This is a genomic window from Amycolatopsis sp. NPDC005003 (genome assembly GCF_053600695.1).
Window position 1 is genome coordinate 1 of sequence record NZ_JBSGAI010000015.1, and the last position, 200,943, is coordinate 200,943.

Genomic DNA, 200,943 nt, shown 5'->3' on the forward strand with positions numbered 1-200,943 from the left:
CGGGAAAGCGTGCCTTGACCCGGCACTGCCGGCCGTGTTGGGGCTTCGGATCGGGGTTGCGGGGAGGTCTGGGTGGTGCAGGTCAGGCTGGCAGCCTGCCGATCACGCCGGTCAGCCAGTCGCTCACGCCGGTGAGCCACCTGAAAAGGGCCCTCCGACTTCGCCGGAGCCCGCCCTCCCTGGGGGCTGCCCCCGCTTCCAGCGTATCGGTGGGGGCGGACAAAACTGCCGGATCGCGGGCGCTGTAGGCCGACCTGTCCACACGCCGGCGGACTTGTGGATACCGGCGCACCCGGGCAGGAGCAAGGGCCGCGGAGCCCAGCGCACCCAAGCAGCAACGTCACCCGGGCAACCCAGCGCACCCGGGCAGGAACAAGCCCGGAACCAGCGAGGCCCTAACCCACCACCTGCCACCCACCCCCTGGGCCGGCCGCGGCCGCGGCCAACCCACCCGAACCCACCCCGGCGACGGCGCGATGTCCCCCGCGAACCCGGCCGGATACGCTGTGCGGCGTGCGCGTACTGGTAATCGGCTCCGGCGCCCGGGAGCATGCACTCGTCCTCGCGGCGTCCGGCGACCCCGCCGTCACCGCCCTGGCCTGTGCGCCCGGCAACGCCGGGACCGCCGCGGTCGCCGAGCAGCTCGGCGTCGATGCCGCCGATCCCGAGGCCGTCGCCGGGCTCGCGAAGAGCTGGCAGGCAGACCTCGTCGTGGTCGGGCCCGAGGTGCCGCTCGTCGCCGGCGTCGCCGATGCTGTCCGCAAGGCCGGCATCGCCTGCTTCGGCCCCTCGGCCGCCGCCGCGCGGATCGAAGGGTCGAAGGCCTTCGCGAAGGACGTCATGGCCGCCGCGAACGTGCCCACCGCGCGCAGCGAGGTCGTCGACAACCCCGCCCGGCTCGATGCCGCGCTCGCCCGCTTCGGCCCCACCTGGGTCGTCAAGGACGACGGCCTCGCCGCCGGCAAGGGCGTCGTCGTCACGCCGGACATCGACGTCGCGCGCAAGCACGCCATCATGCTGCTCGACGGCGGGCACCCGGTCCTCCTCGAGTCCTATTTGGACGGCCCGGAAGCCTCGCTGTTCTGCTTCGTCGACGGCAACACCGTCGTCCCGCTGCTGCCCGCGCAGGACTTCAAGCGCGTCGGCGACGGCGACGCCGGCCCGAACACCGGCGGCATGGGTGCCTACGCGCCGCTGCCCTGGGCGCCCGAAAACCTGGTCGACGAGCTGGTCGAGACCGTCGTCCAGCCGGTCGCCGACGAGCTGGTCAACCGGGGCGCGCCGTTCTCCGGCCTGCTCTACGCCGGCCTCGCGCTGACCTCCGACGGCCCGCAGGTCATCGAATTCAACTGCCGCTTCGGCGACCCGGAGACGCAGGTCGTGCTGGCACTGCTGCGCACCCCGATCGCCGGGCTCATGCACGCCACCGCCACCGGCAAGCTCGCCGAGCACCCGCCGCTGGAGTGGTCGGGCGGCGCCGCGGTCACCGTCGTGATCGCCGCCGACGGCTACCCGGGCAAGCCGCACACCGGGGACGTCATCACCGGGGCCGAGCTGGAAGGCGTCCTGCACGCCGGCACCCGCCGCCGGGACGACGGCGCCGTCGTCTCCGCCGGCGGCCGCGTGCTCTCGGTCGTCGGCACCGGCAAGACGCTCAAGTCGGCGCGCAAGCACGCCTACGAGACCGTCGAAAAGGTGCACCTCGCGGGCTCCCACCACCGCACGGACATCGCACTGAAGGCCGCGAACGGCGAGATCGGCGCGCCGACGGCGAAACAGCGCGCCTGATTCCACGGATCGGGGGAACCGGCCGGGCGCAGTCTTCGTCCAAACTCAGACTGCTGTCACATTCGCGTTGGTAGCCTCGATGGAAACCGGCCGGTCACTGTCCGTATGACGTCAGGGGAGCGCATGTCAGGACCCTCGTACGACAGCGTTGTTCCGGGGCTTCGCCCCGGGCCGGGGGCTTCGCCACCCGGACCCCCGCAAGACCTGAGTTCGGCCGTCCCGGTGGCGCCTGCGGCCGCGGACGTCCTGGTCCACCCGGACAAGCTGCTCGACGTCGCCCGGATCGTCGAAGAGCAGGCCAACGCCCTCGAAGACCAGCTGCTGACCAAGCTCGGCCAGCTGCGGATCGACGCGCCGTCCGCGGACGTGATCAGCACGCAGTCGGTCCAGGCCTGGAACACCCTGATCGCCGACGGCGACCGCTCCTACGCCGGGCAGGTCCGCGAGTACGTCGCCGGCCTGAAGCGCCTGGTGGAGCAGCTGCGCGAAGCCGCGAAGGACTACAAGGTCAGCGAAGAGGAGAAGGCGGCGGTGTTCGGTGACCGCGGCAAGCACGGTGCGTAACCGGATCGCCGGAGGCGTGCTCGCGACGGCGGCGCTCGCCGGCTGCTCCGCGGGCACCGAAGGCACGCCGTACCCGGTCGAGACGGCCGCCACGGCCGCCTCGCTGAGCGCCAAGGCCGCCCAGCTGCCGCAGCGGCCAGCCGATCTGTCGCTGCAGGGCGTCAACCTGTGCGAGATCTTTCCCCAGGTCCAGCTCGACGCGCTCAAGATCAACAGCGCCCCGCGCGCGGCTTCGGAGCAGGACGGCCCGGCCTGCGTGTTCGACGCCGACGCCGCCGAGCCGGTGCACGCCTACCACGTGCGGGCGGTGCCGGCGGACCTCGACCAGTGGATCACCGGTACCCGCAAGAAGAACAGCATGACCACCGAGCCGAAGACCATCGGCGGCTATCCGGCGCTGACGAACTACCGCGCGGCCGGCGACCCGGCCGACTGCGAGACGCTCGTCGGCGTCGCGAAGGGCCAGACGCTGGCCGTCCAGACCTTCGCCATCACCCGCGGCAAGCTCACGCAGCCGCAGCTGTGCGACATGTCGGCGCACGCCGCCGACCTGGCGTTGCAGTCCCTGAAAGCACGCAACTAGGGAGGGCGCGTGGAATTCTCCGAGCTCGCGGCCGGGATCCAGAACCACCGGTTCGACGGCTGGACCAACACCGCGATCGCCGACCAGATCACCCGGATGATCAACGGTGACGGCACCGGCAGCATCGGCACCGCCGTCGACGCGCTGAAGGCCGTCGCGACCGCGCTCGCCCACACCGACCAGACGCTGCGCGCGCAGCTGCTCGAGCTCGGCGTCGAATGGCAGAGCCAGGCCGGCGGCGCGGCCAGCCAGGTGTTCACCGAGCAGGCCGGCTTCTCCCAGGACGCCACCGCGAAGGTCGCGCACGCCGCGGAAATGGTGTTCGAGCAGGGCGAGGCCTTCAACCGGACGAAGTACAAGCTGCCGGACGCCGAGACGGTCCGGAAGGGTGCGGGCGGCTTCACCCTCACCGACGGCCTGCTGATGAGCCTCATCGGCTTCGAGACCGACCACGCCCGGCAGGTCGAGGCCGCGAACGACGCCAAGGCCCAGGCTCAGCAGGCCTTGAACGAGTACGCGCAGCAGAGCGGCTCGAACCTGCTCTCCACGCAGGCGCTGTCCGACCCGGAGTCCCTGAAGCTGGCTGCCCCGGGCATCAAGCCGGGGGTGCTGGACGTCGCCGGCGCCGCGGTCGCGGTGACCCCGGACGGCGGCGTGAAACCGGCCTCGGACAAGGTCCGGTCGGTGCGCGTCGACCCGCCGGTGGTGCAGCCGGTGTCCCACACCGTGCACGCCGATCCGCCGACCCCGGCCTACGGCGTCGCGGCACAGCAGCCCGCCGGGCCCACGCAGCAGCCCTCGCGCCAGACCGGCTCGGTCGGCACGGCCGGCGCCGCGGCCGCGCAGGCCCAGCCCACGACGCCGAGTTCGTCGACGCCGGGTTCGACGACGCCGTCGGGCGCGAAGCCGCCGGTCACCCAGCCCGGGCCGGGCTGGGTCCACACCCCGGGCCGCGGCACCTCCGGCGACCCGTCCGGCCGCGTCACCCCCGGCCCGGGGACGGGCGGCCAGGGCGACCCGTTCTGCCCGCCGGGTGCGCCCGGCGCCCAGCCGCCCGGCTCGTCGCCCGCGACGACGCCGATCAAGTCGCTCGGCGGCAGTGGCAGTGGCGGCGGGGGCGGCGGCGCGCCCGGCGGTTCGGCCGGCATCGACAGCTCCGCCGGCCGCGGCCCGGACAGCGCGCTGGCCAAGGGCCGCACGGTCGGCGCGATGCCGCAGGCCCCGCTCCAGCCCGGTCAGTACACCGGCGAGCGCGGGTTCGTGGGCAAGCCCGGTGCGACCCCCGGCGACATCGGGGCCGGCGCGGCGGCGATCGGCGCGGGCGTCGCCGGTGGCGCGCTGAGCGGCGACAAGGAACGTGAGCGGCGCGAGAAGAGCGGGCCGAAGGGCCCGGTGCGGCCGCTGCCGGTCGGTGAGCTGCCCGAGGAGGAAGCCGTCGCGCTGCGCAAGTCGGAGCAGATCAGCCCGAAGCAGCAGCCCGGCGAGTCGAAGTTCCTGTCCGAGGCGGCACCGCAGGAGGAGGACGCCGAACACGTCCGCCGGTACGGCGTCGACGACCAGGACCTGTTCGCCGACCAGCGGATGGTTACCCGCGACGTGCTCGGCGACCACGGCGGGGACGGGCGCTGACCGTGTCGCTCGTCCTGTCGGCCCTCGAGTTCGACGTGCTCTGGGAATCCTTCGAACTGCCCCGGCGGCACGTCGCGCTCGACGTGCCGAGCGACGGAACCACCCGCAGCGAGCGGCTGGAGCTGGTCGAGTCGGCGTGGGCGTCGCTGAGCGAGCGGCGCCTGGCCCGCAACCGGCGGGTGTCCGGCGAGCTGGCCGACCTGCTGCACCTGCTGGCCCGCCCGCAGACCGCCATCGACGTGTGGGTGTGGGCGGAGCGCGAGATCCGCGGCCGCGCGGTCAGCCTGCGCGGCCAGGCGGTGCTGGGTGTGGTGGACAACGGCGAGGTGTGGCTGATCCCGGCCACCGAGGACGGCCTGGCGGACGCCGCGGTCTCGGTGGCGGGTGACCTGGGCCCCGGCATCGGCCAGACGGTCAGCCTCCCCTACGACGTCGTGAAGTCCGCCGACGCGGCGGCGAAGGGTGACGCGAAGGCGCTCGTCACGGCGTTGGAGGACCGCGGGATACCGCTGTTCCAGGCCCAGGAGCTCTCCGGCATGCTGCTGGGCCAGGAGGCCCGCGGCCAGTTCGGCGCGGAACGCACCTCGCGCGACGGCGTGGTGCACCGGGCAGGCCGGGTCGTGGCGTTCTTCGACACGGACGCGGGCCGCTACCTGTTCCAGGTGGGCCGCGACGGCGACGGCCGCGAGTGGGCCACCGTCACCCCGGCGGACAACGCACTGCTGGCGACGAGGATCCGTGAGCTGGTGGCGGAGGCCTGACCCCGCTGGGGTGGAAGTTGGCGGAGATCCGTACCCGCGCACCGGGTGAAGTCCTAAGGTGAACGCGGGAACCGTCCTGGTCATGGCGACGTCCGATCGGGCGGAGACAAGTTTCCGAAGGGGATGACGAACCGTGCCTGTCTACGACACCGAATCGATGGCGATCGCGGCCCGCCAGGTGGAGAAGCTGAAGGACGAGTTCGAAAAGTCCAAGCAGAAGGTCACCGGCCTGGACCACGAGAAGGAAAGCCCCTTCGGCGGGATGGACGAAACGGGCGACGCGCACGGCGCGGTCGGCAAGTTCAAGGACGGCGTGCACAACCAGTTCGACGCCGCGGGCAGGCACATGGAGGCGCTGGGGTTCGCCATGCGCAAGGCCGCCGGGCTGATCGCCGAGACCGACCAGGTCGGCGCGAGCGATCTGCAACTGCACGTCGACAAGTGAGCTGGGTGGGGGCATCAGAGTGGGTTTGAACGCGGTCGGCGCCGGAACGCCGGACAATTGGGACGCCTTCATGAAGAAGGTCGACCAGGTCGAAAAGGTCGATTTGGGAAAGATCACCGCGGCCGCCGCGCAGTTCCGCGAGGCGGGCAAGAACGCCGGTGACCACAATGCGTCCCTGAAGAATTCGACAGACGCGCTCAACGGCAGCGTGTGGGCCGGCCCGGCGGCGGACCAGTTCTTCCAGTACGTCCGCCAGGTCCGCGACGCCGGCACCAAGGTGCAAACCCACCTCGAGGACGTCGCCAAGGACCTCGACGACCTCGCGAAGTCCCTCGACCAGATCAAGAAGAACGTCGGGGACAAGCAGCTGGCCGCGGAAAAGGCGGTCAACGAGCGCAACGCCAAGGCCGAAACGGACATCAACAACGCCTTGGCCGCGGCGAAGAAAGCGCACGAAGAAGGCAAGCCGGGGCCCAGTCCCAGCGCCGACCAGATCCTGGCCACCGCGAAGACGGACATCCACACCATCACCGCCGGCTTCGACGGCGACGTGACGGGCCTGCAGACCCAGGCCGACACGGCGATCAAGGCGTCGCAGACCCTGATGTCCCAGCAGATCGAGGGCGGCTACGACCAGGTCCCGCTCCCGAGCAGCTCGGCGTCGGCCCCCAAGAGCACGGGCGGCATCCACAGCAACGGCTCCTCCCACGGCGGCGGAGGCGGCGGTGGGGGTGGCGGAGGCGGGGGTGGCGGCGGCCTCGGGCCGAGTGGCGGCCCGCCTTCTTCGCCGCCTCCCGGCAATGTGCAACAATGGATTCAGGAAGCCATGAAGGCCCTTCAGGCCGCGGGCATTCCGGTGACGGACGCGGATATCCCCAAGATTTGGGCCATTATCCAGCACGAATCCGGCGGAAATCCGAACGCTATCAACAACTGGGACAGCAATGCCGCCGCGGGGCACCCGTCCAAGGGGCTCATGCAGTGCATCGACTCCACGTTCAACGCGCACAAGCTCCCCGGCCACGACAACATCTACAACCCGGTCGACAACATCATCGCCGGCGTGCGGTACTCCTTCGACCGGTACGGCAGCCTCGACAACGTGCCCGGCATCAAGGCCATGGCCCACGGTGGTGCCTACCGCGGCTACTAGCCTGGCCGCATGGCCGACCTCGGAGCTTTCGCCGGGCCCGCGCTGCGGGCCGGTGTGCCGCCCTTCCACGTCATGGACGTCCTCTCCGCGGCCGGGGCCCGGCAGCGCAGTCACGGCGATCTCGTGTCCCTCGCGGCCGGGCAGCCCTCCGCGCCCGCGCCGAAGCCGGTGCTCGAAGCCGCCCAGGAGGCTCTTCAGAAGAGCACCCTCGGCTACACCGAACAGCTCGGCATCCCCGAGCTGCGCGAGGCCGTCGCCGGGCACTACCGGAAGCGGTACGACGTCGATGTCCAGGCGCACGACGTCGTCCTGACCACCGGGTCGTCCGGCGGTTTCCTGCTCGCCTTCCTCAGCGCCTTCGACCCCGGCGCGAAGGTCGCCATGGCGCGGCCCGGCTACCCGGCCTACCGCAACCTGCTCTCCGTCCTCGGCTGCGAGGTCGTCGAGTTCGCCACCACCGCCGAGACGAACTTCCAGCCCACCGTCGAACTGCTCGACCGGCTCGGGCCGATCGACGGCCTGATCGTGGCCAGCCCCAGCAACCCCACCGGCACGGTCCTGCCGCCCGGCGAGCTCGCCGCCATCACCGGCTGGTGCTCCTCCCACGGCGTCCAGCTGATCAGCGACGAGATCTACCACGGCATCTCCTACGGCGCCGAGCTCGACTGCGCGTGGCAGTACGGGCGCGAGCCGATCGTGCTCGGCAGCTTCTCGAAGTACTTCGCGATGACCGGCTGGCGGCTCGGCTGGATGCTCGCCCCGCAGCGGCTGCACCGCGCGATCGACGTCCTGACCGGCAACTTCACCATCTGCCCGCCCGCCGTTTCGCAGTACGCGGCCCTCGCCGCCTTCACGCCCGAGGCGTACGCGGAGGCCGACGCGCACGTCGAGCGGTACCGCGCCAACCGCGATCGCCTCTTCGCCGGCCTGCAGCGGATCGGCCTCGGCGAGCTCGCCCCGGCCGACGGCGCCTTCTACGCGTACGCCGACGTCAGCGCGTACACCCACGACAGCCTGAGCTGGTGCCAGCGGCTGCTCGCCGACACCGGGCTCGCCATCACCCCCGGCGTCGACTTCGACCCGGTCGACGGCGGCAAGTACGTGCGGTTCTCCTTCGCCGGCAGCGCCGAGGACATCGACGAAGGGGTCCGGCGGCTCGGGTCATGGCTGGCCAGGGGGAACCCTGAATAAACCCCGAACGTTGCCGCTCCGAGGGGAGTTTCACCGCGCCGGGTGGCAGTGTGGAGGCATCGGGCCGGTGGGGCCACGGGGAGACATCGGAGGAACCATGTTCTGGAAGATCGTCGGCGGCCTGATCGTCGCCTGGGTGGCGTTCATGGTGCTGGGCGCCGTGATCGGCTTCGTGTTCAAGGTCGTGCTGTGGGGCGCGATCATCGGCGGTGTCGTCCTCCTCGGTGCCGCCGGCTACAAGGCGATCACCGGCGGCAAGAAGGACCCGCGGCGCATCAACCGCTACTAAGGGATCCGGGCCACGCCGCTCAGCGCCGTCCAGTTGACCGGCGTCAGCGGCGCCAGGCGCGGCCCGTCCGGCCACCACAGGTGCGGTGCGGTCAGCCCGGGCTCGAGCAGGTCGAGGCCGTCGAAGAACGACGCGATCTCGGCCCGCGTGCGGTAGCGCGTGTCGAGCCCGATGCTGCCGAACCGGTCCTGCAGGGAGGCCGCGACGCCGGCCGCGTCGGAGCCGTCGTCCGGGTTGTGCTGGTGCAGCAGGAGCAGGTACGAGCCGGGTGCCAGCGCGCCGACGTAGGACTTGACCACCTGCTGCGCCTGCTGGAGGTCGGCGATGTGGTCGACGACCCCGCAGAGCACGAGCCCGGCGGGCCGGTCGAAGTCGATGAACCGCTCGACCCCGGCGAGCGTCTCGCCGGGGTTCAGCGGGTCGGTGCCGCAGACGTGCGTGAAGTCGTTGTCGACGAGCAGGGCCCGGCTGTGCGCCGACACCACCGGGTCGTCGGCGACGTAGACGACGTGCGCCTCCGGGTTGTACTTCTGCGCCACCTGGTGGGTGTTCTCCGGCGCCGGGAAGCCGGACGCGAGGTCGAGGAACTGGTCGACGGCCAGCCGCTCGGTCAGGTAGCGGACGGCGCGCACCAGCCACTGCCGGACTTCCCGCGCCATCGCCGGGGCTTCCGGCGCGATCGCCGTCAGCTGCCGCAGGACGGCGCGATCGGGCTCGTAGTGGTTCTGCCCGCCCAGCAGCGCGTCGGTGACGCGAGCGATGCTCGGCCGTTCGAAATCGACGTTGGCCGAGGGTCGTTCGCTCGTCACCATGCGCACCTGCCGGGGAGTGTGGGGACGCTCAGCCTAGGTCATGGAGATCACGGCGGGTAGGCGGCCGTGCGGTGCGGGTGAGTCGTCAGTCCAGCCAGGCGCGGGCCGCGTCGGCGCCGTTCCACACGTGCGCTCGGAGCCCGACCGCCCGTGCTCCCTCCACATTGGTCTCCCGGTCGTCGAAGAAGAGACAGTCGGCCGGTTCGGCGCCGAGGTCGTCGAGCAGGAGGCGGAAGATCTTGGCGTCCGGCTTGACGCACCGGACGTCGCCCGAGAACAGCGTGACGCGGAAGTGCCGCGCCCAGTCCTGCGCGCGGACCCACTCGCCGAACGCGACCGGGGCGTTCGAGAGCAGCGCCAGGTTCGCGCCGGCTTCGGAGAGCGCTTCGAGCAGCGCCGCCGCCGACGGCTCCAGGTGACCCCAGCCCTCGACGTCGACGCGGGTCAGCTCGGCCGCCAGCGCCTCGTCGACGGGTGCGCCCACGGCGTTGCCCACGGCCTGCCAGTACTCGAGCGGGGTGCTGCCGGCGTCGTAGGGAATCCGGTGTTCCCAGTACGCCTTCAGGAACTCCGGCAGCGGTGCGCCCATCGCCGCGGCCAGGCCGGGCAGGGCGGCGCTCGGCTTGCTGAGCACGTCGCCGTAGTCGAACACGATCCAGTTCATCAGGTCCCCCAGGATCCCGTCAGGCGCCGGTCTTGATCCGGCGCAGTGCTTCTTCGACGTCGGTCGCGCTGAGGTCCCGGTGGGTGACGAACCGGACCTTGCCCGCCATCGGCACCGCGCGGACGCCGAGTGAGTCGAGCCAGGCGAGCGCGGTCGGGATGTCGGGGACTTCGGCGAGCACGATGTTGGTGTCGGGCGTGTTGGTCGGCCAGCCGTATTCGCGCAGGCCGTCGGCGAGCCGCTGGGCGTTCTCGTGCGACTCGGCCAGGTCGGGGATGCGGTCGAGGGCGATCAGGCAGGCCGCGGCCAGTACGCCGCCCTGCCGGACGCCGCCGCCGAGCATCTGCCGCATCCGGCGGGCCCGCTCGACGAAGGTCGCGCTGCCCGCGACGACCGAGCCGACCGGCGCGCCGAGGCCCTTGCTGAAGCAGGCCGACACGGTGTCGACGCCGACGGTCAGCGCGGCCGGTGGCACTTCGAGCGCGACCGCGGCCTGCCACAGCCGGGCGCCGTCGAGGTGCACGGTCAGGCCCGCTTCCTTGGCGACGGACAGCAGCTGGGCGTGCTCGTCGGGCGGGGTCACCGCGCCCCCGGCCGCGTTGTGGGTGTTTTCGAGGCAGAGCAGCGATGTCCGTAATGTGAAGTACGGCCCGGGTTGTCCGATCGCGGCCGCGAGGGCGTCGGGTGACGGGCGGCCCGGGCCGCCGTCGTGCTCGAGGATGTCCGGCATGCCGGAGGCCAGCCACGCCGCCGAACCCAGCTCGTTGACCAGCACGTGCGCGCCCCGGGTGGCGAGGAACCGGTCACCGCGCTGCAGGTGCAGGCTCAGCGCGATCAGGTTGGCCATGGTCCCGCTCGGCACCCAGAGCGCGGCCGGCATGCCCAGGAGGTGCGCCGCCCGCTCCTCCAGTTCGGCGACCGTGGGGTCGCGTTCGAGGACGTTGTCCCCGACCTCGGCGGAGGCCATCGCCGCCCGCATCGTGTCGTCGGGCCGGGTGACAGTGTCGGAACGGAAGTCCAGTACGGGCGGGGAGAAGGTCACAGACCGATCACATCACACCCACGTCGTGGAGATCAATGAGCCATGGAGTGGTCGAACCCGGCCGGTCCGTGCAACCGTGGACGCCCCTGATTCCGTCCTTCCGGACGACCGACGACCGAGCGGAGCACGACTGCGCGTGGACCAGCGCGACGAGCAGGAGTTCGCGGAGTACTTCGCCGCCAGGCGGGACGCCGTGCGCCGGACCGCGTACATGCTCTGCGGCGACTGGCACCGTGCGGACGACCTCGCGCAGACGGCGTTCGTGGCACTGCACCGGAGGTGGAAGAAGATCAGGGATCGCGCGGCGACCGACGCGTACGTCCGCAAGACGCTCGTCCGGGCGTCGATCGACGAATCGCGGCGTCCGTGGCGGCGCGAGTGGCAGACCGAGACGCTGCCCGAGCCGTCCGACGACACACCCGGCCTCGACGACCTCGTCGCGACCAGGGAGGACCTGCTCGCGGCGTTGAAGGAAGTGCCGCCCAAGCAGCGGGCGGTGCTGGTCATGCGGTTCTTCGAAGGGCTCGACGTGACCGGCGCGGCGAAGGCGCTGGGCTGCAGCGAAGGCAACGTGAAGAGCCAGACCGCGCGCGGGCTGGCGAACCTGAGGCAGGTCCTCGAACGGGAGGTGGAGACCAATGGATGAGCAGGAGCTGCGTTCGTTGTTCTCCGCCGCGCCCGGTGACACCCCCGAACCGTCGTTCACCCAGGGCGACGTCGTCCGCGAATCCCGCCGCCAGACCGTCCGCCGCCGCAACCGGCTCACCGCCGGGCTGGGGGCCGCCGTGCTGGTCGTCGCCGGGTTCGGTCTGTACGGCCAGCTGTCCGGGGACATCCCCAAGTCGATGACCGCGGCGGGCAACGCCGTATCCGCGCACGGGTCGCCGGACTCCGGGCAACCCGGGGACGGCTCGATGCGTCCTCAAGTCGGCGGGGAGTCACCGAACTTCCCGGCCCAGCCACCTCAGCAGGGGGGTAGCGGGGACGGGAAGACCGGCCAGCTGGCCGAAGGCGCCTCCGGGTGCGAACAGGTGGACGGGGAGCTCGCCACTGCCCTCGCTGGCGAGCTCCCCGGCCACGTCGTCGCCGCCCAGGCCGTTCCGGGCGGCGCATGTTCGACGGTGTCGCGGTCCGCCGGGTTCCCGGTCCCGGGCGGCGAAGTCGCCGCGGCGGTGTACCCGAAGGGCATCCCGGAGGTCTTCAGGTCCCAGCCGGCAGGCACGGTCACCGCGCGGGTGGGGACGGCGTCGGGAGGGGTGCTGGTGCTGGTCAGCGTGCCTTCCGCCGGAGCGCCGGCGCCGTACGCGGGCCAGGTGGACCGGTTCGCCCGCGATCTCGCGCCCCAGTTCTGAGCCCGGGGCCGCCCGGTTGGCAGAATGACCGGCCATGACCGCTGCGACCACCCCGAAGGGGGAGCGACGGCGTGCCGCGCTCGTCGAGGCCGCCGCGAAACTGCTCGTCGAGGGCGGGTTCGACGCGGTGCGGCACCGGGCGGTCGCGGAACGGGCGGGCCTGCCGCTCGCGTCGACGACGTACTACTTCGATTCGCTGGAAGACCTGGTCACGGCGGCCGTCGAGCACCATGCGAACGCCGAGCTGGCCACCGGCCGCCGCCGGCTGGAGGAGCTCGCGACCCGCAACCGCGGGGTGCAGGCGACCGTCGGCCTGGTGCTGGACATGCTGCTCGGCCCGGAGAGCGGCGATCCGGCGGCCGACGCCGAAGCCGTCCTGCTGCGGTACGAGCGGCTGGTCGCCACCGGCCGCCGCAAGTACCTGCGGCCGCTGATGCGGACGCTGTCGGCCCAGCTCAACGAGCTGCTGACGGAGATCTTCGCCCGCTCGGGCACCCCGGTCACCGCCACCGAGCTGGCGCGGCTGGTCGCGCTGGTCGACGGCGCGGTGGTCAACGCGCTGGTCGAGGTCGACCCGGAGCCCCGCGCGGCCGCCGCCCGGATGCTCCAGGCCGCCCTCGCGGAGTGAGCCTTCTACCGCGGCTCCTCGTGAGTGGTAAGTAGGGTTCTAACCTGAATTACCACTCACGACCGGGTGCGCTGAGCTTTCTCCAGGTCGTCCTGGGCCTTGGTGACGAGGGTGAGCATCGCCTGCTCGGCCGCGGCCGGGTCGCCCGCGACGATCGCGTCGAACACCTTCCGGTGGCTCGGCACCGGGTCTTCCGCGGTCGGGGCGCCGTGCACGAGCTTGTCGCGCTCGGCCAGCCCGATCGCGATGATCCGCTCCATCCGCACCAGGAAGTTGTTGTGCGTGGCGGCCATCAGCCGCCGGTGGAAGGCGAGGTCGGCCTGGACGCTCGCTTCCGGATCGTCGCCCGCGGCGGCCATGTCGGCGAGCGCTTCCCGCAGCGACTCGAGGTCTTCTTCGGTAGCGCGATCGGCGGCGATCCGGGCGGCGGCGGGTTCGACGACCGCGCGGACCTCGGTGAGTTCGTCGAGCAGCCCGGGGTCGTCGGCGGCCGCGGTCTGCCAGCGCATGACGTCGGCGTCGAGCATGTTCCACTTCTCGCGCGGCTGGACGAAGGTGCCCCGCTTCTGCCGGGCGTCGATCATGCCCTTGGCCGCCAGCACCTTCAGCGCTTCGCGCAGCGCGGTCAGGCTGATGTCGAGCTCTTCGCGCAGCGCGGGCAGGTCCAGGACGGTGCCCTCGCCCCACTCGTCGGAGAGGATCCGGCTGGCCAGTGCTTCCACGGTCTGGCCGTGCAACCCGCGTGGCCGGTGTTCGGTCAATGGAAGGCCCTCTCAGCCGGCAGGTGATGACCGCATTATGAACGCCGGGTCAAGACTGGGAAACCGGCAGCACGAACGTCGGCGAGCCCGTCGGGTAGTACCGCAGGTCCGCCTCTCCGGACGCGGTCAGCGTGAACGCCGTGATCGCGTCCTCCGACTGCGCCGCCACGTAACACGTTCCGTCCACCAGCGCGAAGTGCCGCGGGTTCTTGCCGCACGGCTGGTCCGCCACCGCCGCCGCGTCGTCCAGCGCGAACTCCGTCACGCAGTCCGGCCCGCGGTTCGACACGTACAGCCGGGAGTCCGCCAGTTCCAGGTGGGCGACCAGGTTGGGCTTCACCGAGGACAACGTCGAAGAAGCCGACGCCACCACTTCGAACGCGCCCGGCGCCGTCTCGCGCACCGTGACCAGCGTCCCGGCCAGCTCGCCGACGACGTAGGCCAGGTCCGTGCCGGGACGGCGCACCAGCTGGCGCGGTCCCGTGCCCGGCGGCAGTGCGGACACCGCCAGCGGCTCGAGGGAACCCGACGGAGTCAGCGTGTAGCTGCGGATTTCGTCCGTGCCCAGGTCGACCGCGCTGACGACGGAACCGTCCGGCGACGGGACGGCCATGTGGACGTGCGCGGCTTCCTGACGGTCGGCGACCGGGCCGCTGCCGCTGTGCTGCACCAGAGCCGTCCGTGACACCAGGGCGCCCGACTCGGCCAGCGAGAACACCGCCACGCTGCCCCCGGAGTAGTTGGCGCACAACAGGAACCGGCCGTCCGGGGTCACCGCCAGGTGGCACGGGTGCGCGCCGCCCGTTTCCGCCGTGCCGAGCACCGACAACGAGCCCGAAGCGTCGAACGTCAACGCCGTCACGCCACCCGCGGTGGTCTCGTTGGCCGCGTAGAGAACCGGCAGCGACGGGTGGCGCACCAGCCACGACGGCGACTCCAGCGGCAGCGTCGCGATCTCCCCGAGCTCGCCCGACGGTGACCGCGAGAGCGTCGTGATCCCGGTGCCGTTCCCCGCATCGCCGGTGTAGCACCCGACGAAGACCAGCTCAGCCATGCGCGCTCCTCAACAGCGTCTCGACCCGATCACACCCGCCGAGAGTCAGCCTGGCACGTCCTCGGGCCCCGGGAATACCGCCGCGCCCCGGGGCGCGGTCCGTGTCCGGAAATCTTAAATTAGGATTATTCTGGTCGAGTGTGCCGGAGACGGGAGAGGCGATGCCCACAGCGGTGGTGACCGGAGCGGCGTCCGGCATCGGGGCGGCAACCGCGCGGAAGCTGCTGAAAGACGGCTACCGGGTGCTGGGCGTGGACATCGCCGAGCTGCCCGACGGCGTCACGCCGGTCCGAGGCTCGGTGAGCGACGAAGCGACCTGGGCGGCGATCGGCGAGGTGGACGCCTTGGTCAGCAACGCCTACGTGCCGAGCACCGGGCCGCTGCACGGGCTCGGCCGGGCCGAGTGGCAGCGCCAGCTCGACGTGAACCTGACCGGCGCCTACCTCGCCGTCAAATCCTGCCTGCCGTCGTTGCGGGAACGGCGTGGCGCGATCGTGCTGGTTTCGTCGGTGCACGCGCACTTCGGCCTGCCGGGCCACCCGGCGTACGCCGCGAGCAAGGGCGCGCTCGTCGCGCTCGCCCGGCAGCTGGCCGTCGAGTACGCGCCGGAGGTGCGGGTCAACTCCGTGCTGCCGGGGCCGGTGCTCACCGAGGCGTGGAAGGACATCTCGCCCGAGGACCGCGAACGCAGCGCGCGGGCGACGCCGGCCGGGCGGCTGGGCCGGCCGGAGGAGGTCGCCGACGTGATCGCGTTCCTGCTCTCGGCCGCGGCGTCGTTCGTCACCGGCGCCGAGCTGACCGTCGACGGCGGCTGGTCCGCCGCCAAGGATTCCGCGTAGAAACGGGGCACCCGGGTGAAGATCACCGCGATCGAGACGTTCCTGGTGGCGCCGCGCTGGCTGTTCCTCAAGGTCAGCACGGACGAAGGGATCAGCGGCTGGGGTGAACCCGTGGTCGAGGGCCGCGCCGAGACGGTGCGCGCGGCCGTGCACGAGCTTTCGGAGCTGCTCGTCGGCCAGGACCCGCTGCGCATCGAGGACCACTGGCAGGTGTTGCGGCGCGGCGGTTTCTACCGCGGCGGCCCGGTGCTCTCCAGCGCGCTCGCCGGGTTCGACCAGGCGCTGTGGGACATCGCCGGCAAGGCCCGCAACGCGCCGGTGCACGAGCTGCTCGGCGGGCCGGTCCGCGACCGCGTCCGGGTCTACAGCTGGGTCGGCGGCGACCGCCCGGCCGGCATCCGGGAAGCGGTGGCCGCTCAGGTCGAGGCCGGGTTCACCGCGGTGAAGATGAACGTCGCCGGGCCGTTGACGCCGATCGCGTCCCCGGCCGAGGCCGACGCCGCGGTGGCACGCGCGTGGGAAGCGCGGGAGGCGCTCGGCCCGCACCGCGACCTGGCGATCGACTTCCACGGCCGCGTCTCGCCCGCGATGGCGCGCCGGCTGGTGCGGCTGCTGGAGGACGTCCAGCCGATGTTCGTCGAGGAGCCGGTGCTGCCGGAGATCCAGGGTGACGCGCTGCGCTCGGTCGTCGAGGCGTCCACCGTGCCGATCGCGCTCGGCGAGCGGCTCTACTCGCGCTGGGAGTTCAAACCGGTGCTCGACGCCGGTGTCGCGGTCGTCCAGCCCGACCCGTCGCACGCCGGTGGCATTTCGGAGCTGCGGCGGATCGGTGCGCTGGCCGAGGTCTACGGCGCTTCGCTGGCGCCGCACTGCCCGCTCGGGCCGATTTCACTGGCCGCGTCGCTGCAGGTGGCCTTCGCGACACCGAACTTCCTGATCCAGGAACAAAGCGTGGGCATGCACTACCACGAGGGCCGCGAGCACACCTACCTCGCGGACCCGTCGGTCTTCGCCTTCCAGGACGGCTACGCGGCCCGCCCGCTCGGGCCCGGCCTCGGCATCGAGGTCGACGAAGCCGCCGTGCGCCGGGCGGACGAGGTCGGGCACACCTGGCGTTCACCGGTGTGGCGGCACGACGACGGGAGCTTCGCCGAGTGGTGAAACCCCGGGCCGTCACCGCGCTGACCTGCGCAGGTAGGGTGAAGGCGTGACGGACAAGCCCCGCATTCCGAACGTGCTCGCCGCCCGCTACGCCTCGGCGGAGCTGGTCTCGCTCTGGTCGCCGGAGCAGAAGGTCGTCCTGGAACGGCAGCTGTGGCTCGCCGTCCTCAAGGCGCAGCAGGACCTCGGCGTCGAGGTGCCGGACGGCGTCGTCGAGGCCTACGAGCGCGTGCTGGACAACGTCGACCTCGAGTCGATCGCGGCTCGCGAGCGCGTCACCCGCCACGACGTGAAGGCGCGGATCGAGGAGTTCAGCGACCTCGCCAAGCAGGAACACATCCACAAGGGCATGACCTCGCGCGACCTCACCGAGAACGTCGAGCAGCTGCAGCTGCTCCGCTCCCTCGAGCTCGTGCGCACCCGGGTCGCCGCCGTGCTGGCGCGCCTGGCCGCCCTCGCCGTCGAGCACGCCGACACCGTGATGGCCGGACGCTCGCACAACGTCGCCGCGCAGGCCACCACCCTCGGCAAGCGGTTCGCCACGGCGGCCGACGAGCTGCTGGTCGCCTTCGAGCGGCTCGACAACCTCATCGAGCGCTACCCGCTGCGCGGCATCAAGGGCCCGGTCGGCACCGCGCAGGACATGCTCGACCTGCTCGGCGATGAGTCCACTTTGGACCAGCTCGAAGACCGCGTGATGCAGCACCTCGGCTTCAACCGGCGGTTCGTCAGCGTCGGCCAGGTGTACCCGCGCTCGCTCGACTTCGACGTGCTGTCCACTGTGGTCCAGCTGGCCGCGGCGCCGTCCAGCCTGGCCAAGACCATCCGGCTGATGGCCGGCCACGAGCTGGTCACCGAGGGCTTCAAGCCCGGCCAGGTCGGCTCGTCCGCCATGCCGCACAAGATGAACACCCGCTCGTGCGAGCGCGTGAACGGCCTCGCCGTCGTGCTGCGCGGCTACCTTTCGATGATCGGCGAGCTGGCCGGCGACCAGTGGAACGAGGGCGACGTCTCCGACTCGGTCGTCCGCCGGGTCGCGCTGCCGGACGCCTTCTTCGCCCTCGACGGCCTGCTGGAGACGTTCCTCACGGTGCTTTCCGAGTTCGGCGCCTTCCCGGCGGTGATCGAGCGTGAGCTCGATCGCTATCTGCCGTTCCTCACCACCACGAAGGTGCTCATGGCGTCGGTCCGCGCCGGGGTCGGGCGTGAGACGGCCCACGAAGCGATCAAGGAGCACGCGGTCGCCGTCGCGCTCGAGATGCGGGAAGGCCGCGCGGAGAACGATCTCCTCGACCGGTTCGCGGCCGACGAGCGCATCCCGCTCGACCGCGGCGAGCTGGACAAACTCCTCGCCGACCGGATCTCGTTCACCGGGACGGCCGGGCGTCAGGTCACGCAGGTGGCCGAGCGCGTCGCCCACGTCCTCGAGCGCTTCCCCGAGGCCGCGGGGTACGTGCCGCAGCCGATCCTGTGAGCTGACGCACCAGTCCACGGACTGGAACGAATCCACACGAACGGGCGAAATCCCTAATCTCGATCGCACGAAACCGGAGCGTCAGGACGTTTACCCAGTGACCTGACGTGCTTTCCTCGCGCCCTCGTGGGCGCCGACCTCTGGAAGAAGCGATGAGATCCACGCTGTCGAAAATCGCCGCGGCCGTCACCGCGGGCGCGCTGACGCTGACCTTGGCCGCCTGCGGTGGCTCCGACGCGGGGGCGACCACCCTGCGGGTCGGGACGCTGAGCGACGCCCCGCCGTCGATCTACCTGGAGAACGGCCGGTTCACCGGCTACGACAACGAGCTGCTGCGCGACATCGCCAAGCGTGAAGGCTTCGAGGTCGAGTTCGTCGGCACCGAGTTCTCCAGCCTGCTCGCCGGGGTCGCGGGCGGCAAGTTCGACATCGGCAGCTCGACGATCTCGAGCACCGAGGCGCGCAAGAAGACGGTCGCCTTCTCCAACGGCTACAACACCGGATTCACCACCGTCGTCACGGCGAAGGGCGCGAACCTCAAGGACGTCGCCGCGCTGGGTGGCAAGCGGCTCGGCGTGGTCCAGGGTTCGGTGCAGGACGAGTTCGCGGGCAAGGTCGCCGGGGCGCAGGTCGTCCGCTTCCCGGACTACAACGCGGGCTTCGCGCAGCTGAAGAACGGAACCCTCGACGGCTGGGTCGTCCCGCAGGACATCGGGCAGAAGTACCTCGACCAGAACCCGGGTGTCCCGCTGGAACTCGGGTACACCGTCGAGGACAAGGACACGCCCTCGGCGTTCGCGGTGGCCAAGAAGAACACCGACCTGCTGAACAAGCTCAACGACGGCCTCGCGAAGGCGGTCGCGGACGGCACGGTGGCCCGGATCTACGGCCAGTTCTACAAGAACACCCCGCTGTCGAAGGAACTCGAGCAGGGCGGTCCCGGACTGCCCGTGAAGAACCTGGGTGCGTGACATGAAGAAGCTGATCGTCACCGTACTGGCCGCCGCGCTCACGCTGACCGCCTGCGGCGGCTCGGACAGCGCTTCCCCGACGCTGCGCGTCGGCACCCTGAGCGACGCGCCGCCGAACATCTACCTCAAGGACGGCAACTACACCGGCTTCGACAACGAGCTGCTCAAGGCCGTCGCGGCCAAGCAGAACCTGAAGCTGGAGTTCGCCGCGACGGACTTCTCCGCGCTGCTCGGGCAGGTCGCGTCGGGCCGCTACGACATCGCCAGCTCGGCGATCGCGCAGACCGACGAGCGCAAGAAGACGGTGGACTTCTCCGCGGCTTACGACTTCGAGACGATGAGCATCCAGGCCAAGCAGGGCACGCCGGTCACCGACGAGAAGAGCCTGGCCGGCAAGCGGGTCGCCGTCATCCAGGCGACCGTCGGCGACCACTGGCTGGGCACCACGGTGCCGGACGCGCAGGCTGTGCGCTTCCCCGACTACGCCGCCGCGCTGACGGCGTTGAAGAGCGGCGCGGTCGACGCGTACATCCTGGACCAGTCCATTGCCGAGAAGAACGTCACCGACAACCCGGACGCCAAGCTGGTCGTCGTGAAGAGCTTCGTCACGGACGTGCCGCACGGTTTCGCGGTGAAGAAGGGCAACGCCGAGCTGCTCGGAAAGATCGACGCCGGGCTCAAGCAGGTGATCTCCGACGGGACCTGGCTTAAGCTGCACCAGCAGTTCCTGCCGACCGCTCCGGTGCCGGCCGGGTTCCAGGGTTAGGAGAAGCATGAGGAAGACACTGGTCACGGCTGTCGCCGCGACCCTGCTGGCCGCGCTCACGGCGTGCGGCGGCTCGGACAGCGGCGGCGAGAAGACCTTGCGCGTCGGCACGCTGAGCGATTCGAAGCCGAACGCCTACCAGGAGAACGGCAACTACACCGGCTTCGACAACGAGCTGCTGAAGGCCATCGCGGCCAAGGAAGGCCTGAAGCTGGAGTTTGCCGCGACGGAGTTCTCGGCGCTGCTCGGCCAGGTCGCGAACGGCACGTTCGACATCGGCAGCTCGGCGATTTCCCAGACCGACGCCCGCAAGAAGACCGTCGACTTCTCGGCGCCGTACAACTACCAGGCGCTCGGCATCGAGGCCAAGGAAACCGCGGGCATCACCGACGAGAACTCCCTGGCCGGCAAGCGGGTCGGCGTCGTACAGGGCACGGTCTCGGACACCTGGCTCGGCACGAACGCGCCGACCGCGCAGGCCGTCCGGTTCCCCAACGACGCCGCGGCCCTCAACGCGCTCAAGACCGGCGCGATCGACGGCGCGGTGTTCGACCAGGCCACCGCCGAGGACTACGCGAAGAACAACCCGGACGCGAAGCTCAAGGTGACCAAGGCGATCACCACGACCATCCCGCACGGCTTCGCGTTCAAGAAGGGCAACACCGAGCTGATCAACAAGATCAACGACGGTCTGAAGAAGGTCATCGCGGACGGCACCTGGGTCAAGGTGCACGACCAGTTCGAGCCCACCGCGCCGGTGCCCGCCGAGTTCAAGCCGGGGCAGTAGTCCACAATGGACGATTTTGTCAACACGTTCCTGGACTGGGACTACATCTCCCAAGTCTTGCCCGACCTGCTGAAGACGGGCCTGCTGAACACGCTGATCCTGTCCGTGTCCTCGGCCGTGATCGGCACCGTGGTCGGCATGGTCCTGGCCGTGATGGGCCTGTCCACCAAGTGGTGGCTGCGCTGGCCCGCGCGGGTGTACACCGACATCTTCCGCGGGCTGCCGGCCATCCTGACGATCCTGCTGATCGGTCAGGGGCTCGGCACGCTCGCGCGGGACGTCGTCGGCACGAACCCGTACCCGATGGGCATCCTGGCGCTGTCGCTGATCGCCGCGGCCTACATCGGCGAGATCTTCCGGGCCGGCATCCAGAGCGTCGACAAAGGGCAGCTGGAGGCCAGCCGCGCGCTCGGGATGAGCTACACCAAGTCGATGCTGCTGGTGATCATCCCGCAGGGTGTCCGGCGGGTGCTGCCGGCGCTGGTGAACCAGTTCATCGCGCTGGTCAAGGACTCCAGCCTGGTCTACGTGCTCGGGCTGCTGTCCGGGCAGCGCGAGCTGTTCCGGATCGGCCAGGACCTCGCGGCGAACACGGGCAACCTGTCCCCGCTGGTCGCCGCCGGCGTGTTCTTCCTGGTGATCACCGTGCCGCTGACGCACCTGGTCAACTACATCGACAAGAAGCTCCGGACCGGCCGCAAGGTGCGCGTCGACGAGCCGGGCGACGGCGACGAGCTGGACCTGGTCGCCAGCGGAAAGGTCCCCTCGTGACGACGGCGGTGCGCTCGTCCAGTGTGGAACTGAAGGACATCCACGTCAGCTTCGGCACGCTCGAAGTCCTGCGCGGGGTCGATCTCCGCGTGGAGAGCGGCAAGACGACGTGCATCATCGGCCCGTCCGGCTCCGGCAAGTCGACGCTCCTGCGCTGCGTGAACCGCTTGCAGGAGCCCGATTCCGGCGACCTGCTGCTCGACGGCGAGTCGGTGATCAGGTCCGACCCGGACGCGTTGCGCCAGCGCGTCGGCATGGTGTTCCAGCACTTCAACCTCTTCGGTCACCGGAGCGTGCTGGACAACATCGTGCTGCCGCTGCGCAGCGTGAAGAAGCTCGGCAAGGAGGAAGCGTCGGCGATCGCCCGGGCTCGCCTGGCGGAGGTCGGCCTGGCGGACAAGGCGCCGTACCGGCCGAGCGCGCTGTCCGGCGGCCAGCAGCAGCGGGTGGCGATCGCCCGGGCACTGGCGATGGACCCCGAGGTGATGCTCTTCGACGAGGCGACCAGCGCGCTGGACCCGGAGCTGGTCAAGGGCGTGCTGAACCTGATGGCGGGGCTGGCCTCGCGCGGGCTGACCCTGATCGTGGTGACCCACGAGATGGGGTTCGCGCGGAGTGTCGCCGACGAGGTGGCGTTCATGGACGCGGGCCGGATCGTCGAGCAGGGCCCGCCGGCGGACATCTTCGACGAGCCGCAGAGCCCCCGCTTGCAGCGGTTCCTCTCGCAGGTGCTGTGAAACTTCCACGGCTGCCCGTAAAGAAGGCGCTTCGGCGGCCGCGGCCCGGGTAACCTGCGAAGATGGCGAGAATCGCTCGGCTGACGTACTACCCGGTAAAGGCCTGCGCCGGCACCGACGTGCCGTCCGCCGAGGTGACGCCCGCCGGGCTCGCGCACGACCGGGTCTTCCAGCTCGTCGCGCCGGATGGCGGGGTGCTCACCCAGCGGCCGCACCCGGTGCTGGCGGCCGTCCGGCCTCGGGTGCTCGGTGACCGGCTCGCGCTGTCCGCCCCCGGCCGGGCCGACCTCGTCTTCGACATCCGGCTCGACGGTCCGCGGCGCCCGACCTCGACGTACGGCTGGCAGGGCGACGGCGTCCGCCAGGGCGAAGAGGCCGACGAGTGGTTCTCGGACCTGCTCGGCCGGCCCGCGGAGCTGATCCGGGTCGCGCCGGGGCACGACCGCGTCACCGGCGGCCACACCCCGGGCACGGCCGCGTTCGCCGACGGGCACGCGCTGCTCATCGCCTCGGAGTCCTCTTTGGACAACCTCAACGAACGGATCGCCGCCGGGCAGGGCGAACCCGTCCCGATCGACCGCTTCCGCCCCAACATCGTCATCGGCGGCTGGGCCGAACCGCACCGCGAAGACGAAGCCCGCGAACTGTCCGCGGGCACCGCGAAGTTCGGCTACGCCCAGCAGTGCGTCCGCTGCATGGTCACGATGATCGACCAGGAAACCGGCGCGAGGGCCGGCCCCGAGCCGATCCGCACCCTCGCGACCTACCGGCGCGGCCCGGACGGCGGGGTCGTCTTCGGGGTGCAGGCCGCGGTGCTGCGGCCGGGTCAGGTCGCCGTCGGCGACGAGGTGATCGTGCACTCCTGGGCCGGCCCGAGCCCGAGCACAGCCGCCGCGGAGCCGCCGTTGACGGCGACCGCGAGCCGCCCCGCCGAGTCGGTGTAGAGCACCGGAGCGCCGGCGGGCACGTCGGCGAAGGTCCGCCCGAGCACCGTCGTCACCGCGACGCGCTCGCTGTGCACGGAAACCGCGCCCGAAAGGCCCGAAAGCTCGAGGTCCGCCGGGGTGGCGGCCAGCTGGACGTTGCCGAAGTGGTCGACCGTCAGCACCTCCGACACGAGCTTGCCGGGGAACGCGGCCACGAACGGCTCCGGCATCGCGACCAGGTCCGCCACCGGGTCGCCGAAGTCCGACGGCGCGACGCCCAGCGCGAGGTGCGCCGCCGCCGGCGCGAAGACGTCCCGGCCGTGGAACGTCGCCGACGTCGCCGGCAGCCGCAGCGACGGCTCCGCGAGCTCGTACGCCGCCCGGACCCCGCCCAGCGCCTGCGCGGCCGGCAGCAGCAGGCCGTTGTCCGGCCCGACCAGCAACCCGTCCTCGGCGACGACGACCACGCCGAGCCGATCGGTGCCGACGCCGGGGTCGATCACCCCGACGTGCACCGATTCCGGCAGGTAGGGGACGGTCTGGGCGAGCGCCATCGCCCCGTGCCGGATGTCCTGGGGCGGCACTTCGTGGGTCACGTCGATCACCCGCACGGCGGGCGCCAGCCGCGCGATCACGCCGTGGCAGGCCGCCACGAAGCCGTCGCGCAGGCCGTAGTCGGTGGTCACCGAGATCCAGTCGTACGCCATGCGAGCATCATCCATGGTGGCAGAGGGTGCCCGTTATCGTTCGGTGCGTGACACCCCTCCCCACCCTCGAACGGCTCGCCACGGGCAAGGTCCGCGACCTCTACGCCGTGGGCGGCGACCACCTGCTGGTCGTCGCCTCCGACCGCATCTCCGCCTTCGAACAGGTCTTCCCGACCTCGGTCCCCGGCAAGGGCCGCGTGCTCACGGCGATGAGCGTGTTCTGGTTCCGCGAGCTCGCCGACGTCCTCCCGAACCACCTCGTGACCTGCGACGGGCCGCTCATCCCCGAGTCCGTCCGCGGCCGCGCGCTGCTGGTCGAGCGGCTCGAGATGCTGCCCGTGGAGGCGGTCGTCCGCGGCTACCTCACCGGCCGCGGGTATGCCGATTACCGCAGGTCCGGGCAGGTGTGCGGGCTGGCGCTGCCGCCCGGCCTCGCCGAGTCGGCGCGGCTGCCCGAACCGATCTTCACCCCGTCCACGAAGGCGCGGCGCGGGGAGAAGGACGAGAACATCGACTTCGACACGTGCGTGTCGGTGCTCGGCCGCGGGCTCGCCGAGGAGGTCCGGGAGGCGTCGCTGGAGCTGTACCGCCGGGGCGCCGCGCGGGCGGCGGAGCAGGGCCTGCTGCTGGCCGACACGAAGTTCGAATTCGGCATCGGCGCCGACGGCGGGCTCGTGCTCGCGGACGAGCTGCTGACGCCGGATTCGGCGCGCTACTGGCTCGCCGATGGCCACCAGCCCGGCGTCCCGCAGCCGTCGTTCGACAAGCAGCACGTGCGCGACTGGCTGATCGACCCGGCTTCCGGCTGGGACTGCGTGTCCCCGCTGCCCCCGTTGCCACCCGAAGTGGTGACGGCCACGCGCGACCGGTACGTCGAGGCGTACCAGCGCATCACCGGGCTTTCGCTGGCAGACTGGCCTCGTGATCCTGCTGATCTGCGGCAGCCTGCGAGCCGGCTCGGGCAATGCGGCGGTGCTGGGGACCGCCGCGACCCTCACCGCGAGCAAGACGTACACCGGCCTTGCCGATCTGCCGCACTTCAACCCCGATGACGACCGCGACCCGCTGCATCCCGAGGTCGCCTCGCTGCGCGCCGCGCTGAAGGAAGCCGACGCGGTCCTGTTCTGCACGCCGGAGTACGCGGGCGGGCTGCCGGGCTCGCTCAAGAACCTCCTCGACTGGACGGTCGGCGGCGGCGAGATGTACGGCAAACCGGTGGCGTGGATCAACGCGTCCTCGATCGCGGCCCCCACCGGCGGCCGGGACGCGCACGACTCGCTGCGCAAGGTCCTGACGTACGCGGGCGCGAAGATCGTCGACGAGGCGTGCGCGCGGATCCCGGTGTCGCGGGCCGACGTCGCCGACGGCCAGGTCGCCGATCCCGACCTGCGCGGCCGGATCGCGGTGGCCGTCAAGCGCCTGCGTGAGGGTGTCTGACCCTTCCGGCAACGGTCGTCCGCCCGTTCTGCGCAGTTCACGGGAGTTTCAGGCGCGTGCGTCCCAATGGTGGTCGTGGACGCTCGCTTGCTGGTTTCGCTGTCGGGAATCACCCCGCGCACGCTGCACCGGTGCGCCGACCTCGCGGCCGAGCTCGACCGCCGCAAGGTGCCGCTTTCGGTGCTGTACGCCGCCCGCACCGGCGAAGGCCCGGTGACGGAGTGGGTGCGCACCCGCGCCCGGGGCGGTGATTCCGTGCTGCTCCACGGCTACGACCACACCGTCACACCCACGCACCGCACGGTGTACCTGGGCAAGAAGGCGGAGTTCGCGACCCTGCCGGCGCACGAAGCTCGCCTGCGGCTGATCGCCGCGAAGGCCGCGCTGGACAACGCCGGGTTGTCGGTCGACGGCTTCGCGCCGCCGCGCTGGATCGCGTCCCCGGGCACGCTGCAGGCGCTGGCCGAGCACGGTTTCCGGCTGTGCGCGGACCTCGGCGCGGTGCGCGACCTCGTCACCGGCGAGGTGCGCCGCGCGCGGGTGAGCGAGTTCACGAGCCAGTCGCACCGCACGGAAACGGTGCGCTGCTTCGCGCTGGTGCTGGCGGCGGCGCGCGCGGCCCGCCGGGGCGGCCTGGTCCGGCTGGGGGTGGAAGCCGCGGACCTGACCCGCCCCGGTCTCCGCCAGGCCCTGCTCGACGCCGTCGATGTGGCCCTGGAGAACCGCGCGTCCGGCGCGACCTACGGCTCGCTGCGCGCGGTCGCGGCCTGACGTTTCGCGGGTTTGCGGCGTTCGAGCAGCCAGTCCGTGAGCAGGAGCAGAATCAGCGGGCTGAGCCAGACGCCGATGCTGGCGGCGCTGTAGCGCATCAGGTCCTCGCTGCCGCGGAACGTGGTGTCCACCTGCGGTGTCAGCACGATCGTGGCGACGACGTTGACCACCCGGCTCAGCACGATCGACATGCTGAGCGCGAAGCTGCGTGCCATCCACCGGCGGTGTTCGCCGTAGCGGCGTCGCCGGGCGAACCACAGGCCGGCGACGGTGACCGCGATCCACAGCGCCGAGCCGACGAGGTTGGCCACCCGTACCGACGGACCGGCCGCGGTGTGCCAGCCGATGTACAGCCCGAGCAGGCCGGCGGGCAGCGCGCCGCCGAAGACGTAGATCCGGCCGGTGATCCGGTGGCCCCGCCGGTAGCGGGCGCGGAACGCGGGCCAGATCTGGAAGCAGGCGGTCACCATCGCGACCGTGCCGAACAGGACGTGCGCGACCAGCGCGGGGTAGTAGACGGCGTTGTGGTCCGGCGGTCTCAGACGCGACTGCGCCGGGTCGAAGGTCAGGTAGGGCGGGACCGAGAAGGCCAGGAAGGCCGCCGCCACCAGCAGCAGGGGAACGATCCAGGGGCGGCGCCACCACGAAATTGTGTATGTCATACACCTGAGTGTATGGCATACACAGTTTTAGGATGGGCGGATGCCGGACGACAAGGTGGAGCGCAGTCTCGAACTGCTGTGGGCGGGGCGCTCGAGGGGGCGGCGCGGGCCCCGGGCGCAGCTCAGCGTCGCGAAGATCGCGGAGGCCGCTGTCCGGATCGCGGACGTGGACGGCTTGGAGGCGCTGTCGATGCAGCGGATCGCCACCGAGCTCGGCTACTCGACGATGGCGCTCTACAAGCACATCCCGAGCAAGGACCTGCTGCTCGAGGTGGCGGCCGATGTCGGGGCCGGCCGGCCCCCGGAGCTCGACGGCGGCTTCCGGACGGCGGTCCGGCAGTGGGTGGCCGCGTTGTGGGCGGGCTTCCAGGTCCGGCCGTGGATCCTGCGTGTCCCGCTCGACCACACGCCGGTCGGTCCCAACCAGCTCGCCTGGCTCGACCGCCTGCTGCGGCCGCTGCTCGCGGCCGGCCTGGCGGGCGCCGAGGCGCGGGCGGCCGCGCTGCACCTGACGGCGGTCGTCCGCGGCACCGCCCAGATCAGCCTGCAGCTGGCGGGCTCCAGCAGTGACGACGGGCTGGGCCGGGCCCTGGCGGCCGTGCTGGATCCGGCGGAATACCCGGCCCTGACAGCGGTGCATGAAGCCGAAGCCGCCGGCGGCCCTGCGTACGAACAGGAAGGGCTGCCGGCGGAACTCGGTTTCGGTGTGGACCGCTTCCTCGACGGCGTCGAGGCGTGGGTGGCTAGAACTTCGCCGGCTCGGCCCGTTCCAGCACCTTGACCTCGGTGCCTTCGGGAGCGAGGTGCCCGAACAGGCCGTAGTGCATGGCGGGGTTGGCGAGCACCGCCTCGTGAATGGGCACGGCCACCCGCGGCGCCACGGCCCGCAGGTAGTCGACGGCCTCCCCGGCCTTCAGCCACGGCGCACCGGTGGGCAGCCCGAGCACGTCGATCTTCTGCTCCGGCACGAAGAACGAGTCGCCGGGGTGGAAGAAAGCGCCGTCGTCGAAGACGTACCCGATGTTCGGGATCACGGGGATGTCGGCGTGGATGACGGCGTGCTCCCCGCCGACGGCCTTGATCGAGGTGTCCCCGATGGCAAAGGCGTCCCCGACGTTGGCGATGTCGAACTCCAGGCCGAGCTTCCGGACTTCGGGGGCGGACCCGGGATCGACGATCAGCTTCGCGCCGGGGTTGGCTTCGAGGACCCCGGGCAGCCGTTCGACGTCGAGGTGGTCGAAGTGCTGGTGCGTGACCAGGACGGCGGACAGCTCCCGCTCACCCTCGAAGCCGGTGGAGAAGGTGCCGGGATCGATCAGGATCCGCTCGGAGCCGGTCTCCAGCAACAGGCAGGCGTGTCCGAAATGGACGATACGCATCGATGGTTCTCCTTCACGGGTGGTCGTTTCCAGCCTAGCCCCGTTCACAGTTTCCCGGTCAGCAACGCGTCGCCGAGTTCCGTGCGCCGGTACAGCACGCGGTGCCCACGTCGCTCCGCGGCCAGCAAGCCCGCTCCGCGCAACGCCGTCAGGTGCGCCGAAACCGTCGCTGCGGCCAGTCCGTGCCGCCGGGCCAGTTCGGTCGTCGCCGCCGGGCGGTCGAGGGTCGTCAGCAGCAGCGCCCGCGTGCGGCCGAGCACCTCGGCCAGCGGTTCCGGCGGCGCGGCGGCCGAAGCCCACAGCGAAGCCACGCCCCGGGCCGGGTACAGCAGCGAGACCTGCCACGGCGGCACCGTCACCACCCCGACGTTCGGCCACGCGAACACCGCCGGGATCAACAGCAACCCGCGTGAGTCGATCGCCAGCCGTTCCCGGGCCCGGACGTCGACCAGCACCGACGTCCCCGACAACCGGACGCGCGGGTGGAGCTCCGCCAGCATCGCCGCGAGCCCGCCCGAGCCCAGCTGCCGCGTCCGGTGCGCGATGTCCGCCGCGAGCAGTTCGCGCAGCCGCGGCCACTGCGGCGCCAGCACCGCCTCCCACACCGCCGCCAGCTGGCCGGCGAGCAGGTCGCGCGCGGCTGCCGGGTCGGCGGGCAAGCCGGACAGGTCCGCGTCGACCATGCCCAGCTCCAGCGCCACCTGCTCCGGGGGCGTCGCGCGAACCACCGCCAGTTGCGCCTCGGCGGTGGTTTCGGGACCGTCGGGCGGCGGGCTCAGGAACTCGGTGATGTAGTGCCGCGCGCTCAGCACCGCCGTCAGCTCGGGCACGTCGGGCACGTCGGCGAGCCACGGCAGGGGCGCGGGGTGCCGCCGGATGCCGAGCCGCGTCTGGACCGCGCCCAGCACCTCCTCCAGCGGCGAGATCGCGAAGCGGACGCGTTGACTCCCGACTGCGGTCAGGGCCAGCTCGATCACGACTGATTCGCTCTCATCCGAATCAGTATGCCGCGGACGCGCGCCAGGAGAGCGTGACGGCATGTCGTTGTTCACCCATCGCGCGTACTGGCGCTGGTCGGCGGGCGTCCAGTTCGCCCGGCTCCCGGCGACCATGGCCCCGCTCGCGTTCACCCTGCTGACCACCGCCACGACCGGTTCGTACCGGCTGGGCGGGGTGCTGATGTCGGTCTACGTCGCCGCCGAGATGGTGTGCGCGGTGCCGGTCGGGCGGCTGCTCGACCGCGTCGGCCCTTCGCGGGGCCTGCCCGTGCTGTTGCTCCTGACCGCGGCCGGGTACGTCGTGCTGGCGCTGGCCGCCGACGCACCCGCCCCGGTCCTCCTCGCGCTCGTGCTGCTGCCCGGCATCTCGGGCGGGGCGTTGTCGGGCGGCTTCCGGACGCTGCTGGCCGACACGGTCGACGACGCGCTGCTGCCGCGCGCGCTCTCCGTCGACGCGATGCTCCTCGAGGGCGTGCTCATCGGCGGCCCCGCGCTGGTCGCGCTGCTCGACCTCGCCGGCACGTTCGTCCCGCTCGCCGCGATGGCCGCCGCGTGCCTGGCGGCGGCGCTGCTCGTCCCGCGCCGCGCGGGTTCCCGCGATCGGGTGGAAGCCGAGGAGGACGTCCCGGCGGCGCGCCTGACCACCTACCTGCCGTGGCTGTGCTGCGCGTTCACCGTCGGGCTGCTGCTGTCGACGATCGAGGTGGCGCCGCTCCCGCTGGTCCAGCGGCTCGGTGCGCCCGAAACGGCCGCGCCGGTGGTGATCGCCGTGCTGAGCGGCGCGAGCATCGCGGGCAGCGCGCTCTACGCGTGGCGTGGCAAGACCGGCGACCCGCGGCTGTTCCTCGCCGGGTTCGTCGTCGGCGGGCTCACCCTCGCGGCCGATCTCGGCTGGCCGGGGTTGCTCGCGTCGGTGGCCGTGATCGGCGGCTGCACGGGTCCGCTGGTGGCCGCCACCTCGGTCAACCTGCAGCGCCTGTTGCCGAAGAACCGCAGGTCGGCGGGGTTCTCGCTGAGTTTCACGGTGCAGGCGGGCGGCTTCGGCCTCGGGTCGCTGGCGGTGGGCGTCCTGCCGCTGTGGGTGACCCCGTTGTTCGGTGTCTTTGCCGCGGCGATCGCCGGTGGAATGCTGGTGCGGAAGCCCGCACGAGCTATTGGCACGGTGTCAGTAACATCGTAACCTGGGCTGACCCTCGACCCACGGGAGACGCCGATGACTGCCGTCCAGCCGAAGCCGACGACGGTCGGCGAGACCTTCGACTCGCTCAGCCCGGCGACCGACGAGGTGGTCGGAACCTACCCGATCCACACCGCGGAGGACGTCAAGGCGGCCGTCGAACGGGCGCGCGTCGCGGCGCAGTGGTGGGCCGGGCTCGGGTTCGCCGGGCGCGCCGAGCGGCTCAGGGGCTGGAAGGGCGTGCTGACCCGGCGGCTGCCGCAGCTGTGCCAGGTGGTCCGCGACGAGACCGGCAAGCCGATCGCCGACGCGCAGCTGGAGAGCGTGCTGGCCATCGAGCACATAGCGTGGGCGGGCAAGCACGCGAAGAAGGTGCTCGGGAAGCAGAAGCGCTCGGCCGGCCTGCTGATGTCGAACCAGGCGGCGACGGTCGAGTACCAGCCGCTGGGCGTGGTCGGCGTGATCGGCCCGTGGAACTACCCGGTGTTCACCCCGCTGGGCTCGATCGCGTACGCGCTCGCAGCGGGCAACGCGGTGGTGTTCAAGCCGAGCGAGTACACGCCGGGCGTCGGCAAGTGGCTGGTCGACGCGTTCGCCGAGATCGTGCCGGAGCAGCCGGTGCTGCAGCTGATCACGGGCTTCGGCGAGACAGGCGCGGCGCTGGTGGGGGCGGGTGTCGACAAGATCGCCTTCACCGGCTCGACGGCAACGGGCAAGCGCATCATGGCCGCGGCGGCCGAGACGCTGACGCCGGTGGTCATCGAGGCGGGCGGCAAGGACCCGGTCCTGGTCGACGCGGACGCGGACCTGGACGCGGCGGCGGACGCGACGGTGTGGGGCGCGTTCTCGAACTCGGGCCAGACGTGCATCGGCGTCGAGCGGGTGTACGTGCACGAAAAGGTCCACGACGAGTTCGTGGCCAAGGTGGTGGAGAAGTCGAAGGACGTGCGGGCGGGTTCGGACGAGGCGGCCCAGTACGGCCCGGTGACGATGCCGTCCCAGCTGGGCGTGATCAAGCGCCACATCCGCGACGCCCTGTCCCGCGGAGGCAAGGCGGTACTCGGCGGCGAGGACGCGGTGGGCGACCGCTACGCGCAGCCGACGGTGCTGGTGGACGTCCCCGAGGACTCCGAGGCCGTGAAGGAAGAGACGTTCGGCCCGACGGTGACGATCGCAAAGGTCCGCGACATGGACGAAGCGGTGGAGCGCGCGAACAACACGAAGTACGGCCTGGGGTCGACGGTGTTTTCGAAGTCGCGAGGAGTGGAGCTGGCGGAGAAGCTGCGCACGGGCATGACGGCGATCAACGCACCGCTGTCGTTCGCGGGCATCGCGTCGCTGCCGTTCGGTGGCGTGGGCGACTCGGGCTTCGGCCGGATTCACGGCCCGGAGGGCCTGCGCGAGTTCGCCCGCACGAAGGCGATCGCCCGCCAGCGCTTCACGGCGCCGCTGACGTTGACATCGTTCAGCCGCAAGGATTCAACGGACGCTCTGGTGGCAAAGCTGGTGACAATCCTCCACGGCAAGCGCTGAGCCGGATCCGGGGTTGTGGACAACTCGAGTCCACAACCCCGGAACGCGCCGGAATTGTCGGTGGGCGCCGGTAAACTGGATACCGGGGGGCCGAGGGCCGCCCTTCGCCGCCGCGCACGAGCGTCGCCGCGCACAAGATTCCGCATCCCGCGCAGCACCCGGCCCGGCGCGGACCGCTGCGGCCTGGCGCGGCCCGGACCGGACTGGCGCGGCGCGACCCGACCCGGCGTGGCCCGGTCCGACCTGGCGTGGCCCGGTCCGACCTGGCGTGGCCCGGTCCGACCTGGCGTGGCGCGGCTCGGACCGGCGCGGACTGGCGCGGCCCCGGACCGCACTGCCGCGGCCCGGCCGCCAAACCCGCAGCTAAACCGACCGCCCCCGAATGAGATCCGCCGCCTTCTCGGCCACCATGATCGTCGGCGCGTTCGTGTTCCCCCGCGGCACCACCGGCATCACGGACGCATCGACCACCCGCAGCCCCTCCACCCCCTGAACCCGCAACTCCGGGTCAACCACCGACCCGATCGAGCAAGTCCCGACCGGGTGATAAAGCGTCTGCGTGTTCTCCCGGATGTGCTCGGCCAGCTCGGAATCACTCAAATCGTGCCGCAACGGCAGGAACGGCTTGTCCAGGAACCGCCGCAGCGGCCCCGCCTGCCCGATCTCGATCAACGCCCGCAGCCCCGAGATCATCGTCTCCATGTCACGCGGCTCGGCGTAGTAAGCCGGATCGATTTCCGGCTTCCACAACGGGTTCGCCGACTTGAGCCGCAGCCGTCCCCGGCTCGCGACGTCCACCAGCGTCGCCGCCGAAGTGAACCCGGGAACCGTCGGCTCGCGCAACCCGTTGTCGTAGAACAACGTCGGCGCCACGTGGATCTGCATGTCCGGCGCCGGCAACCCGTCCGTGGTCGGGTAGAACGCGCCCGCTTCACCGATGTTCGAAGTCAGCGGCCCGCGCCGGGTCAGCTGGTACCGTGCCAAACCGAACAGCGAAGCCGCGTCCACCAGGTCGGTCGTGTCGCGAGTGGACCAGATGATCCCGCACGCCGGGTGGTCGTGCAGGTTCTCGCCGACGCCGGGCAGCGCGGCGACGACGTCGATGCCGTGCTCGCGCAGGTGTTCCGCCGGGCCGACACCGGAGACCATCAGCAGCTGCGGCGAGTTGACAGCGCCACCAGAGAGAATGACCTCGGCGGCGGCGTGCGCGGTGTGCTCCACCCCGTTGTCCAAATAGGACACGCCAACCGCGCGGGTGCCCTCGAAGATGACCCGGGTGGCCGGCGCGCACGTCTTCACCGTGAGGTTCGGCCGCGAGAGGGCGGGGCGCAGGTAGGCGTCCGCCGTGGACCACCGGCGGCCCTTCTTGCACGTCACCTGGTAGACGCCGGCGCCCTCCTGGCTCTCGCCGTTGAAGTCGTCGGTGCGCTTGAGGCCCCAGGCGACGGCCGAGTCGACCCAGGCGTGCGACAGCTCGTGGGTGAACCGGCGGTCTTCGACGTGCAGCGGGCCGTCCGTGCCGTGCAGCGGCCCGCCGAGCCGCTGGTTGCCCTCGGCGCGCTTGAAGTACGGCAGGACGTCGTCCCAGCCCCACCCTGTCGCGCCGTGGGAATCGCGCCAGCCGTCATAGTCGGCGCGGTTGCCGCGGATGTAGATCATCGCGTTGATCGACGAACAGCCGCCGAGCATCTTGCCGCGCGGCCAGTACGACGTCTTGCCCGTGTGCTTCTGCTCGACGGTCTCGTAGTTCCAGTCCCACTTGGTCTTGAACAGCGACGCGAAGGCGGCCGGGATGTGGATCTCGTCCGCGGTGTCCTCCGCGCCCGCCTCGAGGAGCAGGACCTGCGCCGCCGGGTCCTCGGTCAGCCGGTTCGCCAGCACGCAGCCCGCGCTCCCGGCGCCGACGATGACGTAGTCGTAGGAGTCTTGGACGGCCACGGTGCCTCCTGTTGGCGAGATGTCAACGACTCATCATGGCGCAGCGCCGCGCCTGCGGCCAGTCTAGGTTTCCCGGTGGGCCCCGCCAGGGGGTCGAGAGGGTGAACTATGCTCGCGGGGTACCCACGACCTGCGTGAATAAGGAGCAGCCTGCCGTGGCCCGAGTCGTCGTCGACGTCATGCCGAAGCCCGAAATCCTCGACCCGCAGGGACAGGCCGCGCTCGGCGCCGCCGGGCGCCTGGGGTTCACCGGGATCACCGAGATCCGCCAGGGCAAGCACTTCGAGATCGAGGTCGACGACACGGTCGACGACGCGACGCTGGAGAAGATCGCCGAAGGCTTCCTCGCGAACCCGGTCATCGAGCAGTGGACGATCAAGCGGGTGGACGCGTGAGCGCGCGCATCGGCGTCATCACCTTCCCGGGCACGCTGGACGACGGCGACGCGGCCCGCGCGGTCCGCTACGCCGGCGGCGAGGCGGTGTCGCTGTGGCACGCGGACGAGGACCTGCGTGACGTCGACGCCGTGATCGTCCCGGGCGGCTTCTCCTACGGCGACTACCTGCGCGCGGGCGTGATCGCCCGGTTCGCGCCGGTGATGACGCCGGTGATCGAGGCGGCGCGCGCGGGCATGCCGGTGCTCGGCATCTGCAACGGGTTCCAGATCCTGTGCGAGGCCGGCCTGCTGCCCGGCGCGATGATCCGCAACCAGGGCCTGCACTTCATCTGCCGCGACCAGTGGCTGCGGGTGGAGAACACGTCCACGGCGTGGACCACCCGTTACGACGAAGGCGCCGAGATCCTCATCCCGATGAAGAACATCGACGGCTGCTACATGGCCGAGCAGTCCACTTTGGACGAGCTGGAGGCCGAGGGGCGCGTGGTGTTCCGGTACGTCGGCGGGAACCCGAACGGCTCGCGCAACGACATCGCCGGGATCCGCAGCGAAAACGGCCGGGTCGTCGGCCTGATGCCCCACCCGGAGCACGCGATCGACGCGCTGACCGGGCCTTCGGACGACGGGCTCGGGATGTTCTTCAGCGCGGTGGACGCGCTCGTGAAGGCCTGACGGCGGGCCGCGCCCCCCGGTAACCATGGTACCGCGGGGCACCGACAGTTCCGGGGCTGTGGACGTGAGTTGTCCACAGCCCCGAGTCGAATGCGACGCGGCTTGGCTGGGCAGCTCCCGTGTGAGCCGGACTCGAGTGGTTCCCCGCTCCTCGTCCTTTGATTGTTCAACGCCGGGGAGCCGGCCTCAAGGGCGCCTTCGGCGTCGCTGCGCTCACCCTTGACCACGGCTCTCCGGTGCTGACTGCGGCGGGGACGAGGGCCGGTGAGGTGTAGGGCGGGTGGCGCCTGGGCCTGCCTGCTGCGTCGCCGGAAGGCGGCGGTTGTACCCTCTCCTGACCAGACAAACCCCCGCCACACCCAGGGGGCGTGCCCAGTTCCAGTCTATCGGTGGTGGGCTGCACAAACGGGTGACGCGGCAAATCTGTGGATAACCGGACCCGATGTGGACAACTCAGTCCAGCCATCGCGTCCCGCGGCGGTCATCACGAACACCGACATGTCACTCCCCGGGTAGAAGGTCATCCACCGGGGAGTGACACATCCGCCACTCCGGACTAACTGGCCGCCGCCACCAGCCGGGCGTACGAGCCGCCCGCCGACAGCAGCTCCTCGTGCGGGCCCAGCTCCGTGATGCGGCCGCCCTCGACCACCGCGACGCGGTCCGCCGCCGCGGCCGTGTGCAGGCGGTGCGCGATCGCGATCACCGTCCGGCCTGCCAGCACGCTGTTCAGAGACCGCTCCAGGTCGCGCGCCGAGCCCGTGTCCAGCAGCGACGTCGCCTCGTCGAGCACCAGCGTGTGCGGGTCCGCCAGCACCACCCGGGCCAGCGCCAGCTGCTGCGCGATCGCCGCCGGCACCGGGTGCTCGCCCGGCCCGAGCTTCGTGTCCAGCCCGGACGGCAGCGTCGCGACCCAGTCCGACGCACCCGCCGACGCCAGGGCCGCTGTCAGCTCCTCGTCCGTCCAGTCACCGCCCTCGCGCCGGGCCGGCAAGGCCAGGTTCTGCCGCAGCGTCCCGGAGAACACGTGGTGCTCCTGGGTCAGCAGCAGCACCTCGCCGCGCAGCACGTCGTCGGCCAGCGCCGAGACGTCCTGGCCGCCGATGCGCACCGAGCCCGCCGACGGCGCCGCGATGCCGGCCAGCAGCCGGCCGAGCGTCGACTTGCCCGCACCCGACGGCCCGACGATCGCCAGCCGTTCGCCGCGCGGGACGCGCAGGTCGATGCCGTGCAGCACCTCGCGGTCGGCGGTGTAGCCGAACCGGACGCCGTGGACGTCGATGTCGCGCCCGCGCGGCACCTCGTCCACCTTCGTCCCGTCTTCGACCGCGACCGACCGGACGCCGAGGATCCGGCGCGCCGCGGCCGCCGCGACCTGCAGGTCCTCCAGCCAGAACAGCGCCTCGTTGAGCGGCGCCGACATCGCCTGGCCGTACAGCAGCATCGTGGTGATCTCGCCGAGCCCGGCCCAGCCGCGCGTGTACGCGAGCAGCCCGAGCGGCAGCATCACCGCCAGCGGCAGCACGTAGCTGATCTCCAGCGACGGCAGCCACCGCAGCTGCAGCGCCCGCATCCGGCGTTCACCGAGGATGCTCTGGTCCAGCGCGTGGTACGCGGCGTCGACCCGCCGCCCGGTCAGTCCGAGCGCCTCGACCGTGCGCGCGCCCTCCGCCGTCTCGTGGACGCTGGTGGTCAGGTCCGACCACCGGTCCAGCATCCACTGCATCACCGACGGGATCCGCCGCTGGTACCAGACGTTCACCGGCACCAGCAGCGGCAGCGCGACCAGCAGGCCCAGCGACAGCAGCGGCGACGTCACCACCATCGCGACGACCGTGAACACCACGGTCACGGCCGCGACCAGGATCTCCGGCGCCGCGAACCGCGCCGCGTGGTCGATCCGGCCCAGGTCGGTGGTGGCCCGGCTGAGCAGGTCGCCCGTCCCGGCCGCTTCGACCGTGCCGAGCGGCAGCTGCAATGCCGTCCCGACGAACTCCTCGCGGGTCTCGGCCAGCACCAGCTCGCCGAACACCGCGCCGCGCATCCGCGCGACCTTCCGCGCCAGCGCCTGCAGCACGAGGATGACGACGAACGCCGCCGCCAGCACGTCGACGTGCCCGGTCGTGGTGCCGGCCGCGACGTCGTCGACGAGCGCGCCGAGCAGCTGAGGCCCGGCCAGCCCGATCAGCGTGGCCACGGCCAGCGAGCCCAGCAGCAGGCCGAACGCGCGCTTGTGGCGCACCGCCGTCTTGAGCGCCCAGCGCCGGACGTCCCGCCGGGACGCCGTGGGAAGCCGTTTCACACCGTCACCCCCCTTGCCGTGAAGACTTCGTCGGCCACGTGTGTCCACAAGGGACTTTGACTGAACACGACTGTCGTCTTGCCCCGCCGCAGCTCGGCGACGCGCTCGGTGATGCGTGCCTCCGTGTGCGCGTCGACCGCCGACGTCGGCTCGTCGAGCACCAGGACGTCGGCGTCGGTCGCCAGCGCGCGGGCCAGGTTCAGCCGCTGCCGCTGGCCACCGGACACCTCGCGCCCGCGCTCGCCGATCACCTCGTCGACGCCGTTGGGCAGCGCCTCGATGATGTCGTCGGCGTCGGCCGCGTACAGCGCTTCGGTGATGCTGACGCCGCCCGGCCGCGCCGGCGCGAGCTGCTCGCGCAGCACGCCCGAGAACCAGATGTCCTGGTTGTGCGCGTAGACGATCCGCCGCCGCAGCTCCGCGAGCGCGACGTGGTCCGCGCGGACCCCGCCGACCAGCACCTCTTCACCCTCGGCCGGGTCCGCGAACCGGGCCAGCCGATCGGCCACCGCTTCGCCGGCGGCGCCGAAGTCGACGACCGTCAGGCGGCCGGGCGCGACCCGGACCCCGGACTCGGTGTCCACCAGCTCCAACGGCCCTTCGGGCAGCGGCACCGGTGTCTCCGGGTCCGCCAGCTTCGGGCGGATCGCCAGCAGCGCGACGACCTTCCGCGCGGCGACCAGGCCGGACGTGATCGAGCCGACGGCCTCCGTCGCCGCGGTGACCGGCCAGATCAGGAACGCGGAAACGCCGTAGAACGCCACCAGCTGCCCGAGCCCGATCTCGCCGGCCACGGCCAGCCGCGCGCCCAGCCAGGTGATCACCACGGTGACCAGGCCGGGCAGCGCGATCTCCGCCGCGGCCAGCCAGGCCTCGGCCCGGCCGACTTCGATGCCGGCCCGCCGCACCCGCTGGCTGGTGTCCCGGAAGCGGGCGAAGAACCGCCGCTCGCCGCCGATGCCGCGCAGGATCCGCAGGCCGGACACGATGTCCGCGCCGAGCGCGTTGACGTCCCCGCGCTTCTCCCGCTGCGTGGACTTGCGCTTCTGCAGCGGCGCGAGCAGCGGCCCGATGCCGAGCACCGCGAGCGGCACGCCGACCAGCGCGACCACGCCGAGCAGCGGCGAGGTCGAGATCAGCCACACCGCGACCACGACGAACGCCAGCAGCGAGCCGAACGTCCGCCCGGTCATCTCGACGGTGTTGCCGATGTGGTTGATGTCCGTCGTGCTGACGGCGACGAGGTTCCCGGTGGTCGTCTGCTCCCGCAGGGTGGCGCCGACACGCGTGGTGTGTGCCGACACGGCGCGTTGCGTCGAGCCCGCGCCGTGCAGCCACATGCCGTAGTTGAGGAAGTGCAGCCAGGTCCCGGACAGCGTCTGCGCGACGCCGAGCGCCGCCGCCACGAGCGCCCAGCGCCCCACGGCGGCGCCGTCGTGCGCGCCGACGGCGCTGATGCCCTGGCCGATCACCAGCGGCATCAGCGCACCGGGCAGTGCCCAGACGACGCCGATCGCGGCCGCGCTCAGCACCGTGCCGAGCCGCGCCCGGAACACGGCGAGCAGGAACCGGCTCGCGGTCGGCCGCGCGGGCAGCCGCAGCGGCGGGAAGGGATACGTGGCGGAAAGCACGATTCCCGACGGTAAGCCGACCACCAGCGGAAGGCGACCGATTTTCCGCCGCGCGCACCTCGCCGTTGACCCCGCCCCCGCTCGGGGGACCCCCGATTTCAACGTTACTCGCGAGCACCGACAAAACCGGCCTCGCGAACCGGGGTTGTCCCCAGGGAGCACCAAAGCGCCGGAGTTGTCCACAGGGCCCGCTGGGGGACCCCCGGTTTCAACGCTACTCGCGGGCACCGACAATTCCGGCCCCGCGCCCGAGCCGCGCCCCGAGTTGTCCCCAAGGCAGGCCCAGTGGGGATCGGGCACCCGGCCGTCCTCGATGTCGCCTCGGTCACACCCGCCGCGGGCCGTCCGGATTGGGCGGCCCACCGTCCGGGGCACCGGCGGGCGGCACGTATCCTGACGGCCGTGGCGAACCCTGACACGGACACCGTGACCAGCACCGTTGACACCACCGAGCGCGCCGGGGCGACCCCGGACCACACCCAGCCCTATCGCGAGCTCGGGCTCGCCGACGACGAGTACGCCCGCATCCGGGAGATCCTCGGCCGCCGGCCCACCGACGCGGAGCTGGCGATGTACTCGGTCATGTGGAGCGAGCACTGCTCGTACAAGTCGTCGAAGAAGCACCTGCGCTACTTCGGGGAGACCGCCACCGACGAGATGAAGGCCAAGATGCTGGCCGGCATCGGCGAGAACGCGGGCGTCGTCGACATCGGCGAGGGCTGGGCCGTCACCTTCAAGGTGGAGAGCCACAACCACCCGTCCTATGTGGAGCCGTACCAGGGCGCCGCGACCGGCGTCGGCGGCATCGTCCGCGACATCATGGCGATGGGCGCGCGGCCCCTCGCGGTCGCCGACGCGCTGCGCTTCGGCCCCGCCGACGCCTCCGACACCAAGCGCGTGCTGCCCGGCGTGGTCGCCGGCGTCGGCGGCTACGGAAACTGCCTCGGCCTGCCGAACATCGGCGGCGAGCTGGTGTTCGACCCGTCCTACTCGGGCAACCCGCTGGTGAACGCGCTGTGCGTCGGCGCCATGCGCGTCGAAGACCTGCACCTGGCGTTCGCGTCCGGCACCGGCAACAAGATCATCCTGTTCGGCGCGCGCACCGGCCTCGACGGCATCGGCGGCGTTTCCGTCCTGGCGAGTGACACCTTTTCGGGTGACGAGTCGGCGTCGGGTCGCAAGAAGCTGCCGAGTGTCCAGGTGGGCGACCCGTTCACCGAAAAGGTGCTCATCGAGTGCTGCCTCGAGCTGTTCGCGCAGAAGCTCGTCGTCGGCATCCAGGACCTCGGCGGCGCCGGGCTGTCCTGTGCGACGTCGGAGCTGGCCGCGGCCGGCGACGGCGGCATGCACATCTACCTCGACCGGGTTCCGTTGCGCGCCAAGGGAATGACCCCGGCGGAGGTGCTCTCCAGCGAGTCGCAGGAGCGCATGTGCGCGGTCGTCGCGCCGGAGAACGTCGAGGCGTTCATGGCGGTCTGCCGCAAGTGGGACGTCATCGCCACCGACATCGGCGAGGTCACCGACGGCGAGCACCTGGTCATCACCTGGCACGACGAGGTCGTCGTCGACGTCCCGGCGCACACGGTGGCCCACCAGGGACCGGTGTATGACCGGCCGATCGAGCGTCCGTCCACTCAGGACGCCCTGATCGCGGACACGTCGGCGAAGCTCCCGCGTCCGTCCACTCCGGACGAACTGCGCGCGGACGTGTTGCGCCTCATCGCTTCGCCCAACCAGGCCTCCAAGGAATGGGTGACCTCGCAGTACGACCGCTACGTGCGCGGGAATTCCGTGCTGGCCCAGCCGTCGGACTCCGGCATGATCCGGATCGACGAGTCGACCGGCCGCGGGGTTTCGGTGGCGACGGACTGCAACAGCAAGTTCGTCTACCTCGACCCGTACCGCGGCGCGCAGCTGGCGCTGGCGGAGGCGTACCGCAACGTGGCGACGGGCGGCGCGACGCCGGTCGCGGTGTCGGACTGCCTGAACTTCGGCGCTCCCACCGACCCGGGTGTGATGTGGCAGTTCGAGCAGGCGGTGCACGGCCTGGCGGACGGCTGCGTCGAGCTCGGTATCCCGGTGACGGGCGGCAACGTGAGCTTCTTCAACCAGACGGGCTCGACGGCGATCCTCCCGACCCCGGTGATCGGCGTCCTCGGCGTGATCGACGACGTGACCCGCCGCATCCCGACCGGCATCGGCGCGGAGGCGGGCGAAACCCTGCTGCTGCTGGGCGAAACGCACGACGAGCTGGACGGCTCGGCGTGGGCCCGCGAGCTGCACGGCCACCTCGGCGGCGTGCCCCCGCGCGTGGACCTGGCCCGCGAGAAGCTGCTGGGCGAGATCCTGGTGGCGGGTTCCCGCGACGGCATGATCTCGGCGGCCCACGACCTCTCGGACGGCGGCCTGATCCAGACCCTGGTCGAGACCGTCCTCATCGGACAGTGCGGGGCCCGCGTGTTCCTGGACGCGGACCAGGAGCCGTTCGTGCAGCTGTTCTCGGAGTCGGCGGGCCGCGTGCTGGTGGCGGTCCCGCGCACGGAGGAGCTGAGGTTTACGGAGATGTGCACGGCGCGCGGCCTCCCGTGGCGCAAGACCGGCGTGGTCGACCCGGAGTCGGGAACGCTGGAGCTGCAGGGCATCACCGAATTCACGCTCGACGAGCTGCGCGAGGCCTGGGAAGGCACCCTTCCGGCCCTGTTCAACTGACCCGAACCGCGACCTGTCCACATCCCGGCAGGGATGTGGACAGGTCGGGGATCTCCGGGCTCTTTCGAGGGTTTTGTCGCAGGTGGCCGATAGACTGGACTTGGGGACGCCCCCCTAGGGAGGGCGGGGGCCGCCTGGGCGCTCCGGAGCCGAGCCGGGCGGCAGGCGCTCAGCCCGCCTTGGCGACGATCCGCAGCTCCCCGTTGCGAAGTTCCTCAGTATCCCAAACGGCGGGTAGCTGCAAATCCTTCTCCGCCCGCACCAGCGTGTTGTACAGCGAAACCGACTCCGGCAGCACCCCGAACCGCAGGTCGGTCTGCCCCCGGAAGCAGGCGTGCCGGAGATCAAGAGACCCCGTCACCTTCACTCCGGTGAAGAGCGCGTCGTTGGCAAATCGCGCGTCCTTGAACGTGGTCGGTCCGGCGAACGTCGTGTCCGTGAAATCGGTGAGCTCGGCGAAGTGGGTCCCGCTGAACCAAGCGTGACTCTCGAAGACGGCGCCCCGACAACGGAAGTACCCGATCAGCCTGCCTACGTCGGTGCCCGCCGCCGTGAAGTACACCTTGCCCGTGAACCGGCAGCCGCTCAGGTTGGTGCTGCTGTGCAGGGCTGCGTACCGGAGCAACATCCCCCCGATCCGACACCCCGAGAAATCCAGGTACTCGACGACCGCGCCGGTGAGGTCCAGGTAATAGTCCACGGCGCCCGGCGCATCGGCCGGCGGGAGCAGATCCTTGATGAGGCGCTGTGCGGTGAGGCGTACCTGCAGTTCCTGCTCCTGTTCGGGCGTACCCCGGGTGCCATCGCGTTCCTTGCGATCGAGCGCCTTGTCGTATCGCGGGTGCACGAACGGCCGCCGCAGGTATGAGCACAGCACGTCCAGCACCGTCTGCGTGTAGTCCGGCCGGCTCCGCGCCAACCCCGCCAGCGCGTGCAGCGCCCCCACCCGCACCTGGTCGGCCGCGTGCCCGAGCAGCTCGACCGCCTTCGCGAACCGCTCGTCCGCCACCCGCTCGCGGTCCTGTTCCGCGCGCTGCGCCTCGAGTTCGTGCCGACGGCGCTCGATGTCCTGACGGCGCTCCTCGACCCGGCGGCGGCGGTCGTTGAGCCACAGCGCGTACAGCGCCACGATCGCGCCGCCCGCCAGGCCGCCCGTCTTCAGCGCGTCACTGCGGCTGGTGGCGGGGTCGGTCAGCAGCCAGCCGCCGACCCCGAGCAGCAGCACCACCGACGCGAGGAACGTCCACGCCAGCGGCGATCGCCACAGCTTCACCGGCTCAGGACACCAGCATCGTGCTGACGCAGAAGCCCTTTTTGTCGAAGTTCGTGGCGCTCAGCGTGCCCTTGACCGGCTTGCCGGCGGACGTCCCGGTGACCTCGCCCTCGACCAGGTACTTGTCGGCGGGCACGTCGCCGAGCTGCAGCTGCAGCGGCGGCTTGAGGAACGTCTCGAGCCACGAGCTGAGCAGCTGCTTCGAGTCGGCGCAGCCCAGGGCGACGGCGCCGTTGTTGTCGCCCGCGTTCAGCTTGTCGATGAAGCCCTGCAGCACGGCCTTCGCGTCCGAGGCGCCGCCCCCGCCGTCGGTCGGCGGCTGCGAGGCCGACGCCGTCGGCTTCTTGGACGTCGGCTTCGACGGGGACGGCTTGCCCGACGTGCTCGACGACGGGGCCGCGGCCGTGTTGGTGTCGTCCTTCGAGAGGAAGAACCCTGGTGCGACGAAGCCCGTAATGCCCAAGGCCGCGAGCACGACGACCACGGTCGCGCCGATCGCGATCCACATCCCGGTCTTGCTCTTCTTCGGCGGCGCGGGCGGCCCGCCGAAGCCCTGCGAGTAGCCGCCGGTCGCCGGGTCCCAGCCGGAGACCTGGCCGGCCGCGTTCGGGTCCCAGGCCTGCTGGCCGTACTGCTGCGCGTTCGGGTCCGCCCAGGCCGACTGCTGCTGTTGCTGCTGGGCGTACGGGTCGCCCCACGCCGGCTGCGGGTTGGCCGGGAAACCGCCCGACGCCGGCGGGTAGCCCTGCTGCTGCTGGCTCGGGTCCCAGCCCTGCGGGTACTGCTGCGTCGGGTACGGCTGTTGCTGCTGGTTGGGGTCCCACCCGCCCTGCTGCGGGAAGCCGCCGGACGGTGGCTGGCCGTACGGGTTGGGCTGGCCGTACGGGTCGGGCTGGCCGGGCTGGCCCGGCTGAGGCGGGTAGGTCATCTGTCCATGCCTTCCGGGCGCTGGGTGTTCGTGCGCTTCCGACGTCCGGCGGGCATGTGCGGTTCCCCCAGGACGTGGCTGCAGCAATTCTGCAAGCTCGGACGGTACGGCATGAAACCGGCTCCCGGTCGTGATGACGCGAAACCTTCACGACCGGGAGCCGGGCAGGGGGTGGATCAGCCGTTGGCGAGGGCCTGGAGCCGGTCGTAGGCACCGTTGAAGGTGTCCTGGTCGAGCGGGCTCGAGGTGTACTGCCAAACGGTGTAGAAGCCCCAGTTGTAGGGCAGGGTGCCGACCGACGACGCGTACCGCGCGACCCACAGCGGGGCCGTGCTGGAGAAGTCACCGCTCACGCAGCTGCCCCACCAGCTCGTCGACGTGTAGATCACCGGCCAGCGCCCGGTCAGGGAGTGGTAGGTGTCGTGGAAGTCGAGGATCCACGACGTCATCCCCGCCTTGCTCAGGCCGTAGCAGGTCGCGCCGTACGGGTTGTACTCCATGTCCAGCGCCCCGGGCAGCGTCCTGCCGTCCTTCGACCAGCCGCCGCCGTGGGCGACGAAGTAGCGGGCCTGCGCCGCGCCGCTCGAGGTGTTCGGCGTGGCGAAGTGGTAGGCGCCGCGGATGAAGCCCTGGTTGTAGGAGCCGTTGTACTGCTGGGCGAAGTACGGGTTGGTGTAGTTGGTGCTCTCCGTGGCCTTGGTCCAGACGAACCGCTTGCCTTGGTTCCACCAGTTCGCCCAGTCGACGTTGCCCTGGTAGCTGGCGACGTCCATGCCGGCCACCGTCGCCAGCACCTGGCCGGGGACGGCCTGGCCGGGCTGCGGCTGCTGCGCCGACTTCTGCGTGTCCGGAGTCGACTTGTCGCCTTCGACGCGCCTGATCTGCGAGCCCAGCTCGTGGTTGTGCTGTGCGATGTCCGCGTTGATCGCGGCCACGGGGTCTACTTCGGGGGAGAAGGTCGTCGCCTGCGCCGTGCTGCCGAGCAGGAGCAGCGTGGCCGGGACGACCAGAGCAGCGAACAGCCGCCCTCTTCGGGATGTGGACATCGTTGAATCCCTTCACGGATACCCTCGCGATGAGCGGCTAACTGCAGGTAGCCGCCCGAGCACGATTGTTGAGGACGAAGTGGCGTTTGTCACTCAGTTCCGTGAAATTGGGTATACGTGTGGGTGATTTTCCCGGGGAGAAGATCGTTAATTGGTGACGAGTTAACACCTATTATTGGATTGTTGCGCCGTTCAGCCCAGTGCCAGGGCGAGCAGCCGGTCCGCCGGGCCGTTGAACCAGTTCTGGTCCCCGGGCAGGGTGCCGCGGTCGGCGAACTGCCAGATCGTGTGGATGCTCCAGCCGGACGGCAGTTCGCCGATGAACGAGTTGTAGCGCGCGATCCAGAGCGGGTTGGCGCCGAACCCGCCGTTGTTCGCGGTGCACCGCTTCCACCAGCTCGTCGATGTGTAGATCGTCGGGAACCGGCCGGTCGCCGCGCGGTAGGTGTCAGAGAAGGCGCGGATCCAGGCGACCATGCCCGCCGCGTCCTTGCCGTAACACGTTTCGCCGTACGGGTTGTACTCCGCGTCGAGCGCGCCGGGGAGGGTCTTGCCGTCGGCCGACCAGCCGCCGCCGTGCGCCAGGAAGTACCGCGCCTGCGCCGCGCCGTCGGAGATGTCCGGCCGCGCGAAGTGGTAGGCGCCGCGGATCAGCCCGGCCTGGTACGAGCCGTTGTACTGCTGCGCGAACTGCGGGTTGACGAAGCCGGTGCCCTCGGTCGCCTTGACGTAGACGAACTTGGCGCCCGCCCCCGCCGCGCCGGGCCAGTCGACCGGGCCCTGGTGCCCGCTGACGTCGTGCCCGAGCTGCTGGTCGTCAGTACCGTACAGCACGTCCGGGCCTTCGCCGACGCCCTCGACCGCGGCGATCTGCGAACCCGCGTAGTGGTCCTCGGCGCCGGCGTAGCCGTCGGCCGCCTTCGCCGGCGCCTGCCCGGCCACGAGCAGGACGGACGCGAGGACGGCGGCGAAGGGCAGCGAACGTCTTTTCACCCTCTTGCTCCCCACCGATCTCGTGAGACTTCTTCAGCCTCACGATGCACCGGCGTCGCCGGATCGGCGAGTCGATGATCACTCGATAGGGTGGGACCCGCAGGTCAGCGCCGCTCGTCGGCGACGGCCTTCAGCAGGTGCTCCGCCGGCACGACGGCGGTGATGAGGTCGTGGGGGTTGATCGCGACCGGGTGCCCGCCCAACAGGTCGACGATGTCGCGGCCGAGCACGGCCCGCGCGTGCGGCCACTCGCGCGGCACCAGTGACTTGCGGGTGTAGGCGGGCACCATGACGCGGCCGTCGGAGTTGTGGAAGCCGATGACGGTCCGCTGCACCGGCGACATCGCGTACACGAACAGCGTCGCGTCGAGGACGACCTTCGGCAGGTCCGACGGCGGGCGGTGTTCGGTGCGGACGAGCTGCAGCAGGTGCTCGAGGTCGTTCGCCGGATCCGGGAAGCCGAGCGCCTTGGGCGAGGGCCGGTACCGGTCGTTGGGGTGGAAGTCCGCGACGACGTCGCCGGCGCCGTTCACCGGGTACGCGCCGACGACCGCCCACGACGGCACCGGGCCGTTCGGGTCGAAGGCCTCGTCGATGACGTAGAGCCAGCTGTCGGGGTTGGCCCGGGCGTTCGCGCGCATCTCCGCGGTGATCTCGGGCGTGCCGTGTTTGCCGGTGCGCCGCGCCTGCTGGCCTTCGCGCCGCGCGGCCCGGTTGTGCTTGCCGTGCCTGCCGGGGCGATCGGCTCCGCTTCCGGTGGGCTGCTGCGAAACCATCCGATCCGCCTCGTCCCGCTGCGCCATCGTCATCCCCACGTTCTCGGGTGTGCCTGCCAAGTCTTGGTGCGCCACTCTACTGTTTGCCCATGGCCTCTTCGCGTTCGGTCGACCCCGGACAGTTACGTGCGGCGGTGCTGGCGGTTTCCCCGTGGTTGCAGGGCGATGCGCCCGCTCCGGCGCGCCCGGAGCTGGCCGCTGCGGTGCGCCTGTCCCTGCGTGCCCTGGCGGCCGACGCACCGGGCCGGACGGTCGAGGTGCGGGTGCCGCCCTTCGCCGCGGTGCAGTGCGTGGAGGGGCCCCGGCACACCCGGGGCACCCCGCCGAACGTGATCGAGACGGACCCGCGCACGTGGCTCGAACTGGCCACCGGGCAACTGGACTGGACCACGGCGGTGGCCGACGGCCGGGTGTCCGCGTCGGGCTCGCGGGCCGACCTCTCGCACTGGCTCCCGCTGCTGCGCGTCTGAAGGGTGGTGCCGGTGGGGACCGGGACTTGCCCTACGGCTTGCGGCCGATCCCGCCCGCGATGGTCCGCTGGGCCACGTTGAGGTCCTTGAGCCGCGGGCCGTCCGGCCACCAGTCGGCGCACCGGACCACGCCCGGGGGCACCATTTCGAGACCCGGGAACAGGTCCTCGATCTCCTTCTGCGTCCGGAAGGTGCCCGAGCCCATCGGGCTGTGCAGGAAGAAGTCCTCCATGCGGCGGGCCGTCGCGGAGTCCTCGTCCTCCGGGTCGAAGAAGTGCGAGATCGCCACGAACGAGCCCGACGGCAGCGCGTCGACGTACTCCTTCATGATCTCCGCCGGCCGCTCGTGCGGGCCGTTGTAGTGGTGCAGGGTGCCCAGCTGGAGGAACGCGACCGGCTGCGAGAAGTCGATGTGCTGCCGGACGACCTCGTTCTGGAGGATCCGCTCCGGCTCGAAGATGTCCTCGGCGACGAAGTGGGTGTTTTCGTTCTCTTCGAGCAGCGCGCGGCCGTGGGCGAGCACGACCGGGTCGTTGTCGATGTAGACGACCCGGATCTCCGGGTTGATCCGCTGGACGACCTGGTGGGTGTTTTCGGCGGTCGGCAGGCCGGAGCCGCAGTCGAGGAACTGGGTGATGCCGGTCTGGCTGGCGAGGAAGCGGCAGGCGCGGATCAGGAAGCCGCGGTTTTCGAACGCGAGGTCCTGCGCCTCCGGGGCGGCCTTCTGCACCTTGTGCAGGACCTCCCGGTCGATCTCGTAGTTGTCCTTCCCGAGCAGGAAGGCGTCGTACACGCGCGCGATGCTCGCTCGGGTCGGGTCGACCCCCACGGGAACTCGTTCGGTCCGGGTCGCGGCGTCGGGCATCTTGAACCTCGCAAGTTCTGTGTTGTAAGTCTCGTGCCCTACGTACAGTAGGACGACGCGCGCATGGGGTAAACCGGGTCACCCCTTTGCGCAAGAAGGCTTAACGTGTACTTTCGGTAGTCGGGCTAGGACCCCCTGGTGACGTGAGCGCGGAAGGGCCGGGAATGAACGCGGTGAACGCGTCCGCAGGTGAACAGAACATCGGCCCGACGGCGCGCCGCATGATCCTGGGCTCCCAGCTGCGCCGGCTCCGCGAAGAGGCCGGCATCACCCGCCAGCAGGCCGGCTACAACATCCGCGGGTCCGAGTCGAAGATCAGCCGGCTGGAGCTGGGCCGGGTCGGGTTCAAGGAACGCGACGTCACCGACCTGCTGACGATGTACGGCGTCGACGACCCGACGGAGCGCCGGGCGTTCCTCGACATGGTCAAGCAGTCGAACGAGCCAGGCTGGTGGCGGCGCTTCGGCGACACCATGCCGAACTGGTTCACCGACCTCGTCGGCCTCGAAGAAGCCGCCGCGCGGATCCAGATCTGGGAGCCGCTGTACGTGTCGGGCCTGCTGCAGATCGAGCCGTACGCGCGGGCGATCTTCAGCCACGGCCGGTCGGAGATGGCCGACGAGCGGGTCGACCAGCTGGTCGCGCTGCGGATGCGGCGGCAGAAGATGTTCAGCAGGCCGGACGCGCCGCGCGTGTGGATGGTGCTCGACGAGTCGGTGCTGTACCGCCCGATCGGGGGGATGAAGGTCCTCAAGCAGCAGATCGAATACCTGCTCGAGATGAGCGCGCTGCCACACGTGTCGATCCAGGTCCTGCCGTATTCGCGCAGTGGCCTTTCGGCGGAGCACGCGTTTTCGCTGCTGCGGTTCGGCGAACCGGAACTGCCGAACATCGCCTACGTCGAGTACATGACCGGGGCGCACTACATCGAGAAGCGCGAAGAGATCGAGAAGTACAGCCGTGCGCTGGACATGCTGGCGGTCGACGCGGAGACGCCCGAGCGGAGCCGGTCGATGCTCGGGAAGCGCCGCCAAGAGATCTGAAACCCTTGTCCAGCCTCGAGGCGAGGGTGTCAGCGTGCTCCCGCTGATCGGTGACTGCTAGTAGTCGTTAGGCCGAACGGGAATGCGTCTATCACCCGATAGGTTAACTGCGATCTTGCAGTTCTTTACCGTGAGAGAACTTTGCAAGAAATTCTGCACGTGCATTTACCGTTGCAGGCACACGTGCTAGCCTCGGCTACGCGGGCAAATGCACATGCATCTGCATTGCCCGCCTGAAGCTTTCCGCATCGAGAGGTGGGAACATGGCTGAGCGATTCGAGAACGGCATCCCGGCCGATCGGCTGTCCGGTGCCGAGTGGCGCAAGGCGAGCTACAGCGGTGCATACGGCAACTGCGTCGAGGTCGCGCCGCTGTCCAACGGGGAGATCGCGATGCGCAACTCGCGGTTCCCGACCGGTCCGGCCCTCGTGTACACGCGTGCCGAGATGGCGGCCTTCCTGGCGGGCGCGAAGGACGGTGAATTCGACGATGTCCTCGGCTGAGGCCGTCGTCCCCGTCTTCGACATCGAGACCGGACTGCAGGAGCTGGTGGCCCGCGGTTACCAGTTCGTCCACCCCGCCGACGAACGCGGCGAGGTCCTCGCCGTCGTCGGCGTGCGGGTGCACGACGACGTGGTGGACGTGGTCCGGCTCAACGCCGAGGACGACGTCGTGGCGACCAGGATGCCCGGCTCCGAAGAGAACATCTTCGAGCCGGAGCGGTGGCTGTGGCGCCGCTGCGGGGAGGGCGCACAGGTGCTGACGGAGATCCTTTCGTTGCCGGATGCGTGTTGACGTACGGCTTGCGGGCCCCGTCCGAAGTGGTCAGAACCACGCCGGGCGGGGCCTGACGCATGTTCGCACCGTCTACACTGAAATCGGCCTGACCACGTCTTCCCAGGAGCTCCTCGGTGGTTTCCGACCCGCAGCTCGTGTCCGACCAGCCCGAACCGGAACCCCGTGAGGAGTGTGGCGTCTTCGGCGTCTGGGCTCCCGGGGAAGAAGTCGCAAAGCTGACCTACTACGGCCTCTACGCCCTGCAGCACCGCGGGCAGGAGGCCGCCGGCATCTCCGTCTCCGACGGCTCGCAGATCGTGGTCTTCAAGGACCTCGGCCTGGTCAGCCAGGTGTTCGACGAGCAGATCCTGCAGTCGCTGCAGGGCCACATCGCCGTCGGCCACTGCCGGTACTCGACCACCGGCGCGACCATCTGGGAGAACGCCCAGCCGATCTTCCGCACCACCGAGACCGGCAGCGGCCTCTCCTTCGCGCACAACGGCAACCTCGTCAACACCGCCGAGCTGCGGGAACGCACCATCGAAGCGGGCCTCAAGCCGCACGCGGGCCTGACCGGCTCGTCCAGCGACTCCGACCTGATCTGCGGGCTGCTCGCCGCGAACGCCGCCGACAAGGGCATCGAGGCCGCCGCCATGGAGCTGCTGCCCACCCTCAAGGGCGCCTTCTGCCTGGTGTTCTCCGACGAAAACACGCTGTACGCGGCCCGCGACCCGCACGGCGTGCACCCGCTGGTGCTCGGCCGGCTCGAGCGCGGCTGGGTCGTCTCGAGCGAGACGGCGGGCCTCGACATCGTCGGCGCGTCCTTCGTCCGCGAGGTCGAGCCGGGCGAGCTCATCGCGATCGACGCCGAGGGCCTGCGCTCTTCGCGGTTCGCGAACCCGGACCCCAAGGGCTGCGTCTTCGAGTACGTCTACCTCGCCCGCCCCGACACCACGATCGCCGGCCGCGGCGTGCACGCCACCCGCGTCGAGATCGGCCGCCGGCTGGCCAGCGAGCAGCCGGTCGAGGCCGACCTGGTGATGCCGGTGCCGGAGTCCGGGACCCCGGCCGCGATCGGCTACGCGCAGGGTTCGGGCATCCCCTACGGCACCGGCCTGGTGAAGAACGCCTACGTCGGGCGCACGTTCATCCAGCCGTCGCAGACCATCCGCCAGCTCGGCATCCGGCTCAAGCTGAACCCGCTGCGCGACGTCATCCGCGGCAAGCGCCTGGTCGTGGTGGACGACTCGATCGTCCGCGGCAACACCCAGCGCGCGCTCGTCCGGATGCTGCGCGAGGCCGGCGCGCTCGAGGTGCACGTCCGGATCGCGTCACCGCCCGTGCGCTGGCCGTGCTTCTACGGCATCGACTTCGCCTCCCGGGCCGAGCTGGTCGCGAACGGCGTCGACCTCGACGGCATCCGGCGCTCGATCGGCGCCGACTCCCTGGGTTACATTTCCCTGGACGGCCTGGTCGCGGCGGCGGAGCAGCCGAAGTCGCGGCTGTGCACGGCATGCTTCTCCGGCGAGTACCCGATCCCGCTGCCGGAGGACGCGCTGATCGGGAAGCACCTGCTCGAAAGCCTCAGTTCAAAGGATGGCGCGACAGTGTCTTCGCTCCCGGTCAGCCCCGCCGGGTACGGTGCCGAAGACGCCGTCCGGCGTCCCTGAGTTCCTTCCAGTAGGGAGTCCGTCCACCGTGAGCGAGTCCACGAGCGCCACGTACGCCGCCGCCGGGGTCAGCATCGACGCCGGCGACCAAGCCGTCGAGCTGCTCAAGCCGCACGCCGAGCGGGCCACGCGACCCGAGGTCATGGGCGGTGTCGGCGGCTTCGCCGGGCTCTTCTCCCTGAAGCTCGACAAGTGGAAGGAGCCGGTGCTCGCGTCCTCGACCGACGGCGTCGGCACCAAGATCGCGGTCGCGCAGGCGCTGGACAAGCACGACACGGTCGGCATCGACCTGGTCGCCATGGTGGTCGACGACCTGGTCGTGACCGGCGCCGAGCCGCTGTTCCTGCAGGACTACATCGCCGTCGGCAAGGTGCACCCGGAGAAGATCGCCGCGCTGGTCGGCGGCATCGCCGAGGGCTGCGTCCGGGCCGGTTGCGCGCTGCTCGGCGGCGAGACCGCCGAGCACCCGGGCCTGATGGGTGAGCACGACTACGACATGTCGGCCACCGGCGTCGGCGTGGTCGAGGCGTCGCAGCTGCTCTCGCCGGAGAAGGTCCGCCCGGGTGACGTCGTGCTGGCCCTCGGCTCGTCCGGCCTGCACTCGAACGGCTACTCGCTGGCCCGGCACGTGCTGCTGGACATCGCCCGGATGCCGCTCGACGGGTACGTCGAGGAGTTCAGCCGCACCTTGGGCGAGGAGATGCTGGAGCCGACGCGGATCTACGCGAAGGACTGCCTCGCGCTCGCCGCCGAGACCGAGGTCCGGACGTTCGCGCACATCACCGGCGGTGGCCTGGAGGCGAACCTCGCCCGCGTCATGCCGCGCGGCCTGGTCGCCCGGCTCGACCGCGGCACCTGGACGCCGGCGCCGGTGTTCGCGCTGATCGGCCAGCGCGGCAAGGTCGAGCGGGCTGAGCTGGAGAAGACGTTCAACATGGGGGTCGGCATGGTCGCGATCGTCGGCGCCGAGGACGTCGACCGGGCGCTGGCCATGCTCACCGCGCGGCACGTCCCGGCGTGGGTGCTCGGCGACGTCCAGCCCGCCGACGACGTCGACGGCCCGCGCGCGGTCCTCTCGGGTGATCACCCGCGGTTCTGAAACGCCCTTGCTCGTGGCTGTCACACTTGGGGTGTGGCAGCCGAAGACGTGGTGGTCGGCTCCCGGTTCACGATCCCGGGAGCCGAGTTGAGCGAGCGCTTTTCGCGGTCGTCCGGCCCGGGCGGCCAAGGCGTGAACACCACGGACTCGCGGGTGGAGCTGTCCTTCGACGTCGCTTCGTCGCCGTCGATCCCGGAGCACCTGCGTGACCGGGTGCTGACCGGGCTCGGCTCGCGGCTGGTCGACGGCGTCCTGACGATCGCGGCCAGCGAACACCGGTCGCAGCTGCAGAACCGCGAGGCCGCGCGGGGGCGGCTGGCCAACCTGCTGATGGACGCGTCCGCGCCGCCGCCGGCCAAGCGGCGCCCCACGAAGCCGTCCCGCGGTTCGAAGGAGCGCCGCCTGGCGTCGAAGAAGCGCCGGAGCGACGTGAAGAAGGGCCGCTCCGGCCGCTTCGACGACTAACTCGCCAGCGACAGGTGCACGCACTCGCCCGCCGGCCGGTAGCCGACGCGGGCGTAGACGTTGCCGATCCCCAGGTCGCCCGGGGTGAGGAACGCCGTGTGCGCGCCGGCCTCGTGGACCGCGCGGGTGAGGTGCGCGGTGAGCGCCGCCGCGATCCCGCGGCCGCGGTAAGGCTCGAGCACGGCGATCCCGGCGATCTCGGTGGTGCCGTCGACGATTTCGAGGGCGAGCCCGCCGCCGACGACCACGCCGTCGTCTTCCGCGAGCAGGTGCCGCACGCCGGCTTCGAGACCGGTCTTGAGCTGCTCGATCTCTGCGTCGCCGATTTCCGCGGGTTCGCCGAAGGCCGTGTTCTGCGCTTCCCGCATCCGCCGGAAGTCCTCATCGGACTCCGGCACGCGCAGCCGGATCCCGGCCGGGACCGGCCGGTCGACCCGCTCGGCCGGCGGGCACGTCATCAACGGCACCCGCCGTTCGAGCTCGTACCCGGCTCCGACCAGCAGTTTCTCCAGGTCGGGAGCGACGTCGGTGAAGTACTCCAGCCGCGGGAGCAGGTCCCGCCGCCGGTAGGCCGCGGTGAGCGCGTCGATCTCGGCCGGCGTCGGCCGTGCGCCGTCGTCCGGGATCGCGTAGTTGAGCATCGGGTGGGGCGTGCCCGGCGAGTAGGTGGCGAGGAACGGGCCGACCCGCTCGGTTTCGCGGCCGCGTGGTGCGGTCGCGCGGACATAGTTCTGGATAGCGGACATTGCTGGTTGGAGCCCTTTCGAGAGCACGTCAAGGAACCGCAGCCAACGGGCATGCGGGCAGAACGCTGGGCGCCGGGCCTAGCGAGGGCCGACGCCGGAGACGGCGCCAGGCATAGGCGGTCATTCCTTGAAGTCGAAGTGGCTCTTCCCGGCCATGGTCGCACGGCCGGCAACCGGATTTACTGGCGTTTCGGGTGGGCGATGGCCGCGTAGCGTGCGTCCCACACGGATCTCGGCACCCTCAGCCGGAGCGCCGGGGCTTCGCAGATGGTTCGGCGTGGCAGCGGGATCGCGACCGGGACCGGCGGTGCCGCGTCCAGCGCGCGCCAGCCCCGGCGGCTCAGCGCCGCGCCGAGCGTGGCGCCCGCGGTGTTGAGCAGGACGTCGTCGGCCGACGTCACGCGGCCGGTGTGGATCAGATATTGCGTACCTTCCACCAGCACGGACGCCACCAGCGCGGCCAGCGCGATGCGCGGCAGCGCGCGCAGGCGGCGGATCCGCAGGGGCAGCAGCGCGCCGAGCGGGCAGAGCAGCAGGACGTTGCCGATCACCTGCCAGAGTGACCCGTCACTGCCGAGCGCCGCGACGACGTCGGCGCCCGGCACCAGGTCGAGCGAGCTCTCGCCGGAGCCGCCGACAGGCATCGTGACCAGGCAAAACACCAGAAAGGCGACGAGCAGGGCGGCGCAGTCGACGGCGGCCGTCGCGCTCGCGCGGCGGGCGGCCATTCTCCGGCGGCGCCTCGCCGCGAGCAATGGCCAGCCGAGCAGCGCGTACGGCAGCGCGATGGCCGAAATCGGAATCATCCCCCAGAAGGCGCGCAGCAGAGCTCCCATGCGCCTCCCTTCTCGAACCCCTCAAGACCTTCAGTGCGCATTGCGAACGACCCCTTGCAAGATCACCTTCGCATCACGAGATCGACTCGGCATTCCGAGCGGACCGCACTATTCGGTGATCTTTCCGCTGGCGCCGGTTATCCGATCATGGTTTGGTCAGGAGGCACACTGTCCACAGTGGAGGCTGTGGACAACCCTGTGGATGAATTCCGGGGAAAACTCGGAAAGCGTTGTGCTGCAACGAAAAGACGTGAAGCCGGCCTGTGTACTACTTCGCGGCCAGTGCGCGCGCCTGCTCGAGCAGCCGCTGCAGGTGGAGGCCGCGCCGAACGTCGCAGGGGTGGGTCGTCGTGCTGCTCGCGATCATCGCGGCGAAATCGTCCAGCAGTGCGGTGTAGGACTCCTGCGCCGAGCCCGGTTTGCGCCCGAGTGTCCGGTAACCGTGCCGGCCCCAGACGGCGACCTCGACGACGGTCGGCTGCACCGGCAGCCGCAGCGAGAGCGTGGCCGTGCTGATCACGCCGCCGTCGTGCGCGAGCATCAGGTGCCAGAGGTCGCCGGGGCTCTGCCGGGCCGCCACGACCTCGGTGATCGGGCCGAGCGCGGCGTCGAGCAGGTCGAGGGCGTGCGGGCCGATGTCGGACAGCGCGCCGCCGTCGTCCTGCCGCCACTCCGAGGCGGCGTACTGGCCGCCGAGCAGCGCGCCGGACAGCCAGCGCGCCCCGCCGCCCGTCCAGCCGCCCGCCTGGGCGAGGCCGGCGAGCCACTCCTGCGTCTGCGCCGAGTAGCGCAGGGTCAGCACCACGAGTGCGGCCACGTCGGCGGACGCGACCGCGTCGGCCAGCCGCTGCGCACCGGCGAGGTCGGCGGCGATCGGCTTCTCCAGGATCAGGTGCTTCCCGGCCTCGGCCGCGCGCACGCCCAGCTCGGCCTGGATCGACGGCGGGACGGCGAACGCGACCGCGTCCACCTGCTCGAACAGCTCCTCGACGCTGCCGGCGGCGGTTGCGCAGTGCGTCTCCGCAAGCGTTTGCGCCGCTTCGGGCCGCCGGGCCCAGACCGCGGTCAGCGCGGTGCCGGGGTGATCCGCCAGTCCGGGTGCGTGGATCGTCGTCGCCCACGGGCCGGCGCCGATCAGGCCGACGCGCAGCTGTCCGTCCGCGATGAGCTGTCCCACGGCCCGCAGTCTAGGTGTGGTCCGTGTCGCTCCGGAACCGCGTCCGGGCTGGTTAAGGTTCTTGCATGATCGCCTCCCGTTTCGCCGTTGTTTGCGCTCTTCTGTTCGGCGCCGCTTTCCTGGGCGCCGCACCGGCGTCGGCGACGGGAACCGACGGGGCTTGCCCGGAGGGCGGCGGCGTGACGGTGGTCGTCGACTTCGGCGACCTCGGGCCCGGGTCGCTGGTCCGCTGCGCCGCCGGCACGCCCGCGAACGGCATCGCCGCCCTGCAGGAGGCCGGGATCGAGGTGGCCGGTTCGCAGAAGTACGGCCTCGCGGTGGCCTGCCGGATCAACGGCAAGCCGGGCCCGGACGTCGAGTCCTGCGCCGGGATGCCGTCGGCGACGGCGTACTGGAGCTACTGGCACTCCTCCGCCGGAGGCAGCTGGACGTCGAGCCAGGAAGGCGCCCAGACGGCGAAGCCGGCGCCGGGTGGGTTCGAGGGGTGGGCGTTCGCGCGGCCGAAGTCGGCGAACGACCTGCCGGCGCCGCCGCGCGTGCCGCCGGTCCGGCAGACCGGGACGGCTGTCCCGGACGTCTCGAAGGCCGGCGACGTCGGATTCCCGTGGGGCTTCGTGATCGGTGCCGCCGTGGTCCTGGTGCTCGGTGGCGCGGGCGTGTTCGTCGCGTCGCGCCGGCGGCGTCGGCGTGCGCAGTAGGGCGCTGCACCCCGGCGCCTGGTGGGCCTGGGCGCTCGCGCTGGCCGTCGCCGCCAGCCGGACGACGAACCCGCTGTTGCTCGGCCTGATCATCGCGGTCGCCGGGTTCGTCGTGGCGAACCGCCGGAGTGACGCGCCCTGGGCGCTGGCGTTCCGGCTGTACGTCTACGTCGGCGCGCTGATCGTCGCCTCCCGGGTGCTGTTCCGGATCCTCATCGGCGGTGACGACGGCGGGCACGTGCTGTTCACGCTGCCGCGCATCCCGCTCGCCGCCGGGTTGTCCCTGTTCGGGCCGGTGTCGGCGGAGGCGCTGCTGGGCGGCTTCTACGACGGGTTGCGGCTGGCGACGATGGTCGTCTGCGTCGGCGCGGCGAACGCACTGGCCAACCCGAAACGCCTGCTCAAGGCGGTTCCGGGAGCGTTGTACGAGGTCGGGACGGCGGTGACGGTGGCGCTCACGGTCGCCCCGCAGCTCGTCGAGAGCGTGCAGCGCGTGCGGCGGGCCCGCCGGCTGCGGGCGGGCCGGATTCGCGGGCTGCGGGCGGTGAAGGGCATCGTGGTGCCCGTGCTGGCGGACGCGATGGACCGATCGCTGCGGCTGGCGGCCGCGATGGACTCCCGGGGCTACGGCCGCCGGGCGTACCTGAGCTTCGGGCTGCGGGCGCTGATCGCGTCCTGCGTCCTGGCCGGGCTGGTCGGTGTCTGCGTCGGCGTCTACGGCGTGCTCGACGGGACGTCGTCCTGGCTCGGCGTGCTGTTGCTGGCGGCCGGGCTGGGCGTGGCGGTCGTCGGCTTCGTCCTCGGCGGGCGCAGGGTTCGGCGGACGGCGTACCGGCCGGACCCGTGGGGCCGGCCGGAGACGCTGGTCGTCGCGGCTGGCGTCGGGGCGTGCGCGCTGCTGTTCGCGACCGCGCGGATCGACCCGGGACGGCTGTTCCCTTCGCTGAGCCCGCTGCGCTGGCCGGAGGTTTCCTGGGTGCACGCGTTGTCCGTGCTGGTGGCGGTGCTGCCGGCGTTCCTCGCACCCCGCGTCCCGGAGGTCGTCCGATGATCGAGTTTTCGCAGGTCACGGTGACCTACCCGGACGCCGCGCGCCCGGTGCTGTCGGACGTGACGCTGCAGGTCGAAGAGGGCGAGTTGTGCCTGGTCGCCGGCCCGACGGGGGCGGGGAAGTCGACGTTCCTCGGCGCGCTCAACGGTCTCGTCCCGCACTTCACCGGCGGTCGGCTGTCCGGCCGCGTCGTCGTCGGTGGTCTCGACACGGCTCTGCACCCGCCGCGGGAGCTGGCTTCGGTCGTCGGCGTCATCGGGCAGGACCCGCTCGCCGGGTTCGTGACGGACACCGTCGAGGAAGAACTCGCGTACGCGATGGAGCAGCTGGCGGTGCCGCCGGACGTCATGCGCAAGCGCGTCGAGGAAACCCTGGACCTGCTGGGCATCGCGGACCTGCGCAACCGTCCACTTCGGACGCTGTCGGGCGGGCAGCAGCAGCGGGTCGCCATCGGCTCGGTGCTGACGGCGCACCCTTCGGTGGTCGTGCTGGACGAGCCGACGTCGGCGCTGGACCCGACGGCCGCCGAGGACGTGCTCGCCGCGATCACCCGGCTGGTGCACGACCTGGGCACGACGGTGATCGTCGCGGAGCACCGGATGGAGCGGGTGGCCCAGTACGCGGACCGGCTGCTGTACCTGCCGGGCGACGGCTCGGTCCGGTCGGGACCGCCGGCCGAGATCCTGGCGACGTCGTCGATCGCGCCCCCGATCGCCGAGCTCGGGCGGCTGGCGGGCTGGTCGCCGCTGCCGCTTTCGGTCCGGGACGCGCGGCGGGTCGCCGGGCCGCTGCGCGCTCGGCTTCAGAAATTGTCGGTGGTGGGTCGTAGTCTCTCGGTGACCGGTTCGGCACTGGACGTGAGAGGGGTGGTGGTCCGATACGGAGATGTCCTGGCGGTACGCGGGGTGAGCCTGCGTGTCGGACCGGGCGAGGTAGTCGCGCTGATGGGACGCAACGGCTCCGGCAAGTCGTCGCTTCTCTGGGCGGTGCAGGGCAGCGGCCCGAGGTCGGCGGGGAAGGTCGACGTCGGTGGCGCGGACCCGGCATCACTCAAGCCACGAGCGGCCCGTCAGCGCGTCGGCCTGGTCCCGCAAACCCCGGCCGACCTGCTGTACCTCGATTCGGTGGACGCCGAGTGCGCACAGGCGGACACCGAGTCGCAGGTGGCGGCGGGAACGGCCCGGGCCCTGCTGGACAGGCTCGCTCCGGGAGTCGCCGGTGAAGCGCACCCCGGCGACCTCTCGGAAGGGCAGCGACTGGCGTTGGTGCTGGCGATCCAGCTGGCGTCGGCCCCACCGCTGGTCCTGCTCGACGAGCCGACCCGCGGCCTCGACTACCACGCGAAAAGGCGCTTCGCGGCGACCCTGCGAGAGCTGGCCTCGCAGGGCCACGCGGTAGTGCTGGCCACCCACGACGTCGAGTTCGTGGCAGCGGTGGCCGACCGCGTGGTGGTCATGGCCGAGGGCGAGGTGGTGGCGGACGGCCCGACGAAGGAGGTGGTCGTCGCCTCGCCGGCGTTCGCCCCGCAGGTGGCGAAGATCCTCGCCCCGGAGCGGTGGCTGACGGTGGACGAGGTAGCGGAGGCACTGGCATGAGAACGGGGAGGGTGGGGAGGGGGCGGGGCGGGGGGCCCACACCGGCGCCGACCTGCGTCTCCAGGCGGGCCCCGAGCGTATCGGCGCCTGCCTGCACCGAGCGGCCATGCTCGTCGGGGCGCGCCTGTGCGACCGGGTGCCGGCGGAGGTGACTCCGGTATGACCGATTTCCCCGGCCCGCCGCCCCGTGCCGTTCGGCTGGCCCCGCGGCCCGTGTTGGTTTTCACCGTCGCGAGCCTCCTCGCCTGCCCGCACCGAGCGGCCATGCCCGCCGGGGCGCGCCCGTGCGACCGGGTGCCAGGGGAGGTGACCCCGGTATGACCGACTTCCTCGGCTCGCCGCCCCGTGCCGTTCGGCTGGCCCCGCGGCCCGCGTTGGTTCTCACCATCGCGAGCCTCCTCGGGCTGGCCATGTTCTGCTGGCCGCTCTTCGCGCACCCGCAGCCGACCGCGGCCGCGCACACCGCCGATGCCCCCTTCGTCTTCATGGCGACCCTGCCGGTGCTGATCCTCGTCGTCCTGGCCGAGCTTTCCCGTGGGGGCATCGACGCCAAAGCGCTCGCTCTCCTCGGCGTGCTCTCGGCCGTCAACGCCGGGCTCCGGCCACTCGGCGCGGGCACCGGCGGGATCGAGCTGGTTTTCTTCCTGCTCGTCCTCGCCGGCCGTGTCTTCGGCCCCGGGTTCGGCTTCGTGCTCGGCTCCACGTCCCTGTTCACCAGCGCGCTGCTCACCGCCGGGGTCGGGCCGTGGTTGCCGTTCCAGATGCTGGCGTCGTCGCTGATCGGGCTCGGGGCCGGCCTGCTGCCACGAAAACCGCGCGGCAAAGCCGAGATCGCGATGCTGGTCGGCTACGGCGTCTTCGCGGCCTACTTCTTCGGCATGCTGATGAGCCTGTGGTCGTGGCCGTTCCTCGCCGGGGACAGCACGCAGCTCGGCTTCGTGCCCGGTGCGCCGCCGGCGGAAAACCTGCGCCGGTTCGCCGTCTACACCGTCCTGACGTCGACCCTCGGCTGGGACACCGGCCGCGCGATCACGAACGCCGTCGCCATCGTGCTGCTGGGGCCCGCCGTTCTGGCCGTACTGCGGCGCGCCGCGAGGCGGGCGGCGTTCGACGCGCCCGTGACCTTCGACCGGCCGGCAGCCCGTCAGCCGTAGGAGTAGAAGCCGCGGCCCGTCTTCTTGCCGAGGAGACCCGCGTCCACCATGCGCAGCAGCAGCGGCGGTGACGAGTACAGCGGCTCCTTGAACTCCGCGTACATCGAGTCCGCGATGGCCTTGACCGTGTCCAGCCCGATCAGGTCGGACAGCCGCAGCGGGCCCATCGGGTGGGCCGTGCCCAGCTCCATGCCGCGGTCGATGTCCTCGGCCGACGCGAAGCCCGACTCGATCATGCGGATCGCCGAAAGCAGGTACGGCACCAGCAGCGAGTTCACGATGAAGCCGGCGCGGTCCTGCGAGCGGATCACGGTCTTGCCCAGCGCCGTTGTCGCGTGCTCCTCCGCGCGGCGGGCCGTCTCCTCGCTGGTCAGCAGCGAGGGCACCAGCTCCACCAGCGGCAGCACCGGCACGGGGTTGAAGAAGTGGATGCCGACCACCTGCTGCGGCCGGCCCGTGGCCATGCCCAGCTTCATGATCGGGATCGACGACGTGTTGGACGCGAACAGCGCGTCCTCGGCCTCGACGATCTTGTCCAGCTGGCGGAAGACGTCGACCTTCGCCTGTTCCTGCTCGAGGATCGCCTCGACGACCAGTTCGCGGTCGGCGAACTCGGCGATGTCCGTGGTGAACCGGATCCGGGCGAGGGCGGCGTCGGCGTCTTCGGTGGTCAGCTTGCCGCTCTTGACGCCGCGTTGCAGCGACTTCTCGATGCGTGCCCTGCCCGCGTCGAGCGCCGGCTGGTTCACCTCGGTGATCACGACGTCCAACCCGGACCGCGCGTGCACCTCGGCGATGCCGGACCCCATGAGGCCCGCCCCGACGACTCCAACCCGACTTACCACCGGCTCACTCCTTCATCGATCCGCAGCCCGCGCGCCTGTGGGCGCAACCCGAGGGCAGCACGCAGCGCGCGAGGGCGGTCGCCGGGTGGTGCCCGGCTACGCCCTCGCGCGGTTACGCGTGCTCAACGACGGTACTCGTCGTACCCGTCGTCGTACGGGTCTTCATACCGGCTGTCGGCAGGGTCCTCGTGGTGGTTGTCACTGGAGGAGTTACTCGACAGCTCGCGCTGCAAAGCATCGAAGTCGGTCTCGTGCGAGCTGTACTTGAGCTCACGCGCCACCTTCGTCTGCTTGGCCTTAGCCCGGCCGCGCCCCATGGCTCGACCCCCTCGCACAGGGGCGGGGCGGCCGGGGGAATCGGCGGCCCCGCATCGTCTCGACAATTCTTTCCTGCTCACACCGTACCGTGTCCGGGGGGGTCGATGCGACGTGGCACGGTGTGCCGGTCGCGACAGTGTTCGCCGGACACCGGTTACCGGCCGGTCGGTGGCGATCGGTGCAGGTAGACGTGCCACGATCTACCCGTGCTCCGTCCCTTCGTGGCTTACCTGCGGGTGTACGAACCCCTGCTCGCCCTGGGCGATCCGCCGGACGAGCGGCTGCGTGCGGCCGTCGCGGCGGCCAAGCTGAGGCGGACGGACGCGGGGGCGCGCGAGCAGGCCATGTGGCTCAAGTCACAGGTGGCGGCGCCGCGGCGGCTGCTGCCCGCCGAGCTCGCCGACGGCCGTCCGGCGCCGAGCCTGCTGACCGACGTCCTGGTGCTGGACCCCGCGGAAGTGCCGGGCGGCAAGGCCGAGCACGGCCCGCTCGTCTGCCCGCTGGAGCTGCGGGCGCGGTCGGCGGCCGCACTGGTCACCTTCCTCGGCGACGCCCACCCCGCGCTGAAGAACGTCGTCCTCGACGAAGGTGGCTTCACCCAGGAGACGATCCGGGCCCGGACGAAGTCGGCGATGGTGGACCTGAGCACGTCGGCGGCGCACACGTTGTCGACGACCTGGACGGTGCCGCTGCCGTGGTTCGTCCTGATCGAGCCGGAAGAGCGGCGCCTGGTGCTCGGCGACGGCCGCGCCGACCCGCGGCGCGAGCTGTCCTGGCGCGCGACCCTCGCCGACGCGCAGCACCGCGCCCGCGAGGCCGGCGAGCTGCTGGAGCAGACGTTCGGCGACTCCGGGCCGGGCCGCGTGCTGTTCGAGACGCGCCGCTGGCTGGACAACTTCGACGAGCACTCGGTGGTCGAGCTCGACTACGGCGGCCTGGTGCAGCTGTTCACGGACCCGGTCCTGGAGGCCGACAACACCGCGGACGAGGTGCACGACATCCTGGACGCCCTGCGCTCGGGCAACGTCGAGGAGCTGGCCGAGCTGTTCTCCGACCTGCGCGAGTTCTGGGGCGACGTGGCCGCCCGCGAGCGCGCCAACTAGTGGACAACCGGCCGGTCCGGGCAGCCGTCCGGCCCGGAACTGTCGGTGCTTGCCGGTAGCGTGGAAAACGGGGGCCTGCTCAGTCACGCACGCGCAGCTCACCGGCCCTCTCGCGCCCCCACCGCGGCTGCCGGTGCGCGGTTTCGATACAGCAGGCGGGCCTGCCGCGATCAGCCATGGGGTGCCTGCGCGCGGGGGCTTGGTCGGCAGGCGACCGGGCCCGATCAGCAGCGGGGTTTGATCCGCTGGGCGCACGCCTCGCGGGCCGCCTGTCAGCGCAGCTCCGGTACCCGGATCTCGCCCACCGGCTGCCCGCCGCCGGATACCGTCGGCCGCGCCAGGTTCTCGAGGCTCGATACGTCCACCCCGAGGTACCGGAGGGCCGAAACCGCCAGCGGTGCGCAAGCCCGCTTCGCGCCGTCGTCCATCTTCATCGCCACCGCGAACCCGTCCGGTAGTGCGAACGCCTGGACTCCCTCCGCGCCCGCCTTGGCGACCAGACCCTCCACACCGGACATCAACGCCGTGTCCTCGCGGCCCGTCCCCGCCACCAGCCACGGGTGCGCGCGCATCGCCGAAGCCACCTCCGCCGAAGGACCTTCGGCAGCGGCGGCGATCCGGCCGAACGCGCGGGCCAGCCCCGTCAGGGAAAACGCGAACAGGGGCGCGCCGCACCCGTCGACACCCGTGTGGGCGATCGGCTCGCCCGTCAGCGATGAAACAGCAGCAGCGAGCGACTGCTGCAGCGGGTGATCCGGCGAGGTGTAGCCCGAGACCGGCCAGCCCGCCCGGACGCACGTCGTCAGCATGGCCGTGTGCTTGCCCGAACAGTTCATCATCACCCGGCGCGGCTCGGCCGCGTCGCGCATGCTCGGGACGTGCAGCGGGAAGTCCGGCGGGCACGCCAAGTCGGTCTCGCTCAGGCCGGCGGACGAGAGCAGCTCCAGGACCCGCTTCACGTGCCCGGGCTCGCCCGAATGCGACGCGCACGCCAGCGCCAGGTCCTCGCCCGTGAAGTCCAGCCCCGCGCGCAGCATCCCGACCGCCTGCAGCGGCTTGTTCGACGACCGCGGGTACACCGGCGAGACCACGTCTCCCAGGGCCAGCCGGACAGCACCCTCCGGGCCGGTGATCACCAACGCGCCCCGGTGGACGCTTTCGACGAAGCCGGACCGGACGACTTCGGCGAGCACGGGGTTGGTCACTCGGCGCGGCCGCCCTCGTTCTCCAGCAGCTCGTCCACTGTGGCCGATCCCTGCTGGTAGCGCTTCGCGATCTCGGCGTTCAGCGTGTCCATCACGCCTTGCACTTCGCGGCGGAACGACGACACCGACAGCTCTTCGCGCGCGTACGTGTCCAAAGCGGAGGCGAGCTTCTCGTCCGACAGGGACTCGACGTCGGTCAGGTCCGTGTCGCCGATCAGGGCTTCCGCGTGGCGCCGGTGCTCGCCGGCGCGGGACGGCTCCAGCTGCTGGTGACGGCCCGAGCCCGCCGCCGGGCCCAGTGCGTTGTCCGCCAGGATCGTCGCCAGCTGGTCGACAATGCTCGCTTCGCCGCCGGAACTGCGCCGGGCCTGCTCCGCGCGCACGATGTCGATCCGGGCGTGCAGGAGGCGGCGCAGGTAGGACAGGTCGGTCTCTTCCTGCGCGGCTTCGTCACGCCGCTCGCGCAGCACGTTCAGCGGCAGTTCACCCAGGCCGCTGAGGTACCCCGGGCCGAGCACGCGGTCGATCCGCCGCCTGCCACCGGGCCGCACTTCGATCACAGCGCAGTTTATCCCGGTTGAGCGTGATCTCGCTGTCAGGGGCTTTCGTTCAGCCACGGAGTTGCGCCGCTGCCGCACGCCCCGGCGCGGGCTGTTCCGAGGGCACGGAGTCGGGGTCGATGGCCGCCTGGACGAGGTTGTCCTCCGCGCCCGCCAGCAGCTCCGCGCCCACCGGCGTCGAGCGCTTGACCAGCGCCAACGCGATCGGACCGAGCTCGTGGTGCTGGATCACCGTGCCGATCCGGCCGACCGTCCGGCCGTCCAGCAGCACCGGGTCGCCGGTCTCCGGGGTGACCTCGGGCGAACCGTCGAGGTGCAGCAACAACAGGTTCCGCGGCGGACGTCCCACGTTGTGGACTTTCGACACCGTTTCCTGGCCGCGGTAGCAGCCCTTCGCGACGTGTGCGGCCGAGCCGACCCAGCCCACCTCGTGCGGGATGGTGCGGTCGTCGGTGTCGACGCCCAGCCGCGGCCGCACCGACTCGACGCGCAGGGCGTCGAACACCCAGCTGCCCGCCGCTCGCGCGCCCGCGTCCGTGAGCTTCTTCCACCAGTCCGCCAGCGCCGCGCGCGGCACCGCCAGGTCGACGCTCCACCGGCCCGGCCACGGCATCCGCCGCGCGAAGCCGCCACCCGGCAGCGCCGCCACGGCGTACGGCTCGGGGCCGACTTCGGCGCCGACCGCGCTCAGCACGCGTTCGGCGTCCGGGCCAAGCACGGTGAGCAGCGCCAGTTCGTCCGTCGCGTCCCGGATGTCCACCTTGGACCAGAACTTCATCGCCTCGAGGTACTCGCGCAGCGTCTGGGGGCCGCCCTTGGGCAGCGCGCTGGTGACGCGCGGGGCCGGGTCGCTGTCGAGGTACACCGTGCCGTCGAGGTGCGCGAGCACCATGTGCGTTTCGACACGGCCCTGGCTGTCGAGGACCAGCGCCTCGGTGCCGGACCCCTCGGCCAGCCCGGTCACGTGCTGCGAGATGACCAGGTGCAGCCAGGACAGCCGTTCTTCGCCGGTCACGGCGAGGAACTCGCGGTGCGAGCGGTCGATCACGACCACGCTGCGCGAGGCCGTGCGCTGCTCCGCGAAGGGGTCTCCCCAGTGCCAGGGGACGCCGGCTTCGGGGTGGTCGTCAGGCGGTGGGATCGATCCGGGCACGTCCAGCAGCGGCGAGCGGTACGGCATGACCCTCAGCCTAGGTGAGTACCGTGGCCGCATGCGCGTCCTCGTCTTCCTCGACGGAACCCCGGCCGACCCCGATGTGGCCCAGATCAAGGTCGACGACCTCGGGCTGATGCGCGGCGACGGCGTCTTCGAGACGATCCTCGTCGTCGACGGCAAGCCCCGCGAACTCCGGCCGCACCTCGAGCGGCTGGCCCGTTCGGCGGCCATGCTCGACCTCCCCGAGCCGGACCTCGCGGCCTGGGAACGGGTCGTTTCGATGGTGCTCGAACGGTGGGCCGGCGGCGCGGAAATGGTGCTGAAACTCGTGTACACGAGGGGATCCGAAGCCGACCCGGCCGCGGCGCCGACCGGCTTCGCGCTGGGTTCGGAGGTCGCGCCGTCGATCATCAAGGCGCGTGCCGAAGGTGTCGCCGCGATCACCCTCGAACGCGGTTTCCCGCCGGATCTCGCCGAGCGCGCGCCGTGGCTGCTGCTCGGCGCGAAGCCGCTTTCGTACGCGATGAACATGGCCGCCGTGCGGGAGGCGGGCCGTCGCGGTGCCGAAGATGTGATTTTCACCGCGGCCGACGGATCGATCTTCGAGGGGCCGACGTCGACCGTCGTGCTCGCCAAGGGGCGGACCCTCTACACGCCGCCGTCGAGCATCGGGATCCTGCCGGGCACCACCCAGGCCGCGCTGTTCCGCGGCGCCGAGAAGGCGGGCTGGGCGGTCAAGGTGGAGCCGCTGACCGTGCGTGACCTCGTCGAGGGTGACGGCGTGTTCATGGCCTCCAGCGTCCGCAAGCTGACCCGGGTGCACACGCTCGACGGCGAGCGGCTGCCCGACTCCGCGGCGGTGTACGGCGAGCTCGTCGCGGCCTACGAAGCCGAATACGCCTGACCCTGGCTGATCCGGACGACGGCGGGAGCGACCTCTTCGGCGCGGTAGGCGGCGATCTTGTGGTGCCCGTCGATGATCAGCTCGCGTTCGCCGTCGGCCAGCACCACCGCGACCGGCCGGTGCCCGGTGCGGATGGCCGTCCGGTAGTAGCCCACGCGGGCCTCGTCCGACGGCGGCCAGGCGTCGGTCGGCGTGAGCTGCCTGCCGTCCGGCAGCCGTTCCGGGCCGCTCACCCGGTAGTCGCCGTCGACGAGCAGGTCGAGCACCGGCCCGAGGGTGGTGGCCAGCGGACGGCGCAGCTGCCCGGTGGCCAGCGCGATCCGCAGCGACTGCGGCAGCTCCGCCCGCGCCCGCGCGTTCACGTCGAGGAAACCCGTGCCACCGCTGATCGTCACCTGTTCCACGCTTATGAGGACGGGTGGCGGCGCGACATGGTTCCAGCCCCTACCCGGACGGGTGCACCGGGTGATCCGGGTCTCACCCGCGCGGCGGTACGCCTTGCTCAGGAAGGCCGGAAGCGGATTCGGGTACCCGGCCGAGCCTGCGCGAGGGCGCCCAGCGCGGCCGCTTTCACGACGGCTGCGACGGGGTAGCCGCCGGTGGTCGGGTGATCGGCGAGGAACACCACCGGCAGCCCGCTCGGGGGCACCTGGATCGCGCCGGTGACGACGCCCTCGCTGGGCAGCTCGCCGTCGACGGCCCGGCGCAGCGGCGTCCCGGCCAGGCGCAGGCCGACCCGGTTCGACTCGGCCGTGACCGTCCACCCCGCCGAGAGGCCGCCGGCGGGGTCCTCGAACCAGTCGTCGCGCGGACCGAGCGTCACGGGCACCACGAGCTCGGACGGCGCCCGAGCAGGCACGACGACGTCCGCACCGGTGGGGATCCCGGGCTCGCCGAGCGGCAGGACGTCTCCGGCGCGCAACGGCTCCGGGCCGATGCCGGAGAGGACGTCCCGGGACCGGCTGCCCAGCACCGGCTCCACCGCGATGCCCCCGGAGACGGCCAGGTAGCAGCGCAGGCCCGCGGAAGGCGTGCCCAGCGTCAGCGTCTGCCCCGCGCGGACCGCCAGCGGCGTGTGGGACCCGGCGGGACGGCCGTCGACCCGGACGTCGACCGCCGGGCCGGTGACCGCCGCCGTCACCGTGGCCGTGAACCGCACGGAGAGGCCGCCGAACAGGGCTTCGATCCCGGCCGCGTCCTCGGGGTTGCCGGCGAGCCGGTTCGCCAGCCGCAGCGACGGCCGGTCGAGTGCTCCCGACGGCGCGACCCCGAGGTGGGCGTACCCGGGCCGGCCGAGGTCCTCGACCAGCGCGTACCGCCCGGGATCGAGCACTTCCAGGCTCCTCACCGGATACTCCGGAAGCGCACGCGGTCCCCGGGTGCGAACAACGCGGGCGGGTCGGCGTGGGGGTCGAACAGCGTCGCCGACGTGTGCCCGAGCAGCCGCCAGCCGCCCGGTGACTCGCGCGGGTAGACGCCGGTGAACTCGCCGGCGATCCCCACCGACCCGGCCGGGACGCGGGTCCGCGGCGACTCCAAACGAGGCTGCCGGAGCTGCGGCGGAAGCCCGGTCAGGTAGCCGAAGCCGGGCGCGAAGCCGGTGAACGCGACCGTGTAGACCGCTTCGGCGTGCATCGAGACGACGGCCTCGGGCGAAACCCCGGCGTCGGCGGCGATCAGGGAAAGGTCCTCGCCGTCGTAGCGGACGTCGAGGGTCACTTCGCGCGGCTCGGCCGAGGGCGGGTGCGTGAGATCGGCGGCGTCGAGCAAGGCCCGCACGGCCACGACGCCGCCGACGACCAGCAGGCTGCGCGCGCCCGGAACGAGGTCGACGACCCCGGGCGGGCGCGCGGCGAGCACGGTCGCGTGGGCGGCCCGCATCTGCTCCAGCGAGTCGCAGTCGAGCAGGGCGGCGTCCTCGCCGCACCGCCGCCACCGCACGGCGTCAGCCGGCGACGCGGTGCAGCAGCGCCGAGGTGTGCGGCTGCATCTCCTGGCCCACCATCGCCCGCTCCTCGACGTAACCGAGGGAACCTTCGATCAGGCCGTACAGGCGCTGGGCCGCGGTGACGTCCTTGGCCGTGGCCGTGCGGATCACCGCGTCGGTGCCGAGCTCCCAGGACGTCTGGTTGCGCGGCTTGCCGTAGTACAGCTCGACGATGCCGGTGTTGTGCGTCAGCAGCAGCTCGATCGTGTCGTCCGCCTGCGGCCGCCAGAACCCGGACTCGCGGGCCGCGGGGCGGATGACGTTGCCGTCGTCGTCCAGCAGCCACGCCCGGGACTCGTGGATCAGGAACGGACGGCCGTCGTGGGAGATCGTCAGCTGCTGCGCGAACTTGCGTGGGCCGTCGATGGTCGGGTAGTCGACCTCGCCCTCACCGCGCCAGACGCCGACGAGCGGCAGCAGCGCGAGGCAGGCGTCGTTGAGGTTCGGCCCCTCGCGCAGGTTCGCGGTGTCGTTGGGGATGGGCAGGTCGTCCCACAGCGGGAGGTTGCGCGAGCGGGTGCTCTCCGCGCGCCTCTCCGCTGCCACGATGGCTTCGTCGCCGCTGGCGGTCATGGGTCAGCGCTGGTCCGCGTACAGCCGGTAGACGACGTACACGGCGAACCAGGTGATCGCGATGCCGGCGAGGACCAGCAGAGTCGTAAAGAAGGCTTCCACGCCCCGCAGAATAGTCCGCCCCACCCGGAACGGCCCTGCGCAGGGTCGGTGCGGTGAGCACAGTCACCCACCCGGAAACGCCGCGAAGGCCTCCCTGCCGGAGCAGGAAGGCCTTCGCGGGTGGAACGGGACTCAGGCGACCGAGATGGCCAGCTGGTGCAGGCCGGGGCCCTCCGCGGTCACGGACGCCTCGCCGTTGCCGGTGCGGTGCAGCGCGCGCACCGTCCACTCGCCCGGCGCCGCGTAGAAGCGGAAGTCGCCGTCGGCCGACGAGACGACCTCGCCGGTGAAGTCGCCGCCGCCGTCCAGGAGCCGGACGAACGCGCCGCCGACCGGCCCGTTCGCTCCGGTCACCTTGCCGGCGAGCACGACCTGCCCGCGCGTGTCGAAGTCCGCCGGCGTGGCCTCCTGGACCGGTGCGCCGCAGCTGTCGTCAACCGCCATCACTTGGCTCCCAACTCGACCGGCACGCCGACGAGCGAGCCGTATTCCGTCCATGAACCGTCGTAGTTCTTCACGTCCTCGTAGCCCAGCAGCTCGTGGAGCGCGAACCACGCGATCGAGGAGCGCTCGCCGATGCGGCAGTAGGCGATGGTGCCCTTGCCCTCGTCGATGCCCTCGTCCTTGTACAGCTCCTTGATCTCTTCCTCGGTCTTGAAGGTGCCGTCCTCGTTGGCGACCTTCGCCCACGGCACGTTCAGCGCGCCGGGGATGTGCCCGGGCACCTGGGACTGCTCCTGCGGCAGGTGCGCCGGCGCGAGCAGCTTGCCGGAGAACTCGTCGGGCGAGCGCACGTCGACGAAGTTCTTCGACCCGATCGACTGGACGACCTCGTCGCGGAACGCGCGCAGCGACAGGTCCTGGTCCTGCGCCTTGTAGTCGGTGGTGTCGCGCTTGACCTCGTCGGAGTTCAGCTCGCGGCCGTCGAGCTCCCACTTCTTGCGGCCGCCGTCGAGCAGCTTGACCTTCTCGTGGCCGTACAGCTTGAAGTACCAGTACGCGTACGCGGCGAACCAGTTGTTGTTGCCGCCGTAGAGGATCACCAGGTCGTCGTTGGAGATGCCCTTCTCCGAGAGGAGCTTCTCGAAGCCCTCCTTGGAGACGAAGTCGCGGCGCACCCCGTCCTGCAGGTCCTTCCGCCAGTCGAACTTCACCGCGCCCCGGATGTGGCCGGCGTCGTAGGCGGTGGTGTCCTCGTCGACCTCGGCGAACACGACGCCGGGGGTGTCCAGGTTCTCCTCGGCCCACTGGGTGGTGACCAGGACGTCTTCACGGCTCATGTGAACAGAACTCTCTTTCTGGGGTTGAACTTCTAGGACGCGCGGGCGGGGGTGAAGCGTTTGATCAGCAAGTACATTTCGCAGCCCAGGCAGAAGTCGAAGGCCGCGTTGAGGAAGGCCGCGAACAGCGCGAACGCCGTCGCCACGATGCCGAGCGGGGTGATCCCGACGGCGAATCCGACCGTGCCGACCAGGGCGAACACGAATCCGACGGCCTGCGCGAACCGCAGCGGGGCCGCGTCCTCACGCTCCGACGTCGGGCCGAGGCGCGGGGCCACCAGTGCCCGGTAGACGATCGAGTACGGCGCCTGCTTCAGGCCGACGAACGCGCCGATGGCGAACACGACGGTCTGGACGGCCAGCAGCGGCCACCACTCGGTGACCAGCACGACCGCGAGCACGATCGTGGTCAGGATGGCGGCGAACCGCGGGCCTCGCGGGTCGACGGCCGGTCCGGCGGGCATGGATCCTCCAGCTGGGCGGAAAGGGTGCGTGCGAACGGCACGCGTCAGCGGCATCAGGGCTGGTGGGGACCGGATCGGACGGTTCAGTGCCGGTCGGACTGAACGCGACACAGGCTGCTGCGGACGCGGCAGAGGTCGACTGCGCGTCGCTGCGTCAAGAAGGTGGTCAGCCCGGTCACGGGTGCGAGGGTACCCAGAGCTCCCTCAGGGTGGGAACCACGTTCATTCCTTGGGACGATTCCCGAATTTCGGGAGAATCCCCTGCTCAGCCTGTCCGACTGGTGAGATGCGGCCGCAGCGCGTCCAGCAGTTCGGGCCCCTTGGGGACGCCGCCGACGCGCAGGAGCTCCCGGCCGTCCGGGGTCAGCGCGATCGTGGTCGGCGTCCGCAGCACGGACAGCGACTGCGCGACCTCCGGCTGGTTCGTCACGTCGAGCTCGACGTGGTGCAGGCCGTCCGTCCGCTCGGCCAGGGGCGCGAGCACGGCCTTCGCGTGCCGGCAAGGCGCGCAGAAGGTGGTGGAGATCTGGACCAGCGTCACCGCGGACGCCGGGTCGAGCACGTCGGTGACGGGCGCGGGCAGCTCGCGGGCGGCGGCGGGCCTGGCGGCCCGGACCCGGCCGTTGCGGGCCTTCAGCAGCGCGCCGACGGCCGCGGCGGCCACCAGCGTCGCCACGAGCACCCACAGCCCCGTCACCGCACCGCTCCCTACTTGCTCAGGTCCGCGAAGGACACGTTCGCCGCCTTGCCCTTGATCGTCACCGATCCGCTCTGCACCCGCACGCCGGTCGGGGTCACCGACAGCGGCAGGTCCTTCGTGCTGAGCGACGCGTTGAAGTTCGGCATCAGCGCCTTCTGCACCGCCGCCGGGACGACCGTGGTCTCCTGGTCGTTCCCGAACTGCAGCCGCTTGGGGAGGAAGTTGATCGTTCCCTTGGCGGCGTCGGCCTCGATCATCGCGAAACAGAAGATTTCCAGATCCTTGCCCGCGAACTGAAGGTGTCCCGAAATGCGGACACCGGTGCTCGACTCGTCCTGCTCGGGCTGGCCCTCGGTGGTCTTCGTCGTGGTCGGCGCCGGCTCGCTCTGCCCGCTGTCGCCGTTCTGGACGTACTCGGTGGTCGACGGCTCGATCCGCAGGTCCTTGATCTTGTCCAGCGGGGACAGCCGCGCCAGGTCGGCGGCCTTGATCGTGACCGAGCCGGTCAGCTGCCCGATGGTGATCGCCTTCGTGTTGCCGTTGGCGAGGTCGGACAGCGGCGCCTTGACGTCCTCGAGCTCGGCGTCGACCGCGACATCTTGCAGCTTGTTCGCGACCGGGAGGCCGGCGGCGGACACGCTGATGTGACTGTAGTCACCGCCCAGCGCCTGCGTGAGGAACGGGAAACCGTGGATCGTCACCGAGGGGTCGTCGGTCAGCTGCAGCTGCGTGCGGGCCTTCTGCGAGATCAGGTGCTCGGCGTAGGCCGCGGCTCCGAAATCGGCACCGACCAGCAGCAGGACCAGGACGATCAGTGCGATCACCCACCGCCGGGCGCGGCGGCCGCGACGCCGGGCGTCGGGCGTCGGTCCGGGTCGGTCGTCCCGGGTCACGGGCCTGCTCACCATCGCGTCCGTACTCCTGTTCGTCGGGGACACCGGGATTCCTCCAGGTGTGATCGATCCAGCAAGGGTTAGGTGCCCGGCCGTTCAGCCGCTATTCTCACTTAGCACCGAACAACGCCGCTGTGCGGCGACGACTCGAGAAGGCGGTGCGGCTGATGAGCCTGGACCTTCTGGTACTGACTGCGGAGGCCGACGCCACCTCGGTGCTTCCCGCACTGGACCTGCTGCCGCACACCGTACGCGTCCGCGCTCCCGAGGTGACGGCCCTGCTCGACGCCGGTCACCGTGACGTCATCCTGCTCGACGCCCGCAGCGACCTGGCCTCGGCGAAGAGCCTCTGCCGCCTGCTCAAGGGCACCGGCGAGGAGGAGGCGGCCACCCCGATCATCGCGGTCGTCGGCGAAGGCGGGCTCGTGGCGGTCAGCGCCGAGTGGCGCACCGACGACATCCTGCTCCCCACCGCCGGCCCGGCCGAGGTCGACGCCCGGCTGCGGCTGGTGACGACCCGCGACGGCGGCTCCGCGCAGGTCGACGCCGAGCTGCGGGTCGGCGAGCTGGTGATCGACGAGGCGACCTACACCGCGCGCCTGCGCAAGCGCACCCTCGAGCTCACCTACAAGGAGTTCGAGCTGCTCAAGTACCTCGCGCAGCACGCGGGCCGGGTGTTCACCCGCGCCCAGCTGCTGCAGGAGGTCTGGGGCTACGACTTCTTCGGTGGCACCCGCACGGTCGACGTGCACGTCCGGCGGCTGCGCGCCAAGCTCGGCCCCGAGCACGAGCAGATGATCGGCACCGTGCGCAACGTCGGCTACAAGTTCGAGCGGCCGGCCAAGAGCGGCGGCGGCCCGCGCCCGGGGGTGCCGGCCCAGGCCGAAGCGCCCGCCGAGACCCCCGAACTCGCTCACTGACGACGTCCCCACCTTCACCTGGACGCGGTGACAACCGTCGCGTTGCTTCTGTCGCGGGTACGGTCGCAGGGTGACCGGAGAGTGGCGGCAGGAACTGGACGAAAAGCAGCTCGCGGACGTGCGGGGGCTGCTGCTGGCCGTGCGTGAAGCCGACGGGCGGCCCGAGGTCGAGCCCGAAGGCGCGCTGCCCGGCGAGTTCGACGGCGGTGAGCACCTCGTCGCCTGCGTCGAGGGCGAGGTCGTCGGCTACGCCCACCTCGACACCACCGGCGACTCCTTCGGGCACCAGGTCGCCGAGCTGTTCGTGCACCCGGCCCACCGCGATCGCGGCTACGGCGCGAAGCTGCTGCAGGCGGTCGACGAGCGGGCCGCGGTCGGCTTCCGCGTCTGGGCCCACGGCGACCACCCGGCCGCGCGGAAGCTGGCGGTGAAGACCGGCCTCGAGCGCAAGCGCGAGCTGCTGATCCTGCACGTCGACGTCGAAGGCGCGGTTTGGCCGGAGCCGGTGCTGCGCGACGGCGTCTCGCTGCGGACGTTCGTGCCGGGCCAGGACGAGGACGCGGTGGTCCGGGTCAACGCGCGGGCCTTCGACTGGCACCCCGAGCAGGGCGCGCTGACCGCCGACGACATCCGGGCCGACGAACGGCGGCCGTGGTTCGACGCGGACGGCTTCTTCCTCGCTGAAGAGGCGGGCACGGTCATCGGCTTCCACTGGACGAAGGTGCACGAGCCGACGCCGGGCCGGTTCGGCGGCGAGCGCGTCGGCGAGGTGTACGTCGTCGGCGTCGACCCGGCCGCGCAGGGCGGCGGGCTCGGGCGGGCGCTCACGCTCGCCGGGCTGCGGTACCTCGCGAGCCGCGGGCTGCGGCAGATCATCCTGTACGTCGAGGGCGACAACGCGCCGGCGTTGGCGGTCTACACCAAGCTCGGGTTTGCCCGTCACGAAACCGACGTCCAGTACGGTCGGTGACCACGGTCGACGCGCTGCGAGCACTTCGTCACTGACGGCATACGCGCAGGTCACGGCCCGGACACGGCGGCCTCTCGGGGTAGTAGCACTGCTCACACCCGGGGGTCTGTTCACTTTGCGTTCATCTGGAGAGGGGCACCCGTCCACCGGGGCTGCCTAATGTCCGGATCCGGCGCGGCAGCACGCCGCGACGACCCGGTCAAGCTCCTGATGGAGGAAACAGCAGTGAAGATCATGCGGCCCCTGAGCGCGGTGGGCATCGTGGCGAGCGCCGCTCTCGTGCTCGCCGCCTGTGGCACTGACCCCGCGGCGTCCAACAGCAGCAGCTCGAACTCGGCGTCGGCGCCCGCCGCGACCGGGACCGCCGACGTGGAGTGCGGCGGCAAGAGCCCGCTGTCCGCGGAAGGCTCGTCCGCCCAGGCCAACGCCATCCAAATCTTCACGCAGCAGTACACCAAGAAGTGCGCGGGCCAGCAGGTCAACTACAACCCGAGCGGTTCCGGCGCCGGCGTGAAGCAGTTCAACGCCAACCAGATCGACTTCGGCGGTTCGGACTCCCCGATCAAGGACGCCGACGCGACGGCTGCCAAGGCCCGGTGCGGCAGCGACGCCTGGAACCTCCCGCTGGTCGTCGGCCCGATCGCGGTCGCCTACAAGCTCTCTGGCGTGGACAAGCTGGTGCTGACCCCCGAGGTCACCGCCAAGATCTTCAACGGTGGCATCAAGAACTGGAACGACCCGGCCATCAAGGCGGTCAAGGGCAACGAGAGCCTCGCCCTGCCGGACAAGCCGATCCAGGTCGTCTCCCGCTCCGACGAGTCGGGCACCACGGACAACTTCCAGAAGTACCTGAAGGCCGCTTCCAAGGGCGCCTGGACCCAGGGCGACGGCAAGGCGTTCAAGGGCGGTGTCGGCAACGGCGCGGAGAAGTCGAACGGTGTCGCCAGCGCGGTGAAGGCCGCCGACGGCGCGATCACCTACGTCGAGGGCGCCTACGCCAAGGACGGCCTCAACGCCGCCCTGATCGACAGCGGCTCCGGCGGTGTCGAGCTGACCGCGGCGAACGTGGCCAAGTCCCTGGACGCGGCGAAGTTCCTCAAGGACGGCACGAACGACCTCGCGCTGGACCTCAACGGCATCTACGCCAGCAACACCCCGGGCGCCTACCCGCTGCTGCTGACGACCTACGAGATCGTCTGCTCGAAGTACGCGGACGCGAACGTCGCGAAAGCCGTCAAGGCGTTCCTGACGGTGGCCGCGACCGAGGGCCAGCAGCCGCTGTCCGCCAAGGGCTACGTGCCGATCCCGCAGTCGCTGCAGACCAAGGTCCTGACCGCGGTCAAGGCCATCTCCTGACCGGGCGTTGCAACTGACATCCGAGTGATACAGGCTGGACAGAACTGTCGATGAGCGAGTCATCCTCGGCGCGAACGCCCACCGGCGACCCCGGTGGGCGTTCGTCGTCCGCCACGAAGCCCCCGGAGGACCCGATTTCGGAGCAACCAGGCTCACCGGCGGCCACCGCGCCGCCCGCGAGCGACAAACCGAAGAAGGTGCGGCCCGGTGACCGCATCTTCCAGAACCTGACCACCGGGGCCGGGATCTTCGTCGTCGGCCTGATCGGCCTGATCGGGCTGTTCCTGCTCATCCAGGCGATCCCGGCGCTGAAGGCGAACAAGGGCAACTTCCTGACCAACCACGGCTGGTCGACCAGCGACCCGGCGAACATGTCGTTCGGCATCCTCGACCTGCTCGAGGTGACCGTGGCGACGTCGCTCGTGGCGCTGGTCATCGCGATGCCGGTTTCGCTCGGCATCGCGCTGTTCCTGACCCAGTACGCGCCGCCGCGCCTGGCCCGGCCGTTCGCCTACGTCGTCGACCTGCTCGCCGCGGTGCCGTCGATCATCTTCGGCCTCTGGGGCATCCTGGTGTTCGCCCCGGCGATCGAGCCGTTCTCGCAGTGGATCAACGACGCGTTCTCGTGGTTCCCGCTGCTGGCGCCCGGCAACGTCGCGCCCAGCGTGCGCGGCACGATCTTCACCGCCGGCATCGTGCTGGCCGTGATGATCCTGCCGATCATCACGTCCCTGTCCCGCGAGGTGTTCGAGCGGACGCCGACCCCCCACATCGAGGGCGCGCTGGCGCTCGGCGCCACCCGGTGGGAGGTCATCCGCACCACGGTCCTGCCGTTCGGCAAGGCCGGCTACGTCGGCGCGTCCATGCTCGGCCTCGGCCGCGCGCTGGGCGAGACGATCGCGCTGGCCGTCATCCTGCTGATCCCGCAGGGCCGCAACTTCGACTGGAGCCTCTTCGACGGCGGGTCGACGTTCGCGTCGAAGATCGCCGCGAACTACAGCGAGTTCAACAACGAGGTCTCGGCCGGTGCGTACATCGCGGCCGGCCTGGTGCTGTTCGTGCTCACCTTCGTCGTGAACTTCTTCGCGCGGTCCATCATCGCCAAGAAGGGGGACTGAGCATGACCACCACCTCCTCGCTCGAAGCGCCCGCGTCGACCCCCGCGTTCCAGCAGGTCGGCCTGGGCCGCAAGGTCAAGAACGGCCTCGCGACCACGCTGGTCTGGCTGTCGTTCCTGATCGCCGTCGTCCCGCTGGTGTGGGTGCTCTACACGGTGATCGCGAACGGCATCAAGCGCATCCCGTACAGCAACTGGTGGACCCAGGACTTCGGCAGCGTCCTCTCCGACGAGGTCGGCGGCGGTGTGCTGCACGCGGTCATCGGCAGCCTGCTGCAGGGGCTCGTCTGCGCGATCATCGCGGTCCCGATCGGCATGCTGGTCGCGATCTACCTGGTGGAGTACGGCCGCGGCCGGCTCGCCAAGGTGACGACGTTCATGGTGGACATCCTCTCCGGTGTCCCGTCGATCGTCGCCGCGCTGTTCATCTACGCGCTCTGGATCACCACGCTCGGCCTGCCGCGCAGCGGCTTCGCCGTGTCGCTGGCCCTGGTGCTGCTGATGATCCCGGTGGTCGTCCGCTCGTCGGAAGAGATGCTGCGGATCGTCCCGGACGACCTGCGCGAGGCGTCCTACGCGCTGGGCGTGCCGAAGTGGAAGACGATCATGAAGATCGTGCTGCCCACGGCGCTGTCGGGCATCATCGGCGGCATCATGATGGCGCTGGCGCGCGTGATGGGCGAGACGGCGCCGCTGCTGGTGCTCGTCGGCTACTCGGCCTACGTCAACTGGGACATCTTCAGCGGCGAGCAGGCCGCGCTGCCGCTGGTGATGAACAACGAACGAGTCACCAACTCGATGGAGCCCGGCTCGGTCGGCTTCGACCGGATCTGGGGCGCGGCACTGACCCTGGTGCTCATCATCGCGCTGATCAACCTCCTCGCCACCGTGTTCGCGCGCCTCGTCGCCCCGAAGAAGAAGTGAGCTGTTCCTGATGGCCAAGCGAATCGATGTCAAGGACGTCGACATCTACTACGGCAAGTTCCACGCCGTGGACGGCGTCACCCTGTCGGTGCCACCGCGCAACGTCACCGCGTTCATCGGCCCGTCGGGCTGCGGCAAGTCGACGGTGCTGCGCACGCTCAACCGCATGCACGAAGTGATCCCCGGCGCCCGCGTGGACGGCCAGGTGCTGCTCGACGGCGAGGACATCTACGCGTCGTCCGTCGACCCGGTCCAGGTGCGCCGCACGATCGGCATGGTGTTCCAGCGCCCCAACCCGTTCCCGACGATGTCCATCAAGGACAACGTCGTCGCCGGGCTGAAGCTGGGCGGCACCAAGGGCAAGAAGACCCTCGACGACATCGCCGAGCGCGCCCTGCGCGGCGCGAACCTCTGGAACGAGGTCAAGGACCGCCTCAACAAGCCGGGCGGCGGGCTGTCGGGTGGTCAGCAGCAGCGGCTGTGCATCGCGCGGGCGATCGCGGTCCAGCCGGACGTGCTGCTGATGGACGAGCCGTGCTCGGCCCTGGACCCGATTTCCACGCTGGCGATCGAGGACCTGATCGGTGAGCTGAAGAAGGACTACACGATCGTCATCGTCACGCACAACATGCAGCAGGCGGCCCGGGTTTCCGACCAGACGGCGTTCTTCAACCTCGCCGGCGTCGGCCAGCCCGGCCGGCTGGTGGAACTGAACGACACGGAGAAGATCTTCTCCAACCCGGACGAAAAGGCCACGGAGGACTACATTTCCGGCCGCTTCGGCTGAGTCCTCAATGGAATGAAAATGCCCCCGGCCGCGGCCGGGGGCATTTTTCGTTGGCAGCGCTCAGATTTCGTCGTCGGTGCCGTAGCCCGGCATCTTGCCGGTGACCACGAAGATCATCCGCTTCGCGACCGAGACGGCGTGGTCGGCGTAGCGCTCGTAGAACCGGCCCAGCAGCGTCACGTCGACCGCCGAGGCGACGCCGTACGGCCATTCGCGGTCCATGATGACGGTGAACAGGTGCCGGTGGATGTCGTCCACCTGGTCGTCGTCGGACTCGATCGTCTTCGCCGCTTCGACGTCCTTGGAGTGGATGACCTGCTCGACCTGGCGGGCCAGCTTGACCGCCACCTCGCCCATCTCGGCGAAGTACGGGCGCACGGACTCCGGCAGCACCTGCTCCGGGTGGCGGCGCCGGGCGGCCTTCGCGACGTGCAGCGCCAGGTCGCCCATGCGCTCCAGGCTTTCGGCGGCGTGGATCGCCGCGAGCACCGTGCGCAGATCGGTCGCCACCGGCGCCTGGAGGGCCAGCAGGGCGTACGCCTGCTCCTCGCACTGGGCGCGGGCGTCGTCGACCTTCGAGTCGTCGCTGATCACCTGCTCGGCGAGACTGAGGTCGGCCTCCAGGAGGGCGCGCGTGGCGCGCTCCATGGCGTCGGCGACCTGGACCGACATCCCCGCCAGGTGGTCGGCGAGCTGTTCGAGTTCGACATGGTAGGCCTCACGCATGGCCCAACCCTACGGCCAACCGTGGCCGAATACCGCATCGCCGGGTGAACCGCACGTGAACCCGGACTAACGATCCTCGCGGATCAGCCCGTGGAGGTGCTCTTCCGGGTGCTGGTCGGCTTCGAGCTGCTGCTGCTCTTCGGCTTCGACGTACTGGTCGGCGGCGCCTGCTCGGTGCGCGGGATCGGCGCGTTCGGGTCGGGCAGCGGGGTGTTGTTGCGCAGCGCGTCGAAGAGGGCCTTCGTCTTGCTGAGGACGAGCACCTCGTTGCCGCGGCTGTTGGCGATGCCGACCGTCGGGATGGTGAGGAAGGTGATCTTCGACGGGTCCAGGCCCTTCATCGACTGCGCCAGCGTCATCATCTGCTTGACGCCGAGGTTGTCGCCGAAGGTGGCCTTCGCGAAGGCGCTGATGAAGTCGCTGAGCTTGCCGGGGTCGAGCACGACGTCCGACGACATGACCTTCTTCAGCAACGCACCGATGAACGCCTGCTGCCGCTTGATCCGGTCGTAGTCCGACTTCGACACGTCGGCCTTGACGTGCCGCGCGCGCACGAAGTTCAGCGCCTGGTCGCCGGAGATCGTCACGTCACCGGTCTGCATCAGGACCTTGCCGAGGATCTCGTCGTCGATCGGTTTGTCGACGTGGACGGTGACCCCGTGCACGGCGTCGACCATTTCCTTGAAGCCGTTGAAGTCGATGCCGACGAAGTGGTTGATCCGCAGGCCGGTGATCTGCTGGATCACTTTGGTCACGCAGGGCGGCCCGCCCACCGCGTAGGCGGTGTTGAGCTTGGCGATCTTCTGCCGTGGGGAGACCTGGTTGGTCGTCTTGTTCTGCGCCGGGTCCCAGCGCTGGCAGTCGGGCCGGTCGATCTCGAGGTCGCGCGGGAACGACGTGACGACGACCCGCTTCCGGTCGGCCGGGATGTGCGCCACCATCACGGTGTCGCTTCGCGCGCCGGAGACGGTGTCGGCGGTGCCGAGGCCTTCCTCGGCGGACGCCCCGTCGCGGGTGTCGGAGCCGACCATCAGGAAGTTCTCGTCGTTGGCCTGCGCCTCGGCGTCCTGGATGTCGGACGAGTTCTCGTCGAGCGCGGAGACCTGGGTGAACTTGGCGTCGAAGTAGGTCTGCGCGCCCCAGGCGCCCCCGACGCCGAGGAAGACGAGCCCGGCCACCACGGCGGCGGCGATCCGTCCGGCCAGCGCCGACCGCCGCTTCTTCTCCCGCAGCCGGGTCTGCTCGGCTTCCGCTCGGGCCTCTTCGGCCGAAGGTGCCGTCGTGACAACGCGCTGCAGGGCGGTGCGGGTGCTCTCGAGCAGCGAGGTGGGCGAGAGCCGTTCACGGCGTTCGCGCCGCTTGGCTTCCTCGGCTTCCATCTCGTCGTGCGCGGCGGAGAACCGGGCGAGGGTGTGATCGATCTTGCGCCGGTACTGGGTCGCCTCGTCGATCGCTTCCATTTCGTCGGTCATGGTCAGCGGATCGAGGGAGGCCCGCGGCGGCGCACCGGCGACGGCCTCGCCACGCCGGGGCGCGGGGCTGTCGGGGGTGGAAGCAGCATCGGCCGGGGCGGCGGTGCGCCGGGAGACGGGGTTTTCCGCGGTGCGGCGCGGTGCCGGCCCGTCGGCGGCGGCACGCTGCGGCGTGGCTTCTGCGGTGGTGCGGCGGGTTGCTGGGCCGTCTGCGGCGGCGCGCTGGGGCGTGGCTTCTGCGGTGGTGCGGCGGGGTGCCGGGCCGTCGGCGGCGGCGCGCTGCGGCGTGGCTCCTTCGGCGGTGCGGCGCGACCCCGGTCCATCCGCGGCGGGGTGCGGCGTGGCCGCGTCGGCCGGAGCCGGGCGGCGGCCCGCCGGAACCTCGCCGGTGGCCGGCCCGCGGCGGGGCGCCGGGCTGTCCGGTGTGGTGCGCGGGGGTACCGCTGCCTCGGCCGACGGCATCGGGCGCCGGGGCGCGGGACTCTCGGTCGCGGGGTGCTGGGGTGCGGCCGTGTCGGCGGGAGCTGCCGGGCGGCGGCCTGCCGGGACCTCGCCGGTAGCCGGGCCGCGGCGGGGCGCGGGACTCTCGGTCGCGGGGTGCTGGGGTGCGGCCGTGTCGGCGGGAGCTGCTGGGCGGCGGCCTGCCGGGACCTCGCCGGTGGCCGGGCCGCGGCGGGGCGCCGGGCTGTCCGGGGCCGGCCGCCGCGGCGTGGCCGCGCGGCGGGTCGGGGCGCTGTCGGCCTGCGGTGCCTCGGCCGCCGGGCGGCGGGGGCGCCTGGGCGGCTGCTGCGCGGCCGACGTCTGCTGGGGGCCCGGGTTCGCGGCCGGCGGGCGCCTCTGGAGCGGGGCCTCCGGCAACGGGGCCGCGGCCGTCGTGCGGCGAGGCTGGCGGGGTCGCGGGGTGCGCGGTTGACGAGTGGCGTCCGTGGGTACTGGGTCTTCGGCAGGGCTCTGCGCCGGCCTCGGGGGGCGCGGCTGCGACGACCGCGCCGGGGCCGGCGGTTCGGCGCCGCGGACGCGGCGTCCTGGCTGTTCGGAGCGGTCCTGCTGCTCGCGGGGCGGCACCGGGCGAGCGCCGGTGGTCCTGGCGACGACGTCCGAGACGCTGATCCCGCCCTGGTCCTCCATCGACCGGCGCCGTCCGGGCCGGGGCCGCGCGGGACCGTCGAGGCGGCGACCGGTTCCCGGGCTGTCGAGCTCGTCCGGCACTCGGTCTCCTTTCGCGCGATCGAAGGGTGGCTTCGACTAGGCCGTCTTCCCCCGCAGGAGGTGATCGTTCCCCCGGAGGTTTTCGTTATCGTACGGATACCCCCCGTTCGTGACGACACCCTCCCGGAATTTTCTTCACCTTGAGTCGACGAACGGCCGGTGTGGGTCGACAAACGGGTGATACCGCTTGTCGACAGACGGAGTAATGCGGCCTTTGCGTTACTCAGAGTGGGTTATTAACTGTGTCGTTTGCGCGTCGTCATAGGCGACTTTGTTGCGGCCCGCGCGTTTCGCCGCATAAAGGAGGGTGTCCGCGCGGCGCAGCTGGCGTTCCCGGGACGACGGCGTCCCCGGCTCGTGCGCCAGGCCGGCGCTGATGGTCACCCGCAGCCCCGGCTGCACCTCTGACCAGGGATGACGAGCGACGCGCAGCCGGGCGTCGTCGACGACGCGGACAGCGCGCCGCGGGTCGACCCCCGGTAGCCAGAGCACGAACTCTTCGCCGCCGTAGCGCGCGCAGAAGCCGTCCGGCGGGAGGTCTTCCTGCAGCAGATCGGCGACGCGGCGCAGGACGCGGTCGCCGACGAGATGACCGTACGTGTCGTTGATGCTCTTGAAGCGGTCGAGATCGATCAGCGCGAGCGTCAGCGGCGGGCGGTCGGTGAACGGTCCGTACAGCCGCTCGTCGAGGTAACGGCGGTTGTAGCTCGACGTCAGCGCGTCGCGGAGGCTGCCGTCGCGCGCGATGTCCAGCGCGGACCGCAGGTGCTGGTAGGCGCGCCGCCAGTCGCCCTGGGTGGCGAAGAGCCCGGCGATGGCCTCGTGCAGGCGGAGCAGGTCCGGCGGTTGCGGGCTGGCTGTCCGGCCCGGCGCGCCGTCGCCCTCGGCGACCCTCCCCACCTCCACCACCCCTTGGTTGTCGTCGTGGGGACGGCCGCGCTTGAGGTACCGGTGCGGAAGAAGATGAATTTCGCTCAAACGGGACTGTGGCAGTGACTCTCCGGAGTGTTCGCTTCAGAGTCCGGAGAACGGCTCGATGGCCTTGAGCTGCTCGTATTGGTCCTTGGCCCAGTAACTCACATTAGCCGACGGGTCGTTCAGTAGCTCCGTGTAGTCGGTCCACGCGACCCAGCGCCAGTCGCCGACCTCCTCCGGGTTCGGCGCCGGCTCGACGTCGGCCCACGCGGCGAAGACCGGGCAGAACTCGTTCTCGACGATCCCCTGGAACGGCGGCGTCCGGTAGCGGTAGCTCGGCAGCAAGCAGTGCAACCCGGACAGCGACGGCAGCCCGAGCTCGTAGTCCGCGCGGCGCCGGACGGCGTCCTCGATGGCTTCGCCGGGCGCGGGGTGGCCGCAGACGCTGTTGGTCCAGACCCCTGGCCAGACCTTCTTGTGGAGGGCGCGCTGGGTGATCAGCAGGGCGTTGTCGGCGCGCCGCAGGACGTAACACGAGAAAGCCAGGTGCAACCGGGTGTGCTCGTGGTGGCTGGCCAGCTTCGGGCCGGTCTCGCCGGTGGGCACGCCGTCTTCGGTGACGAAGACGACCTGCTCGGTCTCGGGTTCGGTCGCGGTATCCACGTGCCCCAGTGAACACGACGGCCCGCGGTCCGCCGTACCGCGAGGCGGGTGGGTTACCCGCGGTCCGCCCGGCGGGGTGACGGGCCGTCACCCCGCGTGGAGGTGCTCCACGAGCAACGTGGTGACGGCTTCCGGTGCTTCCTCGGGCACCCAGTGTGTGACGTCTTCGAGCATTTCGAAGCGGTAGGGCCCGGTGACCCAGTTGGCGGTGTCGAGCGCGGCGGTGGAGCCGAAGGAGACGTCCTCGGTGCTCCAGATGTACAGCGTCGGCACGGCGATCTTGCCGATCTTCCCACCCGGCCGCCCGGCCCGGTACCAGTTGAGGGCGGCGGTGAGCGCGCCCGGTTCGGACAGCCGCTGCACGTAGTCGTCCACCTTCGACGGCGACACACGCCGATCGAACATCTCGCGCAGCGCGCGGGCGTCGTTCTCCAGCATCCGCCGCTCGGTGACGCGGGTCTGTCGCCACTCGGTCATGTAGCGCGTGCGCAGGTGCTGGTCTTCGTCGGTCTTCATGGCCTCGGCGAGCGCGGCGGGGTGCGGAGTCGAGACGACGGCGAGGCTGCGCAGCCGTTCCGGGTGCGCATCGGCGGTCCACCAGGCGACGGCGCCACCCCAGTCGTGCCCGACGAGGTCGAACTTCGGCCAGCCGAGCGCTTCGGTGATCGCGACGACGTCCCCGACGAGGTGATCGATGGAGTAGTCGCTCGCCTGCTCGGGCCGAACGTCCGGGGAGTACCCGCGCTGATCCGGCGCGACGGCGCGGAAGCCGAGCACCCCGAGGGTGGCGACCTGGTGCTCCCACTCGATCGCGGCTTCGGGAAAGCCGTGCAGGAGAAGGACGGGCCTGCCGTCTTCGGGCCCGGCGGCGATGGCGTCGAAGGAACCGGCCTCGGTGGGGATGCTGATGTGGTCGATCACGGCTCGAATCTACTTCGCGTAGTTGAACTTCGGGTGGCTGGTATCCCTCCCTCGACCACGCTGCCGGATCCCAGAAGGTCGGCACCGACGAGCCGGGTGCCGTGGTTCACGTACACCGTGAGGCCGGACTTGCCGGCGAGTGGTGTCAAGTCGGCCTGCTCCACAGCGAGGAGGCTTACCTGCCGGAGCTTGGGCAGTACCGCGAGAGGTGCCAGATCCACTCGGTAGCAGCGCGAGAAGCGGACTTCAGTCAGGCTGTCTGCCCACCTGGTGAGGCCGGAAATATCACGAAGGTTGAGGCAGCGTTCGAAACCAAGCGCGCGCGGAGAGTCCAAAAAGGACAAGGCCTGCAAGTCTTCGAGGCCGGGAACCCGGCAAAGCGTCAGTGCGGACAAACGCCGCAGAGGAGTCAGCTCGGCGAGATCGTCGATATCGCTCAGCTGGAGGTGGTCCAGCCTCGGCAGCTCGGCAAGCCGTGCCCACCCGTGCGTCGGTACATCGGCGATGACCTCGCGTAGGGTGGGAATCCCGGCCAGTGGGCCGATATCCGTCGATTCGTAGCTGGCTTCGCCCGTCAAGAAGATGGTCTCCAGCGAGGTGCCCGCCAACTGCGAAAAGTCGAACTCGTCCGAGTCTCTGAGAGAGCAGGCGAGGTGCCTGAGATGCCGCACGTGCTTCAGGCCGGCGAGGGCGGCCGGTTCGTCGACCCACAAGTCATCGATCGGCAGATCCGCCAGCACGCGTTCGGCGAATTCGGCCTGATCGAACAGCTGCCGGGCCGCAAGCAGCTCGCTTACCACGGCCTTGTCCCGGGCCCCGCGGTAGCGGGTCAGCAGTTCCAAGGCACCGGGCCCGCCGATCAGGGCGATCGCGTGGATCGTCGCCACGGGGGTGTCGGGTTCGCAGTCGGCCAGGAGGTCGAGAACGAACTCGCCTGCTGCCGCCAGTGCCGTCGCTTCCTCACGGCTCGAGGGCGGGATCAGCGCGCCGGCGCGGTCCTCGATCTCGTTCCGCAGGCCCTCGCTCAACACCGGCGACGTTCCCAAGCACGCCAGCGCCACCAGGTCGAGCTTCAGCCGCCCCTGTTCGTCCGTGTCCCACTGGAGGATCCCGTCGAGCAGGCGCTCGCGCTGGGCTGGGTGGGCATGGCCCGCCGCCAGGACCACCACTTCGCGCCAGTCGTCCCGGTGGGCGTTCGCCGTCAGGATGCCGATGTCGTCCTCTTCGACCGCCGCCTGGGCGGCCAGGTACTCCTGGAACGTCCGGTGGACGAAGTCGATGCGGCCCGGCACCGGCTCTCGCAGCACGCCACCGCGATCGAGCAGGTGGCGGAACACCGTCCGCGGTGTCACGTCGATCTGGCCCATCGAACGCAGCCTCGCCGTGATGCGGGCTTCGGCGTCGGTGGCCGGGACGTCCGTGTGGCCGTTGCGGACCAGCCAGTACGCCAGGCTGCGCAGCAGCACCAGCTTCTCGGTCAGCGAAAGCCGGACGGAAGGCTCGATCCCTCGCTCGACGTCGCGGCTGTCGAGCAGCATGCGCAACGCGACGTCGTACAGCTCCATCCGGTTCTCCGGGAGCCGTCCGTTGCCCTGGTGGTGCAGTGCGCAGAGCAACGCGCACAGCAGCGGGTTCTCGGCGAGCCGCCGCAACGCGCTGCGGGCGCCGATCGCCGCGATCAGGGCGTCGCGTTCTTCGTCGAGCGGCTCGCCCGGCAGCGCCTGGTGCCAGCGGGTGACGAACGTCCGGACGTCGCGCGGGGTCATCGGCTGGAGCCAGACCTCGGTGAACCCCTCGTCGCGCAGCCAGCCGGCGGCCACCGCGGCCGGGCGCGTGGTGACGACGAACCGCGCGTGGGGAAACGCGCCGACGAGTTCGCGCAGCCACTCGCGCACCTCGCGGCGGCGCTCGTCCGGGACCTCGTCGAGGCCGTCGACGAGCACGACGGCCCGGCCCTGACGCAGGTGCCGCTGCACCCACCCGGGCGGCATCTCGTCGGCGATGTGCCTGCCGACCTCGTCGAGGAAGCGTTCCGGCGTCGGCAGCGGCGAGTGGCTGAACCGGCGCAGCCGCACCAGGAACGGCACGAGGTTGTCCCAGCCGTCGACGTTCTGCAGCTGCCGGCTCGCGCACTGGACGGCCAGCCACTGCAGCAGCGTCGTCTTGCCGGAGCCGGCTTCGCCGCGCAGGAGGATTCTCGACGTCCGCGGCAGTACGTGCTCGATCCGGTCGCCGGGGACGTCCTCCTCGGACGTGACGCTCAGGCTCAGGTAGGCGACCGACAGCGGGTACAGCCGGGTCGCCTCGGCCAGGCCCGCGCCGAACAGCGCCATCCGGTCGAGCGCCGTCACGACCTGGCGGCGGAAGTCCGCGGCGAAGTCGTCCGGGTGACGGCGTTCGGGCAGGGTCGCCAGCACGTTCCGGACCGTCTCGAGGATCTCCGTCTCGCGCTGGAGGATCTCGACGAGCGCGCCCGGCTGGAAACGCGGCAGGGTGCTCGTGACCTGCACCAGGTACGCGCAGCATTCCCGCAGGACTCGCTGGTACAGCTCGGTCGCGTCAGCCGACAGGAGGGTGGTGACGCCAGGGACGGTCCGGAGCAGGTAGCGGCAGAGGTACGCGGCGTCGAGGTCGGTGGCGAACAGGTCGTCGTCGGTCAGCGCGGCGCGCTCGAACGTCTCGCGCACCGCGTCCACCGCGGCCGCTCGCTCGTTCTCCGGCAAGGTGCGGAACTCGACGTCGAGGAAGGGCAGCAGCCGGTCGGCGACCCGGGACTCGAGGTTGGTGAACAGCAGCCGGAGCTTGCGGCGGTCGTTGAGGCCGGTGACCTGCTTTTCGAGCAGGTCGAGGACTTTCGCGGAGGCGTCCGCGGCGATCGTCCGATCACCCAGCCAGACCTTCGCCGCCGCTTTCACCACCGCAGTCGTCAACGCGATCGCTGATGCTTCGAGCCCGGTCACCGGGCGTAGTTTAGCCGAGCACCTCCGCTGATGTGGCCACCGTCACCAGTGGGGCGTACAGCCGCAGGATGTCCAGCGCCTTCGCGTGGCTCTCGTCGTCCGCGCCCGCGCACGCGTCGGACACCACGGTGACCGCGACGCCCGCGTCCGCGGCCGACAAGGCCGTTGACAACACGCAGCAGTCCGTCGAGACGCCCGCCAGCACCAGGCCCGCACCGCCTACTCGGGTGGCCATGCGGGCGTTCCACTTGCCGAAGGTGGTCGCGTCCACTGTGGAGAGCGGGGCGAATGGGTCGACCACTTGGTACAGCTGCGCGTCCGGTGGCTGCAAAGCGAACGGCCACTGCTCGTAGTACCGGCGCCATGCTCCCTCCGGGCGTGAGGGCGCGACGAACCGCGTGAACACGACGTCGTCGCCGAACGCCGTCACCAGGCGGTGGATCCTGGGCACCACCTCGGCGAAGCGTGGGGTGAACCACGGGCTCGCCGGGTCGGCGAACACGTGCTGCAGGTCGATGACCGCCAGAATTCTCCTCACACTGCCTCCTGTTCGCGGACCCGCCGCCGCGTCAGCAATGTCACCAGGAAGCCCAGGGCCAGCGCCAGGAGCACGCCGAGGTTCGCGAAGGCCCACGCGCCTTCGCGGCCGCCCAGGCCGAACGGCTCCAGCAGGTAGCCCTGCCACTTCAGCCAGTCCGCGGACGTGTTCGTCACCAGGCCCCAGCCGAGCGCCGTGGCCACCAGGACCAGGGCGATCGGGCCCGGCCGGACGTCGCCGTAGCGGCCCGCCGGGTCGAAGAGGTCCGGCTCGGCGTAATCGCGGCGCCGCAGGAGGACGTCCGCGAGCATCACGCCGCACCAGGCGGCCACCGGTACGCCCAGCGTCACCAGGAACCCTTGGAACTGGCCCAGGAACTCGCCGCCGAAGAAGACGATGTAGATCGTGCCGAGGATCATGATCACGCCGTCGACCAGCGCCGCCGCCGGGCGGGGGATGCGCAGGCCCGCCGAGAGCAGCGCCAGCCCCGACGAATAGATGTCCAGCACCGCGCCGCCGACCAGGCCGAGCACCGCGACGATCGCGAACGGCACCAGGAACCACAGCGGCAGCAACGTCGTCAGCGCGCCGATCGGGTCCGCCGCGATCGCCTTGTTCAGGTCCGGTGACGAGCCGGCCAGCAGCAGCCCGAACACCAGCAGCACCACCGGCGCCACCGAAGCGCCGAACGTCGTCCAGCCCACCACGCCCCGGCTCGACGACGACCGCGGCAGGTAGCGCGAGTAGTCCGCGGCCGCGTTGACCCAGCCGAGGCCGAATCCGGTCATCAGGAACACCAGCGCGCCCACCCACTGCTGCGCCGAACCCGATGGCAGCGCGCTGACCGCCGCCCAGTGCACATCGCCGGCCACGAGGATCACGTAGACGACCGTGAGCACCCCGGTGATCCAGGTGATCCACGTCTGCAGCCGCATGATCGCGTCGAAGCCGAGCACCCCGGCTGCGACCGTCAGCGCCGCCACCACGACGAGCGCGACCACCTTCGTCGGTGTGCCGCCGCCCCAGCCGAGGCGCTCGAACACGGTCGCCGTGGCCAGGGTCGCCAGCGCGGCGAGCACGGTTTCCCAGCCGACCGTCAGCAGCCACGAGATCGCCGACGGCAGCCGGTTGCCGCGCACGCCGAACGCCGCCCGCGAGAGCAGCATCGTCGGCGCCGACCCGCGTTTGCCCGCGATGGCGATGAACCCGCACAGCAGGAACGAGAACAGGATGCCGACGACGCCGGCGACCAGCGCCTGCCCGAACGAGATGCCGAAGCCGAGGGTGAACGAGCCGTAGCTCAGCCCCAGCACCGACACGTTCGCGCCGAACCACGGCCAGAACAGCTGCCGCGGGCGGCCGCGCCGCTCGGCGTCGTCGATCACGTCGAGGCCGTTGGTCTCCACCTCGAGCCTGCGGGAACCGCTCATCGCATGGCCTCCACCAGCTGGTCGATCTCTTCCCGGCCCGGCGCGGTCGCCGGGCCGCGCCGGGTCACCGAAAGCGCGGCCGCTGCGTTGGCGCGCACGGCGGCATCGAGGACGGTACTGCCGCGCAACAGCTCCGCGGCCAGCACGCCGCAGTGCGTGTCGCCGGCGCCGGTGGTGTCCACCGCGTCGACCGGGAACCCGGGGACGTCGGTGATCCGGCCGTTTTCGTGGACACGGCAGCCTTTCGCGCCGTCGCGGACGACGGCGACGGGCGGCAGCTCGCCCAGCACCTCGGCTTCACGGGCGTTGCAACTCAGGATGTCTATTGTGGACAAAATGGCATGGAGGTCTCCAGGGTCGATGTCGGTGATGAGCGGGCCGGGGTCGAACAGGATCGTCGAGCCGCGCAGCCGGGGCAGCCACTCGACGAGGGCGCCGCGATTTATCTCGTGCAACCAACTGTATCCGCTCAAGTACACGACGTCGTCAGTCTTTGGGGTGACTTGCCCGAGCAGTTCGGCTCGCAGCCGTCCTTCGGCGCCGGTGCCGGTCGCGAAGGTGCGCTCGCCGGTGGCGTCCACCAACACCACGACAACACCGGTGTCCACTTCGGACAATGGTTCGTGGGCCAGTTCAACGCCTTCGGCCGCGAGGGCGCCGCGCGCGAGATCGCCGAAGCCGCCGATGCCGTGGCAGCCCGCGTAAAGCACCCGCGCGCCGGATCGCGCGGCTGCGGCCATGACGTTGAAACCGCCGCCGGGCAACAGGTTCGTCGACGACGCGAGGACGTCGCCGCCCGGCGGGGGCAGGGCCGGCACCACCATGACGAGGTCTACGACGACCTGCCCGGTGTGCACCAGCCGCCCGGTCATCGGCGGCGCAGCTTCAGGAGTTCGTCGACCAGCGGCCCGAATTCGAGCCGGTTGACGGCGAGCACGGTCTCGACGACGTCGGGGCGGAAGGCGCCGACACCGTGCGCGGCACCGAGCATCGCCCCGCAGATCGCGGCGACGGTGTCCGTGTCGCCACCCAGCCCGGCGGCCAGGCGCAACGCGGCCGGTGGGTCGTCACCCATGGCCTCGGCCAGGGCGAACGCGGCCACGACGGACTCCTGCGACGCGACCGACGTGCCGATGACCTGCGCGACCGCGTCGGCGACGGCGGCCGGGGCCATCCCCCGCACCCAGTCGCGCGCCCAGCGGATCCGCGCGGCGATCTCCCCGCCGGGCGCCCAGTGCCCGCGCTCGCCGCCGACGACGGCGGCGCGTTCGCCCGCGTCGAGCGCTTCGGCCAGGCTCGCGCCGTCGACGCCGGCGGAGACGGCGGCCGCGACCGCGGCGGCCGAGGCGATGCCCAGGCTGGTGTTGTGCGTGACCCGCGCGGTCGCGACGACGGCGTCGACCAGCCGGTGCAGGTTTTCCGACGGAGTGGCGATGCCGACCGGCGCGACTCGCATGGCGGCGCCGTTGGTGGTCCCGGTGCGGCCGGCTTCGTCGGCCGGGACGCCGTCCTGGAGCCGGGCGAGCGCGCGTTTGGTGGACGGCCCGAGCAGGTCCGCGGAGCCGCGGCGGACCATGTCGGCCTCCCAGATCAGCAGCGCGTCGGCGAAGACGTGCGGCTCGACGACCCCGCGGCCGTCGATGAGGAGCCGGGCCAGCATGACGGCCTGTTCGGTGTCGTCGGTGACCGAGCCGGCGGGCATCGACGGCGCGACCGGCTGCTCGGCGACGGCGTTGAGCAGGCCGGTGACCGGCCCGTAGGTGGCGGCGATGGCGGCGCGGGACATCGACTGCGTCGGCATGCCCAGCGCGTCGCCGACGGCCAGCCCGGTGAACGCGCCCAGCGCCCGGTCCCGCGCGGTCACCGGTGCCCGAAGGTGAGGTGGAACTGGAACCGGTCGGGGTCCAGCAGGCTGACGACCCGCTCGACGAGCCGGCCTTCGACGTCGATCGACGTGCGTTCGGCGCGGAGGAAGAGCTCGCCGATGCTCCGGCCGAGGAGTTCGGCGGCGCAGGCGTCGAGGCGTTCGGTGCTGATCCACTGGTCGCCGCCGACGGAGATCCGCCCGGCGGCTTCGAGGGTCTTGGTCAGGGAGCCGTCCTGCAGGCCGGTCTCGGGGAGGTCGGCGAGCGGCCCGACGGCGGGCACGGTGGCGGTTTCGAGCGAGACGCCGCGATCGTGCTCCCGCCGCAGCCGCCGCACGGCGACGTAGGCCCGCTCGCCGAATTCTTCTTCCAGGACAACGTCTTCGACGGTTTCGATGCCGAGCAGCTCGGTGGTGACCGGCGCGCCGGCGTCGGCGAGGGCGCGGGCCCAGCCGATCCGCTGGTCGAGCTGGACGCCGTCGAACGTGACGAACGAGCCGACACCGGCCTGGGTGGAGATGAGCTCGAGCTGCTGGAGCTCGGACAGCGCGCTGCGGACGGTGCCGCGGCTGACCTGGTACTGCAGGGCGAGCTGGTGCTCGCCGGGGAGGCGTTCGCCGTGGGCGAGGCGCCCGGAGCGGATCAGGTCGGTGAGGTCGCCGACCAGTTGCTCCCGCTTGCTGTACATGTACACACCTGTACACCCAGTGTTGTCGCAGGTCAAGCGGCTACCAGGGGCTTCGCGTTCGCCGCGATCATCTTGCCCGCCTGCTCGGCCACCTTGCCGGAGACGACCATGATCACCGCGAAGGAACCCGCGAAGATGGCGGTGCTCAGCCAGACCATGGTCGGGACGGGCAGGGTGAACGCGCCGATGATGCGGATCGAGCTCTCCAGCGCGAACCCGACACCCCAGATCACGCTGCAGCGCCGCAGGATGGCGTTGAACTTCTCGTTGTGGCCGAGCCGTTCCCACGCGGCCTCTCGTTCCGCGTTGCCGCGGGTGAGGAAGGGCCGCATGGTCTTGGTCATGATCGGGGCCGCGGTGAACGCCGAGGCGAGGATGACCAGGCCGGTGATGCCGCTGCCGAGCGAGTCCTTGGCGATCATCATCCGGGCGTCACCGGTGACGAAGGTGAGCAGCATGCCGACGACGTTCGTGATCAGGACGACGAGGGCGAGGCTGTTGAGCGTGCGGTCCTTGGCGAACTGGTAGAGCGTCCGGCCCAGCGGGAAGACACCGGAGGCGGCGAGTGCGGTGAAGTCGCTCGCGCCGAGCGAGTGGAGCGCGTAGTAGACGCCGATGGGGACGGCGATCTCGATCGCGAGGGTCTTGAGGAGGGCGTTTCCGGGCTGGTTCGTCGTCATGGGTAGAGCTTGTCGCCGGAAGGGGTCCGGGAAGGATGCCGTCCGCCACGACTTCGGGCTGACAGATGTCACGGCCGGCTTGCTACCCGATCGGGTCATCGACCTCACGTTCCCCGCGGCTGCGTCGTCTACCGGGTATGACGACGTTCATGCGCGCCACGATCGCGCTGCAGACGGTGGCGCTCTTCCTCGCGCCGATCACCGCGGGTCTCCTGCTGTCCACCCCGAACGGGCACGTCCTGCACAGCGCTTCGGCGTACACGGTGTGGATTGTCGCCGTGGTGCAGGTGGTTGCCGCGGTGCTGGTGTGGCGGCCTGGTGGGGGCTCGCCACGGGTGGTCCTCTACGCGGTCGTGTTCCTGGGGCTCGTGACCGCGCAGGTGTTCCTCGGGATCGCGCACGTCAAGACCGTGCACGTGCCGCTCGGTGTGCTGCTGTTCGGGCTGAGCCTGGTGCAGCTCAGCCGCCGGAGTGCATATCTTCCGCTTCGGGAACGCAGTCGTCGTCCGGATCGTCGAGCCAGCCGTGTGGCAGCGTGACCTTGCCCGGGGAGCCCTGGCGCCCGCGCGGCCCGGTGGCGGCCTCGGGGAACGGCGCCGAGTGGTCGAGTTGGGCGATCAGGTCGTCGAGCTGGTCCATCGACGAGAGCATCGCGAAGCCGCGGCGGAGTTCCGAGCCGACCGGGAAGCCCATCAGGTACCAGGCCATGTGCTTGCGGATGTCGCGCATGGCCTTGTCGTGGCCGTCGTGCTCGATGAGGAGCTCCGTGTGGCGGCGGAGCACGGCCGCGACCTCGCCCAGGTTCGGCGGGGTGGGCAGCGCACGGCCCTGGAAAGCGGCCTCGAGCTCGCCGAACAGCCACGGCCGGCCGAGGCAGCCGCGGCCGACGACCACGCCGTCGCAGCCCGTCTCGTCGACCATGCGCAGGGCGTCGGCCGCGGAGAAGATGTCGCCGTTGCCGAGCACCGGGATGCTGGTCACGGCCTCCTTCAGGGCGGCGATCTTCGTCCAGTCGGCCTGGCCGGAGTAGCGCTGGGCGGCGGTGCGGGCGTGCAGGCTGACAGCGGCCGCGCCCTCGGCCTCGGCGATGCGGCCGGCGTCGAGGTACGTGCGGTGGTCGTCGTCGATGCCGATGCGGAACTTCACCGTGAACGGCGTGTCCCCGGCCGCCTTCACCGACTCGCGCACGATGGCTTCGAACAGCTTCCGCTTGAACGGCAGCGCGGCCCCGCCGCCCTTGCGCGTCACCTTCGCGACCGGGCAGCCGAAGTTGGAGTCGACGTGGTCGGCGAGCCCCTCGCCGACGATGATCCGGACGGCTTCGGCCATGGTCTTCGGGTCGACCCCGTAGAGCTGCATGGACCGGGGCTTTTCGTTGGCCCCGAAGGTCATCATGTGCATGGTGCCGGGATGCCGTTCGACGACGGCGCGGGCGGTGATCATCTCGCACACGTAGATGCCGGCGCCGTACTCCTGGCACAGCTGCCGGAAGGCGACGTTGGTGATGCCGGCCATGGGCGCGAGCACGACCGGGGGATCGACCTCGTAGGGGCCGATCTTCAGGGCGGGCTTGCTCAAGGTCGCGGTCACGCCCTCCATTGTCGCTGGTGGTGTTGGTCACAGCCCACCAGGGTCGCCGCCTGTCAGTTGTTCCAGACGGTGGCCTGTGTGCGGAGGGTGTTGCCGCTCGACGTCACATCGAGCCGGAAGACCCGCCCTTCGGCGGTGCGCCCGCAGATGCGATTGCCCTTTTCGTAGTAGCTCTGGTTGGAGCCGTCGGCGTCGACCGCCGACGCGCACTCGGCCTTGCCGGGTTGGCCGCTCTTCTTCCAGACGGCCAGCCGGGCTTTGCCGGTGACGTAGAGGAGATCGCCTCCGAGGTCCTGGATGTACTCGCCGTCGGTGTAGATCGGGGGGTTGAGGTCGAAGTTGAACTTGCCCCACTCGAGCTCACCCGACCAGTAGGCAGCCGGATCCGGATTCGCCGGCGCCGAACCCGCTGTGCTGCCGTCGGCCGCCGGGACATCCCGTGGCGCGGTCACGGTCACCGTCACCGGAGTGGCCGGGCCGGCGGACTTCGCCTCCGGTGCGCTGGTCCGGCCAGCGATGAAACCGGCGCCGGTGAGCGCGGTGACCAGGGCCGCGATCGCGGTGATCCACTTGTGGCCGAGTTCGCCCCAGCCGGACTTCTTGGGCGGCTCGCTTTGGTCACTCAACGTTTCCCCCTTGGCGTGATCGGGGTAACACTCTACGGGTCAGAGGGGCATAAGGTCGCCGTATGACCGACAAACCCCTGCGCTGGGGAATCATGGGCACCGGCGGGATCGCCGGCGCCTTCGCCCGGGACCTGCAACTCACCGAGTCCGGCGTGGTGGCCGCGGTCGGGTCGCGCACCGCGGACGGCGCCGAGCGGTTTGCCGGCACATTGAGCATCCCGACCCGGCACGGCAGCTACGAAGCCCTCGCGAACGATCCGGACGTCGACGTCGTCTACGTCGCCACGCCGCACCCCCTGCACCACGCCAACGCCCGGCTCGCCCTCGAAGCCGGGAAGCCCGTGCTCGTCGAGAAGCCGTTCACGATGAACGCCGAGGAAGCCCGTGACCTCGTCGACCTCGCGCGGGCCAAGGGCCTCTTCCTGATGGAGGCGATGTGGACGCGCTTCCTGCCGCACGTGCGGCACCTCCGCGAGCTCCTGCCGCGCCTCGGTGACGTCGTCACCGTCGCCGCCGACCACGGGCAGTGGTTCGCCGAAGACCCCGCCTTCCGGCTGTTCGCTCCCGAACTGGGCGGGGGTGCCCTGCTCGACCTCGGCATCTACCCCGTGTCGTTCGCTTCGATGGTCCTCGGGCCGCCCGAGCGCGTGGCGGCGATGGCGACGCCCGCGTTCACCGGTGTCGACGCCCAGATGTCGATGCTGTTCGGCTACGCGAGCGGGGCGCAAGCCGTCCTGACCTGCACGTTGAGCGCCGTCACGCCCACCACCGCGTCGATTGCCGGCACCGAGGCCCGGATCGAGGTCGACGGGCCCTTCTACGCCCCCGCCTCCTTCACCTTCATCCCGCGCGAGGGCGAGCGAAGCCGCTTCGAATACGTCGATGAGGGCCGTGGCCTGCGGCACCAGGCCGACGAAGTCGCGCTGCGGCTGGCCGCCGGGGAGACCGAGAGCCCGCTCATGCCGCTCGGCGAAACCGTCTCGATCATGGCGACCATGGACGAAACCGTCTCGATCATGGCGACCATGGACCAGGTGCTGGCCGCGACCAGGACGTGACCCCGGATTGAGTAGTGCTACGGATCCGCAGGTGGACGCCGTGCGTGACCCTGTCCGGTATGACCACCGAAGCAGATGTGCTCCTCCGGCTCGCCGGCGAGATCGACGACCTGGGGCGTCGTCTCGCCTTGGTGGGCTCCGAACTGCGGACCGTCCGGGACGTGCCGGCCGAGCAGGCTGGGCAGGCCGAACCGCCCGAACCGGTCGAGCAGCCCGAGCAGGCCGCCCGGCCGGAGCAGGCACCGCAACCGGAACCTGAGCCCCAGCCCCAACCGCAGCCACCGCCCCGGCCGATGCGGCCCGAGTCGGTCCCCTGGCCGCAGTACCAGTGGCAGCCACCGCCGCCGCAGTACGGTCCGCCGCCGCAACAGCCGCGACCGCAGTACGCCGCCCCGCAGCCGTACCTGCCGGTTCCGCGGCAGACGCTGGGCGAGAAGCTCGGCAAGGAAGGTGCCGGCAGCCGCGTGCTCGCCTGGGTCGGCGGGGCCGTGACGCTGCTCGGCGTCGTCCTGCTGCTCGTGCTGGCCGTGCAGCGCGGCTGGCTCGGGCCGCTGCCGCGGGTGCTCGTCGGCGCCGGGTTCGGGCTGGCGCTGACCGGCACCGGCGTGTGGCTGCACCGCAAGCCCGCCGGCCGCACCGGGGCGTTCGCGCTCGCCGCCACCGGCATCGCGACGCTCTACCTGGACGTCGTCGCCGCGACCTCGCTGTACGAGTTCCTGCCGGTGCTCGCCGGGCTCGCCGCCGGGCTGGCGGTCGCCGTCGGCGGGCTGCTGGTGGCCGTGCGCTGGGAATCTTCGCTGCTGGCCTCGGCCGTCGTCGTCGGCTGTGTCGTGTGCGCGCCGATGATCGTCGGCGGGTTCACCCCCGAACTGGTCACCTTCCTGCTGATGGTCCAGCTCGCGACGGCGCCGGTGCAGCTGCGCCGCGATTGGTCGTCGCTGACGCTCGCCGCCGGTGTCCCGCCGCTGCTCGCCTCCGTGATCAGCACGGCGTGGCTCGGCGGGGGCGGCAGCTGGGCCAACACCGCCGCCGCCGGTGGTGCCGGGGTCGCGTGCGTCGTGCTCGCGCTGATCGTGCTGCGCCGCCGCGAGAACGACCCCGCGGCGCTCTCCCTGCTGGCCACCGCGGTGCTGCCGACGCTTGTCGCGGCGGTGCTGCTGCCGAAGGCGCAGGCGGTGCCGATCACGGCCGGGGCGGGCGTCCTGCTGCTCGCCGTCTGGGCGGCACGCCGCTGGTGGCCCGGGTTCGCCGGGCAGGTGGCGGGGCTGGCCGGGTTGCTCGCGATCCTGCAGGCGACGGTCACCCAGTTCGACGGCCCGGCCCGCGCGGGGGTGCTGCTCGGCGAGGCACTGCTGCTGGTCGTGGCCGCGGTGGGTGGCCGCAACCGGGGCGCGCTCGCCGCCGCGCTGGGGTTCGCGGCGATCGGCGGCCTGCTGGGCGTGGTCTTCGACGTCACGCCCGCGCTGCTGATCGTCCCGCGGGCGCACCCGGTCGCCCAGCTGACCGGCGCGCTCGTGGTCGCCGCGCTGATCCTCGCCGTCTCGGTGGCGTTGCCGTGGGCGGCGGCGCGCTTGGACGTGTTCCGCGGGCCGGCCGAAGACCTGCCGATCTGGCTGCTCGCCGGGGTTTCGGCGCTCTACGGCGCCGCCGGGGTGGTGCTCTGCGGCGCGCTGCTGGCGGTGCCCGGCCGGACCGGGTTCCTCCTCGGCCACGCGCTGATCACGGTGTCCTGGACGATCGCCGCGCTCGTGCTGCTCCTGCGCGGGATCGACGTCGTCGCGCTGCGGGTGACCGGGCTGATCCTGGTCGGTGCCGCGGTGCTCAAGCTGGTGCTGTTCGACCTCTCGACGCTCGATGGGCTGGCCAGGGTCGGCGCGTTCCTCGGCGCGGGCCTGGTGCTGCTGGCGGCCGGGACGCGGTACGCGCGGCGGGTCGCGTCGCGCTAGGGAGGGAAGAAATCGTCGGTGCCCCGTGGTTACCTGGGTCACAGACCCGACGACCAGGGGGCACCGACATGGCAGCACCGAAACTCACCGATCGCGCCGGCGAACCGATCGCCTGGCTGACCACGGTCACGCCGAAGGGGCGGCCCGCACCGAGGCCCGTGTGGTTCGTCCTCGACGGGGAGGACATCGTCGTGTTCAGCGAACCGGGCACCGCGAAGCTTCGGCACATCGAAGCGAATCCCGACGTGAGCTTCCACCTCAACAGTGATGAGCACGGCGGCTCGATCCTCGTGGTGAGCGGGAAAGCGCACGTCGAGGAGGGCAAGGCGTCGGAGGCGCCCGGGTACCTCGACAAGTACGGCTCCCGCTACGCGGCGATCGGCTTGGACGCGGCCGGGTTCGACGCCAGGTACTCCGTCCGCATCCGCGTGGTGCCCGAGCGGACCTGGGGGTTCTGACTCAGAAACCGACGTCGAGGCAAGCGAGCCGGGCGCCTGCCGTGCCCGCGTGGCCGGGGTCGGTGTGGGTGTGGGTTTCGTGGACGACCACGGACTCCGCCCGCCGGCCGGTGACCGTCCAGTCCACTGTGGACCGGGCGAAGCCGGTGCCGGCCCGGTCGGTGGTGAAGTCGAGCCAGATCTCGTTGCGGGGGTTCGCGTACGCGGGGTCCACCGACGGCTTCACCGGGTCCGGCACGTGCTGGAAGTGCGGCCCGGCGGCGTCGCCGGTGGCCCCGCACGGCTGGGTGTGCGCGTGGGCGCCGTACGCCCGCCCCGGCCGCAGGCCGGTGACGAAGAGCAGGGTGGTGGTGCCGGTGGCCGGGGCGGAAACGCTGAAGACGTGCGCCCGGGCACCGGGCGGGACGAGGTCGGGGCGGTACGTCACTGCCGGGGCGTCGGCGGAGAACGTGCCGTGCGCGGTCGTGAACCGCGCTGGTGACGGCGACGCGGCGGCGACACCGGGAGAGAGCACGGCGACGGCGGCCGCGGCGGCCAAAGCGGGAAGAAGGCGCATTTCCCCTCTTTAGCCAGTCGCCGGGGGCACAGCCGTGATCATCACTCGAAAGAGTGACCGATATGGTGGGAAAGTCACGGATTTCCCAGCCGGTGGACCGCCCTGCGCCCGGTTATGGTCGTCTCGTGCCCGAACACACCGGCGAAACCCGCAACGAGATGCTGCAGCGCAACCTCGGCGAGCTGCTTCAGGAGCTGCGGGTCGCCCAGGCCGGGGTGCAGATCCTCTTCGGTTTCCTGCTGTCGGTCGTGTTCACCGACCGGTTCCACGACGCCAGCGGGTTCGAGAAGGCGCTGCACCTGTCCGCGGTCGCGCTGGCGGTGGCCGCGACGGCGCTGCTGACCGCGCCGGCGGCGTGGCACCGGCTGCTGTTCCGCACCGGTAGCCGGGAGCGGATCCTGACCGTCGGCAACGGGCTGGTGCTGGTCGGGCTGGTCTGCCTGGCCCTGGCCATCACGTCGACGGTCGCGCTGATCGCCAAGGTCGTCTACGGCTGGATCGCGATGGTGGTCCTGGGCGCGTTGTGCCTGCTGATCTTCGGGATCCTCTGGTTCGTCATGCCGATCCGGATGCACCCGGCCAACGGTGATCAGCCGACGGGCCCGCCCAAGTAGAGCGTGTCCTCCTGGACGAAGCAGAGCGGGTTGCCGAACGGGTCGTCGGCGTAGAAGGAGCGCTCGCCCCAGAACTGCGTCTCGATGGCGTCGTCGGCCCAGCGCGGCCCGGCGGCGCGCACCCGCTCGAACGTCTCCTCGACGTCCTCGACCGCGAGGTAGACGATCCGCGGGTCGCGCTGCGGGCGCGGCTCACGGTGTTCGAGCGGCGCCTCGACGCAGGCCAGCACCACGCCGCCGCAGGTGAAGTAGTGCCGGTTGACCGCGATGCGCTCGCCGGGGTCGCCGAAGACGGCGGCGTAGAACGCGACGGCGACCTCGATGTCGTCGACGGGCTGGATCAACCGGAACACCCGCGGGCCGCTCATGCGGGCACACTACCGCTGTTCATCCCGTGTTCGGCGGCAGTTGCCGGGGTGGTCGGAAGTCGCCCGTAGCTTCCCGCCCGTGACTGACACTTCTCGCCGGACCTTCCTCCTCGGCGCCCCGGCCGTCGCCGCCGCGGCGACCCTGCCTAACGTCCTCGGCGCCCCGGCCGCCGGAGCCACCGGCCGGCACCGGCCGGACGCCGAAGATCCGCGCTTCACGCTCGTGGTCATGCCGGACACGCAGTACCTGTTCGACGAGGACCGCGGTGACGCGGCCCCGCTGGACGCCTCGCTGCGTTATGTCCTCGAAGAGGAGGCCGACAACGTTGTCTTCCTCGCCCACCTCGGTGATCTCACCCAGAACGGCCGGGCGGACGAGTTCGCCCGGATCAGCCGGTCGTTCCAGGCGCTCGACCGCTGCCGGTTCCCGTACAGCACCCTCGCGGGCAACCACGACATCGACGGCTCGAAGGACGACCAGCGCGGCCCGTCGCCGTACCTCGACGCGTTCGGCCCGCAGCGCCAGCGCAACTCGCCGACCTTCAAAGGCGCGTCCAAGGACGGCTACAACACCTTCCACATCTTCCGCGGCGGCGGTCGCGAGTGGCTGCTGCTGGCGCTGGACTGGCGGCCCTCGGCCGGCGGCCTGAGCTGGGCGAAGCAGGTCCTCGCGCAGCACCCGACGCTACCGGCCATCCTCACCATCCACGAGCTCGTCTGGGCCGACGACGACCACCAGGCCCAGTTCTCCACGTTCGGCGAGCACGTCTGGCAGGAGCTCGTCCAGGGCAACGACCAGATCTTCCTCACGCTCAACGGCCACTACTGGCCGACCGGGCGCACCGTCCGGAAGAACGCCGTCGGCCACGACGTGCACGTCCACATCGCCAACTACCAGGACCGCTACTACGGCGGCAGCGCGATGGTCCGGCTCTACCAGTTCGACCTGGCGCGGGGCGTGATCGACGTCCGGACGTTCTCGCCGTGGCTCGCGGCACAGGACCACCTCAGCGAGCTGCAGCGGCAGGAGGTCGAGCGCAGCGGCGCGGCCGACTACTTCAGCATGGAGATCGACTTCGCCGAGCGCTTCAAGGGCTTCGCGCCCGTGCCGGTCCCGCCCGCGCGGCCCGCGAAGCAGCTGCTGATCCCGGGCACGGTCGCCTACTGGCGATTCGAAGGCGGGCGGGACGGCCAGGCGGTGCCGGACGACGTCGTCGTGCGCGACCAGACCGGCCGCGGCAACGACCTCACGCGCGTCACCGCGCCCGGCAGCGGGCCGGACGCGCTGAAGTACTCGAAGGAGTTCTCGCCGCGGCAGCCGTCGCGGGCGAGCCTGCGGTTCGACGGCGGCCGCGATCCCAGCCGGGGCGCCTACCTGCGCACGGTCGACGCCGCGCCGATCAACAAGCTGAAGTTCGAGCGCGGCTACACCGTCGAGGCGTTCTTCCGGCTGCCGGCGAACTTCAAGGACGGCCACCACGGCTGGTGCGGGCTGTTCGCCCGGCAGGGTAGCGGTGCGGCCGCGGGCAAGACCGGCGACGACCCGAAGGAATCGGCGGCCACCCTGTCCCTTTCGGACGGTGGCGAGCTGCAGTGGGCGGTGTACCCGCTGAACCAGGACCGGACCTCGACGAACTGGGGCCACGAGCTGCCGGTCGAAAAGTGGTGGCACATCGCCGTGGTGAACGACGGCAGGCGCACGACCATGTACGTCGACGGCTGCCCGGTGGTGCGGAACCCGGCCACGCCCGCCGTCGGGCTCGCCGATCCGGGCGGCCCGTGGCTGGTCGGCGCGTCGTCGTACGACAGCAAGGTGGACCGCAGTTTCGCGGGATTGCTGGGTGACGTGCGGGTGGTGGACCGGCCGCTGAACCCGCGTGAATTCATGCTGGGCTGACGCTCTTGACAGCGGGTGGACAATAAAAAATCGGCGTGCCCTCCAGAAGCAACAGGAGAACTCGCCGAACCTGATAAGAGTCTAACCGCTGTGAGGGGAACTTGTCAAACCAGGGGTACGACGAGGAATTGCGGGAAGAACGGGCCTACGTCGCCGCGCTGTACGAGCGGCTCGACCGCGAGCGCGCGGCGGCGCAGGCGCGGTACCGCGGCGCGCTCGGGCAGACGGGGGTGAAGCCGGGGGAACGGGAGAACGACGTCCGCTTCCGGTCGCGGGAGGCGGCCCGGCTGGACGTCGCCGACAACGGGCTTTGTTTCGGCCGGTTGGACGCCCTTTCGGGCGAAACCAGCTATATCGGCCGAATCGGGCTCTTCGACGCGGAAAACGACTACGAGCCGTTCCTGCTGGATTGGCGGGCACCGGCGGCGCGGCCGTTCTACGTCGCCACCGCGGCGACGCCGGAAAACATGCGCCGCCGCCGTCAGTTCCACACGATGGGCCGGCGCGTCCTCGATTTCACGGATGAAGTGCTCGGCCGGCCGGACGGCACCGAACGCGGGGACGCGGCGCTGCTCGCGGCCGTCAACGCGCCCCGCGGCGAGGGCATGCGGGACATCGTCGCGACGATCCAGGCCGAGCAGGACGAGATCATCCGCCTGGACCACGCCGGGGTGCTGGTGGTCGAAGGCGGCCCCGGCACCGGCAAGACGGCGGTCGCCCTGCACCGGGTGGCGTACCTGCTCTACACCCGGCGCGAGCGGATGTCCCGCAGCGGCGTGCTCGTGGTCGGGCCGAGCCCGCTGTTCCTCGACCACATCGGCCGCGTGCTGCCGTCGCTGGGCGAGTCGGACGTCGTCTTCCGGACCACCGGCGGGCTCTTTCCCGGCCTGCACGTCACCGCCGAGGACGCGCCGGAGGTGGCGCGGATCAAGGGGTCTTCGGCGATCCTCGACGTGCTGGACGCGGCCGTCGCCGACCGGCAGCAGGTGCCGGACGAGCCGGTGCCGGTCGACCTGGGTGACGTCGTCGTGGAACTCGACGCCGACCTCGTTGCCGAGGCCCGGCTCGAAGCGCGCGAGACCGGGTTGCCGCACAACGAAGCCCGCGCGGTCTTCCGCGAGCGCGCGGTGGCACTCGTCGCCGAGCGGGGAGTCGCGAAGATCGGCGAAGGCTGGCTGACCCGGGCGGATCGCATGCTGTGGGCCGACCTCCGCGCGGAAGTGCTCGACGAACTCGCGGACCACGAAGAGCTCGCCACCGCCCTCGACGCCCTGTGGCCGTACCTGACGCCGGAGACGCTGCTGGCGACGTTGTACGCGTCTCCTCGCCGGCTCGAGGCCGCCGGGGCCGATCCGGCCCTGTTCCGCGCGGACGGCCCGGCCTGGACCGTGTCGGACGTGCCGCTGCTCGACGAGCTGGTCGACCTGCTCGGCCGGGACGACACCGCCGAACGCGCCGCGGCGCGCCGGCGGGTGGAAGCGGAGGCCGAGTACGCCTCCGGCGTAATGGAGCTGATGAAGCTGGACGCCGAGGAGCTGGACGAGGACGTCGCGCTGGTCGCCGAGGACCTGCTCGACGCCGAGGACCTGGCCGGGCGGTTCGCCGAGCGGGACACCCGCGACCTGGCCGAGCGGGCGGCCGCGGACCGGGACTGGACGTACGGGCACGTCGTCGTCGACGAAGCCCAGGAACTGTCCGAAATGGACTGGCGGGTGCTGATGCGGCGGTGCCCCAGCCGGTCGTTCACGATCGTCGGCGACCTCGCCCAGCGCCGCAGCGCCGCCGGGGCGACGGCGTGGGGCCCGGTGCTGACGCCGTACGTCGGCGACCGCTGGCAGTACCGCGAGTTGACCGTGAACTACCGCACCCCGGCGGAGATCATGACTGTCGCCGGCGCGGTGCTGGCCCGGTTCGCGCCGGACGTGCGGCCGCCGGAATCGGTGCGCGCGTGCGGGGTCCGGCCGTGGTCCAGACGAGTGGCGGACGACGAGCTGGCCGACGCCATCGAGGCCTTCGTCCGCGACGAGGCCGTCCGGGAAGGCACCAGCGTGGTGCTCGGGCCGCCAGGGGTGCCGGGAACGATCCCGGCCGCGGCCGCCAAAGGGTTGGAGTTCGACGCCGTGCTCGTCGTCGAACCGGAGCGGATCCTGGCCGCGGGCCCACGCGGCGCGGCCGAGCTCTACGTCGCGCTCACGCGCGCCACGCAGCGCCTCGGGGTGCTGCACCGGGATCCGCTCCCGGCGGCGCTGACCGGCCTCACCGAGGCCGGGGTGCCCGCGAGGTCCGGGCACCGGCGGTTCCGGTAGCGAACGCGGGGGTGGCGGGGGCGGTCCCGGCATCCCCGCACCGCTAAGCCGTGAGCCGGCCCCAGGAGTAGTTCTGCTTGGCCAGCTTGAGGTACACGAACAGCTCGGTCCCGGACACGCCCGGGATCTTGCGCACCTCTTCGCCGAGCACCTCGAGCATGTGGTCGTCGTCCCGGCAGACCAGCTCGGCCAGCAGGTCGTACCGCCCGGCGCACAGCACGACGTAGTGCACGTTCGTCAGCTCGGACAGCTTGTCCGCGACGTCACGGGGATCGACGCCGTCCACGTTGATGCCGACCATGGCCTGGCGCGTCAGATCCACGTTGACCGGGTCGGTCACCGCGACGATCTGCATCAGGTCGTCGCGCAGCAGCCGCTGGACGCGCTGGCGAACCGCTCCCTCCGAAAGCCCGACCGCCTTGGCGAGCGCGGTGAACGACGCCCGGCCGTCCTTCTGGAGCAGGTCGATCAGTGATCTGTCCGTATTGTCCAGCGCGCGCGCACGTGTTTCGTCACCCATGCCGTCCCTCCCTGTGTTTCGGCATGTGATTTGTCAAGTGCGCAGCGTATCGAGCCCTGCCGAGAAAGCGAGACCTCCGGGCGAGCTTCGCTCGATTCGACGTGCACGCCACGCTCAGCCGAGGAATCGGTGGCCAGGACGGGAATCCACGAGGCTTTCCGAGGCGGTTTTGTGTGCCCGCGCACAGCCATACGCACATCCGGTGCGGCGCCAGGCACACCCGGGGCTTCGCCCCGGAGCGCCGCGCGGCGGGCGACTCGATCGTCAGCCCAAGTCGCGCCGGCTGAGGTCTTCCTCGGTCTCTCGGCGCACCAGCAGCGTCGCGACGCCGTCGCGGACCCCGACCAGCGGCGGCCGGCCGACCTGGTTGTAGTTCGAGGCCAGCGAGTGGTGGTAAGCGCCGGTGCACGGCACGGCCAGGAGGTCGCCCGCGTGGAGGTCGGCGGGCAGGCTGATGCCGTCGGCGAGGACGTCACCGGCTTCGCAGTGCCTGCCGACCACGGTCATCGGGACGCGCTTCGCCTTCGACCGCCGTCCCACCAGGCGCGTCGTGTACCGGGCGCCGTAGAGGGACGGCCGCGCGTTGTCGCTCATGCCGCCGTCGACCGCGACGAACGTCAGGCTGCCGCGCTTGACCGCGCAGACGCGGTAGACCGTGATCCCGGCCGGCCCGACGAGCGCGCGGCCGGGTTCGATCGTCAGGCGGGGCATGGGGAAGCCGTGCGCCGCGCACTCGTAGGCGAGCGCCACGCGCAGACGCCGTGAGTAGCCGCCGAGGTCGAACGCGGGTTCGCCGCCGACGTACGGCACCGCGTGCCCGCCGCCGAGGTCCAGTTCCCGCAGCGTGACGCCGTGGGTGTCGCGGATGCGGGCGAGCACCTCGGCCATCCGCCGTGCGGCCGCCTCGTACCGGTCGACGCGTGAGACTTGCGAGCCGATGTGGCAGTGCAGACCGTTGAGTCGCAACCCGGGTTGCTTCTTCACGGCTTCGACGGCGGCGTCGACGTTGTCGGGAACGCCGTCGAGGAGGGAGAAGCCGAACTTCTGGCCTTCGGTGCCGGTGCTGATGGCGGCGTGCGCCCCGGCCGCGACACCCGGGGTGACCCGGATCATCACCTGCTGGGAGCCGTGGGCGAGCGCGCCGAGCTGCTCGATCTCGTCGAGCGAGTCGACGACGATCCGCCGGACGCCGTAGCCGAGAGCGGCCTTCAGGTCTTCGGGTGTCTTCGCGTTGCCGTGCAGCAGCATGCGTTCCGCGGGAAAGCCGACCGAGCGCGCGACGGCGATCTCGCCGGCGGAGCAGGTGTCGAGCGACAACCCCGCTTCGGCGACCCAACGCAGGACGGCCCGCGTGCAGAGCGCCTTGCTCGCGTACGCGACTTCGACGTCCGGCAGCGCTTCGCGGTACTCGCGGGCGGTGTCGCGGACCTGCTGCTCGTCGATGAGGTAGGACGGCGTCCCGAAGCGGGCGGCGAGGTGACTGACTTCGGCGCCGGCGAAGAGGAGTTCGCCGTCTTCGCCGAGCCGCGTGCTTCGCGGCCAGACTCCTGGCTCGAGGTGATCGGCGGCCTCGCAGCCGAGGCTGGGAAGAAGCTCGCTGAGCGTCACAGGTGCCTCCGGGCATCACGGCGGATCGGACGTCGCCAGGACACCCCCGCCGGCGCGCCCGGAGATCACCCGTGAATGCCGTCCTGACGGCCTTGGTTTGTCCGCTTACTCCTTTTTTACGCGCGAGTAACTTCGGTCACCTAGGACAACCCCCACGAGGACAGCAGCCCGAAGAGCTGCTCCCGCTCGGGCCCGGTGAGCAACCGGCTCGGCGGGCGGACGTCCGGGCGGCACAGGCCCAGCTGGCCCAGCGCGTCCTTGACCACGCTGACGTTGTTCGCGTTGCCGTTGGCGGCGCGGAGCTCCTCGAACGGCCGGATCCGCTCCCAGACGGTCATCGCCGCCGGGTAGTCCGCTGTGGACAGTGCGTGGAACATCTCCAGTGAGATCGCCGGGTCGACGTTCACCAGGCCGGAGGTGAAGCCGGTGGCGCCGACCGCGAAGTAGCCGGGCGCGGAGAGCTCCGCCAGGCCCGCGATCCACACGAACCGCTCGAAGCCCGCGTCGCGGGCGACCGAGGCGAAGCGCACCGGATCCGGCACCGCGTACTTCACGCCGATGACGTTGGGCGCCGCCTCGCCGAGCGCGCGCAGCTGCTCGCCGGCGATCGCCGGGTTGCGGACGTAGAGCACGACGCCGAGTTCCGGCACCGCGGCGGCGATCGCCGCGTGGTAGTCGACCCAGCCGTCGCCGGAGATGTACGGGTGCACCGGCTGGTGGATCATGATCAGGTCGGCGCCCGCCTCGCGCGCGTGGACCGCGGCCCGCGTCGCCGAGGTGACGTCGTGCCCGATCCCGGCGAGCACGCTCGCCCGGCCGGCCGCGGCTTCGACGGTGACCTCCAGGCAGTGCCGGGCTTCGTTCGCGTCGAGTGCGTAGAACTCGCCGGTGTTGCCGTTCGGCGTCACGACCTCGATGCCGCCGGTGATCAGCCGGTCCACCAGCTTCGCGTACGTCTGGCCGTCGACGGCGCCCTCGGCGTCGAACGGCGTGACCGGGATGGCCACCACCCCGGAAAGCCGCCGCCTCTGCTCCTCGAACGTCATCGGGCCCCCTTCGGATCGCCGGTCTCGGTGGTGCGCTCGCCGGGCAGCCCGAGGGCGACCCGGTCGATGAAATCGGTGATGTGCTTGCGCAGCAGGTGTTCGGTCTGCCGGGCGTTGCCGCTCTCGGCGGCGTTCAAGATCGCCCGGTGCTCGGCCGCTTCGCCCTGCCAGGTGGGGCTGATGCCCCAGCCCGTGACGGTGATCAGCGCGGCCTGGTCGCGCAGGCCGTCGAGGACCTCGACCAGCAGCGGGTTCCCGCACCCGGCGTAGAGCGCTCGGTGGAACAGCCGGTTCGTCAGGCTGGCCTTCGCGCGGTCGCCGGCCGCCGCGCCGGTCTCGACCCCGGCCAGCACCTGCCGCGCTTCCCCGAAGTCCGCGCCCCGCTCGACCGCCCGCCGGACGGCTTCGGGCTCCAGCAGCGCGCGCAGGTCGTACACCGCGTACGCGCTCTCGGCGTCCATGACCCGGACCGAAGCCCCCTTGTACGTGCTCATCGTGACCAAACCGGAACCGGCCAGGATCCGCAGTGCCTCGCGCACCGGCGTCTTCGACACCCCGAGCAGGGCGCCGACCTCGGATTCGACGAGCGTTTCGCCCGGCCCGAACTCCCCGCTCAAGATCGCTTCCTTGATGGCGTCACGCACGAAATCCGTCCGCGAAACGGGCGGCGGCGGCCTCCGGGCCGAAGAAGTGCTCGCCACTGGCATGTCCGATCTGATATACGATGCGACATACAACATTATCACGGACCTAGGGGGCAGCCATGCAGCGTTGCACCAGCTTCCGATTCCGACGAGTGGTGCTGGCGGTGGGACTCGCCGCGGGTCTGGCGGCCTGCGGAGCGCCCGGCGGCGACGGCGGCCAGACCGCGGCTCCCCAGGCCGTGCCGGACAAACCGAGCAAGCCGGTCGAGCTGAACATCCTGGACGTCGCGGGCAACCTGCAGCTCACCAAGCAGATGATCGAGAACTTCAAGGCCGCGCACCCGGAAGTGCTCGCGAAGGTCACCTATTCGACGGCGCCCGCGCCGAGCATGGCGGGCAAGCTGAAGGCCGAACAGGACGGCGGCGTCGCCCAGACCCACCTGGTGCTGAGCGGGACCGACGGCCTTTCCGCCGGCATCGCGAACGGCACCCTGGCGAAGGTCCTGCCGGACTTCTCGAGCCGGTTCCCGAACCTGATGCAGAACTACCAGGAACCCGCGGCGAAGATGCAGGAGCTGGCCAACGGCTACGGCGTCGAGGTCGTCTACTACCCCTCGGGCCCGCTCCTCGAGTTCAACCCCGGCGCGGTGCCCGCCGCCCCCGCGTCCCCGCAGGAGCTGCTCGACTGGGCGAAGGCGCACCCGGAGAAGTTCCAGTACGCCCAGCCGTCGAACTCCGGCCCGGGCCGGACGTTCCTGATGGGCCTGCCGTACTTGCTGGGCGACAAGGACCCGAAGGACCCGGACAAGGGCTGGGACAAGACCTGGGCGTTCCTGCAGGAGCTCGGCAAGTACGTGAAGTACTACCCGTCGGGCACCACGGAGACGATGAAGAACCTCGCGTCCGGCGCGGTGGACATGATCATGTCGACCACCGGCTGGGACATCAACCCGCGCAAGCTCGGCACCGTGCCGAACACGGTCAAGACCGCGATCATGCAGCCGATGCACTGGGTCACCGACGCCCAGTACGCCCTGATCCCCAAGGGTCTTTCGCCCGACCAGCAGTCGGCGATCCTGCAGCTGGTCGCGTGGATGCTCAAGCCGGACCAGCAGGCGATCGCCTACGACGACGGGTACTTCTACCCCGGCCCGGCGGTTAAGGACGTCACCCTGCAGATGGCGCCGCAGAAGAGCCAGGACACGATCAAGCAGTTCGGGCGCCCGGAGTACGAGCAGTGGATCGCCCAGTACCCCAAGGAGACGTCGCTGCCCGCCGAGCAGCAGGTCAAGGCGTTCGACAAGTGGAACCAGCTGGTCGGCGGCTCGAAGGTCGGGAAGAAGTGACCTTCGGGCAGCTGCGGCTGGACGGCGTCTCGCGCAGTTTCGGCACCGCGAACGCCCTGCGCGGCCTCGACCTCGCCATCGCCAGAGGCGAGTTCGTGGCCCTGCTCGGCCCGTCCGGCTGCGGCAAGTCGACGGCACTGAACTGCCTGGCCGGCCTGCTGCCCCTGACGGCGGGCAGCATCTGGCTCGACGACACCCGCATCGACGGGCAGCCGCCGGAGCAGCGCGGGTTCGGGATGGTGTTCCAGAACTACGCGCTGTTCCCGCACATGTCCGTCCGCGCCAACGTCGGCTTCGGCCTCAAGATGCGCAAGGTCGGCCGCGCCGACGCCCGCCGCCGCGTCGACGAAGCGCTCCGCCTGGTGCAGCTGACCGAGCACGCCGCGAAGTTCCCCGCGCAGCTCTCCGGCGGCCAGCAGCAGCGCGTCGCCATCGCCCGCGCGGTGGTGCTCGAGCCGCCCGTGGTGCTGATGGACGAGCCGCTGTCCAACTTGGACGCCAAGCTCCGGCTCGAGATGCGGATGGAGATCCGCCGCCTGCACCAGACGCTCGGCCTGACCACGGTGTACGTCACCCACGACCAGGAGGAGGCGCTGTCCTTGGCCGACCGCCTGGTGGTGCTGCGCGAGGGCGCGGTCCAGCAGGTCGGCACGCCGGAGGAGGTGTACGCCCAGCCGGTGAACAGTTATGTGGCCTCCTTCATGGGTTATCGCAACCTTTTGGACGTGACGGTGACGGCCACCGCGGCCTCGTCGGCCACGGTCGAGGGCGACGGCATCCGCCTGACGGGAGCGAACCGCGGCTCGCTCACGGAAGGCCCGGCGAAGGTGGCGATCCGCCCGGAGGACTTCGTGGTCGGCGCCGGGACGGAGAACGCCCTCGACGTGACGGTCGAGATCGTCGAGTACCACGGCCGCGAGCTGTCGGTCTCGGCCCGGCTGGGCACCGGCGTGCCGGTGTACTTCCGGACGGACAAGCGCCTCGCCCCCGGTGACACGGCGAAGATCGGTGTCCCGGCCGAGCGGGTCCTGGTGTTCGCGCCGTGAGCGCCAGGATCGCCGTGAGCGCCGGAATCGCCGGGACCTCGGCGACGATCGGCGCCGCCCGCGGTGCGGGGGTCGCGTCATGACCGCCGTGGCGACCGCTCGGCCGGCGCTGCGCCACCGGCTCGCCGAACGCGGCATCGATCGCACCCTGCTGCTCCTGGTGCCCGGGCTGCTGGTCACGGCCTGCCTGTTCCTGTACCCCTTCCTCTACGGCCTCCAACTGTCGTTCGCGCCGCGCAAGGGCGGCGTCTTCGCGAACTACGCGCGGTTCTTCGGCGACCCGTACCTGCGCAACACCATCTGGACGACGCTCGGCATCGCGCTCCCGGCCACCTTCATCAACGTGCTCGCCAGCATCCCGATCGCCTACGTGATGCGCGGCCGCGTCCGCGGCAAGCGCCTCCTGACGACGATCCTGGTCGTGCCGATCACCCTCGGCACGGTGCTCACCGCGCAGGGCCTGATCATGTACGGCGGCCCGGCGGGCTGGCTGAACAAGGTGCTCACCGTCCTCGGCGTCACAGATCAGCCGCTGCCGCTGATCCACAACTACACCGGCGTGCTGCTCTCCCTGGTGATCACCGGCTTCCCGTTCTCCTTCCTGTTGACGTTGTCCTACCTCTCCGGCATCGACCCCTCCCTGGAGAAGGCGGCCGCGACGCTCGGCGCGAACGGCGTCCAGCGCTTCCGGCGGATCACGCTGCCGCTGCTCGCCCCCGGCCTGGCGATCACCTTCTGCCTTTCGTTCGTCATGGCCTTCTCGGTGTTCCCGAGCGCGCAGCTCGTCGGCGACCCCGCGAACGAGACCCGCGTCATCTCGATCGCCGCCTACCACGCCGCGTTCGAGGAGTACGACTACTCGATGGGCTCGGCCGTCGCGATGCTCATGGCGGTGGTCATGTTGATCGTGATCGGCCTGGTCATGGCGTGGCGCGGCACGCTGTACCGCGGAGCGACCGGAGGCAAGGGATGACGGGTTGGGTCGCGCGTCCCGGACGTTGGGTCGTCTGGGCCGTCGTCGTGTTCTTCTTCGTCAACCTCGCGGGCGTGGTGCTCTCGGTGGTCGTCGATTCGTTTGGCACGCAGTGGTTCGGCACCTGGCTCCCGGACGGCTTCACCACTCACTGGTACGCCGACGCCTGGCGCGAGTTCGGCCTCTCGGACGTCCTCCTCACGACGGCGGTCGTCGCGCTCGTGGTGATCGCCGTGTCGGTGGCTGTCGGCGTTCCGGCCGCCTACGCGCTGGCTCGCCGCTCGTTCCCCGGCAAGCGCCTGGTGATGCTGCTGTTCGTGCTGCCGATCCTGATCCCTCCCATCACCTACGGCATCCCGCTGGCCACCGTGCTGTACAAGTTCCACCTGGCCGGCACGATCACCGGCGTCATCCTGGCCAACCTCGTGCCCTCGGTGCCGTTCGTCGTGCTGACGATGACGCCGTTCATCGAGCAGATCGACCCGAAGATCGAGGCCGCGGCCCGCATGTCCGGCGCGCGGACCGTCTCGGTGTTCACCCGGATCCTCGGCCCGCTGCTGCTGCCGGGCATCCTGGCCGCGTCGATCCTGGTGCTGGTGCGGACGGTCGGCATGTTCGAGCTGACGTTCCTCACCGCCGGCCCGGACTCGACGACCCTCGTGGTGGCGCTCTACAACTCCGTGTTCGCCGCCGGCATCCGCGCCAACCAGTCCGTCGACGCCATGGCGACCATCTACACCGCTTCCATGCTCGTGCTCCTTCTCGTCGCGTTGCGGTTCGTGAACCCGACCCAGCTGGTGACCCGGATCCGGGAGGAAACCTGAGCTCGTGTGCTCGACTTTACCGCGGATCGTCGAACATGTGATCGACACGATCGGGCGAATCCAATCCTTGCGCCTCCCCCGAGGGGAGGTGTCACGCTGACGGCATGCGCTACTCGATCGGCGACCTGGCCCGCCGGACCGGGCTGACGATCAAGGCCGTCCGCTTCTACTCCGACCACGGCCTCGTGCCGCCGTCCGGGCGCAACACCGCAGGTCACCGCCGGTACGACGACGACGCGCTCGCCCGGCTCGAGCTCGTCCGCACCCTCCGCGACCTCGGTCTCGGCCTCGCCGCGATCCGCCGGATCGTCGAGGGCGAGGCGACCGTCGTCGAGTTCGCGGCGAGGCACGCCGAGGCGCTGGAAGCGGAGATCCGCGTGCTGCGCCTGCGGCACGCGGTGTGGACGGCGATCGCCGCCCGCGGCACGACCACCGAGGAGACGAGACTCGTGCACGAACTGACCCGGCTGTCCGAAGTGGAGTGGGTCGGCGACTTCCTCGCCGAAGCGCTGGGCGACCGGCCCGAGCTCGCCGGGATCGCCCGCACGCTGACCCCGGAACTGCCCGAGAACCCGAGTCCCGGTCAGCTCGACGCCTGGACCGAGCTGACCGAGCTGACGCGGGACCCGGACTTCCGCGCCGCCGTGCGCCGGCTCGCGGACCGGCACGAGGGCGGTCTGCGGCGGGACTTGGCCGCCCAGGTGCGCGATGCGGTTGCGCCGGCGCTGGCGGCGGGCATCGATCCGGGCTCGCCGCAGGCCGCGGCGATCGTCGACGGCCTCGGTCACGACCACGCCGAGCTGCGGAAGTGGCTCGGCGTGGTGCACGATCCGCGTCGCGAGCGGTACATGGAGCTGCTCGCGGTGATCAACGGCTGGGCGGCGCCGGAAAGCCTGACACCGACGCTCGACTGGCTGACCGCGGCCACGGCTTGCTGACGCCCGCACGGCCACTCGCCCGCCGCTACGGCCTCCTGACCTCCGCGCCGATCCGCGCCAGCACGTCCGGAGCGGGAGCGGCGTCGAGTCGGCTTCCGTCGCGCAACCGCACGGAAAGCTGTCCGGCGGCGACCTCCGCCGGACCGAGCACGGCCTGGAACGGCACCAGCCGGCCGTCCCGGATCCGGGCGCCGAGGCTGCCTTCCGCCGCGATCTCCGCCCGTACCTCGCCGCACCGCTCCAGCACCTCCCGCGCGTACGGCAGCTCCGCGGCGGACACCGGCAGCAGCCGGAGCTGCACCGGTGCCAGCCAGGCCGGGAACGCGCCGCCGTGGACCTCGAGCAGCTGGGCCACCGCGCGTTCGACGCTGCCGATGATGCTCCGGTGCACCATCACCGGCCGGTGCTTCGCGCCGTCCGCGCCCACGTACTCGAGGCCGAACTGCGCGGGCTGGTGGAAGTCGACCTGGACGGTGGACAGGGTCGATTCGCGGCCCGCGCGGTCGGCGATCTGGACGTCGATCTTCGGGCCGTAGAAGGCCGCCTCGCCCTCGACCGCGTCGTACGGGAGACCGGCCAGCACCGAACGCAGGATTCCCACCGCGCCGTCCCAGTCCCCGGGCACGTACTTGCCGCCGGGGCCGGGCAGGGAAAGCCGGTAGCGCGCCGGGCTGATGCCGAGCGCGTCGTAGGCCCGCCGGATCAGGGCGAACGCGGCAGCGGCTTCGGCGAAGACCTGGTCGGGGGTGCAGAAGACGTGCGCGTCGTTGAGCTGGATCGCGCGGACCCGGTTCAGCCCGCCGAGCACGCCGGAGAGCTCTGACCGGTACATCCCGCCGATCTCGGCGATCCGCAGCGGCAGCTCGCGGTAGCTGTGGCCGTGCGAACGGTAGATCAGCGCGTGGTGCGGGCACAGGCTCGGCCGCAGCACGAGCTGCTCGCCGCCGACGTCCATGGGCGGGTACATGTCGTCGCGGTAGTGCGACCAGTGCCCGGAGATTTCGTACAGCTCCCGCTTGCCCAGCACCGGCGAATGGACGTGCCGGTACCCCGCGCGCCGTTCCAGGTCGCGGACGTACTCCTCCAGGCTGTGGCGGACGATCGCGCCGTCGGGCAGCCAGTAGGGCAGGCCGGCGCCGATCAGCGGGTCGGTGCCGAACAGGCCGAGTTCGCGGCCGAGCTTGCGGTGGTCGGGCATGGTGGGCTCCCTCGTGGACGGCGAGGCGGGAGACCACAAGACGAAGCCCGGGGCACCCGCCCCGGGCTCGAAACGTCGTTCAGCGCGCCGGGACACTCCTCGGCGTCGTCGTCAGTGCAGCGCGCTCCATGGGATCGACGGTAACAGCCGCCGTCAATACTTTTGATCCTCCGGCAGCCGGAAGGTGTCGAACCGCGGTTTGCCGGCGGGACGCAGCACGAGCACGGTCACGCCCGCGGCGGTCTGCCGGGTTTCGACGTGCTCGAACGCCTTCGGCACCACGCCGTCCGGGAAGAGCCGGCGGCCCTTGCCCAGCACGATCGGGTACAGCCACAGCCGGTACTCGTCCACCAGGTCGTGCGCGATCAGCGTCTGCAGCAGGTCGCCGCTCCCGTGGACCTGGAGCTCGCCACCCGGCCGGGCCTTCAGGTCACGGACGAAATCGACGACGTCACCGGCCACGACGGACGTGGCGGCCCACGCCGGGTCCGTCAGCGTTCGCGACACGACGTACTTCGGCAGGGTGTTGAGCCGGGACGCGACCGGGTCGCCGGAGTCGGTGACCTTCGGCCAGTGCGCGGCGAAGATCTCGTACGTCCGCCGTCCGAGCAGGAAGGCGTCCGCGCGCGAGAACCACTCCGCGACGAACCGGCCCATGTCCTCCTCGTAGAACGGCTTCACCCAGCCGCCCAGGTCGAAGCCGCCGGAAGTGTCCTCGTCCTCGCCTCCCGGTGCCTGGTGGACGCCGTCGAGGGTCAGGAACGTCGTCACGGTGAGCTTGCCCATGGTGTCTCCTTCGGGTCGGTCCTGCCTGTCCCGTCGGACGGCGGCACCTTCGGATCGACAAACCCGCCGGAGAATTTTTTCAGGAGTCCAGGAACAGCTCCAGCTGCTCGACGACGAACGCGTGGTCTTCGGCCTGCGGGAGCCCGGACACGCCGACCGTGCCGACCGGCCCGACCCCACGGACCAGCACCGGGAAGACGCCGCCGTGCGCCGCGTAGCGGTCCTGGTCGAGGCGCGAGTGCTGCTCGAACGAGCCGCCGTTCGCGCGGAACTGCGTCCCGACGAAGAACGAGCTGTGCCCGTAGCGGTCGACGACGCGGCTCTTGCGGTCGATCCAGGCGTCGTTGTCGGCCGACGTCCCGGGCAGTGCGGCGTGGAAGAGCCGCTGGCCGTTGCGCCGGACCGAGATCGTCACCGGCAGCCCGCGGTCCCTTGCGGCCGTCAGCAGCTGCTGGCCGAGGGCGAGGGCGGTCTCGTTGTCGAACTTCGTGAACTGGAGGCGTTCCTCCTGCTCGGCGAGCTGGGCGAGGCGGTCGGCTTCGGTCATGGGGCCATTAAATCAACACTGTTGTTTAATTACCAGTGAACTCGGTCAGTGACAGCACGTTGCCGTCCGGGTCGCGGAACCAGGCGATCCGGCCGCCCGGCGTGGTCCAGATTTTGTCGGTGTCCTGTGGCAGCGTGTCGTAGGTGAGGAACTCCACGCCACGGCCGCGCAGCTCGGCCACCGCCGCCCGGATGTCGGCGACGGCCCAGCCGAGCACCGTGAACGGCTGCGGCGTGAACCCGGCGACGGCGGTGACGCGCAGCATGGTGGCGCCGCTGCGGAACACACACGCGAAGGGGGTCTGCTCGATGAACTCGAGCCCGGCGACATCCGTGTAGAAGGCGCGCGAGCGCTCGAGGTCGGTCGACGGTGCGAAGGCGACCAAATCCGCTGAGTTGAGCATGGCTTCACCTCTCTCGGCGGCGAACGTACCCCCGGCCGGGCCGCCGGCCAGGGGATGAGGAGGTGGGCATGGGGCGGATCCGGCGTCGCACGGTGCTGGGCGGCGCGGCCGCGGCCACGGCGGCCGGTGCGCTGTCCGCCGCCTGCGCCCCGGCGCCGTCGCGGACCGGCACGATCGACGACGTCCGCCACGTCGTCGTCCTCATGCAGGAAAACCGGTCGTTCGACCACTACTACGGCACCATGGCCGGTGTCCGCGGCTTCGGCGACCGCGCGGCGCTGCGGGACGTCTTCCGCCAGCGCGGCGACAAAGGCGGCCCGGTGCTGCCGTTCCGGATCGACACGTCCGTTGTGGACGGTCAGGACCTCGGCGAGCTGCCGCACGACTGGAACAGCACGCACCGCGCGTGGAACGGCGGCGCGTACGACCGCTGGACGGCGGCGAAGAGCCCCATGACGATGGGGTACTTCACGCGCGAAGACATCCCGTTCCAGCACGCGCTGGCGAGCGCGTTCACCCTGTGCGACCACTACTTCTGCTCGATCCAGGGCCCGACGCACCCGAACCGCCTCTACCACTGGACCGGCACGATCGACCCGGACGGCCTCGCCGGCGGCCCCGCGACGCACAACGCGCCGGACTACGAGCCGTCCTTCCGCTGGACGACGTACCCCGAACGGCTCGAGGCCGCGGGCGTCTCGTGGCGAATCTACGCGAACGACGAGGAACGCGGCGTCCCCGAGCACTTCGTCGGCGACTACGGCGACAACCCGCTCTGGCTGTTCCAGAACTTCCACGACGCGCTGTACTCGATGGACCCGGTGAAGCGCCGGCTGGCCGATCGCGGGAACCTGCGCAAGCAGCTCCTGCCCGACTCGGGGAAAGGGAAGGACCTCGACCACGTGCTGGCCGAGTTCATCGCCGACTGCGCGGCCGGCACGCTGCCCGCGGTCTCGTGGGTCGTGGCCCCGTACGGCTACTGCGAGCACCCGGCGGCGCGGCCGGTCGACGGCGCCGCGTATGTCCAGCGGATGCTGAAAGCGTTGTGGGACAACCCGGAACTGTGGGAGTCGACCGTCGTCTTCATCAACTACGACGAAAACGACGGCTTCTTCGACCACGTCGTCCCGCCGACGCCGCCACCCGGCACCCCCGGCGAGTACCTGCCCGGGAACCGGCCGGAAAAGGGCAGGCCGTCCGGCGCGCCCGTCCCGATCGGGCTGGGCCCGCGCGTGCCGATGACCGTCGTCTCGCCGTGGAGCCGCGGCGGCTGGGTGAACTCGCAGGTCTTCGACCACACGTCGGTGCTGCGCTTCCTGGAGACGTGGACCGGCGTGCCCGAGCCGAACATCTCCGCCTGGCGCCGGGCCATCTGCGGCGACCTGACCAGCTGTTTCGACTTCCGCGCGCCCGACACGACCATCCCGCTCCTGCCGGACGCGAACGCGTTGCGCGCCGAAGCCGACCGGACGCAGCGGCGGCTGCCGAAGCCCGGGCTGGGGCCGGGCGCGCTGGTGCAGGACCCGGGCACGGCAAAGGCGCGCCCGCTGCCGTACCAGCCGGTCGCCTGGGTCGCGGCCGAGGCGGGCGTGCTGAAGCTGCACCTGGCCAACCACGGGACGCAGGCGCTGCAGCTGGCCGCGTACGCCTACCACGCGGGCGGGGCCTCGCAGCGCTTCGACATCGGCCCGAAGAGCGAGAAGACGGGCGAAATCGCGCACGGCGGGACGTACGACGTCGCCGTCCACGGCCCGAACGGCTTCGTCGTCGAGGCTTCGGGCGGCCTGGACCTCGATGCGGCCGTCACGTTCAGTGACACTCCGGCCCTGCGGATCACGGTGACCAACCGCGGGCCGGCACCGGTCACGCTGAACGACGTCACCCTCCCGCCGTCCGGCGCGCACGACTTCCCGGTCCTGACGAGCAACGGCTGGTACGACGTCACGTTCGAGACGCCGGGCTGGCGCCGCCGCTTCGCCGGCCACCTGGAAGACGGCCGTCCGTCGCGAACCGGCCCTTAGCGCAGGGCGTCGAGCGCGAAGGCGGCGAGCATGGCGACGCCGTTCGGCATCGCGTCCTCGTCGAAGAGCACCCGGTTCGAGTGGTTCGCCGCGGCTTCGGCGGGGTCGACGCCGGGCGGGCACGCCCCGAGGAACGCGTACGCGCCGGGGACGCGTTGCAGGACGTAGGAGAAGTCCTCGGCACCCATCAGCGGGTCGGTGAGCAGCTCGACGTTGCCCGGCCCCAGCACCTCCGCGCCGAGCCGCAGCACCTCGGCCGCGACCCGGTCGTCGTTCACCGTCACCGGGTAGCCCGGCTCGACGTCGGCGGCCACGCGGCAGCCGTAGGCCGCGCCGACCTGCTCGCACACCTTGGGCAGCTCGGCGCGGACCAGCGCGCGCGTCTGCTCGGACAGCGTGCGGATCGTGCCTTCGAGCTCGGCGGTCTCCGGGATGATGTTCGTCGTCGTGCCGGCCTGGATCCGGGTCACCGAGAGCACCGCGGGGTCGAACACGCTGACCCGGCGCGTGATCATCGTGTGCAGCGCCCCGACCATGGCCGCGGCGGCCGGCACCGGGTCGATCGTGTGCTGCGGCGCCGAGCCGTGGCCGCCCTTGCCCGTGACGCGCACGTGGAACGAGTCCGCCGACGCCATCAGCGGGCCGGGCCGCAGCTGCAGCAGCCCGCTGGGCGCGTTGGCCAGGATGTGCACGCCGAACGCGCGCTCGACCCGCGTCCCGGCCGCGTCGAGCACGCCCTCGTGGATCATGAACCGGGCGCCGTGGTGACCCTCCTCACCCGGCTGGAACATGAACACGACCGACCCGGCCAGCTGGTCCCGGCGCTCCGCGAGCAGCCGCGCCGCCGAGGCGAGCATCGCGACGTGCGTGTCGTGCCCGCACGCGTGCATCGACTCCGGGTCCTCGGAGGCGAACTCGAGGCCGGTCTCCTCGGTCAGCGGCAGCGCGTCCATGTCGCCGCGCAGCAGCACCGCCGGCCCGGGCCGCGCACCGCGCAGGACAGCCGTCAGCGACGTCGTGGCCTTGCCTTCGGTGATCTCGAGCGGCAGGCCGTCGAGGGCCTCCCGGATCGCCGCCTGCGTGCGCGGCAGGTGGAGACCCTGCTCCGGGTGGCGGTGCACGGCCCGCCGGAGGGCGACCGTGCGGTCTTGCAGCGCCCGCGCGTCGTCGAGGAGCCCGGCGAACGGCGTGCCGGGCAGGGTGGGCAGGTCAGTGGGGCCGGTCATGGTCCCGATAGTGCCGCATGCGGCGCTTCGGGCGCACCGTGCGTGCGCGAGATCGACCGGCGGAATACGGTGTGCGCATGGCGGTGGATGAGCCGGTCACGGGCTTCGCGGTGGCTGTGGTCCGAGAAGACGGTCGGTGGCGGTGCAGTGCGCTCGACCCGGGGGCGTTGACCGAGCTCGACGCGGCGATCACGGAGCTGGGCAAACTACGTTCCACCGGCGCGAGCTTCGGGCTGCTGGCGGTCGACGACGAGTTCTTCGTCATCGTGCGGCCGAGCCCGCGCGGGCCGTCGTTGCTGCTTTCGGACGCGGCGGCGGCGCTGGACTACGACATCGCGGCGGACGTGCTCGACGTCCTGCGCGTCGACCCGCCCGACGAGGAGGACGACTCCGTCTGGCCCGAGGGCGACCTGGAGATCCTGGCCGATCTCGGACTGCCCGGGCCGGAGCTGGAGGTGATCGTCGGCGAGGTCGACCTGTACCCGGACGAGCAGCTGCAGATGGTCGCGCAGCGGTGCGGGTTCGGCAGCGAGTTCGCCAAGCTCCTGGACGAGCTCTGAGACGCCCGTCCGACACCGAGGCCGTGGAGGCCGCGCTGGAAGCCGCGCGCGCCCCCGGCGCGGACGTGCCGATCGGGGCGGTGGTCTTCGGCCCCGACGGCCTGCCCTTGGCGGCCGCCCGCAACGCCCGCGTCGAGCTGGGCGACCCGACGGCCCACGCGGAAATCCTGGCCCTGCGCGCGGCGGCGGCGGTGGTCGGCGACGGCTGGCGGCTCGAAGGCTGCACGCTGGCGGTGACGCTGGAGCCGTGCACGATGTGCGCGGGCGCGCTGGTACTGGCCCGCATCGCCCGGCTGGTGTTCGGCGCGTGGGAGCCCAAGACGGGCGCTGTGGGGTCGCTCTGGGACGTCGTGCGCGACCGGCGCCTCAACCACCGCCCGGAGGTCCACGGCGGCGTCCTTTCGGCGGAGTGCGCGGCGGTCTTGGAGACGTACTTCGCGACGCGCCGCTGAGCTCAAGGACCCCTCATGCGGAGCTCCAGAGGGCTCCGGTATTGTTCTTCCCGGTGGCGTGTCCGAGCGGCCGAAGGAGCACGACTCGAAATCGTGTGACGGCTAATCCCCGTCCGTGGGTTCAAATCCCACCGCCACCGCGTGCGAGTGGGCGAGGTATGCCGACGGAAAGCGTCGACGTACCTCGCCCGCCGTGTTTTCTGGGGGTGCAACCCCCAGGCCCCGCCCGGCGGGCTTCGCCCCCGGACCCCCGGCGGGGGTCACCTCGGCGGGTTGCCGGGCGTTTCGCTGTTCCGTCTCGGATGCCCCCGGTCAGGCGGGCACGAGCCTGCCTTCCGGGCCGTCGTCTTCGTCGTCCGGCCCGCGACTTCACCTCACCGACGACCAGGCCGCCGCCGTACCGCTCCGGGCCCGGAAACGGCCTGCCGGGAAGACTGGGGGGACCCCACACTTCCCGGCCGGCCGGGAACCTCGGTGCCGGTGGAATGCCTGTGCTGCCGGAAGACCCGGTTCAGGCACGGGGTCGCTCGGCTAGCGCTGCACCCAAACGCTGTTGGCGCCGAACGTGATCGAGCTCTTGGCCGAGTTGCCTTCGACCGGATACGGGCGGCCGGTGCAGTCGGTGCTCTCGAACAGGGAAGCGGTCTTGCTGCTTGTGTTGATCGCGGAGCGCACCCGGTTGCCCCAGCCGTGCTCCGCGAGGTTGACGCAAGCACTCGTGTTGGGCGGCAACGGGCTGACGTTGAGGGTGGCGCCGCCGAAGTCGGTCTGGTCCCACAGGCACAAGGTGTCCGTGAAATTGCAGGTGCCGGCGGCGCCGGCTGGTGACGCCGCGACGACCTGGACGGCGGCCGACGTCATCAGGACCGCGAGTGCCGTGCCGGCTTTCGCCAGTGTTCTGCGGTTGGGCATCGAATCTCCTTTGCGGGGCTCCCCGTGTCGCTACTTTCTTCTGATACTGGGAAAAGGTCGACCTCGCGCGGAGCAGACCGCTGGCGGACAAGGGAATCACGGTCTGTACTCAAGGTGGCAAGATCGGGTTCCTCCCCACGACGGTATCAGCTCGGCGGGGACGAGCGGGCGAACTCAGGGGTGCGGTGGGGGTGGCTGTGCCGGTTCGAGCCCGTCGCACGAGGCGGTGGCGCGCCATCGGAAACAAAGGCCTGGTAAGGGATTTCGCTGTTGCTCCGCTCCGGGAAGCGCTCAACGGCATGACCGGCGACGCGGACGAGAACGCGGCACGGTCGGAGAAGCGGAAGAGGCGCTTGACTTGAAGGGCTCTTGAAGTGTGAGCGTGGTCGGCACCAGCTGATCACCAGGAGCGCACCATGAACGTTCTCGTCACCGGAGCCACCGGCCACACCGGACGGCACGTCGTCGCCGGGCTGAAGGCCGCGGGCGTGGCCACCCGAGTCCTCGTCCGGGATGCCGCCAAGGCGCCGGACGGCGTCGACGTCGTCCAGGGCGACGTCACCGATCTCGCGAAAGCCGCCGAAGGGGTCGACGCCGTCTACCTGCTCTGGCCCTTCTTCACCGCCGACGGCATCGACCACGCCGTGGAACCACTCCGGGGCCGGAAAATCGTCTACCTCTCCGCCATGTCCGCGGAAGACGGCGGCGTCTGGGGAGACGTCGAAGCCGCGATCGGGAAGGTCACCGACGACTGGACCTTCCTCCGCGTCACCGGCCTCGCCACCAACGCGCTCGCCTGGGCGCAGCAGGCCGGGACCGGCGTGGTCCGGGCCGCTTACGGGCAGGCGAAACGCTCGGTCGTCCACGAACGCGACGTCGCCGACATGGCCGTCGAGGCGCTGACCGGGGACCACGCGAAGCAGGTCTACCTCGTCACCGGCCCGGAATCCATCGCGCAGGCCGAACAGGCCCGGCTCATCGGGGTGGCGCTGGGTTCACCCGTCAGGTGGGAGGAACAGCCGCCGGAAGAGGCGAAAGCGCAGCTCAGTGCGCACCTGGGTGCGGAATTCGCGGCGAGCGCGGTGGACCACTGGGCGTCCCTCGTCGAGGATCCGGAACCCGTCTCGCCGGACGTCGCCCGCGTCACCGGGCATCCGGCGCGGCCCTTCGCGGAGTGGGCCCGCGAGCACTTCAGCTGAGTTCGACGACCGGGGCCGTCAACGGCTCCAGCTCGGCCGCCAGCGCGGTCAGCGCCGCGACCTTCTCCTGCACGGCCCGGACCACCGCCGCGCACGTGGCGCCGACCTCGCTCACCACCTCGGCCGAACGATCGCCGGCCAGCACCGCCGACACCGGCGCCGATGCGGCGGAAGCGAGCGCGCACACCTCTTCGGCGGCGGCCACCGCCAGCTCGTCCAGCCGGTCGGCGATGCGGACGCCCAGCGCCGCCGTCGAAGCGGCCGCGCGGGCCGCCGCGGCGTACTGACCGTCCACTGTGTCCGCCCAGGTGCCGAAAGTCTCGGCGCTGCCGCCGTTTTCGGCGCGCTCGACCCCGGCGCGGAACTCGGCCTGCGCCGAGGTCACGCCCAACGCGCCGGTGTCGACCGCCGAGGCGGACGCGCGGATCGACGCCGGGGCGCAGTCGAGGTGCCGCAGGGCCGCGACCGGGTCCGCGACGCCGAGCCTGCCGGCCGCCGCCCGCAACGCGGACAGCTGGGCCGCGGCCGCCGACAGAGCCGGGTGTTCGAAGACCTCAGCGGTCACGGCGCCACCGCTAACCGTCCTCGGAAACCGGTGCTCCGGGTGCTCACCGCCGTCATCCGCAGCCGGCCGGCCAGGTCCGACGTCGCGTCGCCGAGGACGCGCGCGTCCGCCTCGCGCGCCGCCAGCGCGGTGGCCCAGCGCGCGGCCAGTTCGCGTGCCTGCGGCGAGATGCCGAACGGCGTCGAATCGACGCGGGCTTCGGCGAACCGCCCCGCGGCCTTGTCGTCGGCGGCCGCGGCCTGGTCGAGCAGGTCGGCGCCGGCGCGCAGCCACTCGGGCTTCTTATGGGGGCTCCGCGTGGCGAAGCCCCGGGCCCCGGAGCGAAGCTCCGAATTGTCACTGTCGATCCGCGAGCCTCTGCCTTCCGGCATGGGGACCTCCGTCGTCAAGGGCGCTCACCCGATCGTGGAAGATCTTGCCTCATGCTCCCCGGGCCCCCGCATCGCGGTGACCTGCGGCGTTTCCCGCGTTCCACCCAGTGGACGTCTTGACCGCGGGTCGGGAAGACCGCGACCATGAAGACATGCCCGCCACCTCGGAAAGTACGCCGATCCGGGCCTTCGCGCGGTCGATCGGGGAGGGCGTCGTGGAGCTCCTGCTGCGCCGCGGCCGCCTGGGTTCGCCGCCCGCCTGACGCGAATCCGGCGTCCGATTTCCCCGAAAACCCTTGGAGCACAACCATGTCCGTAGAACTTCCTGCCCGGATTCAGCTGCGCGAGGCCGTAGCGCCCGCGGATGGCATCGTCGAAGGGCCCCGGATTCTCCGAGAACCGCAGCGGAAGCCGTACGAGCTGTTCACCCTCCGCCCGCTCGGCCGGCTGATCGGCGCCGAGGTCGAGGGTGTCGACCTCGGCGCGCCGGTGGGCCCTGACCTGCGCGAAGAGCTCAGCCACGCGCTGCTCGAGTGGAAGGTGCTCTTCTTCCGCGACCAGGACATCACCTCGGCGCAGCAGCGCGCGTTCGCCGCCAACTGGGGCGAGATGGAGACCAACCCGTTCATCCCGGAGGGCGACGACGCCGCGGTCACCCGCTTCGAGCGCACGGCGGCCATGCCCGGGTACGAGAACATCTGGCACACCGACGTCACCTGGCGGCCCGAACCGGCGCTCGGCTCGGTGCTGCGGCTGATCGAAGTGCCGCCCGTCGGCGGCGACACGATGTGGGCCGACATGGCCGCCGCCTACGACAACCTGCCCGAAGACGTCCGAACCCGCATCGACGGGCTCACCGCGGTGCACGACTACCTCCCCGGCTTCGACCGGTTCTCCGATCCCGCGCTGCTGGCGCGGTGGCAGGACCGCTTCCCGCCGGTGGTGCACCCGGTGGTCCGGACGCACCCGGAGACCGGACGGCGCACCCTGTTCGTCAACCAGGCGTTCACCACGCACATCGTGGGACTGGACCGGGCCGAGAGCGACCGGCTGCTGCGGTACCTGTTCCTGCAGGCTCACACGCCCGAATTCCAGGTCCGGTTCAGCTGGCGGCCGAACTCGGTCGCGTTCTGGGACAACCGCGCGACGCAGCACTACGCGGTCAACGACTACCACCCGCACGTCCGGATCGCGGAGCGGGTCGCGATCGCGGGCGACCGGCCCTACTGAGCCGTAGCCTGGACGCATGACCGATGAACCCAAAGCCGTGGTGACCGGTTTCCTCCAAGCCCTCGAAGACCTCGACGTCGACCGCGCGCTGACGTTCGTGGCGAGCGACATCGTGTACCAGAACGTGCCGTTGCCGCCCGCCCGCGGCGTCGCGGCCTTCGAAAAACAGCTGCGCGCGATGGCCAAGTACGGCTCCGGGTTCGAGGCGAGGACCCACCACATCGCCGCGGACGGCAACGTCGTGCTCACCGAACGCACCGACGTGCTGCGCCGCGGCGCGTGGGAAGCGGAGTTCTGGGTGTGCGGCACGTTCGAGGTCGAGGCGGGCCGGATCGTGCTCTGGCGCGACTACTTCGACTGGACGACGGTGCTGGCGGCGAGCGCGAAGGGCGCCGGGCGGGTGGCGCTGGCCGGCGCACGGACGCTGCTCGGCAGGTACCGGACGAGGCAGGCGGTGCGCTAGACGCGGTGTTCGCCGCGGTCGTGGTCCCGAAGGTCCACGACCGCGGCTATCCCCAGCACCAGCACGAACACGCAGCTGAGAACAATCAGCCCCCACATGATCGTTCTCCCTCCCCCCGTGTTGTGCCGATCGCGAGCTGTCGGGGGAGTGGTCTGTGCCACTTTTCCGGCGGCTCACGCAGACCGTACCTCCGCTTCACGCAGGTTGTTCCGGCCCTTGACCTTCATTTAAGGCAGATGCGCCGGATGGGTGACACGCCGGTGTGCCGTTGTCACACGCTGCGCGCAATCCGTTACGCACCAACGACTACCGAGGCGATTCCGCCCTGGACGGACACCTTCGCCGACCGCAGCGCCGAGACGTCCGCGACGTATCGCAGCACCTTGTCCGCTTCGTCCCCGGCGAGCGGCTCGCACTCGTTGTCCGCGTTCCGCCGCACCGGGATCAGCTCGAGCCGTGGTTCGTCGCCGAACATGCACCCGGCCAGCAGTCCGTCCGGCCGGCCGGCGGCGAGGTTGCCGAGGCTGTAGAGGATGGGACGGCGGCGGTACACCTCGACGGCCTGGATGGTGTGCGGTCCGTGCCCGGCGACCAGGTCGGCGCCGGCGTCGAGCGCGGCGCGCCCGTACGCGACCTGGTACTCGGCCAGGTCGGGGCCCGGCAGACCCCAGTGCATCGAGACGATGACGTGGTCGTTTTCGGCCTTCGCGCGCTTGACGTCGGCGACGAGCCGGTCGACGTGCTCGGGGACCGGCGTCGTCCGGACGAGCGGCGGACGGCCCGGGATCTCCCCGACGCGGGGATCGGGCTGGTACGCCGTGGTCGCAAACGCTTGCGCGACGCCCGGCGAGTCCGGCTGCGCGGCTTGGCCGTGGGCGCGGATCGAGGTGTATGCGAGAAAGGCCACCTTTTCGCCGGATCGTTCGAGCACGGCGGGTGCGTGCGCGGCTTCGAGGTTCGCGCCGGCGCCGCAGTGCGCGATCCCGGCGTGGTCGAGGGCGGCCAGGCGGGCCGGCGAGTGGGGCGCGTCGTTGGCGACCGAGACGACGTCGATGCCGGTCGACTTCAGCGCTTCGGCCGCGGCCGCGTCGACGGGCCCTTCGAGGTTCGCGAACCGGAGGTCGGCCCCCTCGAGCAGCGGTTTCAGTCGCGCGAAGGCGGCGGAGGAGGTGGGGCGGGCCGAGATGTCGACGTCTCCGCCGAGGACGAGCGTGATCACGAAACCTGCTCTGCCGAGTGAGTGACGACGAAAGTAGTTGTTACGAATCGTTGCACCTTTGTCTTCCTCCTCCTCACTTGTTCGGGGGACTATGCCACGACTGTTCAAGCACAAAGGGGACTCAGGGTGACCAAGACCCACAGATCCAGGGCCGCCTTCACGGTGGCCGTCGCGTCGGGCCTGGTGCTCGGCGGCGTGGCCGCACCGGCCGCGCTCGCCACGCCCAGCGCCGACGCGGTCATCGCCGAGGTCTACGGCGGTGGTGGCAACTCCGGAGCGACGCTCACCAGCGACTTCGTCGAGCTCGCCAACCGTGGCACGGCCGCCGCGAGCCTGGCCGGTTTCAGCGTCCAGTACCTGCCCGGTTCGGCGAGCCCGTCGAGCACCTGGCAGGTGACGCCGCTGGCCGGCAGCGTCGCGGCGGGCGGGCGCTACCTCGTGGCCGAGGGCAAGGGCTCCGGCGGCACGGTCGAGCTGCCCACGCCGGACGCGACCGGCGCGATCGCGCTGTCGGCCACCGCGGGCACGATCGCCCTCGTCTCCGGTACCACCGCGCTGACCTGCAAGACCGCCGCCGACTGCGCTGCCGACGCGCGGATCAAGGACCTCGTCGGGTTCGGCACGGCGACCGTGCGCGAGGGCAACCCGACGGCGGCGCCGTCGAACACGACGTCCGTCGCGCGGGGCACGGCGCTGGCCGACACCGACGACAACGCCACCGACTTCTCCGTCGGCGCGCCGACCCCGACCAACACCGCGGGCGAGTCGACCGGTGGGGATCCCGGCCCGGCGCCGACCCCGGCGAAGATCCACGACATCCAGGGCACCACGCGGATTTCGCCCTTCAAGGACAAGAAGGTCTCCGGCGTCACCGGCGTCGTCACCGCGACCCGGACGTTCGGCTCGTCGCGCGGTTTCTGGTTCACCGACGCCAATCCGGACAACGACCCGCGCACCAGCGAGGGCCTGTTCGTCTTCACCGGCTCGACCAGCCCGGCCGTCGCGGTCGGTGACGCGGTGACCGCGACCGGCACCGTGCGCGAGTTCTACCCGGACGCGCCGGCGACGTCGAACTTCCAGTCGCTCACCGAGCTGAGCAGTGCACAGTGGACGGTCGACTCGCACGGCAACGCCCTCCCGGCGCCCACCGTGCTGAACCCGGACACCGTGCCGACGACGTACGCGCCGTCGCCCGGCGGGAACATCGAGCCGCTCACCCTGGAGCCGTCGAAGTACGCCCTCGACTTCTGGGAGGCCCACGAGAGCGAGGTCGTCAGCGTCACCGACGCCCGCGTCGTCGGCCCGACGAACTCGTTCAACGAGCTGTACGTGACGTCGAAGCCGGACCAGCACAAGTCGGTTCGCGGCGGCAGCGTCTACCTCGGGTACGACCAGCTCAACAGCGGTGTCATGAAGGTTTCGTCGCTGATCCCGTTCGCCGAGCGGCCGTTCCCGAAGCTCAACGTCGGCGACGTGCTGACCGGCACCACGTCCGGGCCGGTCGAGTACAGCAACTTCGGCGGCTACACGCTGTTCGCCAGTGCGCTCGGGACCGAAAAGGACAACGGGCTGCAGGGCGAGACCACGCGCAAACAGCGGACCGGTGAGCTCGCCGTCGCCACGTACAACGTCGAGAACCTCGCGCCGGGCGATCCGCAGGCGAAGTACGACCGCCTCGGCGAGGCGATCGTGACGCACCTGGCGACGCCGGACATCGTGAACCTGGAGGAGATCCAGGACAACTCGGGCGCGACCGACGACGGCACCGTCGCGGCCGACCAGACGCTGCAGAAGTTCACCGACGCGATCGTGGCGAAGGGCGGCCCGCGCTACCAGTGGCGCGAGATCGACCCGGTGAACGACGCCGACGGCGGGCAGCCGGGCGGCAACATCCGGGTGGCGTTCCTGTTCAACCCGGCCCGGGTGTCCTTTGTGGATCGTCCGGGTGGGACGCCGACCACGGCGGTCGGCGTGGTGCGCGAACACGGCAAGGCGCACCTGACGGCGTCGCCGGGCCGCGTCGACCCCGCGAACGAAGCGTGGACGACCAGCCGGAAGCCGCTGGCGGGCGAGTTCGTCTTCAAGGGCCGCACGGTGTTCGTCATCGCCAACCACTTCAACTCCAAGGGCGGCGACCAGCCGACGCACGGCCGGTTCCAGCCGCCGGCGCGCAGTTCCGAGGTGCAGCGGGCGAAACAGGCGACGGTGCTGCGCGGGTTCGTCGATTCGCTGCTGGCGGCCGATCGCAACGCGAACATCGTGGTGGCGGGCGACCTGAACGACTACCCGTTCTCGCCGGCGGTCCAGACGCTCACCGCGGGCGGTGCGCTGAAGGACCTGATCGCGTCGGTGCCCGAATCCGAGCGCTACAGCTACGTCTTCGAGGGCCAGTCGCAGGTGCTGGACCACATCCTGGCTTCGCGGGCGCCGCGCGGGGTGGACTACGACGTCGTCCACATCAACGCGGAGTTCGCCGACCAGGCCAGCGACCACGACCCGCAGGTGATCCGGTTCCGGCCGGGCGCGGGGAACCCGATCGAGGACGGGTTCTACGACTTCCTCGACTGGCTGGAGCAGATCTTCGGCAAGTAGTTCCCGGCGGAAAGGCCACCATCGGGCGCTTTGCCCGGGGGTGGCCTTTCTCGTCTCCGCTCCGATGGGTGACGATGGAACCGCGGAGCGTTGACGGCCGTCATAGGGTTGACGGGACCACAAGGGGAGGGTGGCGTGGACGGGTATGCGGTGAAGGTCGACGAGCTGGGCAAGCTCATCGGCGACCTCGACACGGCGGCGGGGAAGATGACCGACGCCAACAAGAAGCTGGGCGGCGGTGGGGCGTTCGGGTCCCTCGGCACCGCGGAGCTGGGCAAGGCCGGCGTCGAGTTCGAGGAGGCCTGGGGCTTCGGCATCGGCCGCCTCGGCGAGGCGGCTTCGGAGGTGACGGAGCGGCTGAAGGCGGCGAAGCAGAAGTACGAGCAGATCGAAGCCCAGTTCGGTGATGAGCTGGGCAGGTTCGGCTCGGCGGTGCTGGGCGACGGTCCCGCCGGTGGTGAGCCCACGGGTGGGGTGAAGGGGAACCACCCGCGGATCGGGCAGCCGGCCGGAGGCCCGGTCGGTGGTGGGTACACCGGCGGCGTGCCGGGGATCAGCGAGCTCGCTTCGAAGACCGATCCGGGTGCCGACCTGGGCGAAGGCCCGGTGGGCGGAGGCTACACCGGCGGAATCGGCGGTCTCGCGTCGAAGGCGGGCGCCGGGCCCGGAGAGCGCGAAGACCGCCCGGTCGGTGGCGGCGCGACCGGCGGCATCACCGACATCCTGAACGGCCTCGACCGGTGAGCGCCCGCGACTTCCCGGCCCTGGGCTTCGACCCGGCGCCCGGCGACCTCGACGGCATCACCGACCTGGCGGGCAAGTACCGCGCGGTCGCCGGCGACCTGACCGAGGCCGACGACTCGCTCCGCCGGATCGTCCGGAAGCAGGGCGTCTGGCAGGGCGAGGCGAGCGAAGCCTTCGCCCGGCGCGTCGGCCCGCTGCCGCAGTACCTCGACGATGCCGCCAAGTCGATGAGCCGGGCCGCCGACGCGCTCGAAGGCTGGTCTCAGACCCTGGGCGACCTGCAGAAACGAGCGGCCGACCTGGAGGCCCGCGCGGAAGCGGCGGCCCGGGCGGCCGAGCAGGCGCGCGCGAACCCGGATCTGGCGCTGGCCAACCGGACGTTTCCGGACCAGCAGTCCCTGCAGATCGCCCAGCGCCTCCTCGACAACGCCGGTCAGCAGCTCCAGGCGGCCATCGACGGCTGTCAGAACGTCCAAGACGCCGCGAAGCAGCTCCAGCAGGAGCACGCGGAAGCGGCGGGCCGGGTCGCGGAGCTGCTGCGGAAGGCGAAGGAGCTGGCGCCGGACGAGCCGGACGTCCTCGACAAGCTGAGCGACGCGGTCGGCGGGGCACTTGTCGACTTGTCGAACACCCTGGCCGACGGTGTGGACGACGCCTGGAACTTCGTCCAGGACCACGCGGAGCTGATCTCGAAGCTCTCGGACGTGATGGGTGACATGGGCAACGCTCTCGGGTTCGTCGGAGAGTTCCTCCCGGAACCGGCCGGTGCGGTCGTTGGAGCCGTTGCGACCGGCTTGGGGCTGGGCGCGTTGGCCGGCCATGCCACGGCAGCGATGGCGGGCGCCGACGTGGCTCCGGAGACGCTGACCTTCGACGGGATCGGTGCCGCGACTTCGCTGGTCGGCACCTTTGCTCCGCCGGGTGTCGGTGCCGTGATGAAGGGCCTCGGCTACGGGGCGTTCGGGGCGCAGTTCCAGATCGACGCCGGTCTGCGGATTACGGGCGACAGCGACAGCTTCGAGGGGCCTATCGGCGACTACTTGAGCTACTGGGTGCCGAAGGACATGGGGCAGGTGGCCGCCGCCGCGAGCACTCTCGTCGCGGGGCCTGCTCCGTGGGCCGTGGTCGCGGTGACCAATGCGGCCGACACCGGGACGCAAGCCGACAACACGCCGGAGCGGCGTCGTGAGCGGGCGGAAGACGAGGTGTGGAACTGATGCCTCTGCAGATCGACCTGCCGCCCGGGTTCGCGGGCATGCCGGTGGGCACCGACGACAAGATGAACCGTGGCCATGCCTGGACCATTGCGGAGAACATGGCCGCCGGTGCCGGGAAGTCCGTCGAGGAGTTCGGCAGCTACCTCATGGCCCTCGTGCCGACCATGCAGGCCAACGGCATCCGCGTGTTCGGCAAGTTCGCCGTCGGGCCGCGAAAAGGTGATGTCGCGACCCTCACGCTCGGCGTGGCGCAGTGGCCGGACACCGCACCCGGCAACCGGGACGCCCTGGTGGCGGCCCTGGCCGAGGAGTACCGCGGCCGCCACAAGCGCGCGGTGGTGCAGCCGGTCCGGCTGCCGATCGGGCCGGCGATCGTCGCGATCAGCGGCGGCGAGTTCCACCTGCCCGAACGGGACGTGCGCACCCAGATCAAGGCGGAGTACCAGATCCCGCTCCCGGACGGCCGGTCCGTGGTGATCCTTTCGGTGGTGGCGGAGTCCGAAGACGCCTGGCCGGCGATCGCCGAAGCGACGGCGAGGGTGGCATGGAGCCTGCGCAGCGGGGAAGCGTCGTGATCAGCACGGTGGCAGCCGGGGCGGCCGATGATCCGGTCCTGCGGGCGATCTTCCTCGTCCTGATGGGCCTGGTGATCGTCGCCGGTCTGACGTTGACGATCGTCCGCGCACTTCGTTCGACGAAGTCGAGCGAGGAGCAGATGGCGCGCCTGGCCGCGGAACTGGACGGCCGGAGCCAGGTGTGCATCCGGAAGATGGAAATCGGGTTGTCGCGCGAGGACCTGCTCCGGGTTGCCCACAGCCGGGGTTACTCGCTGATCGACCACCAGGTCATGAAGTACTACGAGTTCGTCCACACCCCGCACCAGCCGGGGAGGTACGTGTGAGCGATCTGGTCATCGCCGGCTCCAAGTTCACCGGAAGCGACGCGGAGTACTTCGGGACACTCGCGATCACTGCCGCCATCGCCCTCATCGCCCTCGGTGTGTTCTTCTTCGTGAAGAACAAGCTGGAGAAGACCCGGCGCGCCCGCATCCAGCGGCTCGTCCAGCAGCTCGACGGCCGTCCGCTCGTCTACGTTCCCTACGCCGACTGCCTGCTGACCGTGCCGGACGTGCTCAGTTCGGCCCAGGCCCGCGGCTACGCCATGACTCCGAACGGGGCGGCGCTGAGGTACGAGTTCATGCTCGGCGCGCCGCAGACGGCGTTCGGGGGCAATCCGCTCCTGCGGGAGGTCGCGGCGTACCTGGACGGCCGGCCCAGCTATCGAATGCGCGTCTTCTCCACGTCGCTGACCCTCGCCGAGCTGATGGTCCTTGCGCACAGCCGGGGTTACACCGTCCAGCAGAACCGGAAGTTCTACGATTTCGTGCGGCACCAGGGGAGGCCATGAACAACGACCAGCTGATCGAGGAAATGCGCTGGCAGCTCAAGCGGATCGACGACCGCAAGGCCGAGAACCAGCGCCTCCTGGCCGGGATCGCCGCGAGTGACCACACGACCGTCGTCTCGCCGGATCGGTCCGTCACCGTGCTGGCCGGGCCCGGCGGGGTGGTCAGCGAAGTCCGGCTCGCCCCCGAAGCCATGCGGTTCGACGCCGTCACGCTCAGCCGGACGATCACCGCCGCCGTCCGGGAGGCCGTTGCCGCCGGGGGACGGCTGGGCGCGCCGCCTGCCGGGGCGCCACAGCCGGCCGTGCCGGCTCGGCAAGCGCCGCAACCCCAGCACGTGCCCGCACCGCAGCGGCGCCGGCCGGCCCCGGCGGACGACGACGATCCCTACGACACCGTCTTCGACGTCTGAGAAACCCGCTAAGCCGGCGGCTGCTCCCCACGCTGCTTCGCGGCGGCCCGCTTGGCCCGCCAGCCCAGTGCCAGCACGGCCTGGACCAGCTCCTGGTAGCTCGGCTTGACCTCCTCGAGGTACCGCTCCAGGTAGGCCGCCCGCGCGGTGGCCACTGGGCGGGGGTCGTCGCCGGGGTCGAGCCACGGCAGGCCCTGGATGTTGTGCAGCGCCATCTTCCACCAGCGCGTCGCGCGCTCGGCGGCCCTCGTTTCGCGCTCGGCCGCCGCCTCGATCGCCGCGTCGGCCGCTTCGATCTCCGCGTTCAGCGCTTCCGCGCGCGCCAGCTCCCACTCGCGCAGGTTCTCCGCCGAGCCGCGGGAAAGGGCGATGATTTCCTTGTACCGCATGGCCGCGGTGGCGTCGTCGGTCATCGGTCGTTCTCCGGACGCTGGAACGGGATGATCACTTCGGGTGCGCCGTGGGTGGTGCGGTCGAAGAACAACGCGCGGCCCGGCCGCGGCGACCAGTGCACGACCTGGCCCGCCGCGAACGGCGACAGCTCGTTGCCCTGGACGTCGAGGGCCGCCCACGTGCCGATGTCGTCGGTGCCGGCGAAGCCCAGCGTGTCCTTGAGCCGGGCGATGCTGCGCCACCAGCCGATCGTGTGGATGCCGTGCCCCGGCCCCTGTTTCAGCACCACCCGCAGGTGGTCGAGGCCGCTCTTCAGCTGGCCGACCGCCTTGGCCTCCAGCGCCGGCAGAGCCGCGTCCACGCCGTACAGCAGCAGCACCTTCGCGCCCCCGGACATCGAGCCGGTCATCGACTCCAGGACGCCGGTCAGGTCCTCCACCAGTGACGCCGCGTGCCCGTCCTCGCGCAGCCGCTCGGTCAGCTCCAGCGCGGCCGGCGCGCACGCCTCGATCGGGCAGCTCAGCACGAACTCGACTTCGCCCGGTTCGTACTGCCGGGACAGCGACCGCGCCGACGAGTCCATGATGGACAGTGCCTCGGCGGTCGCCGAGCCGAGCACCGCGACGTTGCGGCCCGGCGCCCGCGGCAGGTCGACGCCGCACGCCGTCTCGGTCACGTCGATCGACTGGCCGAGCAGGGCCCGCGGCTTCGAGTTCGGCTTGAGGTCGAGGTAGGCCGGGAACCGTTCCAGGACCGGCTGGTGCGCGCCGTCGAACAGGCGCGGCCGCGGGAAGTGGCCCGCGTACTCCTCCCACAGCCGGTGCTGCAGCCGGACGAACACGTTCTTGCTGCTCGCGTCCGGGATGTGGGCCAGCTGGTTGCCGTGCGCGACCCCGGAGTCGTGGTTGATCACCGCGTGCCATTTCGGCGCCGACACCGCCGCGTTGTTCGTCTCGGCCAGCACGCGCCGCGCCTTCGGCATCGCGATCCGCAGCGTGCACTGCTCGAACACGGCGGGCTTGCCCCAGAACGCCTCGATGCCGGCGACGTCCTGGCTGGCCAGCACCAGGTGGATGCCCTGCGACCGGCCGCGCCGGGCGATGTCCTCCAGCAGCTGCGTGGCCGTCGCGGTCACCTGGTCGCGGCCGGCGAACAGGTACTGGAACTCGTCGATCACCGCGACGATCCGCGGCCAGTGTCCGCCCGGATCGGCTTCGCGCAGGTCGGCGAGGTTCGTGACCTCGTGCTCCTTCGCGGCCGCGGACCGGCGGCGCAGCTCGTCGGCGAGGAACCGCAGCAGGGCCAGGCCGAACTCGCGGTCGGTGTTGACGTTGACGCCGACGAGCCGCGCGTGCGGCAGCCAGCTGGCGTCCTTCCGGCCCGGCGCCAGGCCGGCGAAGGAAACGCCTTCCTTGAAGTCCAGCAGGTACAGCGCCAGCTCGTCCGGGGTGTACCGGGCGGCGAGGCTGCCGAGCAGCGCGTACAGGAAGTTCGTCTTGCCCGAACCGGACGGGCCGCCGATCAGGGCGTGCGGGCTCGCGTCGCCGATCACGACCTCGACCGGCTCGCCCTCGAAGAACCCGACCGGCGCCCGCAGTTCGCGCGCCGAACTCTCCTGGCCCAGCTCCGTCGGCAGGAGGTCGTCGAACGACCGCGGCCCGCCCTGCTTGGCGATCAGCGCCTTGGCGATCTTGTCGACGGCGCGGATCACCTGGGCGGACGGCATCGCGGGGTCGAGGTCGACGACCAGGTCGGTGCCGGTCATGCTGCTGATCGCGTGCCGGTCGTCGGCCAGGCTCAGCGTCTCGACCGGCGCGCTCACCGCCGTCGGCACGTCGATCATGATCAGGCAGATGCCGGCGGCCAGCGCGCCGCTCGCGACGCGCTTGAGGTCGCGGGCACGCTCGGGTTCGAGCGTCTCGCCGTTGCCGTAGAGCACGACGATGCGGTACGGCTCGCCCCGCTGCCCGGTGCTGCTCCGCATTTCGCGCAGCGACGTGAACCCGGCGGACATGCAGCTGGCGTGGATGCGGCGGATGTGGCCGGCCAGCTCGTCGAGGAGGTCTTCCAGCCGGCCCGGGTCGTACAGCGAGAGCGCGCTGGTGTGGCTGAGGGGGTAGAGGTCGGGCAGGATCGCGGTCAGCTGCCCGATGTCCCACAGGTGCACGCGCACCGCGCCGGGCTCGAACGTCGAGAGCACGCGCACCAGCAGGTTCTGCACGATGCCGTCGATCACCGGCCGGGTCTTCGGTGCCGAGGTGATCGCCAGGTGCGACTCGTCGAGCAGCGGGACGGCGACGTCGAAGGTGCGGGTCGCGTCGCCGCCGGCGGCGGTGGCCGAGCCGACGCGCCACAGCCCGGGCGACGTCAGGCCGGGGTTGTGCCCGACCGTGCCGAGCCAGTCGCCCGGCGGCAGCCCGGCCGGCCCGGGTGCGTTCTGGGCGACCAGCTCCCGCAGCGTCGCGGGGCCTTGACTCCAATCGGTGTAGAAAGCGCTTCGCACGCTGCCGAGCGCGCCGAACACTTCGTGGGCGGCGGGGTGCCGCGCCCACTCGTTCTGCTGCTCGGCACTGGCGTGGTTCATGCCGACCTTGACGATGTCCTGCTCCAGCTGGAGCTTCGCGAGGTCGGCTTCCGCGGCTTGGCGCGCCCCGGCCGCCGCGCCCAGCACCAGTCCGATCTGATGGCGGACCCGGTCGAGTGCGGTTTCGACGCGGTTGCGTTGCTCGGCTGACTTGTTGGCCATCGGCGTCCCCAAGAAAAGTGTCCCCAAGAAGGATTACAGGCGCGACCGGTATCCGCTCACCAGGTCCTCGGCGGTGTGCAGGCGGACGAGGAGCTGGTCCAGCCCCTCGCCGGCCTGTGCGTACTGCGAAGGAAGCCAGGGATCGGCCTTGGCCTGGGCATCCACGAGAGCTTGCCGGGCTTCCCCGAGCAGGCTTGTGGCCCGTTCGGAGTGGGCGCGCGCGTCGGCGAGCCCGGTCACGGCAGCGGTGAGCAGCTGGTGGAGTTCGGCGAGCGTCATCCGGCTAGAGACGCGCCGAGTAGGAGTCGGCGGAGGAAATGCTTGCTTGGACGGTGCTCTGCAAGCCGTTGATGCCTTGCAGGGCTTCCGCCAGGAGTCCGTGCGCCTGGCTCACTTCGTGCTGGCTGCTCCCCTGCGTCGCCTGTGCGAGCGACTGCTGGGCTTCTTCGAGAGACTGCGCTGCCTGCTGCAGGGCGGCGATGCTCGCGGACGCCTTCTCGTTGGCGAGCGCGATGCCAGCGCGGATCTCTTCGACTCCGGCCATCGGGCCTCTACTCCTCGAAATCTGGTGTCGTACGGGGACGGTTTCCATTGAAACAGATCCAGCGACTCAGCGTGATCATCAGACTTTGCCGAGTGATCGCGGGCCCGGAATCAGCAAGGCCCCGGACGTGGGAACGTCCGGGGCCGGGCCGATCACGGTCTGTGCGGGGGTCGTCCCGGCACCAGTACCGCACCCTGACGTCGCTGGCCAGCGCTACCCCAGGTCAGAGCGGTTTTCGTGCCACTACTGGCCTTTCTCGACAGGGGCGGGCGAGGTGCTGGTGAGACTAGCGCGACCGGAGTAACGGCCTTCGGTCAGCCCTGTTCGTGACTCCGCGTGCAGGAGAAGAAATCCGCAGCATCGAAGGCATTTCATGTTCGAGTGGGCCGAAAGTGCCGCGCAACTGTGTCCGAGACATACCGTCGGTGGGTCGCGCGAGCTCGTCGATCACAGGTCCCGGCGGTGTTCGACGAGCCAGGCGGCGACCTGGTGCAGCTTCATGTTGGCGTTCTGCGAGCCTTCGACGAGCATCCGGAAGGCCGCGACGGCGTCGACGTCGTGGCGTTGCATGAGGATGCCCTTGGCCATGCCGATGACGTCGCGGCTCTCGACCGCGGCGCTCAGCTGGGCTTCGGTCTGGGCGCCGATCAGCGCGATGGCCGCGTGCGTGGCGAACAGCCTGCCGTCCTCCCGGGTCTGGCGGCTGAAGGCGTCGCGCGCTCGCGAGTAGAGGTTCAGTGCGCCGAGGGTGGTGTCGGTGACGAACAGCCGGTACGACAGCATCGAGTGCACGCCGAACTCGCCGGCCGCGGCCGCGAACGCCGCCCACCGCCCTTCGGCGGCGAGGTCGCCGGTGCTGAAGACCTGGTGCTCGGCGATGGCGTCCAGGCACGGCCCCTGCTGGGTGCGGTACTGGATCTCGTCGATCGCCGTGACGACGTCACTGGTCGGGGCGACGGTGCGGATGGGCCGCCCGCGCTCCACGAGGGAGATCCCGGCGAACTCGGCGCCGTCGACGTGGTCGATCGCGGCCTTGACGATCGCGGCCAGTGTGGAGTCGACGTCGGGCTCCGCCTGCAGCGTCCGGGCGATCGCGCTCAACGTCGCGCCCAGGCTCGTGTCCAGGTGGTCGGGATGATCGTGCACGAGTGGCCCCCTCGCCCTGCCTTCGCCTCCTCAGCCGAGCCACTCAGTTTAGCGAGCGCGGGGGCAGCGCTCACCTCGGCGAAAGGCCGGGAGCCCGAAACGGAAAACGCCGGGCGGCCCGTGAAGGCTGCCCGGCGTTCGCCTGCCGAAAGCGCGGAGGATACAGGATTCGAACCTGCGAGGGCGTGAACCCAACACGCTTTCCAAGCGTGCGCCTTAGGCCGCTCGGCCAATCCTCCGCAGGAGACGATACCGGATGGCTCGCGTCACCCGTGAAGGTGGGTCAGGGCACGACGTCCGCGACCACGCACGTGATGTTGTCCGGGCCGCCGCCTTCGTTGGCCAGGCGGATCAGCTCCGGGATCACCGCGTCGGGCTCCGCGGGGGTGTCCAGCACGTCGCGCAGGGTCGCTTCGGAGACCGGGCCGCTCAGGCCGTCCGAACAGAGCAGGTAGCGGTCGCCCGGCTTGGCCTTGAACGTCCAGATGTCCGGGTCGCCGGAGCCGGCCGTCTGAAGCGCTTTCATCAGCAGTGATCGGCGGGGGTGGGACTCGGCGTCCTCCGCCGCCACGCGGCCGTCCTCCACCAGGGCCTGGACCAGGGTGTGGTCGCGGGTCAGCCGGCGCAGGCCGCCGTCGCGCAGGAGGTAGCCGCGGGAGTCGCCGATGTGGGCCGCCGCGAACTCGACGCCGTCGAACAGCAGGGCCGTCAGCGTGGTGCCCATGCCTTCGGTCGTCGGCTCCTGCGACGCCACCTCGTGCAGCCGGTCGGCGATCGACTTGACCACGCCGGCCAGGGTGGCGGCCAGGTCCACGTTCGTCAGGTCGAGCCGCCGCAGGTCGACCTCGAGCTCGCGCAGCACGTCGACCGCCGTCGCGCTGGCGACCTCGCCGTGCGGCTGGCCGCCGATGCCGTCGGCGACGGCGAGCAGGCGGGAACTCGCGTACACCGCGTCCTCGTTGACCCGGCGACGCTTCCCGACGTCCGACCCGGCGGCGTACCGCAGGACGTACCGATCGTGTGTCATGCCTCCCATGTAAGCATTGGTTGACTGAGTTCACAAGCGTCTCGGCTGAATGGAGCATCCTCCGATAGAGTCCTCCCATGGACGACGACGCCACGGTCAGCGCGGCCGACATCGCGCGGCTCGCCGGGGTGGGGCGGGCCGCGGTCAGCAACTGGCGCCGCCGCTACCCGGACTTCCCGCAGCCGGTCGGTGGCACGGCGTCGAGCCCGCTGTTCGGCCTCTCCGCCGTCGCCGGCTGGTTCCGCGCCCGCGGCAAGAAGTTCGAGCTGAGCGCCGGCGAACGCGCGTGGCAGCGCCTGCGCGCCCTCGGCGACGACCTCGACCTCGCCGAGCGCGTCAGCCGCGCGGGCGGCTTCTTCGCCTTCCAGGCCGGCGTCTTCGACACCTTCGACAGCGCGCTCGACGACCCGGAGCTGCTCACCCTGCTCAGCGAGATGACGCACCAGGCGGGCCCGGTGGAAGCGTTCGAACTGTTGTGCCGCCGGTACTTCGAAGCGCATTCGCGGCGGTTGTCGGCCACCCCGGAACCGATCGCCGAGCTGATGGCCCGGCTCGCCGGACCGGTGTCGACGATCCTCGACCCCGCGTGCGGCTTCGGCGCGCTCGCGCTGGCCAGCGGCGCGAAAACCGTGCTGGCGCAGGACAGCGACCCGATGACGGCGTCGATCGCGGCGCTGCGCCTGCGGTTGCGCGGCATCGAGGCCGAGGTCCACGCGGTCGACGCGCTGCGTGAAGACGCCTTCGCCGGCCGGACCGCCGAAGCGGTGTTGTGCGACCCGCCGTTCAACGAACGGGCCTGGGGACACGACGAGCTGGTCGGCGACGAGCGCTGGGAGTACGGCCTGCCCCCGCGCGGCGAACCGGAGCTCGCCTGGGTGCAGCACTGCCTCGCGCACGTCGAACCCGGTGGCACGGTGGCGATCCTGATGCCGGGCGCGGCGGCCGGGCGGCGCAGCGGCAAGCGCATCCGCGGCAACCTGCTGCGCGCGGGCGCGGTCCGCGCGGTGGTCACCCTGGCCCCGGCCGGCCCCGACCTCTGGCTGCTGCGGCGGCCGGTGCCCGGCGAGCGCGCCGCGTCCACCGTGCTGCTCGGCGAAGCGGGCGACCAGCTGTCCACAGTGGAGGAGAGCTGGCGGGAGTTCGGCAGGCACCCGGAATCCGGCGTCCGGATCATCGACCTGCTCGACGACGACATCGACCTCACGCCGGCCCGCCGCCGCACCAGGGACGAGGACCCCGGGCAGGCCTTCCAGGCCGTGCGCACCCGGTTCGCCGAGCTGACGCCGGAGCTGCCACCGCTCGAAGCGGCGGACGCCGAACCGGCGTTCACCACCGTCGGCGAGCTGGTCAAGGCCGGTGTGGTCGAGGTCAGGTACGCGCCGGTGCGCGCGGACGCCGAGCACCCGCTGGCCGAAGCGGGCGACGTCGTCGCGTCGGTGACCGGCATCGCGTACGTCCACAGTGGACCGCCGCGGCCGGTCGGCGCCGGGCTCACCGTGTACCGCGTCGACGCGGAGCGGCTGGACGCGGACTTCCTCGCCGGCTGCCTGCGCGCGGCGGACCTGCCCGCCGCGTCGGCGTCCACCCGGATCGACGGCAGGCGCGTGCGGATCCCGCGGCTGCCCATCGCCGTCCAGCGGGAGTACGGCGGGGTCTTCAAGAAGCTCGCCGAGTTCGACGACGTCCTGCGCCAGGCGGCGGAAACCGGCCGCGACCTGGTCCGGCTAGGCTTCGCGGGACTTGTCGAAGGACGGCTCCAGCCGGGCCGATAGGGGAACGGATGCTGATCGCCGACCGCTACGAGCTCGACGAACTGCCGCTCGGCCGCGGCGGGATGGGCGCGGTGCACGGCGGGTTCGACCGCAGGCTGGGCCGCCGCGTGGCGATCAAGCTGCTCAGGCTGCCGGGCCGCGACGAAGAGCTGGAAGCCCGCTTCGCCCGCGAGGCCCGCATCCTGGCGACGCTCGACCACCCCGGCGTCCCGACGCTGTACGACTACGGCACCCACGACGACCGGTTGTTCCAGGTCATGCAGTTCGTCGACGGCGTGACCGTGGCCGACCTGCTCGCCGAGCACGGCCCGCTGCCGGTGCCGTGGGCCGCGGCGATCGCGGCGCAGGCGTGCGCGGTGCTGACCGCCGCGCACGCGCTCGCCGTCTGCCACCGCGACCTCAAGCCCTCCAACCTGATGCTCGGCCCGGACGGCGGCGTGAAGGTGATGGACTTCGGGCTGGCCGTGCTCCGCGAAGCCGACGCGGCGCAGTTCACGCGGGCCGGGCAGCTGCTGGGGACGCCGTCGTACATGGCGCCCGAGCAGATCCAGCGCGGCGGGGCCGAGCCGCGCAGCGACCTCTACGCGCTGGGGTGCGTGCTGCACGAGATGCTCACCGGGCGGCGGCTCTTCGACGGGCCGACCGCGTACGCGGTGTTCGAGCGGCAGGTCAAGGAGCTGCCGCCGCCGGTGACCGGCGTCCCGAAGCCGCTGAACGCGCTGCTCGCCGCGATGCTGGCGAAGGACCCGGAAGCCCGCCCGGCCGGCGCCGCCGTGCTCTACGAGCGGCTCGGCGGGTTCGTCGGCGGGCTGCCGCCGCTGCCGGGGTTCCTGGTGCCGTCGTCGGTGCCCAGTCCCGGCCGGATGTACGCCCGGATGCTGGGCCGCGTCAGCGGCTGACCGCCGGGCGCCGGTCGGCCAGCGGCAGGCCCCGGCGCCGGATGCGCCGGTAGGTCGTCGCGTTCTGCACCGCGATGCTGACGCCGAGGGTGAACGCGATCGACGCCGAGGTCAGCGGGCCCGCGACGCCGAGCGCGGTACCCAGCGCGACCACCGCGATCCGGACCGCGACCGTCAGCACCCACAGCCAGATCGTGGCGGCCGAGCCCTTCTGGAACGTCGTGCCGTCGCGCTCGGTGAGCGTGGTCGTGGTGCTGCGCAGCACGCCGAGCCCGGCCAGCACCACCAGGTCGGCGGCGAGCAGGCCCAGCTCGGCCGCGGACGCGCCGGGCAGCGCTTTCAGGGACAGGTACCCGCCCAGCGCCGTGACCAGCAGCGGCATGACGACCAGCGTCCTGAGGCTGAGCAGCGTGCCGCGGACCTGCCGGTAGCCGACCCGGTAGAGGACGAGGACGGCGATGGCGGCGTAGAGCAGGACGTCGGGCATTTCGGAGCTCCCCTGGGTTCGAAAGGTCTCCCCAGCTTCGGCGGCCCGCGGCGCGAATTCGTCGGTCTGCGGGCCGGACCCGGGTGGATTCCGGCCTCAACCCCCGGGTTGAGGTGCAGCTACCCAAATCGTGACCTTCGCCGACGAACCTCGACCGGGTGAACGCCGTCTTTACCGGTGTCCAAACGCGATGATCGGAACAGCTGGGGGTAAAGGATCGTGAAGAGGCTTCTGGCGGGAGCGGCCGCACTGGCCACCGCGTTCGTGCTGGCCGCGTGCTCCGGCGGGGGCTCGGCCGGCGGCTCGAACGTGGGCGGCGGAGCCGTCGCCGCGGGCACCGGCGGCGGGACGCCGACGACCTCCAGCACCACGCCCGCGCCGACCACCACCTCGGCGTCGCCGACCCCGACGTCGTCGGCCACGCCCACCCCGGCGTCCACGAAGCCGGCGCCGACCACCACCTCGGCCAAGCCGAAGCCCAAGCCGACCCCGAAGCCGACGCCGGCGCCCGCGCCGGACCCGGGCGTCCCGTGCGCCGCGGCGGCCGCGTCCCCGGGCACCGCCGCCTGCGTCGACATCTCCGCGCACAAGGCGTGGCTGCTGGAGGGCGGCAAGGTCAGCTACGGTCCGGTGCCGATGCTGCCGGGCCGCAAGGGCTACGAGACCCCGACCGGCACGTTCCACGTCCTCTCCAAGGAGAAGATGCACCTGTCGAAGCAGTTCGACAACGCGCCGATGCCGAACTCGGTGTTCTTCTACCCCGGCGACGCCTTCCACACGGGCAGCCTCTCGGTGTACTCCCACGGCTGCATCCACCTGTCGGCGGGCGCGTCCCTCAAGTTCTTCAACACGCTGCACGTCGGTGACGTCGTGCAGGTCGTCCCGTAAGTCACTACGCTCTGTCACGTGGCTTAGGTCACATTAAGATCAAATATTCCCGGTTGGTGCAACTGGCCCCCCCTGATCTTGCGACAAACGGTCGCATGGGAAGGGGGGCCAAATGGCCTTGCGGACGCTTCGCCTGCTGCTGACGGCGCTCTTGACCGGGGCGTTGCTGCCCGTTGTCGCCACGGGAGTGGCCGCGGCGGCGACCCTCCCGCCCGGGTTCGTGCTCCGGGACACCGACTCCGGGCTGGGGCCGTACCAGCTGACGGACTTCGCATACCTGCCGGACAACTCCGTCCTGGCCACCGGCAAGGGCGGCCGCGTCCGCTGGCTGCCGGTCAGCGGTGCCGCCCGGACCGTCGCCACGCTGCCGGTGCACAGCGACGGGGACCTCGGCCTCGTCGGGCTGGCCGTGGCGCCGGACTACGCCACCTCGCGGGCCGTCTACCTGACGCGGTCGATCAACACCTCCGGCGGCTTCGTCATGCGGCTGTCGCGGTTCACCGTGACCGCCGACGAGGCGGGCGCGCCGACCGGCCTGACCGGTGAGCGGACCGTGTTCGAAGCGCCGGGCACCTTCAACGTCCACGGCATCGACACCGTCCTCGCCGCCGCGGACGGGACGCTGTGGCTGTCCGTCGGCGACGACAGCGACTACCGGATGACGGACCCGGGCGCGCTGCGCGCCCAGGACGTCAACCAGCCCTACGGCAAGATCCTCCACCTGACCGCCGACGGCCAGGGTGTGCCGGGCAACCCCTACTACGACGCGGCCGACCCGGGCTCGACCGCGAGCAAGGTGTTCGCGCGCGGGTTCCGGAACCCGTTCCGCTTCAGCATCGACCCGAGCCTCGGCCTGCCGGTCGCCGGCGACGTCGGCTGGGGCGGCTGGGAAGAGCTCGACGTCGTCCAGCGCGGCGCCAACCAGGGCTGGCCGTGCTGGGAGGGCAACCACCAGACGCCGGGCTACAGCGCGCTCGGCGGGTGCGCCGGCGTGCCGAACCAGCCGCCGCTGTACGAGCTCCCGCACGGCGACGGGGTGATGACGGCCAACAGCATCACCGGCGGCATTGTCTACAGTGGAACCAGCTACCCGGCGGCCTACCGCGGCTCGTACTTCTTCGGCGACTACGTGGCGAACCGGATCTGGACGCTGCGGTACGACGACCAGGGCAGGCTGACCCAGGCCCCGGAAAACCCGCCGGTCTTCGCCGGCATCGGCGGCCCGGTGAAGTTCGCGGCGGCGCCGAACGGCGACATCGTCTACGCCGACATCCTGTCCGGCAACCTCCGCCGCCTGAGCTACCCCGGCGGCAACACCGCTCCGGTGGCCAACGCGACGACGTCGACGAACCCGGACACCCGCACGGTGTCGTTCGACGGCACGGCTTCGGTCGACTACGACAACGACGAGCTCAGGTACGACTGGGACTTCGGTGACGGGACCACCGCCGCCGACGCCGGGCCGAAGGTTTCGCACGCCTACCCGGCGGGCACCGCGTCGTTCACCGCGAAGCTCCGGGTCCAGGACCCGCTCGGGCTCACCGGCGAAACCGCCATCGCGGTCGCGCCCGGCAACCGCACGCCGGTGCTCACGCTGATTTCGCCCGGGGCCACGACGTTCGCCGTGAACCAGCCGGTCACCGTGCGCGCCACCGCGACCGACGCCGAGGACGGCGCCCTGCCGATCACCTGGACCACGGCGGTGCGCCACTGCCCGAGCGAAGCGACGTGCCACTCGCACCCGGGCATCGGCGGGACCGGGGCGAGCTTCTCGCAGGCGTTCACCGGGCACCCGGACTCCCGGATGGAGTTCACCGCGACGGTGACCGACAGCGCGGGTGTCTCCACGGCCAAGACGTACACGGCGATGCCGCGGCAGCACCGGATCACCCTGCGCGGCACGCAACCCGCGGCGCTGAGCATCCCGGTGGCGGGCGGGGTCAGTTCGGCCATGGTCACCGAAGGCGCTTCCTTCGACGTCGAGGCCGCGCCGCTGGCCACCGACGGCGCTTCGAAGTTCTCCGGCTGGCAGGGCGGCCCGGCGGACCCGACCTGGGTGGTCACGGTCGGCACGACCGACCTGACGCTGACCGCGAACTACACGACCCCGATCGACCAGCGCTACGACGCCGACGCGGCGGTTCGGGCGACACTCGGCGCACCGACGACAGGCGAGATCGCCGACGGTCCGGTCCACTACCGGGTCTACGCGAACGGCCGGATGTACTGGAGCGCCGAAACCGGCACCCGGTACCTCACCGGCCCCGCGCTGGACAAGTACCTCGCCTACAACGGGCACGTCTTCCTCGGCCCGCCGTTGTCCGACACGCTGACGACGCCGGACGGAACGGCCCAGTACAACCACACCCTCATCAACGGCACCGTGGGGTCGATCTACTACACGGCGGCGACCGGCGTGCACCTGGTCTTCGGGGAGATCCGGAGGAAGTGGGCGGAGCTGGACTACGAGCGTGGGATCGGCTATCCGACGACGGACGAGCTGGGGACGCCGGATGGGGCGGCTCGGTACAACCACTTCGTCAAGGACGGCACGGTGGGTTCGATTTATTACACGCCGTGGACGGGTGCGCACGTGATCTTCGGGGAGATCCGGAAGCGGTGGGCGGCGCTGGACTACGAGCGTGGGATCGGCTACCCGACGACCGATGAGCTGGGGACACCGGACGGGGTGGCCCGGTACAACCACTTCGTCAAGGACGGCACCGTCGGCTCGATCTACTACACGAATTCGACGGGTGCGCACGCGGTCTTCGGGGAGATCCGGAAGAAGTGGGCGGCGCTCGACTACGAGCGCGGTCTCGGGTACCCGACGACCGACGAGCTCGGCACGCCGGACGGCCGCGGCCGGTACAACCACTTCACCGCCGGCGGCTCGATCTACTACACGTGGGCCACGGGCGCCCACATGGTGAAGGGCGAGATCCGGAAGCGCTGGGCGGCGCTCGGCTGGGAGTACTCCTACCTGCACTACCCGAAGTCGGACGAGTACGTGACGGGCGGCGGGTGGCGCAGCGACTTCGAGGGCGGCTACATCACCTACAGCTCCGCCGGGCCCCGGGACCGCCGCTGGTGACCCGCCACGAAGATTTTTCCCGCCCGATCAACCTCCGGCCACCACCGCACGTCTTGGGTGGCAGAAAGCAGGAACCACGAACTTCTGGGGGACCACATGCGCGTGCGGCGCGTTCTGGCTGCTCTGTCCACTTTGGCGGCGGCGGCCGTGCTGACCGCCTGCTCGGCGGGCGGGACGGCGGACGTCCGGCTGGCGGCCGGCACGCCGTCGTCGCCCCCGTCGACGTCCGCCCCGTCGGCTCCGGCTCCGGAGACGACCTCGGCTCCGGTCACGACCAAGAGCGCGCCGGCCACGACCAAGACGGCGCCGGCCAAGACGACTCCGGCGAAGCCCGTGATGGCGGCGGGGGTTCCGTGCAAGATCACCGCGAAGGCCTGTGTGTCCCTTTCGGGCAAGCAGGCTTGGCTGCTCGACGAAGGCAAGATCGTGTACGGCCCGGTGAAGATGTTGCCGGGCAAGAAGGAAGAGCCGACTCCGGTGGGCACCTTTCAGGTGCAGTACAAGGAAAAGATGCACCTCAGCACCGAGTTCGACGGTGCGCCGATGCCGAACTCGGTCTTCTTCGCCCCCGGCGGCATCGCGTTCCACGAGGGCAGCCTCGGCAGGTACTCGGCCGGCTGCGTGCACCTCTCGAACGCGGCGTCGCTGAAGTTCTTCAACACCCTGGACAAGGGCGACGAAGTCCAGGTCGTCCGTTAGGTCCTCTCAGGACGTTCGCAGGTCGGCCGGGGTCGTCCCGGCCGACGTCAACGGCAGGCCGAGCGCGACGCGCTCGGTGAGCCACGGGCTCGGCCGGTAGCGGGGGTCGCCGGTGGCCGCGGTGAGGCCGTGCAGGATGCGCAGCACCACGTCGCCGCCGACGAGGTCACCCCACGCCAGCGGGCCGCGCGGGTAGCCGAGGCCGAGGCGGACAGCCGTGTCGATGTCCGGCGGGGTGGCCAGGTGCTGGCCCGCGATGAAGCAGGCCGTGTTGACGATCGACGCCAGCAGGCGCTGCGCGATCGGGGCGGGCCCGTCGCGGACGACCGTCACCGGGCGGCCGGTCGCGGCCAGCGCGCCCCACGCGGCGCGGCCCGCCGCCGGGTCGAGTCCCGGGTGGACGGACATCGTCAGCCGGCGTTCGTAACCGCCCAGCGGATCGACGCCGGCGACGCGGTCCAGCGGCAGCCCGGCCCGGGTCGCGGCGTCCACTGTGGATTCGCCGTAGAGCGGCACGAGCAGGATCGCGTCCGGGTAGGCGTCGGACACCACCTGCACGCCCGCCGACGACAGCGCGCGGGCGAGGTGGTCGTCCGCGGTGAACACCGGGCTCGACGGCTTCGGCGGGGCGGCGGGCTCGTCGGCGACCTGCTGCTTGCCGTCGGCGTAGGAGTAGAAGCCTTCGCCGTTCTTGCGCCCGAACAACCCGGCGGCCACGCGCGGGCGGGTCAGCCACGACGGCCGCAGCCGCGGGTCGCCGTGGAAGCCGCTCCAGATGCTTTCCAGGACAGCGTGCGAGACGTCGAGGCCGGTGAGGTCGAGCAGCTCGAACGGGCCGAGCTTGAGGCCGAGGACGTCCCGGGCGATGCGGTCGACGTCGGCGGGCTCGGCCAGCGCCTCGGCGAGGATCTGCAGCGCCTCGGTGTTCAGGCCGCGGCCGGCGTGGTTGACCAGGAAGCCGGGGGCGTCCTTCGCCAGCACCGGCTCGTGGCCCCAGCTCTTGACCAGCTCGAGCGCCTGGCCGGGGAGCCAGTCGTGCGTGCGCGCGCCCGGGACCACCTCGACCAGCCGCATCAGCGGCACCGGGTTGAAGAAGTGCAGGCCGACGAGCCGGCCGGGGTCGGCCAGCTCGGCGGCGATCTCGGTGACCGACAGCGAGCTCGTGTTCGTCGCGAAGACCGTCTCCTGTGGACAGACCCGCTCGAGGCCGGCGAACAGGGCGCGTTTCGTCGCGAGGTCCTCCCGGACGGCTTCGACCACGAGGTCGACCCCGTCCGCGGGCGCGTCCGGGGCCGCCACGGCGACCAGCCGGTCCTTCACCGCCTGCGGGTCACCGGTGAGTTTGCCCTTGGCGGCGAGCTTGTCGATCATCCCGCCGACGTACTCGATCGCCTCGGTGACGGCTTCGCGCCGGACGTCCGCGAGCTCGACGGTCACCCCCGCGGTCGCGGCCAGCTGGACGATCCCGCGGCCCATCACCCCGGTGCCGATCACCCGGATCCTGCCGACCTTCCCGGCCCACCCCGTCACGTCGTGCCCGCCTTCCGCCGTTGGACTCCCGCTCAGCCTAGAGGCCGACGAACTCCGCCATCCGCCTCGCCGAGTGGGCGAAGAACGCGTCGGCCGGGTCGACGCTGCCGACGTACTGCCCGAACAGCTCGAAGCTGATCGCGCCGAACAGCTGGGTCCACGCCATGAGCAGCCGGGCCACGGTTTCGGGGCCCGCGATGATCCCGAGGAGCTTCGTGAGCGTCTCGGCCTGGGCGCGCAGCTCGGGCGGGACTTCGCCGTCGACCGCCCGCAGCTCGGTGTGGGTGAGGACCTTGACCAGGGCGAGCGCGACGCGGGAGGCGGGCACGACGGTGTCCTGCGGCGCCGCGTACCCGGGGATCGGCGAGCCGTAGATCAGCGCGTACTCGTGGGGGTGCGCGCGGGCCCAGTCGCGGGTGCCCTGCCAGATCGCCAGCCATCGGTCGCGCAGGTCGCCGGTGCCCGGATCCGCGGTCTCGGCCGCTTCGCCGATGGCGTTGTAGGCGTCGACGATCAGGTCGGTGAGCAGCCGGTCGCGGCTCGGGAAGTACCGGTAGATCGCGGACGACACCATGCCCAGCTCCCGGGCCACCGCGCGCAGCGAGAGCCCGTGTGCGCCGACCTCGGCGAGCTGGCGGCGGGCTTCGTCCTTGATCTCCTGGGTCAGTTCGGCGCGGGCACGGTCGCGTGCGGTGCGGGTGGCGGTCATGAGATCAGTGTGCCATGACTGGAGCGGTGCACAAAATAGAGAGCACTGCTCTTGACGGCGTGCACCGCTCTGGTGTTCACTGCTCTTAACCGAGAGCACTGCTCTCCCGAGCTTCGGAGGACACCATGAGCGACACCCGCTACATCAAGCCCCGCAAGTCCACCAGCGTCTTCAACGAGGTGGTCGCGAAGCTGACGAACCTGGGCGTGAGCGTCTGGGGCAGCCGGGTGCTGACCGTCGTCGGCCGCAAGAGCGGCGAGCCCCGCTCGGTGCCGGTGAACCTGCTGACCGTCGACGGCGTCCGCTACCTCGTCGCCCCGCGCGGCGAGACGCAGTGGGTGCGCAACCTGCGGGCGGCCGGCCAGGGCACGCTGCGGGTCGGGCGCCGCGTCGAGACGTTCACCTTCCGCGAGCTGGCCCACGACGAAAAGCCGGGCATCCTGCGCGCCTACCTCAAGCGCTGGAAGTTCGAGGTCGGCGTGTTCTTCGACGGCGTCGACGCCAAGGCCTCGGACGAGAAGCTGCGCGAGATCGCGCCGGGCTACCCGATCTTCGAGATCTTCACGAAGTAGATTTGCGCTTTTCGGGGGGTCCGGGTGGCGGAGCCCCCGGCCCGGGGCGGAGCCCCGGTTGTCGTTCGCGCTTTTCGGGGGGTCCGGGTGGCGGAGCCCCCGGCCGTCACCGCCGCTTCAGGTTGGCCGCGGCCAGCACCACGCCGGCCAGGAACGCGGCGAGCCCGATGAGGAACCACAGCTTCTGCCCGGTCATGAAGCTGCCGGTGATGACGCCGATGCCCTGCAGCACCCAGACGGCGCCGACGAGCACGAGCACGACTCCGACCGCCAGGGTGATCCACTGCCTCATCGGCCCAGCTTAGGCGGACCGCTCGGCCGGCACGAACTCGTGGCGGGGCCTCCTGGGCGATCCGGCGGAGGCCGGGGAACGAGAACGCCCCGATGCGGCGTGAGGGGGTGCGCGGCACCGGGGCGTTCCCTGCTCGAGGGGACGGCGCTCGGGTCAGTTCGTCGGGCGGGCGGGGTAGCTGCCGCCGCGGCGCTGGCCCGGCTGGCGCTGGCCCGGCTCGAAGCCCTTGCCCAGCGAGGTCGCCGTGGCGGCCTGGCCGTCGACCTTGGCCACCACCGTCACGTTCGTGTCGCCCGTCTTCACGTCGCCGGTCTTCTGGGTCGACGAGTCGAGCGTGTACGTCTGCTTGTAGCCGTCCTTGCTGGTCAGCGTCACCGACGTCGCGCTCAGCTCGGTCACGTCGCCCGTCTGCAGGCGTTCGGTCGTGTAGCCGCCGTTGCCGTCCGACACCACGAAGTCGCCGTGGAGGGCGTCGCGCAACGCCGCCATTCCGCCGCCGAAGCCACCGCCCGGCCCTTGGCCGCGGAACTGGCCGCCGCCGGGGCCGCCCGGGCCGCCGAAGCCGCCGGGGCCCTGGGCCGAGTTGTTGTCGGCGCTGCTGGTGCCCGCCCAGATCGCCGCGCCGCCGCCCGCCGCGATCACCACGGCGATGCCGGCCGCGATCGCCGTCTTCTTGCCGGACCAGCCCTTCTTCGGCGCGGCCGGGGCGGGGTCGCCCCAGTTGGCGCCCTCGGGCTGGGTGTTCGGCATCGGCTCGGTCGTCATCGTGTCCTCCGGTGGGGCCCACACTGGTCCAGCTCAGGTTCGCCGCCGCGGCTGTGTGTGCGCTGTGCAGAACGTCAGTTAGCGCTGTGCCTCGATCGCGCGAACCTTCACAGCAAATGCACAGCGATCACACAGCGACCACCGACGCCGGGCCGGGAAGGTGGCACTATGACCGCTATGAACGCCACGTCACCGGGCCCTGGCAAGGCCGACCTGCGCCGCGCCGACGGGAGCCCGGTCCGGGTCCTCGTCGTCGACGACGAGGCGACGCTGGCCGAGCTCGTGTCGATGGCCCTGCGGATGGAGGGCTGGGAGGTGCGCAGCGCGGGCGACGGCACCGAGGCCGTCCGGATCGCGCGCGACTTCCGCCCCGACGCCGTCGTCCTCGACGTCATGCTCCCCGACTTCAGCGGGCTGGAGGTGCTGCGCCGGATGCGGTCCGAGGCGCCGCACCTGCCGGTGCTGTTCCTGACGGCGAAGGACGCGGTCGAAGACCGCATCGCCGGGCTCACCGCGGGCGGCGACGACTACGTCACCAAGCCGTTCAGCCTCGAAGAGGTGGCGCTGCGCCTGCGCGCGCTGCTGCGCCGGGCCGGCGGGGTGACCGGCGCGAGCGGGTCGACGCTGGTCGTCGGCGACCTCACCCTCGACGAGGACAGCCGCGAGGTGCACCGCGGCGGCGACCTCGTGCCGCTCACCGCGACCGAGTTCGAGCTGCTGCGCTACCTCATGCGCAACCCGAAGCGGGTGCTGTCGAAGGCCCAGATCCTGGACCGCGTGTGGAGCTACGACTTCGGCGGCCAGGCCAACATCGTCGAGCTCTACATCTCCTACCTGCGCAAGAAGATCGACGCCGACCGCGAGCCGATGATCCACACCATGCGGGGCGCCGGGTATGTCCTCAAGCCCGCAGGCTGAACCGAAGCGCGCCCGCCGGCCGTGGTCGCTGCGACGACGGCTGATCGTCCAGCTCGCCGCGCTGCTCGCCCTGGTGTGCGTGGTCGTCGGCGTGGTGACGGAGTTCGCGCTGAGCGAGTTCCTCGTCGGCCAGCAGGACAAGCGGCTGGCCGCGGCGAGCGACCGCGCGTCGCACGTCGGCGAACGGCCGCCGCCATGGCCCTACGGCGAAGCGCCGCCGCCGGATCCGCTGCGCGTGCTCGGCCAGGGCGACGGCACGCTCGCCGTGGTCCAGATCGGCTCGAAGGCGCAGGCGGCCGTCCTCGATTCCAGCGTGTACACGCCGTCGAAGCGAAAGGCGGGGTACCGGCACATCACCACGGACCAGACGTTGACGCTGCTGGGCATGCCGTCGGACGGGAAGCCGCGCAGCGTCGACCTCGGCGGCAACCTCGGCGAGTACCGCGTCGTCTCGACGACGGCGCCCCGCGGGGAAAAGACGGTCATCGGCCTGCCGCTGAAGGACGTCAACGAGACGCTCTGGCAGCTCGGGTTCATCCTCGGCGGCGTCGCGCTCGCCGGGATCGTGGTGGCGGGCGCGGTCGGCGCGGCGACGATCCGGCGCACGATGCAGCCGCTCGACCGGCTGGCCGCGACCGCGACGCGCGTCTCGGAGCTGCCGCTGGACCGCGGTGAGGTCGCGCTGTCCGAGCGCGTCCCCGAGGCCGACACCGACCCGAACACCGAGGTGGGCAAGGTCGGCTCGGCGCTGAACCGGATGCTGCAGCACGTCGCGAACGCGCTGTCCGCCCGGCACGCGAGCGAGAACCGCGTCCGCCAGTTCGTCGCGGACGCCAGCCACGAGCTGCGCACCCCGCTGGCGGCGATCCGCGGCTACGCCGAGCTGACCCGCCGCGGCGGTGAGCAGGTGCCCCCGGACGTCGCGTTCGCGATGAGCCGCGTCGAGTCCGAGTCGCGCCGGATGACGACGCTGGTGGAGGACCTGCTGCTGCTCGCCCGCCTGGATTCCGGGCGGCCGGTGGTGCCCGAATGGGTGGACCTGTGCCGGCTGGTGGCCGACGCGGTCGCGGACGCGCACGTGGCGGGCCCGGACCACAAGTGGCTGATGGACGTCCCGGGCGAGCCGATCGGCGTCCTCGGCGACGCCGGCCAGCTGCACCAGGTGGTGATCAACGTGCTCGCCAACGCCCGCACGCACACCCCACCGGGCACCACGGTGACGACCGCATTGTCCACTTCGGACGGAATCGTCCGGCTCCGGGTCGCCGACGACGGCCCGGGAATCCCGCCGGAGATCCTCCCGGACATCTTCGAGCGCTTCGCCCGCGGCGACAATTCCCGCTCCCGTGCGGCCGGGAGCACGGGCCTGGGGCTGGCGATCGTGGCGGCCGTGGTGGCCGCGCACGGCGGCCGGGTCGGGGTGCAGAGCCGGCCAGGGCGGACGGAGTTCGAGATCACGTTCCCGGAGGCGCCGGCGCCGCGGTGATCACCCGTCCGGGGCCGATGCACAGCTGACGCACAGCTTCGCCACAAGTTCACCACATGCGCCGCCGACACGGTGACCGTCATGACGACCACGCTGACGGCGCCCGCGCACGCCCAGCCCCAGCCGCCCGCCCGCGTCCGGGAACCCCGGTGGGTCAAGCCTTCCGTGGCCGCCCTGCTGCTCGGGACCGGCCTGCTCTACCTGTGGGACCTGGCGAAAACCGGCTGGGGCAACGACTTCTACGCGATGGCCGTGCAGGCCGGGACGTGGAGCTGGAAGGCGCTGTTCTTCGGCTCGCTCGATCCGGGCAACGTCGTCACCGTCGACAAACCGCCGTTTTCGCTGTGGATCATGGGGTTGTCCGGTCGGCTCTTCGGTTTCTCCAGCTGGAGCCTGCTCGTGCCGGACGCGCTCGCCGGGGTGGCGTCCGTCGGCCTGCTCTACCTGGCCGTGCGGCGGCTTTCGGGGCCCGGTGCCGGGTTGCTGGCCGGGGCCGGGCTCGCGCTGACGCCGGTCGCCGCGCTGATGTTCCGCTACGACAACCCCGATGCCTTCCTCGTCCTGCTCCTCGTCGCGGGCGGCTACTGCGTGGTGCGGGCGCTGGAGCACGCCAGCACGAAGTGGCTGGTGCTCGCCGGGGTCGCGATCGGGTTCGGGTTCCTCGACAAGATGCTGCAGGCCTTCCTCGTGCTGCCCGCGTTCGTGCTGGTCTACGCCGTCGCGGCCCCGACGTCGCCCGGCCGCCGGATCGGCCAGTTGTGCGCCGCGGCCGGCGCGGTGGTCGTCTCCGCCGGGTGGTGGATCGCGGCCGTCGCACTCTGGCCCGTCGCGGACCGGCCCTACATCAGCGGCTCGACCGACAACACCGTGCTCGAACTGGCCTTCGGCTACAACGGCCTCGGCCGGATCTTCGGCGAAGGCCGCGGCGGAGGCGGGGGCGGCCGGACGTTCACCCCGCCCGCCGGGGTGGAGCTGCCCGCGGGCGGCCGGGGCGGCTTCGGCGGCCAGGCCGGCCTTACGCGGCTCTTCTCCGGCGAGTTCGGCGGCGAAGCGTCGTGGCTGCTGCCGGCCGCGGTCATCGGGCTGGTCGCCGGCCTGTGGTTCACGCGCCGGGCGCCCCGCACCGACCGCACGCGGGCGGCATTGCTGCTGTGGGGCGGCTGGCTGGTGGTCTCGGCGCTGGTGTTCAGCTACATGAGCGGCATCATCCACCCGTACTACACGGTCGCGCTGGCCCCGGGGATCGCCGCGACGCCGGCGGTCTCCGCGCGCGAGCTCTGGCGCGGCCGGGGGAACTTCGCGGCGCGCGCGGTGCTCGCCGTGATGCTCGCGGTGACGGCGGTCTGGGCCTTCGTCCTCCTGGCCCGGACGCCGGAGTGGCAGCCGTGGGTCCGCTACGCGCTCCTGGTCTCCGGCGCCGCCGCGGTCGCGGGGCTGCTCTTCGGCGCCGACCGGGTCCGGCGGCTCGGCCCGGTCGTGGCCGTGGTCGGCCTCTGCGGCGCGCTGCTCGGGACGACGTCCTTCACGCTGGCCACGGCCGCGACCGCGCATTCCGGCGGGACGCCGTCGTCCGGCCCGGCCGTCGCCAGTGGACGCGGCTTCGGCGGCCCGCGCGGCTTCGGGGTGCGGGAGGCCGACAGCGCGCTGATCGACCTGCTGAAGGGCACGACGACGAAGTGGGCCGCGGCGCAGAGCGGCGCGATGCAGTCGGCGGGCCTGGCGCTGGCGAGCGGACGGCCGGTGCTCGCGATCGGCGGCTTCAGCGGCAGCGACCCGGCGCCGACGCTGCAGCAGTTCCGGCAGTACGTCGCCGACGGCGACATCCACTACTACGTCGCCGGTGGCCGCGGCGGCTTCGGCGGCGGCCGCGGGACCGCCGGGGAGATCCAGGCCTGGGTCGAGCAGAACTTCGCCACGCGCACGGTCGGCGGCACGACCGTTTACGACCTGACTAAATCTATCGTTTGATCGAAATTCCGCGCCTGGGGTTGAATTGTTTCAAGCGTGTTAACAGTCCGAGAATCGTTCGGCGTAATCCGGACCGGTGCGGTATCGGCGGATGCGGACAGGTGTTCGAATTTCCGGAGCGTGGCCGGGTCATTCCAAACGACCGTTCGGATCCACTGTTTCGCTGTGCGTCACAAGATCGATACGCAACGAAGTTGTTGTAACGGCCAATCGCTTCGGCGCGTGCGCTTGCACGTGCTCCGTGCACACGCATGGCGCAATCTTGGCCGGGCGGCCGACAGAAACCCGTTTCAAGACGATCATGGAAGACCCCTATAGCACTGTCTGACCCAGGCAGAGGTCACTCTTTTGGCTGTAAAGAGCGGACGTTGTGGGGATCTTGTGCTAGTCGCTAGGCTCTCCGCCGGGAGAGGGACAGGGGTGGCTGATCCGGTGCGCTGAGTGCTGGGATTTCACTGGTAGTAGGCGCCTCCTGTCCGCCTTCTCTCACGATGACCCGATCAGGTGCGGCGGAAGTGAGCAGCGATGACCGTGCGCGGCAGCGCAGCTCGAACCGATCGACCTTCCCGTTATCAGCACCGTCACCACCCGTAGCCCCCGAGCGCCGCAATTCCCCCTTTCGGTACGCACCACTCCACTTCCCCCGCAACCTGGAGTTCGTTGTGATTTCCCGTCCTCGCCCCCGTCTGCTGACGGTGCTCCTGACTTTGCTGACCCTGGCCGGGGTCACCGCGCTCTCGGGGTGCAGCGACAGCTCCGCCTCCGGCAGCGGAAGCAAGATCACCATCGGGTTCAGCGCCTGGCCGGGCTGGTTCCCCTGGCAGGTGGCGCAGGAACAGGGCTTGTTCGCCAAGAACGGCGTCAACGTCGACCTCAAGTACTTCGACAACTACACCGACAGCATCAACGCCCTCTCCAGCGGGGCGATCGACGCCAACAGCCAGACCCTCAACGACACGCTGTCGTCGGTCTCCGGCGGCGCCAAGCTGTCGATCGTGCTGGTGAACGACAACTCCACCGGCAACGACAAGATCATCGCGCGGGACGGGATCACCAGCATCGCCGACCTCAAGGGCAAGAAGGTCGCCGTCGAGCAGGGCCTGGTCGACCACTACCTGCTGCTGCTGGCGCTGCAGTCGGCGAACCTGACCGAAAAGGACATCCAGCTCGTCAACCTCCCGACCGACGCCGCGGCCGCCGCGTTCAAGAGCGGCCAGGTCGACGCGGTCGCCGCGTTCGCGCCGTTCACCTCGACGGCGCTGGAGCGCCCGGGCAGCCGCGCGATCTCCTCGTCGGCGGAGTTCCCCGGCGCCATCCCGGACCACCTCGTCACGTCGCAGAAGCTGGTCAAGGATCACCCGAAGGACGTGCAGGCGCTGGTCAACACCTGGTTCGAGACGCTGACCTGGATCAAGAACAACAAGGACGCGGCCGTCAAGATCATGGCCAAGCGCGGTGGCGTGTCCGAAGCGGACTACAAGACCTACGACGCCGGCACCACGATCTTCACGCGGCAGCAGAACATCGACGCGTTCACGCCGGGCGTCACCGCGCAGCACCTCGACTTCCAGGCGAACAAGATCATCGACTTCATCGTCAGCACCGGGCTCGCCCAGCAGCGGCCGTCGCTCGACGGCCTGTTCGAAGACCAGTTCGTGAAGGCCGCGCCCCAGTGACCGGTCCCACCCAGCGCACCACCCCGGCGAGCACCGCCGAGGCGCAGGCCGCCGAGGCACAGGAAGCGGAGCAGCGGCTCGCCGAACAGCAGGAGGCAGGCCGGGCGGGCGGCGGACGGCCGAACTGGTCGCCGCTGCCCCGCCGGGCCGGGCTGAAGCCGTCCGCTTCGCCGCTGTTCTCCCTGCGCACCCCCATTTCCGCGGCGGCGCGCTGGACACTGGCGTCGCTGTCGTTCGCGATCCCGCTGCTCGCGTGGATCGCGCTGAGCGCCGGCGGGGCCGTCGACTCGACGTTCCTGCCGTCCCCGGTCGCGGTCCTCAAAGCCGGCGCCGACATGGCGGGTACCGGTGAGCTCTTCGACGACCTCGGAACGACCACCCTCCGGGTGCTCGAGGGCTTCGGCCTCGCCGTGCTCGTCTCGGTGCCGCTCGGCATCCTGATGGGCACCTTCACCGCCGGGCAGGCGTTCTTCGAGCCGCTGATCGGGCTGCTGCGCTACCTGCCGGCGAGCGCGTTCATCCCGCTGCTGATCATCTGGCTCGGCCTCGGCGAGCCGTCGAAGATCGCCATCCTCTTCATCGGCACGGTGTTCTTCAACACACTGATGACCGCCGACGTCGTCCGCGGCGTGCCGAACTCGCTCATCGACGTCTCCTACACACTCGGCGCGCGCCGCGGCGAGGTGCTGCGCAAGATCGTCGTGCCGCACTCGCTGCCGGGCATGATCGACGCGATCCGGGTCAACGCCGCCGCGGCGTGGAACTTCGTGGTCGTCGCCGAGCTGATCAACTCCTCGGCCGGCCTCGGCTACCGGATCGTCCGCGCGCAGCGGTTCCTGCAGACCGACAAGATCTTCGCGGTGCTCGTGGTCATCGGGATCGCCGGGCTCGGAATCGACGTCCTGCTGCGCCTGCTGCGCACGCGGGTCGGGAAGTGGGCGGCATGACGCTGGAACTGCGGAACGTCGCCAAGGACTACACCGTCCGCGGCAAGGTCACGCGCGCCCTCGACGGCGTCGACCTCGAAGTGCTGCGCGGCGAGTTCGTCTGCGTCGTCGGCGCGAGCGGCTCGGGCAAGTCGACGCTGCTTTCGCTGGTGGCCGGGCTCAGCCGGCCGACCGAAGGCGAGATCGCGCTCGACGGCGTGCCGGTGACCGGGCCCGGGCCCGACCGCGGGCTCGTCTTCCAGGCCGGCGCGCTCTACCCCTGGCGCAGTGTCGAGAAGAACGTCGCGTTCGGGCTCGAACTGCTCTCGCTCGACCCGGCCGAGCGCGCCGAGCGGGTGAACTGGTACCTCGCCGAGACCGGCCTCGACGGCGTGCGCAAGTCGCTGCCGAGGCAGCTTTCCGGCGGCCAGAAGCAGCGCGTCGCGATCGCCCGCGCGCTGGCGTGCGAGCCGGAAGTTCTGCTGCTGGACGAACCCTTCGGCGCCCTGGACGTCCAGACCAAAGAGGACATGCAGGTGCTGATCCGCCAGGTGTGGGCCGACACCGGCACCACGGTGCTGATGGTCACCCACGACGTCGAGGAAGCGGTGTTCCTGGGCGGCCGGGTGGTGGTGCTCGCCTCCGACCCGGGCCGGATCGCCGCCGACGTCGAGGTGGCGCTGCCCGCCGAGCGCGACTTGGCGGTGAAGCGCGAACCGCGGTTCCTCGCGCTGCGCGCCCGGATCGAGGACCTGGTCCGGGAGCAGCACCGGGGCCACGTGAGCCGGGTGGCCGCGGTCGAGTGAGAACGGAAGACGGGAAGGTCGCGGGATGAGACACGGCAGGCCGACCGCGAAACAGGCCGGCGGCGGTTTTCTCGCCCGGCTCGGGATTCGCGGCAAGCTGAACCTGCTGCTCCTGCCCCCGCTGGTCGCGGTGGTGCTGGTGTCGGTGCCGTTCGTGCTGACGCAGGCGAACAGCGCCGGTGCGGCGAGGCAGTCGGCCGCCGTGGCGCGGCACGCCCAGCAGCTCGGCGGGCTGATGTGGCAGCTGCAGCGCGAACGGCTGCTGACGGGCGCGTTCGTGGCGACGCCGTCGGCGAGTCCCGACCAGATGGTCCAGCAGCAGAAGGTGGTCGACCAGACGGTCGCGGACGTCCGCGGATCGCTGGGCGACGACGCGCCCGACGAGCTTTCCGCGGCGCTGACCCGGATCGGCTCGCTCGCCGAGCTGCGGCAGAACGCCGTCCGCCGCGGTGTCGCGCTCGACAGCGTCGCGCGTACCTACAACGCCGTGATCGACGCCGTGATCGACTCGCTGCGGCTGGTCCCGCAGCTCACCAGTGACGCCGAGGGCGCACGAGAGCTGACCGCGCTGGACGCGCTGCTGCGGGCGAACGAGGAGAACTCGCTGCGCGCGATGGCCCTCATCGTGACCGCGGTATCGCCGCAGGCCGGCCGGTCCATTTTGGACGACGCGACCCAGCAGGCGCCGATCTTCATCGACCGGTTCGTCAAGCAGGGCGACGACGGTGACGACGCCCAGCGCTCCGCCCAGGTCGTCCGGATCGAGCAGAGCGACGCCGGGCGGCGCGTCGACGAACTCGCCGCCGAGGTCGACAAGCCCCGCGACGCGGCGGCCACCACGAAGTACGTCGCGGACGTGCTCACCGCCGGGGACACCCACGCCGGCCAGCGGAGGCTCGTGCAGGAGCGGGCGATCAACGAGATCACCGACTCCGCGACCGAGCGCGCCGACAGCTCGACGCAGCTGGCCTGGGCGGTCGGCCTCGGCGCCGGCGCGCTGTTCCTGCTGGTCGCCTTCCTCGCCGTCGCGGTGTCCCGCTCGATCGCCGGCCCGCTGCGCCAGCTGACCACCGCGGCGACGTCGGTCGCCGACCTCGCCGGCACCGAGCTGGTCCGCGTGACCGACACCGAAGAGGCCGAGGAGCAGGTCCCGCGCCTGGCCACCATCGACGTCGTCTCCGAAGACGAGCTGGGCAAGCTGGCCGCCGCGTTCAACCGGGTCCAGACCACCGCGGCCGAGCTGGTCGAACGCCAGGCGCTCACCCGGCGCAACACGAGCCTGATGTTCGCGAACGTCGCGAAGCGCACGCAGAACCTCGTCGGCCGCCAGCTCGCCCTGATCGACGAGGTCGAGCGCAACGAGCAGGACACCCGGCTGCTGGCCAGCCTCTACCGGCTCGACCACCTCTCCACCCGCCTGCGCCGGAACGCCGACAACCTGCTCGTGGTGTCCGGCACCCGTGACGAAACCCGGATCGCCGGCCCGATCGAGCTGTCCACGGCGCTGCGCTCGGCGCTCGCCGAGATCGAGGACTACCAGCGCGTCAAGCTCGGGGTCGTCGCCGACATCCTGCTGTCGTCGGCCCTCGGCGCCGACCTGGTGCTCGTCTTCGCCGAGCTGCTGGAGAACGCGACGTCGTTCTCGCCACCGGGCTCGATGGTCGAGGTGGACACCATGCAGCTCGCCGACGGCGCCTGCCTGGTGAGCATCGTCGACCACGGCATCGGCATGACCGCGGAGAAGCTGGCCGAAGAAAACCAGCGGCTCGTCGAGCGCGAACGGCTGGAGCTCGCGCCGACCAGTGTGCTCGGCCTGTTCGTGGTCGGCCGCCTGGCGCGGCGCCACGAGCTGGGCGTCGAGCTGCTGGCGACGCCGACCACCGGCGGCGTGACCGCGCGGCTGAAAATCCCGGCGTCGCTGTTCACCCACCGCACCGAGCTGCGGCCGAAGTCCGAGCCGGCGCCGGTGATCCCGGCACAGGCCGCGCCGCCGATCGCGTCGTCGCCGCGGCACGCCGCGCCGGCCCCCCTGCCCCCTTCGTCCACTGTGGACGCCTTCCGGCCGCCGGCTTTCGAACCCGACCGGCCCGCCGAACTGCCGGCGCCGGCGATCCCGGCGCTGCTCGGCCACGGCAACGGCTTCCGCTGGTTCCGCGAACTGGAACCGGTGTGGCCGGACGCCGAGCCCGACGCCAAGCCCGCCGAAGAGCCGGAGGCGGCGGCCGCGGCGGTGCCGGAGCCGGAATCGGCGTCGTCGTCGGAGGAGTCCCGCGGCGGTCTGCGCCGGCGGGTCCGCGGCGCCCAGCTGCCCAGCCCAGGCACGTCCGCGTCGTCGGCCGACACCAAGCCGCGGCACGACCCGGAAGCGACCAAGGCCGCGATGGACGGCTTCGCCAGTGCCTTCGCGAAGGCCGCCGAAGCCGGCCCGCCGGCCACCGCCGCCTTCCCGAAGGCCGCCGAGGTCAGCGCGCTGACGGCCGACCTGCCGCCCGCGCCGCCCACCGTCGTGACCGAACCCGTGTCACCTCTCCCGGTCCGCGCCCCCGTTGGCGCCTCACCGGTGCCCACGGCCCCGTTCACGGCCGCCGCGCAGTCGCGCGACGGCCTGATGCGCCGTGTCCCCGGTGCCCAGCTCGCCCCGGGCCTGCGCAAGCAGTCCGCGGGGCGGCCGCTCGCCCGCGCCGTCGTCAACCGCACCAAGCGGGACCCGGCGGCCGAACGAGCGGCGTTCGACGCGTTCTCCGCCGGCCTCGCGAAGGCGGAGGACGTTACGGCAGACAGCCCGCCCCAAGGTGTGGTCGCCGGTCGTGTGATGGAACGAGGAGAAGAGAGCAGGAAATGAGCATCCCCGCACCTGGCGTCAGTGTTGAAGCCCAGAACTTCAACTGGCTGGTGAGCCGCTTCGCGCAGCACACCGCGGGCGCGATAGCCGCCATCGCGGTCTCGGCCGACGGCCTGCTGATCGCGATGTCGACGGAGCTCGAGCGCTCCAACGCCGACCGTCTCGCCGCGATCTCCTCCGCCATGCTCGGCCTCGCCCACGGCGTCTCCGAAAGCCACCCGCTCGGCTCGCCGGACAAGGTGATCATCGAGCTCGAGCACGGCTACCTGCTCGTCTGCACGATCAGCATCGGCTGCTCGCTGGGTGTGCTGGCCAACAAGCAGGCCAGCCTCGGCACGATCGCCTACGAGATGGCGATGTTCGCCAACCGCGCCACTGAAGTTCTTACGCCCGGGCTCATCGAGGAGCTTAAGAACACCGTCGGCAGCTAGGGGGAGTGATGACCGAGGAGCCTTCGCTGCTGCGGCCGTACCTGATGACCTCGGGGCGCGCCCAGCCGGTCGACCAGAGCCTCGAGATCGAGGCGCAGGTCATGACGTCCCGCCTCGGTGCAGCGTCGCACCCGAAGCTCACGTTCGAACGCCAGGAAATCGTTTCCCTCTGCCGGAACACGATGTCGGTCGCCGAGGTGGCCGCCATGCTCGGCCTCCACATCGGGGTGGCCAGGGTGCTGGTGGCCGACCTCGCCGAGCTGGGTTACGTCGTCGTCCGGCGCCCGGGCACCCACAACAAGCACGACCTCGGCATGATCGAAAGGGTCATTCGTGGACTCGAAGCCATTCACTGAACCGGGCGCCCGGCCGCCGGCCCCGGTCAAGATCGTCATCGCGGGCGGCTTCGGCGTCGGCAAGACGACGGCGGTGTCGTCCATCTCGGAGATCAAGCCCCTCACGACCGAGGCGGCGATCACCTCGGTCGCGGCCCAGGTGGACAGCACGGGACACGTCCCGGCCAAGACCACGACGACGGTGGCACTGGACTTCGGCTGCATCACGATCGACGACGAGGTCAAGCTGTACCTGTTCGGCACGCCGGGCCAGGACCGCTTCGGCTTCATGTGGCAGGACCTGGTCCACGGCGCACTGGGCGCGCTGGTGATCGTGGACACCCGCCGCATGGACGACTGCTACCCGGCCGTCGACTACTTCGAGAACGCGGGCCTGCCGTTCGTGGTGGCGGTGAACATGTTCGACGGATCACTGGGCCACAACCTCGAGGACGTGCGCTGGGCACTCGCGGTGAGCGAGGACGTCCCGCTGATCACGTTCGACGCGCGGCAGAAGCTTTCGGTGCGGGACGCGCTGCTGGCGGTGCTGCACAACACGTTCAAGCGGGCGCGGGCCCAGGCGGGCGCGGGCGCCTGACCGGGGCCCTGTGGGCCACCGAGAGTTCTCGGCGGCTACACTGATCCACGGACCCCGCGCGGCGTCCACCCTGTGAACCTCCCCAGGGCCGGAAGGCAGCAAGGATAAGCAGGCTCTGGCGGGTGCGCGGGGTCCCCTTATGCCTCAGAACAGCCCCAGCACGTCGTCAGGCGGCTTCGGGGGTGGAGGGGCGTCCGCGTCCGTGATCGGGGCCGCTCTCCCCGCCAGTTTCCGCAGCTCGGCGCCGTGCAAGCAGCGCGCCGGGAAGGCCGCCGAGGCCGTTCGGCGGGCTATCTCCGCCGTCGGGAGCGCGGTTGCCGAGGCCGCCAGCACCAGGTTGCCGAACCGGCGGCCGCGCAGCACTCCCGGGTCCGCCAGCAGCAGCACCTCCGGGAACACCTCGAGCAGCGTCGCCAGGAACCGGCGGGCGAACGGCAGGCCCGACCCGTCCGTGATGTTCGCCAGGTAGACCCCGGGGGCGCGCAGGATGCCCGCGATCGCCGTCGTCGCCTCCAGCGTCGCCAGGCCGCCGGCCAGCGTGGCCCGCTCGAACGCGTCGACCACCACGAGGTCCGCCGAATCGTCCCGGCGCGTCGCGAGGCCTTCGCGGCCGTCCGTCACCCGGACGCGCAGGCCCGGCACCCGCAGCCCCAGCTGCGCGCGGACCAGCTCCACCAGCTCGCCGTCGGCGTCGAACACCAGCTGCCGCGAGCCCGGCCGCGCCGCCGCGACGTACCGCGGCAGCGTGCACGCCGCCCCGCCGACGTGGAGCGCGTCCAGCGGGCCCGGTGGCAGCCGGTCCACCACGTCCCCGAACCGGCGGACGTAGTCGAACTCCAGGTGCGCGGGGTCGTCGAGGTCGACGTACGACTGCGCGACGCCGTCCACCGACACCAGCCAGGCGTTGCCGCGGTCGGCGTCGCGGACCAGCTCCGCCGTGCCGAACCGCACCGGGTACCGCCCGGCCTGCGGACCGGTCTTCCGCGTTCGGCTCACGAAATCCGAGGTTATCGGAAACATTCCGACACCTCGGGCGATATGGGAACGGACGATCATCGATCGAGGGGGTTTCACTTGCGTGCAAACGCAGTAATCGTTGCCGCCGCGCTCGCCGCCGGGATCTTCGCGACACCCGCGGCCGCGGACGAACTGCCCGACCGGGCGCAGGCCGTTTCGCTGCTGGAGACCGGCGGTCCCGGCGTGGCGCGGGCCGCCCAAGCGGCGTTGCTGGGCTCGCCGGCCGACCTGGCCGCCTTCCTGGCCACCGGCCGCCGGCAGGCGCAGAACGACGACGAGCGGGTCCTCGTCACCCAGGCCCTCACCAACGGCGGCCCGATCACCAAGCGCACCGCCCAGCGGGCGCTCAGCGGTACCCAGGAAGACATCCGCGAATACCTGGCGAACGGCCTGCCGCTGGCCCGGAGCGCGGACGACCGGATCGCTGTCAGCCAGGCCATGGACGTCGGCGGCCGGGTCGTCAACGAACGGGGCGCGGAGGTGCTCGACAACGGCACCCCCGAGGACGTGCGGGCCTTCTTGGAGACCGGCCTGCAGCAGGCGAAGGACATCGACGACCGGATCGCGACCGGCCAGGCCATGGCCGCCGGCGGCCCGGAGGTCAACGCAGCCGCCCAGACGGCGCTCGACGGCACGCCCGAGGACGTCCGGAACTTCCTGTCGCTGTGGCGGCAGGTCGCCGCGAACTACGACGCCGAAGTCACCGCGGTCCAGGAGCAGCTCGACGCGGCCAAGGCGGCCGCGGCCGGAAACCGGCCCCAGGACGTGAAGCTCGCCGCGGACAAGGCCGCGCAGCTCGCCGCGGACGCGCGGAAGGCGAACGCCGACCGGCTCGTCGTCCAGCAGGGCCAGAACCAGCAGGCCGGCCGGGACGCGGCGGCTGCCGAGGCGGCCGCGCAGCAGCAGGCCAGTGAGGCCGCCGCTCGTGCCGCGCAGGCCAAGACGGACAACGACAAGCTGCTCGCCGACGCGGCCGACCCGGCGCTGACCGTGCCGAACGGCCGCAAGGCGTCCGTCTACCTGCTGCGCAACGGCGGTGCCGCGGTCAAGAACGCCGCCCGTGCCGCGCTGAGCGGCTCGGACGACGACGTCGTCACGTTCGTGCGCAGCGGTCTCGCCGTCGCGCAGGAGTCCGACGACCGCGCCGCCGTCTCGGCGATCGCGGCGGATCCGAACGCCCGCCCGGGCCTGCGCCAGGCGGCTCGTGACGCGCTCGCCGGCCCGTACGCCGGTGTCGCCGCGCTGCTGCGCACCGGTGACTACCCGGGCCGGGACACCGACGACCGCGTCGAGGTCAACCAGATCATGGCGGCCGGTGGCCGGGTGACGAAGCGGGAGGCCCAGAAGGCGCTCGACGGCACGGTCGCCGACGTCCGCGCGTTCCTGGCCACCGGCCAGTACCTCGCCCGCCGGACCGACGTGCGGATCAAGGTGGTCCAGACGCTGTCGGAGGGCCCCGAGGTGAACGCCGTCGCGCAGGGCGTTCTCGACGGACCGGACTCGGGCCTGCAGCACTACCTGGACGTCGAGCTGCCGAAGGCGCGGGCGCGTGACGCGTTCACGGCGGCGCACGTCACCAAGGTGAACGGTCTGGTCGCCGAAGCGGCGGCGCTGGTCTCCTGACCGCACGGCGAAGGTTGTCGGTGGTGCCCGGTAGTCTCGCGAGGTGGCTCTCGCGCTGTACCGCAAGTACCGTCCGGCGACCTTCGCCGAGGTCGTCGGTCAGGAGCATGTGACCGAACCCCTCCGCACGGCGTTGTCCGCCGGGCGGATCAACCACGCCTACCTCTTCTCGGGCCCGCGCGGCTGCGGCAAGACGTCCAGCGCGCGCATCATGGCGCGCTCGCTGAACTGCGCCAAGGGCCCGACGCCGGACCCGTGCGGCGAGTGCAACTCGTGTCGCGCGCTCGCGCCCGAAGGCCCGGGCAGCGTCGACGTCACGGAGCTCGACGCGGCCAGCCACGGTGGTGTCGACGACGCCCGCGAGCTGCGCGACAAGGCGTTCTACGCGCCGGCCGAGTCGCGCTACCGGGTGTTCATCATCGACGAGGCGCACATGGTCACCACGCAGGGCTTCAACGCCCTGCTGAAGATCGTGGAAGAGCCGCCAGAGCACGTCATCTTCATCTTCGCGACGACCGAGCCGGACAAGGTGCTCACCACCATCCGCTCGCGCACGCACCACTACCCGTTCCGGCTGATCCCGCCGAGCTCGATGCGCAGCCTGCTGGAGCGCAACATCGCGGCCGAGGGCGTCGAGGTCGAGCCGGCGGTGTACCCGCTGGTCATCCGCGCGGGTGGCGGGTCGGCGCGCGACACGCAGTCGGTGCTCGACCAGCTGCTCGCCGGGGCGGGGCCGGAAGGCGTTTCGTACTCGCGGGCGGTCGCGCTGCTGGGCGTCACCGACGTCGCGCTGATCGACGACATGGTGGACGCGCTCTCGACCGAGGACGCGGCAACGGTGTTCGGCACGGTCGAGAAGCTCACCGAAGCCGGCCACGACCCGCGCCGGTTCGCGACCGACCTGCTCGACCGGCTGCGCGACCTGGTGCTGCTGCGCGCGGTGCCGGAGTCCGCGGGCGGGCTGGTGTCCGCGCCGGAGGAGGAGCTGACGCGGATGGTCGCGCAGGCCGAGCGGATCGGCCTCGCCACCCTCTCCCGCTACGCCGACATCGTCCACAATGGACTCCTGGAGATGCGCGGCGCGACCTCGCCCCGGCTCGTGCTCGAGCTGCTGTGCGCGCGGATGCTGCTGCCGTCGGTGACGGACGCGGAAAAGGCGCTGCTGGCCCGGATCGAGCGCTTGGAGCGCCGGGCGACGGTGGCGGGTGGCGGCGGAGCCCCGGCCGAGGGCGGCGTGGAGCCACCGGTGCGCGCGGCGCCGGAACGCGAGTTTTCCCGGCCTTCGCAGCGCGCGGCCGCGGCAGGCCCGGCACCGGTGCCGGAGCCGCCCGCCCGCCCGCCCGAGCCGGCGAGCGGTGGTTGGGGAGCACCGGGCGGCTCGGCCGCGGCGACCCAGCCGGGTGACGGCGGAGGCGCGGCTGCCGCTTCGGCTCAGCCGGCCGGTGGCGCGGGTGCGGCTGCTCCTGCTGGTGGGGGCTTCGCGCGTGCGGGCGCAGCTCCTGCCCAGCTGGGTGACGGCGCAGGCGCGGCTGCTGGGTCGGCCCAGCCGGGTGGTGGCGCAGGCGCGGCCGCTGGATTGGCCCAGCCGGGTGGTGCAGGTGCTGCTTCGGCCCAGCCGGGTGGCGGCGCAGGTGCCGCTTCGGCCCAGCCCGGCGATGGTGGGGGCGCCGCGCGTACGGGCGCTGCCCCGGCGGCAGCGGCACAAGCTCCGGATGGCGGCACACCGGCCGGAGCCCAGTCCGGCGACGGCGGCTGGGGTGCGGTGCGCCCGCCCGGCGGCGGTACGCCCGCTCCGGCGGCCGCAAGCGCCTCCGCGTCTTCCGATGGCGGCGCGTCCGCGGCGCCGTCCGCCGCGGGCGAGCTGGATGCCGCCGGGATCCGGAACATCTGGCCGCAGCTGATGACCGCGTTGCGCAAGTTCACCGGCGGCCGCAGCCTCGAGGCGATGCTGACGCAGGCCACCGTGGCGAGCGTCGAGGGCCACGCCGTGACGCTGACCCACAAGTCCGAACCCCTGGCGCGCCGCCTCTCCGACCAGGACAACGCCCGCAAGATCGCCGGCGCCCTGTCCGACGTCCTGGGCGGCGACTGGCAGGTCCGCTGCGTCCACGGCAACGCCCCGGCCGCGCCCGCCGCCCGTCCGCAGCAGGCGGCCCCGGCGCCGGAGCGGTCGTTCACCCGCCAGTCGGCGACGGCGGCGCCGCCCGCAGCCGAACCGGCGCCGGCCCGCCCCGCGGCCCCGCCGCCCCCGGCGCGGCCCAAGGTCACGACGACCGAGCCGGACATCCCGCTGCCCCCGGAACCCTCCGACGAGGACGACGAGGACCTCTACAACGAGGACGCCAGCCCGGCACCCCCGCCGCCCCCGCCCCCACCGGACAAGGACCCGGACGAGCTGGCCCGCAAGCTCCTCTCCGAGCACCTCGGCGCCCGCCCCCTCGACTGACCCGCCCCACCCGACGGCCGGCCGGCGCACCCAGAGGGTCGGTCCGCGTCCCCGAACAGTCGGTCCGCGTACCCGGACAGTCGGCTCACCCGCCGACCTCCAGGCACGCGAGCCGACCCTTCGGGCACGCGAGTTCGCCGCTTCGGTATGCGGGCCGCGCCTTCGGGCGCGCGGGTTCGCCGCTCCGGTACGGGGCGACCCTTCAGGTACGCGAGCCGACCTTTCAGGTACGCGGGGCGACCCTTCAGGTACGCGAGCCGACCCTTCAGGTACGCGAGCCGACCTTTCAGGTACGCGGGGCGACCCTTCGGGCACGGGAGCCGCCCCTTCGGGCGCGCGGTTTCGCCGCTCCGGCACCCGGTCAGCGTGCGGGAATGGCCGACACGCGTGATCAGAGGGACGACACGTGTGCCTGGATGGACGACACGGCGGAGTCAGGAGGCGAGGTAGGCCTCGATCGCGGCCGCGATGGCGGTGGCGTACTGCTGACGGCCGTCCGGGCTCGTCATCCGGGCCGCCTCCGTGGCGTTGCGCATGTTGCCGCACTCCACCAGGGCGGCCGGGCGCGTCGAGAGGTTGAGGCCGGCCAGGTCCGCGCGGGCCGACAAGCCGTCCGCGCCGATGTAGTTCGCCGCGCTGAAACCGCTCGTGCGCATCCTGTCGCGCAGCGTTTGCGCCAGGCGCGTCGAAGGTGCTCCCTGTGCCGCGTTCAGCGGTGGTGACGAATACGCGACGTGGAAGCCGTTCGCCCCGGCCGCTTCCGAGCCGTCGGCGTGGATGGAGACCACCGCGTCCGCGTTCGCCTCGTTGCCGATCGCCGCGCGGCGATCGACGCAGGGGCCGACCCCGGTGTCGTCCTGCCGCGTGTACACGACGCGGATTCCCTTGTCCGCCAACGCCTTCCCGACCCGCTGGGCCACGTCGAAGGTGAACGCGTGCTCGGGGTAGCCCGCGTTGGTCGCGGTCCCGGTCGTGTTGCACGGCTTGGTCTGCCCGCGCCCGGCCGGCACCTGGCGGTTGATCTCCGCCGGGTGGGCGGCGTTCCCGCCGTTGTGCCCGGGGTCCAGCACGACCACCTTCCCCGCCGATGACGGCGGCGGCGCGACCGACGAAGGCGACGAGGGCGCAACCGACGAAGGCGATGGCGAAGACGGCGAAGACGGCGAAGCGGAAGGCGAGGAAGACGCGGTGGTGATCACCGGGGCGGGCGGCGGCGCAGCCGCCGGAGCGTCGTCGGAGCAGCCGGTGAGCAGGAGGGCACCGGCCAGCAGCAGGGGAGCAGTCGCGCGTCGCACGGCGACCACGGTGCCACAGCCCGGCACCTCGCGTGGCGCGACTACCCTGGTGGGGACACAGGCGTGCAGAGAGGACCGAGTGCGATCATGGCCCAACCCGGCGGCGGCTTCGACCTTTCCCAGCTGATGCAGCAGGCGCAGCAGATGCAGCAGAAGCTCGTCGAGGCCCAGGAAGAGCTGGCCAACACCGAGGTCACCGGCACGGCCGGCGGCGGACTGGTCACCGCGACCGTCTCCGGTGACAGCCAGCTGAAGAGCCTGCAGATCGATCCGAAGGTGGTCGACCCGGACGACGCCGAGACGCTGTCCGACCTCATCGTCGCGGCGGTCCGCGACGCGTCGGCGAGCGCGCAGAAGCTCACCGAGCAGAAGCTCGGCCCGCTGGCCGGCGGGCTCGGCGGCGGTGGCGGCATGCCGGACCTCGGCAGCCTCGGCTTCGGCGGCTGACGAACTTGTACGAAGGTGTCGTCCAGGACCTGATCGACGAGCTCGGGCGCTTGCCGGGGGTCGGGCCGAAGAGCGCCCAGCGGATCGCGTTCCACCTGCTGGCCACCGACCCGGCCGACATCGCGCGGCTGCAGGACGTGCTCGGCAAGGTCAAGGAGGGCGTGCAGTTCTGCGAGATCTGCGGCAACGTCTCCGAACAGCCGAAGTGCCGCATCTGCCGCGACGAGCGCCGCGACCTCACGGTCATCTGCGTGGTCGAGGAGCCGAAGGACGTCCTGGCGGTCGAGCGCACGCGCGAGTTCAAGGGCCGCTACCACGTCCTGGGCGGCGCGCTCGACCCGCTGTCGGGCATCGGCCCGGAGCAGCTGCGGATGCGCGAGCTGCTCAAGCGCATCGGCGAGGCGGACATCAAGGAGATCATCATCGCCACGGACCCCAACACGGAGGGCGAGGCGACGGCGACGTACCTGGTCCGCATGTTGCGGGACTTCCCGGGCCTGAGCGTGACGCGGCTGGCGTCGGGCCTGCCGATGGGCGGTGACCTGGAGTTCGCGGACGAGCTGACCCTCGGCCGCGCGCTCTCGGGCCGCCGGGCGCTCTGAACCGAGCCATCCCGTCTTGAACGACTCATTCAGGACCCTGGAAGACCTGAATGAGTCGTTCAAGACACTCAGCAGTAGCCGAGCTGCGCCAGGGTGTCCACGATGATCTCGGACGGGTGGAACTTGTCCATCCAGGACTCGCCACGCCGGTTCTGGTACGTGTCGAGGAAGTTCTGCAGCTTGTCGCCGCGCATCTCGGTCAGCACCACCGTCTCGCCGAGGTGCTGGGGCGTCTCCGTGCGCTCGCGGTGCACCGCGCACGGCAGGCCGAGGTAGTAGCACTCCGCCGAAAGACCACCCGAATCGGTGACGACGTACTCGGCGCGGGCCACCAGCGGCAGGAACTTCAGGTACCGCATCTTCGGCTGGACGATGAACTGGTCGTCGAAGATGTTCCCGATGCCCAGCGAGCGGATCTTCTCGCGCTCCGGCGCGCCGGCCATGTACAGGATCGGCATCTTGCGGCTCTGCTCGCGCAGGATCTCCAGCGCCTCGCGGTACTTGTCCGGGCGCGAGACGAGCTCGAAGCGGTGCAGCGTGGCCAGGCCGAACTTCTCCGGCAGGTTCGGCACGTCCAGCGGCCCGTTGATGGCCAGCCGCATCGCGTCGATCGCCGTGTTCGCCTCGGTGTCGACGACCACGCCGCGGGCGTTGCGCAGGTTGTTCACCTCGCGGATGCTCGGCGCGAAGTGGATGTCGACGATCTTCGCCGCGATCTTGCGGTTCAGCTCCTCCGGCAGCGGCGAAAGGATGCTGCCCGACCGTGCGCCCGCCTCGACGTGCCCGACGCGGGACTTGAGGATCCGCTTGCCGATCAGCGAGCCGTACGGCGTGGTGAACGTGTCGCCGTGCACCAGCACCAGCGGCGGGCGGCCGTCTTCGGTCAGCGCGGCGCGCAGCTCGTGGCGGCGGCTCCACGCGGTGCGCAGCACCTGCGCGGCCCAGCCCGGCACCTGCGCCGGCGACTCGAGGTTGTGGGCCTTGTCCTCCGGCACCAGCCAGACGTCGGGCGCCGGCATGTTCAGGTCCGCGAGCACGTCCGCGACCTCGTCGACGTGCTGGGCGGTGAACCAGATCTTCGGCCGCATCCCGCGCTCGCGGATTCCGTGGTACACCGGGGCGATCTTGATCAGTTCCGCGGTGGTGCCGAGAATGAAGGAAATCACCGTGAAGCCCATTTCTGGTCGGGTGCGGTGGCGTAAGGATACTGGCCGACCTGCCACGGGAGCTGCCGGGTAGCCTCGGCACGGTGAGTGCGAACCCGCTCCTCCCCTCGCTCAGCGTCGTGATCCCGGTCTACAACGAGCAGGACTGGATCGAACGCAGTGTCGGCGCGCTGCTCGCCTCGGCGTCGGCCGCGAGCTGGCCGATCGAGGTCGTCGTGGTCGACGACGGCAGCACGGACGCGACCCCGTCCCGGCTCGACGACCTGCGCGAACGCCACGGCATCACGGTGCTGAGCCAGGCCAACGCCGGCCGGTTCGAAGCCCGGCGGGCGGGCATCGCCAAGTCGTCCGGCGAGTGGGTCGCGCTGCTCGACAGCCGGGTCGTCGTCGACGAGCACACCCTGCCCTTCCTGCGCGACCAGCTCGTCGAACACCCCGAGCGCGCGGTCTGGAACGGGCACATCAACGTCGCCTCCGAGCACAACCCGTACGCGGGTTTCCTGGCCGGTCTGGTCAAGGTGCCGTGGCGCAAATACTGCGCGAATCCGCGGCTGATGTCGTACGGCATCGAGGAGTTCGACGTCTACCCGAAGGGCACGACGTTCTTCTGCGCCCGCCGCGGCCTCCTTGAGGGCTCGGTGACGGCGTTCGCGTCGCTGTTCGAAGACCTCCGCTTCGCCAGCGACGACACGCGCATGCTGCGCTGGATCGCCGAGCGCGAGCGGATCTGGCTGGCCCCGGAGCTGTCGGCCACCTACCACGGGCGCGATTCGTTCAAGAAGTTCGCGCAGCAGGCCTACTTCCGCGGCACGACCTACGTGGACTCCTACATCGCCTCGCCCGGCCCGGCCCGCAACGCCCTGTTCGGCGTGCTCGCGGCCGGCGTCGCCGGCCTGGTCTTCGCCGCGAAGAAGCCGAAGACGACGCTGGCCGCCGGGATCCTCGGCGCGGTCGCGGCGGGCGAGGTCGTCAAGAAGTGCGGGGCCACCGGCCCGGAGGCCCGCGCGGTCACCAAGCTGCTGCCGGTGTTCGCCGGCGGCTTCGGCGCCGGTGTCCTGCGTGGACTGGCCATGGCCGGGCGCGCCCGGCTCCGCCGTCGATGAGCACCGAAGTGGACACCCCGGCCGCCGCGCGCAGCGGGCGCACGACCGCGGGCAGCCTCGGTGGCTCGCTGCTCGTGTCCATCGGCCTCGGCTACCTGCTCACCGTCGCCTGCCAGCGGCTGCTGCCGCCGACGGAGTACGCGGTCTTCGTCACCTTCTGGGGCCTGGTCATGGGCCTCGGCAGCACGCTGTCGCCGCTTGAGCAAGAGCTTTCGCGCCAGTCGGCGGTGGCCGCGCTCGGCGGTGGCAAGGCTGGTCGCCCGGCGCTGCGGGCGGTCGCGGTCGGCGTGGTCGTCGCGGCCGCGTTCTCGCTCGCGCTGCTGATCCCGCCGGTCAACGACAAGCTGTTCCACGGCGAGTGGTCGCTGGCGGCGATCGTGCTGGCCGGCGGCGTCGCGTTCGCGTGCCAGTTCGGCACGCGCGGGCTCCTCATCGGGCAGCACAAGGTGAAGGCCTTCTCGCTGCTCGTGGTCGCCGAACCGGCCGTGCGGGCGCTCATCCTGGGCGTCCTGTTCGTCTCGGTCGCCTACAACGTCGTCTCGCTGGCCATCGCGGTCGCGGCAGGCTCGTTCGCCTGGCTGCTGTTCGCGCGCCCGGCCCGGCAGCTGCTCGACGTCCACGTGGACGGCGACGGCTGGGGCGTGACGTCCCGGCGGATGGGCATGCTCCTGGCCGGCGCGGCCCTGACGGCGGCGGTCATCACCGGCTACCCGGCCCTGGTCGGCCTGCTGGCCCCGGGCGGTGACGGCGACCGCGTCGGCTCGCTGTTCGCGGCGCTGGTCATCGCGCGGCTGCCGCTGACCCTGATCGGGCCGGTGCAGTCGCTGGCGGTGCCGTTCGTCGTCCGGCTCTCGGTGACGCCGGAGGGCCGCCACCGGCTGCGCCGCGTGCTCGCCCTCGGGGCGGCGGCGTCGCTGGCACTGGCCGCGCTGGGGGCACTGGTGGGCCTGTGGCTCGGCCCGTGGGCGGTCCGGTTCGTCAGCGGGCCGAAGTACGACATCGACGGCTGGTCGGTGGCCGGGCTCGTGTGGTCGTCGGTGCTGCTGGTGCCGATGCAGCTGCTCACCGCGGTGCTGGTGGCCCGCACCCAGGCGAAGCTCGTGCTGGCGACCTGGGCGGTGGTCACCGGCACGGCGTCGCTGGTGCTGCTGTTCCTGCCGGGCGACACGGTGTTCCGCGCGGTGGTCGCGCTGGCGGTGGCGCCGACGCTGGGCTTGGCCGTGGTGCTCGCCTTCGTCCTGCGGCGGGCACCCGAGCCGGTCGAGGCCGGCCCGGAAACCGCCTGAAGTCAGCCCCGCGGCGGGGTCTGTGGCAGGTCCAGCCGGTAGACGCTGACCGTGCCCGAGCTGAACGCCTTCGTCAGGCCCGGGAGCCCGGTCAGGCCGCTCAACCCCGGCGCCAGGCTGAAGGTCGGCTGGCCCGTCCAGTGGTGGCCGTCGGTGCCGACCGTCGGGGCCGACGAGTCCACGTACACCCAGCGGACGTTCTTCGCCCGCAGGATGTTCTGCACCTGGGGGTCTTCGGGGAAGTCGTTGAACTTCGCCAGCAGGGTGATGTTGTCTTCGATCGGGCTGTGGCCGTCCGGGACGATGTTGAGGATCGGCAGGTCGTAGTCGACGTACAGCAGCGTCGAGCCGTCGTTCGCGTTGTTGAGGATCGCCTCGCCCGGGGCCGCGTTCTCGTGCAGCCACTTCGCCGCCGCGTCGTCGGCCGCGTTGTAGCGCACGAACTGCGGGGTCGCGTAGCGCTGGCTCAGCGACAGCGCGCCGGTGTTCATGTAGCCGCGGAACGTCGTCACCGTCAGCACGCCGAGCAGCACCACGATCAGCCCGAAGGCCACCGCCGGCCGGAGCCGCGCCGGGACCGGGTTGCGGGCCTTCAGCGCGACGACGAACAGCCCCAGCGCCGCGAACAGGACCCCCGCCAGCGGCGGGATCAGCAGGTAGACGTGGGTGTCGAGGCGGTTGGCGACGCGGTAGTAGTACCGGCCGATCGTCGCGCCGAAGCCGGAGTTCGGCGAAAAGTGGAAGCTCACCATCACCGCGGCCCAGAACAGCCAGGCCGTCAGCAGCGGCCACGCGCGCCGCGAAAGCAGCGCGACGACGACGCCCGCGAGGCCCAACAGGCCGAGCACCAGCTGGCCCATCATCCCGCTCGGGTCGAAGTAGCCGCCGTAGGGCAGCCGGGCGAGGAGCTTGAACGACTCGCCCAGCGGCGAGCCCGGGATGTTGGCCGGTGCGTCGACCACCGTTCCGCCGCCGAGCCGCAGGAGCGCCAGCACGTCCGGGACGATGAGGACGACGGCGACCACGCCGGTCAGCACCAGCGGCAGCAGCGCGCGGACGAAGGCGAGCCGGCCCGCCTTGGTGAACAACAGCCCGGCCATGGCCGCGACCGTCGTCAGCGCGACCGAGGTCAGCGCGCTCGGGTGCAGGTTGAACGCGCCGGCGGCGGCGACGCCGACCAGCACCGCGCGGCCCCAGTTGCGCTTGCCGATCACCAGCATCACGGCGACGAGCCCGGGCATGAGCGCCATCGCGGCCGCGTTCGGCAGGACACCGCCGTCGTGGGCGAAGGCGATGCCGGGGCGGTACAGCTGCACGGAGACCAGCGCGGCGACGCCGGCGGCGAGCTCGACCCAGCCGCGGCCGAGCCGGCCGTGCCGCAGGACCGCCGCGGTGAAGGCGGCCACCGACAGCGGCAGCACGACCACCATGAACGCGACGGTCACCAGGTTCAGCGACAGCATCGTGTCGCCGAAGATGTCGGTGAGCAGCGCGCAGAGGTCGGTGAAGCCGGGCGGGTAGAACTGGACGTTGGTGTCGTGCACGACGTCGATCGGCAGGATCTGCCACGGCGCGGCCTTGCCGGTGAAGTGCGTGAAGGCGGTCAGCACGGCGTGCGTGACGGTGTCGTGCTCCTGGGTCGGCGTCTGCCACGACCCGAGCCCCTTGTGCCACACGCGGATGCCGAGGCCGACCCCGGCGACGGCGATCAGCGCGCCCAGCACCTGGGCCGCCGCCCCGGCGCGGCCGGTCAGCGTGCGCAGCCGCGGGTCCTCGGCGGGCCCGGCCGGCTCCGGGGCGGGGCGCCGGCGGCGGAGCAGCCACCGCCCGCCGCCGAGCACGAGCAGGACGGCCACGAGCGCGACGATCGTCGTCAACAGCCCGAAACGGAGTCCGGTGACACCCGTGAAAAGGGACACCAGCAGGACGAACCCGGTCGTCAACGGTGCCGAGAGCCCGGCGAGCCACAACCGTTCGCGTACGCCGGTGACCAGCAGAATCAAGAATCCGGGGAGCAATACCACCAGGATTCCCACGGCCAGCCGGACAGCTTCGGACAGCATGCCTTCTCCGATCAACAAAGCCGTCAACGTCCGGAGTCTATGGGTGGCCGCGGTGTGCCCAGGATGCGGGTGACCAGCGAGCTGACGTGCACGGTAGCGTGGCCGCCGCCGTCCGGAAGTGTGCCTCGAGGTAGCGGCACGGATCACGGCGGAAATGGGAAGGGACAATGGGGTTTCTGCTCGTTCTGGCCGCATTCTGGCTGCCAGGTGCCGTTTTCGGGGCGGCGATCGGCCTGCGCGGCTGGACGCTGGGCGCGGCGGCGCCGGTCCTCACGTTCGGCGTCGTGGCCCTCGCCATCCCGCTGCTCGGCGCGACGGGCATCCGGTGGACGGCGCTCTCCGTGGCACTGTGGACGCTCGTGGTCTCGGCCGCCGGCTTCGCGGTCACCTGGGCCGTGGCCCGGTTCACCCGGCGGCGCCGTCCGGACACCGAGGCGGCCGCACCCGAGCGGCCGCGGTGGTCCTGGCGCGCGCACGCCCTGACGGCGCTCGGCGTCGCCGCCGGGATGGCGGTCGGCGCGCTCACCGTCCTGCGTGGCGTGCCCACGCCGGGCACGGTCAACCAGAACTGGGACGCCGCGTTCCACGCGAACCTCGTCCGCTGGATCGCCGAACGCGGTGATGCGCGCCCGTCGACCATCGGCACCATCGCGAACCTGCCGGACGAGACGCACTACTTCTACCCCGACACCTACCACGCGCTGCTCGCCGTGCTCTTCGGCAAGGGCGGGCTGACCGTGATGCCGCTGCTGAACTTCGCGTCGATCGCCGTCACCTTCGCGGTGCCGCTCGGCGTGGCCGCGATGTGCCGCGCGTGGCGGCTGCCGCCGGTGACGGCCGCCGCGGCCGCGACCGCTTCCGCCTGCTTCACCGCGTTCCCCTACGACCTGTTCTGGCACGGCCCGGTCTGGCCGTACGCCGCCGGGGTCGCCCTGGTCCCGGCCATGCTCGCGGTGGTCCGGCTGCTGCTCGAGCCGGGCGGGGCCACCGGGCCGCTGGCCGTCGGGGTCGGCGTCGGCGGCCTGGCGGCCCTGCACACCAGCGTCGTGTTCGTCCTCGTCGTCTACTGCGTCCTGATCCTGGCCGCGGTGCTCTTCCGGTTCGAGCCGATCGACTGGCGGCGCGCCTGGCCGTCGCTGGTGGCGGCCGCGGTGCTCGCCGCCGGGCTCGGCCTGCCCCAGGTGCTGCCGTCGCTCTACAACGCCGGCGGTGTCACGTCCGCGATCTGGGGCAACGCGGCGACCGTGACCGGCGCGGTGGGACAGGCGGTCACGTTCTCGCCGATGGCGGACTTCCCGCAGTGGTGGATCGGCCTGCCCGCCATCGCCGGGATCTTCCTGCTGGCCCGGCACCGGCGGGCGGTCTGGCTGGTCGGCGCCTACGTCGTCCTCGGCGGCTTGTACGCGGCGACGGTCTCCATGGAGACCGGCCTGATCCACCTGCTGACCGGGCCGTTCTACAACGACAACTACCGGATCGCGGCGCTGCTGCCGCTGGCCGGCGCCGTGGGCTTCGGCGAGTTCGTCCACACCGCGACGGCGTGGTTCGCGGCGAAGGTCCGGCCCCGGCTGCCGAAGCTGCACCCGGCCGTGCCCGTCCTGGCCGGCGTGGTGCTGCTCGCCGCGGCCATCGGCGGGTTCAGCCGCGCGTACGTGGGCATCAACTCCGTCCACGTGAACATCGGTTACCGCGGCTTCCCCGCGGTGAGCGCGGACGAGGAGACGGCGTTCGCCTGGCTGGCCGAGCACACCGTCCCCGGTGAGCGCGTCTTGAACGACCGCTTCGACGGGTCGGTCTGGATGTACGCGCTGCAGGGCGTGAAGCCGACCCAGTGGAACTACTACGGCGCCGAGCCCGCCAGCGACATCGGCTACGTCAGCGCGCACGCGAACCGGCTGGAAACCGACCCCAAGGCCCGGAAGATCCTTCGGGAGCTCAAGGTCCGCTACGCCTTCGTCGGCAAGGGCAACGCCATTCCCGACGTGCCGAACGACGCCGGCCTGCTGAACCTGGACACCGCTCCGGGGTTCAGGCTGGTCTATGCCAACGCCGGTGCCTCGATCTACGAGATCGCGGGCCAGCAGGACGTCGTCGAGGCCGGGTCCGCAGCGGGTGAGGGCCGGTGAAGAGCTACTGCGCCGACTATTACCAATCCGACCGGCAGTCACGGCGGAACAGGCTTGCGGTGAGCGGGTTGACTCCCGACCGTGTCCGCCTGCTTTCGGCCGGATTGGTAATGTGATCCCCGTGCCTGCGACATCGGTGACCAGCCGCCGCGTGCTCATCGTGATGCCCGCCCTCAACGAGTCGGCGAGCGTCGCGTCGGTCATCGAACAGGTGAAGCGCGCCCTCCCGGAGGGTGACCTGCTGGTCGTCGACGACGGCTCGGTGGACGACACCGCGAAACTGGCCCGCGCCGCGGGCGCCGAGGTGGCCCGGCTCGCCGTGAACCTCGGGGTCGGCGGCGCCATGCGCACCGGCTTCCGCTACGCCGCCGCCCGCGGGTACGACGTCGTCGTGCAGGTGGACGCCGACGGCCAGCACGACCCGGACGAGCTCGACGCGCTGCTGCGCGGCCTGGCCGACGCGGACATCGTGATCGGCTCCCGGTTCGCCGGCAAGGGCGCCTACAAGGCCAGCGGGCCGCGCAAGTACGCCATGGTCGCGCTGTCGATCGTGTTCTCGCGGCTGGCGAAGACCCGGCTCACCGACGTCACGTCGGGCTTCAAGGCGATGGGGCCGCGCGCGATCCGGCTGTTCGCCGGCTACTACCCGGCCGAGTACCTCGGCGACACGGTCGAATCGCTGGTCATGGCCATCCGGGCCGAGCTGACCATCAAGGAGATCCCGGTCATCATGCGCGAGCGCGCGGGCGGCACGCCCAGCCACTCGCCCGTCAAGTCGGCCGTCTACCTGGGCCGCGCCGGGCTCGCGCTGCTGCTCGCGCTGGTCCGCCGCCGCCCCGCGGTCGACTCCTCGGACTCGGCTTAAGGAGCTTGGGAATGCAGGGTTGGCGCATCCTCAGCATCGTCATCGCGTGCTTGGTGCTCTTCGTCGTCATCGAGATGATGCGGCGCCGCAAGCTGCGGGAGAAGTACGCGGGCGTGTGGCTGGTCGTCGCCATCGGCGTCGTGGTGCTGGCCGTGGTCCCGGCGGCCGCGCAGTTCCTGGCCCGGCTGACCGGGGTGGAAACGCCGTCGAACTTCGTCTTCCTCCTCGCCGGCGTCGTGCTGGCGCTCGTGTCGCTGCACCTGTCCACCGAGACCGGGCACCTCGAGGAAGAGGTGCGCACCTCGGTCGAGGAGATCGCGTTGCTGCGCTGCGAACTCGAAGACACCCGGCGGGAGCTGGCGAGCCGGATCGCCGAGCTGGAGGCGAGGACGACGGCGCCCGACGACGTCAAAGGGCTCCCGGAGGTCGAGCGCGTCAGCAAGTGACGTCCTGGTCGGAGCCCTGCTCGCCGCCCCGGCGCGGCTGGGCCCTGTGCGCGTGCTGGCCATCGACGGCCCGTCCGGTGCCGGCAAGTCCACCCTGGCCGCCCGGGTCGTCGCCGAGCTGACCGCCCGCGGGTGCCGCGCGGTCCTGGTGAGCACGGACGCCTTCGCGACGTGGGACGACCCGGTTTCGTGGTGGCCACAGCTCGTCGACGGCGTCCTGCGGCCCCTGGCGGACGGCCGGCCCGGCGCCTATCGCCGCATGGACTGGACCACCGGGACGCCCCGGCCGGGTGAGCTCGTCCGGGTGGACGTGCCGGAGGTTCTCGTGCTGGAGGGCGTTTCCAGCGGCCGCACTTCGGTAAGAACCCTGCTTTCGCACCTCTGCTGGCTCGGTGGCGGCCCGGAGGACGCCCGGCTGGCCAGAACCGTCGCCAGGGACGGCGAGGCCGCACGGGCCGAACTGGGCCGCTGGCAACGGTTCGAGCGCGGCTGGTTCGCCGTCGACGGCACCGCCGCGGCCGCCGGGACCCGACTTTCGTAGGGGACGGGGTGCTCACGCAGCGTGTCCGACCCACTCCGGATCGATCAAGCGGACCGTAGTCGGATACACGAGTGGACCAATGTCGGTACCGCCATCTGTGTCAGGGATCAGGCACTGGGCGCAGCCAGAGCCCCCAAATGGTCACATTCTGTCGTGATTTACGGACACATTGCGGTCAAATCGACGTCCACGTAGCGCGATCGTAACCTCACGTGCTTAAGTGCGAGCCGAGTTGACGCTAGTGTCGGCGAGCACACCGATCGTCCGTCGAGTTCCTGACCGACCGGACGGTGACTTTGAACCCGAAACATCTCCCAAGGGGTGCCAGATGCAGCAATTGCGGCTGACCCGAACACGCCGCGTGGCCCTGATCGGGCTCGCCGGCGCGCTCGCGGTTTCGCTGTCCGCCTGTGCGGAATCCAAGCGTGACGAGGGCGCAGGGGGTGGTTCCGGGGGCACCATGATCTTCGGCACGGCCGGCAACCCGAAGTTGTTCGACCCGATCTTCAACGACGAGGGCGAGACCTTCCGGATCACGCGGCAGATCTTCGACACGCTGATCCAGAACAAGCCGGGCACCGCCGACCTCGAGCCCTCCCTGGCCGAGAAGTGGGAGCCCAGCAACGACGGCAAGACCTGGACCTTCTCCCTCAAGCAGGGCGTGAAGTTCTCCGACGGCACCCCCTTCGACGCGGCCGCGGTCTGCTTCAACTTCGACCGCTGGTACAACATGAAGGGCGCCGCCGCCCAGAGCCAGATGATCTACTACGCCGACGTCTTCGGCGGCTTCGCCAAGAACGAGAGCGACGACTACAGCGACCCGGTCTACAAGAGCTGCGAAGCCAAGGACCCGGCGACCGCCGTCGTGAACCTGAACAAGGCGAAGGGCGCGTTCCCGGCGGCCTTCACCCTGCCGTCGTTCGCGATGCAGAGCCCGACCGCGCTCAAGCAGTACAACGCGGACCAGGTCACCCAGTCCGGCGACTCGTTCACCTACAGCGAGTACGCGAACAAGCACCCGGTCGGCACCGCGCCGTTCAAGTTCGACAGCTGGGACCAGGGCAAGGGCGAGATCGTCATGTCCAAGAACGACACCAGCCCGACCCAGACGGCCAAGCTCGACAAGCTGATCTTCAAGGTGATCCCGGACGAGAACGCCCGCAAGCAGGCGCTGAAGGCCGGTGACATCCAGGGTTACGACTACCCGGCGCCCGCCGACTACGGCCTGCTGCGCAACGAGGGCGAGCAGGTGCTGGTGCGCCCGCCGTTCAACGTGCTCTACCTGGGCATCAACCAGTCGGGCCCGGCCGGCGAGAAGCTGAAGGACCCCCGCGTCCGCAAGGCGCTGGCCTACGGCATCAACCGCGAGCAGTTCGTGAAGAGCAAGCTGCCCGAGGGCTCCGAGGTGGCCACCGAGTTCGTGCCCAAGACGATCGCCGGCTACACCGACGACGTCACCAAGTACCCGTTCAACCAGCAGCAGGCCAAGCAGCTGCTGCAGGAGGCCGGGGCGACGAACCTCACGCTGAAGTTCTACTACCCGACCGAGGTCACCCGGCCGTACATGCCGAACCCGGCGGACGTCTTCACCTCGATCTCGGAGGACCTGAAGGCCATCGGCATCAAGATCGAGGCCGTCGCCAAGCCGTGGAACGGCGGCTACAAGGACGACGTCCAGAAGTTCGGCTACCAGGACCTCCACCTGCTCGGCTGGACCGGTGACTACAACGACGCCGGGAACTTCATCGGTACCTTCTTCGGCCGCAAGAAGCCGGAGTTCGGGTTCGACAACCCGCAGCTGTTCCAGGCGCTGGCCAACGCGGACGCTTCGCCCGCCGGCGACGCGCACGCCAAGGCGTACCAGGAAGTCAACAAGCAGATCATGGACTACCTGCCCGCCATCCCGATTTCCTACGGCCCGCCCGCCATCGTGGTCGGCCCGAAGGTCAAGGGCCTGGTCGCCAGCCCGCTGACCGACGAGCGGTTCAACACCGTGACTGTCAACTGACGGTTCCACTTTGCGAGGCATGGGGTGGGTGCTACCGCGCCCACCCCATGTTCCGTACTCAGCGGGCTGCCACCTAAGGACTGCAAGTGCTCCGTTTTCTCGTGCGTCGGCTGCTACAAGCGATCCCGACGCTGCTCATCCTGTCCATCCTGGTCTTCGCCTGGCTACGGTCGCTGCCCGGAGGGCCCGCGGCCGCCCTCCTCGGCGACAAGGCCACGCCGGCGAAGATCGCCGACCTCAACCGCGTACTGGGTCTCGACCAGCCGGTCATCATCCAGTACTTCAAGTTCCTCGGCCGCGCGGTCACCGGTGACTTCGGTGCCTCGCTGGTCTCCACCCAGCCGGTGATGTCGGAGATCGGCACCTTCCTGCCGGCCACCATCGAGCTGGGCATCACCGCGATGATCATCGCGGTGGCCATCGGCATCCCGGCCGGCTACCTTTCGGCCCGCTACCGCGGTGGCGTCGCCGACAACGTGATCATCGTGCTGACGCTGATCGGCGTCGCGGTGCCGGTGTTCTTCCTCGGCTACATGATGCAGGACCTGCTCGCCGGGCCGCTCGGCCTGCCGTCGCAGGGACGGCAGACAGCCGGTCTGGACGCCACCGCCATCACCAACTTCGCCATCCTCGACGGCATCATGACCAGCGAGTGGGACGCGGTCTGGGACGCGATCAGGCACCTGATCCTCCCGGCGTTCGCGCTCGCCACCATCCCGCTCGCGGTGATCACCCGGATCACCCGCGCGTCGGTGCTCGAAGTGCTCAACGAGGACTTCATCCGCACGGCCAACTCCAAGGGCCTCACACAGCCCGTCGTCCGCCGGCGGCACGTGCTGCGCAACGGGCTGCTCCCGGTGGTCACCACCATCGGCCTGCAGACCGGCGCGCTGCTCGGCGGCGCGGTGCTGACCGAGCGGGTGTTCAACTTCCGCGGCCTCGGATTCCTGCTGGCCGAAGGCATCGAACGGCGTGACTACCCCCGGCTGCAGGCGCTGCTGCTCTTCGGCGCCCTGGTGTACGTGCTGGTGAACATGCTGGTCGACGTCTCGTACGGGATCATCGACCCGAGGGTGCGTGTGCGATGAACACTCTGCTGAACAAGAAGAAAGAGCCGATCGACAAGCTCGCCGCGGCGAGCGGGAACAGCCTCGGCCGCGAAGCCCTGCGGCGGATGCTGCGCAGCCCGGTCGCCATCACCGGTGGCGTGATCACCGGCCTGTTCGTGCTGCTGGCGGTGTTCGCGCCGCTGATCGCGCCCAAGGACCCGTTCGAGCGCTACCTGCAGGACAAGGTCGCCCTCGGCCAGGGGATCATCCCGGGCAGCCAGCCCGGTTTCCCGCTCGGCGTGGACGACTTCGGCCGCGACGAGCTGTCGCGGCTGATCGTCGGCGCGCAGAACACCCTCCTCGTCGGTGTGCTGGCCACGGTGATCGGCGTGCTCCTCGGCATCGTCATCGGCGGGCTCGCCGGCGCGTTCGGCGGCTGGGTCGACACCGTCCTCATGCGACTGGTCGACGTCATGCTGTCGGTGCCGTCGCTGCTGCTGGCGATCTCGGTGGCGGCGCTGTTCGCCAAGCCCAGCCAGTGGACGGTGATCCTCGCCGTCTCGCTGGTGGGGGTGCCGATCTTCGCGCGGCTGCTGCGCGGTTCGATGCTGGTGCAGCGCGGCAGCGACCACGTCCTCGCGGCGACGTCGCTGGGCGTGAAGCGCGGCGCGATCGTGTTCCGGCACATGCTGCCGAACTCGCTCGGCCCGGTCATCGTGCAGGCGACGCTGACCCTGGCGACCGCCATCCTGGAGGCCGCGGCGCTGTCGTTCCTCGGCCTGGGCGACCCGGACCCGAACCGGGCGGAGTGGGGCATCATGCTGAGCAAGGGTGCCCGGCAGTTCCTCGACGTCCGGCCCGAGCTCGCGTACTACCCGGCGATCGCGATCATCGTCGTCGCGCTCGGGTTCACGCTGCTCGGCGAGTCCCTCCGCGAAGCCCTCGACCCGAAGAACAGGCGGTGATTCCCCGTGGCACTCCTTGAGGTCCGTGATCTCACGGTCCAGTTCGTCCGCCGTGGCGAGCAATCGTTCACCGCGGTGGACAACGTCAGCTTCGACGTCGAGCCGGGCCAGACGGTCGGCCTGGTCGGCGAGTCCGGCTGCGGCAAGTCCGTGACGTCGCTGGCGATCATGCGGCTGCTGGCCAAGCGCGGCAACAAGGTCAGCGGCTCGGTGCGCTTCGAGGGCACCGACCTGCTCAAGCTGTCCGACAAGGACATGCGCGACCGCCGCGGCCGGGACCTCGGCATGGTGTTCCAGGACCCGCTGTCCTCGCTGAACCCGGTCATCCCGATCGGGCTGCAGATCACCGAGGTGCTGGAGCGCCACCGCGGGATGTCGCGCAAGGCGGCGTCCGTCGAAGCGGTGGACCTGCTCGACAAGGTCGGCATCCCGGACCCGTCGCGCCGGCTTTCCGAGTACCCGCACCAGCTTTCCGGCGGGATGCGGCAGCGCGCGCTGATCGCGATCGCGCTGGCGTGCCGTCCGCGGCTGCTCATCGCCGACGAGCCGACGACCGCGCTGGACGTCACCATCCAGGCGCAGATCCTGGCGCTGCTGCGGGAACTGGTGCAGGACACCGGCACCGCGCTGATCATGATCACGCACGACCTCGGCGTCGTCGCCGGGCTCTGCGACGAGGTCAACGTGCTCTACGGCGGCAAGATCGTCGAGCGCGCGCAGCGCCACCAGCTCTTCGCCGAGCCGCGGCACCCGTACACGCACGGCCTGCTCGCCTCGATCCCGCGCCTGGACGCGGGCCGCGGCGAGAAGCTGATCCCCATCCGGGGTTCGGTGGCCGACAACATCCCGTGGGACCACGGGTGCGCGTTCGCGCCACGGTGCCCCAACGCGCTGCCGGTCTGCCGCGAGGTCCAGCCGCAGCTGGTGCCCGACCGGGCCGGGCTGCTGCGCTGTCACAACCCCGTGCGGCCCGCGGTCGCCGCGGGAGGAGGAACCCGATGACCCGTCCTGCTGGTGACGTGCTGCTCGAGGTCACCGACCTCAAGGTGCACTTCCCGATCAAGCGCGGCATCGTGATCGACCGGACGGTCGGGCACGTGTACGCGGTCGACGGTGTCGACCTCGCCATCCGCCGTGGCGAAACCTACGGCCTGGTGGGCGAATCCGGCTGCGGCAAGTCCACTTTGGGCCGGGCGATCCTGCGGCTCAACGAGCCGACCGCCGGTTCCGTGAAGTTCGACGGCACCGACGTCGCCCAGCTCAAGGGCGAGGAACTGCGGAAGGCGCGGCGCCGGATGCAGATGATCTTCCAGGACCCGATGTCCAGTTTGGACCCGCGCCAGTCGGTCGAGTCCATCCTGCTCGAGGGCATGCACGCGCACGGCCTCGACAAGGACAAGGAATCGACACAGCAGCGACTCCGTTGGCTGCTGTCGGCGGTCGGCCTGCCGGAGACGGCGCTGCGCAAGTACCCGCACGAGTTTTCGGGCGGGCAGCGCCAGCGCATCGGCATCGCGCGGGCGCTGGCCGTGGAGCCGGACCTGATCGTCGCCGACGAGCCGGTGTCCGCATTGGACGTTTCGGTGCAGGCCCAGGTGGTGAACCTGCTGGAGGACCTGCAGGCCCAGCTCGGGCTGACGTACGTCGTGATCGCCCACGACCTCGCCGTGGTGCGGCACATCTCCGACCGCATCGGCGTGATGTACCTGGGCGCGCTGGTGGAGGAGACCGACGCGGACTCGCTGTACCGGGATCCGCTGCACCCGTACACGCGGGCGCTGCTTTCGGCCATCCCGGTGCCGGACCCGCAGGTCGAGGACACCCGCGAGCAGATCCTGCTCGCCGGTGACCTGCCCTCGCCGGCGAACCCGCCATCGGGCTGCCGCTTCCACACGCGGTGCCCGTGGCGGCAGGCGAGCCTGTGCGACACCGACCGCCCGCAGCTGCGCGAAGTCGGCGGCGGGCACCGGGTGGCGTGCCACTACGCGGAGGACATCCGCGACGGGCGCATCCAGCCGCACGAGGTGGAGCCGGAGCTGGTGGAACTGACCGGGGCGCTCAACCCCGATCTGGGCCCGCCGGACATCGGCACCTCCGCCGAGATCCTCTGAGGCTGTGGTACGGCCGGCCGGGCGTTGTCCCGGCCGGCCGTTCTCATGTCGCCAGCCGGGCGGCCCGCGACTGCAGGTACGCCTGTTCCGGCAGGCTCAACGTGCGCCGGGAGGCGGCCAGGTACGCCTCGCGGGCACCGTCCCGGTCACCGGCTTTTTCGAGCAGGTGCGCGCGGATGGCGTCGACCCGGTGGTGCCGCGCGAGGTGCTTTTCCGCTTCCGCCAGCTCCGCCAGCCCTTTTCCGGGGCCGTGGACCTGGGCGAACGCCACCACGCGGTTCAGCGTCACCATCGGCCCGGGTGCCACGACCCGCAGCAGGTCGTACAGCGTGAGGATCTGGGCCCAGTCGGTGTCTTCGCTGCTCGCGGCCTCGTCGTGGACCGCGGCGATCGCCGCCTGCAGCTGGTACGGGCCGACGGGAGTGGTCGCGAGCGCCGTGGTGATCAGTGCGACGCCTTCGCCGATGAACGCCCGGTTCCAGCGGGTCCGGTCCTGCTCGGCCAGCGGGACGAGGGCCCCGGTCGCGTCGACGCGGGCCGGGCGCCGGGCCTCGGTCAGCAGCATGAGCGCGAGCAGCCCGGCGACCTCGCCGTCGTCCGGGAGTTCTGCCCGCAGCTGCCGGACCAGCCGGATCGCCTCGGTCGTCAGCTCGACGCGGCTCAGCGCGTCACCCGAGCTGGCCGTGTGGCCCTCGGTGAAGATCAGGTACAGCACCTGCAGCACCGCGGCCAGCCGCTCGGGGCGCTGGTCGTTCGTGAGCCGTTCGCCTTTCAGCTTCTGTTTCGCGCGGCTGATGCGCTGGCCGATCGTGGCCTCGGGGACGAGGAAGGCCCGCGCGATCTCGGCGGTGGTCAGCCCACCGACGGCCCGCAGGGTGAGCGCGACCTGCGACGGCCGCGGCAGCGCCGGGTGACAGCAGAGCAACAGCAGGGTCAGGGTGTCGTCGACCCCGCTGACCGGCTCCTGGCCGGGCGGCTCGTGCTGGACGACGGTTTCCTCACGCCGTCGCCGCGCGGTCTCGCTGCGCCACTGCTCGATGCGCCGCCGGGACGCGGTGGTGATCAGCCACCCCTTCGGGTGATCCGGGATCCCCTCGGCCGGCCACTGCTGCGAGGCGGCCAGCAGCGCCTCCTGGACGGCGTCCTCGCAGGTGCCGAACCCGCCGTACCGCCGCACCAGCGCGGCGAGGACCTGCGGCGCGAGCTCGCGGAGCAGGAGCTCGACTTCGGTCACAGCTCCGGCCCGTGCAGCCCCATCACCGGCCGCACCTCGACCTTCCCGAAGGACGCCTCCGGAACCCTCGCGGCGATCTCGAGGGCGCGATCTTCGCTCTCGCAGTCGAGCAGGTAGAAGCCGGCGAGGAACTCCTTGGCCTCGGCGAACGGGCCGTCGGTGCCGCCCACCTGTCTGGTCACTTCGGGGTAGGCGAGCCGTTCGGAGACGATCCGCTCGCCGGAGGCATCGAGATCATCGTTGAGCTGCTGGTAGCAGGCCAACCCGGCGGCTCGCTGTTCGTCGCTCATCCCCTCCCAGGCCGCGCGGGACTCGGGGTTGCCGTAGATCAGGACCACGTACTTCACGTTCGCCTCCTGCCTCCTGCCTCCCGCCTCCTGCAGAGTTCCGCCCGGCGGCGCCCAGACAGCCCTGGCAGCTCCCCACCCTCCCGGGGGGCGTGCCCAAGTCCAGTTTATCGGGCACCCCCGTCAGAACCGGCCGATCGGCGGTTATCCACCGGAGTTGTCCACATGGGGGTGAAGGCTGTGGACAACTCCGGTTGGCATGGCTGATGCCTCGCTGGTCACGCGTGATGCCTCTCCAAGCACGCGTGATGCCTCTTCAGACACGGGTGATGCCTCGCCAGGCACGGGTGATGTCCTTTTCACCGACCCGAACGCCGGATTGTTCAACGGCCGTCACGCCGCGTCAAGGCGGGAAAGCGTGCCTTGACCCGGCGTGACGGCCGCTGAGGCGGCTGCGTATCGGTTCGGCAGGGGGGTGTGCTCGGTTGGGTGATCTGGCCGGCGGTGGGAGGGTGCTCGCCGGGTGCTTTGGCTGGCGGCCGGCCGGTGGTCGCGGGCGCTTTGGCCGGTGGTGGAGTGGGTGGTGGCGGGGGCTTCGGCCGGCGGCGGAGTGGGTGGTGGCGGGAGCTTCGGCCAGCGGCAGAGTGGGTGGTGGCAGGCGCTTCGGTCAGCGGTGGAGTGGGTGGTCGCGGAGGCTTTGGCCGACAGCAGGCTTGGGCCTGCCAGGCAGCTGAAAGTGGGCTGGTCGGCGCTGAGCGCGGCTGGACCCCGACCAAAGTCGTACCCCGGGCAATACCTGAGGATGCCGCCCCGCGCGCATCGCCCCCGGTACCCTTCGGAAAGCGAACACCGATCCGGACGTAGGTACCAGGGGGTACGGGCTGTGCACATCGACCAATGGCTGGAGGCGATCCCGCCGCTTTCGGTGTACCTGATCGTCGGTGCGGTGATCATGATCGAAAGCCTCGGGATTCCGCTGCCCGGCGAGATCGTGCTGGTCAGCGCCGCCCTGTTGGCGTCGCAGCACAGCAACCTGAGTCCGCTTTGGATCGGTGTTCTGGCCAGTGCGGGCGCCATCATCGGCGACAGCATCGGCTACTTCATCGGGAAAACCGGTGGGCAACGGCTGTTCGCCTGGGCCGGCCGGAAATTCCCGAAGCATTTCGGCCCGGCGCACCTCGCCAACGCCGAACGGATCTTCAACAAACGCGGTGTGTGGGCCGTCTTCCTCGGCCGGTTCATCGCTTTCCTGCGGATCCTCGCCGGCCCGCTCGCCGGGTCGCTGCGCATGCACTACCCGAAGTTCCTGCTGGCGAACGCGGCCGGCGGCATCGTCTGGGCCGGCGGCACCACCGCGGCCGTCTACTACCTCGGCGTGGTCGCCGAGGAGTGGCTCGGCCGGTTCTCCAAGTTCGGCCTGGTCGCCGCGATCGTCATCGGCGTCGTCGTCTTCTTCGTCATGAAGAAGCGCCTCGGCCGCCACCCCGTGGAACCCGTGGAAGAGGAAAAGCAGGAAGAGACGGCCGCCTAAACGGCGACCAGTTCCCGCTTGGGCGCGAGCCGGAGCGAGCCCAGCAGCACTCCCGCGATCACGACCACGGCGGCGCCCACCTCCAGCCAGGTCGGCCGCTCGCCCAGGAACACGAACGACGCCGTCAGCCCGACCACCGGCACCAGCAGCGAGAACGGCGACACCACGCCGGCCGGGTTGCGGCGCATCAACGTGGTCCACAGGCCCGATCCGACGACCGTGCCGATCAGCACCACGTAGGCCAGCCCGCCCAGCGCGGTCAGCCCGGTCGGCGTCCCGAGCGTCGCCAGCGAGCGCCACTGCGCGGCCGGGCCCTCCATGACCAGCGAAAGCGCGAACATCGGCAGCGGCGGCACCACCGACATCCACAGCGTGAAGTGCAGCGGGTTGTCCGGCTCGGCCTTGCGCGTGCTCAGGTTGCCGAACGCCCAGCTCAGCGCGGCCAGCAGGGTCAGGACCATCGGCAGCAGCGCCGCGTGCCCGGACCGCTGCCACGCGATCGCGGCCATCCCGGCCACCGCCAGCGCGATGCCGGCCAGCTGGTGCGGGGTGACGCGTTCGCGCAGGAACACCGCGCCGAGCAGCACCGTGAACGGCGCCGAAGCCTGCAGCACCAGCGACGCGAGCCCGGTCGGCATCCCGGTGTCCATCGCGATGAACAGGAACGCGAACTGCCCGGTGCCGAAGCCCAGCCCGTAGCCGAGCAGGTGCCGCACCTTCACCTTCGGCCACGGCACGAACAGGATCGTCGGGACGGCGATCACGGCGAACCGCAGCGCACCCGCGAACACCGGCGGGAACTGGCCGAGCGTGGCGTGGATGGCCAGGAAGTTGAGGCCCCAGAGGACGGCGACGAGCACGGCGAGCAAACGGTCACGAGCGGGCATACCCCCACTGTGTCAACGACGACCGTGAAGGACCAGCGAGAATATCTGCAGGGACCTTGTAGCAGTGCTTCAAGTACAGTGGCGGCGTGGATCTGGGCCGGCTGCGCACGCTGCGGGAGTTCGCCGACCGCGGGAGCGTGACGGCGGCCGCGCGGGCCCTGCACTGCACGCCGTCCGCCGTCTCGCAGCAGCTGCGCGCGCTGCAGGGCGAGGTCGGCCTGCCGCTCACCGAGCCGGCGGGCCGGGGCCTGCGGCTGACCGACGCGGGCCGGGCGCTGGTCGCCCGCGCCGACGAGGTGCTCGCCGCGCTCGAACGCGCGGAGTCCGAACTGGACACCTACCGCAGCGCGCCGCGCGGGCGGGTGCGGATCGCGATCTTCCAGTCGGCCGGGCTGATGCTGCTGCCGGGGCTGCTCTCGCGCGTCGCCGGGTACGACGGCCTGGAGGTGGACGTCCGGGACGTCGACATGACGCCGCCGGAGGTGCCCGGCCTGGTCGCGGACTACGACATCGTCGTGGCGCACCGCGACGAGCACGCGCCGGAGTTCGACTCCGGCCGCCTCGAGGTGGTGCCGCTGCTGCGCGAACCGCTCGACGTCGCGCTGCCGGCCGGGCACCGACTGGCGAGCCGGCGCCGGGTCGAGCTGGCCGAGCTGGCGGACGAACGCTGGATCGGCGTCGACCACGGCTTCCCGGTGGACGACGTGCTGCGCTCGCTGACCGTCCGCACCGGCGTGCGGCCGGTCGTCGTCCAGCGGATCAACGACTTCAGGATCACCGAGCGGCTGGTCGCGGCCGGCCACGGCATCGCGCTGTTGCCGCGGTACACGATGGACACCCGCCGCGGGAGCGGGCTGGTCGGGCGGCCGCTCGCCGGGATCCGCGCGGCCCGGCTGGTGGAGGCGGTGTGCCGCACCGGTGCGCGGCAGCGCCCGGCCGTGGCCAAGGTGATCGACGAACTGCGCGCGGAGATCGCCCAGCTCACCGCTTGAAGCCGCGCAGGTAGGCCAGCGCGATGCCGAGCGCGTCCTCCAGTGCCGTGAGGTCGTGCCGGATGTGGGCCAGCAGCAGTCCACCTTGGACGGACGTCATCGCCGCCTGCGCCAGCCGCGCCGGGTCGGCGTCCGGGTCGAGTTCTCCCTTGTCCTGCAACGTGCTCAGCCCACGCTCCAGGTGGGACTCCCACGCCCGGTAGGCCCGGTCGACCAGCGGCGCGAGCTTCGGGTTGTCGCCCACCTCGCCCGCGAGGTTGCCCAGCGGACAGGCGATCGGGCCGCCCGCGCGGCGGTGGACGTCCAGCAGCTGCTCTTTCCACGTTTCGAGGTCGGCCCAGGCGGCGAGCGTGAAGATCGCCGGCTGGTTGCCGAGGATCTGCTCGAGGTACCGGTCGATCACGGCTCCGACCAGCTGTTCCTTGTTCTTGAAGTAGTGGTACATCTGCGATTTCCCGGCCCCGCTCGCGGCGAGCACCTTGTCGACGCTCGTGCCCGCGACGCCGTCGACGTACATCAGCGCGGCCGCGGCGTCGACGATCGCGTCGCGGGTTCGCTTGCCGCGCGGGGTCGAAGCTGCTTGCGCCTCCATGTACTGAATAGTACAGTTCGGCTCACTGTACCGATCAGTACAACCAGCTAGGGGGATCCATGACGCTCGAAGCCGCCCTGACCGGGCTGAACGACACCCTCCGGGGTGCCCTGCCGCCGGAGCTCGCCGAAATCCTCGACGCGGACCGGCGCCGTGCCGCGACGGACTTCGCCGAGGTGGGCGACAAGATCGAGGACTTCACGCTGCCGGGGGCCGACGGCGTGCCGACGGGCTTGGCCGAGCTCGTGGCCGGCGGGGCCGCGGTGCTCGTGTTCTACCGCGGCCAGTGGTGCCCGTACTGCAACCTGACCCTGCGCACCTACCAGCAGGAACTGCTGCCCGAGCTGGAGAAGCGCGGCGCGACCCTCGCCGCGATCAGCCCGCAGAAGCCCGATGGGCCGGTGCCCGACCTGGCGTTTCCCGTGCTTTCGGACGTGGGCAGCACCGTGGGGCGGAGCCTCGGGTTGAGCTACCCGGTTTCCGACGTCGTGCGCGAGGCGATGAAGACGCTGGGTACGGACCTCGAGGAGGTCAACGGGAGCTGGGAGCTGGTCCACCCGGCCGTCGTCGTGGTCGGCCGCGACCGGGTGATCCGGTTCATCGACGTCCACCCGGATTTCGTCACGCGGACCGAACCGGCGGACATCCTCAAAGCGCTCTAGCCGACCGCTTCACGCCGTAGGTGAGCACCGAACCCAGGATCAGGGCCACGCCGAGGGAGAGCAGCAGGCTGATCCCGGGTTCGGTGACGATCCGGCCGCCGGCGTAGCCGAGGAAGGCCACGTACGACGTCCAGAGTGTGACGCCGACGGCCGAAGCGGCGAAGAACTCCGCCATCGGCCACCGGAGCGATCCGGCGAGGAGGGCGCCCAGCGTCCCACCCGACGGCAGCCAGCGGGCGGCCACCAGCACCGGCCGGGGGTGGCGCTGCAGCCGCCCGTCGAGCCAGCCGAGGCCGGCGGCGAACTTCCGCCGCCGGCTCAGCCGGTCCAGCGCCGCCCGGCCACCGAACCGGCCGAGGGCGTAGAGCGCCTGGTCGGACGCCAGGCACCCGGCACTCGCCACGGCGATCACCAGCGCCAGCGACGTCCCGCCCTGCGCCGCTTCGACGCCCATGCCGAGGATGGTCACCTCGGTGGGCAGCAGCGGCACGAGCGCGACGACGAACAGCACCAGCAGTCCCGCCGTCGATCCGTCCACACCTCCATTAACCGCCCGCTCGGGGCCGGGTACTCCCGATCACCGGGGACTCACAGCAACCCGACAGCTCGGCCACAGATTCGCGCCGAAACCATGCCAGGAGTTGTCATGGTTCGCCCGGACGCTGGGCCCATGAACGCACTTTCCGGAAAAGTCGCACTGGTGGCGGGCGGCACGCGCGGCGCGAGCCGGGCGATCGCCGTCGAACTCGGCCGCGCGGGCGCCTTCGTGTACGTGACCGGCCGGACGACCCGCGCCGGACGGTCCGAAGTGGACCGTCCGGAGACGATCGAGGAGACGGCCGAGCTGGTCGAGAAGGCGGGTGGCCAGGCGGAAGCGATCCGCGTCGACCACCTGGTGCCGGCCGAGGTCGAGGCGCTGGCCAAGCGGATCGACCGCCTCGACGTCCTGGTCGACGGCCTCTGGGGCGGTGACCAGCACCTCGGCTGGGGCAAGCCGGTGTGGGAGCACGACCTCGAGGCGGGGCTGCGGATGATCCGCCTCGGCATCGACGCACACCTGATCACCAGCCACTTCCTGTTCCCGCTGCTGATCGAGCAGCCGGGCGGGCTGGTCGTCGAGCTGACCGATGGCACGGCGGAGTACAACGCGAAGTACCGCGAAGGCACTTCGCTGCCGTTCTACGTCGCGAAGGCGTCGGCGCACCTGCTGGCGATCGGCGAGGCCGCCGAGCTGGCCGCGCACGGCGCGACCGCGGTGGCCTTCACGCCGGGGTACCTGCGGTCCGAGGCGATGCTGGAGGCCTACGGGGTGACGGAGGAGAACTGGCGTGACGCGTGCGAGCGCGTCCCCCACTTCGCGATCTCGGAGACGCCGACGTTCTGCGGGCGGACGGTGGCGGCGCTGGCCGCGGACCCGGACCGGCACCGGTGGACCGGGCAGACGGTGAACAGCGGGCAGCTGGCGAAGGAGTACGGCGTGGACGACGTCGACGGCAGCCGGCCGGACGGGTGGCGGTACATGACGGAGGTGGCCGACCGGGGAAAGCCCGCGGACACCACCGGCTACCGCTGAGCGTTGCGGGCGGCCAGTTCCGCGCCGATCGCGGCCAGCGCCGCCCGCAGCCCGGGCGGGTCCAGCACCTCCACCCCGGGACTCAACGCGACCAGCTGACCGAGGCCGATCTCGCCGTCTTCCAGCGCGAGCTCGGCCTCGGCCCAGCCGTCCGCACCCGGCGTCCCCAGTGAAACCACCGTGTCCGCGAGGTGCTCCCCGCCGAAAACCCGCCGCAGCTCCCGCACGGCTGTCCGGTCCAACCGCGCCCGGACCCGCACCGGCCGCGCCACCTGCTCGAACGCCGCTGACGACGACCGCCACCAGCGTGCCAGGTCGAAGTCCGGCGGCCGCTCGAACGCCTCGTCGAGCCGGTCCGCCGAGAGGATCCGCGACACCCGGTACGTCCGCAGCGCGCCATCCGGGACCACCCGGGCCACCAGGTACCAGACGCCCGCCTTCAGCACGAGCCCCAGCGGCTCGAGCTCCCGTGAAGCCACCTTGTCCCGGCGCCGGTAGGTGACCGAGACCCGCCGCTGCGACCACACCGCCTGCGCCACCGCCGCCAGGGACGGCGGCTCGTCCGGCGAGCCGAACCAGCCCGGCGCGTCCAGGTGGAACCGCCCGGCCACCAAGGCCGCGTGTTCCCGCAGCTCCGCAGGCATCCCCGCGGCCACTTTCGCCCGCGCCGCGCTGCTCGCCGTGTCCAGGCCGAGGCCCGCGAGCGCCGACGGCACCCCCAGCGCGAACAGCGCCACGGCCTCGCGCGCCGTCAGCCCGTCGAGCCCGGAGCGCCAGCCGTCGACCAGGCGGAAGCCGCCGTGGCGGCCCGGCTCCGTCCACAGCGGAACGCCCGCTTCACGCAGGGCCGCCAGGTCGCGGTGCATCGTCCGTTCCGAAACGCCCAGTTCGGAAGCGAGTTCGGCGGCGGTCGCGCTGCGGCGCCGTTGCAGCGTGAACAACAACGCGACCAGCCGCTCCGCCCTCACCGGTTGGCGCGGTTCACCGCCGAGACGACCGCGCGCAGCGACGCCGTGACGATCGACGGGTCGATGCCGATGCCCCAGAACACCCGGTCCGAGATCGCGCACTCGATGTACGACGCTGCGCGCGCGTCGTCGCCCGGGGAGAGCGTGTGCTCGTTGTAGTCCAGCAGGCGCAGGTCGTAGCCGACCGTCGACAGCGCGTCGAAGAACGCCGCGATCGGGCCATTGCCGCGGCCGGTGATCTCGTGCTCGTCACCCTCCACGCGGACCGTCGCGGTGATGTCGTACTCGCCGTCGCCGTTGTCGCGGACGTGCTGGCGGACCAGCTCCAGCGGCGTCTTCAGCTCCAGGTACTCGGCCGCGAAGGCGTTGTACATCGTCGTCGGGTCGACCTCGCCGCCCTCGGAGTCGGTGTAGCGCTGGATGACCTTCGAGAACTCGATCTGCAGCCGGCGCGGCAGGTCGAGCTGGTGCTCGGCCTTCATGATGTAGGCGACGCCGCCCTTGCCGGACTGCGAGTTCACCCGGATCACGGCCTCGTACGTGCGGCCGACGTCCTTCGGGTCGATCGGCAGGTACGGGACCTCCCACGGGAACTCGTCGACCGGTACGCCCGCCTTGTCCGCGGCGTCCTTCAGCGCGTCGAGGCCCTTGTTGATCGCGTCCTGGTGACTGCCCGAGAACGCGGTGAACACCAGGTCGCCGCCCCACGGCGAGCGCTCGCCCACCGGCAGCTGGTTGCAGTACTCGACCGTCCGCTTGATCTCGTCCATGTCGGAGAAGTCGATCTGCGGGTCGATGCCCTGGCTGTAGAGGTTCATGCCCAGCGCGACCAGGTCGACGTTGCCGGTGCGCTCGCCGTTGCCGAACAGGCAGCCCTCGATCCGGTCCGCGCCGGCCTGGTAGCCCAGCTCGGCGGCGGCGATGCCGGTGCCGCGGTCGTTGTGCGGGTGCAGCGACAGGATCACCGAGTCGCGGCGGGCCAGGTTCCGGCTCATCCACTCGATCGAGTCGGCGTAGACGTTCGGCGTCGCCATCTCGACGGTAGCCGGCAGGTTCAGGATCACCGGCTTCTCCGGCGTCGGCTGCCAGATCTCGGTGACGGCGTTGCAGACCTCGAGCGCGTAGGACAGCTCGGTGCCGGTGTAGGACTCCGGCGAGTACTGGAACCGGAAGTCGGTGTCGGGCTGCTTGGCGGCCAGCTCGACGACCATTTCCGCGGCCTGCGTCGCGATCTTCTTGATGCCTTCGCGCTCCTCGCGGAAGACCACGCGGCGCTGCAGGATCGACGTCGAGTTGTAGATGTGCACGATCGCGCGCGGCGCCCCTTCGAGCGACTGGAAGGTCCGCTCGATCAGCTCGGGACGGCACTGGGTCAGCACCTGGATGCTGACGTCGTCCGGGATCGCGTGGTCTTCGATGATCTCGCGGACGAAGTCGAAGTCCGTCTGCGACGCCGCCGGGAAGCCGACCTCGATCTCCTTGTAGCCCATGCGGACCAGCAGGTCGAAGAACTTGCGCTTGCGCGCCGGCGACATCGGGTCGATCAGGGCCTGGTTGCCGTCACGCAGGTCGACGGCGCACCACAGCGGCGCGCGCTCGATGCGCTTCTCGGGCCAGGTGCGGTCGGGCAGGTCGATGTTCTCGACCAGGTCGTACCAGGGGCGGTAGCGGTGCACCGGCATGGACGTGCCGCGCTGGGTGTTCCAGGCGGGCTGGCCGGCGGGCGCGGGACGCGAAGGTTTGCGGATCTTGCTCATGGGATTTGGGGTGTCTCCAGCTCGACGGGTGCGACCGGCACCACGAAGCCCCGCGACGGGGAGCCGGTCCGGTCAGGCCCCGTCGCGGCAGCGAAGCAGGAGAGCACGCGCCACGGCCCCACCATAACCACGGAACACTGCGTGAGGAAAGCCGGGCCGCGATGGAACTGTGACCCGGATGGTTACCTGCGGGTAGCAATCAGCCTGGTCCCATGCGAAACTGCGGGCATGGGTGAGCACGCAGAGTCGTCGGAGGAGACCCGCGTCTCCCGCCGCGCCGCCGTCGACTGGCGCCGGACCGGGGGCAAGGTGGCCTCGGTGGTGGCGTCGATCGTCCGCTGGGTCGGCTTGGTCTTCGCCGCGTTCCTGGTGATCCACGTGATCTTCACGGTCGGCTCGGCCAACCCGGACAACGGCATCGTGTCGTTCGTGAAGTCCTGGGCGGACAGCCTCGCGCTCGGCTTCAGCGACCTGTTCACGCCGAGTGACGAAAAGCTGCGCGTGCTGGTCAACTACGGCATCGCGGCCATCTTCTGGATGGTCGTGTCCGGGATCGTCGCCAAGGTCATCCGCCGTGTCGGCGGGGCGTCATAGCGCCGGCTTGCCCCACTGGCCGGTGAAGGCGAACTCCTCGAGCGGCAGCCGGGCCCGGTCCGCCTTCTCCCGTTCGATCCGCCAGTCCTCCTCCAGGACCTCCGGTGCCGCCGGCTTCCCGACGGCGATCGCGACCTTCGCGACGGCGTCCTCCGGCAGCGAGAACGCCGCCCGCGCGGCGTCCGGTGAGAACCCCGCCATCTGGTGCGCGATCAAGCCCAGCTCGACCGCCTGCAGCACGAGGTTCTCCGACGCCAGCCCGAGCCCGTACTCCGCATAGGGGACATCCCCCTTCTCGTTGGTCGTCACCATGACGCCGATCAGCAGCAGGCTCGCCCGGTGTGCCCAGGCCTGGTTGCCCGAGTTGAGCGTCGAGAGGATCGCGTCGAACGACGGCGTGCCGCGGACGCCCACCAGGTAGCGGGCCGGCTGGGTGTTGCCGAACGACGGCGCCCAGCGGGCCGCTTCGAGCAGCGCGCGTACCTGCTCGTGGGTGACGACGGCTGACTCGTCGTAGGCCCGCGGGCTCCACCGTTCCGCCATCAGGGTTGCGATCGGGACACTCGTCACAGCTGGTTTCCGCACGTTCTTCACCGTACCCAGGAGTGCGCTGCATCACTCGGGAGGAAGGGCTCCGCGCATTTCGTTGGTGTTGCGGAAGATTTACTTCCACGACACCCGCGGGACGAGTGAGCCCCACGTCAAGAGGGTGGCGGGCCGCCGAAGCCCCGGTAGGCTCCTGGTCAAATCATGGGACGCGGGGGCTCCTCGGTGCCCACCAGGGAGCCGCCCGGCCCGCGAGGAGGTTCGGGCGTGGCCCTCGTGGTCCAGAAGTACGGCGGATCGTCGCTGGAAAGTGCCGACCGGATCAAGCGCGTGGCGGAGCGGATCGTCGCGACGAAGAAGGCGGGCAACGACGTCGTCGTCGTCTGCTCGGCGATGGGTGACACCACCGACGAGCTGCTCGACCTGGCGCAGCAGGTGAACCCGGCGCCGCCGGAGCGGGAGATGGACATGCTGCTCACCGCCGGTGAGCGCATCTCGAACTCGCTGGTCGCGATGGCGATCGCGGCCCAGGGCGCCGAGGCGTGGTCGTTCACCGGTTCGCAGGCCGGCGTCGTCACGACGTCGGTGCACGGCAACGCGCGCATCATCGACGTCACCCCGAGCCGCGTCACCGAGGCCCTCGACCAGGGCTACATCGCGCTGGTCGCCGGCTTCCAGGGCGTCGCGCAGGACACCAAGGACATCACCACGCTGGGCCGCGGCGGCTCGGACACCACCGCCGTCGCGCTGGCCGCCGCGCTGAACGCCGACGTCTGCGAGATCTACTCCGATGTGGACGGTGTGTACACGGCCGACCCGCGGGTGGTGCCGGACGCGCGCAAGCTCGACACGGTCACCTACGAAGAGATGCTCGAGCTCGCCGCGAGCGGGTCGAAGATCCTGCACCTGCGGTCGGTCGAGTACGCGCGCCGCTACGGCGTCCCCATCCGAGTCCGTTCTTCCTACAGCGACAAGCCGGGCACGACGGTGACCGGTTCTATCGAGGAGATCCCCGTGGAACAAGCCCTGATCACCGGTGTGGCGCACGACCGCTCCGAAGCCAAGATCACGGTGACCGGGGTGCCGGACCACACCGGTGCCGCGGCCCGGATCTTCCGCGTGATCGCCGACGCCGAGATCGACATCGACATGGTGCTGCAGAACGTCTCCAGCACCGTCTCCGGCCGCACCGACATCACGTTCACGCTGTCGAAGGCCAACGGCGCCAAGGCCGTCAAGGAACTCGAGAAGGTCAAGGCGGAGATCGGCTTCGAGTCGGTCCTCTACGACGACCACGTCGGCAAGGTGTCGCTCGTCGGCGCCGGGATGCGCTCGCACCCGGGTGTCACGGCGACGTTCTGCGAAGCGCTGGCCGAGGCCGGCGTCAACATCGAAATCATCAACACCTCGGAGATCCGCATCTCGGTGCTGATCCGGGACGCGCAGCTCGACGACGCCGTGCGCGCGATCCACGAGGCGTTCGAACTCGGCGGCGACGAAGAAGCCGTCGTCTACGCGGGGAGTGGTCGCTGATGGCGGACGGGCTGCGGGTCGGGGTGGTCGGCGCGACCGGCCAGGTCGGTGCGGTGATGCGCAAGCTGCTGGCGGAGCGGGAGTTCCCGGTCGCCGAGCTGCGCTACTTCGCTTCGGCGCGCTCGGCGGGGTCGAAGCTCCCCTGGCGTGACACCGAAATCACGGTCGAGGACGCGTCGACGGCCGACCTGTCCGGTTTGGACATCGCGCTGTTCTCCGCGGGCGGCTCGACGTCGAAGGCGCAGGCGCCGCGGTTCGCCGCGGCCGGGGCCACGGTGATCGACAACTCCTCGGCGTTCCGGATGGACCCGGACGTGCCGCTGGTGGTCAGCGAGGTCAACCCCGAGGCGATCAAGGAAGCGCGCAAGGGGATCATCGCGAACCCCAACTGCACCACCATGGCCGCAATGCCGGTGCTGAAGCCGCTGCACGACGAGGCCGGGCTGGTCCGGCTCGTGGCGTCGACCTACCAGGCGGTGTCCGGCAGCGGGCTGGCCGGCGTCGACGAGCTCGCGGGCCAGGTGAAGGCGGCCGCCGAGCACGCTTCGCTGCTGACCCACGACGGGGCGGCGATCGAGTTCCCGAAGCCGGAGAAGTACGTCCGCCCGATCGCGTTCAACGTCCTCCCGATGGCCGGGTCCATTGTGGACGACGGCGAGCTGGAGACGGACGAGGAGAAGAAGTTCCGCAACGAGAGCCGCAAGATCCTGAGCATCCCGGGCCTCGGCGTCTCGTGCACGTGCGTGCGCGTGCCGGTGTTCTCGGGGCACTCGATCTCGGTGAACGCGGAGTTCGAGCGGCCGCTGTCGGTGGAGCGCGCGACGGAACTGCTGACCCACGCGGCGGGTGTCGAGCTGTCGGAGGTCCCGACCCCGCTCCAGGCGGCGGGCAACGACCCGAGCTACGTCGGCCGCATCCGCGTCGACCAGGGCGTCGAGGGCGGGCGCGGGCTGGCGCTGTTCATCTCGAACGACAACCTGCGCAAGGGCGCGGCGCTCAACGCCGTGCAGATCGCGGAGCTGGTGGCCCAGCAGCTGTAGACCACAGTGGACAGCTGAATAATCGCTTTTCGTTTGGCGGTGCCCGGGGGATCCTGGGCACCGCCAAACGCTTTCAAGGGGAGGAAACCATGTACACCGCTGTCGAGGGGGCCCGCGTCCCGATCCGGATGTGGGCGGATCCCGCGTCGGTCGAAGACCAGGCCATGCGGCAGCTGCACAACGTCGCGAACCTGCCGTGGGTGCACGGCGTCGCCGTGATGCCCGACGTCCACTACGGCAAGGGCGCCACCGTCGGCAGCGTCATCGCCATGCGCGACGCCGTCTCGCCGGCCGCCGTCGGGGTCGACATCGGGTGCGGGATGAGCGCCGTACGGACGTCGCTGACCGCCGCCGACCTGCCCGACGACCTCGGGAAGCTGCGCCGCCGGATCGAAAGCGCCGTCCCGGTCGGCTTCGGGCTGCACAAGACGCCGGTGAACCCGGCGAAGGTGCACGGCGTCGGCGGCTGGGACGCGTTCTGGAAGCAGTTCGGCGAGCTGCACACGGGCGTCCAGGACCTGCACGAGCGGGCCGCGCGGCAGATCGGGAGCCTCGGCGGCGGGAACCACTTCATCGAGGTCTGCCTCGAGCAGGGTGGCGCCGACGAGGGCCGGGTCTGGCTGATGCTGCACTCGGGTTCGCGCAACATCGGCAAGGAGCTGGCCGAGCGGCACATGGCCGTCGCGCGCAAGCTCCCGCACAACGCCGACCTGCCCGACCCGGACCTCGCGGTGTTCGTCGCGGGCACGCCGGAGATGCAGGCCTACCGGCGTGACCTGTTCTGGGCGCAGGACTACGCGGCGCGCAACCGGGCCACGATGGTCGCGCTGGTGAAGCAGGCGGTGCGCGACGAGCTCCCGCAGGTCGCTTTCGACGACGCGATCTCCTGCCACCACAACTACGTGGCCGAGGAGACCTACGACGGCGTCGAGCTGCTCGTCACCCGGAAGGGGGCGATCCGGGCGGGCTCGGGGGACCTCGGGATCATCCCGGGCAGCATGGGGACCGGTTCGTACATCGTCCGCGGGCTCGGCAACGAGTCGTCCTTCCAGTCGGCCTCGCACGGCGCCGGCCGCCGGATGTCGCGGAACAAGGCGAAGAAGCTCTTCACCGCGGACGACCTGGCGGCGCAGACGGCCGGCGTCGAATGCCGCAAGGACTCCGGCGTGGTCGACGAGATCCCGGCGGCGTACAAGGACATCGAAACGGTGATTCGCGCGCAGACGGACCTGGTCGAGGTCGTGGCGCACCTCAAGCAGGTGGTCTGCGTCAAGGGCTGACGGTACTTTGGCGCCATGACGAGGGGTGGAACGATCGCCGCGTTGCTGGCCGGAGCTGTACTGCTGCTGGGCGGGTGCGCCGAGGTCGGCAACGCGGTCGACCAGGGGAGCCGGACAGCGGACAAGGTCGCGGCGTGCACCGAGGCACTCGGGCTCGCCGACCTGAACCCGCTGGTCGACCCGGCCAGGTTCAAGGCACGCGCCGAGGACAAGGAGCGGCGGCTGCGCGAGCTCGCGGGTGACGTCCAGGACCAGGACGTCAAGAACGCGCTGCTCGGCATGGCCGACTCGTACGTCCAGGTGCAGAAGGAACGCATCGAGGACGCCGGCGTCGTCGCCGGGTGGGTGCAGCGCAACGTCAAGAAGCTCGACGCCCTTCGCGCCGCCTGCAGCTGACCCGTCCACCGCGGCCCGTCGTGAGTGGTAATTCGTTGGTATTAGGGAGGAAGAGCAAAACCAGGGGCCCGGCGCGGGGCGACGGGTGGGGGGTTGGGGTGGGGGGGTGGGTTGGGGTGTGTA

At 71.2% G+C, this 200,943-nt stretch carries 202 protein-coding genes, 2 tRNA genes and 1 other RNA gene; 117 read left to right on the top strand and 88 right to left on the bottom strand.

The features are described 5' to 3' along the window. Positions 1 to 513 precede the first annotated feature (513 nt). The 9 genes from purD (at position 514) to ACWED2_RS18890 (ending at position 8,403) form a co-directional block, all read left to right on the top strand. Positions 514 to 1,788 carry a phosphoribosylamine--glycine ligase gene (purD, locus tag ACWED2_RS18850; protein ID WP_449691772.1) on the top strand — a complete coding sequence of 425 codons (1,275 nt, stop codon included), beginning with the start codon at positions 514 to 516 and terminating at the stop codon, positions 1,786 to 1,788. 222 nt (positions 1,789 to 2,010) lie between these two features. Continuing rightward, positions 2,011 to 2,352, top strand: a complete 342-nt coding sequence (locus tag ACWED2_RS18855) for a hypothetical protein (protein WP_449691773.1) — start codon at positions 2,011 to 2,013, stop codon at positions 2,350 to 2,352. A gap of 16 nt (positions 2,353 to 2,368) precedes the next feature. Next, positions 2,369 to 2,935, top strand: coding sequence for a DUF3558 domain-containing protein (locus ACWED2_RS18860; RefSeq protein ID WP_449691949.1), 567 nt, complete (start codon positions 2,369 to 2,371; stop codon positions 2,933 to 2,935). A 9-nt stretch (positions 2,936 to 2,944) separates the two neighbouring features. After that, positions 2,945 to 4,564, top strand: a complete 1,620-nt coding sequence (locus ACWED2_RS18865; protein WP_449691774.1) for a hypothetical protein — start codon at positions 2,945 to 2,947, stop codon at positions 4,562 to 4,564. A gap of 2 nt (positions 4,565 to 4,566) precedes the next feature. Continuing rightward, positions 4,567 to 5,325 (top strand): ESX secretion-associated protein EspG, encoded by a 759-nt coding sequence (locus ACWED2_RS18870; RefSeq protein ID WP_449691775.1) that lies wholly within the window; start codon positions 4,567 to 4,569, stop codon positions 5,323 to 5,325. A gap of 133 nt (positions 5,326 to 5,458) precedes the next feature. Further along, positions 5,459 to 5,770 carry a hypothetical protein gene (locus ACWED2_RS18875; RefSeq protein WP_449691776.1) on the top strand — a complete coding sequence of 104 codons (312 nt, stop codon included), beginning with the start codon at positions 5,459 to 5,461 and terminating at the stop codon, positions 5,768 to 5,770. A gap of 19 nt (positions 5,771 to 5,789) precedes the next feature. Further along, on the top strand, positions 5,790 to 6,923 hold the full coding sequence (locus tag ACWED2_RS18880) for a transglycosylase SLT domain-containing protein (RefSeq protein ID WP_449691777.1): 1,134 nt from the start codon (positions 5,790 to 5,792) through the stop codon (positions 6,921 to 6,923). Between the two features lie 9 nt (positions 6,924 to 6,932). Next, positions 6,933 to 8,114 (top strand): pyridoxal phosphate-dependent aminotransferase, encoded by a 1,182-nt coding sequence (locus tag ACWED2_RS18885; protein ID WP_449691778.1) that lies wholly within the window; start codon positions 6,933 to 6,935, stop codon positions 8,112 to 8,114. Positions 8,115 to 8,211: 97 nt separating this feature from the next. Next, complete coding sequence (locus ACWED2_RS18890) at positions 8,212 to 8,403, top strand: hypothetical protein (protein ID WP_449691779.1); 192 nt, start codon at positions 8,212 to 8,214, stop codon at positions 8,401 to 8,403. On the opposite strand, the gene ACWED2_RS18895 is transcribed toward ACWED2_RS18890, so the two are convergent. The 3 genes from ACWED2_RS18895 to ACWED2_RS18905 all read right to left on the bottom strand — a co-directional run bounded on the left by ACWED2_RS18895 (position 8,400) and on the right by ACWED2_RS18905 (position 10,921). Beyond that, positions 8,400 to 9,215 (bottom strand): SAM-dependent methyltransferase, encoded by an 816-nt coding sequence (locus ACWED2_RS18895; RefSeq protein ID WP_449691950.1) that lies wholly within the window; start codon positions 9,213 to 9,215, stop codon positions 8,400 to 8,402. The two genes, ACWED2_RS18890 and ACWED2_RS18895, sit on opposite strands and share 4 nt — an antisense overlap. Before the next feature lie 85 nt (positions 9,216 to 9,300). Beyond that, the gene (locus ACWED2_RS18900; RefSeq protein ID WP_449691780.1) at positions 9,301 to 9,879 is read right to left on the bottom strand and encodes an HAD family hydrolase; all 579 of its coding nucleotides are present in this window, start codon (positions 9,877 to 9,879) and stop codon (positions 9,301 to 9,303) included. 19 nt (positions 9,880 to 9,898) lie between these two features. Further along, positions 9,899 to 10,921 carry a threonine aldolase family protein gene (locus ACWED2_RS18905; RefSeq protein ID WP_449691781.1) on the bottom strand — a complete coding sequence of 341 codons (1,023 nt, stop codon included), beginning with the start codon at positions 10,919 to 10,921 and terminating at the stop codon, positions 9,899 to 9,901. 136 nt (positions 10,922 to 11,057) lie between these two features. Between ACWED2_RS18905 and ACWED2_RS18910 the strand changes: the two genes are divergently transcribed. The 3 genes from ACWED2_RS18910 to ACWED2_RS18920 are packed head-to-tail and all read left to right on the top strand — an operon-like array spanning position 11,058 to position 12,901. After that, the gene (locus tag ACWED2_RS18910; RefSeq protein ID WP_449662452.1) at positions 11,058 to 11,567 is read left to right on the top strand and encodes a SigE family RNA polymerase sigma factor; all 510 of its coding nucleotides are present in this window, start codon (positions 11,058 to 11,060) and stop codon (positions 11,565 to 11,567) included. Then, the gene (locus ACWED2_RS18915; protein WP_449691782.1) at positions 11,560 to 12,273 is read left to right on the top strand and encodes a hypothetical protein; all 714 of its coding nucleotides are present in this window, start codon (positions 11,560 to 11,562) and stop codon (positions 12,271 to 12,273) included. Before ACWED2_RS18910 ends, ACWED2_RS18915 begins: the two co-directional genes overlap by 8 nt. A gap of 34 nt (positions 12,274 to 12,307) precedes the next feature. Next, on the top strand, positions 12,308 to 12,901 hold the full coding sequence (locus tag ACWED2_RS18920; RefSeq protein WP_449691783.1) for a TetR/AcrR family transcriptional regulator: 594 nt from the start codon (positions 12,308 to 12,310) through the stop codon (positions 12,899 to 12,901). Positions 12,902 to 12,957: 56 nt separating this feature from the next. Here the strand turns inward: ACWED2_RS18920 and ACWED2_RS18925 are convergent, their stop codons facing one another. Continuing rightward, positions 12,958 to 13,662 carry a FadR/GntR family transcriptional regulator gene (locus ACWED2_RS18925; RefSeq protein WP_449691784.1) on the bottom strand — a complete coding sequence of 235 codons (705 nt, stop codon included), beginning with the start codon at positions 13,660 to 13,662 and terminating at the stop codon, positions 12,958 to 12,960. A 49-nt stretch (positions 13,663 to 13,711) separates the two neighbouring features. After that, complete coding sequence (locus ACWED2_RS18930; RefSeq protein ID WP_449691785.1) at positions 13,712 to 14,716, bottom strand: lactonase family protein; 1,005 nt, start codon at positions 14,714 to 14,716, stop codon at positions 13,712 to 13,714. 161 nt (positions 14,717 to 14,877) lie between these two features. On the opposite strand from ACWED2_RS18930, the gene ACWED2_RS18935 reads away from it, so the two are divergent. From ACWED2_RS18935 to ACWED2_RS18975, 9 genes are all read left to right on the top strand, one after another. Further along, a complete protein-coding gene (locus ACWED2_RS18935) occupies positions 14,878 to 15,555 on the top strand; it encodes an SDR family NAD(P)-dependent oxidoreductase (RefSeq protein WP_449691786.1) in 678 nt (225 codons plus the stop codon). A 15-nt stretch (positions 15,556 to 15,570) separates the two neighbouring features. Then, positions 15,571 to 16,716 carry a galactonate dehydratase gene (dgoD, locus tag ACWED2_RS18940; protein ID WP_449691787.1) on the top strand — a complete coding sequence of 382 codons (1,146 nt, stop codon included), beginning with the start codon at positions 15,571 to 15,573 and terminating at the stop codon, positions 16,714 to 16,716. A 46-nt stretch (positions 16,717 to 16,762) separates the two neighbouring features. After that, positions 16,763 to 18,190, top strand: coding sequence for an adenylosuccinate lyase (gene purB / locus ACWED2_RS18945; protein WP_449691788.1), 1,428 nt, complete (start codon positions 16,763 to 16,765; stop codon positions 18,188 to 18,190). Positions 18,191 to 18,342: 152 nt separating this feature from the next. After that, a complete protein-coding gene (locus ACWED2_RS18950; protein WP_449691789.1) occupies positions 18,343 to 19,161 on the top strand; it encodes an ABC transporter substrate-binding protein in 819 nt (272 codons plus the stop codon). A 1-nt stretch (position 19,162) separates the two neighbouring features. Next, positions 19,163 to 19,927 (top strand): transporter substrate-binding domain-containing protein, encoded by a 765-nt coding sequence (locus tag ACWED2_RS18955; RefSeq protein ID WP_449691790.1) that lies wholly within the window; start codon positions 19,163 to 19,165, stop codon positions 19,925 to 19,927. 7 nt (positions 19,928 to 19,934) lie between these two features. Continuing rightward, positions 19,935 to 20,714: an ABC transporter substrate-binding protein gene (locus ACWED2_RS18960; RefSeq protein WP_449691791.1), complete on the top strand. Its 780-nt coding sequence runs from the start codon at positions 19,935 to 19,937 to the stop codon at positions 20,712 to 20,714. Between the two features lie 6 nt (positions 20,715 to 20,720). Continuing rightward, on the top strand, positions 20,721 to 21,485 hold the full coding sequence (locus ACWED2_RS18965) for an amino acid ABC transporter permease (RefSeq protein WP_449691792.1): 765 nt from the start codon (positions 20,721 to 20,723) through the stop codon (positions 21,483 to 21,485). Next, a complete protein-coding gene (locus tag ACWED2_RS18970) occupies positions 21,482 to 22,222 on the top strand; it encodes an amino acid ABC transporter ATP-binding protein (protein WP_449691793.1) in 741 nt (246 codons plus the stop codon). The genes ACWED2_RS18965 and ACWED2_RS18970 overlap by 4 nt, the downstream gene beginning before the upstream one ends. A 62-nt stretch (positions 22,223 to 22,284) precedes the next feature. Then, a complete protein-coding gene (locus tag ACWED2_RS18975) occupies positions 22,285 to 23,166 on the top strand; it encodes an MOSC domain-containing protein (RefSeq protein ID WP_449691794.1) in 882 nt (293 codons plus the stop codon). Here ACWED2_RS18975 and ACWED2_RS18980 read toward each other — a convergent pair. Further along, entirely contained in the window at positions 23,049 to 23,855 is an 807-nt protein-coding gene (locus ACWED2_RS18980; protein ID WP_449691951.1) for an SAM hydrolase/SAM-dependent halogenase family protein, read from the bottom strand. The genes ACWED2_RS18975 and ACWED2_RS18980 overlap by 118 nt on opposite strands. 47 nt (positions 23,856 to 23,902) lie before the next feature. On the opposite strand from ACWED2_RS18980, the gene ACWED2_RS18985 reads away from it, so the two are divergent. The 3 genes from ACWED2_RS18985 to ACWED2_RS18995 all read left to right on the top strand — a co-directional run bounded on the left by ACWED2_RS18985 (position 23,903) and on the right by ACWED2_RS18995 (position 26,063). Further along, on the top strand, positions 23,903 to 24,907 hold the full coding sequence (locus tag ACWED2_RS18985) for a phosphoribosylaminoimidazolesuccinocarboxamide synthase (protein WP_449691795.1): 1,005 nt from the start codon (positions 23,903 to 23,905) through the stop codon (positions 24,905 to 24,907). Further along, positions 24,828 to 25,292 (top strand): NADPH-dependent FMN reductase, encoded by a 465-nt coding sequence (locus ACWED2_RS18990; RefSeq protein ID WP_449691796.1) that lies wholly within the window; start codon positions 24,828 to 24,830, stop codon positions 25,290 to 25,292. The genes ACWED2_RS18985 and ACWED2_RS18990 overlap by 80 nt, the downstream gene beginning before the upstream one ends. Before the next feature lie 66 nt (positions 25,293 to 25,358). Continuing rightward, positions 25,359 to 26,063 (top strand): DUF2334 domain-containing protein, encoded by a 705-nt coding sequence (locus tag ACWED2_RS18995; RefSeq protein WP_449691797.1) that lies wholly within the window; start codon positions 25,359 to 25,361, stop codon positions 26,061 to 26,063. Here ACWED2_RS18995 and ACWED2_RS19000 read toward each other — a convergent pair. Then, a complete protein-coding gene (locus ACWED2_RS19000; RefSeq protein WP_449691798.1) occupies positions 26,033 to 26,725 on the bottom strand; it encodes a DUF2306 domain-containing protein in 693 nt (230 codons plus the stop codon). The genes ACWED2_RS18995 and ACWED2_RS19000 overlap by 31 nt on opposite strands. A 40-nt stretch (positions 26,726 to 26,765) precedes the next feature. Between ACWED2_RS19000 and ACWED2_RS19005 the strand changes: the two genes are divergently transcribed. After that, entirely contained in the window at positions 26,766 to 27,506 is a 741-nt protein-coding gene (locus tag ACWED2_RS19005; protein WP_449691799.1) for a TetR/AcrR family transcriptional regulator, read from the top strand. Here the strand turns inward: ACWED2_RS19005 and ACWED2_RS19010 are convergent. Together ACWED2_RS19010 and ACWED2_RS19015 are read right to left on the bottom strand one after the other, a co-directional pair. Then, the gene (locus tag ACWED2_RS19010) at positions 27,469 to 28,104 is read right to left on the bottom strand and encodes an MBL fold metallo-hydrolase (RefSeq protein ID WP_449691800.1); all 636 of its coding nucleotides are present in this window, start codon (positions 28,102 to 28,104) and stop codon (positions 27,469 to 27,471) included. The two genes, ACWED2_RS19005 and ACWED2_RS19010, sit on opposite strands and share 38 nt — an antisense overlap. A gap of 44 nt (positions 28,105 to 28,148) precedes the next feature. Beyond that, positions 28,149 to 29,081: a DUF5937 family protein gene (locus tag ACWED2_RS19015; RefSeq protein WP_449691801.1), complete on the bottom strand. Its 933-nt coding sequence runs from the start codon at positions 29,079 to 29,081 to the stop codon at positions 28,149 to 28,151. 61 nt (positions 29,082 to 29,142) lie between these two features. Here ACWED2_RS19015 and ACWED2_RS19020 point away from each other — a divergent pair, with 61 nt between their 5' ends. Beyond that, positions 29,143 to 30,282: an MFS transporter gene (locus tag ACWED2_RS19020; protein ID WP_449691802.1), complete on the top strand. Its 1,140-nt coding sequence runs from the start codon at positions 29,143 to 29,145 to the stop codon at positions 30,280 to 30,282. Positions 30,283 to 30,315: 33 nt separating this feature from the next. Beyond that, positions 30,316 to 31,812, top strand: a complete 1,497-nt coding sequence (locus ACWED2_RS19025; RefSeq protein ID WP_449691803.1) for an aldehyde dehydrogenase family protein — start codon at positions 30,316 to 30,318, stop codon at positions 31,810 to 31,812. Positions 31,813 to 32,175: 363 nt separating this feature from the next. On the opposite strand, the gene ACWED2_RS19030 is transcribed toward ACWED2_RS19025, so the two are convergent. Then, on the bottom strand, positions 32,176 to 33,750 hold the full coding sequence (locus tag ACWED2_RS19030) for a GMC family oxidoreductase (protein ID WP_449691804.1): 1,575 nt from the start codon (positions 33,748 to 33,750) through the stop codon (positions 32,176 to 32,178). Between the two features lie 155 nt (positions 33,751 to 33,905). Here ACWED2_RS19030 and purS point away from each other — a divergent pair, with 155 nt between their 5' ends. Next, complete coding sequence (purS, locus tag ACWED2_RS19035; protein WP_003056885.1) at positions 33,906 to 34,145, top strand: phosphoribosylformylglycinamidine synthase subunit PurS; 240 nt, start codon at positions 33,906 to 33,908, stop codon at positions 34,143 to 34,145. Next, complete coding sequence (gene purQ / locus ACWED2_RS19040) at positions 34,142 to 34,819, top strand: phosphoribosylformylglycinamidine synthase subunit PurQ (protein ID WP_449691805.1); 678 nt, start codon at positions 34,142 to 34,144, stop codon at positions 34,817 to 34,819. The genes purS and purQ overlap by 4 nt, the downstream gene beginning before the upstream one ends. A gap of 556 nt (positions 34,820 to 35,375) precedes the next feature. Here the strand turns inward: purQ and ACWED2_RS19045 are convergent. Further along, on the bottom strand, positions 35,376 to 37,121 hold the full coding sequence (locus ACWED2_RS19045; protein WP_449691806.1) for an ABC transporter ATP-binding protein: 1,746 nt from the start codon (positions 37,119 to 37,121) through the stop codon (positions 35,376 to 35,378). After that, positions 37,118 to 38,752 carry an ABC transporter ATP-binding protein gene (locus ACWED2_RS19050; RefSeq protein ID WP_449691807.1) on the bottom strand — a complete coding sequence of 545 codons (1,635 nt, stop codon included), beginning with the start codon at positions 38,750 to 38,752 and terminating at the stop codon, positions 37,118 to 37,120. Before ACWED2_RS19050 ends, ACWED2_RS19045 begins: the two co-directional genes overlap by 4 nt. Before the next feature lie 402 nt (positions 38,753 to 39,154). Here ACWED2_RS19050 and purL point away from each other — a divergent pair, with 402 nt between their 5' ends. Then, a complete protein-coding gene (gene purL / locus ACWED2_RS19055) occupies positions 39,155 to 41,461 on the top strand; it encodes a phosphoribosylformylglycinamidine synthase subunit PurL (RefSeq protein ID WP_449691808.1) in 2,307 nt (768 codons plus the stop codon). 169 nt (positions 41,462 to 41,630) lie between these two features. Here purL and ACWED2_RS19060 read toward each other — a convergent pair whose 3' ends face one another. The 5 genes from ACWED2_RS19060 to ACWED2_RS19080 form a co-directional block, all read right to left on the bottom strand. After that, positions 41,631 to 42,734 (bottom strand): pentapeptide repeat-containing protein, encoded by a 1,104-nt coding sequence (locus ACWED2_RS19060; RefSeq protein ID WP_449691809.1) that lies wholly within the window; start codon positions 42,732 to 42,734, stop codon positions 41,631 to 41,633. A gap of 4 nt (positions 42,735 to 42,738) precedes the next feature. Continuing rightward, positions 42,739 to 43,662 (bottom strand): hypothetical protein, encoded by a 924-nt coding sequence (locus ACWED2_RS19065; protein WP_449691810.1) that lies wholly within the window; start codon positions 43,660 to 43,662, stop codon positions 42,739 to 42,741. A 176-nt stretch (positions 43,663 to 43,838) separates the two neighbouring features. Then, positions 43,839 to 44,708: a lysozyme gene (locus ACWED2_RS19070; RefSeq protein ID WP_449691811.1), complete on the bottom strand. Its 870-nt coding sequence runs from the start codon at positions 44,706 to 44,708 to the stop codon at positions 43,839 to 43,841. A gap of 192 nt (positions 44,709 to 44,900) precedes the next feature. Further along, the gene (locus ACWED2_RS19075) at positions 44,901 to 45,701 is read right to left on the bottom strand and encodes a lysozyme (RefSeq protein ID WP_449691812.1); all 801 of its coding nucleotides are present in this window, start codon (positions 45,699 to 45,701) and stop codon (positions 44,901 to 44,903) included. A gap of 104 nt (positions 45,702 to 45,805) precedes the next feature. Continuing rightward, the gene (locus tag ACWED2_RS19080) at positions 45,806 to 46,510 is read right to left on the bottom strand and encodes a type VII secretion system-associated protein (protein WP_449691952.1); all 705 of its coding nucleotides are present in this window, start codon (positions 46,508 to 46,510) and stop codon (positions 45,806 to 45,808) included. Positions 46,511 to 46,566: 56 nt separating this feature from the next. On the opposite strand from ACWED2_RS19080, the gene ACWED2_RS19085 reads away from it, so the two are divergent. After that, positions 46,567 to 46,947, top strand: coding sequence for a sterol carrier family protein (locus tag ACWED2_RS19085; RefSeq protein ID WP_449691813.1), 381 nt, complete (start codon positions 46,567 to 46,569; stop codon positions 46,945 to 46,947). Between the two features lie 31 nt (positions 46,948 to 46,978). Here ACWED2_RS19085 and ACWED2_RS19090 read toward each other — a convergent pair whose 3' ends face one another. Beyond that, positions 46,979 to 47,776, bottom strand: coding sequence for an SAM-dependent methyltransferase (locus ACWED2_RS19090; RefSeq protein WP_449691814.1), 798 nt, complete (start codon positions 47,774 to 47,776; stop codon positions 46,979 to 46,981). 200 nt (positions 47,777 to 47,976) lie between these two features. Between ACWED2_RS19090 and ACWED2_RS19095 the strand changes: the two genes are divergently transcribed. The 6 genes from ACWED2_RS19095 to arfB all read left to right on the top strand — a co-directional run bounded on the left by ACWED2_RS19095 (position 47,977) and on the right by arfB (position 52,866). Beyond that, on the top strand, positions 47,977 to 48,855 hold the full coding sequence (locus ACWED2_RS19095; protein ID WP_378190535.1) for a helix-turn-helix domain-containing protein: 879 nt from the start codon (positions 47,977 to 47,979) through the stop codon (positions 48,853 to 48,855). 263 nt (positions 48,856 to 49,118) lie between these two features. After that, entirely contained in the window at positions 49,119 to 49,358 is a 240-nt protein-coding gene (locus tag ACWED2_RS19100) for a DUF397 domain-containing protein (RefSeq protein WP_013230745.1), read from the top strand. After that, positions 49,345 to 49,650, top strand: a complete 306-nt coding sequence (locus ACWED2_RS19105; RefSeq protein ID WP_449691815.1) for a hypothetical protein — start codon at positions 49,345 to 49,347, stop codon at positions 49,648 to 49,650. The genes ACWED2_RS19100 and ACWED2_RS19105 overlap by 14 nt, the downstream gene beginning before the upstream one ends. A gap of 116 nt (positions 49,651 to 49,766) precedes the next feature. Then, positions 49,767 to 51,302 (top strand): amidophosphoribosyltransferase, encoded by a 1,536-nt coding sequence (gene purF, locus ACWED2_RS19110; protein WP_449691816.1) that lies wholly within the window; start codon positions 49,767 to 49,769, stop codon positions 51,300 to 51,302. Between the two features lie 28 nt (positions 51,303 to 51,330). Next, the gene (purM, locus tag ACWED2_RS19115) at positions 51,331 to 52,401 is read left to right on the top strand and encodes a phosphoribosylformylglycinamidine cyclo-ligase (RefSeq protein WP_449691817.1); all 1,071 of its coding nucleotides are present in this window, start codon (positions 51,331 to 51,333) and stop codon (positions 52,399 to 52,401) included. A 48-nt stretch (positions 52,402 to 52,449) separates the two neighbouring features. Continuing rightward, the gene (gene arfB, locus ACWED2_RS19120) at positions 52,450 to 52,866 is read left to right on the top strand and encodes an alternative ribosome rescue aminoacyl-tRNA hydrolase ArfB (protein ID WP_449681964.1); all 417 of its coding nucleotides are present in this window, start codon (positions 52,450 to 52,452) and stop codon (positions 52,864 to 52,866) included. Here the strand turns inward: arfB and ACWED2_RS19125 are convergent. From ACWED2_RS19125 to ACWED2_RS19135, 3 genes are all read right to left on the bottom strand, one after another. After that, positions 52,863 to 53,612, bottom strand: a complete 750-nt coding sequence (locus ACWED2_RS19125; protein WP_449691818.1) for a GNAT family N-acetyltransferase — start codon at positions 53,610 to 53,612, stop codon at positions 52,863 to 52,865. The two genes, arfB and ACWED2_RS19125, sit on opposite strands and share 4 nt — an antisense overlap. Positions 53,613 to 53,791: 179 nt before the next feature. Then, on the bottom strand, positions 53,792 to 54,448 hold the full coding sequence (locus ACWED2_RS19130) for a VanZ family protein (RefSeq protein ID WP_449691819.1): 657 nt from the start codon (positions 54,446 to 54,448) through the stop codon (positions 53,792 to 53,794). Between the two features lie 268 nt (positions 54,449 to 54,716). Then, a complete protein-coding gene (locus ACWED2_RS19135; RefSeq protein WP_449691820.1) occupies positions 54,717 to 55,625 on the bottom strand; it encodes a Gfo/Idh/MocA family protein in 909 nt (302 codons plus the stop codon). Between the two features lie 65 nt (positions 55,626 to 55,690). Between ACWED2_RS19135 and ACWED2_RS19140 the strand changes: the two genes are divergently transcribed. From ACWED2_RS19140 to ACWED2_RS19155, 4 genes are all read left to right on the top strand, one after another. After that, positions 55,691 to 56,323 carry a hypothetical protein gene (locus tag ACWED2_RS19140; protein ID WP_449691821.1) on the top strand — a complete coding sequence of 211 codons (633 nt, stop codon included), beginning with the start codon at positions 55,691 to 55,693 and terminating at the stop codon, positions 56,321 to 56,323. Continuing rightward, positions 56,313 to 57,374, top strand: coding sequence for a CbiQ family ECF transporter T component (locus tag ACWED2_RS19145; protein WP_449691822.1), 1,062 nt, complete (start codon positions 56,313 to 56,315; stop codon positions 57,372 to 57,374). Before ACWED2_RS19140 ends, ACWED2_RS19145 begins: the two co-directional genes overlap by 11 nt. Further along, on the top strand, positions 57,371 to 58,969 hold the full coding sequence (locus ACWED2_RS19150; RefSeq protein WP_449691823.1) for an ABC transporter ATP-binding protein: 1,599 nt from the start codon (positions 57,371 to 57,373) through the stop codon (positions 58,967 to 58,969). Before ACWED2_RS19145 ends, ACWED2_RS19150 begins: the two co-directional genes overlap by 4 nt. A 317-nt stretch (positions 58,970 to 59,286) precedes the next feature. Then, positions 59,287 to 60,123, top strand: a complete 837-nt coding sequence (locus tag ACWED2_RS19155) for an ECF transporter S component (protein ID WP_449691824.1) — start codon at positions 59,287 to 59,289, stop codon at positions 60,121 to 60,123. Here ACWED2_RS19155 and ACWED2_RS19160 read toward each other — a convergent pair. Continuing rightward, positions 60,114 to 60,968: a 3-hydroxybutyryl-CoA dehydrogenase gene (locus tag ACWED2_RS19160; protein ID WP_449691825.1), complete on the bottom strand. Its 855-nt coding sequence runs from the start codon at positions 60,966 to 60,968 to the stop codon at positions 60,114 to 60,116. The genes ACWED2_RS19155 and ACWED2_RS19160 overlap by 10 nt on opposite strands. Before the next feature lie 122 nt (positions 60,969 to 61,090). Beyond that, complete coding sequence (locus tag ACWED2_RS19165) at positions 61,091 to 61,285, bottom strand: DUF3073 domain-containing protein (RefSeq protein ID WP_003056942.1); 195 nt, start codon at positions 61,283 to 61,285, stop codon at positions 61,091 to 61,093. 207 nt (positions 61,286 to 61,492) lie between these two features. Between ACWED2_RS19165 and ACWED2_RS19170 the strand changes: the two genes are divergently transcribed. After that, entirely contained in the window at positions 61,493 to 62,389 is an 897-nt protein-coding gene (locus tag ACWED2_RS19170) for a hypothetical protein (protein ID WP_449691826.1), read from the top strand. Between the two features lie 272 nt (positions 62,390 to 62,661). On the opposite strand, the gene ACWED2_RS19175 is transcribed toward ACWED2_RS19170, so the two are convergent. From ACWED2_RS19175 to ygfZ, 3 genes are read right to left on the bottom strand one after another with little or no spacing between them, the layout of a single operon-like run. Beyond that, complete coding sequence (locus tag ACWED2_RS19175; protein WP_449691827.1) at positions 62,662 to 63,594, bottom strand: asparaginase; 933 nt, start codon at positions 63,592 to 63,594, stop codon at positions 62,662 to 62,664. Then, positions 63,591 to 64,154, bottom strand: coding sequence for an RsiG family protein (locus ACWED2_RS19180; protein ID WP_449691828.1), 564 nt, complete (start codon positions 64,152 to 64,154; stop codon positions 63,591 to 63,593). Before ACWED2_RS19180 ends, ACWED2_RS19175 begins: the two co-directional genes overlap by 4 nt. A 49-nt stretch (positions 64,155 to 64,203) precedes the next feature. Continuing rightward, positions 64,204 to 65,334, bottom strand: coding sequence for a CAF17-like 4Fe-4S cluster assembly/insertion protein YgfZ (gene ygfZ / locus ACWED2_RS19185; RefSeq protein ID WP_449691829.1), 1,131 nt, complete (start codon positions 65,332 to 65,334; stop codon positions 64,204 to 64,206). 31 nt (positions 65,335 to 65,365) lie between these two features. Here ygfZ and ACWED2_RS19190 point away from each other — a divergent pair, with 31 nt between their 5' ends. After that, positions 65,366 to 66,214: an aminodeoxychorismate lyase gene (locus tag ACWED2_RS19190; RefSeq protein ID WP_449691830.1), complete on the top strand. Its 849-nt coding sequence runs from the start codon at positions 65,366 to 65,368 to the stop codon at positions 66,212 to 66,214. On the opposite strand, the gene ACWED2_RS19195 is transcribed toward ACWED2_RS19190, so the two are convergent. From ACWED2_RS19195 to ACWED2_RS19235, 9 genes are all read right to left on the bottom strand, one after another. Continuing rightward, positions 66,193 to 66,618, bottom strand: a complete 426-nt coding sequence (locus ACWED2_RS19195) for a hypothetical protein (protein ID WP_449691831.1) — start codon at positions 66,616 to 66,618, stop codon at positions 66,193 to 66,195. The two genes, ACWED2_RS19190 and ACWED2_RS19195, sit on opposite strands and share 22 nt — an antisense overlap. A gap of 98 nt (positions 66,619 to 66,716) precedes the next feature. Further along, entirely contained in the window at positions 66,717 to 67,562 is an 846-nt protein-coding gene (locus tag ACWED2_RS19200; protein WP_449691832.1) for a 5-oxoprolinase subunit C family protein, read from the bottom strand. Next, positions 67,559 to 68,155 carry a 5-oxoprolinase subunit PxpB gene (pxpB, locus tag ACWED2_RS19205; protein ID WP_449691833.1) on the bottom strand — a complete coding sequence of 199 codons (597 nt, stop codon included), beginning with the start codon at positions 68,153 to 68,155 and terminating at the stop codon, positions 67,559 to 67,561. Before pxpB ends, ACWED2_RS19200 begins: the two co-directional genes overlap by 4 nt. 4 nt (positions 68,156 to 68,159) lie before the next feature. After that, on the bottom strand, positions 68,160 to 68,774 hold the full coding sequence (locus tag ACWED2_RS19210) for an FABP family protein (RefSeq protein WP_043775837.1): 615 nt from the start codon (positions 68,772 to 68,774) through the stop codon (positions 68,160 to 68,162). 234 nt (positions 68,775 to 69,008) lie between these two features. Next, the gene (locus tag ACWED2_RS19215; protein WP_449691834.1) at positions 69,009 to 69,320 is read right to left on the bottom strand and encodes a DUF1416 domain-containing protein; all 312 of its coding nucleotides are present in this window, start codon (positions 69,318 to 69,320) and stop codon (positions 69,009 to 69,011) included. After that, on the bottom strand, positions 69,320 to 70,156 hold the full coding sequence (locus tag ACWED2_RS19220; RefSeq protein WP_449662393.1) for a sulfurtransferase: 837 nt from the start codon (positions 70,154 to 70,156) through the stop codon (positions 69,320 to 69,322). Before ACWED2_RS19220 ends, ACWED2_RS19215 begins: the two co-directional genes overlap by 1 nt. Before the next feature lie 32 nt (positions 70,157 to 70,188). Then, positions 70,189 to 70,620 (bottom strand): DUF4395 domain-containing protein, encoded by a 432-nt coding sequence (locus tag ACWED2_RS19225; protein WP_449691835.1) that lies wholly within the window; start codon positions 70,618 to 70,620, stop codon positions 70,189 to 70,191. 265 nt (positions 70,621 to 70,885) lie between these two features. Continuing rightward, entirely contained in the window at positions 70,886 to 71,317 is a 432-nt protein-coding gene (locus ACWED2_RS19230) for a TlpA family protein disulfide reductase (RefSeq protein WP_449691836.1), read from the bottom strand. Positions 71,318 to 71,328: 11 nt separating this feature from the next. After that, on the bottom strand, positions 71,329 to 72,228 hold the full coding sequence (locus ACWED2_RS19235; protein WP_449691837.1) for an LmeA family phospholipid-binding protein: 900 nt from the start codon (positions 72,226 to 72,228) through the stop codon (positions 71,329 to 71,331). Positions 72,229 to 72,380: 152 nt separating this feature from the next. Here ACWED2_RS19235 and ACWED2_RS19240 point away from each other — a divergent pair, with 152 nt between their 5' ends. From ACWED2_RS19240 to pstB, 6 genes are all read left to right on the top strand, one after another. After that, entirely contained in the window at positions 72,381 to 73,133 is a 753-nt protein-coding gene (locus tag ACWED2_RS19240; RefSeq protein WP_449691838.1) for a response regulator transcription factor, read from the top strand. Between the two features lie 70 nt (positions 73,134 to 73,203). Next, entirely contained in the window at positions 73,204 to 74,103 is a 900-nt protein-coding gene (mshD, locus tag ACWED2_RS19245) for a mycothiol synthase (RefSeq protein ID WP_449691839.1), read from the top strand. A 225-nt stretch (positions 74,104 to 74,328) separates the two neighbouring features. Continuing rightward, entirely contained in the window at positions 74,329 to 75,459 is a 1,131-nt protein-coding gene (gene pstS, locus ACWED2_RS19250; protein ID WP_449691840.1) for a phosphate ABC transporter substrate-binding protein PstS, read from the top strand. A 197-nt stretch (positions 75,460 to 75,656) separates the two neighbouring features. Continuing rightward, positions 75,657 to 76,577, top strand: a complete 921-nt coding sequence (pstC, locus tag ACWED2_RS19255; RefSeq protein WP_449691953.1) for a phosphate ABC transporter permease subunit PstC — start codon at positions 75,657 to 75,659, stop codon at positions 76,575 to 76,577. 2 nt (positions 76,578 to 76,579) lie between these two features. Further along, positions 76,580 to 77,500, top strand: coding sequence for a phosphate ABC transporter permease PstA (gene pstA / locus ACWED2_RS19260; protein WP_449691841.1), 921 nt, complete (start codon positions 76,580 to 76,582; stop codon positions 77,498 to 77,500). A gap of 10 nt (positions 77,501 to 77,510) precedes the next feature. Further along, complete coding sequence (gene pstB, locus ACWED2_RS19265) at positions 77,511 to 78,287, top strand: phosphate ABC transporter ATP-binding protein PstB (protein ID WP_125308653.1); 777 nt, start codon at positions 77,511 to 77,513, stop codon at positions 78,285 to 78,287. 60 nt (positions 78,288 to 78,347) lie between these two features. Here the strand turns inward: pstB and phoU are convergent, their stop codons facing one another. Both phoU and ACWED2_RS19275 read right to left on the bottom strand, forming a co-directional pair. Next, positions 78,348 to 79,013 carry a phosphate signaling complex protein PhoU gene (gene phoU / locus ACWED2_RS19270; RefSeq protein WP_449691842.1) on the bottom strand — a complete coding sequence of 222 codons (666 nt, stop codon included), beginning with the start codon at positions 79,011 to 79,013 and terminating at the stop codon, positions 78,348 to 78,350. Positions 79,014 to 79,096: 83 nt separating this feature from the next. Continuing rightward, the gene (locus ACWED2_RS19275; protein WP_449691843.1) at positions 79,097 to 80,485 is read right to left on the bottom strand and encodes an LCP family protein; all 1,389 of its coding nucleotides are present in this window, start codon (positions 80,483 to 80,485) and stop codon (positions 79,097 to 79,099) included. A 613-nt stretch (positions 80,486 to 81,098) separates the two neighbouring features. On the opposite strand from ACWED2_RS19275, the gene ACWED2_RS19280 reads away from it, so the two are divergent. Next, positions 81,099 to 81,398, top strand: a complete 300-nt coding sequence (locus ACWED2_RS19280; protein WP_449691844.1) for a hypothetical protein — start codon at positions 81,099 to 81,101, stop codon at positions 81,396 to 81,398. A gap of 515 nt (positions 81,399 to 81,913) precedes the next feature. Here the strand turns inward: ACWED2_RS19280 and ACWED2_RS19285 are convergent. The 10 genes from ACWED2_RS19285 to ACWED2_RS19330 all read right to left on the bottom strand — a co-directional run bounded on the left by ACWED2_RS19285 (position 81,914) and on the right by ACWED2_RS19330 (position 92,354). Continuing rightward, positions 81,914 to 82,603: a GGDEF domain-containing protein gene (locus ACWED2_RS19285; protein WP_449691845.1), complete on the bottom strand. Its 690-nt coding sequence runs from the start codon at positions 82,601 to 82,603 to the stop codon at positions 81,914 to 81,916. Between the two features lie 105 nt (positions 82,604 to 82,708). After that, entirely contained in the window at positions 82,709 to 83,272 is a 564-nt protein-coding gene (gene idi, locus ACWED2_RS19290; protein WP_449691846.1) for an isopentenyl-diphosphate Delta-isomerase, read from the bottom strand. Between the two features lie 87 nt (positions 83,273 to 83,359). Then, entirely contained in the window at positions 83,360 to 84,193 is an 834-nt protein-coding gene (locus ACWED2_RS19295) for an alpha/beta fold hydrolase (protein WP_449691847.1), read from the bottom strand. After that, positions 84,190 to 87,153 carry an NACHT domain-containing protein gene (locus ACWED2_RS19300; protein ID WP_449691848.1) on the bottom strand — a complete coding sequence of 988 codons (2,964 nt, stop codon included), beginning with the start codon at positions 87,151 to 87,153 and terminating at the stop codon, positions 84,190 to 84,192. The genes ACWED2_RS19295 and ACWED2_RS19300 overlap by 4 nt, the downstream gene beginning before the upstream one ends. A 10-nt stretch (positions 87,154 to 87,163) precedes the next feature. Next, entirely contained in the window at positions 87,164 to 87,691 is a 528-nt protein-coding gene (locus ACWED2_RS19305; protein WP_449691849.1) for a cysteine hydrolase family protein, read from the bottom strand. Continuing rightward, entirely contained in the window at positions 87,688 to 89,121 is a 1,434-nt protein-coding gene (locus ACWED2_RS19310) for a purine-cytosine permease family protein (RefSeq protein ID WP_449691850.1), read from the bottom strand. The genes ACWED2_RS19305 and ACWED2_RS19310 overlap by 4 nt, the downstream gene beginning before the upstream one ends. Continuing rightward, the gene (locus ACWED2_RS19315) at positions 89,118 to 89,993 is read right to left on the bottom strand and encodes a PfkB family carbohydrate kinase (protein ID WP_449691851.1); all 876 of its coding nucleotides are present in this window, start codon (positions 89,991 to 89,993) and stop codon (positions 89,118 to 89,120) included. Before ACWED2_RS19315 ends, ACWED2_RS19310 begins: the two co-directional genes overlap by 4 nt. Beyond that, positions 89,990 to 90,985 (bottom strand): ADP-ribosylglycohydrolase family protein, encoded by a 996-nt coding sequence (locus ACWED2_RS19320; protein WP_449691852.1) that lies wholly within the window; start codon positions 90,983 to 90,985, stop codon positions 89,990 to 89,992. Before ACWED2_RS19320 ends, ACWED2_RS19315 begins: the two co-directional genes overlap by 4 nt. Then, positions 90,982 to 91,674: a GntR family transcriptional regulator gene (locus ACWED2_RS19325; protein WP_449691853.1), complete on the bottom strand. Its 693-nt coding sequence runs from the start codon at positions 91,672 to 91,674 to the stop codon at positions 90,982 to 90,984. The genes ACWED2_RS19320 and ACWED2_RS19325 overlap by 4 nt, the downstream gene beginning before the upstream one ends. A 32-nt stretch (positions 91,675 to 91,706) precedes the next feature. Further along, the gene (locus ACWED2_RS19330) at positions 91,707 to 92,354 is read right to left on the bottom strand and encodes a VC0807 family protein (protein WP_449691854.1); all 648 of its coding nucleotides are present in this window, start codon (positions 92,352 to 92,354) and stop codon (positions 91,707 to 91,709) included. Positions 92,355 to 92,491: 137 nt separating this feature from the next. Between ACWED2_RS19330 and ACWED2_RS19335 the strand changes: the two genes are divergently transcribed. Then, positions 92,492 to 92,893, top strand: a complete 402-nt coding sequence (locus tag ACWED2_RS19335; protein ID WP_449691855.1) for a hypothetical protein — start codon at positions 92,492 to 92,494, stop codon at positions 92,891 to 92,893. Here the strand turns inward: ACWED2_RS19335 and dusB are convergent. Next, positions 92,814 to 93,953, bottom strand: coding sequence for a tRNA dihydrouridine synthase DusB (gene dusB, locus ACWED2_RS19340; protein WP_449691856.1), 1,140 nt, complete (start codon positions 93,951 to 93,953; stop codon positions 92,814 to 92,816). The genes ACWED2_RS19335 and dusB overlap by 80 nt on opposite strands. A gap of 44 nt (positions 93,954 to 93,997) precedes the next feature. After that, entirely contained in the window at positions 93,998 to 94,570 is a 573-nt protein-coding gene (locus tag ACWED2_RS19345) for a hypothetical protein (protein WP_449691857.1), read from the bottom strand. Positions 94,571 to 94,632: 62 nt separating this feature from the next. Between ACWED2_RS19345 and ACWED2_RS19350 the strand changes: the two genes are divergently transcribed. The 3 genes from ACWED2_RS19350 to ACWED2_RS19360 all read left to right on the top strand — a co-directional run bounded on the left by ACWED2_RS19350 (position 94,633) and on the right by ACWED2_RS19360 (position 98,032). Continuing rightward, positions 94,633 to 95,628 (top strand): Gfo/Idh/MocA family protein, encoded by a 996-nt coding sequence (locus tag ACWED2_RS19350; protein WP_449691858.1) that lies wholly within the window; start codon positions 94,633 to 94,635, stop codon positions 95,626 to 95,628. A gap of 44 nt (positions 95,629 to 95,672) precedes the next feature. Continuing rightward, the gene (locus tag ACWED2_RS19355) at positions 95,673 to 97,574 is read left to right on the top strand and encodes a DUF2339 domain-containing protein (RefSeq protein WP_449691859.1); all 1,902 of its coding nucleotides are present in this window, start codon (positions 95,673 to 95,675) and stop codon (positions 97,572 to 97,574) included. 68 nt (positions 97,575 to 97,642) lie between these two features. Further along, a complete protein-coding gene (locus ACWED2_RS19360) occupies positions 97,643 to 98,032 on the top strand; it encodes a TIGR03667 family PPOX class F420-dependent oxidoreductase (RefSeq protein WP_449691860.1) in 390 nt (129 codons plus the stop codon). Between the two features lies 1 nt (position 98,033). On the opposite strand, the gene ACWED2_RS19365 is transcribed toward ACWED2_RS19360, so the two are convergent. Continuing rightward, the gene (locus ACWED2_RS19365; RefSeq protein WP_449691861.1) at positions 98,034 to 98,588 is read right to left on the bottom strand and encodes a superoxide dismutase; all 555 of its coding nucleotides are present in this window, start codon (positions 98,586 to 98,588) and stop codon (positions 98,034 to 98,036) included. A 125-nt stretch (positions 98,589 to 98,713) separates the two neighbouring features. Between ACWED2_RS19365 and ACWED2_RS19370 the strand changes: the two genes are divergently transcribed. Beyond that, the gene (locus ACWED2_RS19370; RefSeq protein WP_449691862.1) at positions 98,714 to 99,202 is read left to right on the top strand and encodes a DUF6328 family protein; all 489 of its coding nucleotides are present in this window, start codon (positions 98,714 to 98,716) and stop codon (positions 99,200 to 99,202) included. On the opposite strand, the gene ACWED2_RS19375 is transcribed toward ACWED2_RS19370, so the two are convergent. After that, a complete protein-coding gene (locus tag ACWED2_RS19375; RefSeq protein WP_013230691.1) occupies positions 99,178 to 99,570 on the bottom strand; it encodes a VOC family protein in 393 nt (130 codons plus the stop codon). The two genes, ACWED2_RS19370 and ACWED2_RS19375, sit on opposite strands and share 25 nt — an antisense overlap. Before the next feature lie 79 nt (positions 99,571 to 99,649). On the opposite strand from ACWED2_RS19375, the gene ACWED2_RS19380 reads away from it, so the two are divergent. Both ACWED2_RS19380 and helR read left to right on the top strand, forming a co-directional pair. Beyond that, the gene (locus ACWED2_RS19380) at positions 99,650 to 101,467 is read left to right on the top strand and encodes a LamG-like jellyroll fold domain-containing protein (protein ID WP_449691863.1); all 1,818 of its coding nucleotides are present in this window, start codon (positions 99,650 to 99,652) and stop codon (positions 101,465 to 101,467) included. Between the two features lie 101 nt (positions 101,468 to 101,568). Next, positions 101,569 to 103,773: an RNA polymerase recycling motor ATPase HelR gene (gene helR / locus ACWED2_RS19385; RefSeq protein ID WP_449691864.1), complete on the top strand. Its 2,205-nt coding sequence runs from the start codon at positions 101,569 to 101,571 to the stop codon at positions 103,771 to 103,773. Between the two features lie 43 nt (positions 103,774 to 103,816). Here the strand turns inward: helR and ACWED2_RS19390 are convergent, their stop codons facing one another. The 4 genes from ACWED2_RS19390 to ACWED2_RS19405 form a co-directional block, all read right to left on the bottom strand. After that, complete coding sequence (locus ACWED2_RS19390; RefSeq protein ID WP_410563482.1) at positions 103,817 to 104,293, bottom strand: Lrp/AsnC family transcriptional regulator; 477 nt, start codon at positions 104,291 to 104,293, stop codon at positions 103,817 to 103,819. A 264-nt stretch (positions 104,294 to 104,557) separates the two neighbouring features. Then, positions 104,558 to 105,901, bottom strand: a complete 1,344-nt coding sequence (lysA, locus tag ACWED2_RS19395) for a diaminopimelate decarboxylase (protein WP_449691865.1) — start codon at positions 105,899 to 105,901, stop codon at positions 104,558 to 104,560. Between the two features lie 140 nt (positions 105,902 to 106,041). Then, entirely contained in the window at positions 106,042 to 106,947 is a 906-nt protein-coding gene (locus ACWED2_RS19400; RefSeq protein ID WP_449691866.1) for a dihydrodipicolinate synthase family protein, read from the bottom strand. Next, complete coding sequence (locus tag ACWED2_RS19405; protein ID WP_449691954.1) at positions 106,944 to 107,648, bottom strand: GntR family transcriptional regulator; 705 nt, start codon at positions 107,646 to 107,648, stop codon at positions 106,944 to 106,946. Before ACWED2_RS19405 ends, ACWED2_RS19400 begins: the two co-directional genes overlap by 4 nt. A 107-nt stretch (positions 107,649 to 107,755) precedes the next feature. On the opposite strand from ACWED2_RS19405, the gene ACWED2_RS19410 reads away from it, so the two are divergent. The 5 genes from ACWED2_RS19410 (at position 107,756) to ACWED2_RS19430 (ending at position 112,718) form a co-directional block, all read left to right on the top strand. Then, positions 107,756 to 108,937 carry an extracellular solute-binding protein gene (locus tag ACWED2_RS19410; protein ID WP_449691867.1) on the top strand — a complete coding sequence of 394 codons (1,182 nt, stop codon included), beginning with the start codon at positions 107,756 to 107,758 and terminating at the stop codon, positions 108,935 to 108,937. After that, on the top strand, positions 108,934 to 109,983 hold the full coding sequence (locus ACWED2_RS19415; RefSeq protein ID WP_449691868.1) for an ABC transporter ATP-binding protein: 1,050 nt from the start codon (positions 108,934 to 108,936) through the stop codon (positions 109,981 to 109,983). The genes ACWED2_RS19410 and ACWED2_RS19415 overlap by 4 nt, the downstream gene beginning before the upstream one ends. Positions 109,984 to 110,062: 79 nt before the next feature. Further along, a complete protein-coding gene (locus tag ACWED2_RS19420; protein WP_013230680.1) occupies positions 110,063 to 110,956 on the top strand; it encodes an ABC transporter permease in 894 nt (297 codons plus the stop codon). After that, a complete protein-coding gene (locus tag ACWED2_RS19425; RefSeq protein WP_091319178.1) occupies positions 110,953 to 111,780 on the top strand; it encodes an ABC transporter permease in 828 nt (275 codons plus the stop codon). The genes ACWED2_RS19420 and ACWED2_RS19425 overlap by 4 nt, the downstream gene beginning before the upstream one ends. A 104-nt stretch (positions 111,781 to 111,884) precedes the next feature. Further along, positions 111,885 to 112,718: a MerR family transcriptional regulator gene (locus ACWED2_RS19430; protein ID WP_449691869.1), complete on the top strand. Its 834-nt coding sequence runs from the start codon at positions 111,885 to 111,887 to the stop codon at positions 112,716 to 112,718. 25 nt (positions 112,719 to 112,743) lie between these two features. Here ACWED2_RS19430 and thrS read toward each other — a convergent pair whose 3' ends face one another. The 4 genes from thrS to ACWED2_RS19450 all read right to left on the bottom strand — a co-directional run bounded on the left by thrS (position 112,744) and on the right by ACWED2_RS19450 (position 115,652). Further along, positions 112,744 to 113,916 carry a threonine--tRNA ligase gene (thrS, locus tag ACWED2_RS19435; RefSeq protein ID WP_449691870.1) on the bottom strand — a complete coding sequence of 391 codons (1,173 nt, stop codon included), beginning with the start codon at positions 113,914 to 113,916 and terminating at the stop codon, positions 112,744 to 112,746. Positions 113,917 to 114,069: 153 nt separating this feature from the next. Next, a complete protein-coding gene (locus ACWED2_RS19440) occupies positions 114,070 to 114,702 on the bottom strand; it encodes a dihydrofolate reductase family protein (RefSeq protein ID WP_449691871.1) in 633 nt (210 codons plus the stop codon). 79 nt (positions 114,703 to 114,781) lie between these two features. Then, positions 114,782 to 115,249, bottom strand: coding sequence for a heme-degrading domain-containing protein (locus tag ACWED2_RS19445; RefSeq protein ID WP_449691872.1), 468 nt, complete (start codon positions 115,247 to 115,249; stop codon positions 114,782 to 114,784). A 25-nt stretch (positions 115,250 to 115,274) separates the two neighbouring features. Next, positions 115,275 to 115,652, bottom strand: a complete 378-nt coding sequence (locus ACWED2_RS19450; protein ID WP_449691873.1) for a VOC family protein — start codon at positions 115,650 to 115,652, stop codon at positions 115,275 to 115,277. Positions 115,653 to 115,720: 68 nt separating this feature from the next. Between ACWED2_RS19450 and ACWED2_RS19455 the strand changes: the two genes are divergently transcribed. Further along, the gene (locus ACWED2_RS19455) at positions 115,721 to 117,673 is read left to right on the top strand and encodes a phosphocholine-specific phospholipase C (RefSeq protein ID WP_449691874.1); all 1,953 of its coding nucleotides are present in this window, start codon (positions 115,721 to 115,723) and stop codon (positions 117,671 to 117,673) included. On the opposite strand, the gene ACWED2_RS19460 is transcribed toward ACWED2_RS19455, so the two are convergent. Further along, entirely contained in the window at positions 117,670 to 118,899 is a 1,230-nt protein-coding gene (locus tag ACWED2_RS19460) for a M20 metallopeptidase family protein (RefSeq protein ID WP_449691875.1), read from the bottom strand. The two genes, ACWED2_RS19455 and ACWED2_RS19460, sit on opposite strands and share 4 nt — an antisense overlap. 77 nt (positions 118,900 to 118,976) lie before the next feature. Between ACWED2_RS19460 and ACWED2_RS19465 the strand changes: the two genes are divergently transcribed. From ACWED2_RS19465 to ACWED2_RS19475, 3 genes are all read left to right on the top strand, one after another. Beyond that, complete coding sequence (locus ACWED2_RS19465) at positions 118,977 to 119,459, top strand: tRNA adenosine deaminase-associated protein (RefSeq protein ID WP_206789346.1); 483 nt, start codon at positions 118,977 to 118,979, stop codon at positions 119,457 to 119,459. A 23-nt stretch (positions 119,460 to 119,482) separates the two neighbouring features. Continuing rightward, on the top strand, positions 119,483 to 119,911 hold the full coding sequence (locus ACWED2_RS19470) for a nucleoside deaminase (RefSeq protein ID WP_449691876.1): 429 nt from the start codon (positions 119,483 to 119,485) through the stop codon (positions 119,909 to 119,911). Positions 119,912 to 119,963: 52 nt separating this feature from the next. Further along, a tRNA-Ser gene (locus ACWED2_RS19475) sits at positions 119,964 to 120,051 on the top strand. Between the two features lie 391 nt (positions 120,052 to 120,442). On the opposite strand, the gene ACWED2_RS19480 is transcribed toward ACWED2_RS19475, so the two are convergent. Further along, positions 120,443 to 120,823, bottom strand: coding sequence for a peptidase inhibitor family I36 protein (locus tag ACWED2_RS19480; RefSeq protein WP_449691877.1), 381 nt, complete (start codon positions 120,821 to 120,823; stop codon positions 120,443 to 120,445). A gap of 416 nt (positions 120,824 to 121,239) precedes the next feature. Here ACWED2_RS19480 and ACWED2_RS19485 point away from each other — a divergent pair, with 416 nt between their 5' ends. Beyond that, positions 121,240 to 122,022, top strand: a complete 783-nt coding sequence (locus ACWED2_RS19485) for an SDR family oxidoreductase (RefSeq protein WP_449691878.1) — start codon at positions 121,240 to 121,242, stop codon at positions 122,020 to 122,022. On the opposite strand, the gene ACWED2_RS19490 is transcribed toward ACWED2_RS19485, so the two are convergent. After that, entirely contained in the window at positions 122,015 to 122,587 is a 573-nt protein-coding gene (locus ACWED2_RS19490; RefSeq protein WP_449691879.1) for a hypothetical protein, read from the bottom strand. The two genes, ACWED2_RS19485 and ACWED2_RS19490, sit on opposite strands and share 8 nt — an antisense overlap. After that, positions 122,584 to 122,958 (bottom strand): hypothetical protein, encoded by a 375-nt coding sequence (locus ACWED2_RS19495; protein ID WP_449691880.1) that lies wholly within the window; start codon positions 122,956 to 122,958, stop codon positions 122,584 to 122,586. The genes ACWED2_RS19490 and ACWED2_RS19495 overlap by 4 nt, the downstream gene beginning before the upstream one ends. 309 nt (positions 122,959 to 123,267) lie before the next feature. Here ACWED2_RS19495 and ACWED2_RS19500 point away from each other — a divergent pair, with 309 nt between their 5' ends. Both ACWED2_RS19500 and ACWED2_RS19505 read left to right on the top strand, forming a co-directional pair. Continuing rightward, a complete protein-coding gene (locus tag ACWED2_RS19500; RefSeq protein WP_449691881.1) occupies positions 123,268 to 124,188 on the top strand; it encodes a TauD/TfdA dioxygenase family protein in 921 nt (306 codons plus the stop codon). Between the two features lie 16 nt (positions 124,189 to 124,204). Continuing rightward, on the top strand, positions 124,205 to 124,651 hold the full coding sequence (locus ACWED2_RS19505; protein WP_449691882.1) for a limonene-1,2-epoxide hydrolase family protein: 447 nt from the start codon (positions 124,205 to 124,207) through the stop codon (positions 124,649 to 124,651). A 292-nt stretch (positions 124,652 to 124,943) separates the two neighbouring features. Here ACWED2_RS19505 and ACWED2_RS19510 read toward each other — a convergent pair whose 3' ends face one another. After that, positions 124,944 to 125,870, bottom strand: a complete 927-nt coding sequence (locus tag ACWED2_RS19510; protein ID WP_449691883.1) for a CapA family protein — start codon at positions 125,868 to 125,870, stop codon at positions 124,944 to 124,946. Between the two features lie 126 nt (positions 125,871 to 125,996). On the opposite strand from ACWED2_RS19510, the gene ACWED2_RS19515 reads away from it, so the two are divergent. From ACWED2_RS19515 to ACWED2_RS19545, 7 genes are all read left to right on the top strand, one after another. Continuing rightward, positions 125,997 to 128,462 (top strand): endonuclease/exonuclease/phosphatase family protein, encoded by a 2,466-nt coding sequence (locus ACWED2_RS19515; protein WP_449691884.1) that lies wholly within the window; start codon positions 125,997 to 125,999, stop codon positions 128,460 to 128,462. A gap of 135 nt (positions 128,463 to 128,597) precedes the next feature. Then, positions 128,598 to 129,206, top strand: coding sequence for a hypothetical protein (locus tag ACWED2_RS19520; RefSeq protein ID WP_449691885.1), 609 nt, complete (start codon positions 128,598 to 128,600; stop codon positions 129,204 to 129,206). After that, on the top strand, positions 129,203 to 130,423 hold the full coding sequence (locus ACWED2_RS19525; protein ID WP_449691886.1) for a WXG100 family type VII secretion target: 1,221 nt from the start codon (positions 129,203 to 129,205) through the stop codon (positions 130,421 to 130,423). Before ACWED2_RS19520 ends, ACWED2_RS19525 begins: the two co-directional genes overlap by 4 nt. Next, positions 130,423 to 130,998 carry a hypothetical protein gene (locus ACWED2_RS19530; RefSeq protein ID WP_449691887.1) on the top strand — a complete coding sequence of 192 codons (576 nt, stop codon included), beginning with the start codon at positions 130,423 to 130,425 and terminating at the stop codon, positions 130,996 to 130,998. Before ACWED2_RS19525 ends, ACWED2_RS19530 begins: the two co-directional genes overlap by 1 nt. Continuing rightward, entirely contained in the window at positions 130,995 to 131,324 is a 330-nt protein-coding gene (locus tag ACWED2_RS19535; protein ID WP_449691888.1) for a hypothetical protein, read from the top strand. Before ACWED2_RS19530 ends, ACWED2_RS19535 begins: the two co-directional genes overlap by 4 nt. Then, complete coding sequence (locus ACWED2_RS19540; protein ID WP_449691889.1) at positions 131,321 to 131,830, top strand: hypothetical protein; 510 nt, start codon at positions 131,321 to 131,323, stop codon at positions 131,828 to 131,830. The genes ACWED2_RS19535 and ACWED2_RS19540 overlap by 4 nt, the downstream gene beginning before the upstream one ends. Next, positions 131,827 to 132,240 (top strand): YbaB/EbfC family nucleoid-associated protein, encoded by a 414-nt coding sequence (locus tag ACWED2_RS19545; protein ID WP_449691890.1) that lies wholly within the window; start codon positions 131,827 to 131,829, stop codon positions 132,238 to 132,240. Before ACWED2_RS19540 ends, ACWED2_RS19545 begins: the two co-directional genes overlap by 4 nt. A gap of 8 nt (positions 132,241 to 132,248) precedes the next feature. On the opposite strand, the gene ACWED2_RS19550 is transcribed toward ACWED2_RS19545, so the two are convergent. The 7 genes from ACWED2_RS19550 to ACWED2_RS19580 all read right to left on the bottom strand — a co-directional run bounded on the left by ACWED2_RS19550 (position 132,249) and on the right by ACWED2_RS19580 (position 138,096). Beyond that, entirely contained in the window at positions 132,249 to 132,653 is a 405-nt protein-coding gene (locus ACWED2_RS19550) for a hypothetical protein (protein WP_449691891.1), read from the bottom strand. Continuing rightward, positions 132,650 to 135,379 carry an FtsK/SpoIIIE domain-containing protein gene (locus tag ACWED2_RS19555; RefSeq protein ID WP_449691892.1) on the bottom strand — a complete coding sequence of 910 codons (2,730 nt, stop codon included), beginning with the start codon at positions 135,377 to 135,379 and terminating at the stop codon, positions 132,650 to 132,652. Before ACWED2_RS19555 ends, ACWED2_RS19550 begins: the two co-directional genes overlap by 4 nt. A gap of 33 nt (positions 135,380 to 135,412) precedes the next feature. Further along, positions 135,413 to 135,658 (bottom strand): hypothetical protein, encoded by a 246-nt coding sequence (locus ACWED2_RS19560; RefSeq protein ID WP_449691893.1) that lies wholly within the window; start codon positions 135,656 to 135,658, stop codon positions 135,413 to 135,415. Between the two features lie 4 nt (positions 135,659 to 135,662). After that, positions 135,663 to 135,923, bottom strand: coding sequence for a hypothetical protein (locus ACWED2_RS19565; protein ID WP_003056176.1), 261 nt, complete (start codon positions 135,921 to 135,923; stop codon positions 135,663 to 135,665). A gap of 447 nt (positions 135,924 to 136,370) precedes the next feature. Continuing rightward, entirely contained in the window at positions 136,371 to 137,069 is a 699-nt protein-coding gene (locus tag ACWED2_RS19570) for a GAF and ANTAR domain-containing protein (protein ID WP_449691894.1), read from the bottom strand. 154 nt (positions 137,070 to 137,223) lie between these two features. Further along, positions 137,224 to 137,308, bottom strand: a tRNA-Ser gene (locus ACWED2_RS19575). Between the two features lie 44 nt (positions 137,309 to 137,352). Beyond that, on the bottom strand, positions 137,353 to 138,096 hold the full coding sequence (locus ACWED2_RS19580) for a PP2C family protein-serine/threonine phosphatase (protein ID WP_449691895.1): 744 nt from the start codon (positions 138,094 to 138,096) through the stop codon (positions 137,353 to 137,355). A gap of 77 nt (positions 138,097 to 138,173) precedes the next feature. On the opposite strand from ACWED2_RS19580, the gene ACWED2_RS19585 reads away from it, so the two are divergent. Continuing rightward, positions 138,174 to 139,868, top strand: coding sequence for an HsdM family class I SAM-dependent methyltransferase (locus tag ACWED2_RS19585; protein WP_449691896.1), 1,695 nt, complete (start codon positions 138,174 to 138,176; stop codon positions 139,866 to 139,868). Between the two features lie 8 nt (positions 139,869 to 139,876). Then, positions 139,877 to 140,767 carry a serine/threonine-protein kinase gene (locus ACWED2_RS19590; RefSeq protein ID WP_449691897.1) on the top strand — a complete coding sequence of 297 codons (891 nt, stop codon included), beginning with the start codon at positions 139,877 to 139,879 and terminating at the stop codon, positions 140,765 to 140,767. On the opposite strand, the gene ACWED2_RS19595 is transcribed toward ACWED2_RS19590, so the two are convergent. Continuing rightward, positions 140,757 to 141,254 (bottom strand): hypothetical protein, encoded by a 498-nt coding sequence (locus tag ACWED2_RS19595; protein ID WP_449691898.1) that lies wholly within the window; start codon positions 141,252 to 141,254, stop codon positions 140,757 to 140,759. The genes ACWED2_RS19590 and ACWED2_RS19595 overlap by 11 nt on opposite strands. A 219-nt stretch (positions 141,255 to 141,473) precedes the next feature. Between ACWED2_RS19595 and ACWED2_RS19600 the strand changes: the two genes are divergently transcribed. From ACWED2_RS19600 to ACWED2_RS19610, 3 genes are all read left to right on the top strand, one after another. Then, positions 141,474 to 142,142, top strand: a complete 669-nt coding sequence (locus ACWED2_RS19600; protein WP_449691899.1) for a L,D-transpeptidase — start codon at positions 141,474 to 141,476, stop codon at positions 142,140 to 142,142. Between the two features lie 112 nt (positions 142,143 to 142,254). Further along, positions 142,255 to 145,236, top strand: coding sequence for a PQQ-dependent sugar dehydrogenase (locus tag ACWED2_RS19605; protein WP_449691900.1), 2,982 nt, complete (start codon positions 142,255 to 142,257; stop codon positions 145,234 to 145,236). Between the two features lie 96 nt (positions 145,237 to 145,332). Then, entirely contained in the window at positions 145,333 to 145,935 is a 603-nt protein-coding gene (locus ACWED2_RS19610; protein WP_449691901.1) for a L,D-transpeptidase, read from the top strand. Between the two features lie 6 nt (positions 145,936 to 145,941). On the opposite strand, the gene ACWED2_RS19615 is transcribed toward ACWED2_RS19610, so the two are convergent. After that, positions 145,942 to 147,465 (bottom strand): 3-hydroxyacyl-CoA dehydrogenase, encoded by a 1,524-nt coding sequence (locus ACWED2_RS19615; RefSeq protein ID WP_449691902.1) that lies wholly within the window; start codon positions 147,463 to 147,465, stop codon positions 145,942 to 145,944. 37 nt (positions 147,466 to 147,502) lie between these two features. Continuing rightward, complete coding sequence (locus tag ACWED2_RS19620; protein ID WP_449691903.1) at positions 147,503 to 148,174, bottom strand: TetR/AcrR family transcriptional regulator; 672 nt, start codon at positions 148,172 to 148,174, stop codon at positions 147,503 to 147,505. A 125-nt stretch (positions 148,175 to 148,299) separates the two neighbouring features. On the opposite strand from ACWED2_RS19620, the gene ACWED2_RS19625 reads away from it, so the two are divergent. Next, on the top strand, positions 148,300 to 148,746 hold the full coding sequence (locus ACWED2_RS19625; protein WP_449691904.1) for a nitroreductase family deazaflavin-dependent oxidoreductase: 447 nt from the start codon (positions 148,300 to 148,302) through the stop codon (positions 148,744 to 148,746). 106 nt (positions 148,747 to 148,852) lie between these two features. Here the strand turns inward: ACWED2_RS19625 and ACWED2_RS19630 are convergent, their stop codons facing one another. Then, positions 148,853 to 149,038, bottom strand: a complete 186-nt coding sequence (locus ACWED2_RS19630; RefSeq protein WP_449691905.1) for a hypothetical protein — start codon at positions 149,036 to 149,038, stop codon at positions 148,853 to 148,855. 153 nt (positions 149,039 to 149,191) lie between these two features. Beyond that, complete coding sequence (locus ACWED2_RS19635) at positions 149,192 to 149,803, bottom strand: hypothetical protein (RefSeq protein WP_449691906.1); 612 nt, start codon at positions 149,801 to 149,803, stop codon at positions 149,192 to 149,194. 168 nt (positions 149,804 to 149,971) lie between these two features. Between ACWED2_RS19635 and ACWED2_RS19640 the strand changes: the two genes are divergently transcribed. The 11 genes from ACWED2_RS19640 (at position 149,972) to ffs (ending at position 161,930) form a co-directional block, all read left to right on the top strand. Further along, positions 149,972 to 150,721: a response regulator transcription factor gene (locus ACWED2_RS19640; protein WP_043776006.1), complete on the top strand. Its 750-nt coding sequence runs from the start codon at positions 149,972 to 149,974 to the stop codon at positions 150,719 to 150,721. After that, positions 150,699 to 152,207, top strand: coding sequence for a sensor histidine kinase (locus ACWED2_RS19645; RefSeq protein WP_449691907.1), 1,509 nt, complete (start codon positions 150,699 to 150,701; stop codon positions 152,205 to 152,207). The genes ACWED2_RS19640 and ACWED2_RS19645 overlap by 23 nt, the downstream gene beginning before the upstream one ends. A gap of 81 nt (positions 152,208 to 152,288) precedes the next feature. After that, a complete protein-coding gene (locus tag ACWED2_RS19650) occupies positions 152,289 to 154,175 on the top strand; it encodes a glycosyltransferase family 39 protein (protein WP_449691908.1) in 1,887 nt (628 codons plus the stop codon). A 662-nt stretch (positions 154,176 to 154,837) separates the two neighbouring features. Continuing rightward, positions 154,838 to 155,851 (top strand): ABC transporter substrate-binding protein, encoded by a 1,014-nt coding sequence (locus ACWED2_RS19655; RefSeq protein ID WP_449691909.1) that lies wholly within the window; start codon positions 154,838 to 154,840, stop codon positions 155,849 to 155,851. Then, a complete protein-coding gene (locus tag ACWED2_RS19660) occupies positions 155,848 to 156,798 on the top strand; it encodes an ABC transporter permease (protein WP_449691910.1) in 951 nt (316 codons plus the stop codon). Before ACWED2_RS19655 ends, ACWED2_RS19660 begins: the two co-directional genes overlap by 4 nt. Then, a complete protein-coding gene (locus ACWED2_RS19665; RefSeq protein WP_449691911.1) occupies positions 156,795 to 157,583 on the top strand; it encodes an ABC transporter ATP-binding protein in 789 nt (262 codons plus the stop codon). Before ACWED2_RS19660 ends, ACWED2_RS19665 begins: the two co-directional genes overlap by 4 nt. A 25-nt stretch (positions 157,584 to 157,608) precedes the next feature. After that, positions 157,609 to 160,425: a nitrate- and nitrite sensing domain-containing protein gene (locus ACWED2_RS19670; RefSeq protein WP_449691912.1), complete on the top strand. Its 2,817-nt coding sequence runs from the start codon at positions 157,609 to 157,611 to the stop codon at positions 160,423 to 160,425. Further along, positions 160,422 to 160,856: a roadblock/LC7 domain-containing protein gene (locus tag ACWED2_RS19675; RefSeq protein WP_003061341.1), complete on the top strand. Its 435-nt coding sequence runs from the start codon at positions 160,422 to 160,424 to the stop codon at positions 160,854 to 160,856. The genes ACWED2_RS19670 and ACWED2_RS19675 overlap by 4 nt, the downstream gene beginning before the upstream one ends. Before the next feature lie 8 nt (positions 160,857 to 160,864). Continuing rightward, positions 160,865 to 161,212: a DUF742 domain-containing protein gene (locus ACWED2_RS19680; protein ID WP_449691913.1), complete on the top strand. Its 348-nt coding sequence runs from the start codon at positions 160,865 to 160,867 to the stop codon at positions 161,210 to 161,212. Next, a complete protein-coding gene (locus ACWED2_RS19685; protein ID WP_449691914.1) occupies positions 161,190 to 161,789 on the top strand; it encodes a GTP-binding protein in 600 nt (199 codons plus the stop codon). Before ACWED2_RS19680 ends, ACWED2_RS19685 begins: the two co-directional genes overlap by 23 nt. A 46-nt stretch (positions 161,790 to 161,835) precedes the next feature. After that, positions 161,836 to 161,930: signal recognition particle sRNA small type (ffs, locus tag ACWED2_RS19690), an RNA gene on the top strand. Between the two features lie 3 nt (positions 161,931 to 161,933). Here the strand turns inward: ffs and ACWED2_RS19695 are convergent. After that, entirely contained in the window at positions 161,934 to 162,809 is an 876-nt protein-coding gene (locus ACWED2_RS19695) for a spermidine synthase (RefSeq protein WP_449691915.1), read from the bottom strand. Positions 162,810 to 162,863: 54 nt separating this feature from the next. Here ACWED2_RS19695 and ACWED2_RS19700 point away from each other — a divergent pair, with 54 nt between their 5' ends. Together ACWED2_RS19700 and ACWED2_RS19705 are read left to right on the top strand one after the other, a co-directional pair. Continuing rightward, complete coding sequence (locus tag ACWED2_RS19700) at positions 162,864 to 164,429, top strand: ALF repeat-containing protein (RefSeq protein ID WP_449691916.1); 1,566 nt, start codon at positions 162,864 to 162,866, stop codon at positions 164,427 to 164,429. 43 nt (positions 164,430 to 164,472) lie between these two features. Beyond that, positions 164,473 to 166,875 carry a DNA polymerase III subunit gamma and tau gene (locus ACWED2_RS19705; RefSeq protein ID WP_449691917.1) on the top strand — a complete coding sequence of 801 codons (2,403 nt, stop codon included), beginning with the start codon at positions 164,473 to 164,475 and terminating at the stop codon, positions 166,873 to 166,875. A 434-nt stretch (positions 166,876 to 167,309) separates the two neighbouring features. Here ACWED2_RS19705 and ACWED2_RS19710 read toward each other — a convergent pair whose 3' ends face one another. Continuing rightward, a complete protein-coding gene (locus ACWED2_RS19710; RefSeq protein WP_449691918.1) occupies positions 167,310 to 168,179 on the bottom strand; it encodes an N-acetylmuramoyl-L-alanine amidase in 870 nt (289 codons plus the stop codon). A gap of 78 nt (positions 168,180 to 168,257) precedes the next feature. Between ACWED2_RS19710 and ACWED2_RS19715 the strand changes: the two genes are divergently transcribed. After that, positions 168,258 to 168,617, top strand: coding sequence for a YbaB/EbfC family nucleoid-associated protein (locus ACWED2_RS19715; protein WP_449691919.1), 360 nt, complete (start codon positions 168,258 to 168,260; stop codon positions 168,615 to 168,617). 5 nt (positions 168,618 to 168,622) lie between these two features. Beyond that, positions 168,623 to 169,219: a recombination mediator RecR gene (recR, locus tag ACWED2_RS19720; RefSeq protein ID WP_449691920.1), complete on the top strand. Its 597-nt coding sequence runs from the start codon at positions 168,623 to 168,625 to the stop codon at positions 169,217 to 169,219. A 68-nt stretch (positions 169,220 to 169,287) separates the two neighbouring features. On the opposite strand, the gene ACWED2_RS19725 is transcribed toward recR, so the two are convergent. Continuing rightward, entirely contained in the window at positions 169,288 to 170,397 is a 1,110-nt protein-coding gene (locus tag ACWED2_RS19725; protein WP_449691921.1) for a UDP-N-acetylglucosamine 2-epimerase, read from the bottom strand. Positions 170,398 to 170,468: 71 nt separating this feature from the next. Here ACWED2_RS19725 and ACWED2_RS19730 point away from each other — a divergent pair, with 71 nt between their 5' ends. Next, entirely contained in the window at positions 170,469 to 171,488 is a 1,020-nt protein-coding gene (locus ACWED2_RS19730; protein WP_449691922.1) for a glycosyltransferase family 2 protein, read from the top strand. Further along, positions 171,485 to 172,774 carry a hypothetical protein gene (locus tag ACWED2_RS19735; protein ID WP_449691923.1) on the top strand — a complete coding sequence of 430 codons (1,290 nt, stop codon included), beginning with the start codon at positions 171,485 to 171,487 and terminating at the stop codon, positions 172,772 to 172,774. Before ACWED2_RS19730 ends, ACWED2_RS19735 begins: the two co-directional genes overlap by 4 nt. A 2-nt stretch (positions 172,775 to 172,776) precedes the next feature. On the opposite strand, the gene ACWED2_RS19740 is transcribed toward ACWED2_RS19735, so the two are convergent. Next, positions 172,777 to 174,837 carry a DUF6541 family protein gene (locus ACWED2_RS19740; protein ID WP_449691924.1) on the bottom strand — a complete coding sequence of 687 codons (2,061 nt, stop codon included), beginning with the start codon at positions 174,835 to 174,837 and terminating at the stop codon, positions 172,777 to 172,779. Between the two features lie 167 nt (positions 174,838 to 175,004). Here ACWED2_RS19740 and ACWED2_RS19745 point away from each other — a divergent pair, with 167 nt between their 5' ends. From ACWED2_RS19745 to ACWED2_RS19785, 9 genes are all read left to right on the top strand, one after another. After that, entirely contained in the window at positions 175,005 to 176,963 is a 1,959-nt protein-coding gene (locus tag ACWED2_RS19745; RefSeq protein WP_449691925.1) for a DUF6541 family protein, read from the top strand. A 163-nt stretch (positions 176,964 to 177,126) separates the two neighbouring features. Then, a complete protein-coding gene (locus ACWED2_RS19750) occupies positions 177,127 to 177,828 on the top strand; it encodes a glycosyltransferase family 2 protein (protein WP_449662507.1) in 702 nt (233 codons plus the stop codon). A gap of 11 nt (positions 177,829 to 177,839) precedes the next feature. Further along, a complete protein-coding gene (locus ACWED2_RS19755) occupies positions 177,840 to 178,274 on the top strand; it encodes a DUF2304 domain-containing protein (protein ID WP_449691927.1) in 435 nt (144 codons plus the stop codon). Between the two features lie 52 nt (positions 178,275 to 178,326). Continuing rightward, the gene (locus tag ACWED2_RS19760) at positions 178,327 to 178,815 is read left to right on the top strand and encodes a uridine kinase family protein (RefSeq protein ID WP_449691955.1); all 489 of its coding nucleotides are present in this window, start codon (positions 178,327 to 178,329) and stop codon (positions 178,813 to 178,815) included. 328 nt (positions 178,816 to 179,143) lie between these two features. Next, a complete protein-coding gene (locus tag ACWED2_RS19765; protein ID WP_449691928.1) occupies positions 179,144 to 180,823 on the top strand; it encodes an ABC transporter substrate-binding protein in 1,680 nt (559 codons plus the stop codon). Positions 180,824 to 180,909: 86 nt separating this feature from the next. Continuing rightward, on the top strand, positions 180,910 to 181,911 hold the full coding sequence (locus ACWED2_RS19770; RefSeq protein ID WP_449691929.1) for an ABC transporter permease: 1,002 nt from the start codon (positions 180,910 to 180,912) through the stop codon (positions 181,909 to 181,911). Continuing rightward, the gene (locus ACWED2_RS19775; RefSeq protein ID WP_449691930.1) at positions 181,908 to 182,837 is read left to right on the top strand and encodes an ABC transporter permease; all 930 of its coding nucleotides are present in this window, start codon (positions 181,908 to 181,910) and stop codon (positions 182,835 to 182,837) included. The genes ACWED2_RS19770 and ACWED2_RS19775 overlap by 4 nt, the downstream gene beginning before the upstream one ends. Positions 182,838 to 182,843: 6 nt before the next feature. After that, positions 182,844 to 183,839 carry an ABC transporter ATP-binding protein gene (locus ACWED2_RS19780; protein WP_449691932.1) on the top strand — a complete coding sequence of 332 codons (996 nt, stop codon included), beginning with the start codon at positions 182,844 to 182,846 and terminating at the stop codon, positions 183,837 to 183,839. After that, positions 183,836 to 184,948 (top strand): ABC transporter ATP-binding protein, encoded by a 1,113-nt coding sequence (locus tag ACWED2_RS19785; RefSeq protein ID WP_449691933.1) that lies wholly within the window; start codon positions 183,836 to 183,838, stop codon positions 184,946 to 184,948. Before ACWED2_RS19780 ends, ACWED2_RS19785 begins: the two co-directional genes overlap by 4 nt. 43 nt (positions 184,949 to 184,991) lie before the next feature. On the opposite strand, the gene ACWED2_RS19790 is transcribed toward ACWED2_RS19785, so the two are convergent. Next, a complete protein-coding gene (locus ACWED2_RS19790; RefSeq protein WP_449691934.1) occupies positions 184,992 to 186,182 on the bottom strand; it encodes an RNA polymerase sigma factor in 1,191 nt (396 codons plus the stop codon). Beyond that, positions 186,179 to 186,529 (bottom strand): YciI family protein, encoded by a 351-nt coding sequence (locus tag ACWED2_RS19795; RefSeq protein ID WP_449691935.1) that lies wholly within the window; start codon positions 186,527 to 186,529, stop codon positions 186,179 to 186,181. Before ACWED2_RS19795 ends, ACWED2_RS19790 begins: the two co-directional genes overlap by 4 nt. An 823-nt stretch (positions 186,530 to 187,352) precedes the next feature. Here ACWED2_RS19795 and ACWED2_RS19800 point away from each other — a divergent pair. Continuing rightward, the gene (locus ACWED2_RS19800; RefSeq protein WP_449691956.1) at positions 187,353 to 188,000 is read left to right on the top strand and encodes a DedA family protein; all 648 of its coding nucleotides are present in this window, start codon (positions 187,353 to 187,355) and stop codon (positions 187,998 to 188,000) included. Here ACWED2_RS19800 and ACWED2_RS19805 read toward each other — a convergent pair. Further along, positions 187,997 to 188,887 (bottom strand): EamA family transporter, encoded by an 891-nt coding sequence (locus tag ACWED2_RS19805; RefSeq protein WP_449691936.1) that lies wholly within the window; start codon positions 188,885 to 188,887, stop codon positions 187,997 to 187,999. The genes ACWED2_RS19800 and ACWED2_RS19805 overlap by 4 nt on opposite strands. A gap of 86 nt (positions 188,888 to 188,973) precedes the next feature. Here ACWED2_RS19805 and ACWED2_RS19810 point away from each other — a divergent pair, with 86 nt between their 5' ends. Next, the gene (locus ACWED2_RS19810; RefSeq protein WP_449691937.1) at positions 188,974 to 189,879 is read left to right on the top strand and encodes a LysR family transcriptional regulator; all 906 of its coding nucleotides are present in this window, start codon (positions 188,974 to 188,976) and stop codon (positions 189,877 to 189,879) included. Here the strand turns inward: ACWED2_RS19810 and ACWED2_RS19815 are convergent. Then, on the bottom strand, positions 189,869 to 190,471 hold the full coding sequence (locus ACWED2_RS19815; protein WP_449691938.1) for a TetR/AcrR family transcriptional regulator: 603 nt from the start codon (positions 190,469 to 190,471) through the stop codon (positions 189,869 to 189,871). The two genes, ACWED2_RS19810 and ACWED2_RS19815, sit on opposite strands and share 11 nt — an antisense overlap. Before the next feature lie 59 nt (positions 190,472 to 190,530). Between ACWED2_RS19815 and ACWED2_RS19820 the strand changes: the two genes are divergently transcribed. Continuing rightward, positions 190,531 to 191,133 carry a peroxiredoxin-like family protein gene (locus tag ACWED2_RS19820; protein ID WP_449691939.1) on the top strand — a complete coding sequence of 201 codons (603 nt, stop codon included), beginning with the start codon at positions 190,531 to 190,533 and terminating at the stop codon, positions 191,131 to 191,133. On the opposite strand, the gene ACWED2_RS19825 is transcribed toward ACWED2_RS19820, so the two are convergent. Beyond that, complete coding sequence (locus ACWED2_RS19825) at positions 191,120 to 191,671, bottom strand: DedA family protein (RefSeq protein WP_449691940.1); 552 nt, start codon at positions 191,669 to 191,671, stop codon at positions 191,120 to 191,122. The two genes, ACWED2_RS19820 and ACWED2_RS19825, sit on opposite strands and share 14 nt — an antisense overlap. Positions 191,672 to 191,803: 132 nt before the next feature. On the opposite strand from ACWED2_RS19825, the gene ACWED2_RS19830 reads away from it, so the two are divergent. Beyond that, positions 191,804 to 192,706 carry an SDR family oxidoreductase gene (locus ACWED2_RS19830; RefSeq protein ID WP_449691941.1) on the top strand — a complete coding sequence of 301 codons (903 nt, stop codon included), beginning with the start codon at positions 191,804 to 191,806 and terminating at the stop codon, positions 192,704 to 192,706. Here ACWED2_RS19830 and ACWED2_RS19835 read toward each other — a convergent pair. Further along, positions 192,697 to 193,674 carry a helix-turn-helix transcriptional regulator gene (locus ACWED2_RS19835; RefSeq protein WP_449691942.1) on the bottom strand — a complete coding sequence of 326 codons (978 nt, stop codon included), beginning with the start codon at positions 193,672 to 193,674 and terminating at the stop codon, positions 192,697 to 192,699. The two genes, ACWED2_RS19830 and ACWED2_RS19835, sit on opposite strands and share 10 nt — an antisense overlap. Beyond that, a complete protein-coding gene (gene leuA / locus ACWED2_RS19840; RefSeq protein WP_449691943.1) occupies positions 193,671 to 195,431 on the bottom strand; it encodes a 2-isopropylmalate synthase in 1,761 nt (586 codons plus the stop codon). The genes ACWED2_RS19835 and leuA overlap by 4 nt, the downstream gene beginning before the upstream one ends. Positions 195,432 to 195,659: 228 nt before the next feature. Between leuA and ACWED2_RS19845 the strand changes: the two genes are divergently transcribed. Next, a complete protein-coding gene (locus ACWED2_RS19845; RefSeq protein WP_449691944.1) occupies positions 195,660 to 196,025 on the top strand; it encodes a hypothetical protein in 366 nt (121 codons plus the stop codon). Here the strand turns inward: ACWED2_RS19845 and ACWED2_RS19850 are convergent. Then, a complete protein-coding gene (locus tag ACWED2_RS19850; protein ID WP_449691945.1) occupies positions 196,020 to 196,610 on the bottom strand; it encodes a nitroreductase family protein in 591 nt (196 codons plus the stop codon). The genes ACWED2_RS19845 and ACWED2_RS19850 overlap by 6 nt on opposite strands. Before the next feature lie 228 nt (positions 196,611 to 196,838). Here ACWED2_RS19850 and ACWED2_RS19855 point away from each other — a divergent pair, with 228 nt between their 5' ends. The 4 genes from ACWED2_RS19855 to ACWED2_RS19870 all read left to right on the top strand — a co-directional run bounded on the left by ACWED2_RS19855 (position 196,839) and on the right by ACWED2_RS19870 (position 200,820). Then, positions 196,839 to 198,104 (top strand): aspartate kinase, encoded by a 1,266-nt coding sequence (locus ACWED2_RS19855; RefSeq protein ID WP_086849838.1) that lies wholly within the window; start codon positions 196,839 to 196,841, stop codon positions 198,102 to 198,104. Next, complete coding sequence (locus tag ACWED2_RS19860) at positions 198,104 to 199,144, top strand: aspartate-semialdehyde dehydrogenase (protein WP_449691946.1); 1,041 nt, start codon at positions 198,104 to 198,106, stop codon at positions 199,142 to 199,144. The genes ACWED2_RS19855 and ACWED2_RS19860 overlap by 1 nt, the downstream gene beginning before the upstream one ends. 89 nt (positions 199,145 to 199,233) lie before the next feature. Beyond that, positions 199,234 to 200,424, top strand: coding sequence for an RtcB family protein (locus ACWED2_RS19865; protein ID WP_449691947.1), 1,191 nt, complete (start codon positions 199,234 to 199,236; stop codon positions 200,422 to 200,424). A gap of 15 nt (positions 200,425 to 200,439) precedes the next feature. Continuing rightward, positions 200,440 to 200,820, top strand: a complete 381-nt coding sequence (locus ACWED2_RS19870; protein ID WP_449691948.1) for a hypothetical protein — start codon at positions 200,440 to 200,442, stop codon at positions 200,818 to 200,820. The last annotated feature ends 123 nt before the right edge of the window (positions 200,821 to 200,943 follow it).

What these genes read in the sequence shown, in the direction of transcription:
- ACWED2_RS18885 (WP_449691778.1), top strand. Translation starts at nt 6,933, where the DNA reads ATGGCCGACCTCGGAGCTTTCGCCGGGCCCGCGCTGCGGGCCGGTGTG.
- ACWED2_RS18890 (WP_449691779.1), top strand. Translation starts at nt 8,212, where the DNA reads ATGTTCTGGAAGATCGTCGGCGGCCTGATCGTCGCCTGGGTGGCGTTC.
- ACWED2_RS18895 (WP_449691950.1), bottom strand. Translation starts at nt 9,215, where the DNA reads ATGGTGACGAGCGAACGACCCTCGGCCAACGTCGATTTCGAACGGCCG.
- ACWED2_RS18900 (WP_449691780.1), bottom strand. Translation starts at nt 9,879, where the DNA reads ATGAACTGGATCGTGTTCGACTACGGCGACGTGCTCAGCAAGCCGAGC.
- ACWED2_RS18915 (WP_449691782.1), top strand. Translation starts at nt 11,560, where the DNA reads ATGGATGAGCAGGAGCTGCGTTCGTTGTTCTCCGCCGCGCCCGGTGAC.
- ACWED2_RS18920 (WP_449691783.1), top strand. Translation starts at nt 12,308, where the DNA reads ATGACCGCTGCGACCACCCCGAAGGGGGAGCGACGGCGTGCCGCGCTC.
- ACWED2_RS18930 (WP_449691785.1), bottom strand. Translation starts at nt 14,716, where the DNA reads ATGGCTGAGCTGGTCTTCGTCGGGTGCTACACCGGCGATGCGGGGAAC.
- ACWED2_RS18935 (WP_449691786.1), top strand. Translation starts at nt 14,878, where the DNA reads ATGCCCACAGCGGTGGTGACCGGAGCGGCGTCCGGCATCGGGGCGGCA.
- ACWED2_RS18950 (WP_449691789.1), top strand. Translation starts at nt 18,343, where the DNA reads ATGAGATCCACGCTGTCGAAAATCGCCGCGGCCGTCACCGCGGGCGCG.
- ACWED2_RS18955 (WP_449691790.1), top strand. Translation starts at nt 19,163, where the DNA reads ATGAAGAAGCTGATCGTCACCGTACTGGCCGCCGCGCTCACGCTGACC.
- ACWED2_RS18960 (WP_449691791.1), top strand. Translation starts at nt 19,935, where the DNA reads ATGAGGAAGACACTGGTCACGGCTGTCGCCGCGACCCTGCTGGCCGCG.
- ACWED2_RS18965 (WP_449691792.1), top strand. Translation starts at nt 20,721, where the DNA reads ATGGACGATTTTGTCAACACGTTCCTGGACTGGGACTACATCTCCCAA.
- ACWED2_RS18975 (WP_449691794.1), top strand. Translation starts at nt 22,285, where the DNA reads ATGGCGAGAATCGCTCGGCTGACGTACTACCCGGTAAAGGCCTGCGCC.
- ACWED2_RS18980 (WP_449691951.1), bottom strand. Translation starts at nt 23,855, where the DNA reads ATGGCGTACGACTGGATCTCGGTGACCACCGACTACGGCCTGCGCGAC.
- ACWED2_RS18995 (WP_449691797.1), top strand. Translation starts at nt 25,359, where the DNA reads ATGGTGGTCGTGGACGCTCGCTTGCTGGTTTCGCTGTCGGGAATCACC.
- ACWED2_RS19000 (WP_449691798.1), bottom strand. Translation starts at nt 26,725, where the DNA reads ATGACATACACAATTTCGTGGTGGCGCCGCCCCTGGATCGTTCCCCTG.
- ACWED2_RS19005 (WP_449691799.1), top strand. Translation starts at nt 26,766, where the DNA reads ATGCCGGACGACAAGGTGGAGCGCAGTCTCGAACTGCTGTGGGCGGGG.
- ACWED2_RS19010 (WP_449691800.1), bottom strand. Translation starts at nt 28,104, where the DNA reads ATGCGTATCGTCCATTTCGGACACGCCTGCCTGTTGCTGGAGACCGGC.
- ACWED2_RS19020 (WP_449691802.1), top strand. Translation starts at nt 29,143, where the DNA reads ATGTCGTTGTTCACCCATCGCGCGTACTGGCGCTGGTCGGCGGGCGTC.
- ACWED2_RS19025 (WP_449691803.1), top strand. Translation starts at nt 30,316, where the DNA reads ATGACTGCCGTCCAGCCGAAGCCGACGACGGTCGGCGAGACCTTCGAC.
- ACWED2_RS19065 (WP_449691810.1), bottom strand. Translation starts at nt 43,662, where the DNA reads ATGACCTACCCGCCTCAGCCGGGCCAGCCCGGCCAGCCCGACCCGTAC.
- ACWED2_RS19070 (WP_449691811.1), bottom strand. Translation starts at nt 44,708, where the DNA reads ATGTCCACATCCCGAAGAGGGCGGCTGTTCGCTGCTCTGGTCGTCCCG.
- ACWED2_RS19080 (WP_449691952.1), bottom strand. Translation starts at nt 46,510, where the DNA reads ATGACGATGGCGCAGCGGGACGAGGCGGATCGGATGGTTTCGCAGCAG.
- ACWED2_RS19085 (WP_449691813.1), top strand. Translation starts at nt 46,567, where the DNA reads ATGGCCTCTTCGCGTTCGGTCGACCCCGGACAGTTACGTGCGGCGGTG.
- ACWED2_RS19095 (WP_378190535.1), top strand. Translation starts at nt 47,977, where the DNA reads ATGAACGCGGTGAACGCGTCCGCAGGTGAACAGAACATCGGCCCGACG.
- ACWED2_RS19100 (WP_013230745.1), top strand. Translation starts at nt 49,119, where the DNA reads ATGGCTGAGCGATTCGAGAACGGCATCCCGGCCGATCGGCTGTCCGGT.
- ACWED2_RS19105 (WP_449691815.1), top strand. Translation starts at nt 49,345, where the DNA reads ATGTCCTCGGCTGAGGCCGTCGTCCCCGTCTTCGACATCGAGACCGGA.
- ACWED2_RS19125 (WP_449691818.1), bottom strand. Translation starts at nt 53,612, where the DNA reads ATGTCCGCTATCCAGAACTATGTCCGCGCGACCGCACCACGCGGCCGC.
- ACWED2_RS19130 (WP_449691819.1), bottom strand. Translation starts at nt 54,448, where the DNA reads ATGGGAGCTCTGCTGCGCGCCTTCTGGGGGATGATTCCGATTTCGGCC.
- ACWED2_RS19140 (WP_449691821.1), top strand. Translation starts at nt 55,691, where the DNA reads ATGATCGCCTCCCGTTTCGCCGTTGTTTGCGCTCTTCTGTTCGGCGCC.
- ACWED2_RS19150 (WP_449691823.1), top strand. Translation starts at nt 57,371, where the DNA reads ATGATCGAGTTTTCGCAGGTCACGGTGACCTACCCGGACGCCGCGCGC.
- ACWED2_RS19155 (WP_449691824.1), top strand. Translation starts at nt 59,287, where the DNA reads ATGACCGACTTCCTCGGCTCGCCGCCCCGTGCCGTTCGGCTGGCCCCG.
- ACWED2_RS19165 (WP_003056942.1), bottom strand. Translation starts at nt 61,285, where the DNA reads ATGGGGCGCGGCCGGGCTAAGGCCAAGCAGACGAAGGTGGCGCGTGAG.
- ygfZ (WP_449691829.1), bottom strand. Translation starts at nt 65,334, where the DNA reads ATGCCGTACCGCTCGCCGCTGCTGGACGTGCCCGGATCGATCCCACCG.
- ACWED2_RS19190 (WP_449691830.1), top strand. Translation starts at nt 65,366, where the DNA reads ATGCGCGTCCTCGTCTTCCTCGACGGAACCCCGGCCGACCCCGATGTG.
- ACWED2_RS19210 (WP_043775837.1), bottom strand. Translation starts at nt 68,774, where the DNA reads ATGACCGCCAGCGGCGACGAAGCCATCGTGGCAGCGGAGAGGCGCGCG.
- ACWED2_RS19215 (WP_449691834.1), bottom strand. Translation starts at nt 69,320, where the DNA reads ATGGCGGTTGACGACAGCTGCGGCGCACCGGTCCAGGAGGCCACGCCG.
- ACWED2_RS19220 (WP_449662393.1), bottom strand. Translation starts at nt 70,156, where the DNA reads ATGAGCCGTGAAGACGTCCTGGTCACCACCCAGTGGGCCGAGGAGAAC.
- ACWED2_RS19225 (WP_449691835.1), bottom strand. Translation starts at nt 70,620, where the DNA reads ATGCCCGCCGGACCGGCCGTCGACCCGCGAGGCCCGCGGTTCGCCGCC.
- ACWED2_RS19235 (WP_449691837.1), bottom strand. Translation starts at nt 72,228, where the DNA reads ATGGTGAGCAGGCCCGTGACCCGGGACGACCGACCCGGACCGACGCCC.
- ACWED2_RS19240 (WP_449691838.1), top strand. Translation starts at nt 72,381, where the DNA reads ATGAGCCTGGACCTTCTGGTACTGACTGCGGAGGCCGACGCCACCTCG.
- pstA (WP_449691841.1), top strand. Translation starts at nt 76,580, where the DNA reads ATGACCACCACCTCCTCGCTCGAAGCGCCCGCGTCGACCCCCGCGTTC.
- pstB (WP_125308653.1), top strand. Translation starts at nt 77,511, where the DNA reads ATGGCCAAGCGAATCGATGTCAAGGACGTCGACATCTACTACGGCAAG.
- phoU (WP_449691842.1), bottom strand. Translation starts at nt 79,013, where the DNA reads ATGCGTGAGGCCTACCATGTCGAACTCGAACAGCTCGCCGACCACCTG.
- ACWED2_RS19275 (WP_449691843.1), bottom strand. Translation starts at nt 80,485, where the DNA reads ATGACCGACGAAATGGAAGCGATCGACGAGGCGACCCAGTACCGGCGC.
- ACWED2_RS19310 (WP_449691850.1), bottom strand. Translation starts at nt 89,121, where the DNA reads ATGAGCGGTTCCCGCAGGCTCGAGGTGGAGACCAACGGCCTCGACGTG.
- ACWED2_RS19315 (WP_449691851.1), bottom strand. Translation starts at nt 89,993, where the DNA reads ATGACCGGGCGGCTGGTGCACACCGGGCAGGTCGTCGTAGACCTCGTC.
- ACWED2_RS19325 (WP_449691853.1), bottom strand. Translation starts at nt 91,674, where the DNA reads ATGTACAGCAAGCGGGAGCAACTGGTCGGCGACCTCACCGACCTGATC.
- ACWED2_RS19330 (WP_449691854.1), bottom strand. Translation starts at nt 92,354, where the DNA reads ATGACGACGAACCAGCCCGGAAACGCCCTCCTCAAGACCCTCGCGATC.
- ACWED2_RS19335 (WP_449691855.1), top strand. Translation starts at nt 92,492, where the DNA reads ATGACGACGTTCATGCGCGCCACGATCGCGCTGCAGACGGTGGCGCTC.
- dusB (WP_449691856.1), bottom strand. Translation starts at nt 93,953, where the DNA reads ATGGAGGGCGTGACCGCGACCTTGAGCAAGCCCGCCCTGAAGATCGGC.
- ACWED2_RS19350 (WP_449691858.1), top strand. Translation starts at nt 94,633, where the DNA reads ATGACCGACAAACCCCTGCGCTGGGGAATCATGGGCACCGGCGGGATC.
- ACWED2_RS19360 (WP_449691860.1), top strand. Translation starts at nt 97,643, where the DNA reads ATGGCAGCACCGAAACTCACCGATCGCGCCGGCGAACCGATCGCCTGG.
- ACWED2_RS19365 (WP_449691861.1), bottom strand. Translation starts at nt 98,588, where the DNA reads ATGCGCCTTCTTCCCGCTTTGGCCGCCGCGGCCGCCGTCGCCGTGCTC.
- ACWED2_RS19375 (WP_013230691.1), bottom strand. Translation starts at nt 99,570, where the DNA reads ATGAGCGGCCCGCGGGTGTTCCGGTTGATCCAGCCCGTCGACGACATC.
- ACWED2_RS19390 (WP_410563482.1), bottom strand. Translation starts at nt 104,293, where the DNA reads ATGGGTGACGAAACACGTGCGCGCGCGCTGGACAATACGGACAGATCA.
- ACWED2_RS19400 (WP_449691866.1), bottom strand. Translation starts at nt 106,947, where the DNA reads ATGACGTTCGAGGAGCAGAGGCGGCGGCTTTCCGGGGTGGTGGCCATC.
- ACWED2_RS19420 (WP_013230680.1), top strand. Translation starts at nt 110,063, where the DNA reads ATGACCGCCGTGGCGACCGCTCGGCCGGCGCTGCGCCACCGGCTCGCC.
- ACWED2_RS19425 (WP_091319178.1), top strand. Translation starts at nt 110,953, where the DNA reads ATGACGGGTTGGGTCGCGCGTCCCGGACGTTGGGTCGTCTGGGCCGTC.
- ACWED2_RS19430 (WP_449691869.1), top strand. Translation starts at nt 111,885, where the DNA reads ATGCGCTACTCGATCGGCGACCTGGCCCGCCGGACCGGGCTGACGATC.
- thrS (WP_449691870.1), bottom strand. Translation starts at nt 113,916, where the DNA reads ATGCCCGACCACCGCAAGCTCGGCCGCGAACTCGGCCTGTTCGGCACC.
- ACWED2_RS19440 (WP_449691871.1), bottom strand. Translation starts at nt 114,702, where the DNA reads ATGGGCAAGCTCACCGTGACGACGTTCCTGACCCTCGACGGCGTCCAC.
- ACWED2_RS19445 (WP_449691872.1), bottom strand. Translation starts at nt 115,249, where the DNA reads ATGACCGAAGCCGACCGCCTCGCCCAGCTCGCCGAGCAGGAGGAACGC.
- ACWED2_RS19450 (WP_449691873.1), bottom strand. Translation starts at nt 115,652, where the DNA reads ATGCTCAACTCAGCGGATTTGGTCGCCTTCGCACCGTCGACCGACCTC.
- ACWED2_RS19455 (WP_449691874.1), top strand. Translation starts at nt 115,721, where the DNA reads ATGGGGCGGATCCGGCGTCGCACGGTGCTGGGCGGCGCGGCCGCGGCC.
- ACWED2_RS19460 (WP_449691875.1), bottom strand. Translation starts at nt 118,899, where the DNA reads ATGACCGGCCCCACTGACCTGCCCACCCTGCCCGGCACGCCGTTCGCC.
- ACWED2_RS19465 (WP_206789346.1), top strand. Translation starts at nt 118,977, where the DNA reads ATGGCGGTGGATGAGCCGGTCACGGGCTTCGCGGTGGCTGTGGTCCGA.
- ACWED2_RS19480 (WP_449691877.1), bottom strand. Translation starts at nt 120,823, where the DNA reads ATGCCCAACCGCAGAACACTGGCGAAAGCCGGCACGGCACTCGCGGTC.
- ACWED2_RS19485 (WP_449691878.1), top strand. Translation starts at nt 121,240, where the DNA reads ATGAACGTTCTCGTCACCGGAGCCACCGGCCACACCGGACGGCACGTC.
- ACWED2_RS19495 (WP_449691880.1), bottom strand. Translation starts at nt 122,958, where the DNA reads ATGCCGGAAGGCAGAGGCTCGCGGATCGACAGTGACAATTCGGAGCTT.
- ACWED2_RS19500 (WP_449691881.1), top strand. Translation starts at nt 123,268, where the DNA reads ATGTCCGTAGAACTTCCTGCCCGGATTCAGCTGCGCGAGGCCGTAGCG.
- ACWED2_RS19505 (WP_449691882.1), top strand. Translation starts at nt 124,205, where the DNA reads ATGACCGATGAACCCAAAGCCGTGGTGACCGGTTTCCTCCAAGCCCTC.
- ACWED2_RS19530 (WP_449691887.1), top strand. Translation starts at nt 130,423, where the DNA reads ATGCCTCTGCAGATCGACCTGCCGCCCGGGTTCGCGGGCATGCCGGTG.
- ACWED2_RS19545 (WP_449691890.1), top strand. Translation starts at nt 131,827, where the DNA reads ATGAACAACGACCAGCTGATCGAGGAAATGCGCTGGCAGCTCAAGCGG.
- ACWED2_RS19550 (WP_449691891.1), bottom strand. Translation starts at nt 132,653, where the DNA reads ATGACCGACGACGCCACCGCGGCCATGCGGTACAAGGAAATCATCGCC.
- ACWED2_RS19555 (WP_449691892.1), bottom strand. Translation starts at nt 135,379, where the DNA reads ATGGCCAACAAGTCAGCCGAGCAACGCAACCGCGTCGAAACCGCACTC.
- ACWED2_RS19560 (WP_449691893.1), bottom strand. Translation starts at nt 135,658, where the DNA reads ATGACGCTCGCCGAACTCCACCAGCTGCTCACCGCTGCCGTGACCGGG.
- ACWED2_RS19565 (WP_003056176.1), bottom strand. Translation starts at nt 135,923, where the DNA reads ATGGCCGGAGTCGAAGAGATCCGCGCTGGCATCGCGCTCGCCAACGAG.
- ACWED2_RS19580 (WP_449691895.1), bottom strand. Translation starts at nt 138,096, where the DNA reads ATGACACACGATCGGTACGTCCTGCGGTACGCCGCCGGGTCGGACGTC.
- ACWED2_RS19585 (WP_449691896.1), top strand. Translation starts at nt 138,174, where the DNA reads ATGGACGACGACGCCACGGTCAGCGCGGCCGACATCGCGCGGCTCGCC.
- ACWED2_RS19590 (WP_449691897.1), top strand. Translation starts at nt 139,877, where the DNA reads ATGCTGATCGCCGACCGCTACGAGCTCGACGAACTGCCGCTCGGCCGC.
- ACWED2_RS19595 (WP_449691898.1), bottom strand. Translation starts at nt 141,254, where the DNA reads ATGCCCGACGTCCTGCTCTACGCCGCCATCGCCGTCCTCGTCCTCTAC.
- ACWED2_RS19605 (WP_449691900.1), top strand. Translation starts at nt 142,255, where the DNA reads ATGGCCTTGCGGACGCTTCGCCTGCTGCTGACGGCGCTCTTGACCGGG.
- ACWED2_RS19610 (WP_449691901.1), top strand. Translation starts at nt 145,333, where the DNA reads ATGCGCGTGCGGCGCGTTCTGGCTGCTCTGTCCACTTTGGCGGCGGCG.
- ACWED2_RS19620 (WP_449691903.1), bottom strand. Translation starts at nt 148,174, where the DNA reads ATGACCGCCACCCGCACCGCACGCGACCGTGCCCGCGCCGAACTGACC.
- ACWED2_RS19625 (WP_449691904.1), top strand. Translation starts at nt 148,300, where the DNA reads ATGAGCGACACCCGCTACATCAAGCCCCGCAAGTCCACCAGCGTCTTC.
- ACWED2_RS19630 (WP_449691905.1), bottom strand. Translation starts at nt 149,038, where the DNA reads ATGAGGCAGTGGATCACCCTGGCGGTCGGAGTCGTGCTCGTGCTCGTC.
- ACWED2_RS19635 (WP_449691906.1), bottom strand. Translation starts at nt 149,803, where the DNA reads ATGACGACCGAGCCGATGCCGAACACCCAGCCCGAGGGCGCCAACTGG.
- ACWED2_RS19640 (WP_043776006.1), top strand. Translation starts at nt 149,972, where the DNA reads ATGACCGCTATGAACGCCACGTCACCGGGCCCTGGCAAGGCCGACCTG.
- ACWED2_RS19645 (WP_449691907.1), top strand. Translation starts at nt 150,699, where the DNA reads ATGTCCTCAAGCCCGCAGGCTGAACCGAAGCGCGCCCGCCGGCCGTGG.
- ACWED2_RS19650 (WP_449691908.1), top strand. Translation starts at nt 152,289, where the DNA reads ATGACGACCACGCTGACGGCGCCCGCGCACGCCCAGCCCCAGCCGCCC.
- ACWED2_RS19665 (WP_449691911.1), top strand. Translation starts at nt 156,795, where the DNA reads ATGACGCTGGAACTGCGGAACGTCGCCAAGGACTACACCGTCCGCGGC.
- ACWED2_RS19670 (WP_449691912.1), top strand. Translation starts at nt 157,609, where the DNA reads ATGAGACACGGCAGGCCGACCGCGAAACAGGCCGGCGGCGGTTTTCTC.
- ACWED2_RS19675 (WP_003061341.1), top strand. Translation starts at nt 160,422, where the DNA reads ATGAGCATCCCCGCACCTGGCGTCAGTGTTGAAGCCCAGAACTTCAAC.
- ACWED2_RS19680 (WP_449691913.1), top strand. Translation starts at nt 160,865, where the DNA reads ATGACCGAGGAGCCTTCGCTGCTGCGGCCGTACCTGATGACCTCGGGG.
- ACWED2_RS19695 (WP_449691915.1), bottom strand. Translation starts at nt 162,809, where the DNA reads ATGTTTCCGATAACCTCGGATTTCGTGAGCCGAACGCGGAAGACCGGT.
- ACWED2_RS19715 (WP_449691919.1), top strand. Translation starts at nt 168,258, where the DNA reads ATGGCCCAACCCGGCGGCGGCTTCGACCTTTCCCAGCTGATGCAGCAG.
- ACWED2_RS19725 (WP_449691921.1), bottom strand. Translation starts at nt 170,397, where the DNA reads ATGGGCTTCACGGTGATTTCCTTCATTCTCGGCACCACCGCGGAACTG.
- ACWED2_RS19735 (WP_449691923.1), top strand. Translation starts at nt 171,485, where the DNA reads ATGAGCACCGAAGTGGACACCCCGGCCGCCGCGCGCAGCGGGCGCACG.
- ACWED2_RS19740 (WP_449691924.1), bottom strand. Translation starts at nt 174,837, where the DNA reads ATGCTGTCCGAAGCTGTCCGGCTGGCCGTGGGAATCCTGGTGGTATTG.
- ACWED2_RS19745 (WP_449691925.1), top strand. Translation starts at nt 175,005, where the DNA reads ATGGGGTTTCTGCTCGTTCTGGCCGCATTCTGGCTGCCAGGTGCCGTT.
- ACWED2_RS19750 (WP_449662507.1), top strand. Translation starts at nt 177,127, where the DNA reads ATGCCCGCCCTCAACGAGTCGGCGAGCGTCGCGTCGGTCATCGAACAG.
- ACWED2_RS19755 (WP_449691927.1), top strand. Translation starts at nt 177,840, where the DNA reads ATGCAGGGTTGGCGCATCCTCAGCATCGTCATCGCGTGCTTGGTGCTC.
- ACWED2_RS19765 (WP_449691928.1), top strand. Translation starts at nt 179,144, where the DNA reads ATGCAGCAATTGCGGCTGACCCGAACACGCCGCGTGGCCCTGATCGGG.
- ACWED2_RS19775 (WP_449691930.1), top strand. Translation starts at nt 181,908, where the DNA reads ATGAACACTCTGCTGAACAAGAAGAAAGAGCCGATCGACAAGCTCGCC.
- ACWED2_RS19785 (WP_449691933.1), top strand. Translation starts at nt 183,836, where the DNA reads ATGACCCGTCCTGCTGGTGACGTGCTGCTCGAGGTCACCGACCTCAAG.
- ACWED2_RS19805 (WP_449691936.1), bottom strand. Translation starts at nt 188,887, where the DNA reads ATGCCCGCTCGTGACCGTTTGCTCGCCGTGCTCGTCGCCGTCCTCTGG.
- ACWED2_RS19815 (WP_449691938.1), bottom strand. Translation starts at nt 190,471, where the DNA reads ATGGAGGCGCAAGCAGCTTCGACCCCGCGCGGCAAGCGAACCCGCGAC.
- ACWED2_RS19820 (WP_449691939.1), top strand. Translation starts at nt 190,531, where the DNA reads ATGACGCTCGAAGCCGCCCTGACCGGGCTGAACGACACCCTCCGGGGT.
- ACWED2_RS19830 (WP_449691941.1), top strand. Translation starts at nt 191,804, where the DNA reads ATGAACGCACTTTCCGGAAAAGTCGCACTGGTGGCGGGCGGCACGCGC.
- leuA (WP_449691943.1), bottom strand. Translation starts at nt 195,431, where the DNA reads ATGAGCAAGATCCGCAAACCTTCGCGTCCCGCGCCCGCCGGCCAGCCC.
- ACWED2_RS19845 (WP_449691944.1), top strand. Translation starts at nt 195,660, where the DNA reads ATGGGTGAGCACGCAGAGTCGTCGGAGGAGACCCGCGTCTCCCGCCGC.
- ACWED2_RS19860 (WP_449691946.1), top strand. Translation starts at nt 198,104, where the DNA reads ATGGCGGACGGGCTGCGGGTCGGGGTGGTCGGCGCGACCGGCCAGGTC.
- ACWED2_RS19865 (WP_449691947.1), top strand. Translation starts at nt 199,234, where the DNA reads ATGTACACCGCTGTCGAGGGGGCCCGCGTCCCGATCCGGATGTGGGCG.
- ACWED2_RS19870 (WP_449691948.1), top strand. Translation starts at nt 200,440, where the DNA reads ATGACGAGGGGTGGAACGATCGCCGCGTTGCTGGCCGGAGCTGTACTG.